The organism is Serratia myotis (assembly GCF_027474885.1).
In the GTDB taxonomy this organism is placed as follows: domain Bacteria; phylum Pseudomonadota; class Gammaproteobacteria; order Enterobacterales; family Enterobacteriaceae; genus Serratia; species Serratia proteamaculans.
The window spans coordinates 1,152,256-1,382,941 of sequence record NZ_CP099707.1 but is presented as its reverse complement, the minus strand read 5'-3'; the positions used below and the strand labels follow the sequence as shown (position 1 = coordinate 1,382,941).

The window sequence follows — 230,686 nt, the reverse complement described above, 5'->3', positions numbered from 1 at the left end:
AACAGTTGGACGAGGAGTTGATTAATGCCTATCTGGCAGTGTGACTGGCAGGGGTGCAAAGTATTGCACCCCGCTCTCATGGCTTATCTCATACCAACGCCTTGAGCACCGTACCACTCATTGCTCCTTGTGTTGTATCAGCGAAGACAGAGCTCCGTTTGTTGGAAATGACCAAACGCTCCCTCCATATTCAACGGGTTTTCACATCCGATTAACTTGAATTGAGGGATAGACCATGGCCGATAACAATGCAGGATTTATTCAATATAGCGATCTGCTTGATAAAACCTGGACCTTGAAAGAGCGACTCGACGTAGCAGGCATTTACGTCAAATCACGCGATGAACTTATCAAGGCTCAAACCTTCATTACAGGTACATTAAAAAGACCGGCTATTGTAAAGTTCACCGCCCCCTTTGAGGTGTGGACCGCCCCCAAGACCGATATCGATGTCGGCTTCGTTTATATTGACGGCAACGGTGTAAATATCACCACCAATATCCCCAACGGGACTGAAAACGACCACAACTACTTCCTGCGCTGCTATACCACTAGCGCGGCCTTGGATAGCAACGTCCCTATTCGACCAGCACCTGTTTTGAAAGACTTCACCGTCAGAGGAATTGGCGCTACAGTTAAAACATCAAGTACTGAGACTGAGACTAAGTATAACTATATTGATGGTATTCGCTTCCATTCGCCTCAAGGCTCTTTGGGTAATTTTTCCGTCAATAATGTTTATATTTCCGGTTTTTATTACGGTATGTATTTTAGTACCAATGCCTACATCGCACACTATTATGCCTGCGAGGTGATTCGCTGCTTTGAATGTCTCCATATGCCACTCGCAGATACTGAGGCTAAAAACTTCGGTGAGGGGATCAATTTCTTTGGCGGTACTCTCGGCAACTCACAGGGACTAGCAATCAGAAACAGAAATAAAAATGGCGCATTTCGCTTCTTTGGCACATCAATAGATTATGCAGGTGCCATTGCCAACGTCGGGGCCGGAAGCATTGAGTCCCATGGCTGTCATATCGAATTCGGTAATGAAAATAGCCCACTCACTGATATTCCCTTCCGTTGTAGCGATAATCAAAACGCGTCATTACTTATTCAAGGTGGAGAAATCGTTACGCTGGAAGCCACTCTGACGCAAGACTATCTGTTCCACGCACAAGCAGGCAGTAGCGGAATTATCGTAGACAACGTTAAGTTCTATGGAGTAAGAACCGCGACCGGCCGTTATTTTGGCGGTACCGGTGACTTTGTGATTAAAAATAGCCGGCTCGATGGCGGTGGTGGAGGCAAAGGTATTCAGACTTTGACCACCGCCAATAATAACAAGCTCAAAGACGGCAATTTCTCATTTACTACCAAGCCGATAGGTTGGGAGGTTTCCGGTGGCAACGTCAGCAATCCCTTCACCTCAGACGCCATTACCCTCGCTATTGAATCCGGTGCGGGCGTTAACGGCAGCAATGCGCTAAAAGTGACCAAACTGGGGAATACCAACTCTAGTGCCGGTGTGCGGGTGGTTGTTCCGGTATCGCAATATGAACAATTGGGCGCCTGTTTTACCCTGAAAACGCTGAATGGCGGCTCCGGCAATTTATTCGCCACGTTGAGCTATGCCTGTATTCAGGAGGTGGAAAGCAACGGCGTATCGATCATCGCCAAATCAGATGTGGCCGCCTGGGATGGGACTCTCAATGCCAGTGATTATGCCGAGTTTAAGGAATACCGTTTTAACGCCAACCGACGAAAAGTGCCGGTTTGGGCAACCCATGTCATCTTGTCTTTCAATTTGTATGCTTTAGCGAAAAAAGGGGTGCTTTACTTCGATAATGCCTGCATCACCGCCATGTAAAACGGTAAGTCAGCTTTTCTCCGTCCACGGTGGATCCGTGGACGGAAGGCTTAACGCTCAATGGGGTAAAACGCTCAAATCCAGATAGTGCCCCAAAACCTGCCGTTCGGGTTCGGCCAGATGGGGGATCTCTCCCAGCAATGGCGCTGGCAGCATACGGCGCAGCGTGGTCAGATATTCCTGATGGCGACGGCCCGGCGCACTGACGTCGTTGGCGACCCAGCCTACCAACGACAACCCCGCCTGTTGGATCGCCTGCGCGGTCAGCAGCGCATGGTTAATACACCCCAGCTTGATGCCCACCACCAAAATCACCGGCAGTTGCTCCTGCTGCACCCAATCGGCAAAGGTATGCTGCTCAGAAAGGGGCGTAAACCAGCCCCCCGCCCCCTCGATCAACACCCAGTCGGCACGTTGCTCCAAATGGCGTAACCCGGCGGAAAGCTGCGCCAGTTCGATTGGCCGCCCTTCGTCGGCGCTGACAATGTGCGGTGAGGTCGGTTCGGCGAAAACATAAGGGTTTACTTGCTGGTAGTTCAGCGCCACCGCGCTGTTCGCCTGCAACGCCAGCGCGTCACCGTTACGCAGCCCCTCGGCGGTCATCTCACTGCCGGAAGCCACCGGTTTGTAACCGGCGGTGCGGTAACCCGCCAGATTAGCGGCCTGCAACAAGGCGCTGCTGGCCACGGTTTTGCCCACTTCGGTATCGGTGCCGGTGACAAACCAACGCTTAATCACGATAAATCACTCCATAAACCAGATGATAACTGAGCGGGAACTGCCCGCGATCGCAGGGATAAGCCGCCTGTAAAGCGGCGAGCCGCCGACGGGACAGCAGGCCTGCCTCGCGTCCCTGATGCAAATGGGTCGCGCCGATCCCCTTTAGCGATCGCATCAACGCCATCACGTCCGGGTAATTCAGGGTTTGCCACTCCGCCTCCAGACCGTGACGGTAACCGGCGCAGGCTGCGCCAATTTGTTCCAGTGGCAGAAAATCGTTCACATGGCGTTCGCCGTCTACCTGCTGCCAGGCATCGCCCAGTTCGCCCAGCGATCCTTCCGCCAGGGTAGAAAACAGGATCACACCGCCGGGCCGGGTGACCCGGTAGAGCTCCGCCAGTGCCCGTGGTAAATCACTGCACCATTGCACCACCAGGCTGCTGAAACAGATATCCACGGCAGCGTCGGGTAAGGGGATATTTTCGATATCCCCCAGCAGGTAAAGATCTGCCGCCTGTTGCTGGCGGGCGAAGGCCAGCATGCCCGGTGCCAGATCGAGCGCCGTGACCTGCTTGCCAAGTTCGCGCCAGCGACGGCTAAAGTGGCCAGTGCCACAGCCTGCATCAAGCAGTTGTTCGCCACTGTGTGCCAGCCCGATCCCCAACAAGCGCTCACCAACATCACGTTGCAGCACCGCCGCCGCGTCATAGCTGCCTGCCGCCCGACTGAAGGCCGAGGCTACCGCTTGCTTATTGACCGATTCAAACGCTGACGTCATGCAATACCTCCAGCAGACGATCGATATCCTGCGGCTGATGCGCCGCCGTCAGGGTAATACGCAGACGCGCCCCGCCCGGGGGTACCGTTGGCGGACGAATAGCGCTCACCCACAGCCCCTGTTCGCGCAGACTTTGCGCCAGATCGAGCGCTCGCTGGTTATCCCCCACCAGCAAAGGCTGTATGGCGGTAACCGACTCCGTCAGGCTGAGCGACAGCTGGGCTGCCCCCTGGCGGAAACGCTGAATGTTATCCTGCAGCCGGGCACGCAATTCGTCGCCCTGTTGAATGCAATGCAACGCCGCCTGCAATGCGCAGGCCTGTGCCGGTGGCATTGCTGTGCTGTAAATCAGATGGCGGGCAAACTGCAGCAGATATTCGGCCGTGGACTCATCACACAGCACCGCCGCACCGCTGAGGCCAAAGGCTTTGCCAAAGGTGGCCACCAGCAGTTCGGGCCGGACGCCCTGCTGCCAGCAACTGCCGCGTCCCTGTTCGCCATGAACACCGATACCGTGCGCGTCATCAACCATCAGCCAGGCACCGGCCTCGCGGGTCAAACGATGCAGTTCCGCCAGCGGCGCACTGTCGCCGTCCATGCTGAAGACCCCTTCGGTCACCGCCAACATCTGGCCAGTGCAGGGTTTTGCCAACAGGCCAGCCAGCGACTGCGGCTGATTATGGCGAAAACGACGTAACTGAGCCGGAGAGTGGGCGGCGGCCTCCAGCAAAGAGGCATGGCTAAGCCGGTCGGCTAAAATGCGATCCTCTGCCTGCATCAGGGCTGCCAGCAGCGCCTGATTGGCGGCATAGCCGGAAATAAACAGCAGCGCACGCGGGTAGCCCAGCCAGTCCGCCAGTTGCTGCTCCAGCACCTGATGTGCGCTACAAAATCCGGTAACGTGGCCAGAACCACCACTGCCGACACCATACTGCTGCGCTCCCTGCTGCCAGGCGGCGATCACCCGCGCATCCTGGCTCAGGCCCAGGTAGTCATTGCCAGAGAAATTCAGGTAATGCTCGTTGTTAAGCTGGATATGGCGGCCATTGCCGCCCTGGTTCACCTGACGACGGCGGTAAGCGGCGCTCTGCTGCCGCTCCTCCAGCGCCTGTTCAATGCGTTGTTGCCAGCTCATTACAGTGCCGCGTTGTAAAACTCAGCGGTATCGGCCTGCATCAGCTGTGCAGCCAGCGCCTGTTGCTGCTGATTGTCGCCGTGCTCGGTTTCGGTCTGCTGCGGGTTCAGGCCCAGTTTGCGGAACAGTTGCAGGTCTTTGTCTTCTTCCGGGTTTGGCGTCGTCAGCAGCTTGCAGCCATAGAAGATAGAGTTGGCACCGGCCATAAAGCACATCGCCTGAGTCTGCTCGTTCATCTGCTCACGACCGGCAGAAAGACGCACGTAAGAGGCCGGCATCATAATGCGCGCCACCGCTATGGTGCGGATGAAATCAAACGGGTCGACGTCTTCGTTATCCGCCAGCGGTGTTCCCTTGACCTTCACCAACATGTTGATCGGCACGCTCTCCGGCGGCGTCGGCAAATTAGCCAACTGCACCAGCAGCCCCGCGCGGTCACGCACCGTTTCACCCAGCCCGACAATGCCGCCGGAACAGACTTTAATGCCCGCGCCGCGCACCTTGCCCAGGGTGTCCAGACGTTCCTGATAGCTGCGGGTGGTGATGATGTTGCCGTAGAATTCCGGCGAGGTGTCCAGGTTATGGTTGTAGTAATCCAGCCCGGCATCCGCCAGCCGTTCCGCCTGCGTACCATCCAGCGTGCCCAGCGTCATACAGGTTTCCATGCCCATCGCCTTTACTCCCTGCACCATCTGCTGCAGGTAAGGCATATCGCGCTCGTGCGGGTTTTTCCACGCCGCTCCCATACAGAAACGGGTCGATCCATTCGCCTTGGCCTTACGCGCCGATTCCAGCACCTGCTCCACCTGCATCAGCCGCTCCGACTCCAGGCCGGTTTTGTAGCGCGAACTTTGCGGACAGTACTTGCAGTCTTCCGGACAGGCGCCGGTCTTGATTGATAACAGCGTGCTCACCTGCACCTGACGCGGGTCAAAGTGCTGGCGATGAACCGTCTGGGCTTCAAACAACAGTTCAAGCAGGGGTTTATCAAACAGGGTCTGGGCAAGACCCACTGTCCAGTGAATGCGATCGGCCATCACGGCGTCTCCAAAAATGAAAAAAGTGTCGTCAGTTTAGATATTGTGGATATACTGTCAACCATTACGCACATCATTTGGTTTACAAGTATGTCTGTCACTGCCTCCGACCTTGAATTCGACCAGCGCCATATCTGGCACCCTTACACTTCAATGAGTCACCCACTGCCCTGTTACCCGGTAGAGGCCGCCAGCGGCGTTGAACTGCAGTTGGCCGATGGCCGACGCCTGGTTGATGGGATGTCTTCCTGGTGGGCAGCCATTCACGGCTATAACCACCCGCAGCTGAACCTGGCTGCCACGCAACAGCTGGAAAAAATGTCGCACGTGATGTTCGGCGGCATTACCCATCCTGCGGCTATTGCCCTGTGCCGCAGCCTGGTGGCCATGACGCCGGAAGCATTGCAATGCGTGTTCCTGGCGGATTCCGGCTCGGTGGCGGTGGAGGTGTCGCTGAAGATGGCGCTGCAATACTGGCAGGCGCGCGGGGAACGGCGGCAACGCATTTTGACCCTGCGTCACGGCTATCATGGCGATACCTTCGGTGCGATGTCGGTGTGCGATCCGGACAACTCAATGCACAGCCTGTATCAGGGTTATCTGGCACCACACCTGTTCGCTACCGCGCCGCAGTGCGGTTTCGATCAGGTCTGGGATGAAAATGATATCGCGCCGTTTGCCGCCCTGCTGGAACAGCATGCCGGGGAAGTGGCGGCAGTGATCCTCGAACCGGTGGTTCAGGGTGCCGGTGGCATGCGCATTTACCATCCGGCCTATCTCAAGCGGGTGCGTGAACTGTGTGACCGCCATCAGGTGCTGTTGATTGCCGATGAAATCGCCACCGGTTTCGGCCGCACCGGCAAGCTGTTCGCCTGTGAACATGCTGACGTGGTGCCGGATATCCTGTGCCTGGGTAAAGCGCTGACCGGCGGCTATATGACGCTGTCCGCCACCCTGACCACCCGTCACGTGGCGGAGACCATCAGCAACGGCGCTGCGGGCTGCTTTATGCACGGGCCTACCTTTATGGGCAACCCGCTGGCCTGCGCAGTGGCCAACGCCAGCCTGTCACTGTTGGCAGAAAACCGCTGGCAGCAGCAGGTCGCCGCTATCGAAAGCCAATTGAAACAGCAGTTATTGCCGCTGAAGGCGCTGCCAAAAGTGGCGGATGTGCGGGTGCTGGGGGCGATTGGCGTGGTGGAAATGCGTGAATCTGTCGACGTGGCGCAGCTACAGCGTGGCTTTGTCGAGCGTGGCGTGTGGATCCGGCCCTTCGGCAAACTGATTTATTTAATGCCGCCGTACATCATTGAACCTGAACAGCTCAGCCGCTTGACCGACGCAGTGACGGCCGCGGTACAGTAATCGATCACCAATGCTGGTCCAGATAACGGGCCAGCAACACCAGACACCCCACCCACAGCAGAATAATCATCACCGCGGCCATACGGCCGGTAGGATTATCGATGCGCCGCTGCGCTTTCTCCCGAAACTCCGCCATCAGCGGTTTGGGGATCAGCCACACTGCCAGCATGATGCCCAGCGGCACGATGATCACATCATCCAGATAGCCCAGCACCGGGATAAAGTCCGGGATCAGATCTATCGGTGATACTGCGTAGCCCGCGACCAGCAGAGCGACCAATTTGGCAAACCAGGGCGTGCGCCGGTCACGGGCTGCCAGCCAGAGTGCATAAATGTCGCGCTTGATGCCCTTGGCCCAGCGGCGCAGCCAGCCAAACCACGGCGTGCGTTTTTTTAATGAAATCATGGTTACTTTATATCGAGCTGTGAATGATTGATTTCGCGAATGTAGCCTCGCGGTTAATTATGGTAACTCATAGGTGAGGCGACTGGCGAGGTACAATGCTGCTTGTGTTGTTCCGGCAAAACAGTCTAGCTTAAGGCTCTGCTTTTACCGACAACAGGGAGTCACCATGACTTTTCGTTTGTACAGCAATGAGTTGCAAGACGGCGCAAAAATGCCGGAACGTCAGGTGTTTAACGGCATGGGCTATCACGGCGATAACCTGTCGCCGCACCTGGCATGGGATGGCGTACCGGAGGGCACTAAAAGCTTCGTGATTTCGGTTTACGATCCCGATGCCCCAACCGGCTCCGGCTGGTGGCACTGGGTGGTAGCCAATATTCCGGCGGCAACGCGCGAACTGCCCGCTGGCGCCGGCTCCGGCAAAGGGGGTTTACCGGCCGGTGCTATCCAGACCCGTACCGATTTTGGTTCCGCCGGTTACGGCGGCGCGGCCCCACCGCAGGGCGAAAGTCACCGCTATCACTTCACAGTGCATGCGCTGGACGTGGAAAGCATCGAGGTGGATGAAGGCTCCAGCGGCGCGCTGGTCGGTTTTAACGTGCACTTCCATAGCCTCGGCAGTGCCACGCTGACGGTGAAGTACAGCTGATTTTTTGGCAAAAAAAGGGGCGAATGTCTTCGCCCCAGGTTTTACTTAGCCAGGATGCTTACCCACATCGGGCCCTTACCTACCGGGTACCTTGCCAGCGTGGTCAACTTGCCGCTGGCCTGATCAATCTCGTATACCCCGATATGATCGGACTTCTGGCCGGACGAAATCACGAAGCGACCGCTGTGGTCGATATTGAAGCCACGCGGCTGCTCTTCGGTCGGATGGTAGCCGACCACTGACAGGCTGCTACCGTCCTCGGACACGCTGAAAATAGTCAGGATGCTGGCGGTGCGGTCACTGGTGTACAGGAAACGGCCGTTCGGCGTGATGTGGATATCCGCCGCCCAGCGGGTGCCGTTGAAATCGGCCGGCATGATGTCCAGCGTTTGCACCAGGGTATATTTACCGCCGTTTTCGCTGATGGCTAACACGTCTACCGTGCCATCCAGCTCGTTCACGCAGTAAGCATATTTGTCGTTATGGTGGAACGCCATATGACGCGGACCGGCACCGCTAGCGGTCGCCACGGCTTCCTGGCTGTGTGGCGTCAGTTCGCCTTGCAAGTCCAGATTAAACAGGCGGATGCGATCTTCTTTCAGGCAAGGCACCAGCAACAGCTGATTGGTCGGGTCGATATTGGCCGAGTGCGGCGCGGTCAAGCCGTCGATCTGCTGGATAGGCGCGACCACTACGCCATCATGGCCGATCGGGCTGACGCTGGCGCAGTTGCCGCTGTAAGAAGCGGAGAACAGATAACGCCCCTGCAAATCGGTAGAAATATGGGTTGGGCTGCCTGGCAGCGGCGCCATACCGGCCTGTTGCAGTGTGCCATCCGCCTCAATGCGGTAGCTGACAATGCCGAAAGCCGGACGCACACCGACGTACAGATGCGTTCTGTCCGGGTGGATCGCCATCGGTTGGACCTGGCCCGGCGCTTCAACGCTCTGCAGCAGTGTTAACGCCCCCGTGTCGCTTAACTGCCACACGTGAATTTGCTGGCTTTCCGGGCTGGCGACATAAACGATTTGCTTCATGAATTCTCCTTGAATAGGGTAAAAGAGAAACCGGTTTCAGGTTTTTCGGTTTCCCCTAGCTTACCTCACCACTGTGACATAACAACCCCGCGATGCAGATGAAATCTGTGCGGTTTTATCCGTTGCTTATCCGGTGTACCATCGGTTTAATTTTGTTGCTAACTATAATGAGATCCCTATGAGCTACCGCGTCATTGCCCTCGATTTGGATGGCACCTTGCTGGACAACCAAAAACGCATTTTACCGCAGTCGCTGGCTGCCCTGGCCCAGGCACGCGCCGCCGGTATCAAAGTGGTGGTGGTCACCGGTCGCCATCATGTGGCGATCCACCCGTTCTATCAGGCGCTGGAGATAGATACCCCGGCAATCTGCTGTAACGGCACCTATCTGTATGACTTCCAGCAGAAGAAAGTGCTGGCCGCCGATCCGCTGGAAAAAGATCAGGCCAAGCTGGTGCTGCAGATGCTGAAACAAAGCGACATTCATGGCCTGATGTACGTAGACGACGCCATGCTGTATCAGGATGCGAGCGGCCACGTCACCCGTTCATTGGCCTGGGCAGAAACCCTGCCGCCGGCACAGCGCCCAACCTTGCTGCAGGTCAACAGCCTGGTTCAGGCCGCCGACGAAGCGAAGTCGATCTGGAAGTTCGCCACCTCGCACGCCGATATCCCCGCGCTGCGCAGCTTCGCCGAAACGGTGGAAAAGGAACTCGGACTGGCCTGTGAATGGTCGTGGCACGATCAGGTCGACATCGCCAAAGGCGGCAACAGCAAAGGGAAACGCCTGCAACAATGGGTGGAGTCTCAGGGCTTGAGTATGGATCAGGTGGTGGCCTTCGGGGATAACTACAACGATCTCAGCATGCTGGAAGCGGTAGGTCTGGGTGTAGCGATGGGCAACGCCGATGACGCCATCAAGCAACGCGCCGATTTGGTGATCGCCGATCACCTGCAGCCAGGCATTGCCGAGGTGATCCGCACCCGCGTGCTGGGCCAGTAATACTATTGCCCTCCCCCACTGGGAGGGCGCTATTCAACGCGCCTCGCGGCTGATCGACACGCTTTTGACCTGCGCATACAACCACTGCCCCGGTCGGATCGCCAGTTCGTCACGCGCCCACGGCGTAATACGCGCCCAGAGTATGCTTTCCCCCACCGCCAGCTTCACCTCTACCTGCCCGTCAACCTCCAGACACTCGCTCACCTTGGCCGGCAAAATGTTACGGATACTGCTGTTAACCGGCGGTTGTAATATCAGCGAGACATCGGCGGCATTGATGCGGATACGCAGTTGGGCGCCCAGTGGGGCATCGACACCGCTGACCCACAGCCGTTGGTCACCCAACGCCAGCGCCGTCATCGCATAGCGCGTATGGTGTTCAATCACGCTGACACGTAACACGCTGCTCTGATCCTCACGCTGCAACCAGGGCCGCAGCGCGCTGCTGGCCCACACTTCTTCCAGCCCACCAAATGCCCGTACCTGGCCGTTATCCAGCACCATGACCTGCTCCGCCAGGCGCAGGATTTCATCCATGCTGTGGCTAACGTAGAGGATCGGCGTGTTGACGTCCTGTGCCAGCCGCTCCAGGTAAGGCAACAGCTCGCGCTTGCGCGGCAAGTCCAGCGACGCCAGAGGTTCGTCCATCAACAACAGTTCCGGCGCGGTCAACAAGGCACGGCCAATCGCCACCCGCTGTTTCTCACCGCCAGACAGCGTCAACGGCAGGCGATTAAGCAACGGGCCGATACCCAGCAGTTCAACAATATTGTCGAATTGGGCTCGCATGCCAGCCGCCATGCCGTACTGCAGGTTGCCTCGCACCCGATAATGCGGGAACAGGCGCGCATCCTGAAACACATAACCAATACGACGTTTTTCCGGCGGCAAGCACAGGCCGCGATCGGTATCCACCAGCGTACGGCCGTTGAGGACAATTCGGCCCTGTTGCAAAGGCGTCAGGCCGCCGATAGCGTTGATTAATGAGGTTTTACCGGCCCCAGACAGACCAAATATAGCGGTGATGCCCTGAGCGGGCAGATCGGCGCACACCTTAAGGTTAAGATCGCCAAGGCGTTGGCTAAAATCCAGCTCCAGCATTTACACGCCCATCCGTTTACGGCCCCAGCGGGCCAGCCACTCGGAAACCATCAGTGAAACCAGAGACAGCACAATGGCAATCACGCACAGGCGCGCTGCGGCGGCTTCTGCCCCCGGCGTTTCAATCAGGGTATACATCGCCAGCGGGATGGTGCGCGTCTCGCCGGGAATATTGGAAACAAAGGTAATGGTGGCACCGAACTCGCCCAGCGAACGGGCAAAGGCCAGCACCACACCGACAATCACACCGGGTAACGACAGCGGTAGCGTGATGGTGAAAAACACCCGCCACGGGTTGGCCCCCAGGGTACGGGCAGCCTGCTCCAGGCGGGTATCTACCGCCTCCAGCGCCAACTGGATGGCACGAACCATCAGCGGGAACGCCACCACTGCGGAAGCCAATGCCGCGCCGCGCCAGCTAAAACTGAAGCTGAAACCGAACCAGTCATACAGCCATTCGCCGATCACGCCGCGCCGCCCCATGGCGATCAGCAATATATAGCCGACCACCACCGGCGGCAGTACCAGCGGCAGGTGAATAATGCTGTCCAGCAGCGACTTGCCGGGGAAGCGGCAGCGCACCAACACCCAGGCCATCAGAATGCCAAAGGGTAAGCTGCACACCACCGCCAGGGCGGACACTTTCAGGCTCAGCTCAACCGCCTGCCACTCGTACTCACTCAAAATCATTTACGCGGGGAGAATCCATACTGTTTGAAAATGGCAGCCGCTTCCGGGCTCTTCAGGTAGCTGTAGAACGCGCTGACGGCCGGTGTTTGATGACCTTTCACAATGGCCATCGGGTATTCAACCGGTTTGTGACTGTCTTCCGGGAAGATCGCCACCACGCTGACTTTATCACTGGCTACCGCGTCCGAGCCATAAACAATGCCCAGCGGAGCTTCACCACGTTCCACCAGCGCCATCGCGCTGCGTACGTTGTTGGCCCGCGCCAATTTTGGCTCCAGTGCAGTCCAGGCACCCAGGTTTTGCAGCGCTTCCTTGGCATAAATACCGGCCGGCACGTGGTCCGGATCGCCCACTGACAGACGGCCGCCATTCAGCAATTTCGCCCAGTCGGTCTGCTTATCGAGCGTGATTTTAGCCGGTTTGGCATCTTTGGCCGCGATCAGCACCAGCTCGTTACCCAGCAAGGTATAGCGGGTGTCTTTAACTATCTGCTGTTTGTCGATGGCATAATCCATCCACTGTTGATCGGCGGAGATAAACAGATCGGCCGGAGCACCCTGCTCAATCTGGCGTGCCAGCGTAGAAGAGGAGGCGAAAGAAGAAACCACCTGAACATCCTTGCCTTTCTGATACTGGGTCGCGATGTCCTGCAACGCGTTAGTCAGCGACGCCGCCGCAAAAACGGTGACTTTCTCCGCCGCAGAAGCCTGCATGATCATACCGGACGCCAATACAATACCGCCGACCCACTTGGTCCATTGCTGTTTCATTGTTTTCTCCGCAAGTTAACGTGCATTATCATTCTTCGTTATATAAAAAATAATATAACGTCACGCAGAAGCTTGTCATGCGGTTTATCGGCACAGTGGGAGATAACTTGAGAAACACCCGCCGAACGACACCGGCGGGTATAGAGAAGGGGTGGTACTAGGTGCGGTTCTCTTTAGAATGACCCACTTTGGAGAAGACGTTGAACACTTCCCCCAAACCGTAGATCAAACCGAGAATGATGGCCATGACGATTGGCACCATCACTACGGCGAACAGCAAACTTTCCAATAATTCCAACATGGTAGCCTCACTTAACTGCCCATTGAGCGGTAATGAACACCGCCACGTAATCTTTACTTTAAACCAAAACACTCGCTAAAACGTGGTTATTTTAGAGACTGGGTGAAATTTGTAACCGGCCAAACGTGCCATTTGGCGCTTTGCCCACAAATCAGCGACAATAAGGTTTTTGCAGCCGACAGGACGCGTTATGCAGGCCGAAATTCTTCTTACTTTAAAACTCCAGCAAAAACTGTTCGCCGATCCACGCCGCATCGCGCTGCTTAAACAGGTCCGGCACACCGGCTCCATCAGCCAGGGGGCCAAACTGGCAGGCATCAGCTATAAAAGCGCCTGGGATGCAATTAACGAAATGAACCAGTTGGCGGAGCAAACGGTGGTGGAACGCGCCACCGGTGGCAAAGGCGGTGGCGGTGCTCAGGTGACCCACTACGGTGAGCGGCTGATCCAGCTTTACGATCTGCTGGGGCAAATCCAGCAAAAAGCCTTCGACGTGTTGCAACAGGACAACCTGCCGCTCGACAGCCTGCTGGCGGCCATCTCCCGCTTTTCACTGCAAACCAGTGCCCGTAACCAGTTCTTCGGCACCGTGATCGAACGCGATCACCAGCAGGTGCAGCAACACCTGGATATTTTACTTAACGACGGCAAAACCCGCCTCAGTGCTGCTTTGACCCAACAGAGTGCCGATCGGCTGCAGCTCTCGCCCGGTAAGGAAGTGCTGGCATTGATTAAAGCGCCCTGGGTGAAGCTGAATACCGACCCGTCTTTGGCCGGAGCGGCAGATAACTCGCTGGCCGGTGTGGTGGCCAGCATCCAGCCAGGTGCCGATCACAGCGAAGTACTGATTACGCTGACCGGGGGTGAAACCCTGTGCGCCACCGTGACCAATCCGGAGTTGCAACAGCTTAAACTGCGCCCCGGCAGCGCGGTGTACGCCATGTTTAATGCCGACCGGGTGATTGTCGCCACGTTGTGTTAAACGCAACGTTACGTTGCATTTTTGCCGATTGACATCCCCCCGCAATGCGCCTATTTCTAAACAAAATAATTGCATAAAAAGGAACAGGTGATGTCGTCGTTGCACATTTCGCAAGGTTCGTTTCGCTTAAGCGATACCCGTACCCTGACGCTGGATGCGCTGGATATTCAGGCCGGCGACAGTTGGGCTTTTGTCGGCGCTAACGGCAGCGGCAAATCTGCACTGGCACGGGCACTGGCCGATGAACTGGTGCTGTTGAGCGGCGAGCGTCGCAGCGATTTCAGCCATGCAGTGCGTATCTCTTTCGAACAGTTGCAAAAACTGGTCAGCGACGAATGGCAACGCAACAATACCGACCTGCTCAGCCCCGGCGAAGAAGACACCGGTCGCACGGTAGCCGAAATTATTCAGGAAGAAGTCAGGGACCCCGCCCGCTGTGCGCAACTGGCAGAGCAATTCGGTATTACCCCGCTGCTGTCACGCCGTTTCAAATACCTTTCTACCGGCGAAACACGTAAAACCCTGCTGTGCCGGGCGCTGATGCCGCAACCCGACTTGCTGATCCTCGATGAGCCTTTTGATGGACTGGACGTCAATTCGCGCGCGCAATTGGCTGCACTGCTGAGCAACCTCTCTGGACATGGCTATACGCTGGTGCTGGTTCTCAACCGTTTTGACGAGGTACCGGACTTTATCCGTCAGGTCGGCGTGTTGGCAGACTGCACGCTGGCTAGCCAGGGAACGCGGCAGCAAGTGATGGCGGATGCGCTGGTGGCACAACTGGCGCACAGTGAAAATCTGGATGGCCTGTCATTGCCGGAAACCGAAGATCCGGCGCAAAAAACCACGCTGCCGGCAGACCAACCACTGATTATCCTGCGCGATGGGGTGGTCAGTTATAACGATCGACCGATCCTCAATCATCTCGACTGGCAGGTTAATCCCGGTGAGCACTGGCAAATTGTCGGCCCGAACGGCGCCGGTAAATCCACCCTGCTCAGCCTGATCACCGGCGATCATCCTCAGGGCTACAGTAACGATCTCACCCTGTTCGGCCGCCGCCGTGGCAGCGGGGAAACCATTTGGGATATCAAACGCCATATCGGCTACGTCAGCAGCAGCCTGCACCTGGACTACCGTGTCAGCGCCAGCGTACGCACGGTCATCCTTTCCGGCTTCTTCGACTCGATCGGCATTTATCAGGCGGTATCCGATCGCCAGCGGCAATTGGCCGACCAATGGCTGGCACTGCTGGGGCTGGGTGGCTCAAACAGCGAGGCACCGTTCCACAGCCTGTCCTGGGGCCAGCAACGGCTGGCATTGATTGCCCGCGCACTGGTCAAGCACCCGGCACTGCTGATCCTCGACGAACCGCTGCAAGGGCTGGATCCGCTCAATCGCCAACTGGTACGCCGCTTTGTCGACGTGTTGATCGGCCAGGGTGCAACCCAGTTGTTGTTTGTCTCACACCATGCGGAAGACGCCCCGCAGAGTATTACCCACCGTTTAAGCTTTGTCCCTGACGGCGACGACTACCGTTATCAGCTCGATACGCTGGTCTAAAAACGTCGCTAATCCCGCGGATGGGTGGTCCCGCCACTCATCCGATGACATATCCGGCAACACTTCCTCGGTAACACATCACATTTGGCCTTTTATCATAAGGGGTAAAGGATTCGTTTCTGGAGACACTATGTCCGCCGCACTGATTATTATCGATCTTATTGACGATTTGATTGGCCCCAAAGGGCGTGCAAACCATTGCCGTGAACAGGTGATAGCGCAAAATCTGATTGCCAACACCAATGCCGCTGCGGCTTACGCCCGGGTACGCAAAATCCCGGTGATTTGGGTACGCGTAGGTTTTGCCGACGACTACCACGATATTCCCGCCCACTCTCCACTGTTCAACCACCTGAAACAGATTGGCGCGCTGCGTTTAAGCAGCCCCGGCTGCCAATGGGATAAGGATTTGCAGGTCTTACCGGCGGATTTTCAGTTCGAAAAAAACGGGGTTTGTGCTTTTGCCGGTAACAATTTGTTAGCCTGGCTGCAGCAGCATCGTTGCCACCATTTGTTGCTGGGTGGCGTCAGCACCCCGCTGGCGATTGAGAGCACTGCCAGACAGGCGCACGACGCCGGTTTCCAGGTCACGGTATTACAGGATCTGTGCGCCGCACCAACCCTGGAGATGCACCAGCAGAGTCTGGATATTCTGCAGAATCTGGCGGAAATCACTCGTTCATCGGCCTGGATGAAAGGTTAATGGCACCATTTACGCCACTGCCCCGACCTTTGCTGTAACTTCACTGTGTTACTATCCGAATTAGCGCTCAATTCCGCCATGATCACACGCCGTAAAGGCACTGAGCGCCGTGTACATATTTTAAAGGGACAGAGTTATGTGGGGCGTACTGGCTACGGCGTTATTCTTTTTGCCATTTAACCGGCTTATTGCCTGGTTGATTTTGGCTGCATCGGCAGGAATGGGGATGTACCACGGAGTACTGACTCCGCTCAGCCTGGCGTGTTTATTGGCTATTGCCGCCCTCGCGGGGCTGCGGCACCATTTTCGTACGCGGCGCAACCTGGCGGTTCCACTCGAAGTGCTGGTGGTCGCAAGCTGTGTGGCGCTATTCCTGCATTGGGTGCCAGGCTTCCATAACCAACTGATGATTGACGGTGATAAAGCCGGCCCATTAAGTGCGCCGTTTACCATGTATTACAACTTCGATAAGGCGCTGGTGCCCTTCCTGCTGTTTGCCTGTTTACCTACGTTGTTTGCGGCACAAACCGGTAAAAGTACTAATAAATTCGGTTGGATCGCGCTGATTATCAGCGTCCCGGCCTTGCTGTTACTGGCGGTGGCACTCGGCGGCCTGAAGATAGAACTGCATGCGCCAGTCTGGATCCTGGCGTTTATCATGGCCAACCTGTTCTTTGTCTGTATGGCCGAAGAAGCCTTGTTCCGGGGTTATCTGCAGCAACGTCTCAGCCAATGGCTGGGCGCCTGGCCGGCATTGATTATCGCCGCGCTGATCTTTGGTGCTGCGCACCTGGCCGGCGGTATGCTGATGGTGGCTTTCGCCACGCTAGCCGGGGTGATTTACGGTCTGGCGTGGATGTGGAGCGGCCGTCTTTGGGTGCCCATCCTGTTCCATTTCGGGCTTAATCTGACCCATCTGCTGCTGTTTACCTACCCGCTGTACCAACACCCCTGATCTTCTGAGCCGGCAGATAATTATCTGCCGGCTTGTTAGTGAAAGCGCTATCACTTCCCCCTGAGAGTTACTTCCCTCCCTTTCTGCTCCTGCTGTATTGACGGTTCTCCTGCTGGTGTCATGTTGTGTAAACGATTCCATTCTTCGCTCTGGATCACCTTTTTACTCTGGAGGGCATGCTATATTTTTGGCCATAGTTATCCATTTATATGAGTCAAAGGCAGGTTGGCGGCAAGTGAAAGCGATTACACAGCCGTATCGCCTCAGAAAAAGGAACCGTCATGACGGATTTTAATCCCATCGATCATCCCCATCGCCGCTTTAACCCGCTAACCGGCCAATGGGTATTGGTATCACCACACCGCGCCAAACGACCGTGGCAAGGCCAGCAGGAATCCGCACAGCCTGAAACGCTGCCGCAGCATGATCCGGACTGCTTCCTCTGCCCGGGGAATACCCGCGTCACCGGTGATAAAAACCCGGACTATCAGAATACCTTTGTGTTCACCAATGACTTTGCCGCGCTGATGACGGACACCCCGCTGGCGCCAGAAAGCCAGGATCCATTAATGCGCTGCCAGAGTGCGCGCGGTACCAGCCGGGTGATTTGCTTCTCCCCCGATCACAGCAAAACCCTGCCGGAGCTAACGTTGCCGGCACTGGAAAGCGTGATTGCCGCCTGGCAGGAACAGACTGCCGATCTGGGACGCAGCTATCCGTGGGTTCAGGTATTTGAAAATAAAGGCGCGGCGATGGGCTGCTCCAACCCGCATCCGCACGGACAGGTTTGGGCCAACAGTTTTCTGCCGAACGAAGTTGAGCATGAGGATCGCCTGCAGCGCGAATATTTCCAGCAGCACTCATCCTCGATGCTGCTGGACTACGTGCAGCGCGAACTGGCCGACGGCAGTCGCACCGTCGTTGAAACCGAGCACTGGCTGGCGGTAGTGCCATACTGGGCCGCCTGGCCGTTTGAAACACTGTTGCTGCCGAAAACTGCGGTGCAACGCATTACCGATCTTGGCACCGCACAGAGCAGCGATTTGGCCCTGGCGCTGAAAAAGCTCACCAGCCGTTACGACAACCTGTTCCAATGTTCCTTCCCCTACTCCATGGGTTGGCACGGCGCGCCGTTCAATGAGACGGATAACCGCCACTGGCAGTTGCATGCCCATTTCTATCCACCACTGCTGCGTTCCGCCACGGTGCGTAAATTTATGGTGGGTTATGAGTTGCTGGCGGAAACCCAGCGTGACCTGACTGCAGAACAGGCCGCAGAACGTCTGCGTGCCGTTAGCGATGTTCATTACCGTGAAGCCGGAGCCAAAAAATGAGTTTGAAAAACCTTACCCACACCCTTTTTACCGAACGTTTTGGCTACGCGCCCGCACTGACTATTCAGGCCCCGGGCCGGGTGAATTTGATTGGCGAACACACCGACTATAACGACGGTTTTGTGCTGCCATGCGCCATTGACTACCAGACGGTGATCGCCTGCGCCAAACGCGACGATCGTCAGATCCGGGTGATCGCCGCCGATTACCAAGAGCAACAGGATCAATTCTCGCTCGACAGCCCGATCGTCAGCCACCCGAACCAACGTTGGTCCGATTATGTACGCGGCGTGATCAAACATCTGCAGCAGCGTAACGCCGATTTTGGCGGCGCGGATCTGGTGATTTCCGGCAACGTGCCGCAGGGTGCCGGCCTCAGTTCTTCCGCCTCACTGGAGGTTGCTGTGGGTCAGGCCATGCAGGCGCTGTATGCCCTGCCGCTGGATGGCGTATCACTGGCGTTGAACGGCCAGGAAGCAGAGAACCAGTTCGTCGGCTGCAACTGCGGGATCATGGATCAACTGATTTCCGCCCTCGGTGAACGCGACCATGCCTTGCTGATCGATTGTCGCTCACTGGAGACCCGGGCGGTGTCGGTGCCGGAAGATATTGCCGTGGTGATCATCAATTCCAACGTGAAACGCGGGTTGGTGGACAGCGAATACAACACCCGCCGCAAGCAGTGTGAAGAGGCCGCGCGCTTCTTCGGCGTCAAGGCGCTACGCGACGTCAGCCCGGATCTGTTTTTCCCGATCCAGCATGAATTGGATCCGATCGTCGCCAAACGAGCGCGTCATGTGATCAGTGAAAACGATCGAACCCTGGCCGCTGCCGATGCGCTGGCCGCCGGTGATATGAAACTGATGGGTAAATTGATGGCAGAGTCACACGCCTCAATGCGCGATGATTTTGAAATTACCGTGCCACCGATTGACCGACTGGTAGACATTGTCAAAACCGTTATCGGCGATCGCGGCGGTGTACGCATGACCGGCGGTGGCTTCGGCGGCTGTATTGTTGCCCTGATGCCGCTGGCGCTGGTGGAGCCGGTTCGCGAAGCCGTTGCACGCGAATACCCATTACAGACCAACGGGTTGAAAGAAACCTTCTACGTCTGTAAAGCTTCAGAGGGGGCCGGGATATGCTGAACGACAGCCCGGCGCTGGCCCCGGACGGGCAGCCCTATCAGTTAACCCAGCTTAAAAACGCCGGTGGAATGACGGTAACGCTGATGGATTGGGGCGCGACCTGGCTTTCCGCCGTGCTGCCGCTGAAATCAGGAAAAACCCGTGAGCTACTGCTGGGCTGCCAAACACCGGCGGACTACTTGCAGCAGGCGGCCTATCTGGGTGCTACCGTTGGCCGCTATGCCAACCGTATTGCTCACGCCAGCCTGTTGATGGATGGCAAACCGCATCCACTGGTAGCTAATCAGGGGGAGCATCAGTTGCACGGCGGGCCGGAAGGCTTCAACACCCGTCGCTGGCAGATTATTCAGCAGGACGAACAGCAGGTGAGCTACGCGCTGCATTCACCAGACGGCGACCAGGGGTTTCCCGGTAACCTCGACGTGCAGGTCAACTATCGGCTCACCGCCGATAATCGTCTGGAAATCAGTTATCAGGCGCAGACCGACAGTGCCTGTCCGGTCAATTTGACCAACCATGCCTACTTCAATCTGGACGGTGCGGGCACCGATGCCCGACTCCAGCGGCTGCAACTGTTTGCCGACCGCTATCTGCCGGTCGACAGCGAGGGGATCCCCAGTGCGGATCTTACCCCAGTGGAAGGCAGCGGCATGGACTTTCGTCGCCCGAAAACCCTGTTGCAGGATTTTTTGAGCGATCGCTGCCAACAACGGGTAAAAGGTTACGATCATGCCTTTCTGCTGCACCGCACCTGCGGCGCACTGGATTGCCCGGCGGCCCACCTGTGGTCGGCCGATGGTCAGGTGCAAATGAGCGTATTCACCAGCGCACCGGCGTTGCAGCTCTACAGCGGCAATTATCTGGGCGGCACTCCGGCGCGTGACGGCGGCAACTATGCCAATTACGCCGGGGTGGCGCTGGAAAGCGAGTTTTTGCCCGACAGCCCTAACCACCCGGAATGGCCGCAGCCCAACTGTTGGTTGCAGCCGGGGCAGCACTATCTCAGTGCCACGCATTATCAGTTTTATCCTATCTGACCCGCCACGCCCCTTGCCATGCGGCAGGGGGCCGTTTGTTATAAATGCTTACCTTTTTACCCCTCTGCCCCGCAGGCCGCTGCCTTTCCTTATTCCAAAGCGGGCACTAGAATCAGGCTACGGTGATAAGCACAACACCTTGTGCAAAGTCACAATTTTCGGCCACCCCGGCCGGTCAATAGCTGAAGGAACACCTATGCGTCTGATTACTGCACTTCCATTACTGGCGGGTTTACTGCTGAGCACCAACCTGATGGCTGCCGAAACTGCAGCAAAAACACCGTCACCGGCGCAGGCTGCACAGCAGAAACGCATGACCGATTGTAATCAACAGGCCTCCAGCAAAACGCTGAAGGGCGCGGATCGCTCCACCTTTATGAGCACCTGCCTGAAATCCGAAGGGACCACCGCGACGAAAACCCTGACCCCGCAGCAGCAAAAAATGAAAACCTGTAACGCCGACGCCAAGACCAAAAGCCTGACGGGCGACGCACGTAAAACCTTTATGAGCAATTGCCTGAAAAAATCAGCCTGATTATCCTCATTCGGCGGCACGGCTGGATCCCCTTTCACCGTGCCGCACTCCCTGCCTGCGCCCGCCTGATCGATTCAGCTTTTCCTCAGTTCAGCACTTACTTTGCGGCAAGAAATTGGCTATGGTTAAACACTATCGATTGCCGAGCCACCGGCCGCGGCAATATAATGATTTTCGTTATCATTGAAATGTCAGATTATTAAGGAGTTAAGCTATGGCTGTAACTAAGCTGGTTCTGGTGCGTCACGGCGAAAGCCAGTGGAACAACGAAAACCGCTTCACCGGTTGGTATGATGTTGATTTGTCCGATAAAGGCCGCACCGAAGCGAAAGCTGCAGGCGAACTGTTGAAAAACGAAGGTTTCGCTTTTGACTTTGCTTACACTTCCGTACTCAAGCGCGCTATCCACACCCTGTGGAACATTCTGGACGAACTGGATCAGGCCTGGCTGCCGACTGAAAAATCCTGGAAGCTGAACGAACGTCATTACGGCGCGTTGCAGGGTCTGAACAAAGCTGAAACCGCAGAAAAATACGGTGATGAGCAGGTTAAGCAATGGCGTCGCGGCTTTGCCGTCACTCCACCAGAGCTGACCAAAGATGACGAGCGTTACCCGGGCCACGACCCGCGTTACTCCGCGCTGACCGAGCAAGAGCTGCCGCTGACCGAAAGCCTGGCGCTGACCATCGATCGCGTGATCCCTTACTGGGACGAAGAAATCCTGCCACGTATCAAAAGCGGCGAGCGCGTTATCGTTGCTGCACACGGCAACTCCCTGCGTGCGCTGGTGAAATACCTGGATAACCTGAGCGAAGATGAGATCCTCGAACTGAACATCCCAACTGGCGTGCCGTTGGTGTATGAGTTTGACGAGAACTTCAAACCTATCAAACGTTACTATCTGGGCAATGCCGACGAGATCGCTGCTAAAGCGGCCGCCGTAGCAAACCAGGGTAAAGCGAAGTAATTTTCGCCCGTTGATCTAAAAAGCCCCCGGTTTTGGCCGGGGGCTTTTTTTTATGGCGCTGACCCATTTTATACCCTATGGCTTTCAAGTTGCAGCTAGGCGACCAACTCGCTCATCCCCAGGCGCTTACTTGAGTAAGTAACTGGGGTGAGCGAGTGCAGGTAACAACGCTGCGGCTTGAAAGACGACGGGGATATCAGGCGCGGCGCGCTTTCACTGCTACTGCCAGTTCCCGCAGCACGGTTTCGGTGTCTGCCCAACCAATGCAGGCGTCGGTGACGCTCTTGCCGTAAACCAGCGGTTCGCCGCTTTCCAGATTCTGGTTGCCTTCCTCCAGATGGCTTTCGATCATCACGCCCATAATCGCCTTATCACCGCCGGCAATCTGTTGGCAGACATCGGCGTTCACTTCCAGCTGCTTCTTGAACTGCTTGCTGCTGTTGGCGTGGCTGAAATCGATCATCACCTGTGCAGGCAGACCCGCTTTGACCAGGCCTTCTTTGACTTCTTTCACATGTGCTGCGCTGTAGTTCGGCTCTTTGCCGCCACGCAGAATAATGTGACAGTCGCCGTTACCGCTGGTGTTAACGATCGCTGAATGCCCCCATTTGGTCACCGACAGGAAACAGTGCGGCGCGCTGGCGGCGTTGATGGCGTCAATCGCCACCTTGATGGTGCCGTCAGTGCCGTTCTTGAAACCGACCGGGCAAGACAGGCCGGAAGACAGTTCGCGGTGCACCTGAGATTCCGTGGTGCGTGCGCCGATCGCGCCCCAGCTCATCAGATCTGCCAGATACTGCGGGGTGATCATGTCGAGGAATTCGCCGGCAGCCGGCAGGCCGGAATCGTTGATATCCAGCAACAGCTTACGTGCCAGACGCAGACCGTCGTTGATCTGGAAGCTGTTATCCATCTGCGGATCGTTAATCAGGCCTTTCCAGCCCACGGTAGTACGCGGTTTTTCAAAATAAACCCGCATCACCACTTCCAGCTCGCCGCTCAGCTCCTGGCGCAGCGCCAGCAGACGGCCGGCGTACTCTTTGGCGGCTTTGGTGTCGTGGATCGAGCAAGGACCGATCACCACCAGCAGGCGATCGTCACTGCCGCGAAGGATCTGATGAATAGCATTGCGTGCCTGTGACACCGTCTCTGCTGCACGTTCAGTGGCCGGAAACTTTTCTAACAGGGCCACCGGTGGCAGGAGTTCCTTAATTTCTTTAATGCGTAAATCGTCATTTAGGTAATTCATCACTTTTCCATTCGGTATCGAGAGGCGGTATTTCGCAGAGCGTAGATCCCTCCAATTTAGCCTGTGAGGGTAACGCTGTAAATCACCTTTGCCGCCTGCAGAATGAACGCCCAAATTAACAGTAGATTGTGCTGTTTCATCGGGAGAGCGCAGTGGCTCCTTTTTGGTTATGCTAACGGCCAGGATCCGTAACTCGAGCCAAGCCATGCCCTCATTGTTATTAGTTGATGACCACCCGGTGGTTCATGTCGCACTGGAAGCGGCGCTAATCAAATCTTCCCGCCCCTACCACCTGCAGGCGGTGCAGGATGACATACAAGCACTGGCTCAGCTGGCCGCCGCCGACTTTGCACTGGTTATCCTCGATATCGGCCTGCCACAGGTAGATGGCCTGCAGCTGCTGAAAAAAATTCGCCGTTACTACCCGCAACAACCGATCCTGATTTATACCGCCCAGGAAGAAGAGATTTATGCCCGTATGGCCTATGTGGCCGGGGCCAACGGCTTTGTGCACAAGGGCAGCCGACTGGAACAGCTGGTGCTGGCAATTGAAACCGTGCTGGGTGGTGAGTTGAGCTTCCCTGCCGCCGCGATGGCGGAAGAAACCCAGCCGGCAGAAGGCTCGCTGCTGACGCCAAAAGAACTGCAGGTTCTCGGCCTGCTCAGTAAAGGGCTTTCCAACCTGCAAATCGCCGAGATGCTGAGCATCAGTAACAAAACCGTCAGCACCCATAAAAAGAATATCTTGCGCAAGACCGGTGCCAGCAACCTGCTGGAGCTGGTGGAGGTATTTAAAGAGCTGACGCCATGATGCGTGGCGCGCTGCTGCTGTTAGCCCTGCTGCTTAGCCTCGGCAACATAGCGCAGGCGGCGCAGCCGGTACGCTATCAGTTGGTCAGCAACCTGAATATCCCGCTCGATATGCTGATCGCCAGTGAGAAAAACCCCTGGCGCGATACCACCTTGCGTGTCGGCATCATCAGTGAGAATACCAGCCCCTATAACATCATCGTGGATGACGATCTGTACGGCTTGAACGCCGACTACCTCGGCTATGTCCAGCAGGTTACCGGCATTCACTTTCAGATTTACGGCTTTGCCGATCTGGCCCAGCTTGAGCAGGCACTGCATGACGGGACTATCGATCTGGTGTACGGCATTCCGCAAAATGAAGCGCTGCACAGTCTGAAGATTTCTCAGCCTTACTACGTCAGTAATCTTCGCGTGCTGCGGGATCGCAGTAATGACCGCCAGGTGATGCTCAATTCCACCAACGCACGGGTGGCGATCAGTACCCTGACCGATATGCAGGCCGGAAACGCGCTGAAAGCGGTGTCCTCTCACGTGCAGCGTTATGACAATAACCTGCAGGCGGTGTACGCCTTGCTGAACGGCAGCAGCGACTACTTTATTGCCGACGAAGCCAGCGCCAGCTTTATTATTGACCAGTTACAGCTCGGCCAGCTTTATCAGATTGAAAGTAGCGTCAACCTCGGGAACCTGTCGTTCGTGTTTGCTTCCGCCAACCCGACGCTGATCGACACCCTCAACCTGGCCATCGCCGATACGCCGATGGAATTTATGAACGCCATTCAGAGCCGCTGGAGTAAAAAGATCCCCAGCTATCTCGATACCGGCAACGCCGATCTGACCCAGATGGAAAAAAACTGGGTGGCGACCCATCCCACCGTTTATTACGCCGCCATCGAGAATAATTTCCCGTTCGCCTATCGTGGTTCCGGCGGGCAGGCGCGCGGTTACGCGATCGACATTCTGAATATCATCGCGCAGAACACCGGATTGCGCTTTATGCCGCTTTGGGCGCGCAACGCCGAGCAGGCCGACCAACTGGTGCAATCCGGCCAGGCCAGCTTCCGGACCGCCCTGCCGTTGGCACGCGGCGTTAAGGCACGCTACAGCGCCAGCATGCCGATCCACCGTTCGTTGTGGGGGGTTTATGTGGGCCAGCAGGCCAACGGCATTTCCACCTGGAGCGATTTGGCCGGTAAGCGCATCGGCGTACTGCAGGGTGATTTGGCGCAGGAGTTGGTTCCCCCCAGCGAAGACTTGATCCGTTTTGCTGACAGCAAGAGCATGTATGACGCCCTGGCCAACGGCCAGTTGGATGCCTTGGTGGATAACGTGATCTCGGCAAATTTTGTCGCCCTGTCACGTTATTCCGGTGCGATAAAGCTGGCGTTCGCTGCCAACAATATCGCCTACCCGGTAGCATTCGGCGTACGGCAGGATCAGCCGTTGTTGTTGGCTATTCTCGATAAAAATCTGATGCAGATCCCGTCCGAAACGCTGCAGTCGTTGCGTGATGAATGGATTGTCGATCGCAGCAACCTGATTGATGCAGTGAATGAAAACCGCATGCAGCCGCAAACCACCTGGCTGCTGGCACTGTTGGCGGCGGCGATCCTGCTGCTGCTGGGGCTGACCCTGCGGCGCTTTATCCTGCAGCGCCGGGAAAAGCGTGAGCGCGAAGTGATCGAACAGGCTCGTCAGCATGCCGAAGCCGAAAATCGGATGAAGAGCAAATTTCTGGCCACTGTCAGCCATGAACTGCGGACGCCGATGCACGCGATCCTCGGTTTGCTGGAACTGGAGCTCAAACGCCAGCCGACGCCTGAGGGACTGCCGGTGATTTACAGCTCGGCGTCGTCATTGCTCAACCTGCTTAATGATTTGCAAGATCACGCGCGGCTGGCAACCGGTTCACTGACGCTGGTGCCCAAGTCTGTAGCACTGCAGCCCTGGATAGCCCATATCTGCGCCCTGTATCAACCGCTGATCGGCGAACGTCCGGTGACACTAAACGTCAGTGCAGCCGACAACCTGCCCGCCGCAGTCCTCATTGATGGTGAGCGTTTACTTCAGGTGGCTAACAACCTGATAAACAATGCAATTAAATTCACACCGCGCGGTACTATTCAGGTAAATATCGGCTGGCGCGAGCAGGCTCCACCACTGGGGGAACTGTGGCTGACGGTGGCCGACAGTGGCTGTGGCATCGCGGCAGATGAGATCGGTAAACTGTTCCAGCCGTTCTACCGCGCACGCGGCGCACAGCGCGTATCCGTGCAGGGTACCGGGCTGGGGCTGTCTATCTGTAAAGAGATTATCGAACAGATGGGCGGCCACATTGAGTTGCACTCGCAACCCAGCCAGGGTACCGAGGTGACAGTGTCCGTGCCGGTAACCCAGGTCGCGGTCGATCCCACGACTCAGCAGGCCGACATGCCACTCATTCTGCCGCCGTCCACCCTGCGCGTGGCGCTGCTCGACGATCACCCCACCAACCTGCTGTTGATGGAGCGGCAACTGCGGCACTTCGGCCTGCAGCCGAGGTTATTCGAACAGGGTTATCCGCTGTTGAAGGCCCACCGTCGGCAGCCGTTTGACCTGCTGTTTATCGATTACAATATGCCACGCCCGGACGGCCTGACACTGGCGAGACTAATACGCCGCGACGAGCAACGTCAGCAGCGCCCGGCCTGCCAGATTATTCTCTGCTCGGCAGACGTGCAGGAATTTACCCGCATCCCGCCGGGGTTGGTGGCGATAGATCGCTTTTTAACCAAACCCATTTCACTGGCGGCCATCGCTCAGGCACTACCGCAGCAACCACAGGGGATGGAGCAACAGTTAGTCCTTACTGACCTGCAGCGAACCCTGGTCGATATGGCCGGTAATGATCGAGCGATGCTCCAGCGTCTGGCAACCACGCTGCTGACGACGCTGCGACAAGACCTGCAGCGGCTTGAGCAGGCGGCACAGAACCAGGACGGGGTAACCTTGAGCCAGGCTGCCCATCGTATCAAGGGCAGCCTGCTGATGCTGCAGTTGCCGGCGGCGGCCAGCCTGTGCCAACAACTGGGGGACAACGGCCGTGAAGGAACATTGATGCAGGCCGCCTATAATGAATTGAGTGCGTTAGTGGCACAGATTCTGATAGAACTGAACGATCTGGTCAGCACTGACGAAACGTATTTTGCTATGGATAAGGATGAATAATGTCGGACGCTCCACACGTACACCAGCCAAAAGACAGTAATAGTAAACGCCTACTGACCGCTTTTTTAGTCACTGCGGTCTTTATGATCGCCGAAGTGGCCGGCGGGTTGATTTCAGGCTCGCTGGCGCTGCTGGCGGATGCCGGTCATATGCTTACCGACGCTGCCGCCCTACTGGTAGCCCTGATGGCGGTACACTTCTCGCAGCGTAAGCCCAATGCGCGTCACACCTTCGGTTATCTGCGCCTGACTACCCTGGCGGCCTTCCTCAACGCTGCGGCGCTGTTGGTGATCGTGGTATTCATCCTGTGGGAGGCAATACGGCGTTTCTTCGAGCCACAGCCGGTGATGGGTGCGCCAATGCTGATTATCGCCATAGCGGGGCTGCTGGCTAACCTGTTCGCCTTCTGGCTGCTGCACCGAGGTACCGAAGAGAAGAATATCAATGTTCGCGCTGCCGCATTGCATGTGCTGGGGGATTTACTGGGGTCGGTGGGCGCCATCGCCGCCGCCATTGTGATCCTGACCACCGGCTGGACGCCGATCGACCCGATACTGTCGGTACTGGTGTCCTGTCTGGTGATACGCAGCGCCTGGCGACTGCTGAAAGAGAGCTTCCATGAACTGCTGGAGGGTACGCCGCAGGAGGTGGACATCAATAAACTGCAAAAAGACCTGTGCCTGAATATTCTGGAAGTGCGCAATATTCATCACGTCCATGTCTGGCAGATTGGTGAACAGAAGTTGATGACATTGCATGCGCAGGTGATACCACCGAACGACCACGATGGCCTGCTGCATCGCATTCAGGCCTATCTGCTGGAACACTATCGCATTGGTCACGTGACCATCCAGATGGAGTATCAGCACTGCGATACACCCGACTGCGGGATTAACCGGGCGCCCGAGCCGAGTGACCACTCACATTCGCATGTCGGGCATCATCACTAAAATCAACCGGGGCGCCTTATTTGGCGCCCCGGCGTTATTATGGTGCGGAAGATAATGGCCGCGAGCGATTGTTGCCGGCACTTTTGATCCACAGCCAAGAGCCGTTCAACGCAATCAGCGTCAGGATCACGTATTCCAGCGCCATGGCGTAAACGCCCTGGTAGGCAAATATCGCCACGCTGATCACGTCAATCACTACCCACAACAGCCAGTTTTCCACGTACTTGCGCGTCATCAGGATCATCGCCACGATCGACAACACCATCATGGTCGAATCCCAGAATGGGAAGGCATCCGGCTGCAGTTGCGGCATTTGCACGCTCAGGCCCAGCCCCTGCATCACCGTCACCGCCGCCTGCGTCAACCAGGCAAACACGCGGTCAATGTTGAACGTCATCAGAGCAATGCCGATCACACACACCGCCGCCCAACTCAGCGCCTTCGGCAACGACAGCCAGCGAATTTTCAGCTCGGCCTGATTATCCTGAGTCTGACGGCTCCAGGCGTACCAGCCGTAAATATTGGCGACGAAGAAGAACAACTGCAGCAGCAGGCTGGCGTACAGCTGGATTTGGAAGAAAATTACCGCAAACAGCGTGACGTTAATCAGGCCGAACAGGTAATTGATAATTTTCTCTTTGCTGGCATACCAGATGCACAGCAGGCCAAACAGGGTGCCGATAGCCTCAATCCATGACAGATCGTAGCCCCCCGCTCCCAGCGGGATATGCACCAGGATATTACTGGTACTGAAAAAACTCATTTTATGATCCTTATTAAATGGTTAAGCGTTGCCTTTGACCTGCATTTTGAGCTGGGCAGCAAAATCCAACATCCGGTTCAGCGGGATCAGTGCCTTCTGGCGCAATGCAGCATCGACGTGGATCTCATGCAGTACACCGCCCTGTTCCAGCCCATCGGCGATAGCCTTCAGGCCGTTCATCGCCATCCACGGGCAGTGCGCACAGCTACGACAGGTGGCACCCTCTCCAGCGGTTGGCGCTTCGAACAGCTCTTTGTCCGGACAGGCCTGTTGCATCTTATAAAAAATCCCGCGATCGGTGGCAACAATCAGCTGCGGATTGGGCAGGGTTTTCGCCGCCTGAATCAATTGGCTGGTTGAACCTACCGCATCGGCCAGATCGACCACCGCCTGTGGTGACTCTGGGTGCACCAGTATCGCCGCGTTCGGGTATAAGGCCTTCATACGCATCAGGGCCTGGGTTTTAAACTCGTCATGGACGATACAGGCGCCCTGCCAGCACAATACGTCGGCACCGGTCTGCTTTTTCACATAATTACCCAGATGGCGATCTGGTGCCCAGATGATTTTCTCACCCAGACTGTCGAGGTGTTCGATCAGTTCAACGGCAATACTGGAGGTGACCACCCAGTCCGCTCGTGCTTTTACCGCCGCCGAGGTATTAGCGTAGACCACCACGGTGCGATCCGGGTGGCTGTCACAAAAGGCATTGAATTCTTCTTCCGGGCAGCCGAGATCCAGTGAGCACTCTGCGTTCAATGTTGGCATCAACACCCGCTTTTCCGGGCTGAGGATCTTGGCGGTTTCCCCCATAAAGCGCACGCCGGCCACCAGCAGGGTCGAGGCCGGATGGTTGCTGCCAAAGCGCGCCATCTCCAGCGAGTCCGCCACGCAGCCACCGGTCTCTTCCGCCAGTGCCTGGATTTCCGGATCGGTATAGTAGTGGGCCACCATCACCGCATTGCGCTGCTTGAGCAGGATTTTAATCTTCTCGCGATAAAACGCCTTTTGCGCATCGTCCAGTGGTACCGGTTTGGGCGGGAACGGGTACACCGCCGCATTAACATCAAACATTTCACTCATCGCTGCAATCTCTGTGCTAGGCTGGGTGTCTGCTGCCCGGGTATAACCCATCGCAACCCCTTCGTTTTATATACTAAACAAAATACCTGCATTTGTGCGAAAAGTCCGCTGATATTTTATATTTGCGCGGAAGATGTTTAATTAATTAAAAATTTGAAATGATAAAGGACAAGGAAAGGGAGAGTTCTGGGTACTAAAAGGGATAAAGGAAAGGTTAGCTCAAACGTGCGGGATTGATTCGGCCTTTGGCCTCACCCTACGGGCAACGCTGCGCGTTGTCGTATCGCTGCGCGATGCTCGAACCTGAACGCAGGATCTCACCCACACGGTTCGTGCGTTATGTGACGTTCAAGTTTGGGGGAAAGTGCTGAGGTACTCTGTAAAATGGTGGGCCGTGCGGGATTCGAACCTGCGACCAATTGATTAAAAGTCAACTGCTCTACCAACTGAGCTAACGGCCCACTGAGGGGATACTGCTGAACCGCGTAAGCAGGAGAGAAACTCACTGCAATAATGGTGGGCCGTGCGGGATTCGAACCTGCGACCAATTGATTAAAAGTCAACTGCTCTACCAACTGAGCTAACGGCCCACTGACGTGGTTTACTGCTGAACAACCAATACAAAACCGAAGCCCGTATTGAGGAAAAACAATTCTGAAATGGTGGGCCGTGCGGGATTCGAACCTGCGACCAATTGATTAAAAGTCAACTGCTCTACCAACTGAGCTAACGGCCCACAGCAGTGGTGGGTGATGACGGGCTCGAACCGCCGACCCCCTCCGTGTAAAGGAGATGCTCTACCAACTGAGCTAATCACCCACTAGTGTGGTTACTGCTACTACTTCAGAAATTGGTGGGTCGTGCGGGATTATTCGGCTTGCGCCTCACCCTTCGGGCCATCACTTCGTGATGTTGTCTCGCTTTGCGAGACTCGAACCTTTACGGTTCTCACCCTTACGATTTCACTTCATTTCTTATTTCAGGAATTGGTGGGTCGTGCGGGATTCGAACCTGCGACCAATTGATTAAAAGTCAACTGCTCTACCAACTGAGCTAACGACCCAATTTCCTTGCTGCTTTAACATCTTGCAAGATGTCTTGGCAACGGCGGCATATATTACTAATTTATCTTGGCAGCGCAACCTAAATTTATAAACAACAGGTTCAACTGCTTGTTCTTCACACGAATGAGCCCAGAAATCGGTCAAATCGACTAACTTCTGGGCTCATTTTTTTTGCTGACTAACCTGCGACTCGACTTTTCGCCTGTTTGGCCGCAGCACTGGTTGGGTATTGTTTAATCACCTGCTGGAACACGGCTTTGGCTTTATCGGCCTGCCCTTTTTCCTGCATGATGATACCCACCTTGTACATTGCGTCCGGTGCCTTAGGTGATTTTGCGTAATTCTTCACCACTACCGCATAATAGTAAGCCGCATCATCTTTCTTACCCTTGTTGTAGAACAACTGGCCGAGCCAATAGTTGGCATTAGGCTGGTAAGTCGATTTTGGGTACTGTTTTACGAAGGACTGAAAAGCGGAGATCGCTTGGTCATACTGCTTTTTTTCCAGCGCCAAAGAAACAGCGGCGTTGTAATCGCTGTTTTCATCACCCGTACTGGCCGGAGCTGCTGCTGTAGCGCCCGCAGAGGCGCTGTCAGCGCCGTCGGAGGACGCAGCCGCTGCTGCCCCACCTTTGGCACCCGCTGCAGCAGCGGAGCTCTGAGCGCCGCCCTGGCTGATGCTATCCATCTGTTGATAGATCTGCTTTTGGCGTTCAACAACCTGATTCAGTTGATATTGGCTTTCCTGGATTTGCCCACGTAGAGAGTCAATGTCACGCTGGTTGTCAGAGAGTTGTTGCTGGAGTTGGTTTAAAAGCTGGCCCTGAGCATTGCTGATGCGCTCAAGTGAGGTGACACGGTCTTCGACCGAGCCGGAGCCGACATTACTGATTGGCGCTTGGGCAGTAGCGGCCCATGGGACCGCTACGCCAACCAGTAACGACAGACTCAACAAGTGACGTCTGAAGTTACTGTTCATGCGATTCTCTTAGTAAACCAGAACTGCACGACGGTTTTTAGCATAAGCCGCTTCGTCGTGGCCCAGTACTGCTGGTTTTTCTTTACCGTAAGAAACGATAGAGATTTGGTCAGCTGAAACGCCTTTACCTTGCAGGTACATTTTCACTGAGTTAGAACGACGCTCACCCAGGGCAATGTTGTATTCCGGCGTACCGCGTTCATCCGCGTGGCCTTCTACGGTCACTTTGTAAGACGGGTTGTTACGCAGGAATGCAGCGTGCGCGTCCAGCATCTGAGCGAACTCAGAGCTCACGTCATACTTGTCCAGACCGAAGTAAACAATGTTGTTCTTCTGCAGTTCTTGCATCTGCAGACGAGCTTGTTCTTCAGAAGACAGGTTGCTGCTGCCATTTTCTGTACCAGTGCCAGCGCCAGCGCCCAGACCTGATTGGTCGTTGTTTGCGCTTTTGTTAGAACTACAAGCCGCTACAGCCAGAACTGGCAGTGCCAGCAGAAGCCCTTTCAGCACTTTGTTCAGTTGCATTTCTTTAATCCTTTTATAGTTTGCCATACATATTTACACATGCATCACAGATACGGCGACCAGGCAGGTGCTTTGACCTGTCCATCAGTTGCCGGAAGACGCGCTTTAAAACGCCCATCAGTCGATACCAGTTGCAGCACGGAGCCCATACCTTGCGTGGAGCTATAGATCACCATGGTGCCATTTGGCGCAATACTAGGCGTTTCGTCCAGGAAGGTGTTGGTCAAAACTTGAACTGCACCCGATCCGAGATCTTGTTTGGCGATATGCTGAGCACCACCGTTGGTACTCACCATCACCAGGAATTTACCATCAGAGCTGACTTCAGAATCCTGATTCTGAGAGCCTTCCCATGTCAGACGCTGTGACGCGCCGCCACTGGCACTGATTTTATAAATCTGCGGTCTGCCGCCCTGATCGGAGGTATAGGCCAGAGACTGCCCATCCGGGAACCAGGTCGGTTCGGTATTGTTGCTGCGCCCGTCGGTGAGTTGGGTGATCTGGCCAGAGCCAAGATTCATCACGTACAGGTTCAGGCTACCGCTTTTGGACAGTACAAAGGCCAGGCGGCTGCCGTCCGGTGAGAACGCCGGTGCCCCGTTGTGACGCGGGAACGAAGCGATCTGACGGATAGCACCGTTAGCCAGGGTCTGTACCACCAGCGCAGAACGGCCGCTTTCAAAGGTCACGTATGCCAGTTTGCTGCCGTCCGGCGACCAGGCCGGGGACATCAGCGGTTCTGGTGAACGGTGTACCGTAAACTGGTTGTAGCCGTCGTAATCCGCTACGCGCAGTTCGTACGGGAATTTCCCGCCGTTAGTCTGCACTACGTATGCGATACGGGTACGGAATGCGCCCTTGATACCGGTCAGCTTCTGAAACACTTCGTCACTGGCGGTGTGAGCAGAATAACGCAACCATTGTTTGGTCACTTTATACTGGTTCTGCGCCAGAACGGTACCTGGGGAACCTGAAGTGTCCACCAGTTGATAAGAGATCAGGTAACCGCCGTCTGCACCAGGTTGCACCTGACCGACCACGACCGCGTCAATGCCCAATGCAGTCCAGGCCGCCGGCGTCACTTCAGACGCGGTGGTCGGTTGCTGCGGCATGCGCGCCACGTCAATTGGGTTGAATTTGCCGCTGTTGCGCAGATCTGCGCCGACAATCTTGCCAATATCTTCCGGAGGCGTGCCTGGACCCGCCCATTTAAACGGCACCACGCCAATCGGGCGAGCGGAGTCGACCCCTTGGGTGATTTCAATGCGAACTTCCGCGTGAAGAACGGATGCCCACAGAATCAAAAAACCTAACGCAACTCGAAATGCCTGCTTCATCTCATCTCCCTTATCCAGGCGGAATGCCTGCGATAAATTAGCAGAATTTTAACAAACCAACTCAAACAAAACTACATAATCCCTGTTGGTTACCTTAGTACATCCCTGCGATATGACTTAGCTAATCAACCGTTATTACGGTTTGAATACAAGGGTCGAATTCTTAAAGTGCTGATAAACAGCGTCACTTGGCGGTTTAGGAATCTTCGCCTGATTCGCTGCGGCTACTGCCGCCTGGCACAGAGCAGGATCGCCACCCACCGCTTTCACGTCAATCAAAAAGCCATCGGGCCCCAGCTTGATGCGTAAGTCGCAGGTCTTACCGGCGAATGAACTGGCGTCATAAAACTTATTCTGAATCGCTGTGCGAATCTGTGCCTGATAACCGTTCATATCAGCACCGCCGTCACCTACGGTCTTGGCATTGCCCTGACCGGCCGGTTTACCGTCACCCTTCTGCTTACCGCCACCTTTCGGCGCGTTTTTACCGTCCGCCAGGCCGCCAAACAGATCGTCAACTTCTGAAGACTGATCCGCAGCTGCAGCGGCCGCTTTCTTCTTGGCATCAGCGGCTTTCTTGGCAGCCGCCTTTTCAGCAGCAGCGGCTTTTTTCTCAGCCTCTGCGGTCGCTTTCTTCTCGGCATCAGCCGCCGCTTTTTTCTCAGCTTTCTCGGCTTCAGCTGTCGCTTTCTTCTCTGCGTCGGCAGCAGCTTTTTTCTCTGCCGCTTCAGCAGCCGCGGCTTTCTTCGCTTCTTCCGCCTGTTTCTTGGCGGTAGCGGCTGCAGCAGCTTCTTTCTTGGCTTCGGACTCGGCTTTCTTCTGCGCGTCGGCCTGTGCTTTGGCTACCTTATCCGCTTCGGCCTTCGCCTTGGCGGCGGCAGCTTCCGCTACTTTCTGTTGTTCTTTGGCTTTCGCCGCGGCGTTCTCGGCCACTTTTTGCTGTTCAGCCGCCTGCTTTTGTTGCTCTGCCGCCTGTTTCTGTTGCTCTGCGGCCTGCTTCTGCTGTTCAGCCTGTTCTTTCGCGTCCTGGGCCGCTTTTTCCTGCGCGGTCAAACGCTCTTTCTCCAGCTCTTTCAGGCGCTGTTGTTCCGCCGCCTGCTTCTGCTGAAGTTCTTCGGCCTGCTGTTCCGCTTTTTTCTGGCGCTGCTTTTCAGCACGCTGCGCGTCGTTACTCTGCTGTTGCTGGCGGTTGTACTGCTCCACCACTGCTCCAGGATCGACCATCACTGCACCGACGACCGAACCGTCGCCGCCACCGCCGGCACTCATTTCGACGTTTTCTTGCAGCGATCCCCAAATCAGCAGGGCAATCAATACAAAGTGCAGAACGACCGAAACAATAACGGCGCGGTTCAGCTTATCGTTTTGCTCAGTTGCCTTTACCAAAATAGATTCCCAAAAACTGGTGTTGCTTATACGGGGTTCCTGCACCGCAGTACAGGAACCGGGTTGCCACTGACCTCAGGGTCAGATTGGCTGGGTCATCAGCCCCACGGAAGCGACGCCCGCCTGATGGAGAATATTCAATGCCTTGATAATCTCATCGTACGGAACTTCCTTCGCCCCACCGATCAAAAAGACCGTTTTCGGGTTAGCCGCTAAACGCGCCTTGGCTTCAGCTGCAACCTGCTCCGGCGGCAACAGTTCCATGCGGTCGTGATCCACCACCATGGTGTATTGGCCCACGCCAGAAACCTCAAGGATCACCGGCGGGTTATCACTGCTGGACACCGCTTTGGAATCGGTGGCGTCCGGCAGATCAACCTCTACGCTCTGGGTGATGATCGGCGCGGTTGCCATAAAGATCAGCAACAGCACCAGCAACACGTCGAGCAACGGAACTATGTTAATTTCGGACTTCAGCTCGCGCCGATTACGTCCACGAACTCTCGCCATGCTACCTCCTACTTATTTGCTGTCGCTGGAGAAGGCCTGACGATGCAGAATAGCGGTGAACTCTTCCATAAAGTTGTCGTAATTCTGCTCAAGCTTGTTGACGCGCTGGTTGAGGCGGTTATAGGCCATAACGGCCGGGATAGCGGCGAACAGACCGATGGCGGTTGCGATCAGTGCTTCGGCGATACCCGGTGCTACCATTTGCAGCGTGGCCTGTTTCACCGCACCCAGTGCGATAAAGGCGTGCATAATCCCCCACACGGTGCCGAACAGACCGATATACGGACTGATCGAACCCACGGTGCCGAGGAAAGGAATGTGGTTTTCCAGCGTTTCCAGCTCGCGGTTCATCGAGATACGCATAGCACGCGACGCGCCTTCGATCACCGATTCAGGCGCATGGTTGTTAGCGCGGTGCAAACGAGCGAACTCTTTGAAACCAGAGTGGAAAATTTGTTCGGAGCCGGTCAGGCTATCGCGGCGCGCCTGGCTTTCCTGATACAAACGGGAAAGCTCAATACCAGACCAGAATTTGTCTTCAAAGGCCTCGGCGTCACGCGTGGCCGCATTAAGGATGCGGGTACGCTGAATGATGATCGCCCAGGAAGCCACTGAGAAGCATATCAAAATCAACATGATAAGCTTAACCAGCAGGCTGGCCTTCAAGAATAAATCTAGGATGTTCATCTCATTCACTGCTTAAACTCCGCGACAATAGACTTAGGAAGCGCTATCGGCTTCATTTGGTGTGGATCAATGCATGCAATCAACACATCGGCCTGACTCAAAAGAGTTCCGTCAGAATTGACAATACGTTGAGCAAACGTAAGAGAAGCCCCGCGCATGGAGGTGATTTCACTCTGTACTTCCAGCAGATCGTCAAGGCGAGCTGGAACCAGGTAATCCACCGTCATACGCCGGACAGCGAAAGCGACATTTTCACTGAGCAGCTGCTGTTGATGAAAGTTATGTTGACGCAGCATCTCGGTGCGCGCTCTTTCAAAAAAAGCCACATAGCGGGCGTGATAGACCACCCCACCGGCATCGGTATCTTCGTAGTAAACGCGAACCGGCCATCGAAACAACGTATTACTCACTCTACTTCCAAGCCAATGGATTTAACGGTGCTACTATACGCAAGACAGATCGGGTTGGGAATGGGTTACAACAGGGGAACGAAAATAATTATGGGCCGCGATGGCCCATAACTTGGGGATATAACGGAGATTATAAAGAAACGTAAAGTAATCCTGCGGCCAGGATCACAATTGCCGGAAGTGGCGCAAAAAAAGCTCGCCACAGGGTGCGTTGCGGTCGGAACCCGACGCCATGAACCACCCCGGCACACACTGCCCAAATAAGCAGCAGACCTTCCCATATCTCCAGCGAGCTGGTCTTCGCCGCAAAGCGGGTCGGATCCCAGAAAATACAGCCCGCCAAAATCAACGCCAGCACCAGTGAAAGGGCCCGGACCGGGCCCTTGTCAGTGATAGCGTACAGCTTGTCAGTCAGTGACAAACTCATCACTTATCGTCTTGCTGTGCTTTTGAATCTTCGTGGTGCTCAAGCGCCAGCGCCGTGATGATGCCGAAGGCACAGGCAAGAAGCGTTCCGAGAATCCAGGCAAAATACCACATGGTTTAGCTCCCTATCCTTAATACAGCGAATGCTTGTTGTTCTCGATGAAGTTCTTATCGAGACGGCCGAACATTTTGTAGTACGACCAACTGGTGTACGCCAGAACGATAGGCACAAAGATCGCCGCGACAACGGTCATCACTTGCAGCGTCAACAGGCTGGAGGTGGCATCCCACATGGTCAGGCTGATGTTAGGCACGGTGCTTGACGGCATCACGAACGGGAACATGGTCACCCCGGCGGTCAGGATCACACAGGCAATGGTCAGCGACGAGGTCACGAATGCCAGCGCGTCTTTCGACATGCGCGAGAACAGCACCGTGAACAGCGGCAGCACCACGCCCAGTGCAGGCAGTGCCCACAGCAGCGGATACTTGTTGAAGTTGATCAACCAGGCACCGGCCTGATGAGCCACTTCTTTACGCATCGGGTTAGATTCCGCCATGGTGTTCAGCGTCGAGGTAATCACATAACCGTCGATGCCTTTCACCAGCCAGATACCGCCCAACAGGAAGAACACCGCCATCACCAGCGTGGAGATCTGCGCCGCAGCACGAGCACGCAGGTGGATCTCACCGCTGGTACGCATCTGCAGGTAAGTCGCCCCCTGGGTTACCAGCATGGTCAGACTGACCACGCCCGCCAACAGGCCAAACGGATTCAGCAGTTGGAAGAAGTTGCCGGTGTAGAACAGGCGCATGTATTCATCCATATGGAACGGTACGCCCTGCAACAGGTTGCCGAACGCCACACCGAATACCACCGCAGGTACGAAGCTGCCGATGAAAATGCCCCAGTCCCACATGTTGCGCCAGCGGCTGCTCTCCAGCTTCGAGCGGTAGTCAAAACCGACCGGGCGGAAGAACAAGGCTGACAGCACCAGGATCATGGCAACATAAAAACCGGAGAACGCCGCCGCATAGACCATCGGCCAGGCGGCGAACAGCGCACCACCGGCGGTGATCAACCACACCTGGTTACCGTCCCAGTGCGGCGCGATGGAGTTGATCATCACCCGGCGCTCGGTATCGGTTTTACCGATAATGCGCACCAGGATGCCGACCCCCATGTCGAAACCGTCGGTGACGGCGAAGCCGATCAGCAGTACGCCAATCAGGACCCACCAGATAAATCGCAGTACTTCATAATCAAACATACGTGGACTCCTGTTTAGCGCGCTTCCTGCACGGCGGCAGTCGGTTGTTCAAAGTGGTAGCGGCCAGTTTTCAGGCTGCTTGGACCCAGACGTGCAAATTTGAACATCAGGTACATTTCAGCCACCAGGAACAGGGTGTACAAGCCGCAAATCAGCCCCATCGAGAACAGAATGTCGCCCGCAGTCAGTGAAGAGTTGGCAACCGCAGTCGGCAGCACCTCACCAATCGCCCAGGGTTGACGGCCGTATTCAGCCACAAACCAACCGGCTTCGATCGCGATCCATGGCAACGGCAGGCCATACAGCGCCGCGCGGTGCAGCCATTTTCTCTGGCCGACACGGTTGCGGATCACGCTCCAGAACGACAGACCGATGATCAACAGCATCAGCACGCCACAGGCCACCATGATACGGAAGGCGAAGTACAGCGGTGCTACGCGTGGGATCGAGTCTTTGGTGGCCTGCTGGATCTGCGTTTCCGTCGCGTCGGTGACGTTCTGGGTATAACGCTTCAGCAGTAAGCCGTAGCCCAGGTCCTGCTTGGCTTTATTGAACTCGGTGCGTACCGTCGGGTCGGTATTGCCGCTACGCAGTTCTTCCAGCAGCCCATAGGCTTTCATCCCGTTGCGGATACGCACTTCATGCTGCGCCATCAGATCTTTCAGGCCGGTGACCTGGGTATCTGTTGAGCGGGTGGCAATCAGGCCGAGCGCATAAGGGATTTGGATTGAGTAGGAGTTTTCCATTTTATCCTGGTTCGGAATGCCGAACAGGGTAAAGGAAGCCGGTGCCGGTTGAGTGTCCCACTCGGCTTCGATCGCAGCCAGTTTGGTTTTCTGCACGTCGCCCATTTCGTAGCCGGATTCATCACCCAGAACGATAACGGACAGCACGGCAGCCATACCGAAGCTGGCGGCAATGGCGAAGGAGCGTTTGGCGAAAGCCAGATCACGGCCTTTCAACAGGTAGTAAGAGCTGATACCCAGAACGAACATCGCGCCACAGGTGTAGCCGGCTGCCACGGTGTGAACAAACTTCACCTGCGCAACAGGGTTGAGCACCAGTTCGGAGAAGCTGAGCATCTCCATACGCATGGTTTCGAAGTTAAAGTCCGAGGCGATTGGGTTCTGCATCCAACCGTTGGCGACCAGGATCCACAGCGCGGAGAAGTTTGAGCCCAGTGCCACCAGCCAGGTAACGGCCATGTGCTGCACCTTGCCCAGACGATCCCAGCCGAAGAAGAACAGGCCGACCAGCGTCGATTCAAGGAAGAACGCCATCAGACCTTCGATGGCCAGTGGGGCCCCGAAAATATCACCGACATAGTGGGAGAAATAAGACCAGTTAGTCCCGAACTGGAACTCCATGGTCAACCCGGTGGCCACACCCAGAGCAAAGTTAATTGCAAATAACTTGCCCCAGAATTTGGTCATATCTTTATAGATTTGTTTGCCTGACAGTACATATACCGTTTCCATAATTGCCAGCAAGAACGCCATACCCAGCGTTAATGGGACAAATAAGAAGTGGTACATCGCCGTTAAAGCAAACTGTAAGCGCGACAGTTCGACAATATCAAACATCTTGACTCCTTGCTCCTCGCAGGAAGACTCCGACATGCGGTATCGATATGACCTCGGGTGAAGCTACCGGTAACGCCCCGCAGTGAATGCCCTTAAACACAACAAAAATTTGATCCAGCTTCTCCGCTTTCAACCATGCATTCGACGCGGGCCATACTGGCCAGTGCACTAAACACACCACTGAAAACCGACAACGGGTAACAAATGCAACAAGATCAACTATCCATATTCAGCATGGATGATACTCGACCAATCCCACACAATAAATAGGTTTTTACGTGATGTGGGTTAGACTTTGGGTTACAGGTCAAATTTTCCCCCAAAGAGGTATTCAGGCGTAATTTGATCTGAAACAATTTAAGCCTATCTGGATTTTATTTCCAGATTCAGCTCACAATTTCTCATAATTATCTTGTGGTTATGTTACGCAATGGTTTCGTAGTCTCTTTAGGTGATTTTTGTGTTAAATAGATGTGATATTTAATGGTTGTTTGTATTTAAATCGAAGTTGGTGTGTGACTAATGTTAGCTTTTATTAACCTGATTACAGGACAAGCTTAGCTTATTTTTTTACGCTAATAATTGTTGGCGATAAAAAAGAAAATTTATTGGTGAAGGCGGCGATCTTATACGTCTGCCACGCAGGGCCGATCCGCCGCCTGGGTGTTAACTGGCAGCCCTGACGTCGGCCACCCGCAGGGTGTAAATCATCGTGGCACCCGGCGGCACCTTCGGCGCATAGCCCTTGTCGCCATAGGCCATCTCCGGCGGTACCACCAGCATGATGGTGCCGTGGTTTTTCAGCAGGTCGATGGCTTCGCGGAACAGCGGTGGATAGGCCGCCAGAGGCTGCGATAACTGCGCACCGCTAGCCTCCATGTCCTGGATCACCGTGCCGTCGGTCAGCGTTTCTTTCACCACCACCGTGACTATCGCGTCCGGCGCGATTGGGCCGCTACCGGCGGCTTCAATACGGTACCAAAAGCCGGATTCCGCCTGAACCGCGCCTTTTTGCTGCCGGAACGCCGCCATAAACTGCTGCCCACGCTGGGCCTGCGTCTTGACGGTGCGCTGCCGCGCCTGATTAACCTGCTGCTCCGAGGCCTGCAACGCCTGTTCCAGCGCCGTTTGCGACAACTGATAATCGCCGCTGAAGGCGTCCACCACCCCCGCCAGCACCTGGGTTTTGTCGGTGTTGGCGCCCCAGTTCTGGCGCTCCGCCTGCAGCAGCAAGATATCTTTCCCCAACGCTACGCCAGCCGCATAGGATTGACTGGCCTGCGGGCTGTTCAGTTCCAGCGGCTGAGCCAGAGGCCCGACGCGTGCCAGCAGGGCGTCGTATTGCTGTTGCAACCCTTGTTGCTGCTGTTGAAATTGCAGTTCCGTCGGCGTGCCATGCCAGGCCCGGCTCAACCCTTGCGTCAGTTGCAGCAACGGGGTCAGATCCGGTGTTGCCTGGGCGGCCCGTTGCTGCTCGGCCTGCAGCGTCGCAACCTGCTGACGTAATTGGCTGAGCTGTGTCTGCTGTTGCTGCGACTGGGCCTCTTTTTCCTGCAGGCGCTGCTGTTGCTGTTTAAGGCTGAGCGTCTGCGCCTGGCGAGCCTGCTCTTCATCCGCCTTTTTCTTTTTTTCGCTGGCGCGTTGCTGCGGGCTGACCGGCGGCGGCGCAGCCTGATAACGTTCGGCAAACTGCAACAATGCCGGAATGCCACCGCTCTGAGTGGCGGTGGTTTCTTGCCCCTGAGCGGACGGCAGGCTGCCGTACAGCAAAGCCAGCAGCACCGCTGCGCTCAGCGGGTGCCGCCGCTTCATTTACCCTGCTCCCCGGTGTCCATTAACCCGCTCAGTACATCCTGAGAAATCTCTGCGCACAGGCGACCGACCTTATAGCGATAGAGCGAATCCAGCGTATCCTGCGTCTCGGTATTCACCGAGGTACGAATGCCACCGTACTGCGCCGCGCCAGCCATCAAGCGATCAAACTCCGCCTTGCGTTGTTGATAGCGCGCCGGGCTGGCGACCTGCAGCGCCGCCAATTCCCGCTGGCACTGGGCCAAACGTTCGGCCTCACTGGCGCTTTGCGTTGCCGCCGGTGTCTGGGTGGTGCTTTTCACCGTCGTTGGCGTGATTGGTTTATGGCCGTTTTTGCCCTGCGGCACCACGCAGCCGCTTAACAGCGCCCCGAGCGCCAGAATTTTCCCCGCCCGTAACCCTTGTTTGATCGCGCTGTTCCACATCCCATTCATTACTTGATTCCTCCATTTAGCAACCAGTGCAACAACTGCGTGTTGCGCGTTATATTTAATTTTTTCATCGCGTTGCGCTTGTGGGCGCTCACGGTTTTGGCATGCAGATGCAACTGGCGGGCAATCGCCACCGAACTCAAGCCCCGGCCGATCAAACGCAAAACCCGGTGTTCCTGCGGGCTGAGCCGACGCAGGCCCGCCACCGGGCAGCGCCAGGCCAGGGTTCGCCGTTGCAACAGCGCATCCACCCGCGCCAGCAATGACGCCACCGTTTCATGCGGGTCCAGCCACAGTAAGGTGCGGCAATCAGGTGGGCTGATAGGCTCAGCGTCATGCAGCGCTGGGCGCTGCCCCACGGGCGCAGCAATGCCGGGTGCCAGCAGCACCAGATGGGTGATATAGGGTTTTTTCGTGGCCTCGGCCGCCGTTTGCAGGCTGATGCCCTGTGCCGCCAGATGTTCGCTTAGCGCCAGCCGCACCCCGGCGGCATAAAAAGCGTCGGGGCAATTTAGGGTCAGGATCAATCGTTCCATGATTGTCGTCCGGGTTGGGTTAGTAATAACCGATGATCAGCACGCCACTGCCTTCAAACGGCCCAGCGGCAGGGGTACCTTTGGCTTTTAGGGTGGAAGTAATGATGGTGGTGACGGTGCCGTTTTTTACCGCCACATCGCTGCCGGTGGCCAGGTCTTTGCCACCGATACTGATGGCGGCGGTTAAGTCACCTTTACGCCCCAGATCGATCACGCTGTCATTCATTTTTACTGTAGCGGTAGCCGCCTGATTGCAGGTAATAGAGAGAGTGGTACTGGCAGTGGTACCGTTAAGCTTACTGCCATCCAAGGTGCCATAATCAATGGTGACTTTACCACTGGTGGTACAACTTAGGTTCACTGGTGGCGGATAAGCACAACTAGATCCGGAAATAAACCGAAGTAAACGATAATTATTGGCCGGGCGAATCATAATCCCATAACAAGCAGGCTGAACGGCCATTCCCCTAGTTGTGTCAATGCTCCAAGAACCAGAAGTACCGTAATAGGCAGCCCATGCAGCCTGAGCCTGAATTGCCGTAGCCCCCGGATTTACGCGAATTAATGCTGGAAACCCTTGAATCGAATTACAAAGCCAATTGACATCATTACATAACATCAAATCACACCACGAAGAATCATTACAGATTGACACATCGCCAGTTTGCTCTTTCCATTCCCAACGCCCCTCAATTTTATAATCCGTCCTTCCTCCAACCCCGCCTGGTCCCGGGGGGGTCCATTTGCTGTAATTTTTATCTACTGTGACATAAGGCGTCGCCAACACGTTGCTCGTATAACCAACCAACAACATAATGAATCCTATCATCCAGAATAATGGGAGTTTCATCGTTAATATCCAATCCAAGGTTTATAAAAAGCCACGCCGCTACGGATAATCCAGCGTAAAGGTGGCGGCGGTGCTAAAGCTGCCCAGCGTCAGGCTTTTATCGGTTATCGCCTGCGGCTCTGCACGCACATAGGCCTGCAGGTCAATCACCGTACTGCCGGCCTTGATCGGGTACTTTTCGCTGGCCTTGTCCAACGCCAGCGCCACGCCCGCCGGGGTTTCCAGCCCAATCGCCACCCCGCCCGCCAGGCTGGTACCGTCCAGCGCCAGCAACCCCGGCAGCTTGCTGCTCTCGGTGCCGCTAAAGGTGACGCGCGCATCTTTGGCGATCGCCGGGTCGCAACCGGTCAGCCGCAGCTGGAAAGCCTTGCCTTTGGTTCTGCCCGTGCTGTACAGGTCTTTGTTGGTCAGTTCGCCAAAATCCAACAGCACCTGATCGTCACCGGCGGCCACCACGCAGGGCTCCGCCACCAGCGTGCCATGGAGCTTCATGTCGGTCGCCGCCTGCACGCCACTGGCCAGCCCGCAGGCCAACAGCCCAGCCAGCACCCTCCTTCGCTTGCTCATCACGCCCCCCTTATTGATAGTCCGCCAGCAGCGTCGCGGTGGCGTTGAACGCCCCCTCCTTCAGCTTCACCCCCGGTTTTTTCACCGGCACCGCCTGCAATATTGGCAGCTTATTGATATCCACCCCCGTCAGCCGTTGATTGATCGGCCAGGCCTTACTTCCTTGCAGCATCCGGATACCCAGATCGGTGACGTCAGTCTGCAGCGCGGCGGTATCGAACCCGCTGACGGTACCTGTCACGGTCAGCCCCAGGCCCCAGCTCCCCGCCCCCGGCAGGCAGGTCACCTGGTAGCTGATGGTTTGCAGGTAGTTGGTGCCGTCGACCTTGTTAACCCCCACTGCGCTACCAAAATCGATGTCGATCTCTTTTCCGCCGCTGACGGCACAGGCCGGCGGCTCCACCAGCGTGCCGTGCATTTTCATATTGGCGGCCAGCGCCGCACCGGCCACCAGCCAAAACATCAGCACCACCACCAACATCACAGTCCATGTTTTCATCGGTTTTCCCGTTATTGCACATCCACCATCAAGGTGGCGGTTGCGTTAAAATCTCCGGTGGCCAGCGTAGCGCCGGCCTTTTTCACCGGCACCATCTCCAGCACTGGCAGCGTTGGGTAGGTAAAGTTGAACCAGCCGTTAATCGCCTGTTTTTTGCCCCCCTTAATCAACGCAAGCCCCAGGTCGGTTTTATCGGTGGCCAATGCCGTGCCGTCAAACCCGGCGGCGGTGCCTTTAATCTGCATTTTCAGCGCATTGCTGCTGTTGCCGCTGCAACTGACGGTATAGGCCACTTTGGTTTTGTACTGGCTGCCGTTGATCAGCGTGGTTTTCAGGGTGCTGCCAAAATCGACGTCGATCTCTTTACCACCGTTGATCACACAGCTCATGGTCTGGATCACCCCTTTGACGGTGATCGGCTCATTGGCCCAGCCCGGCTGTGCGGTCAGCAGCAGCAGCAGTGTGGCTACCGTTTTTATCCTTCTCATGGCGGCCCTCATTCATAGCTCAGGCGGAAATTCACCGTGGCGCGATAGGCACCGGCCTGCAACGGCGCGCGGGTGCGTTCTGCGGCCACATACCACACCAGCACCTCATCGCCCGGGCTGACAAACTGCGGCGTGCCCCGGCTGCCCAGGCGCACATCTCGCTGTTGGCTGTCCACCAGCCGCAGCCCGATGCCGCTGACACCCTGCACCTTAACCAGTTGCGGATTGTCCGCATCGGCCGGTGCCAGAAAGCTCATGGTCATCACCGGCTGTTGTCGGCCCCAGCTCAGGTTGCCGGTGCGCTCATCGCGGCTGGCCCCGCTGCCACGCAGGCAGTCACGCAGCCGCAACGTCACCGCCGTTGCCGCGGCACGCGCCCCCACCTGCGCCAGTTGCGCCAGCGGGGTCACCCCCAGGGTTACCGTTTGATCGGCAGAGTCCATCGCCAGCCGGCAGGCCCCCTCGCTCAGCACGCCGCTGATATTCAGCACGCCGTTAGCCCCCTCAACCTGCCAGTTATTCGGCACCTGCCAGTTGTCATCCGCCGCCCACAGCGGGGCGGATAACAGCCCCGCCAGCGCCACGACGCTTCTGCTTATTTTCATCCTGCCTCCCTGCCCGATGGCCTGTCTTAGACGCCTGAGTGGGTCGATGCCACCTGGCACGCGCTGCCGTTACAGCGGAACACCAGCTGCGGGCGGCCGCCGTAATCATTGATATAGGTCAGCACCGGGGTGGCCCCCAACGCGCCGGCGCCGGCCGTCAGCATTGCCTGCCCCTTCGGCGGCACCATCAGCGGCTCAAACCCGGCCACGCCGCTGCCTTTTACGCTACTGCCGGCGTCCACCAGCGTGATGTAATACGGCGTCGGGTTATTGACCTGATAGCGATCCCCCTGGCGGGTTAGCGTCAGTTTTTCCTGCCACGGGTTAGCCAACGCCGCCTTGTCCGCCACGATGCCCTGCGGGCGGTAAAACAGCTTGATGCGCGTTTGCAACGCAATTTGCAGCGTATTGGGTTTGTTGCTGCGCGGTGGGATCTCGCGCAGATTGAAGTAGTACAGCGTCTCGCGATCCTGCGCCAACAACTGGGCGGCAGGCAGCACCTGCACCTTGACCTGGCTCTCTTTACCCGGCTCTACCCGCTGTACCGGCGGCAGTACCGCCAGCGGGCTGCTGATTTTGTTGCCCTGCGCATCCTCGATCCACCCTTGCGCCAGATAGGGCAACTGGGTGTTTTGGTTTTTAACGTTCAGACTGACCGATTTGTCGCCAGCGTTAACGATCACCCGGGTGCGATCCAGCGAAATGGCGGCGCCGGCCTGGCTGCTGACCAAGGCCCCCAGCAGCGTGGCGACCATAAAAGCCCTGTGTTTAACGTGTTTGTTCATAGCTCACTCATGGTTAGGATGAAGAAGAAGATGAAGTGTCGGCAACGCTCAGCGCCCGACAGGGCAACAGCAGCGCCGACTCGCCCAGCGCCGGCAGTTGCTCCGGCAGCGTAATTTCACAGCGGGCCGCGCCGTCCCAATGCACGGTCATGGTGTCGCCGTGTTGAATACCGCTGAGATAGACGCTGCCGTCATCGCTGATGATGCCGGTGTCCTGCTTGCGGGCATTGAGCACGGTCGCGCCAAACGGCGGCGTCGAGCCGTCCGCCAGACGCACCACCGCCATGGCTTTTTCACCGGCCACCACCTCAAAGCGCCGATAGCCGATAGCCCCTTCGGTCAGGGTGGCCTGTGCCACCGAGCGAGACGCCTCCACGTTGTCGCCCAGTTGCTGCAAATCGATACTGGCGCGGTTGCGGTAGTAACTGTTAACGTCCGGCACCACCGCCTTGCCCCAGGCATTGGTACGGGTGGTCGGCCCCTGGCCGCGGACCGGCACATCCGATACGCCCTGGGTGTCGAGCATCAGACGAGTGCCGCCGGGCATGTTCATCCGGTGCAGCGCCGCCCCCTGCAGCGTGGCGGTCATACCCCCACGTGCCGTCATACCCAGCGAGGTATAGCGGTCGGCCTGGTAGCTGATATTGCTGCTCAGTTCGGCGTTATCGCCGGTATGGGTAAAGTAGCCGCTGGCGGTGGCGCCGCGCCGTGCCGCGCCCAGACGCATCTGGTAACTGTTGTGATCATCGAGCCGATCGTAATAACCCAGATCCTGGCTGTTGTTGTCACGGTTAACGGCGGCGTTATAACTGACGGTGCCACGCTCCCCCCATGGCAATGACAGTGACAGCGACAGGCCGTTGTCAGTGGTCTGGTTGTACTGATTGCGGTAGGCCGACAGCGACAGGCTGACGTTTTTAATCTGGCCGACGTCGAAATAGCGCGACAACGCCAGGCTGTAACGATCGTTGGCCGGGCGCTCCCAATAGCTTTGGTGGTTGTAGTTCAGGTAGACGCTCAGCCCCAACTCGCGGAATTGTTTGTTGAACACCACGGTGTACATCTCTTTGCTGCCGTATTGACGGGCGCCGTACAAACGGCTGACCAGATAATCCGCCATGGTCATGTAATCGCGTTCCGAGAAGCGGTAGGCGGCGAAGGTCACCTGGCTGTCGTATTCTTCAAAGTTTTTGGCGTAGCTCAGGCGATATGAACTGCCGCTCAGAGTGCCGCCCTGCTGTTGCGACAATACGGCCCGCGAGCCGGTAATGTCGAACGACAGTGCGCCAAAGGCCATCAGGTCACGCCCCATGCCCAGCGACAACGCGTTATACTCACGCCCACCAATACCGCCGCCGTACAGTGACCAACCGTTGCTGACCCCCCAGGAAAATTCCCCGGTGGCAAACGCCGGCCCATCACGGCGATGCTCCACCTCCGACGGTTGCCCCAGCGCCAGCTTGTAGCGCAGCGAGCCGGGGCGACTCAGGTAAGGAATGCTGGCGGTATTCAGGCTAAATTGCTGTACCGAACCGTCCTGTTCTTCCACCCGTACATCCAGGGTGCCACTGACCGCATCATTCAAATCCTGAATACGGAACGGCCCGGCAGCCACCTGGGTTTCATACAGCACACGCCCCAGTTGGCTGACCACCACCCGGGCATTGGTTTTCGCCACCCCGACTACTTCCGGCGCGTAACCGCGCAGATTCGGCGGCAACATCGCATCGTCCGACACCAGACTGACGCCGGTAAAACGCACGCTGTCGAAAATCGTCGAATTCAGGTAGTCCTCACCCAGCGTCAATTTGGCGCGCAGCGCCGGCAACGCCCGGTAGGCGTAATAACGGCTCCAGTCCAACCGCTGTTCGTGCTGACTATTCTTCGCCGTGGAAGAGCTGGCCTGCGCCTGCCAGTCGGCACGCAGCCGCCAAGCCCCCAGGTTGCCCCCGGCGGTACCGTTGCCGCTCAGGGTAGAATCGGTGCCGCGGCTCTGTTGGCGGTTGACCTGACCATTGAAGTTATAGTCCAGCAGCACCCCGGGGATGCCTTCGTCCCAACGCGAAGGGGGATCCCAACTGTCGTCGCTGTACTCCAGATAGGCTTGCGGAATGGAGAGATAGAGTGACGAGGTACCCAGTTCACCGCGGACCGTCATGCCCTTCAGGCTGCTGAAATCCAGGCAGTCATCACGCCAGCGCAGCCCACTCAGCACTGCGTCTTTCAGGCCGAGCTGCTTCACCAATGCCGGTGACAGGCAGGCCACGCTGCCTTTGGGATCGTCCGGCGGGGCGGAAAAGACCACCGACTGTTCCGGCAGTTCCTGCTGGTTGATATGCACCGTCAGGGTGTAGCGGCCCGGCATGATGAAACCACTGCGGGCAAACTGGCTGAGATCGATATTGGCGCGATCTTTCACGTCCAGCACATCGGTGTTAAACACAATGTCGTCCGCCGCCAACGCCAGAGAGACCGACGCCCCCAGCGCAAGGGCAATAGCGACCCCCAACTTCGACAGGGGAGTCATGCGATAACCTGAATCTTTACCAGCCATAACCCAAAATCCTTTTTCCATTGCCGGTCAATCTGCACCGGCGCAAACCTGAACGCCTCATGCGTTCATTCACCTATGCGGGCCAATCTGACCCGTCAGTAGTAATCCAACTTAAAACGTACTGCGGCGCGGTAGTCTCCCGGTTGCAGACGCTGGGCGTTACCCACCAGCCGCAAGGTGTAAGGCAGCACCAGGGTGCCGGGTTTGACCGCCTGTAGCGGTAGGGCGACGCCAGGCAACGCAACCCGGCCATTGCCATCGGCAATTTGCAATGCCAGGCCATGGGCAGCCCCGGAAATGCGGAATCTTGCGCCGTCTGCCGGGCCGTCAAAGGTCACCTGGAAGGTTTGCCAGTCTGGCAAACGGGGATCGGGGCGCGACAGCGTGCAGTTCACCAGACGAATAGCAAACGGGTGAGTCGGCCCCTGCCCTTCACGTATCAGTTGGCCCACCGGCAACGTAGGTAGCAGTATCGCCTGTGCCCGACTGCCGATATCAATGGCACAGGCGGTATCGATAATTGCGCCGGTCATGCTGACGCTGCCGTGCCCGGCGGAGGCGGTCGGTGCGGCCTGAGCGGCAGGCACTCCGGCATACATGGCCAGTAGCATCAGATAAAAAAGAGGACGAGCCATCTCCCAGCTCCTTAAGCCATGACAATCCGTTGTCAGGAAACATGCGGGGCAAGCCCCGCATGTGGGGTAGCCGCAAAGGCGGCGAGGGGTTATTGGTAGGCCAGGGTGAAATCAACGATAGAGCTGAATTCACCCGGGACAATCACCGCCGGGGTCGCAGTACCACCGGCGACAGGGACATCAGGATCGCCCTGCAGGTAGGCGGCGAACGCCAGCGTGTTGGCACCCTTCTGGATTTTTTGCGCCTGGGTGGCGTCACCCAGTTTGATCACGCGGCTGGAGCCATCGGTAATGGCGATGCTGGCACCTTTGGCGGTGCCGGTGATGCCGAGCAGATCGGCGTTACCGGCGGAAGCGGCACCGGTAAAAGTAGCGGTGACGTTTTTCAACGTAGTGACATCGCAATTTTCCAGTTTGATATCGAAGTTTTTCGGGGTGGATTTACCCTGGCTTTTCAGCGCGACATTGGAGATTTGGCCCAGATTGACGGTTTGGTCCGCCGTTTCCGGGGTGATAGAGCAAGGCGCATCAATAATCGAGCCTTTGAAGGAGATAGTACCCGCCTGTGCAACAGAGACCGTACCCATGGCCAATCCCAGGCCCATCATCAAAGTGACCAACTGCTTAATTTTCATCTAACTTTTCCTTTTATGGTTATGCGACGGCGTCGCATAGGTTCCAATCACACGTTGATTTATGTTCATCCATTTACGCCTGGCCGGTGGTTGTACAGCGCCGTGGTAACACGGTAAAAACGCAACATTTTGGGCCAAACTGTTGCATTAAGTGAATTATGCTGACAAAAAACGAAAGGCAGGTTTATCACCCTAAGAATTTAGGAAGAAAATACGATTTAAGAACTTATCACTGCTTAAAAATCAGTGCGGGGATTTAATGAATAAGAAGGAAGGCTGATGGATATAAGAAAACCATGAGTTGAAAAATAGGTGCCCGGCGCTTAACAAACTTTTAATTCATTGAATAAAAACAATAAAAATAATTTTTAGGAATTTTCTCTTTCTCGTATTGACACCTTTTTACAGCGTAATTTAGGATATGTTCCAGTTTGGCCCAAAGTGTTACATTTTTTCCCTTAATCCTCCCTTTATTATTCCCCCCTGAAATTGCCTTGTTTATTGATATTATTCACGGCCCTATATCGCTCCGTGTGAATAGGTTTGGCCTGTCGTCAGGAATAACCCGGTTAATTCATTCAGAATATCGATATGTATAAGAAGTGGTATTTCGCAGGCAAAAAAAAACAGGGCCAGACAAATTGCCTGGCCCTGCTTCTAAAAGGGTTACTGCCGGTAATAAATTAGCGATTCAGAACCGCTTTTACTGCCTCGCCGATGTCAGCCAGGCTGCGTACGGTTTTAACCCCTGCCGCTTCCAGCGCCGCAAACTTCTCGTCTGCAGTGCCTTTGCCGCCGGCAATGATGGCGCCAGCATGGCCCATACGTTTGCCTTTAGGCGCGGTAACACCCGCGATATAGCCAACTACTGGCTTGGTCACGTGTTCTTTGATGTAGGCCGCGGCTTCTTCTTCCGCGCTACCGCCGATCTCACCAATCATCACGATCGCTTCGGTCTGCGGATCTTCCTGGAACAGCTTCAGGATATCGATAAAGTTGGAGCCCGGGATCGGGTCGCCGCCAATGCCCACACAGGTAGACTGGCCCAGACCGGTATCGGTGGTTTGTTTCACCGCTTCGTAGGTCAGGGTACCAGAGCGGGAAACGATACCCACTTTGCCCGGCAGGTGGATGTGGCCAGGCATGATGCCGATTTTGCACTCGCCCGGGGTGATAACACCTGGGCAGTTCGGGCCAATCATGCGCACGCCAGCTTCATCCAGCTTCACTTTCACGGTCAGCATATCCAGTGTAGGGATACCTTCGGTGATGGTGATGATCAGTTTGATGCCTGCATCGATAGCTTCCAGGATGGAGTCTTTGCAGAACGGTGCCGGTACGTAGATGACGGACGCGGTTGCGCCAGTCGCTTCTACCGCTTCACGCACGGTGTTGAACACGGGCAGGCCCAGGTGCTCAGTACCGCCTTTGCCCGGCGTTACGCCACCGACCATTTTGGTGCCGTAAGCGATGGCTTGCTCGGAGTGGAAAGTCCCCTGGCTACCGGTGAAACCCTGACAAATTACTTTGGTGTTCTTATCGATTAAAATGGACATTATTTGCTCCCCACTGCCGCAACAACTTGCTGAGCCGCATCAGTCAGGCTGGTCGCAGCAATGATATTCAGACCGCTGTCCGCCAGTTTCTTGGCGCCCAGCTCGGCGTTATTCCCTTCCAGACGCACCACCACCGGGACGTTAACGCCCACTTCGGCTACTGCGCCAATGATACCGTCAGCGATCAGGTCGCAACGCACGATACCACCGAAAATGTTAACCAGAACCGCTTTCACCTTGTCGTCAGACAGGATGATTTTGAAGGCTTCGGTCACGCGCTCTTTGGTTGCACCACCGCCCACATCGAGGAAGTTGGCTGGCTCGCCGCCGTGCAGTTTAACGATGTCCATGGTACCCATCGCCAGGCCTGCGCCGTTAACCATGCAACCGATGTTGCCGTCGAGAGCAACGTAGTTCAGCTCCCACTGTGCCGCACGAGATTCACGCTCATCTTCCTGAGAAAGGTCACGCATTTCACGCAGCTCAGGCTGGCGGAACAGGGCGTTGCCGTCAGCGCCCAGTTTGCCGTCCAGACAGATCAGATCGCCCTGCTTGGTCACCACCAGCGGGTTGATCTCAACCATTGCCAGGTCACGTTCCAGGAACAAGGTCGCCAGGCCCATGAAGATTTTGGCGAACTGGCCAACCTGCTTGCCGGTCAGACCCAGTTTGAAGGCCAGCTCACGGCCCTGGTAAGGCTGTGGGCCTGCCAGTGGATCGATGGTCATTTTGTGGATCAGTTCCGGGGTTTCTTCCGCAACTTTCTCGATCTCAACACCACCCTCGGTGGATGCCATGAACACCACGCGACGGCTTGCACGGTCAACTACCGCGCCCAGATACAGTTCTTTATCAATGTCGGTCGCCGCTTCTACCAGGATCTGGTGAACCGGTTGGCCCAGCGCGTCAGTCTGGTAGGTCACCAGACGCTTGCCCAGCCAGGCTTCAGCGAAAGCACGGATGTCTTCCTTGCTGTTAACCACTTTAACGCCGCCAGCTTTACCGCGACCGCCAGCATGAACCTGACATTTTACCACCCACGGGCCGGAGCCGATTTTGGATGCGGCTTCTTCTGCTTCACGCGGTGTGGTACAGGCGTAACCGGTTGGTGCCGGCATGCCATACCGAGCAAACAGCTGTTTTGCCTGATATTCGTGTAAATTCATGATGTTCTATCCATTCAGTTCTGAAGGTTTTAGCCGAGCCATTTTGGCGGAAAACCGCATGACTTTAGTCGGCCACATAGCACAGAGTGTGGGCGCGGCGTACCGCGCCCATCAGGGTTATACGTCCAGCAGCAGACGAGTTGGATCTTCCAACATATCTTTTACCGTCACCAGGTAACTGACGGATTCTTTACCGTCGATCAGGCGGTGATCGTAAGACAGAGCCAGATACATCATCGGCAAGATCACAACCTGGCCTTTCACCGCCATTGGGCGATCTTTAATGGCGTGCATGCCCAGGATGGCGCTTTGCGGTGGGTTGATGATCGGAGTAGACATCAGTGAACCGAATACGCCGCCGTTGGTAATGGTGAAGTTACCGCCGGTCAGCTCTTCCACAGTCAATTTGCCGTCACGGCCTTTGACTGCCAGCTCTTTGATTTTCTTCTCGATATCTGCCATGCCCATGCTGTCTACATCACGCAGAACCGGGGTTACCAGGCCACGTGGAGTAGAAACCGCAATGCTGATATCGAAGTAGTTGTGGTACACCACGTCGGTGCCGTCGATAGACGCGTTCACTTCCGGGAAGCGTTTCAGCGCTTCAACTACCGCTTTGATGTAGAAGGACATAAAGCCCAGACGAACACCGTGGCGTTTTTCGAAGGCTTCACCGTACTGCTTGCGCAGGTCCATGATCGGCTGCATGTTGATTTCGTTGAAGGTGGTCAGCATCGCAGTGCTGTTCTTCGCTTCCAACAGGCGCTCGGCTACGCGCTTGCGCAGACGGGTCATAGGGACGCGTTTTTCACTGCGACCGCCCAGAGCGGGCTGCGGTGCGGCTTCAACGGCAGCAGCAGCAGGCTTATCGGCTTTTTTGCCGTTCGCCAGGTGCGCTTCCACGTCTTCGCGAGTGATACGACCACCCACACCGCTGCCTTTAATGGCGGCAGCATCGAGATCGTGTTCGGCAATCAGGCGGCGGATAGCCGGGCTGAGTGCGTCGTTGCTCTCTTCTTCCAGGCTGGCGGTAGCACGCTGGGCCGGAGTGGATTCTTTAGCCTGACTTTTCTCTTGAGTCGGCTTGCCGGAGCTGTCGCCCGGACGAATACGGCCGAGGAGCTGGCGAGAAAGCACGGTTGCGCCCTCTTCTTCCAGGATCGCATCAAGAATGCCTGCTTCGCTGGCCGGGACTTCCAGCACAACTTTGTCAGTTTCGATTTCAACCAGAACTTCGTCACGCTGGACGCTGTCACCTGGTTTCTTGTGCCAGGTGGCTACGGTCGCATCGGCAACCGATTCAGGAAGGTCAGGAACCAGAATATCTACGCTACTCATTTAGCTTTCCCTTAATCTTTAACAATATTCAGCGCGTCATTAACCAGAGCCTGTTGCTGCTTCTGGTGTACGGACATATAACCGACTGCCGGTGAGGCAGAGGCTGGACGTCCGGCGTAACGTAAAGAAGCCCCGAACGGCACCACTTCACGGAAGTTGTGTTGGCTGCAGTACCAGGCACCCTGGTTCAGCGGCTCTTCCTGACACCAGACGAAATCATGCACGTGAGCATACTTCTCCAGCACCGCCTGAAGGGCCTGATGCGGGAACGGGTACAGCTGCTCAATACGGATGATGGCCACGTCTTTCTGGTCGTTCTTGCGGCGTTGTTCCAGCAGATCGAAATAGACCTTACCGGAGCACATCACCACGCGTTTAACCGCTTTCGGATCCAGATCGTCGATCTCGCCAATCGCCGGCATAAAGGTGCCGTTAGCCAGTTCGTCGAGCGAAGAGGTCGCCAGCGGATGACGCAGCAGAGATTTCGGTGACATCACCACCAACGGACGGCGCATACCGCGCAGCGCCTGACGACGCAGCATGTGGTAAACCTGTGCCGGGGTAGACGGGATGCACACCTGCATATTCTGCTCAGCACACAGCTGCAGGTAACGTTCCAGACGCGCAGAGGAGTGCTCTGGGCCCTGACCTTCGTAACCGTGCGGCAGCAGCATCACCAGGCCACACATACGGCCCCATTTCTGCTCGCCGGAGCTGATGAACTGGTCGATCACCACCTGAGCGCCGTTAGCGAAGTCACCGAACTGCGCTTCCCAGATGGTCAGGGTGCGAGGTTCTGCGGTGGCGTAGCCATATTCGAACGCCAGTACGGCTTCTTCAGACAGCACGGAGTCCCAAACTTTGAACTCGCCCTGCCCGCTGTGGACATTGGCCAAGGGTACGTAGACCGAACCGTTTTTCTGGTTGTGCACCACCGCATGACGGTGGAAGAAGGTGCCGCGACCGGCATCTTCACCGGACAGACGAATCGGAATGCCTTCATCAACCAGAGTGGCGTAAGCCAGCGTTTCCGCTGCGCCCCAGTCAAATGCTTTGTTGCCTGCAGCCATCTCTGCGCGGTCACCGTAGATTTTCGCTACGCGTGACTGCATTTCGATCGCTTCCGGCGCAGTGCTGATGCGACGAGCCAGTTCCTGCAGGCGCTTCATCTCAACCTTGCTTGGGTACTCTTCGTCCCACTCGTGGTTAAGGTACGGCGACCAGGTAAAGGTATGCAGGTTCATCGGACGCCATTCTTCAACCACGCATTCGCCGCGGTCGAGCGCATCACGGTACAGGTTGACCATTTCCGTGGCATCTTCCAGGCTGGCGACTTTTTGTTCGGTCAGAACGTCAGCATAAAGTTTGCGCGGCGTCGGGTGTTTTTTGATCTTCTGGTACATCACCGGCTGGGTTGCACTTGGCTCATCGGCCTCGTTATGCCCATGACGACGATAGCAGACCAGATCGATCATCACGTCACGTTTGAAGGTGTTACGGAAATCCAACGCCAGACGGGTCACAAAGGCCACCGCTTCCGGATCGTCAGCATTGACGTGGAAGATCGGCGACTGCACCATCTTGGCGATGTCAGTACAGTATTCGGTAGAACGCGCATCCAACGGGTTGGAGGTGGTGAAACCAACCTGGTTGTTGATCACGATACGTACCGTACCACCCACTTCGTAACCGCGAGCCTGCGACATGTTCAGGGTTTCCTGAACCACGCCCTGGCCGGTAATGGCGGCGTCACCGTGGATGGTGATTGGCAGTACCATGTTGCTGCGCGCTTCGTCCAGACGATCGCGACGGGCACGTACAGAACCCATAACCACCGGGCTGACGATCTCCAGGTGCGACGGGTTAAACGCCAGCGCCAGGTGAACCATGCCGCCTTCGGTTTCTACGTCGGAGGAGAAGCCCTGGTGATATTTCACGTCACCGGTGCCGAGGTGTTCTTTATGCTTGCCGGCAAACTCGTCGAACAGGTCGGCAGGTTTTTTACCCAGCACGTTGATCAACACGTTCAGACGGCCGCGGTGGGCCATGCCCAACACCACTTCACGCGTGCCGTTCTTACCGGCGTGGCGCACCATCTCTTTCAGCATTGGCACCAACGCATCGCCGCCTTCCAGCGAGAAGCGTTTCGCCCCTGGGAATTTAGCACCAAGGTAGCGTTCCAAGCCTTCCGCTGCGGTCAGCTCGTTCAGGAAACGGCGTTTCTCGTCATTGGTAAAGCTGGCGTGCCCCACCACCGATTCGATACGCTGCTGGATCCAGCGTTTCTCTTCGGTATTGGTGATGTGCATGTATTCCGCGCCGATCGAGCCGCAGTAGGTCTGTTTCAGCGCCGCGTACAGGTCGCCCAGCTTCATGGTTTCTTTGCCGATGGCGAAAGAACCCACGTTGAAGGTTTCCTGGAAGTCGGCGTCGGTCAGATTGTGGTAGGCAGGTTCAAGGTCAGGAACTTGCTCCCGCTGCCACAGACCGAGCGGATCGAGGTTGGCATGCTGATGTCCGCGGAAACGGAAGGCGTTAATCAGCTGCAGTACCTTGACCTGTTTGGCGTCGGTGTCTGGATCGTTGATGGTGGTGTTGTAACGCGCAGAGTCTTTCGCCAGGCGGCGGAAGTAGTCACGCGTTTGAGAGTGAAGCTGATCGGGTTTTACACCCGCGGTTGGTAGCTGTTGAAAAATGGAACGCCAGCTATCTTCAACGGAGCCCGGATCGGTTAAGAAGTCTTCATAGAGCTGTTCTATGTAAGACTGGTTCGCGCCCGCCAGATAGGAGGAATCCAGCCAGGCCTTCATTGCGCCGTTCTGCATCATGATCCCTTAAGCTTTGAAGCTTTAGTTTTCGCCGTGGTTAACATAATTACCGTGATGGATACGGTTTGCCGTAGAAACGCGACGTACCTTATAGCCATAAAAGCTCGGTACGTTCTGCTATGGACCTTGCGGTCCCTTACAAGGAACCTCTAAAAACCGGCGGGCGAACCAGGCTGCTTAGTGCCGCAGCCGCGGGTCAGTTTTTAGAGGTTCCCTCCTTTGTGATGTGCGCCGGAAACTGCCCGGCGCAGCATCTCATTCCACTTATGCCCCGCGTTGCAGCAGCATAGACTTGATATGACCGATTGCACGCGTCGGATTCAAGCCCTTAGGACATACACTGACACAATTCATAATGCTATGGCAGCGGAAAACACTGAAAGCGTCGTCCAGATCGTCTAAACGTTCTTCAGTTTCCGTGTCACGGCTGTCAATCAGGAAGCGGTACGCCGCCAACAGGCCAGCCGGGCCGATGAACTTGTCAGGGTTCCACCAGAATGACGGGCAAGAGGTCGAACAACAAGCGCATAAAATGCACTCGTACAGACCATCCAGCTTGGCACGCTCTTCCGGCGATTGCAGGTGCTCACGCGCCGGCGGGTTCTTGCCGTCGTTCTGCAGGAATGGCTTGATCTTTTCATACTGGGTATAGAACTGACCCATATCAACCACCAGATCGCGCACCACCGGCAAGCCCGGCAACGGACGGATCACAATCTTTTTGTTGCCTTTGGTCAGCGACGACACCGGAGTGATGCAGGCCAGGCCGTTTTTACCGTTCATGTTGATCCCATCGGAACCACATACGCCTTCACGGCAGGAACGACGGAACGACAGGCTTGGATCTTTTTCTTTCAGCTGGATCAACGCATCCAGCAACATCATGTCGCGACCTTCTTCCGCTTCCAGGCTGTAGTCCTGCATGTGCGGAGCGTCGTCAACATCCGGATTGTAGCGATAAATTGAAAATTCGAGTTTCATCAATCGATCTCCGCAATTAGTAAGAACGCACTTTCGGCGGGAATGCCGGGCGCAGCTTCGGTTGCATGTTCACTTCACGACGCGTCATGCTTTCCGATTGCGGCTGATACAGCGAGTGACACAGCCAGTTGGCATCATCACGTTCCGGGAAGTCGAAGCGGCTGTGTGCGCCACGGCTCTCGGTACGGTAGTTTGCCGACACGGCGGTGGAAAACGCGGTCTCCATCAGGTTATCCAACTCCAGGCATTCGATGCGCTGGGTGTTGAATTCGCTGGAGGTATCGTCCAGACGTGCATTCTTCAGACGTTCACGGATCTCTTTCAGCTCTTCCAGCCCTTTCGCCATCGCATCACCTTCGCGGAATACCGAGAAGTTGTGCTGCATACAGGCTTGCAGTGCCTTGCGGATTTCAACCGGATCTTCACCTGAACGGGTGTTGTTCCAGCGGTTCAGACGATCCAGCGACGCTTCCACATCGGATTCGCTGGCATCACGGCTTTCGCCCTGCTCTGCCAGAGATTCGTGCAGATGCATGCCGGCGGCACGGCCAAACACCACCAGGTCCAGCAGCGAGTTGCCGCCCAGACGGTTGGCGCCGTGTACCGATACGCAGGCAATTTCGCCTACGGCAAACAGCCCCGGGATCACTACGTCTTCGCCTTTCTCGTTCACCGTCAACGCCTGACCGGTCACTTTGGTCGGAATACCGCCCATCATGTAGTGGCAGGTTGGGATAACCGGGATAGGTTCTTTGACTGGATCGACGTGTGCGAAGGTGCGCGACAGTTCCAGAATGCCCGGCAGGCGGGATTCCAGCACCTCTTTACCCAGGTGATCCAGCTTCAGCTTGACGTGTGGGCCCCACGGACCGTCACAGCCGCGGCCTTCGCGGATTTCAATCATGATCGAACGGGCGACCACATCACGGCCCGCCAGGTCTTTGGCGTTCGGCGCATAGCGCTCCATGAAACGCTCACCGTGTTTATTCAGCAGGTAACCGCCTTCACCACGACAGCCTTCAGTTACCAGTACCCCGGCACCGGCGATACCGGTCGGGTGGAACTGCCACATTTCCATGTCCTGCACCGGCACGCCGGCGCGCAGCGCCATGCCGACACCGTCACCGGTGTTGATATGGGCGTTGGTGGTGGACTGATAAATACGGCCTGCACCGCCGGTCGCCAGCACGGTAGCTTTGGCTTTGAAGTAAACCACTTCACCGGTTTCGATGCAGATAGCCGTGGTGCCGACCACCGCGCCATCCTGGTTTTTCACCAGATCCAGCGCATACCACTCGGAGAAGATGGTGGTGTGGTTTTTCAGGTTCTGTTGATACAGGGTATGCAGCAGGGCGTGACCGGTACGGTCAGCCGCCGCAGCGGTACGTGCCGCCTGCTCGCCACCGAAGTTCAGTGACTGGCCGCCGAATGGGCGCTGATAGATGCGGCCTTCTTCGGTACGGGAGAACGGCAGACCCATGTGCTCCAGCTCCAGAACCGCTTCCGGGCCGGTTTTACACATATACTCAATGGCGTCCTGGTCACCGATATAATCGGAACCTTTCACCGTGTCATACATATGCCATTCCCAGTTATCTTCGTGGTTATTACCCAGGGCTACGGTAATGCCGCCCTGCGCAGACACGGTATGGGAACGGGTCGGGAATACTTTGGACAACAGGGCACAGGTAGAGCCCGTTTGAGAAATTTGCAGTGCCGCGCGCATACCTGCGCCGCCTGCACCGATAACTACAGCATCAAACTCTCTGACCGGCAGTTTCATCTTACGCACCCCACACTACGATTGTTCCGTACAGTAAATAGACCAGCAACACGACAACGATCGCCAGTTGCAACACCAGACGTACCGCTACCGGCTTGACGTAATCCGTCAGCACCTGCCACAAACCAATCCAGGCATGAGCCAGAATCGACAGCAGCGTCAGCAGCGTGAACACTTTCGTAATAGAGGTGGCGAAGAAGCCACGCCAGATTTCGTAGGTGAGATCCGGAGCCGTGACGAAGAAGCCCAGGATATACAGAACATACAGGGTGATGACGATAGCGGAAGCACGCAGTAACAACCAATCGTGTACGCCGTTGCGTCCTAATGCAGAAACATTGTTTACCATACGAGGACTCCAGCCAGAACTGACAGCACGACGGTCAGACCGATCGCCACCTGGGCAGAACGGGTACCGGCGGCTAAACTCTCTTCGATATAGCCAAAATCCATTAACAAATGGCGAATGCCACCGCAAATGTGATAGGCCAGCGCAGTGAGGATGCCCCAGAATATGAATTTGACAACGAAGCTATTCATGATGGCAGCAGCCTGCATGAAACCCTCTTGGGAAGAGAGTGACAGGCCCAGCAGCCAGAGGAGGATACCCACGGCAACGAAGGTAATTACGCCAGAGACTCGGTGTAAGATGGACGCTATCGCAGTTACGGGAAACTGAATCGTTTGCAGATCCAGGTTGACAGGTCTTTGTTTTTTCACGTTTTTGCCCACACAGCTCTTATTATTTTCCTTCCTCCGGCCTGGGCGGGGATCAGACAGCGTTAAGAGCCAAAACCCTCACACGTCACGCGCTCAAACAACAACATCCTCTGTGCTTAAACGGCGCGTAGTTATAACGCTGGGTGCTCCTACTTCAGGGTATCCCGGAGACCTGGCGGCAGTATAGGAGGATCACATTCTGATTACAATTCCCATACAATCCCTTTGGTAACATTTCCCCCGAACAGTGATTTAGATCACGGATTTCACAATTGGCACAAAATTAATTATCTGATTTGACAAGAGATCAACAATTCCATTACATATAGGGGCACAAACGGCCCTATGATGCGCTATAGGTCAGCAGATACACTTCCCCCGATGTTCAAGATATGCAACAGTGTATTTGAAAGAACCTATCCCAATGGCGGTTTTTGCCGGTCACATTTGCAGCACATTGCCGCAGATAAGCACAAATAAGGCATATAAAACAACCTATTGGGATAGGTTCAACCACCCCCGAACACGTCGTAGGTAAGATTAACAGAACATAACGAATTCCGATGAATCGTTAACAACTGGTCACCCGCCTCGTTCGCCTGGTTAGCACTCTGTACCCTACCCGCGCATTTGCGCAGTCGCTCACAGAGTTAGCGTCCGCTCCATTTTTTGCGGGCAACCTGAGGAGAATTAAGGTATTTCAGTTGTTAGAGGTTTTTAAAATAAGGCGCAAAGGAGACTGTAAATGACTGATAAGAAAGCGACGCTAACCATTAATGATGGTGAAGCTCCAATCGAACTGGGCGTATTGACCCCGACACTGGGCCCCGATGTCCTTGATGTCCGCGCCCTGGGCTCCAAAGGTTATTTCACGTTTGATCCCGGCTTTACCTCTACCGCTTCCTGCGAATCCAAAATCACCTTCATTGACGGTGACAAAGGCGTACTGCTGCACCGCGGCTTCCCGATCGAACAGTTGGCGAAAGAGTCTTCCTATCTGGAAGTGTGCTACATCCTGCTGTACGGCGAGACCCCGACCGCAGAAGAGTTTGAAACCTTCAAAACTACCGTGACCCGTCACACCATGATCCACGACCAGATCACCCATCTGTTCCGTGGCTTCCGTCGTGACTCACACCCAATGGCCGTACTGTGCGGTGTGACCGGCGCCCTGGCGGCGTTCTACCACGATGCATTGGACGTCAACAACGAGCGTCACCGCGAGATCACCGCGTTCCGCCTGCTGTCCAAAATGCCTACCGTGGCGGCCATGTGTTACAAATATTCGCTGGGTCAGCCGTTCGTTTATCCGCGTAACGACCTGTCCTACGCCGGTAACTTCCTGCATATGATGTTCGCCACCCCGTGTGAAGAATACGTGGTGAACCCAGTGCTGGAACGCGCAATGGATCGCATCCTGATCCTGCACGCAGACCACGAGCAAAATGCTTCCACTTCTACCGTACGTACCGCAGGCTCTTCAGGCGCTAACCCGTTTGCCTGTATCGCTGCCGGTATCGCTTCTCTGTGGGGCCCGGCACACGGCGGCGCCAACGAAGCCGCACTGAAGATGCTGGAAGAGATCAAGACCGTTGAGCACATCCCTGAGTTCATCAAGCGCGCCAAAGACAAGAACGACTCGTTCCGTCTGATGGGCTTCGGCCACCGCGTGTACAAGAACTATGACCCACGCGCCACCGTGATGCGTGAAACCTGTCACGAAGTGCTGAAAGAACTGAACAAGAAAGATGACAACCTGTTGGAAGTGGCGATGGAGCTGGAACACATCGCGCTGAACGACCCGTATTTCATCGAGAAGAAACTGTACCCGAACGTCGACTTCTACTCAGGCATCATCCTGAAGGCGATGGGTATTCCTTCTTCCATGTTCACCGTTATCTTTGCCATCGCCCGTACCATCGGCTGGATTGCGCACTGGAACGAAATGCATGACGAAGGCATCAAGATTGCCCGTCCGCGTCAGTTGTACACCGGCTATGCCGAGCGTGACTTCAAGTCCCAACTGAAAAACCAATAACGCCGCTTTACCCTACATAAAGCAGCAAAACGCCGTCCCCTTGGACGGCGTTTTTTTTGCCCTATCCCCAGGAAGAGGGGCGGGGTGAGGGAAACATTGAATAACCTATTTCTGACAACCCGGACACCAATAAAAGGGTCGTGAAGACAGCGTCGTACGCTCAATCATCGCACCGCATCGCTCACAGGGTTCACCACTGCGATGGAACACCTTAAAACTGAACAACGCGCCGTGGTGGCGGTTTTCATCCACCTGCCCGCGCGTCTGGTAAGACAAACGAGGCACCGCCAGCAGCGCCTCTGCCAACCGTTGTAAAACATCGGGTTCCAGATCCTGTGGCTTGTGTTGAGGTGCCAGTTCAGCCTGCCAGAGAATTTCAGCCCGCAGATAATTGCCCAGCCCGGCAAGAAACGCCTGATCGAGCAACATGCCGCCCAATTGCCGACGACGAAACGCCGGCGATAACAGCCGCTGTTCTACCGCCGTCGTCGTTAACGTCATATCCAGCACGTCGGGGCCGATACGCTGTAGGAACGGGTGCTGTTCAATTTCTTCACGCGGCCCGACGGTAATCTCCGAGGCGCTGTACAGCAAAATCGCCCGCTCCGCCGTTTCCAGTCGCACACGCAGATCCCGCTTGGTTTCCGGCGTCTCCCCCGCTTTCACCACCTTCCACACGCCATACAATTGGTTATGGCTATACAGCGTCAGTCCGTTGGAAAAGTGGGTCAATAGTGCCTTACCGCGCGGCTCAATAGCGATAATACGCTCACCGATTAACCGGTCGCGATAGTGTTTAAGCTGGGGAAAGGCAAAACCGACTTCGGTCAGTGGCTGGTCGATCACCGCCGCCGCCAGTGCATCCGCCGCCCGGCGAATTTCCGGTCCTTCCGGCATATGAAAACTCCTGAGTGGACCCCGGTGCAGCAAAGCACACCGGGGGTGTAACTGCGGTTAATGCGTCGCACCGCCGACGACCTTCAGATCGTGTTCAACCTGCAGCGCAATGGAAATCGCCAGCTCCAATGCAAACAACACCGTGGTCGCCGCCATGCTTGGCGCGCCCGGGTGAGCGGCAGCCTGTTCCGGCAGATAAGGGATATGAATAAACCCGCCCTTGATTGCCTGCTGGTCGCTTAAACGGTGCAACAAACCGTACATCACGTGGTTGCAGACATAGGTGCCGGCCGTTTGCGATACCGAGGCGGGGATGCCCGCTTCACGCATCGAGCCCACCATCGCCTTGATCGGCAGCGTGCTGAAATAGGCTGCCGGTCCGCTTTCAACGATAGGTTCGTCAATCGGCTGTTGCCCCTGATTATCGGGAATTCGTGCATCATCGACGTTGATCGCCACCCGTTCGAGGGTGATGTCGGTACGCCCACCGGCCTGGCCGATAGCCAGCACCATCACCGGCTGCACTTCATCAATCGCCGTATTCAATGCTTCCAGCGCTGCGCCAAACACACAAGGCAACTGACGAGCAATGATGCGCGCACCGGCCAGCTCCATATCATTGAGTTGCTTGACCACTTCCCACGAAGGATTAACGCGTTCGCCGCCAAAGGGCTCAAAGCCCGTGATCAATACCTTTTGCATGCGTTCTCCTTACAGGAACATCAGGAAATAAAGCAGGAATACGTTGACCAACAGTAACAGCACCCCGGTCGGGATCTGTGCCTTGATCACCGCATTCTTGTCCGGCAATTCCAGCAACGCCGCCGGTACAATATTAAAGTTAGCAGCCATTGGCGTCATCAGCGTGCCGCAATAGCCGGAAAACATGCCGATAGCCGCCATCACTGCCGGGTTACCGCCGTGCTGCAACACCAGGATCGGGATGCCGATACCGGCGGTGACAATCGGGAAAGCCGCAAAGGCGTTGCCCATAATCATGGTCAACAGCGCCATGCCGATGGCATAAACCGCCACTGCGATAAAGCGGTTATCGACGGCCAGATACTCCTGGGTCAGATGAGAAATTGCCGTACCGACACCAGCAGTGGTAAACAGCAGGCCCAGCGTGGCGAGGATTTGCGGCAAAATAAACGCCCAGCCGATGGAATCCAGCAGGCGACGCGCTTCCTGGATCGGCTGCAACGCTTTTTCATGGGTCATTTTTACTGCGATAACCAGGCCAAGCAAACAACCGGCGGTCATCGAGAACAGAGTAATCAAGGTGGCATGGTTGCCGCTGCCGAAGACCGCAGTTTGCAGCGCCGGAATATTATTGAACAACAGCACGCCCACCACCGTCACCACCGGGATTGCCAGCGCCGGGATAAACAGCCGGTTGCCCAGACGTTTGGCGCTCTCTTCGCGCTGCTGCGGGGTACGTTGGTGATAGCTGCCCAAACGCACACCGCCGAAACCGGCGATCAACGCCATGATCACCACTACCACGCCGACAATAATGTGCAGCATGCGTTTCTCGTTGCTGCCTTCACCCAGCACGTCGCCCAACAGGCTATAGGTCCAGTCGCCGACCAGAAACACCAGGCCGTACAGTGCCCAGAACAGGCCAGTGGTGACGCGGCGCGGGTTGGCACGATCGCGGAATGACATCACCGCCACGATCAGCAGTACTACGCCGGCCAGCCAGTAGAGATATTGTTGTTGGAAAGTCATTGGGCATCTCCTTTGGCCTGCAGCGCCGCCTGGTTGAGCTGCGACAGTTCAGCGCTGAGCTGTTTATCCATCCGGTAAAGCCGGAACGCATGGATCAGGAAGGCAAAGATGGCGGTAGGAATGCCCCATAAGGCGATATGCAACGGCTCGGTCTGGATGCCGCCGGATTCCAGCATAAAGTTGTGCATGAAGATGATTGCGCCGAAGGCAACAAAGATATCTTCACCAAAGAACAAGCCGACGTTATCCGTAGCGGCAGACATGGCACGCAGACGGTGACGCGTACGCTCCGGCAGCTCGCCGTAACGGTTTTCCGCCGCCCCTTCAGCCATCGGCGCCAGCAGTGGACGCACCATTTGCGGGTGACCGCCCAGGCTGGTCAGCCCCATGGCGGCGGTAATTTCACGCACGAACAGATAGACGATCAGCAAACGTCCGGCGGTGGCACTTTTGATCTTGGCGATCCACGCCTGTGCGCGTTCTTTCAGACCGTGACGTTCCAGCAGGCCGATCACCGCCAATGGCAGCAACAGGATCAGCGGCAGGTTACGGGTATTGAGGAAGCCTTCGCCCAGTTTTTCCAGGATCACATCCAGCGGCATCAGCGCCGCCAGACCAGTGATAATGCCGGCGGCAATCACTACCAGTACTGGGTTAAAGCGTAAAACAAATCCAACCACGATGGCAGCTATACCAATCAGTGGCCATAAGTTAACGGCCTGTTCCATAGTATTCCCTCGGTAATTTCTAATAGTTTGTGTTGTGTGTTTGTGTTGTACGTATTTAATTATTTTTATTCTGCGCTGACGCTGATGCCTTCCAGGGCAAAACGTTCGCGCAGCGTGCGCGCATATTCCAGCGCGTGTTCACCGTCGCCGTGCAGGCAGACGGTTTCAGCCTGAACGGCGGCCCAGGTGCCATCCAGGGTGCGAACCCGATGGTGACGTACCATTTCCAGCGTTTGTGCCAGCGCCAGTTCATCGCTGGTAATCAGTGCCCCTGGCTGACCACGAGGGACCAAGGTGCCGTTGGCCTGGTAACCGCGATCGGCGAACACTTCCTGCCGCGTCACCAGCCCCTGTTTTTCACCGGCGCGGATCAACTCGCTACCTGCCAGCCCCACCAGCCGCAAGGTCGGATCGACTGCTTTAACCGCCCGGGCGATGGCTTCCGCCAGTTCCGGTTCTACCGCCGCCTGGTTGTACAGCATGCCGTGCGGTTTGACGTGAACCATCACCCCGCCTTCAGCACGGGCGATCGCCGCCAGCGCACCAAGCTGATACACCACCTGCGCGTAAACCGTTTCCGCCGGCAGCTGCATGCGGGTGCGGCCAAAGTTCTCGCGATCGGGAAAACTCGGGTGCGCGCCAATGGCTACACCGTATTCCAGCGCCCAACGCACCGATTGACGCATGGTTTGCGCATCACCGGCGTGAAAACCGCAGGCGATATTGGCCGAGCTGACCAGTTGCAGCAGCGCCTGATCGTTGGCGCAGCCCTCGCCGAGATCGGCGTTCAAATCAACGATCATTTAACCCCCAGGCAATCTGTTGAATAAAGTGCTCCTGTTCGACCCTGGCGCGTTGTGCCTCGGCCAAAGTACAGGGAACAAAGTGGATGGCCTCACCCAGACGGATCTGCGCCAGGTGGTAAAGATCGGCTTCGATCACGCAGGCAATGCGCGGGTAACCACCGGTCGTCTGCGCATCCGCCATCAGCACGATTGGCTGGCCGTTGTGCGGTACCTGTACCACCCCCGGTAACAGGCCGTGCGACAGCATTTCGCGGTCAGTGGTGCGGCTCAGCGCATGGCTGCCGTGCAGACGATAACCCATGCGGTTACTCTGCGGGCTCAGTTGCCAGGCGGTGCGCCAGAAAGCCTCTTTAGCCTCTTCGCTGAATTCATCATATTCCGGCCCCGGTAACGCCCGGATACGGTTGTTGAACAGCGGTTGCTTCACGCCGGTGCTCTGCAGTGGCAATGAATGGCCTTGCCCCAGCGGCAGGCTGTCGCCATCGCGCAGGTTGCGCCCTTCCAGCCCACCAAAGGCGGCTTTGTTATCGGTGCTGCGCGAACCGAGCATTTCCGGTACCGCGATGCCCCCGCCGATCGCCAGATAGGTGCGCATACCGCGTTTTGGCGTTTTCAGTATCAGCTGTTGGCCCGAATTAACCGGATAACGCCAGCCGGTCCACAGTGGTTTGCCGTCCAATTGCGCATCGCAACCGGCCCCGGTCAGAGCGATCCAGCCTGGCTGAGTAAATTCGGCGCTAAATTGCCCAAGGGTGATTTCCAGCCCGGCAGCATGGGCGTCATTGCCCACCAGCAGGTTGGCGATCCTCAGCGCAGGTTCGTCGAGCGCCCCGCCCTGGCTAACGCCCAGACGACGGAAACCGTTACGGCCCAGATCCTGCACCGTGGTGTAGATGCCCGCACGCAAGATCTTCAGCATACCCCCTCCTTCTGCGGCACAAACCGCACGCTATCGCCGGGGCGCAGCAAGGTTGGCGGCATTTCATAAGGATTAAACAGTGCCAGCGGAGTACGGCCAATCAACTGCCAGCCACCGGGGGTGTTCAATGGATAAATCCCGGTTTGGCTGCCACCGATGCCGACGGAGCCTGCCGCCACGGATAGGCGCGGTTCGGCGCGGCGCGGCGTCGCCAACTTTTCCGGCATGCCGCCCATATAAGAAAAACCGGGCTGAAAGCCAAGGAAATAGACCACGTAGGCCGCTGAGGAGTGACATTCCACCACCTGCTGCGGCGTCATGCCGGTGTGGCGGGCCACTTCATCCAGGTCGGGGCCATCCTGACCGCCATAGATCACCGGAATATCCACCTGACGCGATTCTGGTATCAGACTTTCCTTGCTGTCCCACCCCTGTTGCAACAGCGCCAGCATCGCTTGCGCGTCGGCCTGCGGCGTATTCAGCAGCAGCGTAAGATTGTTCATGCCCGGTATCACTTCACGCACATCGGGATGATGATTCAGTTTTTCGGCCAGCGCCCAGATCCGCTGCTGACTTGGCAGCGTCACCGGTGGCGACAGTTCAAGCACTACCGCTCTTTCACCTAATAAGTAACATCGTGCTCGTTGCACCCTTTTCCCCTTATCCCCGTCATCTTTTATTATTTTCAAAACCCATCTGTTATGCGTGACAGCGCGCTGGCTGTCAATAGAACAACCTTTGATAAAATAAGGGATTAGGCTATTAAAAGGATTCAGCCACGGTAAAAACCGGGCTGGATCCTGGGGAGGAAAATCAGGCGGGATTGGGGATATCGATAAAGGTCACATCAAAGCCATGATGATGGGCCAGCCATTCACCGAGCGCTTTGACGCCACCGCGCTCGGTGGCGTGGTGGCCGGCAGCGAAGAAGTGAATGCCCATTTCCCGCGCGCTGTGAATAGTTTGCTCAGAGACCTCACCGCTGATAAAGGCATCTACGCCAAAGCGTGCGGCGCTGTCGATAAAGCCCTGACCACCGCCGGTACACCAGGCCACACGGCGGATATGCGCCGGTGCGTTATCGCCACAGTGCAGCACCGCACGGCCCAGACGGCTCTCGATGCGCTGTTGCAGTTCAACGCCGGTCAGCGGCTGCTCGAATTCACCGTGCGGCACCAACGGCTCCACTTCGCCAACCACCCGAATGCCCAGCAGATGCGCCAACTGTGCGTTGTTACCCAGCACCGGATGCGCATCCAGCGGCAGGTGATAAGCGTACAGGTTGATGTCATTGCTCAGCAGCGTTTTCAGCCGGTTACGCTTCATACCACGCACCGAGGGCGCTTCGTTTTTCCAGAAATAACCGTGATGCACCACAATGGCGTCCGCCTGGTGCTCCACTGCGGCATCCAGCAGTGCCTGACAGGCGGTCACACCGGTGACGATACGCTGCACATGCGGCCGCCCTTCCACCTGCAGGCCATTCGGACCGTAATCCTGAAAGGCCGCGGTGTTCAGCTCGTTATTGATCAACTGTTCCAGATCGAGGTTACGCATAGAATTCTCTCTTCAATTCAAAATGTCTGCCGGTCGCCCTGTTCCATCAGGATAAATTTTACGCCCAGGTTGTTACCCTGATCCAACTGCTGCTTGATGGTCGCACGCACGTCTTCCCCCTGCTTCAGGCTGGGCTTGATATGGCTAATCACCACCGGGAAATCTTTCAGCGAGCCTTCACCCCCGCTGTACTGGGTCAGATTTTTCAACTCCTTCAACAGCCACGCCGGCGTCAGGTGGCCATACAGGTTTTTATCTTCCACCTCATTGGGATAGGAGGTTTCGATAATCATCCCTTTCAGTTTTTTCTGTTCGATAAGCGGCCCCAGCACGCGCCAGGCGCTATCCAGATTACGTGATTGCTCTAGGGCATCCGCCCCGGTGTCGCCGAAATAAGCGAAAGATCCGCTGCGATCGGACACCAACAGCATTGAGGAAGGGTAACGGTCATGACTGAGCGGATACATCACGCCACTCAGGCCAGTGACGCCCAGGGTCACGCGTTGCTGCGGCCGTACCGTTTGCAGCCGGTAGGTCCCCAAACGTGAACCATTGCCGGAGTCGGTAAAGTTAGGCCAGGCCTTCCAGTTAAAGTAATGATTGCGCAGGGTCAAAATGGTATCGGCCTGGGCATAGATATTCTTTTTAGTGTCTTCCGGCGCGCCAATAATCAGCCCTGCCACGTGGTCAAGATGGCCGTGGCTGATAAAGTAGGCGCCGATCAACTGGCGAAATATGTAGCCCTGCTGGGTATAAGGCGCGGCCAACTCAGGGGTAACCTGCGGGAAACTGCCTTTCTCCAGCCCTTTGGCAATGCCCGGCAGCAGTGAACCGGCATCCAGCGCCAGATACTGCGGCTGGCTGTCGTTGCGGATCAGATAGGAGGTCAGATTGCCGTCGCTGACGCCGCCGTCCACGCCCAGCGCCACCACGTCAAAGCCGGCCAGCGCCAGGGCTGAATAGCCACTCAGACACAGGGCCAGCACCTTTTTCATCATTATTTCGCTCCTTGCTGTTGCCTTAATATTCCCCGCGCTTCGCCGCTTCAAAGGCAGCCAGCGTCTCCAGCCGCGCCTGCTTGTGGTCGACAATCGGCAGCGGATAATCCAGCACGCGCTGCTGTTGTTCCGCCCAGCGATGGGGTTGATGGATAGCATTGTCCGGTACATCCGCCAGCTCGGGCAACCATTTACGGATAAAAGTGCCTTGCGGATCAAAACGTTCGCCCTGAGTGGTCGGGTTAAAGATGCGGAAATACGGCGCGGCGTCGGTGCCGGTTGAGGCCGCCCACTGCCAACCGCCGTTATTGGCCGCCAGATCGCCATCCAACAGTTGGGACATGAAATAGCGTTCACCGGCACGCCAGTCGATCAGCAGGTCTTTCACCAGAAAGCTGGCGCTGATCATGCGTAACCTGTTGTGCATCCAGCCGGTGGTATTCAACTGGCGCATGGCAGCATCGACAATCGGGTAGCCGGTGGCACCCTGCTGCCAGGCCTGCAACAGGGCTTGGTTATCCCGCCAGCGTACCCTATCCGTCCAATCGATAAAGGGACGGTGCTTGCATAACGCAGGATAGGCCACCATCAGATGCCGATAAAACTCGCGCCAAATCAGCTCATTCAGCCAGCCAAAGGCACCGCTGTCGTGATTTTCGAGCAGTTGTGGACATTCAGCGCGCAGGCGGTTGAAACACTGTCGTGGCGACAACGTGCCGATCGCCAGATAGGGCGACAGGCTGCTGGTACCGGCAATAGCAGGCCGATCCCGCTGTTCAAGGTAATCCTGCACCTGCTCACGGCAAAAGGTACGCAGCCGCTGCAGCGCCGCCTCTTCCCCGGCGGGAAAATCCCCCGAGGGCTCGGCCGGTGGATAGTTAAATGCTTCAGGGGAAACGGATACCGACAATGCACCGCCTGCCCGGGGTTTCGGGGCCGGTAAGGAACGAACGTCGGATTCGGTCAGCCGCTGGATAAAGGCTTTACGGAATGGCGTATAGATTTTGTACATTTCGCCACCGCCGGTTTTCACGCTGCCCGGCGGCAACAGCAGGCTGTCATCAAAGCTCTGGCAAATCACCTGCCCGGACAAACGCTGCTCCAGCCGTTGGTCGCGTTGGCGTTCGTTGATTTCGTACTGGCGATTGTAAAACAGCGTATCCACCCGCTCCTGCGCGCAATACGCCGTCAGCCAGTCAACCGAGGCGGCAAAATCATCACACTGGTGGTAGCTAAGCGAAATGCCCCGTTCGGCAAGGGCCTGCTGCATCTGCAGCAAATTGGCATGGATAAATTCGGCCTGACGCGGCGCCATCTCGTGCTGTCGCCATTGTTGCGGAGTAGCAATAAATACCGCCAGCACGCGGGCGTCGGGATCGCTGCAGGCGGCATGCAGCGCTTTGTTGTCGGTCATACGCAGATCGTTGCGCAACCAGACCAGATGCGTGGTCATAAAACTCCTTGTCAGTTAGTGGCCATAACGCAGGCGCAACGCCTCGGGATAGGGTTCGAAATAGCGTTGATCGGCCAGATAGCGATCGGGGTATTCGGCCATGTAATGTTTGAGCAGCGTGATCGGTGCCAGCAGCGGCTGCACGCCCTGCCGATAACGGTCGATCAACTGTGCCAGTTCCTGGCGCTGCGCCGAACTCAGGTGGCTGCGGAAATACCCCTGCACGTGCATCAACACATTGGTGTGATTGCGGCGCGTCGCCTTGTGCGCCAGCAGTTTCATCAGCCGGCTGCGGTATTCAATCGCGAACGCCTCCAGCGAGGTCCATTTATCCACGTCTGCCACAAAACGCCCGAGCTCACGGTATTCCGGCTGCGAATGCGCCAACAGCGACAGCTTATAGCGGCTGTGGAAGGCGATCAGCCCGCCTCGGGTCAGCCCCTTGCGCCACAGCATGTTCAGCTCATACAGCGCGTAAACCCGTTCGACAAAGTTTTCCCGCAGCGTTGCGTCATTCAGCCGTCCGTCCTCTTCCACCGGCAGCCAGGGCATTTGGCGTTGCAACTCGGCGGTGAACAGTCCGACGCCGCTTTTACGTGCGCCCTCGCCGTTTTCATCATACAGCCGCACCCGTTCCATCCCGCAGCTTGGCGAATTGGCACAAACAATGTAGCCACACAGGTGCTGCAAGGCGGCAATTCGCTGGGTGGAAAACTGCTGCATCTTGTCTGTCACATCGATGCTGTCGTCGTTGCTGTAGCGCAGCGCCACATGATGTGGTTTTTTGATCAACCGCAGCGCCGGACGCGGCGTCGACAGGCCGATGGCCATTTCCGGGCAAATCGCCTCAAACTTTACATAGGGCGCCAGTTGTTCCACTGCGAAGGCCAGCCGTTTGTGGCCGCCGTCAAAACGCACCGTCTCGCCCAACAGGCAGGCGCTGATCCCGATAGGAATTTTGTCACTCATTGATGGGCTCCCGCAGTATTGGATGATGTTAAAAGTGTAGAGGAATTTGCGTCAGGAGACGAACGTTACCAGCACTAAGGCCGAATAGCGCCCATAAAAAAACCCTCGCTGAGAAGCGAGGGTTTCAGGGGAAAGCGGGGGCGATCAGTAAAAATCGCAGGCCGCCAGTTCCGCCTGTTGCAGCCAGACCGGTTTATCGCTGGTTTTTGACCAGACGCGGTGCAAATAGCTGTAAAAACGGGCGCGGTCGCTGCGGAACAGCATTACCGGTAAAGCCAATACACCTGCCAGGATCACTGCGCTGCGGCGCAGGAGAATCCGATGCAATGAATAAGCTGGGTAGATAGACATGCGAACCTCCTTAAAAACGCCCGGCCGTCGATTTGTCTTGGAAACAGCACTGGCGTAAACCATTAAAACGGGATGATTTGGTAACTGGACAAAATTTTAGCGCAACTGATGAAAGTTTACTACTCATCCGACCACTAAATTGGTCAAAAAATCGCAAATAAATGCGCCATTGCGTAATTTTGTTACAACCAAGTTAATAATTAACTAACCATTGGTTACATTGTGGATATTGACCGCCGGTTTACGCCAATCGCTCTGCCTGGAAAGGCAAAGCGCCGATCCGAACTCGCCGCCCCCCACAACCCCCTCGATGAAAAGCCATTTTTCGCTGTAATTTCAGCCATTTTTATACTTTTTTTACACCGACCGACGCTATTTTTTCATCTTCTTTCTACCGCCCTCCCTACACTCGCTCTATCAAAAACTACACCTATGGAGGTGTCCTGTGAGTATCAGCGTTATTGGTGGTGCGCTGTTGGTCCTGCTGCTGTTGGGCTATCTGGTCTATGCCCTGTTCAACGCGGAGGACTTCTGATGGCAGCTTCAGCCTTTTTATTGATTGCCAGCTTCATGCTGGTGCTTTTGCTGCTGGCCCGGCCGTTAGGCAGTTTCCTGGCGCGCCTGATCGAAGGTGAACCCTTGCCCGCTCTGCGTCGGGCAGAGGCCGCCGTCTGGCGTTGTGCCGGCACGACCACCGCCGAGATGAACTGGTGGCAGTACGCACTGGCGATCCTGTGGTTCAACCTGCTGGGTCTGGTACTGCTGTTTGTACTGCTGATGAGCCAAGGCTCACTACCGCTTAACCCACAGGGTTTCCCTGGCCTGTCCTGGGATCTGGCGTTCAATACCGCCGTCAGCTTTGTCACCAATACCAACTGGCAGGCCTACAGCGGTGAGAGCACCCTCAGCTACCTTAGCCAGATGGCCGGGCTAGCCGTGCAGAACTTCCTGTCTGCGGCTACCGGCATCGCCGTGGCCTTTGCGTTGATCCGCGCCTTCACCCGCCGGTCCAGCGCCACCATCGGTAACGCCTGGATCGACCTGTTCCGCGTGACGCTGTACGTGTTGTTGCCGATCTCACTGCTGATCGCGCTGTTCTTCGTCAGCCAGGGCACGCTGCAAAACTTCCTGCCTTACCTGCATATCAGCACGCTGGAAGGCGCGCAGCAGACGCTGCCGATGGGGCCAGTGGCCTCACAGGAAGCGATCAAGATGCTCGGTACCAACGGCGGCGGCTTCTTCGGCGTTAACTCGGCACACCCGTTCGAAAACCCGACCGTGCTGACCAACTTTGTGCAAATGCTGGCGATCTTCCTGATCCCCTGCGCGCTGTGCTTTGCCTTCGGTCAGGCGGCCGGTGAAAACCGTCAGGGCCATGCTCTGATCTGGGCGATGTCGCTAATCTTCATCGTGGCCGTGGTGGTAGTGATGTTCGCCGAACTGGCAGGTAATCCGCATCTGAGCGAATTGGGCAGTGCCAGCAACATCAATATGGAAGGCAAGGAGTCGCGCTTTGGCATTCTCGCCACCAGCATGTTCTCGGTCGTCACCACCGCCGCGTCCTGTGGTGCAGTCAACGCGATGCATGACTCGTTCACCGCGCTGGGCGGCATGGTGCCGATGTGGCTGATGCAGATTGGTGAGGTGGTGTTCGGTGGCGTCGGCTCCGGCCTGTACGGCATGCTGCTGTTCGTGCTGTTGACGGTGTTTATCGCCGGGCTGATGATCGGCCGCACGCCGGAATACCTGGGCAAAAAGATCGACGTTTATGACATGAAAATGACCGCGCTGGCGATCCTGGTCACACCGACCCTGGTGCTGCTGGGCAGCGCATTGGCCATTTCCACCGACGTGGGCCGTGCCGGCATCCTGAATCCGGGTGCTCACGGTTTCAGCGAAGTGCTGTATGCGCTTTCCTCCGCTGCCAATAACAACGGCAGCGCCTTTGGTGGGCTGAGCGTCAACACGCCGTTCTACAACCTGCTGCTGGCATTCGCCATGTTCGTCGGCCGTTTCGGGGTGATCCTGCCGGTGCTGGCGATTGCCGGCTCACTGTGCGCCAAGAAGCGTCAGCCTGCGGGCAACGGCACTCTGCCAACCTACGGGCCGCTGTTTATCGGTCTGCTGGTCGGCACCGTGTTACTGGTGGGCGCATTGACCTTCGTACCGGCGCTGGCGCTGGGACCGGTGGCCGAGCATTTGCAGCTTTGGTTGACAAAATAATCGACGTCATAGAGAGAGAATAAAAGATGACTCGCAAACAACGCGCCCTGTTTGAACCGGCGCTGGTCCGTACCGCGCTGATCGATGCGCTGAAAAAACTGGATCCACGTACCCAGTGGCGCAACCCGGTGATGTTCGTGGTGTATATCGGCAGTATTCTGACCACGGCCATCTGGCTGGCGATCCTGGCCAAACAGACCGACGGCAGCGCCGCCTTTACCGGCAGCATCGCCATGTGGCTGTGGTTTACCGTGCTGTTCGCCAACTTTGCCGAAGCGCTGGCCGAAGGGCGTAGCAAAGCCCAGGCAGAAAGCCTGCGGGGCACCAAGAAAACCAGTTGGGCGAAGAAACTGGCCGGGCCACGTCGCGATGGCGCCACCGAGAAAGTCTCCGCCGAGAGCCTGCGCAAGGGTGACGTGGTGCTGGTGGAAGCCGGCGATACCATTCCGTGCGACGGCGAAGTGCTGGAAGGCGGTGCATCGGTGGATGAAAGCGCCATTACCGGCGAATCGGCACCGGTGATCCGTGAATCCGGCGGCGACTTCTCATCCGTCACCGGCGGCACCCGCGTGCTGTCCGACTGGCTGGTGGTGCAGTGCAGCGTCAACCCGGGCGAAACCTTCCTTGATCGGATGATCGCCATGGTGGAAGGCGCCAAGCGTCGCAAAACCCCGAACGAGGTGGCGCTGACCATTCTGCTGGTGGCGCTGACCCTGGTGTTCGTGCTGGCAACCGCCACGCTGTTCCCGTTCTCGCAATACAGCGTGGACGCCGCCAATGGCGGGTCGGTGGTCAGCATCACCGTGCTGGTGGCCTTGCTGGTCTGCCTGATCCCCACCACCATCGGTGGCCTGCTGTCCGCCATCGGCGTGGCCGGGATGAGCCGGATGCTGGGCGCCAACGTGATCGCCACCAGTGGCCGTGCGGTGGAAGCCGCCGGTGACGTTGACGTGCTGCTGCTGGATAAAACCGGCACCATCACGCTGGGTAACCGTCAGGCCTCCGAGTTTCTGCCTGCGCCGGGCGTTAAAGAACAGGAACTGGCCGACGCCGCACAGTTGTCTTCTCTGGCGGATGAAACGCCGGAAGGCCGCAGCATCGTGGTCCTGGCCAAACAGCGCTTTAACCTGCGTGAACGTGACCTGCAGGCGCTGAACGCCACCTTCGTGCCCTTCTCCGCCCAGACGCGCATGAGCGGCGTCAACGTGCAGGACCGCATGATCCGCAAAGGGGCGGTGGATGCCATTCGTCGCCACGTGGAGTCCAATCAGGGTCACTTCCCGCAGGCGGTGGATGACCTGGTGGCCAGCGTGGCACGTACCGGCGGCACGCCGCTAGTGGTAGCCGAAGGACCACGCGTGTTGGGGGTGGTGGCGCTGAAGGATATCGTCAAGGGCGGCATCAAAGAGCGCTTTGTCGAACTGCGCAAGATGGGCATCAAAACGGTGATGATCACCGGTGATAACCCGCTGACCGCTGCCGCCATTGCCGCAGAAGCCGGGGTCGATGACTTCCTGTCGGAAGCGACACCGGAAGCCAAGCTGGCGTTGATCCGTCAATATCAGGCGGAAGGTCGCCTGGTGGCGATGACCGGCGACGGCACCAACGACGCCCCGGCATTGGCGCAGGCCGATGTGGCGGTGGCGATGAACTCGGGTACCCAGGCCGCCAAAGAGGCGGGTAACATGGTCGATCTGGATTCCAACCCAACCAAGCTGATTGAAGTGGTGCATATCGGTAAACAAATGCTGATGACCCGCGGTTCACTGACCACCTTCAGTATCGCCAACGACGTGGCGAAGTATTTTGCCATTATCCCGGCGGCGTTCGCGGCAACCTATCCACAGTTGAACGCGCTGAACGTGATGCACCTGCACTCCCCCGCTTCCGCCATTATGTCGGCGGTTATTTTCAACGCCCTGGTGATCGTGTTCCTGATCCCGCTGGCGCTAAAAGGGGTGAGCTACAAGCCAATGAGCGCCGCTGCGCTGCTGCGTCGGAACCTGTGGCTTTATGGCGTGGGCGGTCTGCTGGTTCCGTTTGTCGGTATCAAGCTGATCGACCTGATCCTGGTCGCCTTGCATATCGCCGGTTAATCATTAAGAGGAAATGAAAATGTCTTATTTACGACCTTCGCTGGTGATGTTGATCCTGCTGACGTTGATTACCGGTATCGCCTATCCGCTGTTGACCACCGGACTGTCGCAACTGCTGTTTTCCGGCGCGGCCAACGGGTCGCTACTGTACCAGGGCGACAAAGTGGTGGGGTCGGCGTTAATCGGCCAAAACTTCACCAAATCCGAGTATTTCTGGGGCCGCCCTTCTGCCACCGGTGATTCGGCCTATAATGCCATGGCGTCTGCCGGCAGCAACCTGGCCGCCACCAACCCGGCACTGGACAAAGCCATTGCCGAGCGTGCGGCGCAACTGCGTCAGGCTAATCCGGCGATGAAAGGCCCGATCCCGGTCGATCTGCTGACCGCTTCCGGCAGCGGCCTGGATCCGCAAATTTCCCCCGCGGCGGCACAGTATCAACTGGCGCGGGTGGCTGCGGCGCGTCAACTGGCACCGGAGCAGGTCGCCAAACTGATCGATGAAAGTACCGATCAGGTCACCCCCAACTTTATGGGTGAGTCGGTGGTCAACGTGCTGAAATTGAATCTGGCGCTCGACGCATTGAAATAGTGCCTCGCGTGCTGCTAAAAAATAGTTCTCGGGTTCGGCGTGCCGGACCCGCTTTACGTTGCTGCAAAAGGAACTCCGATGGTGGATGAGGAACAACAGCGCCCTGACCCTGACAGCCTGCTGGCGCTGGCCAATGAAAAACCCCGCGGCCGCCTGAAGGTGTTCTTCGGCGCCTGTGCCGGGGTGGGTAAAACCTATGCCATGCTGCAGGAGGCGCAGCGATTGCGTGCCCAGGGGCTGGACTTGCTGGTCGGCGTGGTGGAAACCCATGGCCGCAGCGAAACCGCAGCACTGCTGAACGGGTTGGATCTGCTGGCGAAAAAGCGTATTCAGTATCGTGGCCGACAGATTCAGGAGTTTGATCTCGACGCCGCGCTGGCACGCCACCCGGCAATGATCCTGATGGATGAACTGGCGCACAGTAACGCCCACGGCTCGCGTCATCCGAAGCGCTGGCAGGATGTCGAAGAGTTGCTGGACGCCGGTATCGACGTGCTGACCACCGTCAACGTGCAGCACCTGGAAAGCCTGAACGACGTGGTCGGCGGCGTGACCGGGGTGCGGGTGCGTGAAACGGTTCCCGATCATGTATTCGATGAAGCCACTGAAGTGGTGCTGGTCGATCTGCCGCCGGACGATCTGCGCCAGCGGCTGAATGAAGGCAAGGTGTATATCCCCGGCCAGGCCGAACGCGCCATTGAGCACTTTTTCCGCAAGGGCAATTTAATCGCCCTGCGCGAATTGGCGCTGCGCCGCACCGCCGACCGAGTCGATGACCAGATGCGTGCCTTCCGCGATACCCAGGGCCGTGAGCGCGTATGGCACACCCGTGACAGTATCCTGCTGTGCGTCGGCCATAACAACGGCAACGAAAAGCTGGTACGCATCGCCGCCCGGCTGGCGGCCCGACTGGGCTGTCACTGGCACGCGGTATATGTAGAAACACCCAAGTTACACCGTTTGCCGGAGAGTCAGCGTCGGGCGATCCTGCGGGCACTGCGGCTGGCGCAAGAATTGGGCGCTGAAACCGCGACCCTGTCCGAACCTTATGAAGAACGCGCAGTGCTGCGTTACGCCCGCGAGCACAACCTGGGCAAAATCATCATTGGCCGCCGCAGCGAACAACGCTGGAAGCTGCGCGGCAGTTTTGCCGATCGTCTCGGTCGACTGGGACCCGATCTTGATCTGGTGATCGTCGCGCTGGAAAATGACAGCCTGCCGTCACCGGGTAAAGAGCATGACAGCCGAAGCTTTAGCGAGAAGTGGCGTATCCAACTGCGCGGCTGCGCGGTCGCCGTCGCACTGTGCGCCCTGATCACCCTGCTCTCCCGCTGGCTGCTGCCAGGCTTCGATCAAGCCAACCTGGTGATGGTCTACTTGCTTGGCGTTGCCCTTGTCGCACTGTTCTTTGGCCGCTGGCCGTCGGTGCTGGCGGCGGTGATTAACGTCGCCAGCTTTGACCTGTTTTTCGTTCAGCCTCAATGGTCGTTTGCCGTCAGCGATATGCAGTATCTGCTGACCTTTGGCGTGATGCTGATTGTAGGTATCACCATCGGTAACCTGACCGCCGGCGTGCGTTATCAGGCGCGGGTGGCGCGTTATCGCGAGCAACGGGCTCGCCATCTGTATGAAATTTCCCGTGGGCTGAGCCAGGCGCTGACCACCGAAGACATCGCCAAAACCAGCCGCCACTTCCTTTCCAGCAGTTTCCAGGCAAAAACCGTGCTGCTGCTGCCACAGGAAGACGGCAAACTGCAGCAAATGGTCGGCGAAACCGGGGGATTGCTGTCGGTGGATGAGGCGATTGCCCGCTGGAGCTTTGACAAGGGCATGCCGGCCGGAGCCGGTACCGACACTCTGCCTGGCGTGCCCTATCAGCTGTTACCGCTAGCCACGTCGAAGCAAACCTTCGGCCTGTTGGCCATTGAGCCCAGCAACCTGCGCCAGCTGATGGTGCCGGAGCAACAGCGGCTGCTACAGACCTTTGCGGTGTTGATTGCCAGCGCACTGGAACGCCTGCATTTGGCACGCAGCGCCGAGGAAGCCAAGCTGGACGCCGAGCGCGAACAACTGCGCAACTCGTTACTGGCAGCACTGTCCCACGATTTACGCACCCCACTGACGGTGCTGTTCGGTCAGGCAGAGATTCTGACGCTCGATCTGGCGGCAGAAGGCTCCAACCATGCGCCCCAGGCCAGTCAGATCCGCCAGCAGGTACTGAGCACTACCCGGCTGGTGAATAACCTGCTGGATATGGCGCGTATTCAATCCGGCGGCTTTAACCTGCGTAAAGAGTGGCAGTCGCTGGAAGAGATCGTCGGCGCATCACTGCACATGCTGGAGCCGCTGATGACCCAGCATCAGATCAAAGTGGAGCTGCCACCGGAGCTGGTCTTGGTCAACTGTGATGGCAGCCTGCTGGAACGGGTATTCACTAACCTGTTGGAAAATGCCAATAAATATGCCGGTTACGATGCTACTATCGGTATTCGTGCCCATACGCTGCCAGACTGGCTGGAAGTCGAGGTCTGGGACGATGGACCGGGCATTCCCGAAGGGAAAATGCAGCTTATTTTCGATAAGTTTTCCCGCGGTAATAAAGAATCGGCGATCCCCGGCGTGGGTTTGGGGTTAGCGATTTGCCGTGCCATTATTGAAGTGCACGGTGGCCGTATCTGGGCAGAAAACGGAGCCAATGGCGGTGCCAGCTTCCGCTTTGTACTGCCGCTGGAGAAACCGCCTGAGATAGACAGCGAAGCCTTTGATCTGTAATTAATTGCCGGGAGCCTTGTGAGCAGCACGCCAACCAATATTCTGATTGTCGAAGATGAGAAAGAGATCCGGCGTTTCGTCCGCACCGCACTGGAAAGTGAAGGCCTGCGGGTGTTTGAAAGCGAAACGCTGCAACGCGGGCTGATTGAAGCCGGCACGCGCAAGCCGGATCTGATTATTCTCGATTTGGGGTTGCCGGACGGCGACGGGCTGAACTATATCCGCGATTTGCGGCAGTGGAGCGCCATTCCCGTGATCGTGCTGTCGGCACGCAATGCGGAAGAAGACAAAATCGCCGCGCTCGACGCCGGGGCAGACGACTACCTCAGCAAGCCGTTTGGTATCGGCGAACTGCTGGCCCGCGTGCGGGTCGCTTTGCGTCGTCATTCCGGTAGCCTGCAAGAAAGCCCCTTGGTCAGCTTCTCCGAAATCACCGTCGATCTGATCAACCGCCGGGTACTGCGTCAGGGTGAAGATCTGCACCTGACGCCGATAGAGTTCCGTCTGCTGGCCGAACTGCTGGCCAACTCCGGCAAGGTGATCACCCAGCGTCAATTACTGAGCCACGTCTGGGGGCCGAACTATGTCGAGCATAGCCATTATCTGCGGATATATATGGGGCATCTGCGACAGAAACTGGAGGCCGACCCGGCCCGGCCGAAACACTTGCTGACCGAGACCGGCGTCGGTTACCGCTTTATGCCTTAAGGTTAACGGGCGCAGCATGCGGCGCCCCTACTGTTGCGGGCCTTTCTTCAATCCCATCATAAATTCCTTGAACGCTTCGCGCAGCGGTGCAAATACCGGATGCTTGCGGTTTTCGATCATCACTTCGGAAAACAGCTTCAGGCCAACCGCAAAGGCCGCACTGTTGTTCTCGCCAAAGTTCAGATCTTCACGTGCTTTGATGCGCTCAACGATGCCAAGAATGTCGTCGTGGTTTTCTACTTCAAAACTCAGTGGCGCTTTGTCTACGGGTTCGCCTTTGCGATCGCTCAGGGCTTCAACGGTAATGCGAAAACGGTGGCCTGGCATCATTCACTCTCCTGTGCCGTCGGGGCAATGTTCATTTCGCTTTCAATCGCCGCCACGGCGGTCAGCAGCGCCGCATTAATGTTCTCAACCTGCTGCGGTGAAAGATCCGCACGCATCACGTTGCCACGCAGCAAACTGCGCAGGCGGTTCATGGCTTCGGAGATGCCTTCAGCCAGATTACCGTGATGATGATGTCCGCGACCGACACCCGCCAAACGGGCCAGGATCACGTCGACAGCGGCCTGGTGGTTTTGCAGTTCACTCTGACCCAGTTCGGTGATCTGATAACTTTTGCGGCCGTTACTGCTGGTGATCGGCTCGAGGAAATCCTGCTCTTCCAGCAGCGTCAGGGTCGGATAAATCACCCCAGGGCTTGGCACATACAGGCCGGAAGACGCCTCATCAATCGCCTTGATCAGTTCATAACCGTGGCTCGGTTTACGTGCCACCAGCGCCAGCAACACCAGCCGCAGGTCGCCATGTTCAAACATGCGGTGACGGCCACCACGGCCCCCGCGCCCGCCCCGGCCATGCTCTTCGCCGTGATCGCCGCCAAAGTGATGACGCCCGCCGCGACGGCGATGATGATGGCCGTGCCCTTCTTCGCTATCAGGGTGGCAACCGTGACGACGGTGTAAATCTAAACGGTGAAACATAGGGTATACCTCTCAATGGATAATCAGTTGACGAGGTGATTTAGATATATCTAAGTCACTTCGATATATCTAATCTAGATCGATATATCTAAATGCGCAAGAGGGGTTGATTAAAAAGATATATCTAAATTGCAGGCATAAAAAAAGCGCTGTAAAAACAGCGCTTTTTATCAGGCAGGGAAAGATTACTTGGCGGAGGCCAGCACTGCGCTGACGATTTCTACCGCTTCATGCTCGATCTTTTCGCGGTGCTCAGCACCCAGGAAGCTCTCACAATAAATCTTGTAAGCCTCTTCAGTACCGGATGGACGCGCGGCAAACCAACCGTTGTCAGTCATCACTTTCAGACCGCCAATCGGTGCACCGTTGCCCGGAGCTGCCGTCAGTCGTGCGGTGATCGGATCACCCGCCAAAGTGTCGGCCTTGACCATTTCCGGCGACAGCTTGGACAATGCCGCTTTCTGCGCTGAAGTTGCCGGCGCCTGAATACGGTTGTAGCTAGGCGCGCCAAAGCGTTTGGCCAGATCTTCGTAGTGATTCTGTGGGTTTTCGCCGGTCACCGCGGTGATTTCCGCCGCCAGCAGGCACATGATCATGCCATCTTTGTCAGTCGACCAAGGGGTGCCGTTGAAACGCAGGAAGGATGCCCCGGCGCTTTCTTCGCCACCAAAGCCCAGGCTGCCGTCGAACAGACCATCAACAAACCATTTGAAGCCCACCGGCACTTCCACCAGCTTACGGCCCAGATCGGTGACCACACGGTCAATCATCGCGCTGGAAACCAGCGTTTTACCCACCGCCACATCAGCGCCCCACTGCGGACGATGCTGGAACAGGTAGTTAATAGACACTGCCAGATAGTGGTTCGGGTTCATCAGGCCCTTCGGCGTAACAATGCCGTGGCGGTCGTAATCCGGGTCATTGGCAAACGCCAGGTCGAACTTGTCGCGCAACGCCAGCAAACCGCCCATCGCCGGAACTGACGAGCAGTCCATGCGGATCACGCCATCGTGGTCCAGGTGCATAAAGCGGAAGGTCTGATCGATAGAGTCGTTCACCAGAGTCAGATCCAGCTTGTAATGCTCGGCAATACGCTGCCAGTAAGCAATGCCGGAACCGCCAAGTGGGTCAACGCCCAGCTTCAGGCCGGCGCGCTGGATAGCAGGCATATCGACGATATCCACCAACCCTTCGACATAGGGTTGCACCAGATCTTGTGCGTGCACGCGACCGCTGTTCCAGGCCTTATCCAGTGACTGACGCTGTACGCCTTTCAACTGCAATGACAGCAGTTCATTGGCGCGCTTTTCGATCACTGAAGTCAGATTGGTGTCGGCCGGACCGCCGTTGGTCGGGTTATATTTAATGCCGCCGTCTTCCGGTGGGTTGTGGGACGGGGTGATAACGATACCGTCGGCCAGTGCCCCACCGTTGCGGTTGTGGCACAAAATGGCATGGGAGACCGCAGGGGTTGGCGTAAAGCCGTTATTTTCCTGCACGATCACATCGACGCCGTTGGCGGTCAACACTTCCAGCACGGAAATAAAGGCCGGCTCGGACAGCGCATGGGTGTCTTTACCCACGTAGCATGGGCCGGTCACCCCTTGCTGATGACGGACTTCGGCAATCGCCTGCGCGATAGCGAGAATATGGTTTTCATTAAAGCTATGGCGCAGAGCACTGCCGCGATGGCCTGAAGTTCCGAACTTCACCGCGTGTGCCGCATTGCCCGCTTCAGGTTGCAGTACATAGTACTGCGACGTCAGCTGAGCTACGTTGATCAAATCGCTTTGCTGAGCCGGCTGCCCGGCACGTGGGTTATTCGCCATCGACATATCTCCCTAATCCCTGTCCTGCGGCCTGGCAATATGTCGCTCACGGCCACCATGACGGGCTGTTCGCTAAATTAGATAGTGCCGCAAACTTTTTCTGTCAGTTCCGCGGGGAACTGCATAGCCTGCATGATATGTTCCACCATGCTGCGTTTACGACCGGTATTGGTATTGGTGATCACCCAGTAAGGCGTGCCCGGAACGTGCTTCGGTTTGGTGTGCGTTCCGTTCGCCAGCAGGGTTTGCTGATCGCCGGCAAAATAAGTGCGGGTACGGCCATGCAACGCCTCGGTCGCCGTGGCAAAACCAGCCGCATCGAGGGTGTACAGGGTGGAAAGTACCAGCATAAAACGGTTCACCGCTTTGTTCTGTTCGGCATACTCGTCCGACAACAGCAGTTCACGTACGGCACGCACACGATCGCGCGGACGCGACACGGCGACAATCTTATCCTGCTCAGCGCTCTGAGCGCTGGCGGCCGGCACAGCACGTAACGGCTGACCTGCGGTAAACTTCAACATGCGGCGCAAAATATCGGACGCGCTCTCACCAATATGTTGCGTATGGCTGGCAATATAACGGTAGAGCTCTTCGTCGACTTCAATAGTTTTCATCTTTATCCAGTACTGTTTTTTTCTACTTAGAACCTGAAGCCAGATCCGGCATTCAAGTCATGGGATTATAAGGTTAAAAGCGCAGGTGCGAACATAACAATGTGCCTCAACACGGCAAAAGCAGACAATTACCTAAAGCCTGCTTGGCATCGGCCCTGCCAACCCAGCACCTTACCATGAAAAATCCGCGTTATTCATCGTGAGTTTCAATCATGATACCCTAATCTGAATCTCTCTCAGTATGAACTTTGCCATGAAATTACATTATCAACTGCTGGCTACCGAGTCCGACGCGCTGCCGGTGATCCTGATCCACGGACTGTTCGGCAATCTGGACAATCTCGGTGTGCTGGCGCGCGATCTCAACCAACAACACAGCGTGATTAAGGTCGATCTGCGTAACCACGGCCTGTCGCCCCGCTCAGCGGTGATGACCTACCCGGAGATGGCGAAGGATCTGCTGGCATTGCTGGATGATTTGCAGCTGGACAAGGTGATTGTGATCGGCCACTCGATGGGTGGCAAAGCGGCGATGGCGCTAACGGCAATCGCACCTGAACGCGTGGAGAAACTGATCATTATTGATGTGGCGCCGGTGGATTATCAGACCCGCCGCCACGACGAAATATTTGTCGCCTTACAGGCCGTAAGCGCGGCCGGTATCACCCAACGCCAGCAGGCGGCGGAATTGATGCGCGACTATCTGCAAGAGGAAGGGGTGATCCAGTTCCTGCTGAAATCCTTCCACCAGGGCGAATGGCGCTTTAACCTGCCGGTATTGATCGAGCAATACGAAAATATCACCGGCTGGCAGGAAATTCCCGCCTGGCCGCATCCTACATTATTCATCCGTGGCGGGCTGTCGCCCTACGTGCAAGACAGCTACCGCGCAGATATTGCCCGCCAGTTCCCGCAGGCTCGCGCGCATGTGGTCGCCGGTACCGGACACTGGGTGCATGCGGAAAAACCAGAGGCGGTGCTGCGTGCTATTCACCGTTTTCTCGGTGAAGCCTGAGCCGAACGCGCCCTTATAACAGTGCAGACTCCGCCGAAAATAGCCATCTGGTGAAAAAACGCGCTAAAGATAACGGCTTAGCGCGTTTTGAGTTCAGTTAAGCATTGTCGTTGCTCCACCTGCTGGGGTAATATGGCGCGCTATAATTTTGCCGCCGTGCCGGGCGTGTTCATTAACGCCAGGCTGGGGGTAAATTTGGGTTAGGGTTTATTGGCCCGAAGTGTGTTAACCGAACCATCCAGAAGCGTCTACGCGCTTTTAGATGCAAACTCCCTTGCAGTACCGCTACCTATGGCAAAAGAACAAACGGATCGCACGACGCTGGATCTGTTCGCAGATGAACGCCGTCCGGGGCGCCCGAAAACCAACCCGCTATCCCGAGATGAACAGCTTAGAATCAATAAGCGTAATCAGCTTCGACGCGATAAAGTCCGTGGCTTACGGCGTGTAGAACTGAAGATCAACGCGGATGCGGTGGACGCCCTGAACAAACTGGCGGAACAGCGGAATATCAGCCGCAGCGAGCTTATTGAGCAAATGCTGTTGGCACAACTGGCGGACGACCAGCCAGAACATTGATCATTGCAGCCGCACATGCGGCCCGGCGTTAAGGATGACGCCCGATCAACATCGTTTTATTCCACCCGGCATCGCATAAACGCGATAAAACCCCGGGGTAAATTTCTGGCATGATACGCAATTACCGGTGAGGGATATCCCTTGTCATGGCATCATTTTAATCGGTGTTATCGTGGTCAGCGCTAACATCGTGTAATGCAATTAATTGAATTTAAAGGTTATACGCGATATGGCTAATGTAGGCATTTTCTTTGGCAGCGACACTGGCAATACCGAAAACATTGCCAAGATGATCCAGAAAATTCTTAAGCAACAGTTTGGCGACGATGTGTGCGAAATTCACGACATCGCCAAAAGCAGCAAAGAAGACCTGGAAGGTTTCGATATCCTGTTGCTCGGCATCCCAACCTGGTACTACGGCGAAGCCCAGTGTGACTGGGATGATTTCTTCCCGACGCTGGAAGACATCGACTTCAACGGCAAGCTGGTAGCGCTGTTCGGCTGTGGCGATCAGGAAGACTACGCAGAATATTTCTGTGATGCGATGGGTACCATCCGCGACATCATTGAACCGCGTGGTGCCGCCATTGTCGGCCACTGGCCAACCAAAGGCTACCATTTCGAAGCCTCTAAAGGGTTGGCAAGCGACAGCCATTTCATCGGCCTGGCGATTGACGAAGATCGTCAACCGGAGCTGACCAACGAACGTGTTGAAGGCTGGGTAAAACAAATCGTCGAAGAGCTGAGCCTGGCCGAAATTGTCGGGTAACGCCAAAGGTTGAACAAAAGCCCTGCAGAGTGCATAGTGTTGCCGGCAGGGCCATCATTGGCAGTACTGATTACTGCAATCGAAGATACAAATTTGTAACTTCCCACATCGTCAAGGTAGACTGAGTTATCGGTTTATCCCGCCCATCAAGACGTTGCGTGTGTGACATGCAATAGTGCAATTATATCTTTGTTAACAACCGGCGGTTTCTATTTAGGTCAACCGGTTCTATAATGAGACGCAATTAACTCTTTGTGCCGACCGATGCCACAGGCGAGAACGCCTCAACTTGATTAGCATAGTAACAGGACTGAATCCGCATGACTGACAACAACACCGCATTGAAGAAGGCCGGCTTAAAAGTCACGCTTCCGCGACTCAAAATCCTGGAAGTACTGCAAAATCCGGAATGCCATCACGTCAGTGCGGAAGATCTGTACAAAAAACTGATAGATATGGGCGAAGAAATTGGCCTGGCTACAGTTTACCGCGTACTGAACCAATTTGATGATGCCGGTATCGTGACCCGTCACAACTTCGAAGGCGGCAAGTCCGTGTTCGAACTGACCCAGCAGCATCATCACGATCACCTGATTTGCCTGGACTGCGGCAAAGTGATCGAATTCAGCGATGAATCTATCGAAGCGCGTCAGCGTGATATCGCCAAACAACACGGCATCAAGCTCAGCAATCACAGTCTGTACCTGTACGGCCACTGTGCAATTGGTGACTGCCGCGAAGACGACACTCTGCACGACAAAAAATAATGCCCTTAACCGGCATCAAGAACCGCCTTAACGGCGGTTTTTTTATGCCTGCGACGAGCGGATAAAAAAATCCCCGGACAGGTCCGGGGAAAGTTCACAGCTTGAAATACGACAATTGCAGCGGCACTTCTCTCTCACTTCCCACTTACACTCACTTCACCGTCAACTCACCCGCCGACACGCGGATGGGCAAACTCTTCACAGCTCATACTCAAGAAACAGCAGCCGGTCAAAGAACAACGACCAGGCCTGATCGAATACACCACGGACACGGAACCCTTTGTTCAGATAAATTTGGCTGGCCTCACTGCTTTGCCATACACACAGCACGATGTTTTTCGCCTGGTGCCGTTCAGCCTGCTGCTTTATCAGGGCGAACATCGGGTTAAAATGCCCCTGCCCGCGAAACTGACTTTCAATCGCCAGGCTACAGATAAAATAATCATCCTCAGTGCACAGGCTTTGCACAAAGTGATCGTAAGCCTCATCCAGCGGCTTCAGTTCATCGCGGTAGTGGTAATCCGCTTTTACGCCATACAGCTCACTGACAGTAGCCGCATTGAAAAAGCCGACAAACGTCCCGCGCCGATCGTAAGCCACCGTGATCAGATCCAGATAAGGCTCGATATTTTGTGCCTGCTGTACCGACACCAGATCCAGCCCGGCCCGGTTGCCAACAGAACAGTACTCCAGGTAGCTGGTACTAAAAATCAGCTTCGCCATGCGGGTTTTATCTGTTTCACTCGCCTGCCGCCCCGGTAGAAAATGCAATGATCCCCCCGGCTCCGACAACACCGCATCCCCCTCTCCTGTGGTCTGGCACCAGTAATTACCCGCCGTAATCTGCCGCCGGTTATCGGCGATCAGGTATTCTCCAAACAGTTGATTTACCCGATCAAGCTGGCGGTCATGGGAAAGCACGGAATAATAGTGGTAATGGTCGATATCGGAACGGATCTGCGCTGGATAGGCCATACGCGGCACTTCATCGACGGTAAATATTTCCGCATGGCGTGCCAGATCCAAGGGTTGTTCAAGCCGCCAATCCACCTGCTCCAAACGGCTGACACATTGCAGATAACTGCGCTGTTCTTCCTGTGACAGCGGTAACCGTTCATCGGTGATCACATCCTCCAACAGGCGCATGCCACGGACTCCGCAGGTGACCGCCTGCGGGTCAGCGTCATACAGGACACCGTAATCCCGGCAGAAGCGATCGTGACTGAGGAACGTACAGCCTATATAGCGACTCCACAGCTGATAAAAGGGATCAAACAGCTTCCGTTCATAAACCGAATTCTTATCCGGGACTTCGCCACTTTCCGCCGCATAGATCTGATCCAACCCCGCCAGCATCTGGCACAGCGAGATATCCCCCTTGCGGCTGATGATCATGCCGGTTTCATCGAGAAACAGATTCAGCCAGCTGACGTGGCTGACCTCGCCCCCAGCCAGAAACTGAAGATAATCTGGCAGTTCAGGCTTGATCAAAAACAGCGTCGCCGATCGGTGGGGTATGGTATCGATATCCATGTACAGCCCCCCCATCTCGATCAAAATCAGAAAGCGGAAATAGTCGGAAAGCGTGGCGTAATAGCGCTTATCATGCAGTTGATGGATAAAGCCCAGGTTGTCGCCGACCCTTTTTTGCGCCAGTTCGCTCAGTGAATGCACCTGCAGGCGATGATTACCGGCATCATACTCCCCCAGGTAGCCGCCTTTTCTCACAGGTACGGGGATGAAATACGCATCCCTTGCCAGTTGCTGCGCGTCCCAAACCCACAACATGCCGACCCAGTCAGTCGTCTCGGCGCTAGCCACCGCCTGCTGCGCGTCGCCCCACTGGGAAATAACCTCTCTGGCATCGTCAGGGATAGCGCCCCCCAGCCAGATTCGGTGCAGCCGTTTTTCACTCGCTGCCAGCGGGCGGGTAGGAACGCAAAAGAGTGAAGAACAGCGGGCGGCATCAAATAAATGCCCATGTGCCGCCAGCCATTCGCGCAGTTGAGTGACCCCACGCTGATAGCTTTCCAGCAGCGCCGGTGAAGTCTGGCGCTGATATTTTACGAACTCAAACTTCAGGTCGTGGATCCGTGCCTCGTATTCGGCTCGAAACAGATCGTCTCGCAGAGCGCCAAAATGCCCATCGTTAAGCTTCATCGGAGGCCATCCTTATCGATGACAGCGGTACCGAAGAGCCATAACCTTGCGGATTTTTGCTCTGCCAGGACCAGGCATCGCCCACCATTTTTTCCAGACTGCGTTTGGCTTGCCAGCCCAGTTTTTCTGCCGCCAGCGACGGATCGGACCAACACTCGGCTATATCTCCCGCTCGTCGGGGGTTAAATTGATAGGCGATTTTGAACCCGCAGGCACGTTCAAAGGCCCGAATAATTTCCAGAACCGAGTAGCCTTTACCGGTGCCCAGGTTATAGACGTTAAAACCGGGCTGCAGGTTATCCAGCGCCTTCAAATGCCCTTCGGCCAGGTCCATCACGTGAATATAATCTCGTACCCCGGTACCATCGCTGGTGGGATAGTCGTTGCCATACACCGGCAACACCGCGAGTTTGCCAATAGCCACCTGCGCCAGATAAGCCAGAAGATTATTGGGAATGCCGGCGGGATCCTCACCAATCAAGCCAGACTCATGCGCGCCGGCCGGATTAAAGTAACGCAGCGCGGTAATCGCCATCTGCGGTGCCGTGGAGGCAAACTCCGCCAGGATCTGCTCGACAATCAGTTTGGAGGTTCCGTAGGGGTTGGTGGTCTGCCCAACGCGACAGTTCTCCGTCAGTGGGGTATATTCCGCCGGCCCATAGACGGTGGCCGAAGAGCTGAAAATAAATTGCTTAACGCCGGCATGGCGCATTCTGTCCAGTACGATCAATGAGCCGGAGATATTATTTTGATAATACCTCAGCGGTTCTTCGGTAGATTCCCTGACCGACTTCAATCCCGCAAGATGAATAACCGCATGAATATCATGTTGGCGGAATATATGATCCAGCAAATGATGCTGCTGGATATCTCCCTGATAAAAAATCACTTTTTTACCGGTCAAGCGCTCCACCCGAAACAAAGACTCTGGCGAGCTATTGGACAGGTTGTCCAGTACGACAACTTCCTCCCCCCTTTCCAACAGCGCCAACACCGTATGCGAGCCGATATAACCGGCGCCGCCCGTCACCAATATAGCCATCATATATCCTTGTTTGTGTTTAAAATAAACGACTCACTCAGAAACCACCTAAACTTCCCGGGTCTTAAAACCGACAGGTAAAGCAATACAAAGCAGTAATATGGCTAACAGATAAACGGAGGAATGTGGCCCGTACTCGGTCAGGATCCCTTGTAATATTCCGGCCAGGATCACGCCGGTAGAAATGCTGTTGGTGAATAACGTGGTGGCCATACCCGCCCGTTCCGGCATTAAATCCTGGAAATACAGCATGCCGACGGTGGCAATAATGCCGATAAAAATGGCGTTAAACAGCTGCAAGGCCAGTAACCCGGTAGTCGAGGTAAACCACAGCATCCCGGCATAAAACACGATGCCGGCCACCATGGCCCCCGCCATCATCAGGCGCTTGCCCACTCGGTTTACGTAACGTCCCACCAGGATCATGATGGGGATTTCGATTGCGGCGGCGATGCCCATCATCCAGCCGGTCAGACTTTGCGGCAAACCCAGCTCGGCCGTGATATACAGCGGCACATCAATCAGATACATCGCGCTGCAGGTCCACATCAATACCGAGGCGAAAAACAGCAGGCTAATGTCTTTATCGAAGACTGTTTTTTGCTGTATGGCGACGTCATCGCCCACCACGGGGCGAGCGACCTCGGGCAATATCCACCAGGCCAGCAGTGTGACCAGCAGAAATATGCCGGCGGCAAAAATAAACATCGCCGTGAAGCCATAATTCACCACCAGCATAAAAGCCAACGGCGGACCAAAAACCCAGGCCAAAGAAAGTTGGGCGCGCATGATGGCGCTGAACATAGCGACGTTTTGCGATGACCGCTCCCCGTACTCTCGTGCCAGAGCGAATAATTGCGGTATCGCCGTATTGGCAATGGCGGTTAACAGCACGCCCGCCGTAATTAATGTCAGGTAATTGCGATTAAAAGCAAATAACAGACAGTTCCCTGCCGCCAATAAATAACAGATTAAAATCAAATAACGCCGGTCACGCTGGCGATCTGATTTTTTCGCCAATAAAAAACTGACAATAATGCCGACCCCGGCGTTAACCGCATAAAAAAAACCGACCCATAATGACGACACCCGCACCTCGGTGGTGAGGAACAGGCTTAGGGTCGGTATTTGCAGTGCCCCGGCAATCCCGGAAAAAAAAGCAACGACCATAAAGGTCAGCCGTATCGAATTCATCTCTGATTACCGTCGGTCGCTGCTGTTAACCATCAATAACGGCCCGCCTGCAAACAGACGGGCCGTGGCTCAGGGATTACACTTTCTCGGCGCGGCTATAGCGTTTGCCGTCTGGGCTGACCGCACGGATCAGCACCTCACCGGTGACGCCAGGCTTGGCTTTGGCATCGTAACGCTGCCATTGCTTGCCACCGTCGGTGGAATACTCAATGCCCAGACCCGGCAACGAGATATTAGCCTCCAGTTTGCCCCCCATCACGCGGGCACCCGGCACTGGCAACCGATAACTCACGCCGCCCTTGTCCAGTTTCGCCAACTCTCGCTGGCCGAGGATATTGGCAAAACGCAGCCAGTCCCGATCCAGTTTTTGGCTGTCGATAAAGTGGGTTTCGCCACCTTTATATTCCCGACCCACCTTATAATCCTGCTCCCAATCCGCCCGATGCCATGCGCGCTCAGCCACTGACAAGGAACGCGGGAAGATCATGTACTCCATTTGATCGTCAGTGCGCTGAGTTTCACTCCACATCTGGGCGGAGATACCGTAAGCACCCGGCCACGGCTTGTCGCTCTTGGCAGTAAAGTGATTGCCATCGCGATCCACCGAGGTTTCGGCATTCTGCGGCAGGTTGTTCGGGGCGAAGCTGAACATCTTCTGTTCGTCGCTGAAACGGGTGCCCCAGTAGTAACCGCGCTCGTCCGGGTTCACCTCATACGGGAAGTCCATATAGACGTAATCTGGGTTGGAGAGGATCACTTCGTAACCTTTGTTCGCCCAATCGTTGGCGCTGTCAAAACCGCCCCAATACAGCGTATCCCAGAAGTTAACCCCAACCCGTTGAGTGGCGAAGGCCTTGGCGTTTTTCGCATCTTTCAGGCCATCCTGCCAGGCCTGCATTCTGTCGATGCCATGCGCTTTCACCAGTTGACTGACTTCTACGCCAAAGTAGCTTGGCAGATGTTCCATATCGGCGACTTTGCCGTCTTTGATCATCTTTTGACAGACCTGGGATTTCGCCCATGGCTTGTCTTCTTTGCTCTGATCGATGATGCCTTTGCCTGCTTCGGGCTTGGCCTGATCGGTATAGCCGGCGCCCAAACGAATGTTTTTCGCTTCGTCACCGCCAAAGTGCCAGGTGCGCAACGGTTGCCCGGCCTCTTTGTGCATCTGGGCAATTTCGCCGATCACCTTGTCAACAAAGCGCTTGGACGAATCCAGGCATGGGTTAAGGTAGCTTTGTCGATTGAAGTACTGCACCGAGGTGGTATTGGAGGTATCGGTCGGATCCACCAGGCGGAATTCATTGGCCTGCTGCTCTTTACCGGCGGCATGCAGCTTTTTATAACGCGCCTCCATCGAGACCACGGCAGCGCGGGCATGTGCCGGCATATCGATTTCCGGGATCACTTCAATCTGGCGCGCCTGAGCGTATTTAATGATCTCGATGTAATCCTGACGCGAGAAGAACCCGCCATACACCTCTGGCCCCTGTCCGTACTGTGGCAACAGGCAGGTGGTTTCGCTCAGATCGTGGCAACGCTGGCCCCCGACTTCAGTCAGTTCAGGCAGGCCTGGAATGGCAATACGCCAACCTTCGTCGTCACTCAGATGGAAGTGGAATTTATTGAGCTTGTAAGCCGCCATTTGGTCAAGCAGGCGCAGTACCGCATCTTTATGATGGAAGTTACGCGCCACGTCGAGGAAGATGCCGCGATACTGGAAACGTGGTGCATCTTTGGCGTCGAGGGTAGCGATTTTAGCGCTGCCGTCGGTAGGTACCAGCGACAGAATGGACTGCAGGCCATAGAACACCCCGGCCTGATCGAAGCCAATCACCCGCGTTTCTTTATTGCCAATCTTCAACTCATAGGCTCCCGGCACCGCCAGCTCACCTTTGAATTTACCCGACTGAATATCGGTTTTGACAGGGTAGCCCGCCGCGTTATGGCTTACGCCCAACAGTGCGAAACGTTGGGTCGCCGCGTCCGCCGCCGGTTTGGACAACGCGCTCAGTTCCAGCGCAACGCCGTTGCTCAGATCCACATCTTGCGGATGCACTTTCACTTGCAGTGGCGTCGGTACAATCTGGCCGCGCAGCGAGGCTGCAGGCAAGGTTTTCAACTCGGCGTTTTTGGTAAAGCGGGAAGCCGGCGTCATCAGGATGTTGTTATCATCCTTGATGCGCTTCCACTGGTCGCCGGTAAAGGGCGTCACAAACTGGTTCAAATCTTCGGTATCGGTGTTGACCAGAATTTTTGGCTTGGCATCGCCCGAAGCGGCGTACCAACGGGGGACAAAGTCGGTTTTAAACAGCTGCCAATATTCGGCAATGATCGGGATTTCAACCGTTTGACCAGCCGAGAAGCCGGTAAATTTATCGGTCGGCTCCAGTTTGTACAGGTCGCCTGTCAGGTGAGCTATTTTGAACTGATCATTATCCACTCTCATGGTTTGACGGGCGCTGTGGAAGTAAATCGCCCAGTCGTGACCTTTAATCTCCTGATGATCGTTGGTCAGGCTGATCAATACCTTGTTGCAGGCTGCCCAGTCGGCACCCAATTTACCGCAATCCAGGCCGCTGTCGGCGGCCCGGTTATCAACCATTTTCAAATTCAATTTTAGCTGGCTCAGTTGATCCACCAGCGGCTGATTGGCCAACGCATTCCCCACGCTGCCAAATAATCCAACGGTTGCCGTTAATGCAGCAAGCGTACTCAATTTGAATTTGTTCATTTTTAGCATCATCCTTAATTATTGTTATCGTGGATCTCTTTCCAAATCTGGCCACACTTGGCGTCGTAGGCCTGGCCGTTACCGCTGTGAACTGCCTGAATACAGTTCTGATAATCCATCACTCGCACCGTTTCTTTCTCGGCGAACTGCTGGTGCTGCTTCTCTTGTTTCAGCACGTTCAGTACCGCCTGGCACGATTGCAATTTTTCCGGTGAACCTTCTGCGGTATTAATGCAGGCGCTGTAGGCCTGTTTCAGTTTGGCATCTTCCGGCGGTGCGGCGGGCTGCACACAGGCACTCAGCGTGACTACCGCGGCTAACATCAGCATGATTTTTTTCATCATTATTTTCCCGTTAAGTGTCCCCGGCGTTACCACCGGGGAACGCATCAGAAGATGGTGAATGGCGCGATAACCATAAACTTGACGTCTTTCTCATCCTGGAAGATGTTGCCGTAACCACCGCCCCAGCTTGGGATGTTGGTGTGGTTGTCATACTGGGTGTAGTGCAGTTTCAGCAATGTGCCTTTCGCGCGGCCTTCCTGAATGGTGTACAACGCGTCCAGGCTCCAGGCGCTCTCTTTCAGGCGCTGGCTCTGGTCATACATCGGGTTGGTGCTCGGCTTGGCGTCCCAAGCGTAAACGTAAGAACCGCCAACCGCCATGCCTGGCAGGTTCCAGTTGCTCAGGTCATACATCACCCCGGCGTAAACCGCTTTTTCGCCGTTGGCGTTGAAGTCGGAACGGTTGTCCCACCAGACGTCGAGGCGACCGTTGGAAGAGGCGTAGGTTGGGGTCATGCGTTGCAGGAAGTAGCCCTGGTTACCCTCGGCCTTGACCATGGTGCCTTCCAGACGCCAGTTGAACTGGCCGGTGGTGTAGCCAAAGGTCAGCGCCTGCAGCCAGGCCAGGCCGTCGTAAATGCTGTTGGGGTCGTTCTTGTCGCTGATGCGGTCTTCAGTGCCGTAGAACTGATAACTGGTGGTCAGTGGATTGCCTACCAGATCAAACTTGTAAGACGCCTTGGTGAAGTATTGATTCACATAGCCCTGGGCCTGGCCGAAAGCCGCTTCCAGTACCAAATCATTTTTGAAGTCATACTTGGCACCCAGAGAGTGAAGATAGGAGACGCCGGTTTTTTTGTCGTTCTGGCGGAAGTCGTCCATCTCGATATGCCATGGTGCTTTGTACTTATTGGTCCACATGTAGGAGAAGCTCAACTCACCGGCATCACCGTAGTCAAACTTGGCTCCGGCCTCTGCACCTTGATAGGTACCGGGCATAAAGCTCCAGTGTGGTGCAAGCAGGGTTTGTCCGCTTGGCTGGATATAACCGCCGCGCGCCCAGACAGGGCCATACTTGAATTTAGCCGCGGCTTTGTACAGGCTGATGCCGCCTTTATCGCCAGAATAGTCTTCATCATAGGTACGGTTTTTGGAAGAGAACGCAATTTCATTCGGGTGGCCGCTGGCGCTGGACTCGGCCAGCTCAATGGCGGTAAAGGCTCCGACGTCCACACCAAACATGTCCCAGGCATAGCCCGAAGCAAAATCCAGGCTCAGGTTGGCGGTCGAGTGCGACAGGTTGGTCGTGTATTCATTGTAATCGTCACTGGTCGGATTGAGATCTTTACGGTCACGCTCACGCTGCCAGTAATACACACCGCCGGTCATCGTGGAATCATCGATAAATCCTGCGGCTTTCGCCTCAGGGGCCATGGCAAACCCTGTTCCCAACAGCGCACCCGCGACTGCGAGCGCCAGCGTTTTACGCTGAGCACCGTGCGTACCCATAATGAAATTCCTCTTTGACTTAACTTTAAAAGTTGCAGTCGCCCGTGTTCACCACTGCCCTGCACGACCGCTAATAAAAAACCCAATCGGGTAAAAAAATATTGCTGACAGGCTCAAACCCCACAGCACTTATTGCTACAGACAGACTATTTTTCGCGACGCGAATTATCAAATGAATTATGAGAGAGATTTGTCAAAGTATGACAAAGAGCACATATCGATGAGATTATGTTACGTGGCTATGCAAAGAGGCTGTCGAATAAAAAATTCAATAAAATCAGAATAATTATTGATATAAGGTCAATCAGAGACGATTAATGGTTTCAGCTTAATCAAAAAAGTCAGTCAGAAGAAAAAATATGAGAGCGCTCTCTAAATGACATTAATTCGCATCGCGAATATATAAGGTGATGTTATATGACTGCTGATTTTTATCAAGAAATTGCTGGTACAACCGCCTGATTAAAATTTAAAAATAGATTGAGGAATTAAACGCTTTAACGGGGGGAGAAAATGGGGCTGGCAGGCATAAAAAAGCGCAACCAAAGTTGCGCTCAGACGGCTGACAAAGCCCGTTATTAGGGAGAGCGTGCCGAAGGGGTCGTAGCGGCTTGCCCGCCGGAGCGCCCCTCGGTGCGCTAGGCCCGGGTATCTCGAGTTCAAAGACAACTTTGTCATCAAACTCAACGCAACCGAAGTTGCGCTTTATCGCGTTAGCTAACGATCAGCACTCAGGCGCCAATTTTAGCCCAGGTATCACGCAGGCCCACGGTGCGGTTAAACACCAGGTGCTCAGCGGAAGAGCCACGGCTGTCAGCACAGAAATAGCCTTCACGTTCGAACTGGTAGGCTTTTTCCGGCTGTGCAACTGCCAGGCTTGGCTCCACAAAGCCGTGCTTGACCACCAGCGATTCCGGGTTGATGGTGGTGAGGAAATCCTCTGCCGCCGCTGGGTTTGGTACGCTGAACAGGCGATCGTACAGGCGGATTTCAGCCGGTAACGCGTGCTCGACAGAAACCCAGTGGATCACGCCCTTAACCTTACGGCCATCGGCAGGATCCTTGCTCAACGTTTCTGGATCGTAGCTGCAGAAGATAGTGGTGATTTCACCTTCAGCATCTTTCTCAATGCGTTCCGCCTTGATCACGTAAGCATTGCGCAGGCGAACTTCTTTGCCCAGAACCAGACGCTTGTACTGCTTGTTTGCTTCTTCACGGAAGTCGGCGCGATCGATATAAATCTCACGGCTGAACGGCACTTCGCGGCTGCCCATTTCCGGCTTGTTCGGGTGGTTAGGCATGGTCACCATTTCCACGCCGGTGGTCAGGTTTTCGATGATCACCTTCACCGGATCCAGCACGGCCATCGCACGCGGTGCGTTCTCGTTCAGATCCTCACGAATACAGGCCTCAAGCGCCATCATTTCGACGTTGTTATCCTGCTTGGTCACGCCGATACGCTGGCAGAACTCGCGGATGGATGCTGCGGTATAGCCACGGCGACGCAGACCGGAGACGGTCGGCATACGCGGGTCATCCCAGCCTTCAACGATGTTCTCGGTCACCAACTGGTTCAGCTTGCGCTTCGACATGATGGCGTACTCGAGATTCAGGCGCGAGAACTCGTACTGACGCGGATGACAAGGGATGGTGATGTTATCCAGCACCCAGTCATACAGACGGCGGTTGTCCTGGAACTCCAGCGTACACAGCGAATGGGTGATCCCTTCCAGCGCATCGGAAATGCAGTGGGTGAAATCGTACATCGGGTAGATGCACCACTTGTTGCCGGTCTGATGGTGTTCAGCGAATTTGATACGGTACAGCACCGGATCGCGCATCACGATAAAGGATGAAGCCATGTCAATTTTGGCACGCAGGCAAGCGGTACCTTCGGCGAATTCGCCGTTGCGCATTTTCTCAAACAGCGCCAGGTTCTCTTCCACGCTACGACCACGGTACGGGCTGTCTTTGCCCGGAGCCGTCAGGCTGCCGCGATATTCACGGATCTGCTCAGGCGACAGCTCGTCGACGTAGGCCAGGCCTTTGTTGATCAGCTCCACCGCATAGTTGTGCAGTTGATCGAAGTAATCTGAGGAGTAACGGACGTTGCCGCTCCACTCAAAGCCCAGCCACTCCACGTCGTGTTTGATCGACTCAACGAACTCGATGTCTTCTTTCACCGGGTTGGTGTCATCAAAACGCAGGTTACATTGCCCCTGGTAATCGCGAGCGATGCCGAAATTCAGACAGATGGATTTAGCATGGCCGATATGCAGATAGCCATTTGGCTCCGGCGGGAAACGGGTATGGACTGACGTGTGTTTCCCGGACGCCAGATCTTCATCGACGATCTGACGGATAAAATTGGTTGGGCGGGCTTCAGCCTCACTCATTTCATTATTCCTCAATGCAAAGCGCTACACATAACCGCCTATGATCCAACAAGCCACGCCCGGAAACAACCGTTTGTTTCACGAAAAATGCGCAACGTTGCACCGCAAGAGATCGCAGCACCATGAGGGGGCAAACTTTGCCCATAAAAAAGCGGGAAGAGATTACTCTCTTCCCGCCAAAGGTAGGGTGCGTTCCGTCATGACTCGTTAAACACCCCGGGTACTACTCAGGTAAAACAGTTTATTTCTGGATCTCAAACAATTTGGTCTGGCCGGCAACCACAGAACCGGTGGCCAGCGCCGTCAGACCGGCGTAATCGTCAGAGTTACTGACCACTACCGGGCTGATCATCGAGCGGGCATTGGCGTTCAGGAACTCCAGATCCAGTTCAAGGATCGGCTGGCCGGCTTTCACCTCAGCACCCTCTTCAACCAGACGCTTGAAGCCCTGACCGTTCAACGCAACGGTGTCGATCCCCATGTGCACCACAATTTCCGCGCCCTTGTCGGTTTCCAGACAGAACGCGTGGTTGGTGTTGAAGATTTTCACGATGGTGCCGTCTGCCGGTGCTACCACGATTTTGTCGGTCGGGCGGATCGCCAGACCATCACCCACCGCTTTGCTGGCAAAGGCTTCGTCAGGAACCTGTTCCAACGCCACCACTTCACCGGTGACCGGGGCCACCAGCGACTCGAAGGCGACCTTCGGCGCATTAGGCACGGCCTGCGATTTTACTGCGCTCACGCCGGCTGCCGGCGCCACTTCTGCCGCAGGAACCGGGCCGGTCGCAATCACCGCACGCATACCGTCGGCAATGGCTTCGGCTTTAGAACCCACAATCACCTGAACGGTTTGTTTGTTCAGTTTCACTACGCCGGAAGCACCCAGGCGCTTACAGCTGGCATCGAGCACTTTGGAAGAGTCTTTAACCGTCAGACGTAAACGGGTGATACAGGCATCAATGCCGGTCAGGTTGTCAGAACCGCCGATGGCACCAATATAGCTGCGAGACAGTGCGCGCAGGCCTTCATCGGTATTGCTGTTGGCTTCAGGCGCGACAACATCGTCAGACGCATCTTCACGGCCCGGCGTTTTCAGGTTGAAGGCACGAATAATGACCGAGAACAGCACGAAGTACACCGCAAAGGCGACCAGGCCCATCAGGACCAGCATCCAGACGTTCTTGCTGGCGGCCGGCAAGTTGTACATCAACACATAGTCGATGGCCCCCGCAGAGAACGAGAACCCGGCGTGAATGCCCAGCAAGGTGGCTACAAACAGGCTGATACCGGTCAAAATGGCATGGACCAGATACAGCAGCGGAGCCAGGAACATGAACAGGAATTCAAGCGGCTCGGTCACACCGGTCAGGAAAGCCGTCAGGGCAACGGACAGCAGCATACCGCCAACCATTGGGCGACGTTCTTTCGGCGCAGCGAAATACATGGCCAGTGCCGCACCCGGCAGACCAAACATCATGATCGGGAAGAAGCCGGACATGAACATCCCGGCAGTGCCGTCACCCGCGTAGAAGCGGTTGATGTCGCCGTGGAAGATGGTACCGGCAGCGTTGGTGAACTCACCAATCTGGAACCAGGCAATGGTGTTCAGCACCTGATGCAAGCCGGTTGGGATCAGCAGACGGTTAACGAAACCGAAAATACCGGAACCGATAGCGCCCATGGACACAATCCATTCACCGCCTGCATGAATAGCATTCTGCACCGGCGGCCAGATATAACCAAAGACGGCGGCCAGGATTAAACAGAAAAAGCCGGTAGCGATAGGGACAAAACGCTTACCGCCGAAGAAGGAGAGGAACTCGGGCAGTTTGATGCCGGACCAACGGTTATAGACCGCACCGCCCACCAGGCCGGTAATGATACCCGCCAACACGCCCATATTGATCGCCGGGTTAATGGTGACCATTGCTTTGGTCAGAATGAAGTAACCCACCGCGCCTGCCAATGCGGCCGAACCGGCATTGTCTTTCGACCAGGTTGCCGCCACACCGATAGCAAAGATTAACGCCAGGTTATCGAAGATTGATCCACCGGCCTGTGCGATAAACGAAATATTGAGTAAGTCAGGCTGGCCGAAGCGTAGCAAAAGCGCCGCAACGGGCAGTACTGCGATTGGCAGTTGCAACGACCTGCCCAATCTTTGGAAAAAGCCGAGTATGTTCACCTTAGTATTCCCCCTAATGCCCTTTTATGGGCTTTATCATATTTTACGCAAGCGCCATCACACACTGCGATTAACTCTGGACGAACGACAACACGTGGAGTGTAAAAAAATTATTTCGTATCGCAAATTAAAACCTCCTTTTTTGTGATTTATATCACCAAAAAGCAGTCTTAAGCTGCCACATTGCTAGCCATCACACAAAACTTATTTTATCATTAAAAAAATCATCGGACCTGACGCATCACGTGAGAATCATAAAGCTGGGTTACGCTTAAGGCTCTCGTTCAGGCTCGAACCAGTATAGCTTTAGTTTACTTACCCCAAGAGGTGTTAGATGAGACTTATCCCACTGAAAGATACTGCACAAGTCGGCAAATGGGCCGCCCGCCATATCGTCCAGCGCATCAACGCATTCAAGCCTACTGCGGAGCGTCCGTTTGTTCTCGGCCTGCCCACCGGCGGGACTCCACTGGAAGCCTACAAACATCTGATTGCGATGCACAAAGCAGGTGAAGTAAGCTTTAAGCATGTGGTGACTTTCAACATGGATGAATACGTTGGCCTGCCGCAGGAACACCCGGAAAGCTATCATACCTTCATGTACCGTAATTTCTTTGATCACGTTGATATCCCAAGTGAAAATATCAACCTGCTGAATGGTAATGCGCCGGACGTTGACGCCGAGTGCCGCCAGTACGAAGCGAAAATCAAATCCTACGGCAAGATCAACCTGTTTATGGGTGGCGTTGGCATCGACGGTCATATCGCGTTTAACGAACCGGCTTCATCTTTGGCCTCTCGGACTCGCATCAAAACCTTGACTGAAGATACCCGTATCGCCAACTCCCGCTTCTTCGGCGGTGATGTCAGCCTGGTACCCAAGTTTGCCCTGACCGTCGGTGTAGGTACGCTGCTCGACGCAGAAGAAGTGATGATTCTGGTGACCGGCCACGCCAAGGCACAGGCGCTGGAAGCCGCAGTGGAAGGCAACATCAACCACATGTGGACCATCAGTTGCCTGCAGTTGCATGCCAAGGCCGTTGTGGTGTGCGATGAGCCATCCACCATGGAACTGAAAGTCAAAACCGTTAAATATTTCCGCGAGTTAGAAGCGGAAAGCGTTAAGAGTCTTTAATTCTTGCAGGGGGCTACGATGTTCGCTTTAACCCACGGCCGTATTTATACCGGCCACGACGTACTTGACGACCATGCAGTTGTTATCGCTGATGGGCTGATTGAACGAGTCTGCCCGCTGGCTGACCTGCCGGCCGGCATTGAAACGCGCGATCTGGGTGGCGCTATCCTGGCCCCCGGTTTGATCGACGTGCAGCTTAACGGCTGTGGCGGCGTGCAATTTAACGATTCGCTGGAAGCCATTTCGGAACAGACGCTGGAGATCATGCAGCGCGCCAACGAAAAATCCGGCTGTACCAGCTATCTGCCGACGCTGATCACCAGCAGCGACGAATTTATGAAGCACAGCATCGAAGTGATGCGCGCTTATCTGAAAAAACACCCCAATCAGGCGCTTGGCCTGCATCTGGAAGGGCCGTACCTCAGCCCACTGAAGAAAGGCACCCATAACCCGGCGTTTATCCGCAAACCGACCAGCGAGATGATCGACTATCTGTGCGCCAATGCCGATGTGATCACCAAGGTCACGCTGGCGCCGGAAATGGTGGAGCCCCACTTTATCAAGCAATTGACCGAGGCCGGCATTGTGGTGTCCGCCGGGCACTCGAATGCGACTTACGATCAGGCCCGTATCGGTTTTGCCGCCGGTATCACCTTCGCCACTCACCTGTACAACGCCATGCCATATATCACCGGGCGTGAACCGGGGCTGATGGGGGCGATTTTCGACACACCTGAGGTCTATACCGGCATTATCGCCGACGGCCATCACGTGGCCTGGGCGAGTATCCGTAACGCCAAGCGCATGAAAGGTGATAAATTGGTGCTGGTCACCGACGCCACCGCGCCGGCAGGTGCCGATATCGACCAATTTATTTTTGCCGGTAAAACAATATACTATCGTGATGGGCTGTGCGTGGACGAAAACGGCACCCTGAGCGGCTCAGCGCTGACCATGATTGACGCGTTAAAAAACAGCGTTGAGCACGTCGGTATTGCGTTGGACGAAGCACTGCGCATGGCAACGCTGTATCCGGCGCGCGCTATCGGCGTGGACCACCGTTTAGGCACTATCGAAGCCGGTAAAGTGGCGAACCTGACCGCATTTACCCGTGATTTTAATATCACCAAGACGCTCGTTAACGGTAACGAGGTTTAATTTAATGAATAGCGAGTAAAATTATTGATGAGTACTGGCGGACAGGCACAGATAGGGAACGTTGACTTAGTCAAGCAACTCAACGGCGCGGCGGTTTACCGTCTGATCGACCAACAAGGGCCGATCTCGCGCATTCAAATTGCCGAACTGAGCCAGCTAGCACCCGCCAGCGTCACTAAAATTACTCGCCAGCTGTTGGAGCGCGGGTTGATCAAAGAAGTCGATCAGCAAGCCTCTACCGGCGGCCGCCGCGCCATTTCCATTGTCTCCGAAACCCGGAATTTCCACACCGTGGCCGTGCGCCTCGGTCGGCACGACGCTACCATCACCCTGTACGACATGAGCGGCAAATCGCTCGGTGAAGAACACTACCCGCTGCCGGAACGCACCCAGGAAACACTGGAAAACGCGTTGTTTATCGCCATTGCCCAATTTATCGAAAACTATCAGCGCAAGCTGCGTGAGTTGATCGCCATCTCGGTGATCCTGCCCGGTCTGGTTGACCCGGCGCTGGGTGTAGTGCGTTATATGCCCCATATCAGCGTCAACAACTGGGCGCTGGTAGACAACCTGCAGCAGCGTTTTAACGTCACCAGCTTTGTCGGCCACGATATTCGCAGCCTGGCGCTGGCAGAGCATTATTTTGGCGCCACCCGCGACTGCGAAGATTCTATTCTGGTGCGTCTGCACCGCGGCACCGGTGCCGGTATTATCGTTAACGGCCAGATTTTCCTCGGCAACAACGGCAACGTCGGTGAAATCGGTCATATTCAGATCGACCCGCTGGGCGAGCGCTGCCACTGCGGCAACTTCGGCTGCCTGGAAACCGTCGCCGCCAACGCTGCGATTGAACACCGCGTGCGCCAGTTACTGACCCAGGGCTATCCCAGCAAGCTGACCCTCGACGATTGCAGCATCGCTGCCATCTGCAAAGCCGCCAACCGCGGCGACCTGCTGGCCAGCGAAGTGATCGAACACGTTGGCCGCTACCTGGGCAAGGCGGTGGCTATCGCCATCAACCTGTTTAATCCGCAGAAAGTGGTGATCGCCGGTGAAATTACCGAGGCAGAAAAAGTACTGCTGCCGGCAATCCAAAGCTGCATCAATACCCAGGTGTTGAAAGACTTCCGCAAAAATCTGCCGGTGGTCACCTCCGAACTCAATCATCGCTCGGCGATCGGCGCTTTCGCCCTGGCCAAGCGGGCGATGCTCAACGGCGTGCTATTACAGCGATTGCTGGAAAGCTGATCCGCCGCTTCAGGCAGGTGTGCTATCTTCGCGTTTTGCCTGCCGCAAATCATGAGAAACAGCAACAATGACAATCAAAAACGTTATATGTGATATCGACGGCGTGCTGCTGCATGACAACACGCCGGTTCCCGGCGCCGATCTTTTCCTGGCACGCATTCAGGAACAGGGCATGCCGCTGGTGGTGCTGACCAACTATCCGTCGCAGACTGCGCAGGATCTGGCGAACCGCTTCTCCGCTGCCGGGCTCGAAGTGCCGGAAAGCGCGTTTTATACCTCTGCCATGGCCACCGCCGATTTCCTGCGCCGTCAGGAAGGTAAAAAAGCCTATGTGGTCGGCGAAGGTGCACTGATTCACGAGCTGTATAAAGCCGGTTTCACCATTACCGATATCAACCCGGACTTCGTGATTGTCGGCGAAACCCGCTCCTACAACTGGGACATGATGCACAAGGCCGCCTACTTCGTGAACAACGGCGCGCGCTTTATTGCCACCAACCCGGATACCCACGGCCATGGTTTTGTCCCGGCCTGTGGCGCGCTGTGTGCCCCGATCGAAAAGATCACCGGCCGCAAGCCGTTTTACGTGGGCAAGCCAAGCCCATGGATCATCCGCGCTGCGCTGAACAAAATGCAGGGGCACTCAGAAGAAACGGTGATCGTCGGTGATAACCTGCGCACTGATATCCTGGCGGGCTTCCAGGCCGGTCTGGAGACCGTATTGGTACTGTCTGGTGTCTCAACGCTGAACGATGTAGAAACCATGCCGTTCCGCCCGAGCTATATCTTCCCTTCGGTTGCCGATATCAATATTTTCTAATGCCTGCGGTGGCCATCACGGCCACCCTTATACCCGTCATACTTGAAGCTGCATTTTTGTTGGCTGGGTTTATGCGCCCCAGTCACATAGTTATCTATGCTCCTGTGGACTTACAAACTTACCGCCTCAATGCAACTCCAATTATTTAGGGTATATTCCCCAAGTTGAATTTAATTTATTATTGGTCAATAAAGGTTTCACCCCAGCCTCGTTAAAAACCCGCACTATATATTTACGCCCCGCCAATAATAAACCTTGGCGGTCAGTGGAAATAATCTTACCTACCCTAACGAGGTTACCATGAGCACCAATAATATTATCAATGCACAAGCAGCAGATGACGCCGCCATCATGCCGGACATGACCAATAAAAAAATCATGATGGGTTTTTGGCACAACTGGGCCGCCGGTGCCAGTGACGGTTATCAGCAAGGGCAATTCGCCAATATGAACCTGACCGACATCCCGGCCGAATATAACGTGGTGGCAGTGGCGTTTATGAAAGGCGACGGTATTCCCACCTTCAAACCTTACAACCTGTCCGATACCGAGTTCCGCCGCCAGGTCGGCGTGCTGAACAGTCAGGGCCGTGCCGTGCTTATTTCACTGGGTGGTGCAGACGCACATATCGAATTGAAAACCGGCGACGAAGACAAACTGGCTAATGAGATTATCCGCCTGGTGGAAACCTACGGTTTCGACGGGTTGGATATCGATCTGGAGCAGGCGGCCATCGGCGCAGCCAATAATAAAACCGTTTTGCCGGCCGCACTGAAAAAAGTAAAAGCGCATTATGCCGCCGAAGGTAAAAATTTCATTGTCAGCATGGCGCCAGAATTCCCTTATTTACGCACCAACGGTACTTACCTGGATTATATTACCTCGCTCGAAGGCTATTACGATTTTATCGCGCCGCAATATTATAACCAGGGCGGTGACGGCATCTGGGTTGATGAAGCCAATGGCGGTAAAGGCGCCTGGATCACCCAGAATAACGACGCCATGAAAGAAGACTTCCTGTATTACCTGACCGAAAGCCTGGTCACCGGCACCCGTGGTTATACCAAAATCCCGGCGGCCAAATTTGTTATTGGTCTGCCAACCAACAATGACGCTGCCGCCACCGGTTATGTGGTCGATAAAATGGCGGTCTATAACGCCTTTGCTCGTCTCGATGCCAAGGGTCTGTCGATCAAAGGCCTGATGACCTGGTCAGTTAACTGGGACAACGGCAAAAGCAAAGCTGGCGTAGCTTATAACTGGGAGTTCAAAACGCGTTACGCCGCGCTGATCCAGGGGGGTGTAACACCACCGCCGGGAAAGCCTGATGCGCCGACGGCATTGAACGCCACCGCGATCGCCTCAACGTCGTTGACGTTAAACTGGGCGGCCGCCAGCAGCGTCAAACCTGTTAGCCAATATACGGTTTACCGTAACGGCAGCGCGATCGGCCAGACCGGCGGCCTGTCGCTACAAGACAGCGGCCTGGCACCGGCGACTCAGTACAGTTACTTTGTCACGGCCACCGACAACCAGGGCAATACCTCGCTGCCGAGCAGTGCGCTGGCGGTGAAAACGGCTGACGGCGGTACACCACCCGATCCGGGCCCAAGCGAGTGGCAGAACAACCACAGCTATAAAGCCGGTGATGTGGTGACCTATAAAGGCAAGAAATACACCTGCCTTCAGGCCCACACCTCTAACGCGGGCTGGACGCCAGATGCAGCCTTTACCCTGTGGCAGTTGACCGCCTAATAGTCTGCAATGAGTTGCCGGTAAAATTCTCCGGCAACTCATCCATTCGTCAAAAAATTACATATCCGTCAATTTAAACCGCCATTAACTGAATATCCGCTAATATTCGACCGACCCCAAACAACTATTTTTCAGCGCAGCGCTAAAACGCTTGCATCCCCTGCCGCTTTTGACGCATTTTCATAAACACAACGCAGCAAAACCGCGCCATCGCTGATGAGCCGGCCACGCTGCCTATAACAGCAAAAACAACATCACAGTCTAAAAAAGTCGTTAGGAGAGTCGGTATATGTGTTCTATTTTCGGTGTGCTCGATCTGAAGTCTGATCCCGTTGAACTGCGTAAGAAAGCGCTGGAGCTGTCCCGTCTGATGCGCCACCGCGGCCCGGATTGGTCCGGTGTTTACGCCAGCGATAAAGCCATTCTGGTGCATGAGCGCCTGTCGATTGTCGACGTCAACAATGGTGCCCAACCGCTGTACAACGCTGCGCACACCCACGTCCTGGCGGTTAACGGTGAAATTTACAACCACCAGGCGCTGCGCCAGCAGCTGAGCGATCGCTATGAGTTCCAGACCGGTTCCGACTGTGAAGTGATCCTGGCGCTGTATCAGGAAAAAGGCACCGACTTCCTCGACGATCTGCAGGGCATGTTTGCCTTCGCTCTGTACGACTCAGAGAAAGACGCCTACCTGATTGGCCGCGACCATCTGGGTATTATCCCGCTGTACATGGGCCATGATGAATTCGGCAACCTGTATGTCGCTTCTGAAATGAAAGCGCTGGTGCCGGTTTGTCGCACCATTAAAGAATTCCCGGCGGGCAGCTACCTGTGGAGCCAGGACGGTGAGATCCGCGAATACTACCAGCGTGACTGGTTCGATTACGACGTGGTTAAAGACAACGTGACCGACGCCAACGCCCTGCGCAACGCGCTGGAAGACTCGGTAAAAAGCCACCTGATGTCCGACGTGCCTTACGGCGTGCTGCTGTCTGGTGGCCTGGACTCTTCAGTGATCTCCGCCATTACCAAAAAATACGCCGCGCGCCGTGTAGAAGATCAAGAGCGTAGCGAAGCCTGGTGGCCACAATTGCACTCCTTCGCCGTCGGCCTGGAAGGTTCACCGGATCTGCGTGCCGCTCAGGAAGTGGCTAACCACCTGGGCACCGTGCACCATGAAATTCATTTCACCGTGCAGGAAGGCCTGGACGCCATTCGTGACGTGATTTATCACATCGAAACCTATGACGTGACTACCATTCGCGCCTCTACCCCGATGTACCTGATGTCACGCAAGATCAAGGCAATGGGCATCAAGATGGTGTTGTCTGGTGAAGGGGCCGACGAAGTGTTCGGCGGTTACCTGTACTTCCATAAGGCACCGGATGCCCGTGAGTTCCACGACGAAACCGTGCGTAAACTGCTGGCGCTGCATATGTTTGACTGTGCGCGTGCCAACAAGGCGATGTCCGCCTGGGGTGTGGAAGCCCGCGTGCCGTTCCTGGATAAAAAATTCCTCGACGTGGCAATGCGCATCAACCCGAAAGACAAAATGTGCGGCAATGGCAAAATGGAAAAACATATCCTGCGTGAATGTTTTGAGTCCTACCTGCCGGCCAGCGTGGCCTGGCGCCAGAAAGAGCAGTTCTCTGACGGTGTTGGCTACAGCTGGATCGACACGCTGAAAGAAGTCGCTGCCAAGCAGATCAGCGATCAACAGCTCGAAACTGCACGTTTCCGTTTCCCGTACAACACGCCGAGCTCCAAAGAAGGCTACCTGTATCGCGAAATCTTCGAAGAGCTGTTCCCGCTGCCAAGCGCGGCTGAATGCGTGCCTGGTGGCCCGTCAGTGGCCTGCTCTTCAGCGAAAGCCATCGAATGGGATGAGTCATTCAAAAAGATGGACGATCCTTCTGGTCGTGCAGTCGGCGTTCACCAGTCCGCCTACAAATAAGCGTCCTGCGTTTTATTCCCTGGGCGGGCCTTCGGGCCCGCCTTTTTGTTGATGTTTTCAACCATTAATTGTCTGAATTGATGATTTTATCGCCATAATGTTCACAACCCAGACAAACAACACATCCGGTCGCTTTTTCGGGAAAAAACTTGTTGACGCAAAACGGCCATATACGCATAATGCGCCCCGCAACGCCGATGAAGGTTGCGCGAAAAAAGATGGCTACGTAGCTCAGCTGGTTAGAGCACATCACTCATAATGATGGGGTCACAGGTTCAAATCCCGTCGTAGCCACCATCTTTTTTGCGGGAGTGGCGAAATTGGTAGACGCACTAGATTTAGGTTCTAGCGCCGCAAGGTGTGCGAGTTCAAGTCTCGCCTCCCGCACCATTTCTTTTCATCGAGTTGCAGGCATCAGATGGGGTATCGCCAAGCGGTAAGGCACTGGTTTTTGATACCAGCACTCCCTGGTTCGAATCCAGGTACCCCAGCCATTTTCTAAATGGTTTGATGCAGTAAGAAGAAGTTGAAAATTTGTTGATGGGGTATCGCCAAGCGGTAAGGCACTGGTTTTTGATACCAGCATTCCCTGGTTCGAATCCAGGTACCCCAGCCATCAACACTGTTGACTTTTAAAGTAAAATATCGAAAATGGCTACGTAGCTCAGCTGGTTAGAGCACATCACTCATAATGATGGGGTCACAGGTTCAAATCCCGTCGTAGCCACCATATTTTACTGTTTTACAATTGGGGTGTCGCCAAGCGGTAAGGCTCTGGTTTCTGATACCAGCATACCCAGGTTCGAATCCTGGCACCCCAGCCACATTTAGAAAAGCCCGCTTCGGCGGGCTTTTTGCTGTCTGGCGTTCAGGTAAAATACGGGGTGATGAAGGCGCCGTCCCCGACGCCCTATCCCGAATCCGCCGCTACAAGCCCAGTGCGTATTTCAGCGCATGTTCCTTCAGCTTGCCCGCCCGCTGGGCCGCCATCAACGCAATATTGCGTGCCACGCTTAACGGCGCCAAATTATTGCTGAAGGCGGTATAAAACAGATCCATACCGCTTTGCATCAGCAGGTTATCGGTACGGCGGCGACGCTGATAACGCATCAACACCGCTTCAGTGCTCCAGTCCTCGCCCTGTTCCCGCGCCTCACTCAATACCGCCAGCAAGGCTTCCACATCACGATAGCCCAGGTTCACCCCCTGCCCGGCCAACGGATTAATGGTATGCGCCGCGTCACCGAGCAACACCAGCCCCGGCAACACATAGCGTTGTGCATGACGGCGTGCCAGCGGGAAAGAACCGGCGGCGTGCACTTTCACCGCCCCCAGACGTGCAGGAAACGCCTCCGCGATTTCCCGCTCAAGCTGTGCCGGCGGCATCGCCTGTAACTGACGGATACGCTGCGGGCTGTCATACCACACCAGTGAAGCCCATTGATCGTACAGCGGCAGGAAAGCGCGTGGCCCGGAAGGGAAGAACTGCTGCCAGGTCACATCCTGCTGCGGCGCACCGGTTTCGACGGTGATCAGCATGCAGGACTGGCGGTACTGCCAACCGCTGGTGCCGATGGCCGCCAGATTACGCACCTGCGAGTTGGCACCGTCAGCCCCAACCACCAGACGCGCCTGTAGCGTCTCAGAAGAGTCCAGTGTCACTTGCCAATGGTCATCATTACGTTGCAGCGAACGCAGCCTGGCGGGGCAGCAGAGCGTCAGATTGTCGCACTGCTCCAGTTGCTGCCACAGCGCCAGTTGCAGAATACGGTTTTCCACCATAAAACCCAGTTCCGGCAGGCCGAGCGAAGCGGCGTCAAACGCCACCCGTGCCGATGCCCACTCCCAGGTTTCCAACCGGCGGTAGGGTGCGGTGCGCATCGCTTGCACCGCCGACCAGGCGCCGAGCTGTTTGAGCAACCCGACCGAGGTGCAGCCAATCGCGGAAATACGCAAGTCCGGCGGGCTTTGCGCATCGAACGCCTGTGGTGCCTGATGTTCCAGCAAGGCCACCGACCAACCGGCCTGCGCCAGCCCCAACGCAGCGGCCGCGCCAACCATGCCGCCACCTACCACCACCGCGTCATACCGTTTTTGAGAAGTGTTCATCAGAGTGCCTCCGGGAAACCTCGGCCTTCAGGCCAGGGAGGAAAGGAGGCGGTTTTCGAGCTAACTTCTTTTTGTCTTTTCACGATGGCTCCTGTAATTTTGTACATATGAAACGCGCATACAAATACCGATTCTATCCAACAGCCGATCAGGTTGAGCTTTTGGCTCAAACGTTCGGCTGTGTGCGTTTTGTCTATAATTCAATCCTTCGCTGGCGTACTGATGCTTACTATGAGCGCCAGGAGAAGATCGGCTATCTGCAAGCTAATGCGCGGTTAACCACGCTTAAAAAAGAGCCTGAATGCGCATGGCTCAATGACGTTTCCTGTGTCCCCTTGCAACAATCGCTACGCCACCAACAGATGGCCTTTTCTCACTTTTTTGCAGGTCGGGCTAAATATCCAGCATTCAAAAGCAAACGCCACAAACAGGTCGCTGAATTGACCGCCAGCGCGTTTAAATATCGTGATGGCAAGCTGCATATGGCTAAGAGCAAAGCCCCATTGGACGTGCGCTGGAGCCGTGAACTCCCATCCGTGCCGTCAACCGTCACTATTTCCAAAGATGCAGCCGGACGATATTTCGTTTCCTGTCTGTGCGAGTTTGAACCTGTATCACTGCCCATTTCCGCTAAAACCGTGGGCATTGATGTGGGCTTAAAGGATTTGTTCGTTACTGACACTGGATTTAAACAAGGCAATCCCCGCCATACCGCTAAATACGCGGCTCGCCTGGCGCGACTTCAGCACCGTTTAAGCAAAAAAGCGAAAGGTTCGAAAAACCGCGCTAAAGCCCGCTTGAAGGTGACCCGACTCCACGCGAAAATTGCCGATTGCCGCAGGGATAACTTGCACAAGTTGTCCCGCAAACTGATTAACGATAACCAAGTTGTTTGCGTTGAATCCCTGAAAGTGAAGAACATGATCCGCAACCCTAAGCTGTCGAAAGCGATAGCCGATGCAAGCTGGGGCGAGTTTGTGCGCCAGCTCGCATACAAGGCTGAATGGGGCGGGCGTTCACTGGTCGCCATTGCCCCGTTTTTCCCGTCCTCAAAGCGTTGTAGTTGTTGCGGCTTCACGATGAAAAAATTGCCTCTTGATGTTCGTAAATGGAATTGTCCGGAATGCCAGACAAGCCATGACCGTGACATTAATGCGGCACGGAATATAAAAGCTGCCGGGCTGGCAGCGTTAGCCCACGGAGAGCCTGTAAATCCTGAATCGCATCAAGCGGCTTAGGTTCAACTCAGTGAAGTGGGAATCCACGCCCTTTAGGGCGGGGAGCAGTCAAATTGGCTATTTTTTCTTGGTTAATTATCGCCATCCCCACCGGCATGGCGTTTGGCATCAGTGTAACGGATTTTTAATTTGGCTTCAGGTCGCATGCCATTTTCCCCGCGCTGGTCACAACGGCGTCAAATGTTTACAATAGCGCCCTGCATGTCGCGTATCGCAACTTTCGCTCCGCACTGAGTAATGGCAAGTCAATGACCAAAAAACTACATATCAAAACCTGGGGCTGCCAGATGAATGAATATGATTCATCAAAAATGGCGGACTTACTGGGAAGCACGCACGGTTACCAATGGACCGACAACGCTGAAGAAGCCGACGTGCTGCTGCTGAATACCTGCTCGATCCGCGAGAAAGCGCAGGAAAAGGTTTTCGCCATGTTAGGGCGCTGGAAACTGCTGAAAGAAAAGAACCCGGCGTTGATTATCGGCGTGGGGGGCTGTGTGGCCTCGCAAGAAGGCGAACACATTCGCAGCCGTGCGCCCTGCGTCGACGTGGTGTTTGGGCCGCAAACCCTGCATCGCCTGCCGGAAATGCTCAACCACGTGCAGGGCACCCGCAGCCCAATCGTCGACATCAGCTTCCCTGAGATCGAAAAGTTCGACCGCCTGCCGGAACCCCGCGCTGAAGGCCCAACCGCCTTTGTCTCCATTATGGAAGGCTGCAACAAATACTGTACCTTCTGCGTGGTGCCTTACACTCGCGGTGAAGAAGTGAGCCGTCCAAGCGATGACGTGCTGTTCGAAGTCGCCCAACTGGCGGCGCAAGGCGTGCGTGAAGTCAACCTGCTTGGCCAGAACGTTAATGCCTATCGCGGTGCTACCTACGACGGCGACATCTGTTCATTTGCCGAACTGTTGCGCCTGGTGGCAGCCATCGACGGGATCGACCGTATCCGTTACACCACCAGTCATCCGATTGAATTCACCGACGATATCATCGCGGTGTATGAAGACACTCCGGAGTTGGTCAGTTTCCTGCATCTGCCGGTCCAGAGCGGCTCAGACCGCATACTGACCATGATGAAGCGCGCGCACACCGCACTGGAATACAAAGCGATCATTCGCAAACTGCGCAAGGCGCGGCCGGACATCCAGCTCAGCTCTGATTTTATTATCGGCTTCCCAGGGGAAACCCAGGCCGACTTCGAACAGACCATGAACCTGATTGCCGAGATTAACTTCGACACCAGCTTCAGCTTTATCTACTCGTCGCGCCCTGGCACCCCGGCGGCCGATATGGTGGACGACGTCAGCGAAGACGAAAAGAAACAGCGCCTGTATATCCTGCAGGATCGCATCAACCAGCAGGTGCTGCAGTTCAGTCGCAGGATGCTCGGCACCGTACAGCGCATTCTGGTGGAAGGCACCTCACGTAAAAGCGTGATGGAGCTGGCAGGCCGTACCGCCTGCAACCGCATGGTCAACTTTGAAGGCACGCCGGATATGATCGGCCAGTTCGTTGATGTGGAAATCACCGAAATCTTGACCAATTCACTGCGTGGCGCAGTGATGCGTACCGAACAGCAGATGGACCTGCGCGTACATGAATCCCCGCAGTCGGTGATCGCCCGTACCCGCAAAGAGAATGCGCTGGGTGTCGGCATTTACCAACCCTGACGCTGTTTCCGCCTGGCGCTAAACGTGGCGGCCGCGCTTCCCGCCGCCACGATAACGGTTATCCTTATTATTTCTCTGTCGGGCCATACGCCCGGCAATTTTTCTTTTTTTTATTTTTTTGATGATTAAAGAGGCGACATAGCATGCAACTCCCACACTGCCCGAAGTGCAATTCCGAATACACCTATCAGGACAACAACCTGTTTATCTGCCCTGAGTGCGCCCATGAGTGGAGCGACAGCGCCCCGGTAGAAGACAACGATGCCCTGATTGTCAAAGATGCCAACGGCAACCTGCTGGCCGACGGCGACGCCGTGACCGTAGTGAAAGATCTGAAGGTCAAAGGCAGCTCTTCGATGCTGAAAATTGGCACCAAGGTGAAGAATATCCGTCTGGTGGAAGGCGACCACAACATCGACTGCAAGATCGATGGCTTTGGCCAAATGAAGCTGAAATCCGAGTTCGTGAAAAAGAACTGATCCCCGGCCCCTATTATCAAGTCAGTACGCGGCTGTTTTGGCCGCGTTTTTCCTCTGCCGCCCCTTGAATTACACCGTCGGCGCACAGATAGATCATGGGTAAACTTGCGCCCGTGCTTCGCACCATGAATAATTCAAGGTAGAGAACCTCAGGGCTTGCCCTGAATGCGCGTACCGAAAATCAACCAGGCCCGATATGAGCCTTGAGGAATAGTTTGAACGTCGCAACACAAGAAATTTTGTTAGAGCCGGCAGACAATCAGCGATTGCTCAGCCTGTGCGGCCCGTTTGATGACAATATCAAACAACTCGAACGCCGGTTGGGCATTGAGATCAACCGTCGTGACAATCGTTTTAAGCTGGTTGGCAAGAACCTGTGCGTGGTAGCCGCCGCCGATATTTTGCGCCACCTGTATGTGGACACTTCCCCCATTCGCGGCGTGATCCCGGATATCGATCCAGAACAGATCCATCTGGCGATCAAAGAAAGCCGGGTGCTGGAACAGGTTGCCGACAGCGTGCCGGATTACGGCAAAGCGGTCACCATCAAAACCAAACGCGGCATGGTGAAACCACGGACGCCAAACCAGGCGCAGTACATCGCCCATATTCTCGACCATGACATTACCTTCGGTATTGGCCCGGCCGGTACCGGCAAGACCTACCTGGCGGTTGCCGCTGCGGTAGACGCGCTGGAACGCCAGGACGTACGCCGCATTATGCTGACCCGCCCAGCAGTCGAAGCCGGTGAAAAACTGGGCTTCCTGCCGGGGGATCTGAGCCAAAAGGTCGATCCTTACCTGCGCCCGCTGTACGACGCCCTGTTTGAAATGCTGGGCTTCGAGCGCGTAGAGAAGTTGATTGAACGTAACGTGATTGAAGTTGCGCCGCTGGCCTATATGCGCGGTCGCACCCTGAACGACGCGTTTATCATCCTAGATGAGAGCCAGAACACCACCATCGAACAGATGAAGATGTTCCTGACGCGCATCGGCTTTAACTCAAAGGCGGTGATTACCGGTGACGTGACGCAGATAGACCTGCCGCGCAACCAAAAATCCGGCCTGCGTCACGCGATAGAAGTGCTGTCGGACGTCGAAGAACTGAGCTTCAACTTCTTCCATAGTGAAGACGTGGTGCGTCATCCGGTGGTCGCCCGCGTGGTAATCGCCTATGAAGCCTGGGAAGCCGCCGAACAAAAGCGCAAAGATGCGATTGCAGAACAACGTCAACGTGAGGCGACCCTCGCCTCCGAGCAGGAGACACGATGAGTCAGGTGATTTTGGATCTGCAGCTGGCCTGTGCAGACAACAGCGGCTTGCCGGACGAAGCCACCTTCCAACACTGGCTGGAAGGGGTACTGCCGCAGTTTCAGGAAGAGGCCGAGGTGACCATTCGCCTGGTCGACGAAGCCGAAAGCAACGAACTGAACCTGACCTATCGTGGTATGGACAAACCGACCAACGTGCTGTCATTCCCCTTCGAAGCCCCTCCGGGCATCGAGCTGCCGCTGCTGGGTGATTTGATCATCTGTCGGCAGGTGGTTGAGCGGGAAGCCGTTGAGCAAGACAAGGCGCTGGAGGCCCACTGGGCGCATATGGTTGTTCACGGCAGCCTTCATCTGCTAGGGTATGACCACATCGAAGACGATGAAGCCGAAGAAATGGAGTCTTTGGAAACCGAAATCATGCACGGACTGGGTTACCCGGACCCGTACCTGGCGGAAAAAGACCCCCTCTGACGTCAGTTGATTTCCCCACAGCCCCTGTATGGGGCTGTCGCTGACTCCCCTAACTCTGACATGAGTGATATTAACTAAAACGCCATGAGCGACGACCATTCACAAAGCAATGACAGCCCCAGTCCCAAGAAGGGGTTCTTTACTCTTATCCTTAACCAGCTGTTCCACGGCGAACCTAAAAACCGTGGCGATCTGGTAGAGCTGATCCGTGATTCCGAGCAAAACGACCTGATCGATCCCGATACCCGAGACATGCTGGAAGGCGTGATGGATATCGCCGAACAGCGCGTGCGCGACATCATGATCCCGCGCTCCCAGATGGTGACGCTCAAGCGTAACCAAACGCTGGAAGAGTGCCTGGACGTGATCATTGAATCCGCCCACTCGCGCTTCCCGGTGATCAGCGAAGATAAAGATCACATCGAAGGCATCCTGATGGCCAAGGATCTGCTGCCGTTTATGCGCGCAGAAACCGAGGAGTTCAGCATCGACAAGGTGCTGCGTACCGCAGTGGTGGTGCCGGAAAGCAAGCGGGTCGATCGGATGCTGAAGGAGTTCCGCTCCCAGCGTTATCACATGGCGATTGTCATTGACGAATTCGGCGGTGTGTCCGGCCTGGTCACCATCGAAGACATTCTGGAACTGATTGTCGGCGAAATTGAAGATGAGTATGACGACGAGGACGATGTGGATATCCGCCAGCTCAGCCGTCATATGTATACCGTGCGCGCGCTGGCACCGATTGAAGACTTCAACGAAGCCTTCGGCACCCACTTCAGCGACGACGAGGTCGACACCATCGGTGGCCTGGTCATGCAAGCCTTCGGTCACCTGCCAGCACGGGGGGAAACCATTGAAATCGAAGGTTACTTATTTAAAGTTGCGATGGCCGACAGTCGACGTATCATCCAGGTTCATGTAAAAATTCCGGACGATTCTCCGCAACCGAAACTGGAAGAATAAATCGAACATGGCTAAAGCCTCTTACCTTGATCGCCAGTGGGTTCGCGCCCTGCTGGCGCTGTTGACTGGTGCCAGCGGCACGCTGGCGTTTTCTCCTTACGATATCTGGCCAGCGGCCATTGTCTCCCTGTTCGGCCTGTTGGCCGTTACCCTCAATCGCACCACCAAACAGTCTGCTCTGCTCGGCTTCTGCTGGGGTTTCGGCCTGTTCGGTACCGGGATCAACTGGGTTTACGTCAGCATTGCCGACTTCGGCGGCATGCCGTTCTCCGTCAATATTTTCCTGGTGGCGCTGCTCGCCGCCTATCTGTCGCTGTATACCGGGCTGTTCGCCGGCTTGCTGGCACGCCTTTGGCCAACCACCAGTTGGTACCGTCTGGCGATTGCCGCACCGGTGCTGTGGCAGGTCACTGAGTTTCTGCGCGGCTGGGTGCTGACCGGTTTCCCTTGGCTGCAGTTCGGCTACAGCCAGCTCAACGGCCCGCTGAAAGGCGTGGCACCACTGCTGGGGGTAGATACCATCACCTTTATGCTGATGGCGATCGCCGGGCTGCTGGTATATGCCATCAATCAACGCCGCATCACGCCGGCGGTGGTAGCTGTCGCCCTGTTGCTGTTACCGTGGCCGCTGCGCCAGTTGCACTGGTATACCCCACAGCCGGACAAGGCGGTCAACGTCGCCATGGTGCAGGGCAATATCGCTCAGTCAATGAAGTGGGATCCCAAAGCGCTGGTCAGTACGCTGCAAACCTATCTGGATGAAACCCGTCCTTATATGGGCAAAGCGCCGATCATCATTTGGCCGGAATCTGCCATCCCGGATTACGAAGCCAGCCAGAACGGTTTCCTGACCATGATGGACGACCTGATGCGAGCCAAAAACAGCAGCCTGATCACCGGCATTGTTGACGTCCGCGCCACCCCACAGGGCCAGCAAATTTACAACAGTGCCATCGTGTTGGGTGAACCGACGCCGTACACTTATCCGGCCAAAGACCGCTATAACAAGCACCATCTGGTGCCGTTCGGCGAGTTTGTGCCGATGGAAACGCTGCTGCGGCCACTGGCCCCCTTCTTCGACCTGCCGATGTCCTCATTCAGCCGCGGCGATTACGTCCAGCCACAGCTCAGCGTGAAGGGCTATAACCTGACGGCGGCGATTTGTTATGAAATTGTCCTCGGCCAGCAGGTGCGCGATAACTTCCGCCCGGACACCAACTTCCTGCTGACCATCTCCAACGATGCCTGGTTTGGCCATTCCATCGGCCCGTGGCAGCACTTCCAGATGGCGCGCATGCGTGCACTGGAGTTGGGCAGACCCCTGTTGCGCAGCACCAACAACGGCGTGACTGCCGCTGTCGATGCCAATGGTGAAGTGATTGCAGAGATCCCGCAGTTCACTCGCAAGGTGCTGGAGGTGAAAATGACCCCAACCACCGGCATTACCCCTTATGCCCGCTTTGGCGCCACGCCATTGTGGATCATCACCCTGCTGCTCGGCGGTCTGGCGCTGGTCCTCGGCCTGCGTCGTAAATAATCCCCCGGGGCGTTGCCATCCGCGCGCCCCGCTGTTTCCCCCACCGGTCCAAAATCATTGCCAAATCAATGCTTCTGGCACACTCCTTGCTTTAATTACTCCGTGATTTAGAACCGATTTACTTTTGCTGACGTTTCGTCGCATCCGTGCACAACCTGAGAGCATCACTGGCACCATAAGGGTGCATTGATATTTTGTTGCATTAATTTGGTGCGCGTGGCGTCTCAAAAAATGAAACATTTTAGTTTCAATCCGTTCACAATCGGCTATTTTCTAACGGTTATCTGTTCTAGGACTATCTTTATACTTGAGCAATAAATCTCCATTTAGAATCTGATGCTCTTTGAATTTGAGCTACCACAACAGCAAAGGAGTTGGACCATGCAAATGCGTAAATTGGCGTTATCGTTACTGCTGATCGGTATGGCGGCTAACGTAGCCCATGCGGAAGAACTGACCGGTACGCTGAAGAAAATCAAAGACAACGGCGTGATCGTTGTCGGCCACCGCGAATCGTCAGTGCCGTTCTCCTACTACGACAACCAGCAGAAAGTTGTGGGTTACTCCCAGGACTACTCCAACCAAATCGTTGAAGCGGTTAAGAAAAAACTGAACGCTCCGGATCTGCAGGTCAAAATGCTGCCGATCACCTCGCAGAACCGTATTCCACTGCTGCAAAACGGCACCTTTGACTTCGAGTGCGGCTCGACCACCAACAACCTTGAACGCCAGAAACAGGCCGCCTTCTCTGACACCATCTTCGTGGTCGGTACCCGTCTGCTGGTGAAAAAAGGGTCTGACATCAAAGATTTCAAAGATCTGGCCGGTAAAGCCGTGGTGGTGACATCCGGTACTACCTCAGAAGTACTGCTGAATAAACTGAACGACAGCAACAAAATGAACATGCGTATCATCAGCGCCAAAGACCACGGTGATTCATTCCGCACCCTGGAAAGCGGCCGCGCCGTCGCCTTTATGATGGATGACGCTCTGCTGGCAGGTGAACGCGCGAAAGCGAAGAAACCGGACCAATGGGAAATCATCGCCACGCCACAGTCGAAAGAAGCCTACGGCTGTATGTTGCGTAAAGACGATCCTGAGTTCAAAAAACTGGTCGATGACACCATCGCTCAGGCTCAGACTTCAGGTGAAGCGGCCAAATGGTTTGATAAGTGGTTCAAACAGCCTATCCCACCGAAGAACCTCAACATGAACTTCGAACTGTCAGACGATATGAAGCAACTGTTCAAAGAGCCTAACGACAAAGCACTGAACTAATAAAACAGGCGCCAGGCCAACCTGGCTCTGTTGATGACTGGGACAGACAGGCATGCGGGAGGTCGTTCCCCTCCCGCATTTTCCCCATAACGCACCACCGATGCCCGCACAGATAAGTCAGCCCGACTGGCCGCGGTGCCATTGGCGCTGAATAGTCATCAATCTTTAGGCGCTCTGCGCCCGCTTAACGGAGTTTGTTATGTCAATAGATTGGAACTGGGGTATCTTCCTGCAGCAGGCCCCGTTTGGGAATACCACCTACCTCGGCTGGATTTGGTCCGGCTTTCAGGTCACGGTGGCCCTCTCCGTCTGTGCATGGATTATCGCTTTCTTTGTCGGTTCGCTATTCGGTATTTTGCGTACCGTACCTAACCGCTTTCTTTCCACCCTCGGTACCTGTTACGTCGAACTTTTCCGTAACGTGCCGCTGATCGTGCAATTCTTTACCTGGTACCTGGTGATCCCTGAATTGCTGCCGGTGAATATCGGCATGTGGTTCAAAACCGAACTCGATCCTAACGTGCAGTTCTTCGTTTCTTCGATGTTGTGCCTCGGGCTGTTCACCGCCGCTCGCGTGTGCGAACAGGTACGCGCTGCCATTCAGTCACTGCCACGCGGTCAGAGAGCCGCCGGACTGGCCATGGGCCTGACGCTGCCGCAAACCTATCGCTACGTGCTGTTGCCGAACGCCTACCGGGTGATTGTGCCGCCGATGACCTCGGAAATGCTTAACTTGGTGAAAAACTCCGCCATCGCTTCCACCATCGGACTGGTCGACATGGCTGCCCAGGCCGGTAAATTGCTGGATTACTCGGCGCACGCCTATGAATCCTTTACCGCGATAACGCTGGCTTATATCGCCATCAACGCCGTGATCATGCTGTTTATGCGGCTGGTAGAGAGAAAAGTGCAGTTGCCCGGCAATATGGGGAGTAAATAATGTACGAATTTGACTGGGCATCGATTGTCCCAAGCTTCCCTTATCTGCTGCAGGGTCTGTTCATCACGCTGAAGATCACCGTGACTGCCATCGTCTTCGGTATCCTTTGGGGCACCATTTTGGCGGTAATGCGTTTGTCGCCGATCAAGCCAATCAGCTGGTTCGCCGCCCTGTACGTCAACCTGTTCCGCTCAGTGCCGCTGGTGATGGTACTGCTGTGGTTCTATCTGGTGGTTCCAAGCTTATTACAACAAGTTCTGGGGCTGTCGCCGAAAACCGATATTCGCCTGATCTCGGCTATGGTAGCCTTTTCCCTGTTTGAAGCGGCCTATTACTCGGAAATTATCCGTGCCGGTATTATCAGCATCTCGCGCGGCCAGTCTTCCGCCGCACTGGCTCTGGGCATGACCCACTGGCAGTCAATGAAGCTGGTTATTTTGCCGCAGGCATTCCGCGCCATGGTGCCACTGCTGCTGACCCAGGGCATCGTACTGTTCCAGGATACCTCGCTGGTGTACGTACTGAGCCTGGCTGACTTCTTCCGTACCGCCTCAACCATCGGCGAGCGCGACGGCACCCAGGTTGAAATGATCCTGTTCGCCGGCTTTGTCTATTTTGTTATCAGTCTCGCCGCCTCGGCGCTGGTAAGCTATTTGAAGAAAAGGACTGTTTGATGATATCCCTGAAAAATGTTTCTAAGTGGTACGGTCACTTTCAGGTTCTGACCGATTGCACCACCGAAGTCAAAAAAGGCGAAGTGGTGGTAGTCTGCGGTCCTTCAGGCTCGGGCAAATCTACCCTGATCAAAACCGTCAACGGCCTGGAGCCGATCCAGCAGGGCGATATCCAGGTGAACGGGACGCCGGTCAACAACAAGAAAACCAACCTGGCGCAGCTGCGTTCCAAGGTCGGCATGGTGTTCCAGCACTTTGAGCTGTTCCCGCACCTGTCGATCATCGACAACCTGACGCTGGCACAGGTAAAAGTGCTCAAGCGTGATAAAGCCGCTTCCCGCGAGAAAGGCCTGAAGTTGCTGGAGCGCGTCGGCCTGACCGCCCATGCCAACAAGTTCCCTGGGCAGCTTTCCGGTGGTCAGCAGCAACGTGTGGCTATCGCCCGTGCGCTGTGTATGGATCCCATCGCCATGCTGTTCGATGAACCGACCTCAGCACTCGATCCGGAAATGATCAACGAAGTGCTCGACGTGATGGTCGAACTGGCGAACGAAGGCATGACCATGATGGTGGTGACCCACGAAATGGGCTTTGCCCGCAAGGTGGCCAACCGGGTGATCTTTATGGATGAAGGCAAAATTGTCGAAGACCGCAATAAAGACGACTTCTTCAACAACCCTGAGTCTGAGCGCGCCAAAGACTTCCTGGCAAAAATCCTGCACTGATTTATCTGATGCGCTCGTGCCCGTTATTAGGGAGAGCGTGCCGAAGGGGTCGTAGCAGCTTTAGCTGCCGGAGCGCCCCTCGGTGCGCTAGGCCCGGGTATCTCAGGTAAAAAAACAACACTTGCCTCAATATGCATGCGCTCCATTCGGGGCGCATCTCCCCCTTCCCGGCACTAAAAGCGCTTGTTTCTCCCTGGTTTTGATCCGATGCTCGCAGCACAACTCTACCCTATGGCTTTCAAGTTGCAGCTAGGCGACCAGCTCGCTCATCCCCAGGCGCTTACTTGAGTAAGTAACTGGGGTGAGTGAATGCAGGTAACAACGCTGCAGCTTGAAAGACGACGGGTAAAAAGGAGATACATATGCCACGCCCTATCATTATCGATTGCGATCCCGGCCTCGACGACGCCATTGCCCTCGCCATGGCACTGAGTTCAGCGGAACTGGACGTTAAAGCCATCACCACCTCCGCCGGCAACCAGACGCCGGAGAAAACCCTGCATAACGCGCTCGGCCTGCTGACGCTGATGAAGCGTGAAGACATCCCTGTCGCGGCCGGTGCCGCCGCCCCACTGATGCGTGAGCTGGTGATTGCCGACTACGTCCACGGCAAAACCGGCATGGGCAATACCCACCTGCCGACGCCCACCATCAAGCCGGTCGGGCAAAGCGCCGTCGAGCTGATCGCCAGCCTACTGCGCAGCAGCCTGGAACCGATCACCCTGGTGGTCACCGGCCCGATGACCAATATCGCCCTGCTGCTGGCCCAGCACCCCGAACTGAAAGGCAACATCGAGCGCATCGTCTTTATGGGCGGTGGCATGAACGCCGGTAATACCACCCCGGTGGCGGAATTTAATATTTTTGTCGATCCCGAAGCCGCCGAGATGGTACTGAAGTCCGGCGTGCCCTTGACCATGGCCGGGTTGAACGTCACCCACCAGGCTCTGGTGCTACCACAAGATATCGAACGTATCCGCCAAATTGACAACCCGGTGGCACAGGCGGTGGCCGAAATGCTCGACTTCTACCTGCCGCTGTATCTCAGCCACCCACGTGGGTTACCGGGTGCCGCAATGCACGACCCCTGCACCATCGCCTGGCTGCTGGCCCCTCAGTTGTTTAGCAGTATCGAACGCTGGGTCGGGGTGGAAACCAAAGGGGAATACACCCAGGGCATGACGGTAGTAGATGTATTCCAGCAAACCGGCAAAGCGGCCAACGTGGAAGTGCTGACCGCTATCGATCGTGAAGGGTTTATCAGCCTGCTGGCTGAACGCGTTGCGCGTTACTGACCCACTGGGGCGCAAGACGCGCCCTAATGTTCAATTTTTTTGATTTAACTGAGCGAATTTTTACGCTATCACTGATCCCGGCTTGCCTCTAAGATGCTGTTAAACGCACAGCATTGCTGACGCCCTTAGAACAAGCCTGGAGATAACCGCATGAGTCGTATACTGGTCCTGAAATCAAGTATTCTGGGCGATTACTCCCAGTCTGGAAAATTGGTCGATTTTTTTGTTCAACAGTGGCAAGAAGCGCACCCAAGTGACACCTTTACCTTCCGCGATTTGGCCAACCCCACTCTGCCAGAACTGAACGGTGAAGTGATCGGCGGTTTTAGTGCCGGGGATAAACCCTTAACCCCCTATCAGCAACAGACGCTGGCACTTTCCGATGAGCTGATTGCCGAACTGAAATCGCATGACACCCTGATCATCAGCGCACCGATGTACAACTTTAACATCCCGACCCAGTTGAAAATTTACTTCGACCTGATAGCACGCGCCGGCCAAACTTTCCGTTATACCTCTGAAGGATCCGAAGGACTGGTCACCGGCAAGAAAGCGATCGTAATCTCCAGCCGTGGCGGTATCCACGCCGAGACGCCAACCGACCTGATCACGCCTTATCTGAAGCTGTTCTTGGGCTTTATCGGTATTACGGACGTGGAATTCGTGCTGGCGGAAGGGTTTGCTTACGGGCCGGAAGCGGCAGAAAAAGCGGCACAGGACAGCCGTATCGCGGTGGCACAGAAAGTCCCTGCAACCGTATACAACGCCCTCACAAGCGAGCCTGAACGGGCAACGGCCCCGACTGGCGGCGGTTTTCTCAGTAACCTGATGAAAAAGCTGTTCGGTTAATGACGATCTCCCTGCCCCGGCCCTTTCCACTCAGGAGAAGGCCAGGGTGCGGAGAACTTAAGGTTCGAAAGGCCGACGCTGAAACTGGTCGTGGCCGCATTTCGGACACAGCGGCAGCACTTCCGGCGTGTAAAACGCCATATGATGGTGGCACTGCTCGCACACCAGATTCCCCAGCCCAACCACTTCACCGCTGTGGTAAACGCCATGATGGCTGACGTCCTTGAACACTTCGCGCCATTCCAACTGGGTTTTGTCGGTAATGTCCGCCAGTTCCTGCCACAGGCTCTCTTTAATCACCCGCATAAAAACGCTGTCGGTAAATTCTTCCCGGCTTTCCTGATAACTGCGAGCGAATTCTTCCAGATCGCGCCGTACCGCCAGGGTCACCTGCTCCACTTCATCGCGCGTCAGCTCACCCGCTTCGTTCAGCCGTTTTTCAGCGCTCGCGACCAGCGAGTCAATATCACGTTCGCCATTTTTCAAGCGTTCGGTCAGAGATGCCACCAATTCGCGGTAGTACTGAGCAACCTTGTTCATAATCTCTCCTCGATGAACTTACGTGACGGGACTTACCTCTTCAAACTATCCCTTATCATTTTAGCCGTAAATTGCTGATGTCACTTGGCAAGGCACGGGATCCTCAAGATGTGAGTCATATCATGGCGGGGATTTTTTAAATACGTCGAGTCGGGCGCTTGGTGTTGTTGCCGAGAGGTCTTATCAGCTATGCTATGCGGATCTATAAGTACTCAACAGAATGCTACGGATGTAGCTGTTTTACACCTACAGGACCACCAGCCGCCATGCAAGAGCAATACCGTCCAGAAGACATAGAATCGAACGTACAGCTTCACTGGCAAGAGAAGCAGACTTTCAAGGTTACCGAAGATGCGAGCAAGGAAAAGTATTACTGCCTATCCATGCTGCCATACCCATCAGGCCGTCTGCACATGGGACACGTTCGTAACTACACTATCGGCGACGTGATCTCGCGCTATCAGCGCATGCTAGGCAAAAACGTACTACAGCCGATCGGCTGGGATGCGTTCGGCCTGCCGGCGGAAGGCGCTGCGGTCAAGAACAACACCGCACCGGCCCCGTGGACCTACGACAACATCGAATACATGAAGAACCAGCTCAAACTGCTGGGCTTCGGCTATGACTGGGATCGCGAGATCGCCACCTGCGATCCGGATTACTACCGTTGGGAACAGTGGTTCTTCACCAAGCTGTACGAAAAAGGCATGGTCTACAAGAAGACTTCTGCGGTGAACTGGTGTCCACACGATCTGACCGTGCTGGCCAACGAACAGGTTATCGACGGCTGCTGCTGGCGCTGTGACACCAAGGTAGAGCGTAAAGAGATCCCACAGTGGTTTATCAAAATCACCGCTTACGCCGACCAACTGCTGAACGATCTGGATACGCTTGAAAGCTGGCCAGAGCAGGTGAAAACCATGCAGCGTAACTGGATTGGCCGTTCCGAAGGGGTGGATATCACCTTTGATGTAGCGGGCAGCGAAGAGAAACTGACCGTTTACACCACCCGTCCAGACACCTTTATGGGTGCCACCTATGTCGCCGTCGCTGCGGGTCACCCGTTGGCGCAGCAAGGCGCGGTGAACAACCCGGCGCTGGCTGAATTTATCGAAGAATGCCGCAACACCAAAGTGGCCGAAGCCGAAATGGCGACGATGGAGAAGAAAGGCATGCCGACCGGCCTGTTCGCCATCCATCCGCTGTCCGGTGAGCAAGTGCCGATTTGGGTCGCCAACTTCGTGCTGATGGAATACGGCACCGGCGCGGTAATGGCGGTTCCGGCTCACGACCAACGTGACTGGGAGTTCGCCACCAAATACGGTTTGCCGATCACGCCGGTCGTACTCACACTCGACGGCAGCCAACCGGATGTCCTGGCCGAAGCGATGACCGAAAAAGGCGCACTGTTCAATTCCGGCGAATTTGACGGCCTGGATCACCAGGCCGGTTTCAACGCCATTGCCGACAAACTGGTCGCCAAAGGCGTCGGCCAGCGCAAGGTTAACTACCGTCTGCGTGACTGGGGTGTTTCTCGCCAACGTTACTGGGGTGCACCAATCCCAATGGTCACGCTGGAAGACGGCACCGTAATGCCAACCCCGGAAGACCAACTGCCGGTGATCCTGCCGGAAGACGTGGTGATGGACGGTATTACCAGCCCAATCAAGGCCGATCCCGAGTGGGCGAAAACCACCGTTAACGGCCAGCCGGCGCTGCGTGAAACCGACACCTTCGACACCTTTATGGAGTCTTCCTGGTACTACGCGCGCTACACCTGCCCGCAGTACGACGAGGGCATGCTGGATCCAGCCGCCGCCAACTACTGGCTGCCGGTGGATCAGTATGTCGGGGGTATCGAACACGCCATCATGCACCTGATGTACTTCCGCTTCTTCCACAAGCTGCTGCGTGACGCGGGCCTGGTCGATTCCGACGAGCCGGCAAAACGCCTGCTGTGTCAGGGCATGGTACTGGCAGACGCCTTCTATTACAGCGGCAACAGCGGCGAACGCGTCTGGGTTTCGCCAGTCGACGCCACCGTTGAGCGCGATGACAAAGGCCGCATTATCAAAGCCACCGATCCACAAGGTCGTGAACTGGTCTATGCTGGCATGAGCAAAATGTCGAAGTCGAAAAACAACGGCATCGATCCACAGGTGATGGTTGAGAAATACGGTGCAGACACCGTGCGTCTGTTCATGATGTTCGCCTCGCCGGCAGAAATGACGCTGGAATGGCAAGAATCCGGCGTAGAAGGGGCAAACCGCTTCCTGAAACGCGTCTGGAAACTGGCCTACGAACACCTGGAGAAAGGGGCAGTGCAGCCGCTGAACGTAGCAACGCTGACCGAAGACCAGAAAGCACTGCGCCGCGATCTGCACAAAACCATCGCCAAAGTGACCGACGATATCGGCCGCCGTCAGACCTTCAACACCGCGATTGCCGCCGTGATGGAACTGATGAACAAGCTGGCTCGTGCACCGCAAGAAAGCGAGCAAGATCGCGCCCTGCTGCAGGAAGCGCTGCTGTCTGTGGTTCGCATGCTGTATCCGTTCACCCCGCACGTGTGCTTCTCACTGTGGCAGGCGTTGGGCGGTGAAGGCGATGTGGATACCGCAGCCTGGCCGCAAGCCGACGAGCAAGCCATGGTCGAAGACTCCAAGCTGGTAGTGGTACAGGTCAACGGCAAGGTTCGCGCTAAAATCACTGTGGCAGCCGATGCAACCGAAGAACAGGTGCGTGCGCGCGCCGCTGAGGAACATCTGGTCGCTAAATATCTGGACGGGGTTACGGTTCGTAAAGTGATCTATGTTCCGGGCAAATTGCTTAACCTGGTTGTGGGTTAACACAAGGAGGAATTGTGCGACAACGTATTCTGACGCTGTTGCTGGGGTTGGCGGTGCTGGTCACCGCCGGCTGCGGTTTTCACCTGCGTGGCACCACGCAGGTACCCTCGGAAATGAAAACGCTGATTCTGGACAGCTCAGACCCTTATGGTCCGCTGACCCGCTCGGTGCGTGAACAATTACGTCTGAGCGACGTGACCATTGTCAAAGATGCAAAACGTAAGGATCTCCCTTCCCTGCGCATCATTGGCGCCACTGAAAGCCAGGATACCGCCTCGATCTTCCAGGACGGTAAAACCGCTGAGTACCAGATGGTACTGTCGGTCCAGGCACAGGTGCTGATCCCGGGTCACGATCTGTATCCGCTGAACGTGAAAGTGTTCCGTTCGTTCTTCGATAACCCGCTGACCGCACTGGCAAAAGATTCCGAACAGGACATTATTCGCCAGGAAATGCGTGACCAGGCCGCCCAGCAACTGGTGCGTAAACTGCTGACGGTACACGCAGCGGAAGAAGAAACTCAGCAAAAAGCTGCTGCCGCTGGTGAAAAAGCGGCAAGTCGCGTCGATCAATGATCCGTATTTACCCTGAACAACTTGCCGCGCAGCTCCGAGAGGGGCTGCGCGCTTGTTATTTATTGAGTGGCAATGAGCCGCTGCTGTTGCAGGAGAGTCAGGATCTGATCCGCCAAACGGCACAGCAACAACAATTCACCGAACACTACAGCATTTCGCTCGACGCCCATACCGACTGGGACGCCATTTTCAGCATCTGTCAGGCCATGAGCCTGTTCGCCAGCCGTCAGACGCTGCTGCTGATCTTCCCCGATAACGGACCGACCGCCCCGATCGGCGAACAGCTGATCAAGCTGGCCGCTCTGCTGCATGACGACATTTTACTGATGCTGCGTGGGCCACGCCTGACCAAAGCGCAGGAAAACAGCGCCTGGTTCAAAGCACTCAGCCCGCATGGCGCTTACGTCAGTTGCCAGACGCCGGAACAGGCGCAGTTACCCCGCTGGGTAGCGCAACGCGCCAAAGCCATGAAGCTGGAACTGGACGACGCGGCCAATCAACTGATGTGTTATTGCTACGAAGGCAACCTGCTGGCGCTGTCGCAGGCGTTGGAACGGTTGTCGCTGCTGCACCCGGACGGCAAGCTTACCCTGCCGCGCGTTGAACTGGCGGTCAATGACGCCGCGCACTTCACGCCATTCCACTGGCTGGACGCCCTGCTGGCGGGCAAAAGCAAGCGCGCCTGGCATATCCTGCAGCAGATGCAGCAGGAAGATGTCGAACCGGTTATCCTGCTGCGCACCCTGCAGCGTGAATTGCTGCAGTTACTGAACCTGCAACGGCGCATGGCGTCAGTGCCGCTGCGTACGCTGTTTGACCAGTACAAGGTCTGGCAAAACCGCCGTAACCTGGTCACCCAGGCATTACAACGGTTATCCGCTGCCCAGCTGCGGCAAGCGGTTCATCTGCTGGCGCAGATTGAAATTACCCTTAAGCAGGATTACGGCCAGTCGGTCTGGTCGGAACTGGAAACCCTGTCGATGCTGCTGTGCGGCAAACCTCTGGCCACGAGTTTTTCAGATGCCCACTAATCCGCAAGACACCACCGTCCTGCACGCCCTGTTTGGCGGCACCTTTGACCCGATCCATTACGGCCATCTGCGGCCGGTGGAAGCGCTGGCCGCCGAAGTTGGCCTGAACCGGGTCACACTGCTGCCCAACCACGTGCCGCCGCACCGCCCTCAGCCCGAGGCTAACGCTCAGCAACGGTTAAAGATGGTTGAACTGGCGATCGCCGGCAACCCGCTGTTTGCGGTTGACGATCGCGAACTGCACCGCACCACGCCGTCCTACACCATAGAGACGCTGGAAGCCATTCGTAAAGAACGTGGCGCTGCATTGCCGCTGGCGTTTATTATTGGCCAGGACTCGCTGTTGACGTTGCACAAGTGGCACCGCTGGCAATCGCTGCTGGAGACCTGCCACCTGCTGGTGCTGGCGCGACCTGGCTACAACGACCGGATGGACACACCGGAACTGCAGCAGTGGCTGGAACAGCATCAGGTGATCGATGCCGCGCTGCTGAGCCTGCAACCACAGGGCTATATCTACCTGGCCGATACGCCGCAGCTGGAAATTTCAGCGACGGAAATCCGCCAGCGCCGCCACCAGGGTCTCGACTGTGACGACCTGTTGCCGCGTTCGGTACAGCGCTATATCGAGTTACAGGGTTTATATCGCTAGCGAGAGCCGCATGATATACTGCGCCGCTATTTTTCAGGTATTCGCTGAAAACCCCGGAAACCTTAGCTGGCCGGGCAGTCACCAGCTGGCTTTCAGCGGCATCCTGCCGACTTATCATTGATTCAGGCCGCAAAACGGGCAGTTGCCCGCCGCAGTCGAATGAACAGAACACTCCCGAGGGGGAACCTTTGCAAGGTAAAGCGCTCCAAGATTTCGTCATCGATAAAATTGATGACCTGAAAGGCCAAGACATTATCGCTCTGGATGTACAGGGTAAATCCAGCATCACTGATTGCATGATCATCTGCACCGGTACTTCTACCCGTCACGTGATGTCGATCGCCAACCATCTGGTACAAGAATCCCGTTCTGCGGGCATGGAACTGTTTGGCATGAAAGGCCAGGAAGCTTCCGACTGGATAGTGGTTGACCTGGGCGAAGTGATCGTCCACGTAATGCAAGAAGAAAGCCGTCGTCTGTACGAGCTGGAAAAACTCTGGAGCTAAGCGGTGAAACTGCAACTGGTAGCGGTCGGCACTAAAATGCCAGACTGGGTGCAGACCGGCTTTATGGATTATCTGCACCGCTTTCCGAAAGATATGCCGTTTGAGCTGACCGAAATCCCGGCGGGCAAGCGCGGCAAGAATGCCGATATCAAACGCATTCTGGAAAAGGAAGGCGAACAGATGCTGGCGGCGGTAGGCAAAGGCAATCGCATTGTCACGCTGGACATCCCCGGTACGCCGTGGGAAACGCCGCAGTTAGCGCAGCAGCTCGAACGCTGGAAGCAGGACGGCCGCAACGTCAGCCTGCTGATTGGCGGCCCTGAAGGGCTGGCACCGGCGTGCAAGGCCGCAGCAGAACAAAGTTGGTCGCTCTCACCGTTGACATTGCCGCATCCTTTAGTGCGCGTTCTGGTGGCTGAAAGCCTCTATCGCGCCTGGAGTATTACAACAAATCATCCTTACCACCGGGAATAACCGGTGGTAACCGTGACAGAGTGAAATAAAGCAGCGGGATGAAAATAGAACGTAACCCTTTTCGCGACTATACGGCTGAATCCGCCCTGTTTGTACGCCGCGCCCTGGTGGCGTTCTTTGTCATCCTGGTGCTGACCGGCACCCTCATCGCCAATCTGTATAACCTGCAAATCGTCCGCTTTGAGGATTACCGCACCCGTTCCAACGAAAACCGCATCAAACTGGTGCCGATCGCGCCCAGTCGCGGCATTATCTATGATCGCAACGGCACTCCGCTGGCGCTCAACCGCACCATTTACCAACTGGAGCTGATGCCGGAAAAGGTCGATGACCTGAAGGCCACGCTGCAGGCACTGCGTCCGGTGGTCGATCTGACCGACGAAGACATCACCAACTTCGAGAAAGAGCGCAAGCGCTCGCGCCGTTTCGTCTCCATTCCGGTGAAAACCGCCCTGAATGAAGTTCAGGTAGCACGGTTTGCGGTTAACCAGTTCCGCTTCCCCGGCGTCGAGGTCAAAGGCTACCAGCGTCGCTACTACCCTTATGGCTCTGCCCTGACCCACGTGATCGGCTACGTGTCGAAGATCAACGACCGCGATGTCGAACGCCTGGATAAAGAGAGCAAGCTGGCCAACTACGCCGCCACCCACGATATTGGCAAGCTGGGTATCGAACGTTATTACGAAGATACCCTGCACGGCAAAACCGGCTACGAAGAGGTTGAAGTCAACAACCGCGGCCGGGTGATCCGCCAACTGCATGAACAACCCCCATCCGCCGGTCAGGACGTTTACCTGACGCTGGATCTCAACCTGCAACGCTATATCGAGCAGTTGCTGGTCGGCAGTCGCGCGGCAGTGGTGGTGAGCGATCCGCGCACCGGCGGCATTCTGGCGATGGTGTCCAACCCCAGCTATGATCCGAACCTGTTCGTCGATGGCATCTCCAGTAAAGACTATCAGGGGCTGCTCAACGATCCGAACCGGCCGTTGATTAACCGCGCCACGCAGGGGCTATACCCACCGGCCTCAACGGTGAAACCCTACATTTCCGTCTCGGCGCTCAGCGCCGGGGTGATCACCAAAAATACCACCCTGTTCGATCCCGGCTGGTGGCAATTGCCCGGCTCGGAAAAACGCTTCCGTGACTGGAAAAAGTGGGGCCATGGCCGCCTGAACGTCACCAAAGCCCTGGAAGAGTCAGCGGATACCTTCTTCTATCAGGTCGCCTACGATATGGGTATCGATCGCCTGTCGACCTGGCTGACCAAGTTCGGGTATGGCGAATATACCGGCATTGATCTGTCCGAAGAGCGTTCAGGCCTGATGCCGACCCGCGACTGGAAATTCAAGCGCTATAAAAAACCCTGGTATCAGGGCGACACCATTCCTGTGGGCATCGGCCAGGGCTACTGGACCGCAACACCGATCCAGATGGCCAAGGCACTGACCACACTGATTAACGACGGTAATGTCAAAACGCCGCACCTGCTGCAGAGCACCAGAATCAATGGTGCGCTGGTGCCTTTCATTCAGGAAGAAAGCAAGCAGATCGGCGATATTCATTCCGGCTTCTGGGAAATTGCCAAAGATGGCATGTATGGCGTGGCCAACCGTCCGAACGGCACGGCACGCAAGTACTTTGCAGGTACGCCATATAAAGCCGCGGCGAAATCGGGTACCGCACAGGTATTCGGTTACGAAACCTATAACGCCCACAAACTCGCAGAGCACCTGCGTGACCATAAACTGATGACGGCCTTCGCACCTTACGATAATCCGACGGTCTCGGTCGCCATCATTCTGGAAAACGGCGGCGCAGGTCCGGCGGTCGGGACGATTACTCGTCAGATCCTCGACCATATTTTGCTGGGCGACAACAATACGCAATTACCGGATGCGGCCCCACTGCCGCCTGGTGTAGAAGGTGATTAAGGTAGAACATGACTGAAAGCCAACAAAAGGGCTCGATCTGGACCAAAATCCATATCGACCCCACATTCCTGGTATTAATTCTGGCCCTGCTGGTCTACAGCGCGTTCGTGATGTGGAGCGCCAGCGGTCAGGATATCGGCATGATGGAGCGCAAGATCGGCCAGATCGTGATGGGGCTGATCGTGATGGCCGTGATGGCACAGATCCCACCGCGAGTTTATGAAAGCTGGGCACCGTATTTATATATTTTCTGCGTGATCCTGCTGATTTTGGTGGACGCTTTCGGCCAGATCAGTAAAGGCGCACAGCGCTGGCTGGATCTTGGCTTTGTGCGCTTCCAGCCGTCCGAGATCGCTAAAATCGCCGTACCGCTGATGGTGGCGCGCTTTATGAACCGCGACGTCTGCCCACCTTCGCTGAAAAATACCGCCATTGCACTGGTGCTGATTTTCCTGCCGACCTTGCTGGTGGCCGCACAGCCGGATCTGGGGACCTCGATTCTGATCGCCGCCTCCGGCCTGTTCGTGCTGTTCCTGTCCGGCATGAGCTGGAAGCTGATCGCCGTGGCCGCCGTACTGTTGGCGGCCTTTATCCCGGTGCTGTGGTTCTTCCTGATGCACGGCTATCAGCGCGACCGCGTCATGATGCTGCTCGATCCGGAAACCGACCCACTTGGTGCCGGTTACCATATCATTCAGTCAAAAATCGCCATCGGCTCCGGCGGCCTGTCCGGCAAAGGCTGGCTGCACGGCACCCAGTCACAGTTGGAATTCCTGCCGGAACGTCACACCGACTTTATCTTCGCGGTATTGGCCGAAGAACTGGGGCTGATCGGGGTGCTGGTGTTACTGGCGCTATACCTGCTGGTGATTATTCGCGGGCTGATGATCGCCGCCAAGGCACAAACCACCTTCGGCCGGGTGATGGTCGGCGGTCTGATGCTGATTTTGTTCGTTTATGTGTTTGTTAACATTGGCATGGTCAGTGGTATTTTGCCGGTAGTTGGCGTACCTTTGCCTCTGGTCAGCTACGGGGGTTCGGCGCTGATTGTGCTTATGGCTGGGTTCGGCATTATCATGTCGATCCACACGCATCGAAAAATGATGTCCAAGAGTTTATAAGGGGTGAGTAATGCGTAAGGAATGGCTTTGGGTCGGCGTCGTCGCGGTATTGCTTTCCGCCTGTACCGCCCCGACCACGGAACAGCAAGCACCACCGCAGCAGCCGTATAACGGGCCGGTGGTGGAAATCGGTGGCGTTGAGCCTCAATATGAACCCTATAACCCTAATAACATGCAGGATTATAAGGTTAATGGCGACACTTACCGCATCGTCAAAGATCCGCAGAACTTCTCACAGACCGGTCTGGCCAGCTCCTATGGTGAAGAAGCCCGGGGCAACACCACTGCGCTAGGGGAACAGTTCGATCCTAACGGCCTGACGGCCGCACACCCGACGTTGCCAATCCCTAGTTACGTGCGTGTGACCAACCTGGCCAACGGCCGCCAACTGGTGGTGCGGGTTAACGATCGCGGGCCGTACACCCAGGGCCGCATTATCGATCTGTCGAAAGCCGTCGCCGACCGTCTGAACCTGTCCAACAACACCAAGGTCAAGGTTGATTTCATCAACGTGGCACCGGACGGAACTCTGAGCGGCCCAGGCACCATTGGAACTACCGTCGCCAAACAAAGCTATGCCCTGCCCGCACGCCCGGAACTCGGCGCCAGCAGCATGGGAACCCCGATGCAACAGGATGTTCCGGTCCCCAACGGTGCTGCAGTACACCCGATTGACAACAGCAGCCTGAACACCGGCGACAACGCCCCGGCCGCCACTGCCGGCAATAGCCGTAGCGGTTTCCTGGGTGCGCCAAGCGCCGTCCCGGTCGGCGTACTGGAGGGCTCAGAGCCTGAACCTGCCGTCAGTGCCGCACCGGTTGCAGCGACCGCCGCCGTCGCCGCCAATGCTTCTACGGGGGGCAGCTATGTGGTGCAGGTTGGCGCATTGAGCAGTGCCGAACGCGCCCAAAGCTGGCAACAAAGCCTGAGCCAAAAGTTTGGCGTACCGGGTAAAGTCGCCGCCAACGGCAGCGTTTACCGCGTGCAGTTAGGCCCGTTCAGCAGCCGTCAGCAAGCTGCCGAACTTCAGCAGCGTCTGGCCAGCGAAGCGCAGCAACAATCTTTTGTCACTGCCGCACCTTAAAACAACTCTCCGGCAGGCGAACGCGGTTGATAAGCGTTCCTATAGCTGAAACATTTTCTTTCAGCTAAAGCCAATAAAGCGCGATTAGTCAGAGGATTGGCTAATGCCTGCCGGGATCTCATCTGTTATAGTGTGGCTCGTTTTTAATTTTACCCTCATGGATGTTGTAGTCTCGATCATGAAACAAGTAACCTCTTTCAGCTTAATCAAGAGCATAGCGCTCGGCACCGTTATCGCGATGAGTGCAACCTCCGTTGCGCATGCCGATGACGTTAATATCAAAACCATGATCCCAGGGGTACCGCAGATCGATGCGGAAGCCTACGTCCTGATTGATTACAACTCCGGTAAAGTTTTGGCGGAAATGAACGCCGACGCCCGCCGCGATCCTGCCAGCCTGACCAAAATGATGACCAGTTACGTCATCGGCCAGGCATTGAAAGCAGGCAAGATCGGTCAGGAAGATCTGGTTACCGTGGGACAAGATGCCTGGGCAACCGGCAACCCGGTATTCAAAGGGTCTTCACTGATGTTCCTGAAGCCAGGCGACCGCGTGCCGGTCTCCAAGCTGACCCGCGGTATCAACCTGCAGTCCGGTAACGACGCCTGTGTGGCGATGGCCGACTATGTGGCCGGCAGCCAGGACGCGTTCGTTAACCTGATGAACACCTACGTCAGCAAGTTGGGCCTGCAGAACACCCACTTCCAGACGGTACATGGCCTGGATGCACAGGGTCAGTACAGCTCGGCGCGCGATATGGCGTTGATCGGCCAGGCGCTGATCCGCGACGTGCCGGACGAGTACGCGATTTATAAAGAAAAAGAATTCACCTTCAACAATATCCGCCAGATGAACCGTAACGGTCTGCTGTGGGATACCAGCCTGAACGTCGACGGCATCAAAACCGGTCATACCGATGCAGCAGGCTACAACCTGGTCGCATCTGCCACCGAAGGCCAGATGCGTCTGATCTCTGCGGTGCTGGGCGGTCGTACTTATAAAGGCCGTGAAACCGAGAGCAAGAAACTGCTGACCTGGGGCTTCCGCTTCTTCGAAACCGTTGCGCCATTGAAAGTAGGCAAAGAGTTTGCCTCTGAGCCGGTATGGTTCGGCGATGCGGATCGCGTTGAGCTTGGCGTAGACAAAGACGTTTACCTGACTATCCCACGCGGCCGGATGAAAGATCTCAAAGCCAGCTACGTATTGAACACCCCGGAAATTCATGCGCCACTGGCGAAAAACCAGGTTGTCGGCAGCATCAACTTCCAGCTGGATGGCAAAACCATCGATCAGCGCCCACTGGTGGTGATGAACGAAGTGAAAGAAGGCGGTTTCTTCAGCCGTATCGTGGATTACATCAAACTGATGTTCCACCACTGGTTCGGTTAACAGTTGAAATGGGCGAAATCGCCCCCATATACTGATTAACATTAACTCCCGCTCCGGCGGGAGTTATAATTTATAGAATCGCTATATCGATAGCCGCACTCTGGAGCGCACATGAAAACTAAACTGAACGAACTGCTCGAATTCCCTTGCTCATTTACCTACAAGGTAATGGGCCTGGCACAACCCGAGCTGGTAGACCAGGTGGTTGAAGTGGTGCAGCGCCATGCTCCCGGGGATTACAACCCGCAGGTTAAACCTAGCAGCAAAGGCAATTACCACTCCGTGTCCATCACCATCACCGCCACCCATATCGACCAGGTGGAAACCTTATATGATGAGTTGGGCAACATTGAAATTGTCCGCATGGTGCTGTAATTCCAGCACAAACCCCTGCATTTCAGCCCGGGACAGAGCATTCTCTGCCCGGGTTGCGCATTTTTGGTCAGCGAAACGCTGGTCGCCGGCCAGAGCGCCCGGTATAATGGCAACACCACTTCTGTAACCTGACGATGACTCTTTTGCAACCAGACAAGATCATTTTGCGTCAGCTGGGGTTGCAGCCCTATGAGCCTGTATCCCAAGCCATGCACAACTTCACCGATCGTCGCACCGAAACCACGCCCGATGAGCTGTGGCTGGTTCAGCATCAGCCCGTGTTTACCCAGGGCCAGGCCGGGAAAGCGGAGCATCTGTTGATGCCGGGCGATATTCCGGTGATCCAGAGCGATCGCGGTGGCCAGGTGACCTATCACGGGCCGGGCCAGCAGGTGATGTATGTGATGGTCGATCTGAAACGCAACAAGGTTGGCGTTCGCCAACTGGTCACGGCTATCGAAGATACCGTTATTAATACCCTCGCCCACTTTCACATTGAATCGCGTGCCCGTCCTGATGCGCCCGGTGTTTATGTGGGGGAGCAAAAAATCTGTTCGTTGGGTTTGCGGATCCGTAAAGGCAGTTCATTCCACGGCCTGGCCCTGAATGTGGCCATGGATCTCACCCCCTTCCAGCGTATCAACCCTTGCGGTTACGCCGGTATGCAGATGGCGCAGGTCAGCGCGCTGGTGCCCGGTGTTGGCATAGAAGACGTACACCCAGTCCTGGTACAGGAATTTGTTCATTTACTCGGCTACCCGAAGGTCGAGCTTCGTAACTGGAACCTGCACGATTATGAGTAAACCAATTCAGATGGAACGCGGCGTCAAATACCGCGATGCAGACAAAATGGCGTTGATCCCGGTAAAAACGGTGGTCACAGAACGGCAGGAGCTGTTACGTAAACCCGAGTGGATGAAAATCAAACTCCCTGCCGACTCTACGCGCATTCAGGGCATTAAAGCCGCAATGCGTAAAAACGGTCTGCATTCGGTGTGTGAAGAAGCTTCCTGTCCGAACCTGTCTGAGTGCTTCAACCACGGTACCGCCACCTTTATGATCCTGGGCGCTATCTGTACCCGCCGCTGCCCGTTCTGCGACGTGGCCCACGGCCGCCCGGTGGCGCCAGATGCCAACGAGCCGGAAAAACTGGCTCAGACCATCGCCGATATGGGCCTGCGTTATGTGGTGATCACCTCGGTTGACCGCGACGATCTGCGCGACGGCGGTGCCCAGCACTTTGCCGACTGTATCGCGGCTATCCGCGTCAAGAACCCGACCATCAAGATTGAAACGCTGGTGCCAGACTTCCGCGGCCGTATGGATCGTGCACTGGAAATCCTGACCGAAACGCCACCGGATGTGTTCAACCACAACCTGGAAAACGTACCGCGTGTTTACCGTCAGGTTCGCCCTGGAGCTAACTACGAGTGGTCATTGAAGCTGCTGGAGCGGTTTAAAGAAGCACATCCGCACATTCCAACCAAGTCAGGCCTGATGGTCGGTCTGGGGGAAACCAATGCGGAAATCGTTGAAGTGATGCGCGATCTGCGTCGCCACGGCGTCACCATGTTGACCCTGGGTCAGTACTTGCAGCCAAGCCGCCATCACCTGCCGGTACAGCGTTACGTCAGCCCGGCCGAATTCGATGAAATGAAAGAAGAAGCGATGGCGATGGGCTTTACCCATGCCGCCTGCGGCCCGTTTGTCCGTTCGTCCTACCATGCCGACTTGCAGGCAAAAGGGATGGAAGTGAAGTAATTATTTGTTACGTTTTCGACGACGGGAACGGCAAAAAACGGATGTCCATGCGGCATCCGTTTTTTATTGCCTGGCAGAAGACGAAATTAAACGTCTTTCTTTTCGACGCTCTGCGGGTTGGACTGACTTTCAGCCGTGGTTGCCGCTGGCGGAGTCGTGTCATCGCCCACGGCCTTTTTGAAGCCCTTCAGTGCAGCACCCAAATCAGCACCCAAAGTACGCAGTTTGCTGGTACCGAACAGCAAAACGATCAACACCGCAATCACCAGAAGTTTGGTAATACTGATCCCTTCCATACTCACCTTCTTATTCATATAGCGCTGCGGACGCAGCGAGAAAACAAACCTTGCCTGAGGATATTTACCTACTTTCCCTGTGCCAAAACAACAGCAACATGTAACAGAGTGAGATCCTGCGCCAATAAGCAAGGTTAAATACGTCGCACGCGCTTCAGACTATTCTGAGTTTTCCAGCTGCATGGTACGCTGTCCTCCTGCTCATTATGGAGTTGCCGGATGTATACGCCATCAGTCATTGATACCAGACGTTCCGGCCTCAGCTTCGCCAGACGCACTTACCTGCCACGCATCGTCGGCCTGGGGGTCGGTTTTATCTGCGTGTTCTCGGTGCTCTCCTCACAGCAGACCGCACCCTGGCTGTGGGGGCTGCTGATTTTCCACGGTTTTATCTGGCCGCACCTCGCCTACCAATGGGCACGGCGTTCCGCCATGCCCTTTAAGGCTGAAATCCGTAACCTGCTGATCGATTCGTTTTTCGGTGGGCTGTGGGTGGCGACAATGGCCTTCAATGCCTTACCGTCGGTGGTCATCCTGTCGATGATGGGCATGAACAATATCGCTTCCGCCGGCAAATCTTTGTTCTTTAAAGGATTGATTGTTCAAGCCGTCAGCGCGCTGGCAATCAGCGCCCTGCTGGGTTTCCCTTTTCAGCCACAAAGCACGCCGCTGCAGATTTATCTATGTCTGCCCATGATCTATCTCTATCCGACCCTATTGGGATTAGTGACCTACCGCACCGCCAAGCGCCTGGCGGAGAAAAAGCAGGAATTGCTGCGTATCAGTATGCGTGATGGCCTGACCGGGCTGTACAACCGCCGTCATTGGGAGCATCTACTGCATCACCAATTTGACAGCTGTCGCCGCTATCAGCACAGCGCGACCCTGATCCTGATGGATATCGATCGCTTTAAAACCATCAACGACACCTTCGGCCATGCGCTGGGTGACGAGGCACTGGCGGTACTGGCGGAGGAGTTGCTAATTGGCCTGCGCGCCGTGGATATTGTCGGACGCTACGGCGGCGACGAGTTTGGTGCCGTGTTGCCGAACACCAGCGCCGAACAGGCCAGCATTGCGCTGTTGCGTATTCAGGAACGGCTAAACGACATTATTTTCCGCGAAGCGCCACAGCTAAAACTGAACATCAGTGCTGGTATTGCGGATTATCACGGCGATATGAACGGCTATCTGGACTGGTTAAAAGCCGCCGACAACGCGCTGTACAGGGCGAAGAACAACGGTCGAAACCGCCTGGAGCTGGCCGTGCCCGGCCACTGAGGCCAGGAGTGACAATTTCTGCTGTCTCGTCACTTTTGATACTACAAAACAGACGGCACCGGGTGTAAGATCCCGCCTGCGCGGCAAACAGCAGCGCCGATCGACGGAGATGACATTCCTCCATAACCGCCTTCACAGGCTGATGATGTCTACGTAACCTCTCAGAGAGGTGCGTAGCATTGCGCCTGAACCTTTCTGAGTTTGACTCCCTAATTAATGAAAGGCAGTTTCAACCATGTTGAGTTCTTTACTGGCAGTTTTTATTGGCGGCGGTTTAGGTAGCGTCCTGCGCTGGGCCATAAGCATGAAGATGAATCCGCTTAACGCACACATCCCGCTGGGGACGCTGGCGGTGAATCTGCTGGGCGGTTTTATTATTGGTTTGGCTATCGCCATTTTCACCCGTCTGACACACCTGGATCCCACCTGGAAGTTGCTGATTACCACCGGTTTCTGCGGCGGCTTGACCACCTTTTCCACCTTTTCTCTGGAGGTGGTGTATTTACTGCAGGATGGCCGCTTCGCCTGGGCGCTGACCAACATGCTGCTGAATCTGGCGGGCTCGCTGGCGATGACCCTGCTGGCGTTTATGCTGGTGGTCTGGATTAACGGGCAATAATTAATTTCGGCTTCTTAATGTTTCCTTAATCTGCACTGAGCATAATCTCATCCAGTATCCCCACTGGATGAGAACTCAGATGTTTAGCCTGCCGAAAACTGCCGCTGAAGTGACCGCCACCCTGCTGTGCCTGCTGATTATGGGTGCCTTCATCAAGGTTTATCTGTTCGCCTAAGCTCGGCCCCGCAAAACCCACCTTTACAGTTGCGCTCTTGCCTATTGCCATGGTTGCATTACAATTGAGAATGAACGTTCGCACCCAGAAAGCGAACCGCATTTCATTTGGCAAAGGACCGGGACATGATATCCACCAGCGACAGCAGGCAGGCCAAAGTACAGGCCCGCCGCGATCAGATTGTCGACGCTGCAAAACTCTGTTTTCGCCAGCACGGTTTTCACGCCGCCAGCATGGCGGAAATCGCACAGGGTTCTCAGCTTAGCGTTGGTCAGATCTACCGCTATTTCGACAACAAAGATGCGATTATCGAAGAGATCGTTAACCGCATCATCGCCAGTAAAATGCGGCGGCTGGAAGATCTTGGCGATCATATCAACCTGATCGCCGGCACCCTGGCGGCGCGCACCCTGTTTCAACAGCCCGGAGAAAGCGAAACCGACCATATGCTGATGCTGGAGGTCACCGCCGAAGCCACCCGTAACCCGACAGTGGCAAAAATGCTCAGCGATGCCGAAACCCGGTTATTCCACCATGTTTGCCAAAGCCTGCGGCGGATCTACCCGCACTTCAGCGAGCAGGAAATCGCCGCCAGAGTGGAGTTTATCGCCGTGTTAAGCGAAGGCACCGGTTATCGCATACTCACCACACAAAAAGCCGACGTCAGCCTGCTGAACGGCTTATACCAACAAGCTATCTCTCACCTGTTCAGGAAACCTTAATCCTCATGACCAAACAACTCGCCAGACAACGTCTGGTGTACGCGCTGGTGCTTGGCCTGCTCGCCTCACTGGGCCCGCTGTGCATCGATCTCTACCTGCCCGCCCTGCCGGAAATGGCTGGTGAGCTGAATACCTCTACTGCCACTGCACAGCTCAGCCTGACTGCGGGCCTGCTCGGGTTGGGCGTCGGTCAGCTGATTTTCGGCCCCTACAGCGACAAGCTCGGCCGTATGCGCCCACTGCTGCTGTCACTGGCGCTGCTGCTGTTCGCCTCGTTGTGGTGCGCACTGGCGCCAAATATCGACCAGTTACTGATCGCTCGCCTGTTGCAAGGGTTGGCCGGTGCCGGCGGTGCAGTTATTTCTCGTGCGATTGCACGTGACCTTTATTCCGGACACGAACTGACGCGTTTTTTTGCTCTGCTGATGTTGGTCAACGGTCTGGCACCGATCATTGCACCGGTGCTGGGTGGCGCCATGTTGCAGTTTATGGACTGGCGTGGAATTTTCGGCGTACTGGCAGCCATTGCAGTGCTGCTGTTTACGCTTGCCAGCCTGAAGCTACACGAATCACTGCCCGCAGAGCGCCGCAGCCAGGGCGGCATTTTGGCCATGCTGCGGTCATTGGGCGGGTTACTGACCCAGCGCCAGTTTATGGGCCTGTGCCTGACGCAAGGGTTTGTGATGGCCGGGATGTTCGCCTATATCGGCGCCTCTCCCTTTGTGCTTCAGCAGATTTATGGCCTCAGCCCGCAGATGTTCAGCCTGTGCTTCGCCATTAACGGCGTCGGGCTGATTATCTCGGCGCAGATCGCCAGCCGCCTGAGCATCCATTTTGGCGAAAGGAAGGTACTGAAAGGGGGATTAACCCTGGCGGCGGTTTCTTCGCTGCTGTTGCTGCTGGCCGCCGGTCTGCACGCGCCGTTGGCGCTGTTGATGGTGCCGCTGTTCTTCTCGGTGGCGGTGATCGGTATTGTCGGCCCTACCGCTTCGTCTTTGGCGATGCAAAGCCAGGGCGACAAAGCAGGTAGCGCCTCTGCGCTGATTGGCGTGAGCATGTTTGCTCTCGGCGCCTGCAGCGTGCCGCTCACAGGTCTGGGAGGAACCTCCAGCGTATCGATGGCGCTGACCATTGTCGGCTGTTACGCCGTCGCCATTACGCTGTTTAACCTGCTGGTACGCAAAACGCAGGCATAAAGCGACGCTAAAAAAGGCAATAAAAAACCCGCTCAGTGAGCGGGTTTTAAGAATTTCGGCTGTAGCATTAGATAGCGATAACGTTAGCAGCAGATGGGCCTTTGGCACCGTTCGTGATTTCAAATTCTACACGCTGGCCTTCAGCAAGAGTTTTGAAACCATTGCTAGCGATGGCAGAGAAGTGAACGAAAACGTCCTTGCTACCATCTTCCGGAGTAATGAAGCCGAAGCCCTTGGATTCATTAAACCACTTAACGCTACCTTTAATCTTAGACATCAAACTTACCTTTAACGTGAATGAAAGACACAAAACGTGTGTCCAATACAGTACAGCAATTAGACGGGTTTTTGTCCACAACCTGGATCACATAAAAACGATAAAAAGTGAAAAAGTCCGCCGCCTCCGTTGTAAAGCGCTCACCCTCTGGGTCATCGGCTCCCGGGCAGTCCAATCCTCTTTAAACCCCGGCGAACAGCGGTCGAACGCCTGTTTCATCTACCGTCAACGCGCATTGACGACGCGATGCAGACACAATCGCTATGAAATATAACCAGATAGTCTTTTTGCTTCCGGCCGCCCTGCACTAGGGTTAGAGCTTACTAACCACTGTGAGCCAAGACTATGACCAGCCAACTGGCCGAAAAAATCGTCGCCTACCGCCGTGAACTGCATCAGAACCCTGAGCTGTCCAACCACGAATTTGCCACTACCGCCCGCCTTACCCGTTGGCTGGAAGAGGCCGGTATCCGTATTCTGCCGCTGGGGCTGAAAACCGGCGTGGTGGCTGAAATCGGCAGTGGCAAAGGGCCGATCATTGCGTTGCGTGGGGATATTGATGCCCTGCCGATAGAAGAAATTTCCGGTGTGCCATTCACTTCGCAAAACAGCGGCGTGATGCACGCCTGCGGACATGACTTTCATACCTCGGTGATGTTGGGGGCCGCGCATTTATTGAAAGCCCGTGAGGCCTCCCTGCCCGGCACGGTGCGTATATTCTTCCAGCCGGCGGAGGAAACCTTCAACGGTGCCCAGCACCTGATCGACGCCGGGGCGCTGGATAACGTGGCTGCGGTCTTCGGTCTGCACAACGCGCCGGAACTGCCCACCGGTACTTTTGCCACCCGCGCCGGCGCGTTTTACGCCAACGTCGATCGTTTCCAAATCCTGATCACCGGCAAAGGTGCCCATGCCGCCAAGCCGGAGCAAGGGGTGGACACCATCGTCACCGCCAGCCAGATTGTCAACGCGTTGCAAACCCTGCCCAGCCGCAGCTTCAGTTCACTGGAGTCGTTGGTGGTCAGTGTTACGCGCATCGAGGGGGGGAATACCTGGAATGTCCTGCCACAGACCGTGGAGCTGGAAGGCACGGTACGTACCCATAGCGATCAGGTCCGCCGTCAGGTGCCGGATAAAATCCGTCAGGTGATTAACGGCGTAGCCGCTTCGCTGGGCGCACAGGCAGAACTGCGCTGGCAGGCCGGGCCACCGGCGGTGGTCAACGATGCACGCTGGGCCGCCTTCAGTAAAACCGTCGCCGCCGAAGCCGGTTACCGGGCAGAAGAGGCTGAACTACAGATGGGCGGAGAAGACTTTGCGCTTTATCTGCACCACGTACCAGGGGTGTTTGTCAGTATCGGCTCGGCGAGTGAGTTCGGCCTGCACCACCCGCGCTTCAACCCGGATGAACAGGCGATTTTCCCGGCCTCACAATATTTTGATCTGTTGGCAGAACGCACGCTGCAGCAATTAGCCACCGCCCCGGAAAAAGCCACCAGCAAGGCTTAAAAATCACCCAGCTATTATTTCGCGGCGCAGTAAATTCTGCGCTGCGAGTTATTATTTCCCCTTTGGTTATATTTGCTAATTTCAACATTTGAATATGCTGTTTTGTTGTTTTACATCCTGAGAGTGCTCGTCAATAGTGGGGCTCTAAAGATAGCGCCACACCGGCACTTAACAGGGTGAAAGCAATGAGCAACAGTGCGAAAGAACAACGACAATTGCGCCTTGGCGCCATTTTGCATGGCGCATCGGGAAATATGTCTGCCTGGCGACATCCGGATGCCACTGCCGATGCCAGTATTAATCTTGATTTTAATATTGCCACGGCAAAAAAAGCCGAACAGGGTAAATTGGATTTCGTGTTTGTGGCCGACGGTTTATATATCAATGAGAAATCCATTCCGCATTTTCTCAATCGTTTTGAACCGCTAACCCTGCTCGCCGCGCTGTCCGCCGCCACCGATAAAATCGGGCTGGTGGGCACGTTATCCACCTCATACAGCGATCCTTTTACCGTAGCACGCCAGTTCGCCAGCCTCGATCACCTCAGTAAAGGCCGGGCCGGCTGGAACGTAGTGACCTCACCGCTGGAAGGCTCGGCAAAGAACTTCTCGCGCACCGAGCACCCGGAACACAGCCTGCGCTACCGCATTGCCAGCGAATACCTCGACGTCACCAAAGGGTTATGGGACTCGTGGGAAAGCGATGCCTTTGTACGCAACAAGAACAGCGGTGAGTTTTTCAGCGCCGGTAAACTGCATACCCTGAATCACCAGGGGGAGTTCTTCTCGGTACAGGGGCCACTGAATATTGGCCGTACGCCACAAGGGCGGCCGATTCTGTTCCAGGCCGGCGCCTCAGAAGACGGCAAGCAGCTGGCAGCCAAACACGCGGATGCCATTTTCACCCACCATGAAAGCCAGCAACAGGCACAGGTGTTTTATCAGGACGTCAAAAAACAGTTGGTGGAACAGGGCCGTGAACCGGATGACCTGCGGATCTTCCAGGGTGTCAGTGTGATTGTCGGTGACGACAATGAAGACGTGGAACGTCAGTATTGGGAAACCGCACGCCTGGTCAGTATCGAAAACGCCCTCAACTACCTTGGCCGCTACTTTGAACACTATGACTTCGCCCGTCATCCGTTGGATGAGCCCTTCCCGGACGTCGGTGAACTGGGGCAAAACAGTTTCCGCAGCACCACCGACGCCATTAAGCGCAATGCCCACGAACGCAATCTGACGCTGCGCGAAGTGGCGCTGGAAGCCGCCTCCCCACGCCCGGTATTTGGCGGCACGCCGGAAGCGGTGGCAGACGGCCTGCAAAACTGGTTCGACACCCAGGCTGCCGACGGTTTCATCATTAGCGGTGGCACGCCAAATTCATTCGGTCATTTTGTCGATCGCGTGGTGCCGATCCTGCAGCAGCGCGGCCTGTTCCGCAGCGATTACAGCGGCAACACCTTGCGTGACCACCTTGGCCTGAAGCTGCCGCCAAACCAATTTACTCAATAACAAGAATATTTCTTCAGGGATATCCGCTATGCGAACAACCTTTAGCATCCTGCCCGCCAAACGCAACGACCTGGGCGATTAGGAGCACACAGATGGCAAACGACGTTTTTATCCAAACGCTGCCGAACGATCCGCTGGTCCAGCCGGTGATCGCAGGGCTATTCGGTGAATATCGCCAACGCTACGGCGACTATTTTGGTGACCAGGAACAGGAAGCGCTGGATTTGTACGCCCCGCCGCAAGGCGCCTTTATCGTGCTGCTGCGCGCCGGGGAGCCGATCGCCATGGGGGCCTTCAAACGCTACGATTTACAGACTGCCGAGTTGAAGCGCATCTGGACACGGACCGATCTGCGTCGTCAGGGTCTGGCACAACGGGTATTGCAGCAGTTGGAAACGCTGGCGCAGGAACAGGGTTACCACCAGCTCTATCTGACCACCGGCTTTCGTCAGCCGGAGGCGGTGGGCCTGTATTTGAGCAACGGTTACCAGCCACAGTTCGATCCCAGCGTCGACAGTGAAGTTTACAGCCGCCCGCCCTACGATGGCCGGCTGCCATTTCGCAAAAGCCTGATAACAGCGGACGCACTCTGTTGTGCACCGGAAAGGAAGATTGCCTAGGGGCCCGTCCCCTTGTTAACCCCCTTTATCTGTTTCAGGAGAATGGTCATGTCCAAGCAAGAAGTATTAAAAGTGGTTCCCGCCCGTTACCCGCTTCGGCTGGTGGGCGCGTTGTTTTCGGTGTTTATTCTGGCGGCAATAGTCCAGTCGGTGGCGGCCAACGAGCGCTGGGAATGGGGTGTCTTCGCCGAATGGTTCTTTGCGCCCGCAGTCCTGTCGGGGCTGGGGCAAACCCTGCTGCTGACGCTGCTCGGCACGCTGTTCAGTATTATCTTCGGTACGCTGCTGGCACTGGCGCGGCTATCGCGTTCTTACCTGCTGGCGTCGCTGGCATGGGGTTATATCTGGCTGTTCCGTTCGCTGCCGCTGATCCTGGTGCTGATCATTCTGTATAACTTCTCTTATCTGTACGACTCCATTTCACTGGGCATCCCCTTTACCTCACTGGTGTTCGCCAGCTATCCGACCATTGATATTCTCAGCCAGTTCTCGGTCGCGGTGCTGGGACTGACGTTGGTGCAGTCGGCCTATACCGCAGAAATTATCCGTGGTGGCATTATTGGGGTCGAGTACGGCCAACATGAGGCAGCGGCGGCACTCGGGTTGCCGGGCTATCGCCGCACTTTCCGCATTATTTTGCCGCAGGCGCTGCGCTCCATCATCCCAACCGGCTTCAATGAAATTATCAGCCTGGCGAAGGGGACCTCGATTGTCTACGTGCTGGCGCTGCCGGAACTGTTTTATACCATTCAGGTGATCTACAACCGCACCCAGCAGGTGATACCGCTGCTGATGGTCGCCACGGTCTGGTACCTGTTCATCACCACCGCGCTGTCGGTCATTCAGTATTACATTGAGCGCTATTTCGCCCGGGGCGCGTTGCGCGAATTGCCACTCACGCCATGGCAGAAACTAGCCGGCTGGTTAAAACGTTAGGAGGATCCCATGTCCGAAGCCATTGATTATTATGCCCTGCGCGAAGCGCCGGTGCACAGCATCGTTCCGGTACCGGCGCGCGGCCTGATTGAAATCAGCAACGTGAGCAAGTTTTTCGGTAAACACAAGGCACTGGACGACGTCAGCCTGACGCTACAGCCGGGTACCGTTACGGTGATCCTCGGGCCTTCCGGTTCCGGTAAGTCTACCCTGCTGCGAACCATCAACCACCTGGAGCGTGTCGACGAAGGTTTTATCCGTATCGACGGCGACTATGTGGGCTACCGGCGCAAGGGGGACAAGCTGTATGAGCTCAAAGAGAATGCCATTCTCAAGCAGCGTATCAACGTCGGCTATGTGTTCCAGAACTTCAATCTGTTCCCTCACCTGACGGTACTGGAGAACATCATTGAAGCACCGGTGGTGCATAAGATTTACTCGCGGGCCGAGGCTAAAGAGGTGGCCTATCAGCTGTTGGATACCGTCGGCCTGCGTCACAAGGCAGACGCCTACCCGCGCCATCTGTCCGGCGGCCAGCAGCAACGCATCGCCATTGCCCGTGCACTGGCGCTGAACCCGAAGGTGATTTTGTTTGATGAACCGACTTCAGCGCTGGATCCGGAACTGGTCGGCGAAGTGTTGGACGTGATCAAGGGGCTGGCGGATCTGGGGGTAACGCTGGTGGTAGTCACTCATGAAATTGGCTTTGCGCGCGAGGCTGCGGATCAGATTGTATTCATGGTCGATGGGCAAATCGTCGAGCAGGGCGACGCCCGCCGGGTGCTGAACCATCCGCAACACCATCGTACCATCAACTTCCTCAATAAAGTGCTGTGACCGACGGGGCGCCAGCCTGCGCCCCGCTCCGTTAGACCAACGCGAACCGGCGTTTTTCGGCGGCAAAATCCAGCGGTTTGATGCCACGCTGATTGCGATCCTGCTCGGTCAGTAACGCCGGAGGAATAAACCAGGTGACTTCAAACAGTAGCCCATCCGGATCGTGGCCATAAATGCTCTTGTGCACGCCATGATCTTCTTCCAGCCCAAGAATGCCACGCTGCGCCAACTGGTCGCGAATGCGTTCAAGTTCGTCCAGGCTGTCGACTTCCCAGGCCAAATGGTACAACCCGGCCGGTGGCTCGTTTTCCGCCGGCGGCTCACCGTTGGCACGAAACACCCCGGCCCGTTGCTGCCCCAGATTCTTGCTGAACAACGCCAAATCGTGATCGTTATCCGAATCGGCCGCCTGGGTAAACACCGCTTTATCCGGACTGTTGGAGGGTTTGAGCTTAAATCCCAGCACCTGATGATAAAAATCCGCACTCTGCTGCACGTCGCTAACATACAGCACCGCATGGTTAAGCCGTTTAATGCCCATCGATTTTCCCTTTCAGAATTGAATAAAGTCAGAAAGAAAATAGCATGTGGCCATAAACCCGCTAAATGCCGTAATCGCATTATCAAATGCCGGGCACGCAATCTGTCACTGCAAGGCATTCCGCGCTATCATAAGCACTGTATTGAGCGACTTTATGAGAATGATGATGAACGGCAAGATAACGACTTTTTTTGAAGACAAAGGCTTCGGCTTTATTACCGATGAGAACGGGGAAAATCGTTATTTTCACGTGATTAAAGTACAGAACCCGGAGCTGATTAAGAAAAACGCGGCGGTGACTTTCGAACCGACCAACAACACCAAAGGCCCGTCGGCGTTTGCGGTCAAGGTACTGGCGTCGAGCAAGTACATCATCATCGCCAACGAAAGAATCAAGATCACCAGCATCAAATCCTTCAACACCTTCACCAAAGAAGTGCCGGTGAAAGCGGACGTGGATAAAGAAAATACCGTGCTGTCGGTCGGCCTGTTGATGAACCGTATTCGTCCACAGTCCGAAGAAGCGCCGCAGACCATGCAAACGCTGCGCATGCTGACCATCACCACCTTCCAGAACGATACCCATACCTTCTCGGAACATGAGATCGACATGGATGAAACGCTGAAAGTGCTGAAAAGTCTGTAAACCCTTTTCAGGCGTATAAAAAACATTCTAAGCAATTTGATACCACCTGTGTTAGCGTGGGCTTTCACCTGACACAGGCCATTTTATTATGTCTGATACCAGCAGTGTTAAAGGCTTTATCAACCGCTCTACCAAAATCGCCTGCCCAAAATGCGCCTACGTCACCACCCAAAAATGCGCGACGCTGCGGCAAAATGTCATGCTGATCTGCCCAAACTGCGGCACCGAGTTTGAACCCAAGCAGAACTGAAGCCGCTTATTTGAACATGATGTGCCCGACGCTGTTGCCGCTCACCACGTTAAACGACTCCACCCGGTTACGCCCCTGCGACTTGGCGCGATAAAGCGCGATATCCGCCATATTCATCAGCTGTTCCCACGATTTCACTTCATTCATCGCCAGACTGGCGACGCCAACGCTGATGGTGATATTCAACGGTGCCTTACCGCCAGGGTGCAAATCGGCTTTTTGTACCAATTGCCGTAAATGTTCTGCCAGTGCCACGCCCTGCGCCGCTAGCGCTCTTGGCAGAATAATCGCGAACTCCTCCCCCCCCAAACGGCCAAATAGCTGATCGTGACGTAACTCGCGCCGCACGATATGGGCGAATGAAGCCAACACCTGATCGCCCACCAGGTGGCCGTGGGTGTCGTTGATCTGTTTAAAATGGTCAATATCGATCAGCAGCAGCGACACCGCTTCTTTCGATTTATGCTTATGCTCCAGCAACTCGCCGGCCTTACGCGTCAGCGCGTTGCGCGCCAGTACGCCGGTCAGAAAGTCGTGATTGGCACTGTGCTCCAGCCGCCGCAGCAGCTTACGGTTAACGGCAATTGAACTGGCAAGGATCAGCGGCCCCATTACCAGCATGGCGATCCCCAGACGCGCCGACATCAGCGTATCGAGGAAGGCATTGTGGTTGTTCGGCGTTTCATACAGCATCAAATTGGCGGAAATACTGCTGATCTCGGTCATGCCGGTCAGCAGCGTCAACAAGGTCACCGTAAACAGCTGATAACGCACCGCGCACCACAGCAATGCCGGGATCGGGAAGGCAATCGCCCCCGGTCCACCGATATAGACGCTAAACACCAGTGAAAATAACAGCGCCAGCAGCGGCATACTGGCACGCAGTTGCCAGTTGATCTGCATTCGCAACAGCTGTTTGAGACGCGGGGCAGCCAGCAATACCGGCAACAACAACAGGTTGGTCGAGAACTGTTCACTGAACCACGCCAGCCAGGCGATAACGGCCGTGTTGTTATACAGGCTTTCACTGCGCAGTATCGATAAGGTCGACGCCACCGCCGCGCTGCTCAGGCTGGCGGTAAACATATAAAGGATCGTCTGGGGCTTGCCCATCCTGCGCTGCGACTTTGGCAGCAGCAACATCACGCCGTAACCGGTGGCAATCAGGGACATATTGCAGGCATTCAGCCACATCGCCAGCGACAGGCTCTCGCCGTTGGCTAAATCGGCAGCGATCATCCCAATATAGGTGATCAGCCAACCCGCCGGCGTAGCATAGGCGGGTTTACGTAATAGCAAACCGAGTAAAATCGCATTCACCGGCCAAAACAGAGAAAGTGATCCTATTGGCCGGGTAAAAATACCCAGTAGGGAAAGCAAAAATGCCAGTAGAAAAAGCGTAATCAACGGGATAGCAGCAGGCAAGCCATGTCTGTCGCTTATTCTGGCGTTCATCGTCTAACCCATGTATTTATAATAACCAGAGCAATTCTATGCATATTCCCTCGCCCGGCATGATGCGAATGACATGAAAAACAAAAGCAGACTTAAAAAATACAGGCAGATCAGTCACAAAGATACATTCACGGCTATTTAACGGAATGTTCTTAACTCAACCCCTCACCGGCATCGTTTACTACGGAACGAATTTTCATCCCTCCGGAAATAATGTTCAAAGATATCTATCAGCATAGCCTAAACCATCGTTAATCAGCACACCGTAAAAACCATAATAATAAAAAGGGTATTTACTTGTCGCACAAACTATTCTGTTGGCTATTATTTTCCAGCAAGATACTCCCGACAGCAATTAAAAATGAAAATATAAAAAAAGCCCGCACAGTGCGGGCTCGCTTGAAGAGCAGCTAATTGACAGTTACGACACAGCCATTGCATGCCTGTGCTGCTGCTCATTGTATCGCCGGAAGCTTAAGCCCACCTTAGCAACAAAAAACCCGGTCTAGGAACCGGGAATATTTGTACGAAATGCAGTGTTAGCCCAAGCAGGCTAATAACATTCGCCACTTTACGCGGCAATTGTGTAGAAAAAATGAGCGAAAGAGCAATACTGATTAAGCCAGTTTGGCAGCAAAGCCCGCGACACGTTGGCCGTATAGGCTGGCAGTTTCCAAATCGCCAGACAACATTTCATCCACGCCAGCGTCGGCAGGCGTCTGTACCAGCAGCCCTACCGAGCCCCCCAGATTGTTGATATCGGTACGCTGCGCCGATTTGGTGTTCGCCGGCATCAGTCCCAGGCTGACCCACAGGCCGCCATGCTGCGAGGCCAGGGTTTGCAGAGCGATCAGCGTGACCTGCTTATCGCCGTTCAGGCTGGCACTGTTGGTAAACCCACCGAAAACCTTGTCCTGCCATTTACGGCTAAACCAGGCTTTCGAACTGGCATCGGCAAACTTTTTGAATTGCCAGGACGGACCGCCCATATAGGTCGGTGAGCCAAAGATGATGGCATCCGCCTCGTCCAGTTTCTGCCAGGCTTCGTCGCTGATATTGCCTTCCTGATCGATAGCGATCAGTTCCGCTTCAGCGCCCAGAGCAACAACCTTTGCCAAACGCTCGGTGTGGCCGTAGCCGGAATGAAAAATTACCACTGTCTTCGCCATAAGGAACTCCCTGATCGTTGCAGTAGGGTGCCCACGGCACCCGAGGATACTCTGATCCAATCTAATCAACTGGCCTTGGGGTGAATACCAAATTTATCTGACAGAGTTATTCAAAAAAACCGGGCGCCGATCATGCGCCCATTGCCTGCGGACCCTGCTGCCGGGCGAAATCAATAAACGCGCGCAGCGGCCGCGGCATTTGCCGGTTGGCGGGGTAATAAAGATAGAAACCGGGAAACGGTGGCGTCCAGGCCGCCAGCAACGGCAGCAAACGGCCGTCGCTCAGTGCATCTGCCACCTGACTCTCAAACAAATAGGCAATCCCCAGCCCATCCGTGGCGGCACGCACCAACACCTGCGGCTCGTTCACAATTAGCGGTCCCTCCACCGCGATCTCCAGTTTTTCGCCACCGCGCTCGAATTCCCAACGATAAAGACTGCCGTTGGTTGGCCAGCGAGTATTCAGGCAACGGTGCTGACGTAGCGCATCGGGAGTTTGCGGTGAACCATAACGCGCCAAATAGGCTGGCGAGGCGACCACGCACATTCGTTGCTCGCCCCCCAGCGCGACGGCCACCATATCTTTCTCCAGTCGCTCATGCAGCCGCACGCCCGCGTCAAAACCCGCGGACACCATATCCACCAGCCGATCCTCCACACTCAGATCTACCACAATATCGGGATAATGTGCATTGAACGGGGCCAACAGCGGAGCCAAATACTGGATCGCCGCCAGACTGGAAGCATTAAGCCGCAGGGTGCCCGCCGGCTGCAAACGCAGCGCGGCGGTCTGCGTCACGGCGGCCTCAATCTCCGCCATCGCCGGTGAGAGACGCGCCAACAACAATTCCCCCGCTTGGGTCAGCGCGACACTTCGCGTGGTGCGATTCAGCAGGCGCACGCCCAACCGGGTTTCCAGATTGCGCTGCGTCTGGCTAAGCGCAGAGGCGGACATGCCCAATTGCGCTGCGGCACGGGTAAAACTGCCATGTTCAACAATGGCGGTAAAAGCGCGCAACTCCGCGAAGTCACTTCCTCTCATTATGTCTCCTGCACTTAATAATTCATGAAGATTATAGCGTATTCAATACACTCCCGGTGGGGCCTATGATTGAACAAAACCACAGAGGAAATACCCATGCTGACATCACTGGCCCTGAACCATTACCGCCTGCTGGGCCGCTCTGGCCTGCGCGTTTCGCCGCTGGCGCTCGGCACTATGACCTTCGGCACCGATTGGGGCTGGGGCGCAGAACAGGCGGAAGCTCGTCGGCTGTTCGACGTTTATGTCGAACGTGGCGGCAATTTTATTGATACCGCTAACCGCTATACCGAAGGCAGTTCTGAACGATTTATTGGAGAATTTGCCACCGGGCGCCGCGACCGTCTGGTGATCGCCACCAAATACACGCTCCCCATGCAGCCCGATAATCCAAATTCTGGCGGCAACCACCGTAAAAGCATGGTGCGCTCAGTGGAGGAAAGCCTGCGACGCCTGAATACCGATTATATCGACCTGCTGTATCTGCACGCCTGGGACGCCACCACCCCGGCGGAGGAGATCATGCGCGCCATGGACGATCTGGTGCGTGCCGGCAAAGTGTTATATCTGGCCGTTTCGGATCTGCCCGCCTGGCAGGCCGCCAGAATGCAGACGCTGGCGGATTTGCGCGGTTGGTCGCCGTTGATTGGCCTGCAGATTGAATACAGCCTGTTGGAACGTACCGTAGAGCGCGAACTGGTCCCGATGGCGCAAGAGCTGGGCCTTGGCGTCATTCCATGGTCACCGCTGTCCGGTGGCATATTGAGCGGAAAATACAGTCGGCAGGATTTGCAAGCGCAGGGGGAAGAGAGCGGCACCCGACGTGCCATGGTTCGCAACAAGGGGATGCTGACCGAGCGCAATATTACCATTGCCGAAACGGTATTGGCGCTGGCCAGGGAGGCGGGTTTTAGCCCTTCTCAAGTGGCCCTGGCCTGGACACTCCGCAATCCGGCAGTGACGGCCCCGATCATCGGTGCACGCACGCTGGCACAGCTGGAAGATAACCTGGGGGCGCTGGAGGTCAGGCTGACAGAAGAGCAGTGGCAACGCCTGGAAACGGCAAGCGCTATTGAACTGGGTTTCCCCCATGATTTTCTGGCGCTACAGGCTACACACGACATTATGTTTGGCGGTTTGACGATTGAGCGCAGATAAAAAAAATCCCGCACCAGGCGGGATAAACTTAACAGGGATGGGGTAATACACTACAGGGAATGGATAACACACAACATCATCGGGTAGGACTACACTACCAATCCCAATGTATAGAACTGTCATCCCTGAGTAAGTTTGCTCTGGCAGATGTAACGCCCGATGGAAATGTGACATTTTTACCCTATGCCCGCTTGCGCAGGCTGCACCACAATCCCCCCGCCGCGCTCACAAAAATGATTAATAAACAATCAATAAAGGGCTATTAAGGGTGCCGAATGCTAGAATGAAGTTCCCTACATCTACCCGGTGAAAGATATGTCTATCTTTGATGCCCTTAAGATGTTCAGCAGCACAACGGTAAAAGTCACTTGTCCAGAATGCGCTCACGCTTTTGAACAAAATAGCCGTAAAGTGCGTAAAAACATCACCCTGATTTGCCCCAAATGCGGCCACTATTTCCTTCCTGACGAAAAGTAGTGCCTCAACGCCTGGCCGCCGTTAATGCGAAAATTGAGTGGTATCGTTGGCGTCATCCACTTATCTGGCGGGGTGAACCACAATTAGACGCAACTAAAACCCACCACCATTAAAAGTGCTGGAATTAATGCGACCACTCTCCAGGCATTAATCGTCCGAAAAACCGTGGCAGGCTAAACCAGAGTTTCCGAACTTTGCTTGCTGACCAACCCCCTTAGCCCAGCAAAACAGACCGGTTGAATCAGCAGGATGTAAAATGGGAGCGCCATGATGCACAGAGAACGACACAGTATAGAAAAGATAGGCTGGCTCAGAGCGGCTGTCCTTGGCGCGAACGATGGCATTGTTTCTACTGCAAGCTTGCTGCTGGGAGTGGCATCCGCCAATGTCACCCACCAAAGTATTCTGTTGACCGGCATTGCCGGTTTGGTCGCGGGCGCAATGTCGATGGCAACCGGTGAATATGTCTCGGTGTCTTCTCAGTCAGACACCGAGAAAGCCGCTCTGGCAGAAGAACAGGCCGAGCTGGATGCCGATTTTCAGGGGGAATTCCGCGAGTTAACGTCAATTTATGTTCATCGTGGCCTGGACGTCGCGCTGGCGAAGCAAGTGGCAGAAAAACTGATGAGCCATGACGCTTTGGCTGCGCACGCGCGTGAGGAGTTGGGCATATCGGAAATCACTACCGCCCGCCCCTTGCAGGCCGCGTTGGCCTCATCCATGAGTTTCTCGGTTGGGGCAATACTGCCTCTGTTGGTCGCCGCGATGGTCACGATCCAGTGGGCAATCCCCGCCATTGCCCTTTCCGCATTGGTTTCTCTGGCCATTCTTGGCGGTATTGCCGCTAAAGCCGGCGGGGCGCCGATAAGCCCCGGCATTATTCGCATTACTTTCTGGAGCGCCCTGGCAATGGGGGTTTCATCAGGCGTCGGGGCGCTTTTTGGTTCGATAGCCGGCTAAGATCGACGACCTTGTGAGGACACTCTGCACGTCATAAACGCAAAAAACCGCGCGGTTGCCCGCGCAGGTTGTTATAGCAAAATTAGTGCATCTTCTGCGCCAGTACAGCAATAGCGGCTGCATCAAAACCGTGGTGCTGACGCAGCCAGCCGCGATCGGCCGCCGCCGCATATTCTCCATCAGGGATCCCCAAACGCTTGAGCGGAATGCCGACACCCGCTTCGGCCAGCACTTCCGCAACCAGACTCCCCAACCCGCCATTCACGTTATGTTCTTCAACCGTGATCACCGCTTTGCATGGTTTCAGTGCCAGCAGCAACGCTGCCGTATCGCAAGGACGAATTGAAGGGACGCTGACCACTTTGGCCTGAACCCCCGCGTCAGCAAGCCTTTGCGCAGCATCGACAACTTCATGTACCGTCGATCCGGTTGCTACCAGCGCAATATCTTCACCTTCGCGCAGCGTCACCACGGCCCCCGGCACAAACTGATAATTTTCATCATGCAGTTCCGGCAGCGCCTTGCCATCGAGGCGAATATAAACCGGCCCCTGATAGCGAATGGCATAATCGATAATCTGCCGACATTCTCGCGGTGAAGAGGGCGCGAAAATCTGAATATTGCCGAAGCCGCGCATCACTGCCAGATCGTCAATCGCGTGGTGGGTACTCGCCAGCGGGCCATAGCTGGCCCCTGCGTTGAGACCGAACAGTTTGACGTTAGTATTGTTGTAGCAAACGTCGACTTTAATTTGCTCATTGGCGCGAGAGATCAGGAAGGGTGCGGCATTACAGGTCACCGCCACTTTCCCGCCCAGCGCCAGCCCGGCCGCCGTTCCGACCATGCTCTGCTCGGCGATCCCTACGTTAACCAGGCGGCCTGGGAATTGTTTAATAAAAGGGGCAATCTTTGCCGTTGACGTTGAGTCAGCCACCACCGGTACCAGATCAATACCGCTTTCAACTGCATCAATAAACGCTTGAACCATTACGCTCGCCAGGTGTTCTGCATTACTCATCTTTCAGCTCCTCCAGTGCCAGTGCAATTTCTTCGCCTTTCGGTACCCGGTGGTGCCATTCCGGACGCCCCTGGATAAAGGAGATACCGGCACCTTTCGTGGTATTGGCGATAATAACGTTGGGTTTACCTTCCTGTTTCAGTCCTTCCAACGTCGCAACCACCGACGCCATGTCATTTCCCTGGCACTCGGTCACCGTCATGCCGAAGGCTTTCCATTTATCGGCCAGCGGATCGGTGTTCATAATTTCGTGGGTCGGCCCTGCCAACTGGAGATTGTTCTTGTCATTAATGATAACCAGGTTATCGAGCCCGTAGTGTGCTGCAGCCAAGGCCGCCTCCCAGTTACTGCCTTCAGTCAGTTCGCCATCGCCGGTAATTAAAAAGATGCGGCGGGCGCTATTACTTTTTTTCGCAGCCAGCGCCAGCCCCACGGCAACCGGCAAGCCGTGGCCCAGCGCGCCGGTGTTGAGTTCGATACCTGGGGTTTTCTGCCGAACCGGGTGGCCAGGAAGATGGGAGTTCGGATGCTGATAGGTCTCCAGCCAGTCAACGGGGAAGAAACCCGCTTCGGCCAACACACAGTAGTAGCATCCCACCGCGTGGCCTTTGGACTGGATGTAAATATCGCGCTGGTCGTCAGCAATACGTTCTGGCGCAACATTCAGAATGCGAAAGTAGAGTGCAGTGATCAGTTCAACCTGAGACAAGTCGGCTCCGGTATGCCCACCGGCAGGGCTGTTGGCATTCAATCTGACGATATGGCGACGTATGGCGCGGGCTTTACGCTCAAGTGCCGGGACATCATAGCTATAGGGATTCATTTAATACCTCTGAATTTATTTTCAACTTGGAATATTTATTCCGTCAGGGACTAAAAAAACCAGATATCCCCAGACAAGGCATCGCAAGGCTTCCGCCGCTGCATCATACTCAGGAACATTCTGCCTCCTTACCACCAGGCTTATCTGCGCCTGGATACTTTTTCAGTTGACCTGGAATCACCAATGAATATATATTCAATAACGACTCTTTATTCAATTATGCAATCACTGTTCTGTTTTTGTCCATAGCTGATTTTGAGTATTGGTGAAAGTTAGATATTCATCACACTTAAATGTCTTTTCTTTTCGCGTATGATAAAGAGCTCTAACATAATGGCTGCACGTAAATGATTTTCGGGGAAATATATGGCTAAGCAGGATGAACAACGGCTATTAGTTAAGATTGCCACGCTTTACTATCTTGAAGGACAAAAGCAGTCCGATATTGCTCAACTTCTCTCGCTTTCTCAGTCATTTATCTCCCGAGCAATTACGCGTTGCCAAAAGGAAGGCGTGGTCAAAATTAGCGTTGTTCAGCCATCGAATATTTTTCTGAATCTTGAAAAAGGTCTTGAGGATCGCTACGGAATTAAACAAGCCATCGTGGTGGATACCGAAGAGGATGCCAACGATCACACCATCAAGCGCGCCATCGGTTCTGCCGCCGCCCACTATCTGGAAACGCGATTACGGCCGAAAGATCTGATTGGCGTCTCTTCCTGGAGCTCAACAATCCGCGCCATGGTCGATGAGGTTCACGCCCAAAACCTGAAGGCTAACGGTGTTATTCAACTACTGGGCGGCGTGGGGCCTAACGGTAACGTGCAGGCTACCATCCTCACCCAAACCCTGGCGCAACATCTGAACTGTGATGCCTGGCTGCTGCCCTCCCAGAGCATTGAAGGCTCGACGGAGGAAAAAAATCGTCTCGTTGCCAGTAAAGATGTCGCCAATGTGATTGCTCGCTTCGATGAAGTCGATATTGCCATCGTCGGTATTGGCATCCTCGAACCCTCGCAACTGCTCAAAACTTCAGGAAACTACTACCACGAAGATATGCTTCAGGTGTTGGCGGAACGTGGGGCGGTCGGCGACATCTGTTTGCACTACTACGATAAGAACGGCCAGGCTGTGTTACGCGATAATGAAGATCCTGTTATCGGCATGGCGCTGGAGAAAGTGAAAAAGTGCCCTAATGTGGTTGCCCTTGCCGGTGGCTCCGATAAAGTTGCCGCTATCAAAGGCGCGCTCTCGGGTGGTTACATCGATGTTTTAATCACGGACTACCCAACCGCGCGCCTGCTTGTCGCCGGTTAACTTCCCAGCCAAACACTTTCTCAAAACCTTTACGCTTTATCCCGAGCGTAAAGGCATAGAAAATAAACACATATATTTCAATGCTATAATCACCCCCATCCTCACTCTCTTTCACCCACATCCGCAAGCGTCATCGATCGGATAAGTGTGATTGCCAGCACAATTGATAACTTTTCCTGTAGCCCGACGGTAACTTTCTGGCTAAGGTATTAAATAAATAATCACTATCGAATATATATTCAGTGATTAAATAAGTGAAAACGAATTGTCACATCATGGCCTGCCAGGCAGCAGTGCGAGAACGAGGAATGCCTTCCCTTCCCCCTCCGCGCCAGGACAAAGTGTGACTCAGGAGACGACCTAATGCAGGCAACACGTAAAGAGTTCATCATTGCACTGGACGAAGGCACCACTAACGCCAAAGCCGTCGTACTCGATAGCCGCGGCCACATTGTGGTGAAATTCTCTCAGCCGCTGGCAATTCAAACGCCGCGCGACGGCTGGGTCGAGCAGTCGGGCGAGCTATTGGTTGAAGCCTCACTCGACGTTATCGCTAAAGCCGTTGAATACGTTGGCGCAGAAAACGTTGCTGCATTAGCTGTCAGCAATCAGCGCGAGACCGCCATTGGCTGGTATCGCCAGAGCGGTAAACCGATTAACGCCGCCATCTCCTGGCAGTGTACCCGCAGCGCCGCTTTTTGCGATGAACTGCGTTGCGAGAACAAAGAACAGCGAATTAAAACCGCCACCGGACTGCCGATCGCCCCCCTGTTCTCTGCCTCAAAAATGCGCTGGTTGCTGGAGTCTCTTCCTGAAGGCCGCCAGCTCGCAGAACGTGGAGAAATCTGCCTTGGCACCATCGATAGCTGGCTGCTGTGGAATTTAACCCAGGGTGAGGCGTTCTATTGCGATCACTCCAATGCCGCACGCACCCAGTTGCTGAACCTGCAAACCGGGCAGTGGGACAACGAGATGCTGGCGCTGTTCCAGATCCCTCTTGCCGCACTGCCGGAGATTAAACCTTCCAGCGGATTATTTGGTTATACCCGCGGGCTAAACGCGATCCCGGATGGTATTCCGGTGATGGCGATGGTGGGAGACTCCCATGCCGCGCTGTTTGGTCACGCCCTCGGCGAACTGGGCTGCGTTAAAGCCACCTATGGGACAGGCTCCTCGGTGATGGCACCGGTGCAATCGGCAAAATGCGACATTGACGCGCTGGCCACCACCATTGCCTGGCACGATGGCGATCGCATCACCTATGGGCTGGAGGGCAATATCCCACATACCGGTGATGCCGTTGCGTGGATGGCTGACAGCACGGGCTTAAGCGAGCTTTCCGATGCCGAACTGGCTCACGAACTCAATACCCTGCCCGCCTCCGTGGAATCTACGTTGGGCGTCTATTTTGTGCCTGCATTAACCGGCCTTGGCGCGCCGTGGTGGGATGACAGCGCTCGCGGCGTGATTTGCGGCCTGAGCCGTGGTGTCAAACGCGCGCATCTGATTCGTGCTGCACTGGAGTCAATTACCTATCAAATCGCCGATGTGGTTGTCGCCATGCGCCAGCAGGAAGACTTTCACTTAACAGCATTAATGGTCGACGGTGGCCCAACGAAAAATGACTGGTTAATGCAGTACCAGGCAGACCTGCTGGGTTGCCCGGTGATGCGCAGCAATGTTGCCGAACTTTCGGCGATTGGTGCCGCCCTACTCGCCCGCAAAGCCCTCACGCCAGGATCGATTACCGACCTGAAGGGCTTTTTAACCGAACACAGTGAATTTATTCCCGACATGGCCCGCCACCAGCGCCTGCAAAAAAGATGGCAGGAGTGGCGCCATGCGGTGAACAGAACATTATGGAAACCGGCATCGTCCACCTGACACCCACCAGGGAATCTTCGTGTGCGACGAACCTTAATCATCAACCAAAGGAGCCCCTCACCCATAAACTTGATATTCAGGCCTTACGTTGTTTCACCGTACCCGACAATAACAACCAAGAGAGAACATTGTCATGAAATTACGTTTAACGCTTTTAACTGTTGCTACCCTGACCGCTTTTTCTTTTACTGCCCAGGCAGTGGAAAAAGGCACCATTATGATCATGGTAAATTCGCTGGATAATCCGTATTACGCTTCTGAAGCCAAAGGTGCCAGCGAGAAAGCAAAAGAACTGGGATACCAAACCACAATTCTGTCGCATGGTGAAGATGTAAAAAAACAGAATGAACTGATTGATACAGCCATCGGTAAAAAAGTTCAGGGGATTATCCTTGATAATGCCGACTCAACCGCCAGCGTCGCGGCAATTGAGAAAGCAAAGAAAGCAGGTATTCCGGTGATCTTAATCAACAGGGAAATTCCTGTTGATGACGTCGCGCTTGAACAAATCACCCATAATAACTTCCAGGCTGGTTCTGAAGTCGCCAACGTATTTGTTGAGAAGATGACGGAAAAAGGAAAATATGCCGAACTGACCTGTAACCTTGCTGACAATAACTGCGTTACCCGTTCTAAATCTTTCCATCAGGTCATCGACCAATACCCGGATATGGTCAGCGTCGCGAAACAAGATGCCAAAGGGACGTTAATCGACGGCAAACGCATTATGGACAGCATTCTGCAGGCGCATCCTGACGTGAAAGGCGTAATTTGCGGCAACGGCCCTGTCGCACTGGGCGTTATTGCCGCGCTGAAAGCCGCGAATCGCACCGATGTTGTGGTTGTCGGTATTGATGGCAGCAACGATGAACGCGATGCCGTTAAAGCCGGAACCCTGCAAGCCACGGTGATGCTCCAGGCTCAGGCGATTGCTGCTCAGGGTGTTACCGACCTCGATAACTACCTGCAAAAAGGTGAAAAACCGGCAAAACAACGCGTTATGTTCCGCGGCATTCTGATCACCAAAGACAATGCAGACAAAGTTCAGGACTTCAACATCAAGTCCTGAGTTCGGGTTGTTGCGCCCCTTCGGGGGCGTATAGGAGAGTTTATGTATAAAAAAACCTGGCTGGCACTGGCCGTTCTTGCGCTTGGAGGCTGTCGTATAGTCTCTCAGCAAGAGCTGGCCGATCTTAAATCCCCGCCCAATCCGCATATGGCGAATATCGATCAGACGTGGCAAGACAAAGTGGTTCCACAGATCGTTTCTCAGGCCCGTCCCGTTGCCGAGTTAATGACAGCCTTACGCGCGGCTAAAGATATTGATAGCGCTTGCAAAACATTAGGCTATCGCGCTCAGGATGAGAATCCGTGCATTTTTTACGTCAAGGTTGAAGGCAATATCACCCATATTGACTCGACTTCCCGTAGCGGAAAAATGACGATTCAGGATACCGGCGGCAGCAATGTTGTGGTGCAAATTGGCCCAACGCTGCGCGGCACGCTGTTACGCGACGCCTACCAGGGTACCAGTTATCAGGACTTTAACGACCAGGTTCTGTTTGGCGAATATGGCCAGGCCATTAACGAACATGCGGTAAAAATGATTCAAGCGGCACAAGTTAAAACGGGCGAAGCTACGCAAGTGTATGGCGTATTCTCGGCCTGGGATATTCCGCAAACCATTCCTGATATTACGCCAGCGAAAATTGTTCGTTTGGGAGGGAAATAAAATGCCACAGCAAGAACTCGTCACTCCCCAACCAGTCGAATCTGAAGTTATTATCGAAACCCGTGAGTTATCCCGCGTCTATCCAGGGGTCGTGGCCTTAGATAACGTGAGCTACCGGGTCTATCGAAATAAAGTAAACGTTCTGATCGGAGAGAATGGTGCGGGTAAATCCACCATGATGAAAATGCTTGCTGGCGTTGAAACCCCTTCCTCCGGTCAAATTATTCTTGATGGTACCCCGGTTTCCCTTAGCTCGACTCACCAGGCCGAAAAGAAGGGAATCAGCATCATTTTTCAGGAATTAAATTTATTCCCGAACATGAACATCATGGATAATATCTTCATGGCTAACGAGTTTTTTCAGAAAGGGAAAATCAACGAAAAATATCAATATGAGTTAGCCAAAAAATTACTGGAAAGACTGGAGCTCAATGTCGATCCCTATACGCAACTTGGTGAATTAGGTATCGGCCACCAGCAGTTGGTCGAAATTGCACGTGCACTGTCGAAGGACACTCGCGTACTAATCATGGATGAACCTACTTCTGCACTAAGCCAGTCGGAAGTTAAAATCCTGTTTAACGTTATTGAGCAGCTTAAACGTCGCGGCGTCACCATTATTTATATTTCCCATCGACTGGAAGAACTGATGGAAATTGGCGATCACATTACCATTTTCCGCGATGGACGCTTTATCAGTGAACGTAATGTCAGCGATGCCAGCATTCCCTGGATTATCGAACAGATGGTCGGTGATAAGAAAAAACATTTCGACTATCAGCCCGCGCAGAAAGGCGAGACGGTACTTGCCGTTGAAGGTCTGACAGCGCTACACCACAGCGGCGGATATAAGCTCAACGATGTGAGCTTCACGCTGAGTAAAGGGGAAGTGATCGGTATTTACGGTCTGCTGGGTGCCGGGCGCACGGAGCTGTTTAAAGGTCTGATAGGACTGATGCCTTGCCAGAAGGGCAGCGTCCATCTTAATGGCGAAAATATTGGCAAAGCCCAGTTTCAGGCCCGACTTAAAAAAGGCCTGGCGTTAGTTCCCGAGGACCGACAGGGCGAAGGCGTGGTACAGATTATGTCGATTCAATCGAATATGACCTTATCGGATTTTAGCCTGAAAGGTTTTCGCCAGGCATGGAAATGGCTCAACCCGCAAAAAGAACACGCCAGCGTCAAAGAGATGATCCGCGAGCTCGCTATCAAAGTCAGCGACCCTGAACTGCCGATTACGTCCTTAAGCGGTGGCAATCAACAAAAAGTGGTGTTAGGCAAAGCCCTAATGACACGTCCACAGGTTGTTTTTCTCGATGAACCCACTCGCGGTATCGACGTCGGTGCCAAAACTGACGTTTATCACCTGATAGGCAAAATGGCCCAACAGGGTCTGGCAGTGATGTTCTCTTCATCGGAACTGGATGAAGTCATGGCGCTGGCGGATCGAATTTTGGTGATGGCCGATGGCCGAATTACCGCCGATTTACCGCGTCATGCGGTTACCCGCGAAAAATTAATCGCGGCTTCAACACCTCAAGATTAATCAGGCTGGAATCCATCATGAACCAGAAATATATGATTTATATGTACCTGCTGAAGGCCAGAACCTTTATCGCTCTGCTGCTGGTTATCGCGTTCTTCAGCGTGATGGTACCGAATTTCCTGACCACATCTAACTTGCTGATTATGACTCAGCACGTGGCCATCACCGGCCTGCTGGCCATCGGCATGACGCTGGTAATCCTGACCGGAGGGATCGACCTTTCTGTCGGTGCCGTCGCCGGGATCTGCGGAATGGTCGCCGGGGCATTATTGACCAACGGCCTGCCCTTATGGAACGGCAGCGTCATCTTCTTCAACGTCCCCGAAGTTATTCTTTGCGTGGCCATTTTCGGCATCGTTGTTGGCTTTATTAACGGTGCCGTGATCACCCGTTTCGGCGTGGCACCCTTTATCTGTACGCTGGGCATGATGTATGTCGCCAGGGGCTCTGCCTTGCTGTTCAACGACGGCAGCACCTACCCCAACCTCAACGGTATAGAAGCGCTGGGCAATACCGGTTTCGCTACTCTGGGCTCCGGTACGCTGATGGGTATTTATCTGCCTATCTGGTTGATGATTGGTTTCCTGCTGCTGGGTTACTGGCTGACGACCAAAACGCCACTTGGCCGCTATATCTACGCTATTGGTGGTAACGAATCCGCTGCTCGTCTGGCGGGTGTCCCGATCGTTAAAGCAAAAATATTCGTTTACGCCTTCTCCGGCCTGTGCTCCGCATTTGTTGGCCTGATCGTCGCTTCACAGCTGCAAACGGCCCATCCAATGACCGGCAATATGTTCGAAATGGACGCCATCGGTGCCACCGTGCTGGGCGGAACCGCGCTGGCAGGTGGGCGTGGGCGGGTTACGGGCTCAATTATTGGTGCTTTCGTCATCGTCTTCCTTGCTGACGGCATGGTGATGATGGGAGTCAGCGATTTCTGGCAAATGGTCATTAAGGGCGTGGTTATTGTCACCGCCGTCGTCGTCGACCAATTCCAGCAGAAATTACAGAACAAAGTCATCCTGATGCGTCGCCATGAGGAAAAACTTGCCACGGCCCAGGCCGCCAGTTAATACGCTTTCATTACCCCGCCGCACGCGCTTGCGTCCGGCCTATACAAGGGAAAAAACATGCAAAGAAATTTCCATAACAAAACGGTCGTTATCACCGGCGCATGCCGTGGGATTGGTGCTGGTATTGCTGAGCGCTTTGCTCGCGATGGCGCAAACCTGGTGATGGTCTCCAACGCCGAGCGTGTTCACGAAACGGCAGAAACCTTGCGCAAAAGTTACCAGGCCGAGATCCTGTCATTGCAGGTCGATGTCACTGATGAAGCGCAGGTGCAATCGTTGTACGAGCAAGCCGCAGCCCGTTTCGGCACTATCGATGTTTCTATCCAGAACGCTGGCGTGATCACCATCGATTATTACGATCGCATGCCGAAATCTGATTTTGAGAAAGTGCTGGCGGTTAACACCACCGGCGTCTGGCTCTGCTGCCGCGAGGCCGCCAAATACATGGTGAAACAAAAGCACGGCAGCCTGATTAATACCTCTTCAGGCCAGGGTCGTCAGGGCTTTATCTACACTCCACATTACGCTGCCAGCAAAATGGGCGTTATAGGCATTACGCAAAGCCTGGCCCACGAACTGGCGCCGTGGAATATCACCGTCAACGCCTTCTGCCCAGGCATTATCGAAAGCGAAATGTGGGATTACAACGACCGAGTGTGGGGTGAGGCCCTGAGTACCGAACAAAAACGCTATGGCAAAGGTGAACTGATGGCGGAATGGGTCGAAGGTATTCCGATGAAGCGCGCGGGTAAGCCGGAAGATGTCGCCGGACTGGTGGCCTTCCTCGCATCCGACGATGCACGCTACCTTACCGGGCAAACCATCAACATCGACGGCGGCCTGATTATGTCGTAATGCCCGTCAGGGACGACAAAACCAGAATAGTGGCCCAGAAGGCGTTAGTCGTAGCCCGGGATACTCCTACCCGTCGGTTTACGCCGTATTGCGCCACGGGATATTAATTCAGAGAGTGATGGCTATGATCACAAAAAATTTTTCTCAACAGCTGTTTAGTCTGCAGGACCGCGTGGCCTTCGTGACCGGTGCAGGCAGCGGCATCGGTCAGATGATTGCTTACGGACTCGCCAGCGCGGGCGCTCGGGTGGTTTGTTTTGATCTACGCGAAGACGGTGGCCTTGCCGAAACCGTTAAAAATATCGAATCGATTGGCGGGCAGGCCTGCTTTTATACCGGGGACGTGCGTCAACTCAGCGATCTGCGTGCTGGCGTCGCCTTGGCCAAAAGCCGCTTCGGCCGCCTCAATATCGCCGTTAACGCGGCCGGTATCGCCAACGCCAACCCGGCACTTGAGATGGAAACCGAACAATGGCAGCGGGTTATCGATATTAACCTCACCGGCGTGTGGAACTCCTGTAAAGCGGAAGCCGAACTGATGCAGGAATTAGGCGGTGGCTCGATTATTAATATTGCCTCCATGTCCGGCATTATTGTTAATCGCGGTCTTGAGCAGGCACATTACAACAGCTCCAAAGCGGGTGTTATTCACCTATCCAAAAGCCTCGCAATGGAATGGGTCAGCAAAGGGATCCGCGTCAACTCCATCAGCCCGGGATACACCGCCACGCCAATGAACACACGCCCTGAGATGATCCATCAGACCCGCGAATTTGAAAGCCAGACGCCGATTCAGCGAATGGCAAAAGTGGAGGAGATGGCTGGCCCGGCACTCTTCCTCGCCAGTGATGCCGCGTCGTTCTGTACCGGTGTTGATCTGGTCGTCGATGGCGGTTTTGTCTGCTGGTAAAAGCGGCGCTTAACTTTTGAGCTGTAGCCGAATGCGGAGGATCCTCTCCGCATTTATCCTCTCTCGTGAGGATCCCCTTTGGGTATTCTACGAGCTGACAATGAAAGTATAGAAAGGGATGCAGAGATCTCTGCACTTGGCACTGAATCATTTAACTGATCGTGTGAGTCAGATTGAGCACATCAATAATCTTTATCTCATAATGCTCAACTAATAAATACAGCCCACATCTTAATTTAAAATGTAAGCATCCCAATATGTTATGCATGCAACAATGATGAGTTCTTCTCTTATTCCAGGCATTATCCAGGCTCAGAGGAAATACCTATTCACTGTCCAGAGCATCATCCCACAGTCGAGAACAGCGCGCAGGGAAAGGTATCATTCAGAGTGGTGAAAGGTGTAAATCAGGCTGTTAATGCCAGGGAGGAATAATTTTTCAAGAATTTCATTCTATAGCTGGAAATGACTTTTCCCTGCTGAAATTTGCGAAAATCATTCCATACCCACAGAACAACCTCTTCTTCATCATATATCCATTTCTGGCTTTTCAGTTTCTTGCCTGGCTTCAAAAAAATCGGCCCAGTCCGCCATTGCATACAGGATAGGTGAGAGGGTGTTACCAAGCGAAGACATCGCGTACTCAACCCTCGGAGGTATTTCCCCAAAATCCTTTCTAACGACGAGACCATCCTCCTCTAATTCACGCAGTTGCTGAGCGAGAATTTTTGGCGATATGGGTCCAAGGCATCGCGTCAGCTCACCAAATCTTTTGGTACCCTCGAGAAGAAAATGAATGATCAGTACCTTCCACTTCCCCCCAATGACTTTCAACGTGATTTCGACGGGGCAGCTTGCCTTTTTATTAGCTATAGACATTTCAGGTTCTCAGTATCATTTTGGAAACTAGTAACATAAATGTAAGTAGTTGTGGTTTGGATGTGCAAGATATATTTTATCATTGCCCGACTCAAGTACTTTCACCGAACTGGTGATGTACATCGTCGTAAAAATTGGATATTAAGAGGAACAATATGGCTGCTACCAATGGAATGCTAGACCCAGATGATTCGGTTATTTTACTTATCGATCACCAGAGTGGGCTGTTCAATACGGTTCGTGACGTATCCATTCCCGATCTTCGCAATTACGTTACAGCGATCGCGAAGACAGCAACATTGCTGAATATTCCGGTGATCACTACTGCTTCTGTACCAGATGGTCCCAATGGCCCACTGATCCCAGAAATACATCAGTATGCACCCCATGCAGTATATGTGCCGCGCACCGGGCAGATAAACACGTGGGACAATCCTTTATTTGTGGAAGAGATTAAGAAGACGGGTCGGAAGACACTGATCATCGCCGGCACGCTTACAAGCGTTTGTATGGCCTTCCCTGCGGTGAGTGCGAGACAAGAGGGCTACAATGTTTATTGTGTCGTCGATGCTTCAGGAAACTGGAGTAAGTTGGCAACTGACACCACTATCGCTCGAGTCACGCAAGCTGGCGCGATCCCTACTGACACCTTCGCTATCGTTGCTGAGTTAATGCGAACCTGGAACCGTGCTGAAGGTTCACGCTTTGCTGAAATACTTTCTGAGCATGTGTGCCCTGAGTACAAGTGCCTGATGGAAAGCTTTAGTAAAGCCCAGGCTGTCGTCAAGGATGGCCCAGAGACAAATCTCGATAAATATCAGTAAATTAGAAAGATATGTAAGTAATACTCGCTGCAAATTTCCTCATATCGCATATGAGTGAGACAGATGAAACAGAGGGCACTACAGTGCCCTCTATCGTGCCAGAATGCAGTGGTTTACTGAATTTGAGCAGCTTAACTGGGGTCATATCTCACCTCAGAACAACGCAAGGTGACCCAGTAAAAAGAAAGAATTTCAGCGCAGAGTCCAAACGTGAATCTGCACAGTTTCTCAAACCTGGACCAAAAATATTAACGAAGGAGATATCATGTCGATTGAACAAGCATTAAAAACGCGACAACCCAAAGATATTGTAAAGGCATTCTTAGAAAATACCGCTAAGGATAAAGTTGAAAATGCCGCTAATCAATTAGTAGATATTAATGCTACCTATGTCTCGCTCAATTTTAACAACCCTGAGTTAAAACAGATTGAGCCTTGGGCGGGTACCTCCCAAGGGCGTCAAGTGTATATTGATACCTTCGTCAATGTTGGGACCTACTGGAATGTTGATGCCTTTGATATCACTGATATCCTTGCAGAGGGCGATACAGTGGCCGTATTTGGGCAATTTACTTACACCTCTGTCGCTCTGGGCCACCAGTTTACCTCCCCCTTTTCGATCAGGGCTAAAGTAGAAAACAGTAAAATCGTATATTTTCAGTTCATGGAAGATACTTATGCCTCTGCGGCATCATTCCGTGCCAGTGGTGAGTGGGTTATCCAGAACAGAACCGATGTGGCAGCATTTCAGGTAGGGAAAAAATAATCGGCAAAAGACAACATTCCTTTTTTAGGGACGTTTCGATAAACGGACAGGAGTAGCCATTTAATGGACAAGAAAATCGAACGAGTTTTAGAAATGCGGAGTGATTATCGTCAACTGATCCCGACTGCCGGTGAGCCAGATTGGGTAGAAACCCTGTCAGAAATAGTTATTCCCACCTCACCTGAATATGATATGCCTGCACGATTGTATGTCCCTGCACAAAAAGAAAACACACTTAAACCTGCAATTCTGTTTATTCATGGTGGTGGCTGGGTCTCGGGCGATTTAGATACTCATGATGTACTTTGCCGCGCCCTGGCCAATAAATTCGGTGCTGTCGTGCTGGCAATTGACTACCGTCTAGCCCCAGAGTTTCCCGCCCCAATAGGGATTGAAGATAGCTATGCAGCCTTACAATGGTTACATCAGCAGGCAGAGACGTTGCAGATCGACCGCAATGCTATTGCAGTAACCGGCGACAGCGCGGGAGCGACAATAGCTATAGTGGTGAATGCCCTCACCCGTGATCGTAAAGGCCCTCCCATTTGTGCACAGTGGTTGATGTATCCCAGTGCCAGTTTCGATTTTGACACACCATCCTTCGCCGCATTTGGTGAGACTAATTTCCCAACTACTGACATTATGAAATTTGTGGCAAGTTGTTACCTCCCTGAAGGGATGGCAATAAACGATCCGCTCGTTTCACCATTATATGGAAATCACCATCACCTTTCCCCGACACTTATATCCGTAGGTGACAATGATCCACTTTACGATGGATGTATACAGTTGGGCGATGTTTTAAACCATGCGGGAGTAACAACCCTGGTTAACGTGTATAAAAATGCTGAGCATGGCTTTATTCAATTCTTTAAAGATACCACCACCCATCCGGCAGGCATGGCTGGATTAAAAGATGGGGTGACTTTTTTGAAACATTACTTGCGTCCCTGATCTTCTTTTTTGGGGGGATATTCCCAGACTTTTCCGTCCCCCAGTTTCAGGTCTACTGATTGCTACTTTTGGAGAGCTGCCCCGTTTCCCCATATCATTTAACCGAACATACGAGAAAAAATTGACGAAATCTTGGCGGACAATGTCACTAATCTGGCACTTTTGGAAAATGTAGCTGTTGAGGAAGAAGCTTAATTCGTTGAATCTAAATGGTACGCCCTACAGGGCTCGAACCTGTGACCTACGGCTTAGAAGGCCGTTGCTCTATCCAACTGAGCTAAGGGCGCATTGGGATGCGGCAACCGAGGGTTGCGGGAGGGGATTATACGGTCAGGGGTTACTGAGTCAATGCCTTTTCATGACGTTACGGCTGTAGCCGTGCTTTATGGTGTTTTTTCAGCCATTACAGATATCGCTATGAAGTTAACATCGTTATTTATCTTGAGTTCGGCTCGGTACCGGGCAGTAAAAAGGTGTAGCGGATCATTCTGTTGGCATAAAAAAACGTAAATCATGCCAGGCAAACGGCGTCGAACACGATTCAGCGCCTGACAGCACGCTCCGCTTCTGACAAAATAGCACCATCCCCGCTTTTCTTAATTGATGGATTTCCTCACTGATGTCAGCAAAGATTATTGATGGTAAAACGATTGCGCAGCAGGTTAGAAACGAAGTGGCTGAGCAAGTTAAACAACGTCTGGCTGCAGGTAAACGCGCGCCGGGCCTGGCAGTCGTACTGGTTGGCGAAAACCCGGCCTCACAGATTTATGTCGCCAGCAAACGCCGCGCCTGTGATGAAGTGGGTTTCCTCTCCCGCTCCTATGATTTGCCTGCCACCACCAGTGAGGCAGAACTGCTGGCGCTGATCGATCAACTGAATACCGACGGCGAGATCGACGGTATTTTAGTGCAGTTGCCGCTGCCTGCCGGCATCGATAACGTCAAAGTGCTGGAACGTATTCATCCGGATAAAGACGTCGACGGTTTCCATCCGTACAACGTCGGTCGCCTGTGCCAGCGCTCGCCTAAACTGCGTCCCTGCACCCCACGCGGCATCGTCACCCTGCTCGAGCGTTATAACATCGATACCTATGGCCTGAATGCTGTCGTGGTTGGCGCGTCCAACATCGTCGGCCGCCCGATGAGCATGGAGCTGCTGCTGGCCGGTTGCACCACCACCGTGACCCACCGGTTCACCAAAAATCTGCGTCATCACGTTGAAAACGCCGATCTGCTGGTGGTTGCGGTCGGTAAACCGGGCTTTATTCCGGGTGATTGGATCAAACCGGGCGCGATCGTGGTGGATGTCGGCATTAACCGCCTGGAAAGTGGTAAAGTAGTCGGCGACGTAGATTTTGAAGCCGCCAGCGAGCGCGCAGCCTACATTACTCCGGTTCCGGGTGGCGTTGGTCCAATGACCGTTGCTACACTGATCCAAAATACCTTGCAGGCCTGCGAGGTTTATCACGACGTTCAACCTAAATAAGTAAGGCAGTATGGAAACTTTTAATCTGGATAATCACCCGCACGTCGAACTGTGCGACCTGCTCAAATTCCAGGGCTGGTGTGAAAGCGGCGGCGGCGCCAAAGAAGTCATCGCCGATGGGCAGGTGAAAGTGAACGGCAAAGTAGAAACGCGTAAGCGCTGCAAAATCGTTGCCGATCAGGTAGTCGAGTATAACGGCGGCAAAGTTGTCGTTAAGCCGTAAGCCGTGCTCCATAGAAAAAGGCGCTGAGGGTTAACTCAGCGCCTTTTTTGTTTGTCAGCCTAAAGCGAATTACTTACGGCGCCAGGTGGTCCCCTGTGGGCCATCTTCCAGCACGATGTTCATCTCGTTCAAGCGGTCGCGCGCGGCATCCGCCAGCGCCCAATCTTTAGCTTTGCGCGCGTCGTTGCGCTGTTTGATCAAGGCTTCGATCTCCGCCACTTCACCGTCATCAGCCTGTGCGCCGCCCTGCAGGAACAGCTCCGGTTCTTGCTGCAACAAGCCCAACACCTTCGCCAGCTTGCGCAGTTCCGCCGCCAGCCCGTTGGCTGCCGTCAGATCTTCAGCCTTCAGGCGGTTAACCTCACGCGCCAAATCAAACAGCGCTGAGTAAGCTTCTGGCGTATTGAAGTCGTCATCCATTGCCTCGCGGAAGCGGGCTTCGAACACTTCGCCACCGGCCGGTTGAGCGTTGACGTCGGTACCACGCAGCGCGGTGTACAGACGTTCCAGGGCAGTACGCGCCTGCTTCAGGTTCTCTTCGCTGTAGTTCAGTTGGCTACGATAGTGGCCAGACATCAGGAAGTAACGCACGGTTTCGGCGTCGTAGTAGCCCAGCACGTCGCGGATGGTGAAGAAGTTATCCAGCGATTTCGACATTTTTTCTTTGTCGATCATCACCATACCGGAGTGCATCCAGTAGTTGACGTACGGGCCATCGTGCGCACAGCTCGACTGGGCAATTTCGTTCTCGTGGTGCGGGAACATCAGATCGGAACCGCCGCCGTGGATGTCAAAATGAGTGCCCAACTGCTTGCAGTTCATGGCAGAACATTCAATGTGCCAACCCGGACGGCCTGCGCCCCATGGCGATTCCCAGCTCGGTTCGCCCGGCTTGGACATTTTCCACAGCACGAAATCCATCGGGTTGCGTTTCACGTCGTCGATTTCTACGCGTGCACCGGCCTGCAACTGATCCAGATCCTGGCGTGACAACAAGCCATATTGTGGATCGCTGTCGATGGAGAACATCACATCGCCGTTGCTGGCCACATAAGCGTGATCGCGATCGATCAGGCGCTGGGTGATCTCAATGATCTCGGCAATATGCTGGGTAGCACGCGGTTCGATGTCCGGGCGTTCAATCAGCAGGGAGTCGAAATCGGCGTGCATCTCTGCCAGCATGCGCGTGGTCAGTTGATCGCAGCTTTCGCCATTCTCTGTCGCGCGGCGGATAATTTTATCGTCAACGTCGGTAACGTTACGCACGTAGTTCAGCGAATAGCCGAGGTAGCGTAAATAACGCGCCACTACGTCGAAAGCAACAAAGGTACGCCCGTGGCCGATATGACACAGGTCATAGATGGTTACCCCGCACACGTACATGCCCACTTTACCGGCATGAATGGGTTTAAATTCCTCTTTTTGACGACTCAGGGTATTAAAAATCTTTAGCATCGGGACATTCCGTGGTGTGCGTGATAACAAAAATAGTAATTAGGCGATTCACCCAGCAGCGTATTGAAACCCGAAGCCTGATCTAATGCAAGGTTAAGGCCGCGGTTTGCTAAGCTGAGAGGTGGAAAACGGTGAGAAATCAGCGATCGCCTTCAACGTTATAATATAACAACTGTCGTTTTACCACAGTCGGCATGCGGTTTAGCCGCTGCTGACTGATTAAAGGAGATATGTTATAACGGCGGTCTGATTGTTCACTCGATCCCTGTGACATCTCAATTCATCTTGTTAGGACTAAAACTATGGTTACTTTCCACACTAATCACGGCGATATCGTTATCAACACCTTTGCTGACAAAGCGCCGGTTACCGTTGAAAACTTCCTGAACTATTGCCGTGCAGGTTTCTACGATAACACCATTTTCCACCGTGTTATCAATGGCTTTATGGTTCAGGGCGGCGGTTTCGAACCTGGCATGACCCAGAAAGACACCAAAGCGACCATCAAGAACGAAGCCAACAACGGTCTGAAAAACACCATCGGCACCCTGGCAATGGCTCGTACCAACGATCCACACTCTGCGACCGCACAGTTCTTCATCAACGTGGCTGACAACGACTTCCTGAACTTCCGCGGCGAAAACGCGCAGGGCTGGGGCTACTGCGTATTTGCTGAAGTGTCTGAAGGCATGGACGTGGTTAACAAGATCAAAGCGGTGAAAACTGGCCGTAGCGGCATGCACCAGGACGTACCGGTAGAAGACGTGATCGTCACTAGCGTTACCGTCAGCGAGTAATCGCGGCTGCATGAACACGCTGTTCATCGCAGATCTGCATTTAAGCGCACAGGAACCGGCAATCACTGCCGGTTTTCTGCGTTTTTTGCGGCAAGATGCTCCCCACGCCGACGCCCTGTACATTCTTGGCGACCTGTTTGAAGCCTGGATCGGTGATGACGATCCCGAGCCGCTGCACGGCGAAATCGCCGCGGCCCTGAAGGCGCTGCAACAGACTGGCGTCCCCTGCTACTTTATCCACGGCAACCGTGATTTTCTGGTCGGCAAACGCTTTGCCCGCGCCAGCGGCATGCAACTGCTGCCGGAAGAAAAAGTGCTGGATCTGTATGGCCGAAAAATCCTGATCCTGCATGGCGACACGCTGTGTACCGACGATCAGGCCTACCAACAGTTCCGTCGCAAAGTGCACAATCCCCTGATCCAAAAACTGTTTCTGGCGATGCCGCTACGCTGGCGACTGAAGATCGCTGCCAAAATGCGGGCCCGCAGCCAGCAGAGCAACCAGTACAAGTCGGAATCGATTATGGACGTCAACCCGCAAGCGGTTGAGCAGGCAATGCTGCGCCACCAGGTTCACTGGATGATCCACGGCCACACTCACCGCCCGGCGGTGCATGAATTGGCATTGAGCAACGGCAAGGCCCACCGCGCGGTGCTGGGTGCCTGGCACGTCGAAGGCTCGATGATCAAAGTCAGCGCCGACGCCGTCGAACTGATCCAGTTCCCATTCTAAGTTCCTGACTTGTCGCACAGGTAAAAAAATTCACCCTTTTGACGATGAAAACCGGCGACGCAACCGTTTTCCTCGCCGTGCGCTCATGGTATGCTCTACGCCCTCATTCGGCCTCCCGCCGCAGGCAACCGGCCGTCGTTTGTACAATCACAGGAGCCTTACACCCATGGGAGCCAACGCCGCTTCAGCCACCCACGCTGGGGTCAAAATCGCAATTGTAATGGGATCGAAAAGTGACTGGGCCACCATGCAGTTTGCGGCCGACGTCCTGACCTCGCTCGATGTCCCGTTCCATGTCGAAGTCGTTTCCGCTCATCGCACGCCAGACAAGCTGTTCAGCTTCGCCGAACAGGCGACGGCAAACGGTTTTGACGTGATCATTGCCGGTGCGGGCGGTGCTGCGCATCTGCCAGGCATGCTGGCGGCGAAAACGCTGGTTCCAGTGCTGGGTGTTCCGGTCCAAAGCGCCGCCCTAAGCGGTGTAGACAGCCTGTATTCGATCGTGCAAATGCCGCGTGGCATTCCCGTCGGTACTTTGGCGATCGGCAAAGCGGGTGCTGCCAATGCCGCACTGCTGGCGGCGCAAATTCTGGCGCTGCACGACACCGCGCTGGCACAACGCCTGGCCGACTGGCGTCAGGCACAGACTGACGACGTGCTGAACAACCCGGATCCGCGGGAGGAAGCATGAAGCCGGTTTGCGTACTGGGCAACGGCCAGTTAGGGCGCATGTTACGCCAGGCCGGTGAGCCGCTGGGCATCGCCGTGTATCCGGTTGGCCTCGACGCCGAACCGGAAGCCGTGCCCTACCAGAACAGCGTGATCACCGCTGAAATCGAACGCTGGCCGGAAACCGCGCTGACGCGCGAACTGGCGACCCATAACAGCTTCGTCAACCGCGATATCTTCCCACGTCTGGCGGACCGCCTGACGCAAAAACAGTTGCTCGATCAGCTTGGCCTGGCCACCGCGCCGTGGCAGTTGCTGGCCGATGCCGCCGAATGGCCACAGGTGTTTGCTGCCCTTGGCGAACTGGCGATCGTTAAACGCCGCGTTGGCGGGTACGACGGCCGCGGCCAATGGCGTCTGCGTCCAGGCCAGGAAACCGAACTGCCGGCCGATGCCTATGGCGAATGTATCGTCGAACAGGGCATTAACTTCTCCGGTGAGGTCTCGCTGGTCGGTGCACGCGGGCATGATGGCCAATCGGTGTTCTATCCGCTGACCCATAACCTGCATGAAGAAGGCATTCTGCGCACCAGCGTGGCATTACCGCAGCCCAACCCTGCGCTGCAACAGCAGGCGGAGCAAATGCTGACGGCCATCCTTGATGAGCTAAACTACATCGGCGTAATGGCGATGGAGTGCTTTATCGTTGGCGATCGTCTGTTGATTAACGAGCTGGCCCCCCGGGTGCACAACAGCGGTCACTGGACGCAGAACGGTGCTTCCATCAGCCAGTTCGAACTGCATCTGCGCGCTATTCTCGCCCTGCCGCTGCCGAAGCCGGTAGTGAGCACCCCGTCGGTGATGGTCAACCTGATCGGTACCGCAGTGGATCCGCAGTGGCTGGCGCTGCCGCTGGTGCATCTGCACTGGTACGAGAAAGAGGTGCGTGAAGGCCGTAAGGTCGGGCACCTGAACCTGAACGATCCTGACGCCTCTGCATTGCAGCAGACGTTACAGGCACTGGCACCTTTGCTACCAACCGAATACCAAAGCGGTCTGGCCTGGGCACAGCAAAAGCTGGCTTAAGTATTACGCCGCGCCAAAAACAAAGGGTTCAACTCATAGAGCTGAACCCTTTTTTATTGCCGATGAGAAGCTAGCGGCGATAGCCCTGCGGATTTTTACTCTGCCAGTTCCAGGTATCGCGCATCATCACGTCTAGCCCGCGTTGCACCTGCCAACCCAGTTCCTGTTTCGCCAGCCCGGCATCGGCCCAGAAGGCAGGCAAGTCGCCTGCGCGGCGCGGTAGGATCTGATAAGGAATGGCAACGCCCGAGGCCTTTTCAAACGCCTGCACCATTTCCAGCACCGAGTAGCCGACCCCGGAACCGAGGTTATAGGCTTTAAAACCGACGATCTTAGCTAAATGATCCATCGCCGCCAGATGGCCCTGCGCCACGTCCATCACGTGGATATAATCACGCACGCCCGTGCCGTCTTTGGTCGGGTAGTCGCCACCGAACACGCTCAGGGTTTCCCGCTGGCCAATCGCCACCTGCGCGATATAAGGCAGCAGGTTATTGGGGATGCCGCTCGGATCTTCACCAATCAGGCCAGATTCGTGGGCACCCACCGGATTAAAGTAGCGCAGCGCGATAATCGAAAATGCCGGTTCGGCCCTGGCAAAATCCTGCAGGATCTGTTCGACCATCCATTTGGAAGTACCGTAGGGACTGGTGGTGCCACCGATCGGCATATCTTCCCGGTAAGGCACCGGGGCATGTTCTCCGTACACCGTGGCGGAGGAGCTGAAGATAAACTGATGGACTCCCGCCTCGCGCATCGCCTCCAGCAACACCAGCGTCCCCGCCACGTTGTTCTGATAATACTCCAGCGGTTTTTGGGTAGATTCCCCCACCGCCTTCAGGCCGGCAAAGTGGATCACCGAGGCAACTTTGTTTTCCTCAAAGATGCGCTTCAGGCAACCGGCATCCTGCACATCTCCCTGATAGAACGTCGCGGCTTTGCCCGTCAGTTGTTCCACGCGCCGTAAAGACTCTTCGGACGCATTGACCAAATTATCCAGCACCACCACATCTTCACCACGTTCCAGCAGCGCCAGTACCGTATGTGAACCAATGTAGCCCGCGCCGCCGGTTACCAGAATCGTCATAACTTCACTTCCCCTTATTCAGTATCAGGAGCGAAAACCCGCCGTATCAGCGGGTCTCGTGTGCCTGGTTAACCGCTCAGCGTGAACCAATGTTGCGTAACGGTTTGCCGGCCATCAGATTGCGTTCGATATGTTCCAGAGAGATATTTTTCGTTTCCGGGATCAACGCCAGCGTGATGAAGATAAACACCAGATTGAGCGCCGCGTAGACCCAGAAGGTGTAAGCGCTGCCCAGCGAATTCAGCATGGTCAGGAACGTCGCCCCGACGATCATATTGGCGATCCAGTTGGTGGCGGTGGAACAGGTGATGCCAAAGTCACGACCTTTCAGCGGTTGGATCTCGGAACACAGCACCCAAATCAGCGGACCGGCACTCATGGCAAAACCGACAATAAACATCAGCAGCATGATAATGGCGAAGTATTGCTCGGTCGGTGAATTCATCCCCACATGCATCATCGTCCCCAGCGCCCCCATGCCCACTGCCATGACGATGAAGCCCAGCGTCAGCGTCGGTTTGCGGCCCCAGCGGTCAACCAGGCCAATGGCGATAAAGGTGGCCAGTACGTTGACCAAACCCACAATCACCGTCCCCCACATCTGCTGGGCGGTACTGGCAAAGCCCGCCAGACCAAAGATCTTCGGTGCGTAATACATGATAACGTTCATGCCGGTGAACTGTTGCATCACCTGTAGCAGGACGCCGAGAAAAACGGCACGGCGGAAGTTCTTATTGTCTTTAAACAGTGACCAGCCGCTTTGTTTCAGCTTGAGGCTTTCACGAATTTCGTTCAGTTCATGCTGCGCCTGAGCACTGCTATCACGCAGTTTCTCCAAGACCTGACGCGCCTGTTCATGACGGTTACGCGAAGCCAGCCAGCGTGGACTATCCGGCAGGAAAAACACCCCGACCAGCAGCAGTACGGCTGGAATGGTAATCACCCCCAGCATCCAACGCCAGGCGCCGGTGTAACTGAATGCGGTATCCGACAGGTAGGCCGCCAGAATGCCGATGGTAATCATCAGCTGATACATCGAAATCATGCTGCCGCGAATTTTTTCCGGCGCGATTTCAGACAGATAAATGGGCGCCGTATAGGATGCGACCCCCACCGCCAGCCCGAGTAGAATACGCGACAGCAGCAAGACTTCAACGTTAGGTGCCGCCGCTGAGCACAACGAGCCCAGCACGAACAGCACTGCGCCAATCATCAGGCTGTATTTACGCCCGATACGGAAGTTCATCCAACCGCTGCCCACGGCACCGACCGCGGCCCCAAACATCATTGAGCTGACCACCCACTCCTGCTGGGAACTGGTCATATGAAACGAATCAGTGATAAACGGCAGAGCCCCCGCAATAACGCCGATATCCAGACCAAACAGCAGCCCGGCCAGTGCGGCTAAAAAACAGACGAAAAAAGTCATGCCTGCATTGCTTTGGCTTTTCTCAGCCGCCGACACTTTGACGGTAGTACTCATACTGCCTCCAATCGATAACGTTCTTAAGTTGCCGTTATGATAGGAGGCAATCCGCCGGAGAGAAGTGAGTGCGATCACATTAGTGGAAACGATTACATAATTTAATTATCACAAAAAAAGCAAAACCATAACCCTGAAAAGACTTAAATACATTGATTTAATGTGATAATTTGCCAGATCGTGGAGTTGAAATGACGATATTGGTAACTTCCCTTTACCCTCATTTTTGATGTCTGTTTTAGTAAACCGAACATTAGTGTAACCGATTTCACACTCAGGACGTCGAAGTGCCCTGGCCGAAAGCGCTGGAGTTGGGGATAAATACGGGGGGTAAGCGAAGAACTGGAACGCGTGGGGGGCAGTGCTTATTGTGGTTATGACCGGCCCTGTCACTTGGGCCGGCCTGATATCACGTTGAGTTAACCCTCGTAGCTGCGGAACAGCGCCTGTCCGCGCAGCAAGCGCACGCCCAGCCAACCGCCACACAGTGACAACAACAGCGCGCTGAGTAACGGCAGTGCCCACCACAATACCGGCGTGGGTGCCCATGGGAAGTCAAACACCTGGCTCTGCAGCAACCACAGCGCCGCTTCCGCGCCCACCGCGGCGGCAATGCCCGCCACCAGCCCCAGCAGGGCAAACTCACACCACAGCGTGCTGCGCAACAGGCGCTTGCTGGCACCCAGCGTGCGATACACCACCAGTTCCTGACGTCGCTGACGCATACCTACCTGCACCTGCGCCATCAGCAACAGGCCGCCACAGAGCACCACCAGCACCACCATCACTTCCAGTGCGCGGCTCACCTGCTGCAGTACGCCACCCACCTGTTTGAGGATCGAACCTATGTCCAGCAGGCTGAGCGTCGGGAACTGACGATTAAGCTGGGTCAGCATCTGGCCATCCCCGTCGTAGCGGAAACTGGTGAGCCAGGTTTGCGGTTGGCCGTCCAGCGCACCCGGCGGGAAGATGAAGTAAAAGTTCGGCTTCAGGCTTTCCCAATCCACCTGACGCAGGCTGGTGACCTTGGCGCTGAACGACTGAGTATCGCCGCTGAAGGTCAGCGTATCACCCAGCTTGATCTTGAGCCGCCCGGCAATGCCCTGATCCATCGACACCTCGCCGACTTTCGGCGGCCAACTACCGGCCAGCAGCGGATTGTGCGCTGGCAAATCTGCCAGCCAGGTCAGGTTCAGCTCACGATTCACCGCCTCACCACCCGGATCGTCCTCATGCACCCGCTCGGTCGCCACCTGCTGGTTAATCTCGGTCAGGCGTACACGGACAATCGGGTAATAAGTTTCCGGCTTGATTTGATGCTGTTGCAGGAAGGTTTTCACCTGAGGCACCTGCGCTTCGGTCAGGTTCAACAGGAAGTAGTTCGGGCTGTCCGGCGGCAACTGCTGCTGCCAGCGCTCGAGCAGATCGCCACGCAGCACCAATAATAACGCCAACAGCATAAATGACAGCGAGAACGCCGCCAGTTGGCTGACAGTGACCCAGGGCTGATGCAGCAGACGATTAACCGCCAGCCGCAGCGCCAGGTTTTTAAGCGTAATACGGCGCAGCAACAGCAGGCTGCCCCAACCGATACAGCCCAACAGCAGTGCCAGCACCAGAATGCCGGCGAGGATCGACCACAGCAGCGTGCTGGCTCCCATCAGCGCAGTCAGCAACGCCACCACTATCACCGCCGTCACCGGCAGGAAATAGCGTAGCGGCCAGACATTGGCCACCACGTCACGACGCAGTACCCGCAGCGGCTGGGTCGCCAGCAACTGCCGGTATGGCCGCAGCCCCACCAGCAGCGAAATCATCAGCAATGCGCCGATCGCCCACAACCACGGCCAGGCTCCGGCTGCGGGCAACTCCGCCGGCAACACCGGTGCCAACAGGCGGATCAACACCGCTTCAAACCCCAGCCCGATAATGCCGCCACACACCGCCGCCAGCAGGATCACCGCCAACCACTGGCCGACGATTAGCTTTCGCAACGCACTGCGACCGGCCCCCAGGGTTTTCAGCACCGCGATCAGGTCGTAACGGCTGCGGCAATAGTGGCTCATCGCCACCGCCACGGCGGCAATCGACAGCAACAGGGTCAGTAACGCCGACAACAGCAGGAACTGCTGAGAGCGCTGCAATGATTTCCCCAGGGCGCTGCCGGACTCTTGCAGCCCAAACCAGCGCTGGTCAGGCCCCAACTGCGGCGTCAGGCGAGCTTCGTAACGCTGGATATCCTCCGGGGTCCCGGCAAACATATAACGGTAGGTCAGGCGGCTGCCCGGCTGCACTGCCCCGGTTTTGTCCACGTCGGCCAGATTGATCATGATGCGCGGCGCCGTCTGGAACGGGTTGAAGCCGGAATCCGGCTCCTGAATGATTTCTCCGGCGATGCGTAAGCGGGTATCGCCCACGTCCAGCTTATCTCCTACCTTCACGTTCAACAGCGCCAGCAGACGCGGTGCCACCAGCACGCTCCCCGGCTCCAGTTTGACGTTGGCCGGGCGAGTCTCCAGCTTGCCGTACAGCGGATAGGCCAGATCGGTGGCTTTTACATCCGCCAACTGGGGCCGATCGCCGGCATAGGTCATGGTGGTGAACGACAGCTGTCGGCTGACTTTCAGCCCCTGTTGCTGTGCGTCCAGCAGCCAGCCTTCCGGTACCGGCCGGGCGCTGCGCAACACCCGATCACCGGCAATAAAATCGCGGCTCTGTTGACTCAGGCCTTGGTCCATACGGTCGCTGATGCTGCCCAAGGCCAGCACGCAGGCCATCGACAGCGTCAGCGCCAGCCAGACGATCAGCAGTGACGGCGAACGCCACTCGCGCCAAAACCAGCGCCAGATCATGCTTCCTCCCACAGCTTGCCTTCACGCAGGCGTAGCCGCCGCTGGCAGCGTGCCGCCAGGGTTTCGTCATGGGTGACCAGAATGAGCGTGGTGGAAAAATCGCGGTTGAGGGAAAACAGTAAATCGGCGATGCGTTCACCAGTCTGGCGATCGAGATTGCCGGTAGGCTCATCGGCAAACAGGACCCGTGGTCGGCCACTGAACGCCCGTGCCAGTGCTACGCGCTGTTGCTCACCACCGGAAAGCTGTGCCGGCAAGTGGTCAAGACGCTTACCCAACCCCAGTTGCTCCAACAGTTGCACTGCCTGTTCGCGGCTCTGGCGATCGCTTTCGCCACGCAGCAACGCCGGCAACTGTACGTTTTCCAGCGCGTTGAGCGTCGGTACCAGCATAAATGATTGAAATACAAAGCCGACATTTTTGGCGCGCAAGGCGGCACGGCCCTCTTCATCCAGCGCGGTCAGTGACTCGCCCAACAAATGCACCTCCCCTTCACTGCCGTCGTCCAGCCCGGCGAGGATCCCCAGCAGCGTTGACTTGCCCGAACCGGACTCGCCAATCAGGGCAATTGTCTGCGCGGGTTTGACAACCAGCTCGACTCCGGTAAGGATGGAGAGCTGATGCTCACCCTGACCAACGTGTTTACTAAGATGATGAACTTCAAGAACGTTTTCCGCTGGCATCTTCCCTTCCTTTTGCTGTTGGGATTATTCAGTTTACGCGCTGTCGCCGCCGATACCTTATTGATATTGGGCGACAGTTTAAGTGCCGGTTACCGCTTGCCGGTGGCGCAGGCCTGGCCGACGCTGCTGGCCGACCAATGGCAGAAAAAACCGGGTGAACCGCAGCTGGTCAACGCCAGCATCAGCGGTGACACCGCCGCACAGGGGCTGGCACGCCTGCCCGAGTTGCTGAAACAACACCAGCCACGCTGGGTACTGATTGAACTGGGTGCCAACGATGGCCTGCGCGGTTTCCCGGCGCAGGACCTGCAGCGCGACCTCAGCCAAATCATCACGCTGGTGCAGCAGGCCGGTGCACAACCGCTGCTGATGCAAATCCGTATTCCCCCCAACTATGGCCGCCGCTATACCGAGGCCTTCAGCGCGATTTATCCGCAGCTGGCCAAACAGTTCGACATTCCACTGCTGCCGTTCTACATGGAACAGGTGGTGGTAAAAGCGGAATGGATGCAGGATGACGGATTGCATCCCAATAAGGATGCCCAACCGTTTATCGCCACCTGGATGGCGGAACGCCTGGAACCTCTAGTAAAACATGAGTCTAACTAAATAGGGTTGTACACTAGGTAAAGTTATGCAAAAAGCAGTGTTGATAACCGGCTGTTCCAGCGGGATTGGATTGATTGCCGCGCAGGATCTGCGTAACCGTGGCTACCGGGTGCTGGCCGCCTGTCGCAAGCCGCAGGACGTAGAGAATATGCTCCAGCTTGGGCTGGAAGGCATTGAGCTGGATCTGGACGACAGTGCCAGCGTCGAACGTGCCGCCGCGCAGGTGATCGAACTGACTGGAGGCCGCCTGTATGGCCTGTTCAATAACGGCGGTTTTGGCGTTTACGGCCCGCTGAGCAGCATTTCCCGCCAGCAGTTGGAACGGCAGTTCGCCACCAATCTGTTCGGTACCCATCAATTAACCCAACTGCTGTTGCCGGCGATGTTACCGCACGGTGAAGGGCGCATTATTCAGACCAGTTCGGTGATGGGGCTGGTGTCCAGCGCCGGACGTGGTGCCTATGCCGCCAGCAAGTTTGCGCTGGAAGCCTGGTCCGACGCGCTGCGAATGGAATTGCACGGCACCGGCGTTCAGGTCAGCCTGATTGAACCCGGCCCGATCTCCACCCACTTTACCCAGAACGTCAATCAGGCTCAGAGCGATAAACCGGTGCATAACCCCGGCATTGCCAAGCGTCTGACACTGCCGCCGGAGGCGATTTTACCCAAACTGCGCCACGCGCTGGAAAGCCCAAGGGCCAAACTGCGTTACCCGGTGACCTTGCTGGCGCATGCGTTGAGCGTCTTACGCCGCATCCTGCCCGGCCGCTGTCTGGACTGGGTATTACGCAGCAACGGTTAATTTGGCCGCCGGGGTTGAAGAATGGCGCTCCGCCCCCATCTAAAAGCCAATGGCTCCGCAAGATCAGAGAGAAAATTACATGCTAGCTCAAGCTGTTGTTGATATTAACGAAACAAACCTGCACCAGACGCTGGAACAGTCAATGTCCATGCCGGTGGTGTTCTACTTCTGGTCGGATCGCAGCCAGCACTGTCTGCAACTCACCCCGATACTCGATAAGCTGGCGGCGGAATATGCCGGTCAGTTCCTGCTGGCAAAGGTCGATTGTGACGCAGAACAGGCCATCGCTGCCCAGTTTGGCTTGCGCTCGCTGCCTACCGTGTATCTGTTCAAAGATGGTCAGCCCGTCGACGGTTTCCAGGGCCCACAGCCGGAAGAAATGATCCGTGAATTCCTGCAGCGTTTCCTGCCGAAGGAAGAAGATCTGAAACTGGCGCAGGCGACCGAACTGCTGGCCGAAGACAAAGCCGCAGAGGCGCTACCCCTGTTGAAAGACGCCTGGCAAGCCAGCCAGCAACGTAGTGATATCGGCCTGACACTGGCAGAAACCCAGATCGCGCTGAACCGCACTGAAGATGCCGAAGCCGTGCTGGCGACTATCCCGTTACAGGATCGAGATACCCGTTATCAGGGCCTGGTGGCGCAAATTGAACTGCTGAAACAGGCCGCCGACACGCCGGAAATTCAGCTGTTGCAACAGCAGGTGGAGCAGCAGCCGGAGAACGTCGACTTGGCCGTGCAACTGGCGCTGCAACTGCATCAGGTTGGGCGTAATGAAGAAGCGCTGGAACTGTTGATCGGGCATCTGAAGAAAGATCTCGCCGCCGCCAACGGCAGCGCGCGTAAAACACTGATGGATATTCTGGCCGCACTGGGCACCGGCGACGCGCTGGCCGCCAAGTACCGTCGTCAGTTGTATTCACTGTTGTACTGACAGTCTGGGGCGCAAATCACTGCGCCCCTTCTCTTCTCAGCGGTAAACCCGCACCCCACCTTCAACGCCTTTCGGGCTGAACAACACCTGCCAGAGCTGAATATCACGCGAACGGAATGCGCCGGCACAGGCGTTCAGGTAATAGGTAAACATCCGTTCAAAACGTTCAGAATAGCCCTCGGACAGCATCGGCCAGGCCTGTTTGAAATTCTCATACCAGGCCATCAGCGTGCGATCGTAATCGGCACCGATATTGTGCCAATCCTCCATCACAAAACGCCCTTCGCTGGCTTCGGAGATATGACGCACCGAAGGCAGACAGCCATTGGGGAAGATGTACTTGTCTATCCAGGCGTCGACGTGAAGATTTGTTTGGTTGGCACCAATGGTGTGCAGCAGGAACAGGCCATCGGGTTTAAGATTACGCGCGGCAACACGGAAATAAGTGTCGTAGTTTTTTGGCCCCACGTGTTCAAACATCCCAACGGAAACGATGCGGTCAAATTGCAGATTCAAATCACGATAGTCCTGCAGCAGGATCTCGACCTCAAGACCGGCACAGCGCTCCTGCGCCAGCTTTTGCTGCTCGGCGGAAATGGTCACACCGTACACCGAGACCCCGTAGTTTTCCGCCGCATACTGCGCCAGCCCACCCCAGCCGCAGCCGATATCCAGCAACGACATGCCCGGTTTTAACTGCAGCTTTTCGCAGATCATTTTCAGCTTGGCCAACTGCGCCTGTTCCAGCGTTTCGGCCTCCTTCCAGTAACCACAGGAGTATTGCATATAGGGATCGAGCATCGCGCGGAACAGATCGTTGCCAATGTCATAATGCTCTTTGCCCACCTGCCAGGCACGTTTGCGTGACTGAAGGTTGAACAACCGGGTATAGGCAATGCGCGCAATGTCGCTCAGATTTTTTGGCAAACGCTCGTCGACACCGGCCTGCAAAATGCGGGTGAACAACCCATCCAACCGATCGCAGTCCCACCAGCCGTCCATATAACTTTCGCCGAACCCAAGCGAACCTTCCTGCAAAATGCGTTTAAACAGCGCCGGGTTATGCACCTTGATATCGCAGGCACGGTTACCATTGATGGCGATACCGGCGGCGGACAGTAATTCCTCCACAATGCGATACCAACGATCTTTTTTTGGGGCGAGTTCATCAACACTGATTGAGTCCATAACAATCCTTGGCACTGATGTCATTTCAAAAAGCATAGTCGCAAATAAAAATGACAAATATTCGAAGTGAAAAGCGGCAATGCTTTTTACTGTAGCCAAGACGGACAACGTCATGAAATGAATTAAAATTATTGGAAACATGCCAATTTGGAATGTTAATGGCCCAGCGCCCCTGATTTATTAGTCTTTACACTGCGGCTGGCGTAATATCTGTTTACATATGTCTGACAGGAGGTTTGCCATGTTCACCCTTATTCCCATCGTGATTGTCGTCGCACTGATCATCGTTTTCGCCGGCGTCAAAATTGTTCCGCAAGGGTTCCAATGGACGGTGGAACGCTTCGGCCGCTACACCAAAACGCTGATGCCCGGTTTAAACCTGGTGGTGCCGTTTATGGACCGCATCGGCAGAAAAATTAATATGATGGAGCAGGTGCTGGATATCCCTTCACAGGAAATCATCTCGCGCGATAACGCCAACGTGGCTATCGATGCGGTGTGTTTTATCCAGGTGGTCGATCCGGCGCGTGCCGCTTATGAAGTGAGTAATCTTGAGCTGGCGATCGTCAACCTGACCATGACCAACTTCCGTACCGTGCTCGGTTCCATGGAGCTGGACGAAATCCTCTCGCAACGTGACAGCATCAACAGTCGCCTGCTGCATATCGTCGACGAAGCCACCAATCCGTGGGGCATTAAAATCACCCGCATTGAGATCCGAGACGTACGTCCGCCGGCAGAATTAATCTCGGCAATGAACGCCCAGATGAAGGCCGAGCGAACCAAGCGTGCCGATATTCTGGAGGCCGAAGGCGTGCGTCAGGCTGCCATCCTGCGTGCCGAAGGTGACAAACAGTCGCAAATCCTCAAGGCAGAGGGTGAACGTCAGTCGGCGTTCCTGCAGGCAGAAGCCCGTGAGCGTGCCGCTGAAGCAGAGGCGCGAGCCACTCAACTGGTGTCCGACGCTATCGCCAGCGGCAATATCCAGGCAGTGAACTACTTTGTGGCGCAGAAATACACCGATGCGCTGCAGAAAATCGGCTCCGCCAACAACAGTAAAGTCATCATGATGCCGCTGGACGCCAGCAGCCTGCTTGGTTCAATTGGTGGCATTGCCGAACTGTTGAAAGACAACAAAGGCAAGTAATCATGCTCGAACAAATTGCAGCAAACCCGCACTGGTTTTGGCTTTCTCTCGGCGGGCTGCTGCTGGCGGCAGAAATGCTCGGTGCCAGCGGCTATCTGTTGTGGAGTGGCGTATCGGCGGTGGTGGTCGGTGCCATCGTCTGGCTGTTGCCGCAGTTGGGCTGGGAATGGCAGGGGGTGATTTTTGCCGTACTGACCGTGGTAGTGGCCTACCTGTGGTGGTACTGGCTGCGCCAGCGCCCGGCTGCGGCTTCCAGCGGTTCGCAGGTGCTGAACCAGCGCAACCGCCAGTTGATTGGCACCCGCGCCACGCTGACTGAACCTATGCATAACGGTATGGGGCGCATTAACATTGGCGATAGCAGTTGGCGTGCCCAGGCCAGTGAAGATCTGGCGGTGGGTACCGAGGTCGAAGTGATCGCCGTCGAGGGAATAACGCTGGTGATCCGCGCCATTACCCGTTAGTGGTTATGACAACAACCCGCCAGATTATTAATGATCGGGCACTCGGCTCCGTCATCGCCCGGACACTGATCCGCCAGCGCCACTAAACGCTGGCGCATCTCACCGAGTTCGGCAATGTGCTTTTCAATATCAGCCACTTTTTGCAGCGTGCGCGCTTTCACATCGGCGCTATGGCGGGCCGGATCGTTAAACAGCGCCACCAGCTCACGGCATTCATCCAGATTAAACCCCACCTGCCGAGCCTGGCGCAGCAGCGTCAGTTCTTCAATGTGCTTTGGGTTATAGCTGCGGTAACCGTTATCGGTGCGGATCGGCGCGGTCACCAGCCCTTTCTCTTCATAAAAGCGAATGGCCTTGCTGGTTAAACCGGTTTTTTTCGCTACATCGCTAATATTCATTTTCACTCCTTGACCTTCCCCTTGCTGGAAGGTTTATCCTTCATTCTTAGTGAAAACAGGTCAAGCGGTCAACCTTTAAACACCGCACTTGAGCGAGGAATCGAATCATGTCACAAACTACCGTACTGGCATTGCAGGGACTTTCCTGCATGCATTGTGTTGGCAGCACACGTAAAGCCCTTGAAGCCGTGCCTGGCGTTACCGCCGTGGATGTCGCTATTGATAGCGCCAAAGTGACTGGCGATGCCGACCCACAAACGCTGATTAACGCAGTGGAACAGGCCGGTTATCACGCCACTCTTGCCTAACCCCCCATAGACTGAACCAAGACCACGGGGCGCAGTTCATTCATCTCGCCCCGTTTCCTTTGGGATAATTCCTTCACTCTTCAGACTTTCTTGTATGCCAGATAGCGTTTAGCATGGGGTAAATGTTACGCCCCTCACCTTTCAAGCTGAAAGGCGAACAAGTTATTCAGGAGCCACGCTGTATGGGTCAACTGTTACGCCGCATCGCCGCCTTTCTCGGCCTGATCTCCCCCATCACCTACGCCTATCCGGCACTGGATATTCGACTGCCCGGCGATCGTCAGTTCCATCTGGTGGGCAGTATTCATATGGGGACGGTGGATATGTCACCGCTGCCGGCCAAACTGGCCGCACGCCTGAAGCAGGCAGATGCCTTGATCGTGGAGGCCGATATCACCGGCTCCGCCTCCCCCTTTGACCACATCTCGCAGCAGGCAGAGCTGGATCAACGGCTCTCCGAACCCGAATTTCAGCAGTTGTTGACGCTGTGCCAGGAGCTGGGGACCGATGCCGAGACCTTTTCAACCCTGCCCGGCTGGCAGGTGGCACTGATGATGCAGGCCCGTCAGGCTCAGCGGCTGGGGCTGCGCGCCGAATACGGCGTGGATTATCAGTTGTTGCAGGCCGCCAGGGCACAGCATAAAAAGGTGATCGAGCTGGAAGGTGCTGAACAGCAGATGGCGATGCTGGAACAGTTACCGGAAGGAGGCATGGCGCTGCTGCGTGATACGCTGGAGCACTGGCATACCAACGCACGATTGCTGCAAACTATGGTGAGCTGGTGGCTGGACGCGAAACCCAACGGCATGCTGGAAACCCTGCCCGCGACTTTCAGTGCCGATCTGTACGACGTGTTGATGCATCAGCGCAACCGCGACTGGCGACAAAAACTGGAGGCGTTACCGGCAGGCAATTACGTAGTGGCGGTGGGTGCGCTGCATCTGTACGGCGAGGATAATCTGCCGGCGATGCTGCAGGAGCAGTAAAAAAAGTGGCCAATATCGCTACTGGCCAGTCAAAGAGGAATTTCTTGTATTTTAGTTATACGCATAGCAACCGTGTTAACGGTTACAATACACAGGGTAGCAACCGAGTGAACATCTTGGCAACCCGCTTTATGTTGCCGTTGCTCAGGTTGCTGTTACCGTTATATTTTTGTCGTTTTGTTGCAACCCGTTGCACCCTTGTGCGTCGGGAGAAATAGGAAAACCCATGACGCCCGCAGTGATCCTGCTTGAGAAACAAAAAGTCGCCTTTACCCTTCATCCTTATCATCACGACAGTGCAGAAACCCACTTCGGTGATGAAGCAGTGAAGAAACTTGGACTGGATGCCGATCGCGTTTATAAGACGCTGCTGGTGGCACTGAACGGTGATGCCAAACATCTGGCGGTAGCGGTCACGCCGGTCGCCACTCAGTTGGATTTGAAAAAGGTCGCCCGTGCACTGGGGGCTAAAAAAGCAGAAATGGCCGATCCGCTGCTGGCGCAACGCGTCACTGGTTATCTGGTGGGGGGCATCAGCCCGTTGGGGCAGAAAAAACGCCTGCCTACGGTGATCGACAGCCCGGCACAGCAGTTCGCCACCATTTACGTTTCCGGCGGCAAACGCGGGCTGGACATTGAGCTGGCGGCAGCAGATCTTTGCCGATTGTTGGCAGGTAGCTTCGCCGATATCGCCAAGCGCGATTGAAGAGTCAGGGGAGCCATGCGGCTCCCCGGCGACCACTTACTGATAAACGATCTCGCCCTTCGGCTCATAGGCCGCCGCATCCAGCGGTGAGTGCTTCTCAATGTACTGTTTCAACACTTCGGCATCGATAAAGCCGGTATTGACGTAGCTTGGCAGAGTATCCAGCTTCGGATAACCGTCCCCGCCCAGCGCATTGAAGTTCAGCGTTGCCATACGGTAAGTTTTATCCGCCTGTAGCGGCTCGCCTTTGATTTTGACATTGCTGACACCCTGCTGACCGTCCGCCGTCAGGCTAACGTTGGCAAACTGCGCGTAGGCACCGGAATCCACCTTCATGTTGGCGACTACCGCCAGGTATTTTTCCACCTCGCTGCCTTTCATTTCGACGTAAACCAGCGTATTGCCGAACGGTTGTACCTTCAGCACGTTTTTATAGGTAATGTCGCCGCCTTCAATCGAGTCACGTACCCCGCCCCCGCTCATTACGGCGAAGTCGGCCTCGGCACGTTCCATCTGCGCTGCCAGCAGCACGCGCGACAGGTTGGTCTGAACAAAGCGCACCTTGCTGCGATCCCCTTCCAGCTTGCCGTTGACGCTGCCAATTTTCACGTCCAACTGCGCCTTGCCCTTTTCCTGGAACGGCGTCAGCAGTTTCATCATCGACGCATCTTCCGCGATCTGCTGGGTGTAATACACGCGCTCGCTGGTGCCGTCGGCTTTCTCCACCTTCTTCTTCAGATTGACCGGGATCAGCTGATAATGCACCAGCTTCAGTTCACCGTTACGGAACTGGAAATCGGCACGGCCGACATACTTGCCCCACTCGTGCGCCTGCACGATCCAGGTACCGTTCTGACGATCCGGCGAGCACGGGGTGCCCGGCACATAATCCACCTGCTTGTGGTTTTCACCAGCCATACAAACCGGATCCTGCGAGTGGCCACCGACGATCATGTCCAGATAACCGGCAGGTAGGCTGCGCGCCATTTCGACATCACCGGGTGCGTTAGAGCCGTGGTTGCCGTCATCATAATGGCCCATATGAGTCGCGGCGATGATCACGTCAGGCTTCTCGTCCTTACGAAGTTGCTCTACTACCTGTTTGGCTTCCTGCGCCGGCACGTGGAACTCGATGTCGGTGAAATATTCCGGGTTGCCAATCTTGGAGGTGTCATCGGTGGTCAGGCCGATCACCGCAATTTTGATGCCCTGTTTATCGAACAAGGCATAAGGCTTGAACAGACGCTGCTGGGTGCTTTTCTGATAGATGTTGGCCGACAACAGCGGGAAGGTGGCCCACTTCTCCTGCTGGCGCAGCACGCTGAGCGGATTGTCGAATTCATGGTTGCCGATCGCCATCGCGTCATAGCCCACCAGATTCATGCCACGGAAGTCCGGCTCGGCATCCTGCAAGTCGGATTCCGGCACGCCAGTATTGATGTCGCCACCCGACAGCAGCAACAGGCTACCGCCCTTGGCCGCAACGTCCTGACGGATGCTGTCCACCAGCGTTTTTTGTGCGCCCAGACCATATTCACCGTGGTCGTTCTGCCAAAAATGACCGTGGTGATCGTTGGTGTGCAGAATGGTAATGTCGTAGGTCTTATCCTTTTCCCAGGCGCTGGCGGCTCCCGACAGGAAAGTCAGGGATACGGCCAGGGCACATGCGGTGGTTTTTAACGAAAAGCGCATGGCGAACTCCATATGATAATTAACTGTTTTTTTGAGGTGGACGAAATTGTAGCGCGAAACGAAGGTAACAAATTTCAAATTTTTGCGATATGCGTCAAATTATGTCGGATATGGTAAATAGTGAACAACTTGCCTAAGATATCTGCTCTGTCCTCTAAAACTTACCAGGCTAATAATAAAATGACCGACCGTAGCGAAACTGCCCTTCCACCGGCCAAGAGCAGTGCGGTTAAAGGGACGGCTTTCTCGATCCTCGGAGCCATCAGCGTCTCTCACCTGCTCAATGACATGATTCAATCGCTGATCCTGGCGATTTACCCGATCCTGCAGGCTGACTTCAGCCTCAGCTTCGTGCAAATCGGCATGATTACTCTGACCTATCAGCTCACGGCGTCCTTATTGCAGCCGCTGATTGGTTACTACACGGATAAACACCCGCAGCCTTATTCGCTGCCGATCGGCATGGGCTTTACCCTGTGCGGTCTGCTGCTGCTGTCCGTGGCCAATACCTTCCCACTGGTGCTACTGGCTGCTGCGTTGGTCGGCACCGGCTCGTCGGTATTCCACCCAGAATCCTCTCGCGTAGCGCGTATGGCGTCCGGTGGCCGACATGGCCTGGCACAATCGCTGTTTCAGGTGGGAGGCAACTTTGGCAGTTCCCTCGGGCCACTGCTGGCGGCACTGATTATCGCTCCTTATGGCAAGGGCAATGTCGCCTGGTTCTCACTGGCGGCTCTGCTGGCCATCGTGGTGTTGTTGCAGGTCAGTAAATGGTATCAACAGCAGCATCGTGCGACAAAAGGCCAGCCTAAAGTGGCTTCGATGGTGAAACCGCTGCCAAAACGTACCGTTACCTATGCGATTGGCATCCTGCTGGTGTTGATTTTCTCCAAATACTTCTACCTGGCGAGCATTAGTAGCTATTACACCTTTTATTTGATGCACAAGTTCGGTGTATCCGTGCAGAATGCCCAATTTCACCTGTTTGCGTTCCTGTTTGCCGTAGCCGCAGGCACCATTATTGGCGGGCCTCTTGGCGACAAGATAGGAAGGAAACGTGTTATTTGGGGCTCTATTCTTGGCGCAGCCCCATTTACCCTTGTTTTACCCTATGCATCTCTGTACTGGACTGGCATTTTAACGGTATTTATCGGGGTAATTCTCGCTTCAGCGTTTTCCGCCATTCTGGTTTATGCCCAGGAACTGATCCCCGGCAAAGTGGGTATGGTTTCCGGCTTATTCTTCGGTTTTGCTTTTGGTATGGGCGGGTTAGGCGCGGCAGTTCTTGGTTATGTCGCAGATTTGACCAGCATCGAGCTGGTCTACCAAATCTGTGCTTTCCTGCCGTTGATCGGCATTATCACTGCTCTACTGCCAAATACGGACCATAACGCCAAATAACCCTGTTGAAACCCCGGTTGTAATCCATCGTTCAACCGGGTCATCTCCCACATAATCCCATGTTATTTGACTTATTAAGTGTTAAATCCCCTTACTTGCGTGCCAAAAGCGGAATCCTCTGCTTTTTCGCAAAATAGCTATATTTAGCTAAGCAAGGCGCGAACAAATGCAATAAACTAAATGTATCTTTTCGTAACTCTGTTGCGTTTCCCTCTCTGCTGCGATGCATAACTAGAAGGAGTCTGGATGCATAATTCAACACCGCTAATCTCCACCATTGTCGGAGGGTTAGTACTCGCCTTCCTCTTCGGTATGCTGGCAAATCGCCTGCGCATCTCCCCATTGGTGGGATACCTTGCCGCAGGCGTACTCGCCGGCCCGTTTACTCCCGGTTTTGTTGCCGATACCTCGTTGGCTCCAGAACTGGCGGAAATCGGTGTGATCCTGTTGATGTTCGGTGTTGGCCTGCATTTCTCCCTTAAAGACCTCCTCGCAGTAAAACATATCGCCATTCCCGGTGCCGTCGCGCAAATTGCCGTCGCCACCCTGCTCGGTATGGGGCTGTCAAAGCTATTGGGTTGGGATTTGATTTCCGGCCTGGTGTTCGGGCTCTGTCTGTCCACCGCCAGTACCGTGGTGCTGTTGCGCGCGCTGGAAGAACGCCAGTTGATTGACAGCCAACGCGGGCAAATCGCCATCGGCTGGCTGATTGTGGAAGACCTGGCGATGGTGCTGGCGCTAGTACTGTTACCGGCCTTTGCCAACATGCTGGGTAACGACAACGCCAGCAGCAGTCAGTTGCTGATCGAGCTGGCCATTACCATCGGCAAGGTTATCGCCTTTATGGCATTGATGATTGTGGTTGGTCGCCGTCTGGTGCCGTGGATCCTGGCAAAAACCGCCAGTACCGGCTCACGCGAGCTGTTTACCCTGGCGGTGCTGGCGCTGGCGCTGGGCATTGCCTACGGCGCTGTCGGCTTCTTTGACGTCTCCTTTGCCCTGGGGGCCTTCTTCGCCGGTATGGTGCTGAACGAGTCGGAGCTGAGCCACCGCGCCGCCCACGACACGCTGCCGCTACGCGATGCGTTTGCCGTACTGTTCTTTGTCTCGGTCGGCATGCTGTTTGATCCGATGATCCTGATCCGCGAACCGCTGGCGGTGCTGGCAACGCTGGCGATTATCGTGTTCGGTAAATCAGCCGCGGCGTTCCTGCTGGTGAAAATGTTCGGTCACTCCAAGCGCACCGCGTTGACCATCTCCGCCAGCCTGGCGCAAATTGGCGAGTTCGCCTTCATTCTGGCAGGGCTGGGGATCACGCTGGGCATGATGTCGGAGCACGGTCGCAATCTGGTGCTGGCTGGGGCTATTTTGTCGATCATGCTTAACCCGCTGCTGTTTACCCTGCTCGAGCGTTATCTGGCCAAGACGGAGACCATAGAAGACCAAATCCTGGAAGAAGCGGTAGAAGACGAGAAGCAGATCCCGGTCAATATGTGCAACCATGCGCTGGTAGTCGGCTATGGCCGCGTAGGCAGCCTGCTGGGGGCCAAGTTGGCCGAGGCCGGCGTTCCGCTGGTGGTGATCGAGAATTCCCGTCCACGGGTTGAGGCGCTGCGTGAACAGGGCATCAAAACGGTATTGGGCAATGCCGCCAATCCGGAAGTGATGGATCTGGCGCGACTAGACTGCGCTCGCTGGCTGTTGTTGACCATACCCAACGGTTACGAGGCCGGTGAGATCGTAGCCTCTGCGCGAACCAAGCGGCCTAATATCGAGATTATTGCCCGGGCGCACTACGATGACGAAGTGTCGTATATCTCCGATCGCGGCGCGGATCAGGTGGTGATGGGCGAACGGGAAATCGCCAACAGCATGCTGAATATCCTTAAACTGGATACGCTAACTGAAGAAGAGAAAATGGGCGGCTGCCCGATCTGATGTGACAAATGATGTAAAAAAGGTCCGGCTTGCCGGACCTTTTGTTTTTTACCGTTCCCAGTAAGACTCTTCCAGACTGTCTTCCCGCTCCGGCAAGCCGCGCGTCAGGCGCGGTGAATGCTGGTTCAGCACCTGATAGCTGACGCGGTTGGCGTATTTACACACCTGCGCCAGCGAGGAGTAAGTCAGGTAACTGCGAACGTGCTTGCTGGAGTTCGGCACGTTATTACGGTGAAAACCGTTGGCGGCAATATCATGCAGCAGCGCAGATAACGCACCATCACCGGCACCGTTGGTGTTCATGATTTTCTCAGGCCCACCCATGTACGGCGCAATGTGCGAATAGATGCGGAACGGGCTCTCACAGCTTTCACGGCGCATCGCGCGGCTGAACTCGTAACGGTTGAATTCGGCGATATGCCCCGGCAGCAGCGGATGCTGGGTTTCCCGCTTGTTGGACTCTTCGGTGTAACCCGCCATATACAGGCCGTTTGGCCCGGCTGTGCACAGCACCAGATCGACCCATTCCAGCGCCATGTCCGAGGCGGTCAACGGATCGCTCAGCCCGGTCAGTTCCAGCGCTTCATCTTCGTTCATCGCCAGGATCGACACGTGCTGTTTCAGGAAGTCACGCCACCACTGCGGGTTATCGGCAATCACGTACTTGGTGCCGAGCGTCAGAACCACCGGCACGTCGTGCTTTTTGGCAAACGCGATCGCCTGCATGGTCGCCGCCGGCATCGGTTCCCCTTCCTTGCAACGCACCAGGTAGGACGTCAGTACCAACGCCGAAGCGCCGGCAATCACTTCTTCCGTGACGCTTTCCGGCCGCAGTTGGTTCATCTGCCCCGGGCTGATGGCGAAGGTCCGCTCACCACTTTCACCGATCAGCGTGAAGCAGCGACCAATGGCACCGTCAACGGCCTGCAGATAGTTAAGATCGGTACGGCTGGAGGTATTGCACAGGTAGCGGTAGGCGTAGCTGCCAATCTTGATATTGCTGCACATCACGCCGAGCAGTACCGAGCGGTCGTCCGCCAGCACTGAATAGTTGTGCAGGGTATTGCCGATAGTGCCGCCGGCAAACTGATGGGTGATTAAATTTTTGTCGATCAATTCCTGATACAACGCCTCGGCGACGTCATCTTCGATCACCAGGGAATGCCCCAGACTCAGGCCATAGCGCTGGACGAAGCTGTCATCCACTTTTGCTTCGATATCCACCAGCGTCTGGTCAATACCGACGACATAGGAGGTGCTGATTTCATTTTCGGGCTGAGCTTGCTGCAAGAGTGGATCGCGGGCGTTCACCGGAAAATAGTGTTTGGACTTACGTTTACCAGGAAATTTCATTTAATTGGCGGCAGTGGCAGTTAACAGGCAGAGAATGTTAGCACATTCCTGCCTGATTGATGATGGCTGCCACCATTTTGCATGCTGAGGATCAGAAGCGCTGCGCCACCAGTTGCTGCATCATATCAATGTGCGCCGGCTCGTCGTTCAGCGCAGAAATGTACTCGAATTTCTCACCGCCGGCCTTAAGGAAGATCTCACGGTTCTGCTCTTTGATCTCTTCCAGCGTTTCCAGGCAGTCCGCCGAAAAGCCGGGGCAGATCAGCTGAATATGTTTAACGCCCTGAGCCGGCAGACCTTTCAGGGTTTCGTCGGTGTAAGGCGTCAGCCAGGGCTCACGGCCAAAGCGCGACTGATAGGTCATCATCACCCGATCCGGCGCCAGCGGTAATGTCGCCGTCAGAGCACGTAACGTGTCTTCACAACGCTGCGGATAATCGTCACCGAGGCGCGCATAGCGCTTGGGGATGCCGTGGAATGACAGCACCAAACGATCCGGCTGACCATGCTCAGCGAACGAATGCTCAACGCTCTGGCGCAGCGCGGCAATGTAGGCCGGGTGCTCAGCATAATCACGGATAAAGCTGACTGACGGCAGACGACGGTAGCCTTTCAGTATGCGAGCCACCCCGTCCCACACCGCAGCGCTGGTCGAACAGGAGTATTGCGGATACAGCGGCAACACCACCAGGTTAGTCACCCCTTGTGCCAACAGCTTGTCGATCGCCTCGGCCAGGCTCGGGGAGCCGTAGCTCATACCCAGTTCAACCGGCGTGTTCGGCATGCGTGCGGCCAGTGCGCGCTGCTGACGGCGGCTGTAAACCAGCAACGGTGAACCTTCGTCCATCCATACCGACTGATACAGCTTGGCAACCCGCGGTGAGCGGATCGGCAGGATCGCTCCGTTGAGGATCGGCCACCAGATGAGAGGGGCAGTATCCACCACACGGTCGTCACTAAGAAATTCCTTCAGATAGCGTTTTACCGCCGACGAGGTCGGAGCATCTGGTGTGCCCAGGTTCACCAGCAATACTCCGTGTTTCTCTTGCTTCATCTCAGTTCCCCTTGATTCCTTGCAAGCTAACCCCCCGTTCTGGGTCAGGGGATTAACCTCGATTAATGGCGCCTATTGTAACGGAAAAGCGCCTCATCGGAACCGATATCAGCAACAGGTACTGCCCATGGTAAAAGAGGTTGACCTCAGCCTTGCGCCAGCCGCCAGACCGCCGCCACGTTGCGTGCCGTCACCTCCAGGTTAGTGGCCGCATCCGTCAGGGCCTCTTCCAGCGTGACGACGCGATCCAGCACCGAAAAGGCCGCGTCAATGCCATGCTGGTGCACCACCTGATAATCTTTCGACAGGCTGCCCGCAATGCCGATCACCGGCAGGCCGTAGCGTTTGGCCACCCGTGCCACGCCAATCGGCGTTTTACCGTGGATCGACTGGCTGTCCAGCCGCCCTTCTCCGGTGATCACCAGATCGGCATCACGCAGCGCCTCTTCCAGCCGTAAAGTTTCAATCACGATCTCAATTCCCGGTCGCAGGCGGGCGTTGAGCATGCCGAGCAATGCCGCCCCCATTCCGCCCGCCGCACCGGCACCCGGCGCATTGAGCACCTGACGGCCGGTAGCCTGCTCCAGCAAGCGGCCGAAATGGCTCAGTGCCGCATCCAACTGCGTCACCATCTCCGGCGTGGCGCCCTTCTGTGGGCCAAACACCGCCGAGGCACCATGCGGGCCACACAAAGGATTATCCACGTCACAGGCGGCCGTCACGCTCACCTGCTGCAGGCGTGGGTCCACCCCAGAAAGGTCAATTTGCGCCAACCGGGCCAGCGCCGCGCCACCCGGTGCCAGCGGCTGCTGGTTGTCATCCAGCAGCCTGGCGCCCAGCGCCTGCATCATACCGGCACCGCCGTCGTTGGTAGCGCTGCCGCCGATGCCCAGAATAATCGCCTTCACGCCGCGCTCCAGCGCCGCCAGGATCAATTCACCGGTACCGTAACTGGTGGTAATGCGCGGATCGCGCCGACCATTAGGCGCCAGATGCAGGCCGGAAGCGGCCGCCATCTCAATCACGGCGGTTTTCCCCTCCCCCAGCAAACCGTAAAAGGCAGATACCGGCTGGCCCAGCGGGCCAGTCACCTCAACGCTGACGATTTCTCCGCCGGTGGCCGCCACCATCGAGTCCACCGTCCCTTCACCGCCGTCCGCCATCGGCAACTTCACATACTGCACCTGCGGGTAAATCTGGCGGAATCCGCGCTCGATGGCCTCGGCCACCTCCATCGCACTCAGGCTCTCTTTAAACGAGTCTGGAGCAATAACCACTTTTTTCAGCGTTTTCATCAGTATTCCTTATCCCGCCAGATTAAATACGCCAAACATCAGCGCCGAGACGGCCGCGATGGTAAAGCCGATCAGGGTTTCATACGGTAATAGCTTCAGCCGTTGATGGACTGCCATATTGACGCTGCCACCGGTAGCGTGGAAGAAGCTGCCGTGTGGCAGGTGATCCAGCACCGTCGCACCGGCATGGATCATCGCCGCACCGGCCAACCCGCTGACGCCCAGCTCCAGCAAGGTACTGCTGAATACCCCGGATGCCACGGCGGTGCCGGCAGTGGTCGAGGCCGTCGCCATCGACATCAGCGCCCCCGAGAGCGGTGCCAGCAGCCAGGCCGGCATCCCGGTGTGGGTCAACCCGTTAATCAATGCGTCCTTCAACGCCGAGTTGGCGATAATACCTGCCAGCGTACCCGTGCCGAGCAGCATAATGGCCACCGGTGCCATGCGGCTCAGGCCAGAAACCATAAATTGATTACACTGGCGAATACGCCCCATCAACAGGGCCCCGACCAGGCCGCCAGCCGGTAATGCAATCAGCGGATCAACTGCGATACCGGCGATCGGTCGCAGCGACAGCAGCACAATGGCAACCAACGGCGCGCTGATCGCCGCCGCAAAACCTGGACGAGATCCTTCGGCATGCTGAGTCAGTTCCTCTGCCATCACCTTTTCACCCTTGTTACTCAGGCGACGGGCCAGCAGATAGGCCACCACCAACCCACACAGGCCGGGCACGATACCGGCCATCATCACCGAGGTCAGCGGCACATGGAAGTTGTCGGCAGCGGCAATGGTGTTCGGGTTGGGCGACATCACGTTACCGGCCTTGCCGCCGCCGATCATCGCCAACAGGATGGCCCCCCGCGAGATCCCGGCCTTCTGGGCAATGGAGAGTGCAATAGGCGCCACGGTGATCACCGCCACGTCGATAAATACCCCAACCGCCGTCAGGATCAGTGTAGCTATCGCCAGCGCCAGCAGCGCACGGGTTTCCCCGACCTTGCGGACAATGGTTTCAGCAATGGTGTGTGCCGCGCCGGACTCAATCAACACCCCAGCCAGCACCCCCGCCGCCAGAATGCGCATCACGGCGTTGGTGATGCCCTGAGCGCCGGTGATCATCAGCGTCACGGTCTGTACCAGATCTGCGCCGCCGCATAATCCACCGGCCAGTGCACCGGCAATCATGCCGTAAGCCGGCGGGACCTTGCGTAAAATCAGAACGATAGCGACGACCAATGCCACCAGCGCCCCCAATGTGGATACCGTTGTCATTATTATTTTCCCCGTTGTTGGTGTGGGGAAAACATATCCTGAGCGCCGAACATTAGCGTGAGAGGAAGCCACAAAAACCCGTCGGGCGGTGCGCCGGAAAGTTGTGGTTTTACACAACTCAGTCGTGCATCAGCATGCCGATATACAACTGCAATGCATCAGTTAACTGGTTGATTTTCAATCCGGTAATCACCTCAATACGCTGCAGGCGATAACGCAGGGTGTTGACGTGGATATGAAGCTCGGCGGCGGTCTGCGTCTGATCACAATTCCGCGAAAAATAGTGCCGCAGGGTGCTGCGCAGTACCCCTTTTTCATCGCTGGCCTCCAGAGTCTGCCAGGGGCGAGACAGTTCCTGTGCCCGCCAGTCCTCACCCAAATCACACAGCAATGAGGGCAGAGGATAATCCTGATAGAACAGCGTCTTGTGACGCAGTTTCAGCCGCTGTGCCATCGCCTGCGTGGCGCGGGCGGTCAGGTTTGAGCGATGCAGTCCCGTTTCACCACTAAAAAAACCGCCAATAATCAAACGCAGGTTGAAACGAGACTGCAGCTGGCTTTGCAACTGCTGTGCCTGCTTGCGTTCCTGCTTCAAACTCCACTCCCCCTGCACCAGGCTGGCGGGCCGCAGCAGGATCATTTCGTTGAAGCCGGTGATGGTGAGCAGCGCTTCGCGCTGGGTGTGTTCCAGCTCCGTCAGCAGTTCACGCAGCAAATGCGGTTGCGGCTCCTGCAACTCCACGATCCAAACAATGCGCGGCAGTTGCAGATCCAGTCCCAGATAAGCGGCCATGGCCTCCAGTGAGGCCGATGCCGGCTGCGGCTGCAGCAACTGGTTTGCCAGCTCCTCGCGGTAGCGCTTTTCCCACTGGTTTTGGCTCAGCAGTGCCGCCTGTTCCACCATCAGCTCAGCCGCCATTTTTACCAGCTCGGCATAGGCGCGCACCTGGGTTGGCTCACCGGAAATGCCGATCACCCCTACCTGCTGGCTACGAAAACTGAACGGCAGATTGATACCAGGACGCACGCCCTTCAGGTGCGCAGCGGTGACCGCATCGATTTCCACCACCCGATTTTCGGTCAGCGCCAGTACCGCGCCCTCATGGCGCTGGAACAGCCGTGAGGGATTGCCGGAGGCGATGATGACGCCATTGCTGTCCATCACGTTGACGGAATGATTGATGATACCCATCGCCCGCTGCACGATCTGGCGCGCGGTGGATTCTGCCAGCAAATTGGTGGGTCTGAGCATGAGGATGATCCCCGAGGGTTACATGGGGCAGTTATACGCCATTTATCGCAGATGATTAAAGCACACGGGCGCAACAAGCCACGGCGATCACAGTTCGGCTGGAAAATGGCGAAAAAAAACGCCAGACCGATAGGGCCTGGCGCTATACACCGCAATGAAAAACCGATCAGCCGAGGATGGTTGCCAGTTCAGCGCTCACTTCGGCCACTTTACGGGTGCCGTCGATTTTACGGTATTGGGTGTTGCCTGCTGCAGCTTCTTTGCTGTAGTAGGAAATCAGTGGTGCCGTCATCTGATGGTATTCCACCAGACGCTTACGCACGGTTTCTTCCTGATCGTCTTTACGAGTCGTCAGTTCTTCACCGGTCGCGTCATCTATGCCTTCCACCTTCGGCGGATTGAATTTCACGTGATACACGCGGCCAGACGGCGCATGTACGCGACGACCAACGATGCGATCAACGATCAGTTCGTCCGGCACGGCAAATTCCAGCACGTAATCCACGTTGATGCCGGCTTCTTTCATTGCATCAGCCTGTGGAATAGTGCGTGGGAAACCGTCCAGCAGGAAGCCCTTACGGCAGTCTTCCTGAGTGATGCGTTCTTTAACCAGTGCAATAACCAGCTCATCGGTCACCAGCTTGCCGGCGTCCATGATTTCTTTCGCCTGCTTGCCCAGTTCACTGCCGGCCTTCACGGCTGCGCGCAACATATCACCCGTAGAGATTTGCGGAATACCGTATTTCTCCATGATGAATTGAGCCTGAGTACCTTTACCAGCGCCCGGAGCGCCCAGCAGAATGATACGCATTGCGTAAATCCCCTTGCTATGTAGTTTTTATAAAATTGCGAAAACGCTCAACCATACCATTTCAGGGGGGGCTGGCTCAAGGTACGCGAGGAAATCGATTGCGGAGCAGAAGGGACATAAAAGAGGATAAAACATGGAAAATCAGTGAGAAAAGCAAAAAAATACGCCCCCAACCTTTAGGCCAGGGGCGTATAGAGTCACTGTTATGCGGACAACAGCTTATTCATGCGGCGGATAAACTGATTTGGGTCTTCCAGCGTGCCGCGTTCAGCCAGCAGCGCCTGATCCAATAACAGGTCAATCCATTCGGCGAATTGTTCGTTATCGCCCACATCGGATGCGCGTTTGACCAGCGCATGCTCCGGATTCAGTTCGAAAATGTATTGCACGGCCGGCGCTTCCTGGCCCGCAGCGGCAAACAGTTTCGCCATCTGGGTGCTCATTTCATCGGCGTCGGTGATGACGATAGCCGGCGTATCGGTCAGGCGGTGCGTCAGGCGCACGTCCTTCACCCGATCGCCCAGCAGGGTCTTCACGCGGTCAACAAACGGCTCCAGCTGCTTCTCTGCGGCCTTCTGCTCTTCGGTCTCGTCCGCCAGCTTGTCCAGCGCGTCGTCCGCCTTGCTGACCGACTGGAACGGCTTGCCGTCAAACTCGGTCAGGTAGCTCATCATCCATTCGTCGATGCGATCGGAAAGCAGCAACACTTCGATGCCTTTCTTACGGAACAGCTCCAGGTGCGGACTGCTCTTGGCGGCGGCATAGCTGTCGGCAGTGATGTAATAAATCTTCTCCTGCCCTTCCGCCATGCGGCCAACGTACTCTTCCAGCGAGACGGTTTGCGCCGAGCTGTCACTCTGGGTAGAAGCGAAACGCAGCAGCTTGGCAATGGTTTCTTTGTTGTTCGCGTCTTCCGCCGGGCCTTCTTTCAACACCAGGCCGAACTGCTGCCAGAACTTCTGGTAGCCTTCCGCGTCGTCTTTGGCCAGTTTTTCCAGCATCTGCAACACACGCTTGGTCAGCGCGCCGCGCAGGTTTTGCGTCACACGGCTGTCCTGCAGAATTTCACGCGAGACGTTCAGCGGCAGATCGTTGGAATCTATCAGGCCGCGCACGAAACGCAGGTAGTTCGGCATGAACTGTTCAGCGTCGTCCATGATGAACACGCGTTGTACATACAGTTTCAGACCGTGTTTGTGATCGCGGTTCCACATATCCCAGGGAGCCTGCGCCGGGATATACAGCAGGCTGGTGTATTCCTGCTTGCCTTCCACCCGGTTGTGGCTCCAGCTCAGCGGATCGGTAAAATCGTGAGCGATGTGCTTGTAGAACTCTTTGTATTCTTCGTCGGTGACGTCGGCCTTGCTACGGGTCCACAGGGCCTGCGCCTTGTTGATTTTTTCCCAGGTAACGGTGCCGTCTTCTTCGTTTTTGCTTTCAATCTCAACCGGCAGTGCGATGTGGTCGGAGTATTTACCGATCACCGAACGCAGACGCCAGGCGTCGAGATATTCATCTTCGCCTTCGCGCAGATGCAGAGTGATTTCAGTACCGCGATCTTCTTTGCTGACATCGGCAATGGTGTAATCGCCTTCGCCGACAGATTCCCAGAACACGCCCTGATCGGCGGCTGCACCGGCAGCGCGGGTACGTACGGTGACTTTATCCGCCACGATGAACGCGGAGTAGAAGCCCACGCCGAACTGGCCGATCAGTTGGCTGTCTTTGGCCTGATCGGAACCGATAGATTCCAGGAAGGATTTGGTCCCTGATTTCGCGATGGTGCCGAGGTTTTCAATCACTTCTTCACGGCTCATGCCAATGCCGTTGTCAGCAATGGTCAGCGTACGCTGGTCTTTATCGAAGGAAAGACGCACACGCAGCTCGCCGTCGCCTTCATACAGCTCAGGCGTGGACAGCGCGCGGAAACGCAGCTTGTCGGCGGCGTCCGAGGCGTTGGAGATCAACTCGCGCAGGAAAATTTCTTTATTGGAGTACAGCGAATGAATCATCAAATGAAGCAGTTGTTTTACTTCAGACTGGAAACCACGGGTTTCTTGACCTTTCATACTCATTGATTACCTCAAAGATATAGCTACCAAAATCGGACAATGAGGATCAAGTGGGGGTCAGGGTATTGTTTTTCAAGCGACTGGGGGGAATTTTTTTGGAAAGTAACGGGGCCGCGATGGCCCCGCCAAGCATCAGAATTTGATAACGTGGCGACCGGCCAGGGAATGTGACAGCGTGGTGCCGTCAACCATCTCCAACTCACCACCCACCGGCACGCCGTGGGCAATGCGGCTGGCCACTACGCCATACTGACCACACATTTCGGCGATGTAGTTGGCGGTTGCGTCACCTTCCACCGTCGGGTTGGTCGCCAGGATCACTTCGGTAACGCTTTCTTTTTCCAGCCGTTGCTCCAGCCGATCCAAACCGATATCCCCTGGGCCAATGCCGTCCATCGGCGACAGGTGGCCCATCAGCACAAAGTAGCGCCCGGCGAACTGCCCGGTCTGCTCAATGGCGTGAATATCAGCCGGGCTTTCCACCACGCAGATCTGGCCGTTTTGTTGACGGCGCGGATTGGCGCAGATGGTGCAGATATCCTGCTCGGTGAAGGTGCGGCAATCGGCACAGTGGCCGATTTCCGACATGGCGCGGGTCAGCGCCTGCGCCAAACGCATGCCACCGCTGCGATCGCGCTGCAACAGTTGGAATGCCATGCGCTGCGCCGACTTCGGGCCAACGCCCGGCAGGCAACGCAACGCCTCCATCAGTGTTTCAAGGAGCGGGCTGGTTTGCATCAGAACGGCATCTTAAAGCCAGGTGGCAGTTGCATGCCATTGGACACAGACGCCATCTTCTCTTTCTGGGTTTCGTCGATGCGACGTGCTGCGTCGTTGATCGCAGCAGCGATCAGATCTTCCAGCATATCTTTATCGTCTTCCATCAGGCTCGGATCGATCTCCACACGACGGCAGTTGTGCGCGCCGTTGATGGTGACTTTCACCAGGCCGGCACCGGATTCGCCAGTCACTTCCAATTTGGCAACTTCTTCCTGCATCTGCTGCATTTTTTCTTGCATTTGCTGGGCTTGCTTCATCAGGTTGCCCAGACCGCCTTTACCAAACATAGTCGTCTCTCGTCGCTAGGGCCGCGCACTTTACGCAGCGTTTAAATGGGGCGAATACTGTCTTCATCCAGATCCGCGTCGAAGAACCGGCGCAGCGTCTGAATATGGGTATCCGCAACGATCGACTGGCGCGCCTGCGCCAGTTTTTCTTCGTAAATGGCTTGTCGCCATTCCAGCGGAGTTCGCTCCGCCGGATTATCGTCTTCCACCACGGTCAACTCAACCGGGCTGCCATACAGCTCGCTGAGCGCCTCGGTCAGCACCTTCTGCGCCGAAGGCGAGTTCAGGTGACGCTGCGACGACCGCAGATGGAGACAAATCTTACCGGGTTCCAGCAGCTGTTTAACCGCGTTTAATGCCAACTGCTGCACCAGTTTCGGTATTTTCAGCTTATCGATTTCCGCCGCCCAGGCATCGCGTTCCAGCGATTCAACCACCAGCTTGGCCGACAGCTCGGGGGTTTTCTCATGCTCGAGCGCGGTACGCTGCGCTTTCGGCGTGGCCAGCGGCTCCGGCTCGGCCACCGGCTCGGTCAATGCACGCCAACGATAAGCCTCCGGCTTGACCGGTTTTTCCTGCACGATCTTTTCCGCCTGGCGCTGCTGGCTGCGCTCAGTCACGGAAGCCAACCGCTCCAGTGCTGAGTTTGCCGGCCGCGCTTTTCCAGGCGCCGCCGGTTCACTCTTTTTTGGTGTGGATGCTCCCTGCTGCCTCAGCAGTTGGGTACGCGCCTTTAATAATTGTGCGGTGGCATCCGGTAAATTCGCTTGCTGATTGTTCTGCGGCGCAACCTGTCCTAACGGCGGGGGTGCGTCCTGAAACTGTGACGGCTGGGCCGCTTGAGTCTGTGGCTGAGCCATCTGCACTGGCGCGGTTTGCACCATCGCCACCGGCTCCGGGATCACCGCTTTCGGGTGAAACGCCAGCGCGCGCAGCAGAGTCATTTCAACCCCCATGCGGCGATCTGGCGCAAAGGACAGCTCTTTGCGTCCAACCAACAGCGTTTGGTAATAGAGCTGTACGTCAGTCGGCGGCAAGGTACGCGCCAGTTCACGCAGCCGTTGTTCAATGGCGGCGTAATGATTGTCCAACACCGACGGCAGCAGTTGCACCATCGCAATCCGGTGCAGCAACGCCAGCGTCTCGACCAGCAGATTTTCCCAATCGACACCGCGCGAAGCGGCCTGCGCAACCTGCGCCATCACCTTTTCGCCATCGGCACTGACCAGCGCTTCGAGGATCGCCAACGGCTGTTCGTCGTCAAGCGTGCCAAGCATTTGGCTGACGGTGGCGGTAGTCACCTGCCCCTGGCCCATGGCAATCGCCTGGTCAGTAAGGCTCAGTGCATCACGCATGCTGCCATCGGCGGCTCGCGCCAATAGCTGCAACGCTCGCTGATCGCTGGTGATCTGTTCCGCCTGCAGCACCGTTTCCAGTTGGCCACGGATCTGATCGACGTCCAGCGCCTTGAGATGAAATTGCAGACAGCGTGACAGAATGGTCACCGGCAGCTTTTGCGGATCGGTGGTTGCCAGCAGGAATTTGACGTGCGAAGGAGGCTCTTCCAGCGTTTTCAACAGCGCATTAAAGCTGTGACGCGAAAGCATGTGCACTTCGTCAATCAGGTAAACCTTGAAGCGGCCGCGGGCGGGAGCGTACTGGACGTTATCCAGTAAATCGCGGGTATCTTCCACCTTGGTTCTGGACGCGGCGTCGATTTCGATCAGATCGACAAAACGTCCCTGCTCAATCTCGCGGCAGTTGTCACATTGACCGCACGGTGTGGCGGTGATGCCGGTTTCACAGTTCAGGCCTTTGGCCAGCAGGCGCGCAATGGTGGTTTTACCCACGCCACGCGTGCCCGAGAACAGATAGGCGTGATGGATCCGCCCCAGCGAGAGGCCGTTAGCCAGTGCAGTCAGGACATGTTCCTGTCCGACAACATCTGCAAACGTTTGAGGGCGCCACTTACGGGCAAGAACCTGATAGCTCATTAATACCGGAAAAGTCGAGTAATCTGGAGGGTCATGCTAACACAGCCCCGCGGCGATCCGCGAGGCCGTTGTGGTAATGCAGATCAGTGGCCGGAGAAGTTGACCAGGCTGTAGCATTCAATACCCAGGGTGTTTAAACGCGCTTCACCGCCGAGATCCGGCAGGTTGATAATAAAGGCGGCGTCGGTGACTTCACCGCCCAGACGGCGGATCAGTTTTGCGGTGGCTTCGATGGTGCCGCCGGTAGCCAGCAGATCGTCCACCACCAGCACTTTATCGCCGGCGCTGATAGCGTCGGTATGGATTTCCAGTCGGTCGGTGCCGTATTCCAGCTCATAGCTTTCGCTGAGGGTTTCACGCGGCAGCTTGCCCGGTTTACGTACCGGTACAAAGCCCACGCCCAGTGCCAACGCAACCGGAGCGCCAAACAGGAAGCCGCGCGCTTCGGTGCCAACCACTTTGGTGACGCCCGCTTCACGGAAGCGCTCAACCAGTAATTCAATGCTGGCGGCATAGGCCAGCGGGTTTTCCAGCAGGCTGGTGACGTCACGGAACAGTATGCCCGGCTTAGGGTAATCCGGGATGGTTTTGATACTGTCTTTAATAAACTGAAGCTGCTGCGCAGTAGCGGTCATAATTGTTGCCTGATAAAACTGCCTGATGACTTGCGCACAGGTCGTCTGCAACCCGCGCACGAAAACGCTCAAATTTATGCAAACTGGCGGACAAATGCAACCGGCGGTGTGCGATCAACGCTGTTTTTGTTGCGACAGGTCAACAACCGGCAGACGCAACATAAAGATCAGCAGAATGGCCAGCATCACTAACAGCATGCCGCGCACCCACCAGATTTTCACCAACCACAGAGAAACCGCAAACGTCAGCACAATCATCAACACCGCCTTCCATTTGGCCCCAGGCGGTAATGCCCGGTGCTGTTGCCAGTGGCGCAGATAGGAGCCAAACCAGGAGCGGTACAGCAGCCAGGCGTGGAATCGCGGCGATGAACGGGCAAAGCACCAGGCGGCCAACAGCAGAAACGGCGTGGTGGGCAGCAGGGGCAATACCACGCCCAGCGTCGCCAGCACCACCGCTAACCAACCGAGGATTATCAATAACCAACGCGTCATGCGAGTCCTTGTCCATCAACCTGTCTGCCGTCACTTTATCATCGGCCTCCCCTGCACCACCAGCCGCAACGGCCGGAATATGCGCACAGCGCTTGTTTCACGGCGTGATCGAAGGCAAGCTGAGCCCAATATCATCGTCATGGAGCCAACGTGAGCACTCAGCGTCTTTTACAAGTGTTAGAACAGCAGATCACCGTGTTAGCCGGTGAAATCACGCCGCAAGGCGACGCCCCGATCCCTCAGGCACGCTTTGACGCTGCGTTATTTTCCAACCGTGGTACCCGGCTGCGTGATTACCTGACAGAAGTACAAAAGAACTTTGCCCAGTTGCAAACCGCAGCCAACGATAGCCGCACTACCCAGGTGGCCTTTCTGGCCGAGAGACTGGTGGCGCAAATCACCGCCCTGCAGCGCGAATTGGCGACCCAGGCGTTGCGTCGGAAAAATCAGCCCAAGCAAGTGACGGCCGTAGATTTGTATCACAAGCTGGCTGAACATCAGGATTATGAACGTCGGATCATTTCGATGATCCAGGATCGGGAAAGTCTGTTAGGCAGGCAGACCACGCTGGCGGCGCAGCAAAAACTGCAGCATGAGCTGGCGGCGCTGGAAGGTCGACTGATGCGTTGCCGTCAGGCGCTGGCACGTATTGAGCGCAGTATCGAACGTAAAGAAAACGGTTTTTGAAGATTTATCACAATATTTTAATGATTATTCCCCTCCGCGGATCTTGTTCACTATACTCAGCCGAAGCGAAGCATCACTCATTCATCTCAATTTAAACGTGGGTTTTATGTCTCTGGAAAATGCCTCAGCAGAATTGCAACTGGCAGTAGATCTGATTTATCTGCTGGAATGTAATGAGATCGATCCGGCTACCGCGCTGGCGGCGCTGGATATTGTCAAACGGGACTATCAGGAAAAATTGCAACGCAACGGTGTGACCTCCCCTTACCTGCCTGTCGACCAGTAAAAAGGGTTCAGCCTGCGCTGAACCCTTATCCTTATCCCATTAGCCTGCCGACATGCCGCCTTCATCCGGTGATAGCGTCCGTTTCACTTCCTGCACCTCGTTGCCCTGCTGATTGTGCAAGTACACCTCAAGCTGGTTGAAGGCAATATTGATATCGTTCTCGCGGCACAGGCGTTCGATCGAGCGGTTCAGTTCGTCAACGGTATAGCTACGGTCACGCAACTCACGCACGTACAGGCGCAGTTCGTGATCCAGCGTGCTGGCGCCGAAATTCAGGAAGAACACCTGCGGCTCAGGATCGGTCATCACCCGCGGGTTATCACGCGCCGCCTGCAGCAACACCGCTTTCACCTTGTCCAGATCGGAGCCGTAGGCCACGCCAACCTTGATCAATACGCGGGTGATGGTGTCTGACAGCGACCAGTTAATCAGCCGCTCGGTGACAAACGCCTTGTTCGGGATGATCACCTCTTTGCGGTCAAAGTCGGTTATGGTGGTTGCGCGAATACGAATTTTACTGACCGAGCCGGAGAAAGTGCCAATAGTAATGGTATCGCCGATGCGGATCGGCCGTTCAAACAGGATAATCAGGCCGGAGACAAAGTTGGCGAAAATCTCCTGCAGGCCGAAGCCCAGCCCCACGGTCAAACCGGCGGCCAGCCATTGCAGCTTATCCCAGGATACGCCCAGCGATCCGAGCGCAGTCACTGCACCCACGGTGGTGATCAGATAGGTCAGTATGGTGGTGATGGCGTAAGAGGTGCCCTGCCGCAACTGCAACCGCGACAGCACAACCACCTCCAGTAAGCCCGGCAGGTTGCGCGTCATGACGTAGGCGACAATAACCGCAGCAATCGCCACCATCATGTTGCCCAACGTCACCGCCTGCGCCACGCTGCTGCCGGCGACGGTGCTGGTGTAATGCCACAGCGTGATGCTGTCCAGATACGAAATCACCGTCACCAGATCGGACCAAATGGCATAGAAGGCGCTGGCAAAGATAATAAACAGGGCCATGGTGGTCAGACGCAGCGACTGCTGGTTGATCTGGTCAAGCGCCAAAGGCGGCTCTTCGACCGGTTCCAGCCCTTCGGCCCCCTCTTTTTCTTTCGCCAGGCTTTGGCGACGGGCCAGCGCACGACGATAGGCCAAACGCCGCGCCGCCACGCTCAGGCCGCGAATAGCCGTCAGATAAACAATGTTCCACAGGAAGAACAGATACAGGCTGTCGATCCAGCGACCGGCCAACCGCAGCGTGGTGTAAAAGTAACCGGCAAACATCAGCCCCAGCAGGATCAGCGGCGTGGCGGCAATCGCGGTAACAATCACCAATCGCACTGCGTGCGAGCCTTTCTCACGCCAGCTGTCACGGCACATCGGGAACACCAGTACGGCCAGCAGCGCCAACGTCAGCATCACCACCACCTGACCGATGACATCCTCCACCAGCCGCAGCGGCGCTTTCTCGCCCAATACCGACCAGAAGATCAACGGCAGCAGCGTCAAGCCCAGACGCACCGTCTGCCGGCGGTAGTGTGCACAAAGCTCAGGAGTGAAATTGAAGTGCCGCTCGCAAACGCCCCCCACCGCCAGGGTGCGATAGGTGAAACCGAAAATCAGCCAAAACAGCGCCAATTGTTGCGACAGTGCCCAAATAAAATCACTGAGGCCAATTTCAGCACGATAGCACCAGAAACCGGCACCCAGCAGCAGCGCTGAGCCTGGTAATACCTTCAGCAAGGTCAGTATGATGGCCTTTGGCGTGTGCAGTTGGCCATCACGCTTCAACTGCCCAACATCGTTAGCAAGTTTCTGCAAATGGCTGTCGATCAACTTGTAGCGCCAGCGCAGCAGGCCGAGCAACAGCAGCAACGGGATCAGGATGACCAGTGAATTCAGCCCGCCCTGCACCATTTTGCCGATGTCTAATTTGAAGTCGAGAGTGGCAATCTGATCCCTGAGCGCGCCCGGCAAAGCTTTCAGCCACGCCAGATCAACCGGCTTGTTGCTGTTGACCCAGAAAATCTGCTGAGTCAGCGTATCCCGTAGCGAGCTGTTAACGCTGGTCAGCTGCTGTTGGTTGATCTGCAGACTGATCGACTGTGCCAACTGATTACTCAGCTGTTTGTTTAACTGATCCAGCAATTCACGTCGCATATCGACGATTTCGCTCAAAGCGTCAAGCACGTCCGTGCTGGCTTTTTCTTTACTGTCGGCAACCAGCTTATTGATGTAGTCGTCACCTTTGAACAGGTCGTCGCGCTGTTGATTGATATCAAACTGTTCCAGACGCAGATCGGCGATGCGCGTGCCCATGTCCGCCACCAGCGTGCCCTGCGGCAGGCTTTGCTGTTGCTGATACAAAATGCGCGACAGCACCAGACTGCCTTTCAGCACCTGGATTTGTTCTTTCAAATTGCGTTCCGCCTGCAGGCCGCGATCGAGCCAGTTCTTCACCCGAATATTCTGCTGGAACAACACGTTGCTCTCTTCGGTGGCGGCAATCAGCCGCTGGCTGAGCTGGCGGTTAACGTCCAGCTCTTTACTGACCAACTGATCGTGCTGGATATCCGTGGCGTCTTCCGGGTTCTGTGCTTCTTTGGCGGTTTTTTCCGACAGCGTCAGGCGCTTGCTGTTGACCACCTCTTGCAGCAACTGCACGTTGTGGTCCAGTGCATCAATGTGCCCGGTGGTGTAATCACGCTGCTTTTGCAGCAGATCCTGCAAAGTGGTGTTAGCCTCCAGGCTCTTGCGCTGCAGATCAATTTGCGCATTGAGCAGCGTCTGTTCGGTCGCCAGCATCACTAACTGGCTGTCGCGCAGTGAGTTTTGGCCCGGTGTCTGATCGTTGATCTGGTTGCGGATCTCCTGCAGGCGCTGCGAAGCGGTATACATGCTGCTCTGTACCCGTTCCGGCTGGGTCTGCAGCGAAACCAGTTGGCTGTTATAAGTCGACAGGTTTTCCTGTGCGGTTTGCAGATCGTCGAGTGTCTGATAAAGCCGGGTTTCCAACTGACGCAGGGAAAGCGGCAGCAGTTCGGCTCTGGCGGCTGCGCTGTCGACCGGCGTCTTCAACGCATCCAGATCGGCGGTGACCTGACGCAGTTTCCCCGGAGCCAACTGCAACTGCTGCTTAAGCTGAGCGCCGTCCTGTTTGGTGCGTTCGATGGCATCCAGCAGCTCAAGCGTGCGGGTCAAATCTTGTTGGGTGAGTTTATTGACCGGCGTCAGCGTCTTTTGCTTGTTCAGCGCTTCAAGCTGGCTTTGGATTTCGCTGCGTGACGGCAGATCGCCATTCAGGGACGCATAGGCCGCAGGTTGGCAGACCGCGCAAACCGCGATCAGTAAAAACAGGGCAAGGGCGCGGGAGAGGCCCACACCGAAGAACAAGGGTAACGCCAGAAAAGAACGTTTAGCTAACCTGCGATGCATGATTTGGCTTCGAATCAATAAAGAAGCGTCAAGATTATCACGATCGCAGATAGCCACAGAATAAGAAAAGCGTTGCTGGTGATGTACAGAGAGATCGCGGGATCAGAACGTCAGCACTTTCCCGGCCGCCAGCGTCCACTGCGCCAACTCTACCAGGGTGCCAATCTCCACCCCATCCGCCAGCGGCAGTTGACTGATGCCACGCGCGTCGGCGCAGGTCTTGCACAGTTTTACCGGCACCTGTTGCGCAGTGAGAATTTCCAGCATCTGCTGCAAATGATAACCCTCTCGCGGCTGTTGCCCGGCCAGACCGGCGACGACCGCGTCGGACATCAGAAACAGTTTCAGGTCGAGATCGCTTTGCTGCTCTTTCAGGGTAATCGCCAGACGCAAGGCGTTAAACAGGGATTCGTGACCATAGGCGGCGCCATTGGCAATCAACACAACGGAGGACGATGACATGGTATTTCTCCTTATAAAGGATGACTTTCGACACTGCGCGGCTGCGCCGCCAGCTCTTCCGGCCTGAGCCGCAACGTGGGACTGAATTGGGCCATTTCGAGGAAAGAATCGATCAACACCGGCGCTTCGGCTTTCAGATCAAAGCTCTCCGGCATAAACAGCCAGTTTTCCATCAGGCCGGTAATATAGGCATGCATAATGATTGCCGAGCGACGGGTATGTAAATCAGCGGGCAATTGGCCATGGGCTATACAGTCGCGCAGGACCGACTCAATACGTTCGTAACCTGCCAGGTACAAGACTTTACGCGCTTCATGCAGCGGCATCATCTCACCAACGAATTCGCACTTGTGAAAAACGATTTCCATCAGGGCTCGCCGACGGCTGTCATCGACCGTAGCCGTCAGAATGTAAATCAGAATTTCTCGTAAAATACGCAGTGGATTCTCGGGGTACTTTGCCTGATACTCTAGTTCGAGATCGCCAATTTTTGACTCTGATAATTCCCAAACTTCGTTAAACAGGTCTACCTTGTTCTTGAAGTGCCAATAAATTGCACCACGCGTAACTCCGGCAGCCGTGGCAATATCTGTCAGTGAGGTTGCAGAAACGCCACGTTCAGAAAATTCTTGCACCGCAGCATCAAGTATGTGCTGTCGAGTTTCTAGCGCCTGCTGTTTGGTTTTTCGTGCCATGGCGTTGTTTTTTCGGGGGAGTGTGATTTACATACATTCGCGTATGTATGTACCATAGCACGCACATATAATTAACGCAGCAATGGGTTTTAAAGCTTGTGATCCATTGATCATTTTGAAATCGGACACTTGAGGTTTTTCTATGAACAAAAACAGAGGGTTAACGCCTCTGGCGGCAGTTCTGATGCTTTCAGGCAGCTTAATGCTTACAGGATGTAACGATAAAGAAACCCAACAGCAAGGCGCCCAACCACCGGCTCCCGAAGTGGGTGTAGTGACGTTGAAGGCCGAGCCTCTCAATATGACTACCGATCTTCCTGGCCGTACCGCTGCGTATCGTATCGCCGAAGTTCGCCCTCAGGTCAGCGGTATTATCCTGAAACGCAACTTTGTTGAAGGCAGTGATATCAAGGCAGGGTCTTCCCTGTATCAGATCGATCCTGCTACTTATCAGGCAAGCTATGACAGCGCCAAAGGCGACCTGGCCAGATCCCAGGCAAGTGCCTCGATCGCGCGCGTCACGGTAAACCGCTACAAACCATTGCTGGGTACCAGCTACATCAGTAAGCAGGATTACGATACTGCTGTCTCCACGCTGCAACAGGCAGAAGCCGCGGTAGTGGCCTCTAAAGCCGCAGTGGAAACCGCGCGTATCAACCTGGCTTACACCAAAGTGACTTCACCGATCTCCGGTCGCATCGGCAAATCTGCCGTGACTGAAGGCGCGCTGGTTACCAACGGCCAGACTACTGCTCTGTCCACCGTGCAGCAGTTGGATCCGATGTACGTCGACGTGACTCAGTCGAGCAACGATTTCCTGCGCCTGAAACAAGAACTGGCCAGCGGTGCGCTGAAACAGGAAAACGGCAAGGCCAAGGTGACACTGCTGCTGGAAAACGGCACGCAGTACGCTCAGGAAGGTACGCTGGAGTTCTCTGACGTCACCGTTGATGAAACCACCGGTTCCATCACTATTCGTGCGGTGTTCCCGAACCCGAACGATACGCTGTTGCCGGGCATGTTCGTTCGCGCCCGTCTGGACGAAGGCGTGCGTAGCGATGCCTTGCTGGTGCCACAACAGGGTGTGACACGTAACCCGCGTGGTGAAGCTACCGCATTGGTGGTGGGTGCTGACGACAAAGTCGAATTGCGCACGCTGAAAGCGGATCTGGCTATTGGCGACAAATGGCTGGTTACCGACGGCTTGAAAACCGGCGACCGCGTGATTGTCACCGGCCTGATGAAAGCCCACCCAGGCGCTCAGGTAAAAGTGCAGGAAGTTGACACTCAGGCGCAAAAGCAGCCGCAGTCTGAAGCGCAGAAGTCATAAAAAGGAGCCGGTAAGACATGGCTAAGTTCTTTATAGATCGCCCTATTTTCGCCTGGGTAATCGCCATCATCGTCATGTTGGCGGGTGTGCTGTCAATAATGAAACTGCCGATTGCGCAGTATCCAACTATTGCACCACCGGCGGTAAGTATTTCCGCAAACTATCCGGGCGCAGATGCTAAAACGGTGCAGGATACCGTCACTCAGATTATCGAACAGAACATGAACGGTATCGATAATCTGATGTACATGTCCTCCACCAGTGACTCCTCTGGTAGCGTCACCATTACACTGACCTTTAACTCCGGCACTGACCCAGACATCGCTCAGGTTCAGGTCCAGAACAAACTGTCATTGGCTACGCCGTTACTGCCGCAAGAAGTGCAGCAACAGGGCCTGAAAGTTGAAAAGTCCAGCAGCAGCTTCCTGATGGTGGCCGGCTTCATTTCCGATGACCCGAGCATGACTCAGGATGATATCGCGGACTATGTGGCCTCCAACATCAAGGACCCGATCAGCCGTTCATCCGGTGTGGGTGAGGTGCAACTGTTTGGTGCCCAGTACGCAATGCGTGTCTGGCTGGATCCGAACAAGCTGAACAATTTCCAGTTGACCACGACGGACGTGACGTCCGCCATCACCGAGCAGAACAACCAGATCGCCGCAGGGCAATTGGGTGGGATGCCACCGGTACCGGGTCAACAACTTAACGCCTCAATCATCGCGCAGACCCGTCTGACCTCGCCTGAAGAGTTCGGCAAGATCCTGCTGAAGGTGAATGCGGACGGTTCTCAGGTTCGCCTGAGCGACGTGGCTCATATTGAGCGCGGTGCTGAAAGCTATGCGGTAACCGCACGTTATAACGGTAAACCGGCAGCGGGTCTGGGTATCAAACTGGCGACCGGCGCCAACGCCCTGAACACCGCGCAAGGGGTTAAAGACGCGCTGACCAAGATGCAACCATTCTTCCCGCAAGGGATGAAAGTGGTTTATCCGTACGACACCACCCCGTTCGTTAAGATCTCGATTAACGAAGTGGTGAAAACGCTGATCGAAGCCATCATCCTGGTATTCCTGGTGATGTATTTGTTCCTGCAGAACTTCCGCGCAACCTTGATCCCAACCATTGCGGTGCCGGTAGTGTTGCTGGGGACCTTTGCCATTCTGGCGGCCTTCGGCTTCTCGATAAACACCCTGACGATGTTCGGCATGGTGCTGGCGATAGGCTTGTTGGTGGATGATGCCATCGTGGTGGTGGAAAACGTCGAGCGTGTGATGTCCGAAGAGGGACTGCCGCCGAAAGAAGCCACCAAGAAATCGATGGAACAGATCCAGGGTGCGCTGGTCGGTATTGCCATGGTGCTGTCAGCGGTATTCGTACCGATGGCGTTCTTCGGCGGTTCGACCGGTGCCATCTATCGTCAGTTCTCCATCACTATCGTTTCCGCGATGGCGCTGTCGGTACTGGTGGCGTTGATTCTGACGCCGGCGCTGTGCGCCACCATGCTCAAACCAGTGAAAAAAGGCGACCACGGGGTTAAAACCGGCTTCTTCGGTTGGTTTAACCGCATGTTCGAAAAGAGCACCCACCACTACACCGACAGCGTAGCCAATATTCTGCGCAGTACCGGTCGTTATCTGGTGATCTACCTGCTGATCGTTGTCGGCATGGCGCTGTTGTTCCTGCGCTTGCCTTCCTCGTTCCTGCCGGACGAAGACCAGGGCATTTTGCTGACCATGGTGCAGTTGCCTGCGGGGGCTACCGAAGCTCGTACCTCTAAGGTTCTGGAAGAAGTCACCGACTACTTCATGACCAAAGAAAAAGACAACGTGGTTTCGGTGTTTACCGTTGCGGGCTTCGGCTTTAACGGTAATGGCCAGAACAACGGCCTGTCGTTCGTCAGCCTGAAAGACTGGTCTGAGCGTAAAGGCGAAGAGAATAAAGTGCCGGCGATCGCAGGCCGTGCAATGGGCGCGTTCTCGAAGATTAAAGACGGCATGGTATTCCCGTTCAACCTGCCGGCGATTATCGAATTGGGTACCGCGACCGGTTTTGACTTCCAGCTGATCGACCAGGGTGGCCTGGGGCATGAAAAACTGACCGATGCACGTAACCAGTTGCTGGGCATGGCTGCCAAGCATCCGGACTTGCTGGTGGGCATGCGCCCTAACGGTCTGGAAGATACGCCGCAGTTCAAGCTGATTATCGACCAGGAAAAAGCCAAGGCGCTGGGTGTTAGCATTACCACCATTAACAGCACGCTGAGCACCGCGTTGGGTGGCTCGTACGTTAACGACTTCATCGACCGCGGCCGTGTGAAGAAAGTGTACGTGCAGGCTGATGCGCCGTTCCGTATGTTGCCGGAAGACATCAATAAATGGTTTGTCCGCGGCACCAGCGGCCAGATGGTTCCGTTCTCCTCCTTCGCCTCGGCGAAATGGGAATACGGCTCACCGCGTCTGGAACGTTATAACGGTCTGCCTTCGATGGAAATTCTGGGCCAGGCAACGCCAGGCAAGAGTACCGGTGAAGCCATGAACCTAATGGAAGAACTGGCCTCCAAGCTGCCAAGCGGCATTGGTTACGACTGGACCGGTATGTCCTATCAGGAACGTCTGTCCGGTAACCAGGCTCCAGCACTGTATGCCATCTCGATTCTGGTGGTATTCCTGTGTCTGGCAGCATTGTACGAGAGCTGGTCAATTCCGTTCTCGGTCATGCTGGTTCTGCCACTGGGGGTTATCGGTGCGTTATTGGCGGCCACCATGCGCGGCCTTAACAACGACGTTTACTTCCAGGTGGGGCTGTTGACCACCATCGGCCTGTCGGCGAAGAACGCCATATTGATTGTGGAATTCGCCAAGGACCTGATGGATAAAGAAGGCAAGGGTCTGATCGAAGCCACGTTGGAAGCTGTGCGTATGCGTCTGCGTCCAATTCTGATGACTTCTCTGGCATTCATCCTCGGGGTTCTGCCGCTGGTTATCAGCAGCGGTGCAGGCTCCGGCGCACAGAACGCGGTAGGTACCGGCGTTATGGGCGGGATGATTACCGCGACCGTCTTGGCCATATTCTTCGTTCCGGTCTTCTTTGTGGTGGTTCGCCGCCGCTTCAGTAAGAAGTCTGACGATGTAGAACACAGCCATCCGGTTGATCATCACTGATAACTCAGTGACTGCTTCTCCCTGAATACAAAGGCCGCTTATGCGGCCTTTAACTTATCGACAAACACCCGAAAAACGTGGTTTTCGGATATTTGGGCTAAACCAGAGACAGCATCCTTTGGTTCTGGCAGCTATCAAGTCGTTGCTTTAACCCCAAGTAACTTCGTCAGTAATCTTAGGCCGCTTATGCGGCCTTTTTCTTTGGCTTCAGCGGCTTAATACAAACCACTCTCATTAATTCCTCTGCAGATGCATTTTGTACTTGATCCGCCCTGCCGTGCGGCGCATAATTATTGTTATAGTATAACATTACATTGGAGTGCATCATGAAAGCAGGCATCCATCCTGACTACCGTACCGTGGTGTTCCACGATCTGAGTGCCGATACCTACTTTAAAGTGGGATCGACCATTAAAACCGATCGCACCATTGAGCTTGAAGGTGAGAACTGGCCGTATGTCACGCTCGACATCTCTTCCGCTTCGCATCCGTATTACACCGGCAAGCAGAAAGATTTCTCAAAAGAAGGCAGCACGGCGCGCTTCCAGCAGCGTTTTGGTCGCTTCTTTACTGGCAATAAGTAACAGGGGATCTACATGCAGGTTTTGAGTTCATTGCGTTCGGCGAAGAAACGCCATCCGGATTGCAAGATCGTGCGCCGTAAAGGCCGCATCTATGTGATCTGTAAAGCTAACCCACGTTTCAAAGCGGTACAGGGACGTAAGAAAAAGCGTTAAGTAAACAGCCGTGCCATCTGTCTGTCGCAAAGCCCCGTTGCTGCTCAACGGGGCTTTTTTTATGGAGAAACTGAAACGCCCACAGTGGCCCCATCATGATGACAGGGCCGCTACGGTTTACTTCATGCTACCCAGCAAGGTATCGACATTGTGTTTGAATGCCTGCACATAGCTGGCCGCCGGTCCTTGCGGCTTGGACAACGCCTCTGGGTACAGTTCACCGCCGGCTTTAGCACCGGTAGCCGTGGCAATTTGCTTCACCAGGCGCGGATCGGTTTGGTTCTCAATAAAGTAAGCATTAACCTTCTCCTGCTTGATCTGTTTGATCAGCCCAGCCACGTCGCTGGCACTCGCCTCAGCCTCGGTAGAGAAGCCGACCGGGGCAAGGAAGGTGACGCCATATTCTTGCCCAAAGTAGCCAAAAGCATCGTGGCTGGTCAGCACCTTGCGTTTTTGCTGCGGCACTGCGGCAAACTGGGTTTTGGCCCACAGATCCAACTTCTGCAGCTGCTGGATATACTCTGCACCCCGCTGGCGGAAATAGTTGGCATCTTCAGGGTCGGCGACAATCAGCGCGTTCATCACATTGGTGGCGTACTGCACGCCATTCTTCATGCTATTCCAGGCATGGGGATCGGTGATTTCTTTGCCGTCTTCGTTCATCTGACGCGAGTTAACCCCTTGCGAAGCGGTAATAACCGGCCCTTTGTAACCCGACGCACTGACCAGGCGATCGATCCATCCTTCCAGCCCCAGGCCGCTAACGAACACCACATCAGCTTGCGACAACAACTTACTGTCTTTCGGTGAAGGCTCGAAGCTGTGGGGATCGCCATCCGGCCCTACCAGCGTAGAGACATTGACATGTTCTCCCCCCACCTGCTTGACGATATCGCCGAGGATGGAAAAACTGGCGACAGCATCCACGGTCTTGGCCATGGCCAATGGGCTGGACAGCAGAGCAGCGACCGCCAGCGATAAAGGTAAACGTTTCATACTTTCTCCTTGCATATAGCACTTCTCAACGGCGCGCCAGGGAATAAATCCCCCCACGCGTCCCAAACAAAATTGATACAAAGAAGATCACGCTCGCGCTGAGCACAATTGCCGGGCCGGCGGGCAACGAAGCGTAGTACGACCACTCCAGCCCGATCAGGCTGGATAGCATGCCGATGCCCATAGCCACCGCCAGCGTTTCCGGCAGATTACGCGCCCAAAAACGAGCGCTGGCGGCCGGCAGCATCATCAGCCCGACCGACATCAGGGTGCCGAGAATTTGAAAACCGGCGACCAGATTGATTACCACCAACGCCAGAAACAACCCGTGAATTACCGCCAGCCAGCGCGGCGCACCGACACGTAAAAAAGTGGCGTCGAAAGATTCAATCACCAGGGCACGGTACAGTGCGGCCAACGCCAGGAGAGAAAAACTGGTTATCGCCCCCACCATCACAATGGCGTGTGTATCCACCGCCAGAATCGAGCCGAACAGCACATGCAGCAAATCAACGCTGGAACCGCGCAGCGAAACCAGGGTCACCCCCAGCGCCAGCGACCCCAGATAAAAACCGGCGAAACTGGCGTCTTCTTTCAGCGGCGTCCGGCGACTGACCAGCCCAGATAACATCGCTACCGCCAGCCCGGCGATAAAGCCGCCGACGCCCATTGCCACCATCGACATGCCGGAGATCAGATAGCCTATCGCGGCACCAGGCAGCACCGCATGGGACAGCGCATCACCCACCAGGCTCATGCGGCGTAACAACAGAAAAACCCCCAGCGGCGCAGCACTGAGCGACAGTGCAAAACAGGCAACCAGCGCACGGCGCATGAAACCGAAAGAGGCAAAGGGATCGATGAGGGGCTCAAGCAGCATCATTGCGCCACCTCCCTACGGCACAGCGGCGGGTTGGCAATATTCAACGCGGGAATGTGGTCCAGCACCCGATCGGCGGCTCCCCAGTGGCAGCACTGCGGCGTCAATAACAAGGCCTGCGGAAAATGCCTCTCTACCATCGACATGTCATGGAGCACAGCAATCACCGTCTTCCCCTGTTTATGCAACTGAGCGATCACTTGCAACAATAACTGGGTGGTCGCGCTGTCGATGCCGGTAAAGGGTTCATCCAATAAAATCAGCGGTGCCTGCTGGACCAGCAGGCGGGCAAACAGCACCCGTTGCAGTTGGCCGCCGGAAAGCTCACCGACCGGACTGTGGGCCATTGAGGTCATACCGACGGCAGCCAACGCCTCGGCAATCTGCTGCGCTGCGCGCTTGCTCAGTCCACCGAACATCCCCATCTGCAGCCAACTGCCCATCGCTACCAGATCGCTCACCACGATCGGGAACTGGCGATCCAACTCGGCCTGCTGCGGTAAATAAGCCATTCGGGGCGGTTTATTACCGCTGAAAGACAGCTTGCCACTTTGCAGCGGTAAAAGTCCGGCCAAAGCTTTCAACAACGTGGACTTGCCCGCACCATTCACGCCGACCACCGCCGTCAGAGAACCCGCGGCAAAGTGACCGTTGAGTGGGGGAAAAAGGGGCTCCCCGCCGTAGCCCAGGACGGCCTGCTGCAGAGTGATCATGGCAGTGCTACCGCCCAGTGAATGCCCAGCCAGAGTAGGACCAGTAGCATCACGGCGATACCGCAGCGCAACCCTGCAGAGGCGGTGAACAATGAGTTTAATGACGGTACAGCGTCATCTTGAGGTGTCGGTGTCAGTTTCATGGCCAAACGAAAGGAGATTTAAATGTTATAATATAACATCACAAACACTTCAATGACTCAAGCCTCTGCCCCAACGATTAATGCAACTGAACGTAACAATGCACGTCATGCTTCACTGACTATTCCCCGGCTTCAGAACGCTGGCACTACCCCGTTGGAGATAGACTGAGAAATATCAGGGTTATTAATCAGTAAACAACGTTGAGATAGGGTAAAAAAGCCGGTAACAAACGAAAAGTTTACCGACGAATGGATAAAAAAGGAGTAAGATTAATAGATAGGATCGCGATATGGTCAGGCATTAAATGCAAGTAACTCTTCGCTGCGACACAATGACGGAAGCACTTTCTGTTAAAAAACTAAAGAAAGTGATTAACGAAAAAATATCAGAGTTGGCACCGGCATTGACCAGTGGCCTGAGTTTTTATTCTGAAAGCGCGCGTTATGCTGAAGGTTCATTAGAAATACTTGATATTCAAGAAATGAGCAACGGCCATTATTCAATGAGTTACCGCTATAAATGGACAATTTTCAATGCCTGTCTGGATATCAGCGCCGAGGAATACATCAGCGATAGTGTCACATTTAGCCTGGCCGAAGCAGGGCTCATCTTTGACATCATTGATAACTCCCGTCCATCTACCGCAGATGAATTGTAAGTTTACGTAATAACAGCAGGCCAGATGCGGAGAAATGATTTATATTCATTATACAGAAAGTTTATTTTATCATCATCATTAAGCTACCTCTGGCCATGATGTAAATCAGCTTACTCACAGAGTGTTATCAACACCGAAATTAAGACTTACGGAGGGGATGATATGGATGAGTATTCGCCTAAAAGGCACGATATTGCTCAGCTGAAATTCTTGTGTGAAAACCTGTATGATGAAGGCATTGCCACGCTGGGCGACAGCCACCACGGCTGGGTGAACGATCCGACGTCTTCCGTCAACCTCCAGCTTAATGAGTTGATAGAACATATTGCTTCGTTTGTGATGAGTTATAAAATTAAATACATGGACGAAAGTGATTTATCGGAACTGGTCGAAGAGTATCTCGATGATACCTACACGCTGTTCAGCAGTTACGGTATCAATGATTCCGATCTGCGTCGCTGGCAAAAGACCAAGGCGCGATTATTCAGAATGTTCTCAGGAGAGGACATCTGTACGACAATGAAAACTTAGGGGATAATTATCCCCAATTTATTCCATTCTACGGTTTATAACACCAAAGGCTATCATGACTAAAATTGATTATCTGATGCGTTTACGTAAATGCACCACAATTGAGACACTGGAACGCGTTATTGAAAAAAACAAGTACGAGCTTTCAGATGACGAGCTGGAGCTGTTTTACTCTGCAGCCGACCACCGCCTTGCCGAGCTCACCATGAATAAGCTGTACGATAAAATCCCAACGGCCGTTTGGAAATTCGTAAGATAATTCCGACTAAACTGCGTTGAGCCGATACATTCGTCGGCCTCAATGTTTATCCTGCCCCCGTATTTATCTCATTGACTTACTACACTTTCATTCGCTGCTGAAAATCCTGCAATAGCAATTGGAAACAATCTTCAATTAACGCCGGATGGTTCCGATGCGCGCTGCGCATTAACGCCACGGTGCGGCTAAGCATGGGTTGCTGCAGTTGAACCACGGTTAATTCATCATCATTCAAATGGGTAGTATAAAGTTGCGGTAAAATAGCCACCGCTAATTTCGAACGCACCAAACCATATAACGTCTCCAGAAAATCAACCTGGTAGCGTGCGGTTAAATTCAGACGATGACTTTCCGCCAACGCCAATACCAACCGACTGATATTCCCCTTGGAAAAAACCGCGATATCTCTCCGGGTTAATTGTCGCCATGGCAGATGGTGAGATTCAGCCATCGGATCATCACGGCGCATCACTACCACGAACGGGTCCTCTTGCAGCGGATATATCTCCAGTGACTCCGGTACCGAACTGTCGAGCGCACCAATGCCAAAATCAATCAGGCCGTTCTCTAATTGTAATAACAGCGAGTCATTGGTTTGATCGTGAAATTCTATGCGCAGGCGTGGAAAATTCGCCGCCAGCAATTGCGGCACGGCGGGAAATAACAGCCCGCTGACCGAAGGCACCAGCCCGATACGCAAAGTGCCGTCTCCGCCCGCCAGCATAATACGTTGCATATCGTCAAAAGCCACCTGTGCCACATTCAGCAGCCGTTCAGCATGCGGCAAGATAGCGGCGCCCTGCTCCGTCAGCGTCACCGCAGAGGCGGTACGGTTCACCAGTTTGCCACCCAGCACCGACTCTATCTGCCGCAATGCGCTACTCAACGCGGGTTGACTGATCGCCAGACGGTTCGCGGTGTCGGTAAAATGCCGAAGCTGCGCCAGAGTGACGAAATATTGGATCTGCTTAAGAGAAAGCGCCGGCAATCGGCGCCAGGGTTCAGACATATCAGCTTTCCGTCCGCTAAAAAGTAAACGTTTGCGACAGCATAAACGTTTCTTATCAGGCGATAAATTAAATCATCTGTGCAAAGCCTGCCGGGGCCCCTAGAGTAACAACCCTGTCATCATGCCGGGTAATTACCATGACCACTCATTGCATCAGCACGGGCGAACGCCAGCGTGCGGTGAAGGCCGCACTGGGCCAACTTCCTTTTGATTTGCTGCTGACTAACGCCGCGTTGATTGACATGGCAACCGGTGAAGTCCGGAGCGCCGATGTCGGCATCGTTGGCGCACTGATCGCCAGCGTTCATCCCTGTGGTGCCCTGAACGAAGCCCTGCAGACGCAGGACCTGGCCGGTGCCTATCTGAGCCCCGGACTGATCGACACCCACGTCCATGTTGAAAGTTCACACCTGCCACCGGAACGCTATGCCGAGATCGTCGTCGCTCAAGGCACCACCACCATTTTCTGGGATCCGCACGAACTGGCCAACGTACTCGGCGTAGCCGGCGTGCGCTATGCGGTAGACGCCAGCCGTGGCTTGCCACTCAGAGTGATCTGTGCCGCGCCCTCGAGCGTCCCCTCCACGCCGGGACTGGAAATGTCCGGTGCCGATTTTGCCGGTCAGGAAATGGAAACCATGTTGGCCTGGCCGGAAGTCGGCGGCGTCGCCGAGGTGATGGACATGCACGGCGTGTTGAACGGCAGCGAACGCATGCTGGAGATCCTCAATGCCGGGCTGAACAGCGGCAAGTTGATCGAAGGCCACGCACGCGGCCTGAGCGGTGCCGATCTGCAGGCTTATCTGGCGGCGGGAGTCACCTCTGACCATGAACTGACCTCCGGAGCCGATGCGCTGGAGAAATTACGCGCCGGTCTGACGCTGGAGATCAGAGGTTCCCACCCTTACCTGCTGCCGGAAATCGTCGCAGCACTGAAAACACTGCCGCACCTGTCATCACAAATCACCGTCTGCACCGACGATGTCCCCCCAGACATGCTGCTGGAAAAAGGCGGGATTGTGGCGTTACTCAATATGCTGATCGAACAGGGGCTGCCGGCGACTGACGTGCTGCGCATGGCCACGCTCAATGCCGCCATCCGCTTGCAACGCAACGATCTTGGGCTGATTGCCGCAGGTCGCATCGCCGATCTGGTGGTGTTTGATTCGCTGACTCAACTTAATGCACAGCAGGTCTACGTCGCCGGGAAACTGGTGGCACAGCAAGGCAAAATGCTGGCACCGCTCAGCGCTAACCCGAACGTGACGGCTCCGCGCGATACCCTGCAGTTGCAACCCCTGGTCGCCGGGGATTTCGTATTGAAGGTGCCGGCTATCTGCCACGGCAAAGCCACTCTGCGCCACATTAAGGGCGCACGCTTTACCCAGTGGAACGAGACTACGGTCGAGGTGCGTAATGGCGAAGTGCAGATCCCGCCAGGCTTCAGCCTGATCTGGGTGCAACACCGTCATGGCCGTCACCAGGCCACACCACAACTGGCGCTACTGGAAGGTTGGGGTGAACTCCGGGGCGCTATCGCTACCAGCTACTCACATGACTCGCACAACCTGGTGGTGTTAGGCCGGGATGCCGCAGACATGGCGCTGGCCGCCAACGCCCTGATTGCCAGTGGCGGAGGTATGGCTTTAAGCCAAAACGGGGCCATCCTGGCGCAGGTGGCAATGCCAATAGCCGGTATGCTTTCCGACCTGCCCGCCGCCGAACTGGCACGACAGTTTAAAAACCTGCGCGATCTGAGCGCACGAATCGCCGACTGGGAACCGCCCTACCGGGTTTTCAAGGCCATTGAAGGCACCTGCCTGGCGTGCAACGCCGGGCCGCACCTGACCGATCTCGGCCTGACCGACGGCACAACGCGCCAGATTGTCGATCCGCTGATCGCCTGCTGGGAAACCCCGGTATAAAAATAATCATAATAACAATATGTACCCTATGGATTTCACGTTGCGGCTAGGCAGGCCAGCTCACTCATCCCCAGGCGCTTACTCAAGTAAGTTACTGGGGTGAGTGAGTGCCGCCAACAACGCTGCGGCTTGAAATATGACGGGTAGCGACGGAGATAATTGATATGGCTGATAATTCAGTATCTGCTCCAACACCAGGGAGCTGGCTGCAACGGCGTTTTCAACTGCATGCGCGGCAAAGTAATGTCAAAACCGAATGTCTGGCCGGTATCACCGGTTTTCTGGCGGCGGCCTACCTGCTGGTGGTGATCCCCGGATTACTGGCTGTCGGCGGCATGGATAAGGGCGCAGCCACTACCGGTACCATTCTGGTGTTTGTGCTGGGGACCTTGCTGATGGCGTTTTACGGCAACCTGCCGTTTATCGTCGGGCCGGGCATTGGCGGTTCGGTGTTGGTCGGCGTCACGTTGGCGGGCAGCGAAGGCATCAGTTGGCAGATTGGTCTGGGCATCGCCTGCTGGTCCGGTATTCTGTTTTTCGCCCTGACCCGGCTCGGGCTGCGCGAGGTGGTGACCCGCTCGGTGCCGCAATCGATCAAGCTGGGGCTGACGGCCTCTATCGGGCTGTTTGTAGCAATACTGGGTTTCCGCAATGCCGGACTGGTGCTGGCCAACGCTAAATCCAATGCATTGATGCTGGGTGATTTCACCGCACCCGGTGCGTTGATCGCCCTGTGCGGCCTGTTTTTGGCGATTGCCTTGCAAGCCCGACGCATTCCCGGCGCTATTTTATGGGCGATCCTGTTTGCGACTCTGGTGGGTATCCCGTTCGGCGTTACCCACCTGCCGGACAGCCTGATGGCAATGCCGCATTCATTGGCCCCGGTGCTCGGCCATGTTGATCTGATCGGTGCACTGAATATCGCCTTTCTGCCTTATTTGTTCGTCTTTTTCGCCTCGGAGTTTTTCTCCACCATGGGCACTACGCTGGCCGTGGGTGGTGAAGCCGGGCTGCTGGACGAACACGGCAATATGCCACACATCAACCGCCCCTTTATGGTGGACTCTATCGCTGCTGCGCTGGGCCCTATAGTCGGTATTCCTGCCGCCACCGCGCTGATCGAATCCTCTGCGGCGGCCGAAGCCGGAGGTAAAACCGGGTTAACCGCATTGGCGGCCGCGGTGATGTTTTTACTGATGCTGCTGTTCACACCGATTGCCCTGATGATCCCGAAAGAAGCCACCGCCCCGGCGCTGATCCTAATCGGCCTGAATATGTTTAGCGGACTGCGCAAAGTTGATTTAGCCAACTTCACCGACGGCCTGCCGGTGCTGATGATGGTCATGATCACGCTGATCGCCAACAGCTTCGGTACCGGCATCGCCGGCGGGCTGCTGTTCTACATCATTATCAAAGTGATTGCCGGCAAATGGCGTGAAGTGCCGGTCGGCCTCTATTTTCTGGCGATCCCACTGGCATACTATTTCGCCACCTTGGTAAGGCATTAATCTGCAAGTGTTGCGCTGATAACATGTCGGCGCAACACTTCAGTCATTCGATAACAAACACAAATCACAATATTTCACGATAAAACCTCCACTCACCAAATCCTCTGCTATGATTTACTCTCCGCTATTTTAAATTATCCAACCACAAAGTATAAACTTTTTCATAAATATAACCCAGAAAACACCGCCACCATTATTTGATTAAAAAATCAATAAAAACAAATACATAAACACACCACCAACGTCTGAAGCCCACTATTTAACCGTCAAAAAATAGATGTGATTGCTGTTTTATATTAACAATATCGACTTCGGATAATTTCTATTTAGTCTGATTCCAGTGATTCAATATTTTTTATTTAAACTTGCTCAATACCAATCTTCTATTACATTTAGTATTTGAGTTACAACTCGTTACAACGGAAGTAAAAGCTACCTAACTTCGCCATCTAAAATCCAGCGAGGATTCCAATGAAATTAACACCCATCATGAGAGGGTTAGCGTTAGCGGGAGTGCTAACTACCTTCGCAATTCCATCCTGGGCAGAGGTTGCACCGAAAGAAGCGGCCCCCGCAACCAAACAAGCCAATGATGCACTGTACGATCAGCTCCCCTTCTCAGATAACACCGATTTTGCCAACGCACATAAAGGTTTCATAGCTGCCTTGCCAACCGAAATTATCAAAGGTGAGCAAGGTAATGTCATTTGGAACCCACAGC

218 protein-coding genes, 12 tRNA genes, 2 other RNA genes, 1 pseudogene, 1 riboswitch and 1 other annotated feature (2 of these 235 running past the window's edge) are annotated in these 230,686 nt (G+C 55.4%); of the genes and pseudogenes, 119 read left to right on the top strand and 114 right to left on the bottom strand.

Translation table 11 applies throughout. The features are described from left to right. Positions 1–44, top strand: the end of a protein-coding gene (locus tag NHG65_RS06495; RefSeq protein ID WP_085115670.1) for an ATP-binding cassette domain-containing protein. Its footprint begins 667 nt before the window's first position; only the last 44 of its 711 coding nucleotides appear in the window; its start codon lies off the left edge, out of view; its stop codon occupies positions 42–44. Positions 45–235: 191 nt separating this feature from the next. Then, the gene (locus tag NHG65_RS06490) at positions 236–1,870 is read left to right on the top strand and encodes a hypothetical protein (protein ID WP_499183061.1); all 1,635 of its coding nucleotides are present in this window, start codon (positions 236–238) and stop codon (positions 1,868–1,870) included. Between the two features lie 57 nt (positions 1,871–1,927). Here the strand turns inward: NHG65_RS06490 and bioD are convergent, their stop codons facing one another. Genes bioD through bioB form a run of 4 tightly spaced genes read right to left on the bottom strand, consistent with a single transcriptional unit; the run spans position 1,928 to position 5,540 of the window. Further along, the gene (gene bioD / locus NHG65_RS06485; RefSeq protein ID WP_262261188.1) at positions 1,928–2,608 is read right to left on the bottom strand and encodes a dethiobiotin synthase; all 681 of its coding nucleotides are present in this window, start codon (positions 2,606–2,608) and stop codon (positions 1,928–1,930) included. Next, positions 2,601–3,368: a malonyl-ACP O-methyltransferase BioC gene (bioC, locus tag NHG65_RS06480; RefSeq protein WP_219015629.1), complete on the bottom strand. Its 768-nt coding sequence runs from the start codon at positions 3,366–3,368 to the stop codon at positions 2,601–2,603. The genes bioD and bioC overlap by 8 nt, the downstream gene beginning before the upstream one ends. Further along, positions 3,352–4,503, bottom strand: coding sequence for an 8-amino-7-oxononanoate synthase (gene bioF / locus NHG65_RS06475; RefSeq protein ID WP_099065162.1), 1,152 nt, complete (start codon positions 4,501–4,503; stop codon positions 3,352–3,354). Before bioF ends, bioC begins: the two co-directional genes overlap by 17 nt. Next, positions 4,503–5,540 carry a biotin synthase BioB gene (gene bioB / locus NHG65_RS06470; protein WP_012005745.1) on the bottom strand — a complete coding sequence of 346 codons (1,038 nt, stop codon included), beginning with the start codon at positions 5,538–5,540 and terminating at the stop codon, positions 4,503–4,505. The genes bioF and bioB overlap by 1 nt, the downstream gene beginning before the upstream one ends. Positions 5,541–5,630: 90 nt before the next feature. Here bioB and bioA point away from each other — a divergent pair, with 90 nt between their 5' ends. Continuing rightward, positions 5,631–6,905: an adenosylmethionine--8-amino-7-oxononanoate transaminase gene (bioA, locus tag NHG65_RS06465; protein WP_413477215.1), complete on the top strand. Its 1,275-nt coding sequence runs from the start codon at positions 5,631–5,633 to the stop codon at positions 6,903–6,905. Between the two features lie 4 nt (positions 6,906–6,909). Here bioA and NHG65_RS06460 read toward each other — a convergent pair whose 3' ends face one another. Beyond that, positions 6,910–7,311 carry a YkvA family protein gene (locus NHG65_RS06460; RefSeq protein WP_499183060.1) on the bottom strand — a complete coding sequence of 134 codons (402 nt, stop codon included), beginning with the start codon at positions 7,309–7,311 and terminating at the stop codon, positions 6,910–6,912. Positions 7,312–7,477: 166 nt separating this feature from the next. Here NHG65_RS06460 and NHG65_RS06455 point away from each other — a divergent pair, with 166 nt between their 5' ends. Continuing rightward, positions 7,478–7,960 carry a kinase inhibitor gene (locus NHG65_RS06455; protein ID WP_283602746.1) on the top strand — a complete coding sequence of 161 codons (483 nt, stop codon included), beginning with the start codon at positions 7,478–7,480 and terminating at the stop codon, positions 7,958–7,960. Positions 7,961–8,001: 41 nt separating this feature from the next. Here NHG65_RS06455 and pgl read toward each other — a convergent pair whose 3' ends face one another. Next, on the bottom strand, positions 8,002–8,997 hold the full coding sequence (gene pgl / locus NHG65_RS06450) for a 6-phosphogluconolactonase (RefSeq protein ID WP_207976029.1): 996 nt from the start codon (positions 8,995–8,997) through the stop codon (positions 8,002–8,004). A gap of 178 nt (positions 8,998–9,175) precedes the next feature. Here pgl and NHG65_RS06445 point away from each other — a divergent pair, with 178 nt between their 5' ends. Next, positions 9,176–10,000, top strand: a complete 825-nt coding sequence (locus NHG65_RS06445) for a pyridoxal phosphatase (RefSeq protein ID WP_099065158.1) — start codon at positions 9,176–9,178, stop codon at positions 9,998–10,000. Between the two features lie 33 nt (positions 10,001–10,033). Here the strand turns inward: NHG65_RS06445 and modC are convergent, their stop codons facing one another. The 4 genes from modC to NHG65_RS06425 all read right to left on the bottom strand — a co-directional run bounded on the left by modC (position 10,034) and on the right by NHG65_RS06425 (position 12,862). After that, the gene (modC, locus tag NHG65_RS06440) at positions 10,034–11,101 is read right to left on the bottom strand and encodes a molybdenum ABC transporter ATP-binding protein ModC (protein ID WP_499183059.1); all 1,068 of its coding nucleotides are present in this window, start codon (positions 11,099–11,101) and stop codon (positions 10,034–10,036) included. Beyond that, positions 11,102–11,791: a molybdate ABC transporter permease subunit gene (modB, locus tag NHG65_RS06435; RefSeq protein ID WP_499183058.1), complete on the bottom strand. Its 690-nt coding sequence runs from the start codon at positions 11,789–11,791 to the stop codon at positions 11,102–11,104. Beyond that, positions 11,788–12,561, bottom strand: coding sequence for a molybdate ABC transporter substrate-binding protein (gene modA, locus NHG65_RS06430; RefSeq protein WP_207976033.1), 774 nt, complete (start codon positions 12,559–12,561; stop codon positions 11,788–11,790). The genes modB and modA overlap by 4 nt, the downstream gene beginning before the upstream one ends. A 157-nt stretch (positions 12,562–12,718) precedes the next feature. Further along, positions 12,719–12,862, bottom strand: coding sequence for an AcrZ family multidrug efflux pump-associated protein (locus NHG65_RS06425; protein ID WP_085115649.1), 144 nt, complete (start codon positions 12,860–12,862; stop codon positions 12,719–12,721). Positions 12,863–13,052: 190 nt separating this feature from the next. Between NHG65_RS06425 and modE the strand changes: the two genes are divergently transcribed. The 9 genes from modE to gpmA all read left to right on the top strand — a co-directional run bounded on the left by modE (position 13,053) and on the right by gpmA (position 22,086). Beyond that, positions 13,053–13,844, top strand: a complete 792-nt coding sequence (gene modE / locus NHG65_RS06420; RefSeq protein WP_099065154.1) for a molybdenum-dependent transcriptional regulator — start codon at positions 13,053–13,055, stop codon at positions 13,842–13,844. Between the two features lie 90 nt (positions 13,845–13,934). Continuing rightward, positions 13,935–15,407: a molybdate ABC transporter ATP-binding protein ModF gene (gene modF / locus NHG65_RS06415; protein WP_207976035.1), complete on the top strand. Its 1,473-nt coding sequence runs from the start codon at positions 13,935–13,937 to the stop codon at positions 15,405–15,407. Between the two features lie 130 nt (positions 15,408–15,537). Then, entirely contained in the window at positions 15,538–16,110 is a 573-nt protein-coding gene (locus NHG65_RS06410) for a cysteine hydrolase family protein (RefSeq protein ID WP_207976037.1), read from the top strand. 136 nt (positions 16,111–16,246) lie between these two features. Beyond that, positions 16,247–17,065, top strand: coding sequence for a CPBP family intramembrane glutamic endopeptidase (locus NHG65_RS06405; RefSeq protein ID WP_207976040.1), 819 nt, complete (start codon positions 16,247–16,249; stop codon positions 17,063–17,065). Between the two features lie 281 nt (positions 17,066–17,346). Continuing rightward, positions 17,347–18,399, top strand: coding sequence for a galactose-1-phosphate uridylyltransferase (gene galT / locus NHG65_RS06400; protein WP_207976042.1), 1,053 nt, complete (start codon positions 17,347–17,349; stop codon positions 18,397–18,399). Next, positions 18,396–19,547 carry a galactokinase gene (gene galK / locus NHG65_RS06395; protein ID WP_499183057.1) on the top strand — a complete coding sequence of 384 codons (1,152 nt, stop codon included), beginning with the start codon at positions 18,396–18,398 and terminating at the stop codon, positions 19,545–19,547. Before galT ends, galK begins: the two co-directional genes overlap by 4 nt. Then, a complete protein-coding gene (galM, locus tag NHG65_RS06390; RefSeq protein ID WP_283602739.1) occupies positions 19,541–20,584 on the top strand; it encodes a galactose-1-epimerase in 1,044 nt (347 codons plus the stop codon). Before galK ends, galM begins: the two co-directional genes overlap by 7 nt. A gap of 196 nt (positions 20,585–20,780) precedes the next feature. Next, on the top strand, positions 20,781–21,119 hold the full coding sequence (locus NHG65_RS06385) for a PsiF family protein (RefSeq protein ID WP_085115641.1): 339 nt from the start codon (positions 20,781–20,783) through the stop codon (positions 21,117–21,119). Positions 21,120–21,333: 214 nt separating this feature from the next. After that, positions 21,334–22,086 (top strand): 2,3-diphosphoglycerate-dependent phosphoglycerate mutase, encoded by a 753-nt coding sequence (gene gpmA / locus NHG65_RS06380; protein ID WP_085115640.1) that lies wholly within the window; start codon positions 21,334–21,336, stop codon positions 22,084–22,086. Between the two features lie 196 nt (positions 22,087–22,282). On the opposite strand, the gene aroG is transcribed toward gpmA, so the two are convergent. Continuing rightward, positions 22,283–23,335: a 3-deoxy-7-phosphoheptulonate synthase AroG gene (aroG, locus tag NHG65_RS06375; protein ID WP_207976045.1), complete on the bottom strand. Its 1,053-nt coding sequence runs from the start codon at positions 23,333–23,335 to the stop codon at positions 22,283–22,285. 205 nt (positions 23,336–23,540) lie between these two features. Between aroG and NHG65_RS06370 the strand changes: the two genes are divergently transcribed. From NHG65_RS06370 to zitB, 3 genes are read left to right on the top strand one after another with little or no spacing between them, the layout of a single operon-like run. Then, the gene (locus NHG65_RS06370) at positions 23,541–24,146 is read left to right on the top strand and encodes a response regulator (RefSeq protein WP_499183056.1); all 606 of its coding nucleotides are present in this window, start codon (positions 23,541–23,543) and stop codon (positions 24,144–24,146) included. Continuing rightward, the gene (locus NHG65_RS06365) at positions 24,143–27,355 is read left to right on the top strand and encodes an ATP-binding protein (RefSeq protein ID WP_499183055.1); all 3,213 of its coding nucleotides are present in this window, start codon (positions 24,143–24,145) and stop codon (positions 27,353–27,355) included. Before NHG65_RS06370 ends, NHG65_RS06365 begins: the two co-directional genes overlap by 4 nt. Continuing rightward, positions 27,355–28,305, top strand: coding sequence for a CDF family zinc transporter ZitB (gene zitB / locus NHG65_RS06360; protein WP_499183054.1), 951 nt, complete (start codon positions 27,355–27,357; stop codon positions 28,303–28,305). The genes NHG65_RS06365 and zitB overlap by 1 nt, the downstream gene beginning before the upstream one ends. A 37-nt stretch (positions 28,306–28,342) precedes the next feature. Here zitB and pnuC read toward each other — a convergent pair whose 3' ends face one another. The 40 genes from pnuC to sdhC form a co-directional block, all read right to left on the bottom strand. Beyond that, positions 28,343–29,068: a nicotinamide riboside transporter PnuC gene (pnuC, locus tag NHG65_RS06355; protein ID WP_085115634.1), complete on the bottom strand. Its 726-nt coding sequence runs from the start codon at positions 29,066–29,068 to the stop codon at positions 28,343–28,345. 21 nt (positions 29,069–29,089) lie between these two features. Beyond that, positions 29,090–30,151: a quinolinate synthase NadA gene (gene nadA / locus NHG65_RS06350; protein WP_099065146.1), complete on the bottom strand. Its 1,062-nt coding sequence runs from the start codon at positions 30,149–30,151 to the stop codon at positions 29,090–29,092. Between the two features lie 216 nt (positions 30,152–30,367). Continuing rightward, a non-coding RNA gene (locus NHG65_RS06345) (RtT sRNA) lies at positions 30,368–30,492 on the bottom strand. A gap of 44 nt (positions 30,493–30,536) precedes the next feature. Next, positions 30,537–30,612, bottom strand: a tRNA-Lys gene (locus NHG65_RS06340). A gap of 53 nt (positions 30,613–30,665) precedes the next feature. Continuing rightward, a tRNA-Lys gene (locus tag NHG65_RS06335) sits at positions 30,666–30,741 on the bottom strand. Positions 30,742–30,811: 70 nt separating this feature from the next. Continuing rightward, positions 30,812–30,887 (bottom strand) — tRNA-Lys (locus NHG65_RS06330). A gap of 7 nt (positions 30,888–30,894) precedes the next feature. Continuing rightward, positions 30,895–30,970: transfer RNA gene (locus NHG65_RS06325), tRNA-Val, on the bottom strand. Between the two features lie 32 nt (positions 30,971–31,002). Further along, positions 31,003–31,123, bottom strand: a non-coding RNA gene (locus NHG65_RS06320) — RtT sRNA. A gap of 15 nt (positions 31,124–31,138) precedes the next feature. Beyond that, positions 31,139–31,214 (bottom strand) — tRNA-Lys (locus NHG65_RS06315). Between the two features lie 179 nt (positions 31,215–31,393). Continuing rightward, positions 31,394–32,194, bottom strand: coding sequence for a cell division protein CpoB (gene cpoB, locus NHG65_RS06310; protein WP_499183053.1), 801 nt, complete (start codon positions 32,192–32,194; stop codon positions 31,394–31,396). Between the two features lie 9 nt (positions 32,195–32,203). Then, positions 32,204–32,719: a peptidoglycan-associated lipoprotein Pal gene (gene pal, locus NHG65_RS06305; RefSeq protein ID WP_085115631.1), complete on the bottom strand. Its 516-nt coding sequence runs from the start codon at positions 32,717–32,719 to the stop codon at positions 32,204–32,206. A gap of 44 nt (positions 32,720–32,763) precedes the next feature. Next, positions 32,764–34,056: a Tol-Pal system beta propeller repeat protein TolB gene (gene tolB / locus NHG65_RS06300; protein ID WP_099065144.1), complete on the bottom strand. Its 1,293-nt coding sequence runs from the start codon at positions 34,054–34,056 to the stop codon at positions 32,764–32,766. Positions 34,057–34,191: 135 nt separating this feature from the next. Then, positions 34,192–35,442 carry a cell envelope integrity protein TolA gene (gene tolA, locus NHG65_RS06295; protein ID WP_413477205.1) on the bottom strand — a complete coding sequence of 417 codons (1,251 nt, stop codon included), beginning with the start codon at positions 35,440–35,442 and terminating at the stop codon, positions 34,192–34,194. A gap of 81 nt (positions 35,443–35,523) precedes the next feature. Beyond that, on the bottom strand, positions 35,524–35,952 hold the full coding sequence (gene tolR / locus NHG65_RS06290; protein WP_085115629.1) for a colicin uptake protein TolR: 429 nt from the start codon (positions 35,950–35,952) through the stop codon (positions 35,524–35,526). Between the two features lie 12 nt (positions 35,953–35,964). Beyond that, a complete protein-coding gene (gene tolQ, locus NHG65_RS06285) occupies positions 35,965–36,648 on the bottom strand; it encodes a Tol-Pal system protein TolQ (RefSeq protein ID WP_006324117.1) in 684 nt (227 codons plus the stop codon). Next, on the bottom strand, positions 36,645–37,049 hold the full coding sequence (gene ybgC, locus NHG65_RS06280; protein WP_085115628.1) for a tol-pal system-associated acyl-CoA thioesterase: 405 nt from the start codon (positions 37,047–37,049) through the stop codon (positions 36,645–36,647). Before ybgC ends, tolQ begins: the two co-directional genes overlap by 4 nt. Before the next feature lie 130 nt (positions 37,050–37,179). Continuing rightward, positions 37,180–37,476, bottom strand: coding sequence for a cyd operon protein YbgE (gene ybgE, locus NHG65_RS06275; RefSeq protein ID WP_012005709.1), 297 nt, complete (start codon positions 37,474–37,476; stop codon positions 37,180–37,182). Further along, a complete protein-coding gene (gene cydX, locus NHG65_RS06270) occupies positions 37,476–37,589 on the bottom strand; it encodes a cytochrome bd-I oxidase subunit CydX (RefSeq protein WP_012005708.1) in 114 nt (37 codons plus the stop codon). Before cydX ends, ybgE begins: the two co-directional genes overlap by 1 nt. Positions 37,590–37,606: 17 nt before the next feature. Then, complete coding sequence (cydB, locus tag NHG65_RS06265) at positions 37,607–38,746, bottom strand: cytochrome d ubiquinol oxidase subunit II (RefSeq protein ID WP_085115627.1); 1,140 nt, start codon at positions 38,744–38,746, stop codon at positions 37,607–37,609. Between the two features lie 14 nt (positions 38,747–38,760). Beyond that, positions 38,761–40,329 (bottom strand): cytochrome ubiquinol oxidase subunit I, encoded by a 1,569-nt coding sequence (cydA, locus tag NHG65_RS06260; protein WP_099065143.1) that lies wholly within the window; start codon positions 40,327–40,329, stop codon positions 38,761–38,763. A 666-nt stretch (positions 40,330–40,995) separates the two neighbouring features. Continuing rightward, entirely contained in the window at positions 40,996–42,141 is a 1,146-nt protein-coding gene (locus NHG65_RS06255; RefSeq protein WP_499183052.1) for an FKBP-type peptidyl-prolyl cis-trans isomerase N-terminal domain-containing protein, read from the bottom strand. After that, positions 42,138–42,575: a YuaE family lipoprotein gene (locus tag NHG65_RS06250; RefSeq protein ID WP_261427285.1), complete on the bottom strand. Its 438-nt coding sequence runs from the start codon at positions 42,573–42,575 to the stop codon at positions 42,138–42,140. Before NHG65_RS06250 ends, NHG65_RS06255 begins: the two co-directional genes overlap by 4 nt. Continuing rightward, positions 42,575–43,108: a helix-turn-helix transcriptional regulator gene (locus tag NHG65_RS06245; RefSeq protein ID WP_499183051.1), complete on the bottom strand. Its 534-nt coding sequence runs from the start codon at positions 43,106–43,108 to the stop codon at positions 42,575–42,577. Before NHG65_RS06245 ends, NHG65_RS06250 begins: the two co-directional genes overlap by 1 nt. 19 nt (positions 43,109–43,127) lie before the next feature. Next, on the bottom strand, positions 43,128–43,958 hold the full coding sequence (locus tag NHG65_RS06240) for an MrpH family fimbial adhesin (protein ID WP_499183050.1): 831 nt from the start codon (positions 43,956–43,958) through the stop codon (positions 43,128–43,130). Between the two features lie 39 nt (positions 43,959–43,997). Further along, complete coding sequence (locus tag NHG65_RS06235; RefSeq protein ID WP_499183049.1) at positions 43,998–44,525, bottom strand: fimbrial protein; 528 nt, start codon at positions 44,523–44,525, stop codon at positions 43,998–44,000. Between the two features lie 10 nt (positions 44,526–44,535). After that, positions 44,536–45,024, bottom strand: a complete 489-nt coding sequence (locus NHG65_RS06230) for a fimbrial protein (protein ID WP_499183048.1) — start codon at positions 45,022–45,024, stop codon at positions 44,536–44,538. Between the two features lie 11 nt (positions 45,025–45,035). After that, entirely contained in the window at positions 45,036–45,512 is a 477-nt protein-coding gene (locus tag NHG65_RS06225; protein ID WP_499183047.1) for a fimbrial protein, read from the bottom strand. A gap of 8 nt (positions 45,513–45,520) precedes the next feature. After that, on the bottom strand, positions 45,521–46,117 hold the full coding sequence (locus tag NHG65_RS06220; protein ID WP_275881030.1) for a fimbrial protein: 597 nt from the start codon (positions 46,115–46,117) through the stop codon (positions 45,521–45,523). A gap of 26 nt (positions 46,118–46,143) precedes the next feature. Further along, positions 46,144–46,902 carry a fimbria/pilus periplasmic chaperone gene (locus NHG65_RS06215; protein ID WP_219015611.1) on the bottom strand — a complete coding sequence of 253 codons (759 nt, stop codon included), beginning with the start codon at positions 46,900–46,902 and terminating at the stop codon, positions 46,144–46,146. Between the two features lie 13 nt (positions 46,903–46,915). Beyond that, entirely contained in the window at positions 46,916–49,456 is a 2,541-nt protein-coding gene (locus NHG65_RS06210) for an outer membrane usher protein (protein ID WP_499183046.1), read from the bottom strand. Between the two features lie 95 nt (positions 49,457–49,551). Then, positions 49,552–50,091, bottom strand: a complete 540-nt coding sequence (locus tag NHG65_RS06205; RefSeq protein WP_237520837.1) for a fimbrial protein — start codon at positions 50,089–50,091, stop codon at positions 49,552–49,554. Positions 50,092–50,180: 89 nt separating this feature from the next. Next, positions 50,181–50,699, bottom strand: a complete 519-nt coding sequence (locus tag NHG65_RS06200) for a fimbrial protein (protein WP_272931550.1) — start codon at positions 50,697–50,699, stop codon at positions 50,181–50,183. A 710-nt stretch (positions 50,700–51,409) separates the two neighbouring features. Further along, on the bottom strand, positions 51,410–52,282 hold the full coding sequence (gene sucD, locus NHG65_RS06195; RefSeq protein WP_012005705.1) for a succinate--CoA ligase subunit alpha: 873 nt from the start codon (positions 52,280–52,282) through the stop codon (positions 51,410–51,412). Beyond that, positions 52,282–53,448, bottom strand: coding sequence for an ADP-forming succinate--CoA ligase subunit beta (gene sucC / locus NHG65_RS06190; RefSeq protein WP_012005704.1), 1,167 nt, complete (start codon positions 53,446–53,448; stop codon positions 52,282–52,284). The genes sucD and sucC overlap by 1 nt, the downstream gene beginning before the upstream one ends. Before the next feature lie 117 nt (positions 53,449–53,565). Then, positions 53,566–54,786 carry a 2-oxoglutarate dehydrogenase complex dihydrolipoyllysine-residue succinyltransferase gene (gene odhB / locus NHG65_RS06185; protein ID WP_176979056.1) on the bottom strand — a complete coding sequence of 407 codons (1,221 nt, stop codon included), beginning with the start codon at positions 54,784–54,786 and terminating at the stop codon, positions 53,566–53,568. Positions 54,787–54,797: 11 nt separating this feature from the next. Continuing rightward, a complete protein-coding gene (gene sucA, locus NHG65_RS06180) occupies positions 54,798–57,611 on the bottom strand; it encodes a 2-oxoglutarate dehydrogenase E1 component (RefSeq protein WP_085115613.1) in 2,814 nt (937 codons plus the stop codon). A 267-nt stretch (positions 57,612–57,878) separates the two neighbouring features. Further along, the gene (locus NHG65_RS06175; protein ID WP_012005701.1) at positions 57,879–58,595 is read right to left on the bottom strand and encodes a succinate dehydrogenase iron-sulfur subunit; all 717 of its coding nucleotides are present in this window, start codon (positions 58,593–58,595) and stop codon (positions 57,879–57,881) included. Positions 58,596–58,611: 16 nt separating this feature from the next. Beyond that, the gene (gene sdhA, locus NHG65_RS06170) at positions 58,612–60,378 is read right to left on the bottom strand and encodes a succinate dehydrogenase flavoprotein subunit (RefSeq protein ID WP_085115612.1); all 1,767 of its coding nucleotides are present in this window, start codon (positions 60,376–60,378) and stop codon (positions 58,612–58,614) included. Between the two features lies 1 nt (position 60,379). Then, complete coding sequence (sdhD, locus tag NHG65_RS06165; protein ID WP_012005699.1) at positions 60,380–60,727, bottom strand: succinate dehydrogenase membrane anchor subunit; 348 nt, start codon at positions 60,725–60,727, stop codon at positions 60,380–60,382. After that, the gene (sdhC, locus tag NHG65_RS06160; protein ID WP_004949747.1) at positions 60,721–61,110 is read right to left on the bottom strand and encodes a succinate dehydrogenase cytochrome b556 subunit; all 390 of its coding nucleotides are present in this window, start codon (positions 61,108–61,110) and stop codon (positions 60,721–60,723) included. The genes sdhD and sdhC overlap by 7 nt, the downstream gene beginning before the upstream one ends. Before the next feature lie 733 nt (positions 61,111–61,843). Here sdhC and NHG65_RS06155 point away from each other — a divergent pair. Continuing rightward, complete coding sequence (locus NHG65_RS06155; protein ID WP_085115611.1) at positions 61,844–63,136, top strand: citrate synthase; 1,293 nt, start codon at positions 61,844–61,846, stop codon at positions 63,134–63,136. Positions 63,137–63,241: 105 nt separating this feature from the next. Here the strand turns inward: NHG65_RS06155 and nei are convergent, their stop codons facing one another. The 12 genes from nei to NHG65_RS06095 form a co-directional block, all read right to left on the bottom strand. After that, on the bottom strand, positions 63,242–64,033 hold the full coding sequence (gene nei, locus NHG65_RS06150; RefSeq protein WP_085115610.1) for an endonuclease VIII: 792 nt from the start codon (positions 64,031–64,033) through the stop codon (positions 63,242–63,244). Positions 64,034–64,090: 57 nt separating this feature from the next. After that, positions 64,091–64,735 carry a pyroglutamyl-peptidase I gene (gene pcp / locus NHG65_RS06145; RefSeq protein ID WP_207976094.1) on the bottom strand — a complete coding sequence of 215 codons (645 nt, stop codon included), beginning with the start codon at positions 64,733–64,735 and terminating at the stop codon, positions 64,091–64,093. 9 nt (positions 64,736–64,744) lie between these two features. Further along, positions 64,745–65,764, bottom strand: coding sequence for a DUF979 domain-containing protein (locus NHG65_RS06140; RefSeq protein WP_099065130.1), 1,020 nt, complete (start codon positions 65,762–65,764; stop codon positions 64,745–64,747). Then, a complete protein-coding gene (locus NHG65_RS06135; RefSeq protein WP_099065129.1) occupies positions 65,761–66,492 on the bottom strand; it encodes a DUF969 domain-containing protein in 732 nt (243 codons plus the stop codon). The genes NHG65_RS06140 and NHG65_RS06135 overlap by 4 nt, the downstream gene beginning before the upstream one ends. Before the next feature lie 65 nt (positions 66,493–66,557). Beyond that, entirely contained in the window at positions 66,558–67,295 is a 738-nt protein-coding gene (gene pxpA, locus NHG65_RS06130; protein WP_207976096.1) for a 5-oxoprolinase subunit PxpA, read from the bottom strand. Next, positions 67,285–68,217: a 5-oxoprolinase subunit PxpC gene (pxpC, locus tag NHG65_RS06125; RefSeq protein ID WP_085115606.1), complete on the bottom strand. Its 933-nt coding sequence runs from the start codon at positions 68,215–68,217 to the stop codon at positions 67,285–67,287. Before pxpC ends, pxpA begins: the two co-directional genes overlap by 11 nt. Then, on the bottom strand, positions 68,211–68,867 hold the full coding sequence (gene pxpB, locus NHG65_RS06120) for a 5-oxoprolinase subunit PxpB (RefSeq protein ID WP_261415512.1): 657 nt from the start codon (positions 68,865–68,867) through the stop codon (positions 68,211–68,213). The genes pxpC and pxpB overlap by 7 nt, the downstream gene beginning before the upstream one ends. A gap of 163 nt (positions 68,868–69,030) precedes the next feature. Then, positions 69,031–69,774, bottom strand: a complete 744-nt coding sequence (locus NHG65_RS06115; RefSeq protein WP_219015602.1) for a type 2 GTP cyclohydrolase I — start codon at positions 69,772–69,774, stop codon at positions 69,031–69,033. 17 nt (positions 69,775–69,791) lie between these two features. Further along, positions 69,792–70,772, bottom strand: a complete 981-nt coding sequence (locus tag NHG65_RS06110; RefSeq protein WP_207976114.1) for an MBL fold metallo-hydrolase — start codon at positions 70,770–70,772, stop codon at positions 69,792–69,794. 22 nt (positions 70,773–70,794) lie between these two features. Beyond that, positions 70,795–72,225, bottom strand: a complete 1,431-nt coding sequence (gene phrB, locus NHG65_RS06105; protein ID WP_499183045.1) for a deoxyribodipyrimidine photo-lyase — start codon at positions 72,223–72,225, stop codon at positions 70,795–70,797. 15 nt (positions 72,226–72,240) lie between these two features. Then, the gene (locus tag NHG65_RS06100) at positions 72,241–73,194 is read right to left on the bottom strand and encodes a YbgA family protein (protein ID WP_207976118.1); all 954 of its coding nucleotides are present in this window, start codon (positions 73,192–73,194) and stop codon (positions 72,241–72,243) included. 144 nt (positions 73,195–73,338) lie between these two features. Then, on the bottom strand, positions 73,339–73,545 hold the full coding sequence (locus NHG65_RS06095) for a YbfA family protein (protein ID WP_012005686.1): 207 nt from the start codon (positions 73,543–73,545) through the stop codon (positions 73,339–73,341). 445 nt (positions 73,546–73,990) lie between these two features. Here NHG65_RS06095 and NHG65_RS06090 point away from each other — a divergent pair, with 445 nt between their 5' ends. The 6 genes from NHG65_RS06090 (at position 73,991) to kdpE (ending at position 81,933) form a co-directional block, all read left to right on the top strand. Next, a complete protein-coding gene (locus tag NHG65_RS06090) occupies positions 73,991–74,080 on the top strand; it encodes a K(+)-transporting ATPase subunit F (protein WP_004949718.1) in 90 nt (29 codons plus the stop codon). Next, a complete protein-coding gene (kdpA, locus tag NHG65_RS06085) occupies positions 74,080–75,768 on the top strand; it encodes a potassium-transporting ATPase subunit KdpA (RefSeq protein ID WP_261415506.1) in 1,689 nt (562 codons plus the stop codon). Before NHG65_RS06090 ends, kdpA begins: the two co-directional genes overlap by 1 nt. A gap of 26 nt (positions 75,769–75,794) precedes the next feature. Then, on the top strand, positions 75,795–77,864 hold the full coding sequence (gene kdpB / locus NHG65_RS06080) for a potassium-transporting ATPase subunit KdpB (RefSeq protein ID WP_099065116.1): 2,070 nt from the start codon (positions 75,795–75,797) through the stop codon (positions 77,862–77,864). Positions 77,865–77,883: 19 nt separating this feature from the next. Beyond that, on the top strand, positions 77,884–78,453 hold the full coding sequence (gene kdpC, locus NHG65_RS06075) for a potassium-transporting ATPase subunit KdpC (RefSeq protein ID WP_499183044.1): 570 nt from the start codon (positions 77,884–77,886) through the stop codon (positions 78,451–78,453). A 78-nt stretch (positions 78,454–78,531) separates the two neighbouring features. Beyond that, positions 78,532–81,225, top strand: a complete 2,694-nt coding sequence (gene kdpD / locus NHG65_RS06070; RefSeq protein WP_499183043.1) for a two-component system sensor histidine kinase KdpD — start codon at positions 78,532–78,534, stop codon at positions 81,223–81,225. Positions 81,226–81,243: 18 nt separating this feature from the next. Then, positions 81,244–81,933: a two-component system response regulator KdpE gene (gene kdpE, locus NHG65_RS06065; RefSeq protein ID WP_020825653.1), complete on the top strand. Its 690-nt coding sequence runs from the start codon at positions 81,244–81,246 to the stop codon at positions 81,931–81,933. A gap of 27 nt (positions 81,934–81,960) precedes the next feature. On the opposite strand, the gene NHG65_RS06060 is transcribed toward kdpE, so the two are convergent. The 4 genes from NHG65_RS06060 to seqA form a co-directional block, all read right to left on the bottom strand. Beyond that, positions 81,961–82,260 carry a DUF3861 domain-containing protein gene (locus NHG65_RS06060; RefSeq protein WP_099065235.1) on the bottom strand — a complete coding sequence of 100 codons (300 nt, stop codon included), beginning with the start codon at positions 82,258–82,260 and terminating at the stop codon, positions 81,961–81,963. Next, the gene (locus NHG65_RS06055; protein WP_207976126.1) at positions 82,260–82,916 is read right to left on the bottom strand and encodes a PadR family transcriptional regulator; all 657 of its coding nucleotides are present in this window, start codon (positions 82,914–82,916) and stop codon (positions 82,260–82,262) included. The genes NHG65_RS06060 and NHG65_RS06055 overlap by 1 nt, the downstream gene beginning before the upstream one ends. 185 nt (positions 82,917–83,101) lie before the next feature. Then, positions 83,102–84,745, bottom strand: coding sequence for a phosphoglucomutase (alpha-D-glucose-1,6-bisphosphate-dependent) (pgm, locus tag NHG65_RS06050; RefSeq protein WP_207976128.1), 1,644 nt, complete (start codon positions 84,743–84,745; stop codon positions 83,102–83,104). A 77-nt stretch (positions 84,746–84,822) separates the two neighbouring features. Next, on the bottom strand, positions 84,823–85,362 hold the full coding sequence (gene seqA, locus NHG65_RS06045) for a replication initiation negative regulator SeqA (protein WP_112350054.1): 540 nt from the start codon (positions 85,360–85,362) through the stop codon (positions 84,823–84,825). A 241-nt stretch (positions 85,363–85,603) separates the two neighbouring features. Between seqA and ybfF the strand changes: the two genes are divergently transcribed. The 4 genes from ybfF (at position 85,604) to fur (ending at position 88,492) form a co-directional block, all read left to right on the top strand. Next, the gene (gene ybfF / locus NHG65_RS06040; protein ID WP_099065111.1) at positions 85,604–86,377 is read left to right on the top strand and encodes an esterase; all 774 of its coding nucleotides are present in this window, start codon (positions 85,604–85,606) and stop codon (positions 86,375–86,377) included. A gap of 291 nt (positions 86,378–86,668) precedes the next feature. Next, positions 86,669–86,956 (top strand): LexA regulated protein, encoded by a 288-nt coding sequence (gene ybfE, locus NHG65_RS06035; protein WP_012005675.1) that lies wholly within the window; start codon positions 86,669–86,671, stop codon positions 86,954–86,956. A 229-nt stretch (positions 86,957–87,185) separates the two neighbouring features. Next, positions 87,186–87,725 carry a flavodoxin FldA gene (fldA, locus tag NHG65_RS06030; RefSeq protein ID WP_012005674.1) on the top strand — a complete coding sequence of 180 codons (540 nt, stop codon included), beginning with the start codon at positions 87,186–87,188 and terminating at the stop codon, positions 87,723–87,725. A gap of 320 nt (positions 87,726–88,045) precedes the next feature. Continuing rightward, complete coding sequence (gene fur / locus NHG65_RS06025; protein WP_085115541.1) at positions 88,046–88,492, top strand: ferric iron uptake transcriptional regulator; 447 nt, start codon at positions 88,046–88,048, stop codon at positions 88,490–88,492. Positions 88,493–88,690: 198 nt separating this feature from the next. Here fur and NHG65_RS06020 read toward each other — a convergent pair whose 3' ends face one another. The 8 genes from NHG65_RS06020 to nagE all read right to left on the bottom strand — a co-directional run bounded on the left by NHG65_RS06020 (position 88,691) and on the right by nagE (position 101,998). Then, positions 88,691–90,652 carry a glycosyltransferase gene (locus NHG65_RS06020; protein ID WP_499183042.1) on the bottom strand — a complete coding sequence of 654 codons (1,962 nt, stop codon included), beginning with the start codon at positions 90,650–90,652 and terminating at the stop codon, positions 88,691–88,693. Continuing rightward, positions 90,642–91,694 (bottom strand): UDP-glucose 4-epimerase GalE, encoded by a 1,053-nt coding sequence (gene galE, locus NHG65_RS06015; RefSeq protein ID WP_099065041.1) that lies wholly within the window; start codon positions 91,692–91,694, stop codon positions 90,642–90,644. The genes NHG65_RS06020 and galE (NHG65_RS06015) overlap by 11 nt, the downstream gene beginning before the upstream one ends. Positions 91,695–91,742: 48 nt before the next feature. After that, positions 91,743–92,888, bottom strand: a complete 1,146-nt coding sequence (locus tag NHG65_RS06010; protein WP_099065040.1) for an MFS transporter — start codon at positions 92,886–92,888, stop codon at positions 91,743–91,745. A 76-nt stretch (positions 92,889–92,964) separates the two neighbouring features. Further along, a complete protein-coding gene (locus NHG65_RS06005) occupies positions 92,965–95,622 on the bottom strand; it encodes a beta-N-acetylhexosaminidase (RefSeq protein ID WP_413502961.1) in 2,658 nt (885 codons plus the stop codon). 14 nt (positions 95,623–95,636) lie between these two features. After that, positions 95,637–95,963, bottom strand: coding sequence for a ChiQ/YbfN family lipoprotein (gene chiQ / locus NHG65_RS06000; protein WP_207976134.1), 327 nt, complete (start codon positions 95,961–95,963; stop codon positions 95,637–95,639). A gap of 47 nt (positions 95,964–96,010) precedes the next feature. After that, complete coding sequence (gene chiP, locus NHG65_RS05995) at positions 96,011–97,414, bottom strand: chitoporin ChiP (protein WP_499183041.1); 1,404 nt, start codon at positions 97,412–97,414, stop codon at positions 96,011–96,013. Positions 97,415–98,145: 731 nt separating this feature from the next. Further along, positions 98,146–99,810, bottom strand: a complete 1,665-nt coding sequence (gene glnS / locus NHG65_RS05990; protein WP_219015588.1) for a glutamine--tRNA ligase — start codon at positions 99,808–99,810, stop codon at positions 98,146–98,148. A gap of 241 nt (positions 99,811–100,051) precedes the next feature. Continuing rightward, positions 100,052–101,998 carry a PTS N-acetyl glucosamine transporter subunit IIABC gene (nagE, locus tag NHG65_RS05985; protein ID WP_207976137.1) on the bottom strand — a complete coding sequence of 649 codons (1,947 nt, stop codon included), beginning with the start codon at positions 101,996–101,998 and terminating at the stop codon, positions 100,052–100,054. 334 nt (positions 101,999–102,332) lie between these two features. On the opposite strand from nagE, the gene nagB reads away from it, so the two are divergent. The 12 genes from nagB to NHG65_RS05925 all read left to right on the top strand — a co-directional run bounded on the left by nagB (position 102,333) and on the right by NHG65_RS05925 (position 110,892). After that, entirely contained in the window at positions 102,333–103,133 is an 801-nt protein-coding gene (nagB, locus tag NHG65_RS05980) for a glucosamine-6-phosphate deaminase (protein ID WP_012005664.1), read from the top strand. 18 nt (positions 103,134–103,151) lie between these two features. After that, entirely contained in the window at positions 103,152–104,291 is a 1,140-nt protein-coding gene (gene nagA / locus NHG65_RS05975; RefSeq protein WP_261415487.1) for an N-acetylglucosamine-6-phosphate deacetylase, read from the top strand. 27 nt (positions 104,292–104,318) lie between these two features. After that, entirely contained in the window at positions 104,319–105,539 is a 1,221-nt protein-coding gene (gene nagC, locus NHG65_RS05970; protein ID WP_085115592.1) for a DNA-binding transcriptional regulator NagC, read from the top strand. A 67-nt stretch (positions 105,540–105,606) separates the two neighbouring features. After that, positions 105,607–106,359 carry an HAD-IIA family hydrolase gene (locus tag NHG65_RS05965; RefSeq protein WP_085115591.1) on the top strand — a complete coding sequence of 251 codons (753 nt, stop codon included), beginning with the start codon at positions 105,607–105,609 and terminating at the stop codon, positions 106,357–106,359. A 300-nt stretch (positions 106,360–106,659) separates the two neighbouring features. Beyond that, on the top strand, positions 106,660–108,114 hold the full coding sequence (gene chiC / locus NHG65_RS05960; protein ID WP_499183040.1) for a chitinase ChiC: 1,455 nt from the start codon (positions 106,660–106,662) through the stop codon (positions 108,112–108,114). Positions 108,115–108,403: 289 nt separating this feature from the next. Continuing rightward, positions 108,404–110,068, top strand: a complete 1,665-nt coding sequence (gene asnB, locus NHG65_RS05955; RefSeq protein WP_099065033.1) for an asparagine synthase B — start codon at positions 108,404–108,406, stop codon at positions 110,066–110,068. A 220-nt stretch (positions 110,069–110,288) separates the two neighbouring features. Beyond that, positions 110,289–110,365: transfer RNA gene (locus NHG65_RS05950), tRNA-Met, on the top strand. Between the two features lie 8 nt (positions 110,366–110,373). After that, positions 110,374–110,458, top strand: a tRNA-Leu gene (locus NHG65_RS05945). Positions 110,459–110,487: 29 nt separating this feature from the next. Beyond that, positions 110,488–110,562, top strand: a tRNA-Gln gene (locus tag NHG65_RS05940). Between the two features lie 47 nt (positions 110,563–110,609). Continuing rightward, positions 110,610–110,684, top strand: a tRNA-Gln gene (locus NHG65_RS05935). Between the two features lie 37 nt (positions 110,685–110,721). Next, positions 110,722–110,798, top strand: a tRNA-Met gene (locus tag NHG65_RS05930). Between the two features lie 19 nt (positions 110,799–110,817). Next, positions 110,818–110,892, top strand: a tRNA-Gln gene (locus tag NHG65_RS05925). A 103-nt stretch (positions 110,893–110,995) separates the two neighbouring features. Here NHG65_RS05925 and ubiF read toward each other — a convergent pair. Continuing rightward, positions 110,996–112,177 (bottom strand): 3-demethoxyubiquinol 3-hydroxylase, encoded by a 1,182-nt coding sequence (gene ubiF / locus NHG65_RS05920; protein ID WP_207976141.1) that lies wholly within the window; start codon positions 112,175–112,177, stop codon positions 110,996–110,998. 107 nt (positions 112,178–112,284) lie between these two features. Here ubiF and NHG65_RS05915 point away from each other — a divergent pair, with 107 nt between their 5' ends. From NHG65_RS05915 to NHG65_RS05855, 13 genes are all read left to right on the top strand, one after another. Beyond that, positions 112,285–113,415, top strand: coding sequence for an RNA-guided endonuclease InsQ/TnpB family protein (locus tag NHG65_RS05915; protein ID WP_499183039.1), 1,131 nt, complete (start codon positions 112,285–112,287; stop codon positions 113,413–113,415). A 248-nt stretch (positions 113,416–113,663) separates the two neighbouring features. Next, complete coding sequence (gene miaB / locus NHG65_RS05910; protein ID WP_499183038.1) at positions 113,664–115,088, top strand: tRNA (N6-isopentenyl adenosine(37)-C2)-methylthiotransferase MiaB; 1,425 nt, start codon at positions 113,664–113,666, stop codon at positions 115,086–115,088. Between the two features lie 143 nt (positions 115,089–115,231). Further along, a complete protein-coding gene (locus NHG65_RS05905; protein ID WP_261432736.1) occupies positions 115,232–115,567 on the top strand; it encodes a zinc ribbon domain-containing protein YjdM in 336 nt (111 codons plus the stop codon). Between the two features lie 215 nt (positions 115,568–115,782). Then, a complete protein-coding gene (locus NHG65_RS05900) occupies positions 115,783–116,838 on the top strand; it encodes a PhoH family protein (protein WP_085115586.1) in 1,056 nt (351 codons plus the stop codon). Next, positions 116,835–117,308, top strand: a complete 474-nt coding sequence (gene ybeY / locus NHG65_RS05895) for an rRNA maturation RNase YbeY (RefSeq protein ID WP_085115585.1) — start codon at positions 116,835–116,837, stop codon at positions 117,306–117,308. Before NHG65_RS05900 ends, ybeY begins: the two co-directional genes overlap by 4 nt. A gap of 84 nt (positions 117,309–117,392) precedes the next feature. Beyond that, complete coding sequence (gene corC / locus NHG65_RS05890; protein ID WP_099065423.1) at positions 117,393–118,271, top strand: CNNM family magnesium/cobalt transport protein CorC; 879 nt, start codon at positions 117,393–117,395, stop codon at positions 118,269–118,271. Positions 118,272–118,278: 7 nt separating this feature from the next. Then, positions 118,279–119,808, top strand: coding sequence for an apolipoprotein N-acyltransferase (lnt, locus tag NHG65_RS05885; protein WP_099065422.1), 1,530 nt, complete (start codon positions 118,279–118,281; stop codon positions 119,806–119,808). A 381-nt stretch (positions 119,809–120,189) separates the two neighbouring features. Further along, entirely contained in the window at positions 120,190–121,086 is an 897-nt protein-coding gene (locus tag NHG65_RS05880) for an amino acid ABC transporter substrate-binding protein (RefSeq protein ID WP_099065421.1), read from the top strand. 199 nt (positions 121,087–121,285) lie between these two features. Beyond that, positions 121,286–122,026, top strand: coding sequence for an amino acid ABC transporter permease (locus NHG65_RS05875; RefSeq protein WP_099065420.1), 741 nt, complete (start codon positions 121,286–121,288; stop codon positions 122,024–122,026). Next, positions 122,026–122,700 (top strand): glutamate/aspartate ABC transporter permease GltK, encoded by a 675-nt coding sequence (gene gltK / locus NHG65_RS05870; RefSeq protein WP_085115580.1) that lies wholly within the window; start codon positions 122,026–122,028, stop codon positions 122,698–122,700. The genes NHG65_RS05875 and gltK overlap by 1 nt, the downstream gene beginning before the upstream one ends. Further along, positions 122,700–123,425: an amino acid ABC transporter ATP-binding protein gene (locus NHG65_RS05865; protein ID WP_099065419.1), complete on the top strand. Its 726-nt coding sequence runs from the start codon at positions 122,700–122,702 to the stop codon at positions 123,423–123,425. Before gltK ends, NHG65_RS05865 begins: the two co-directional genes overlap by 1 nt. A gap of 362 nt (positions 123,426–123,787) precedes the next feature. Further along, on the top strand, positions 123,788–124,720 hold the full coding sequence (gene rihA / locus NHG65_RS05860; RefSeq protein WP_499183037.1) for a pyrimidine-specific ribonucleoside hydrolase RihA: 933 nt from the start codon (positions 123,788–123,790) through the stop codon (positions 124,718–124,720). Between the two features lie 150 nt (positions 124,721–124,870). Continuing rightward, complete coding sequence (locus tag NHG65_RS05855; RefSeq protein WP_499183036.1) at positions 124,871–125,569, top strand: FMN-dependent NADH-azoreductase; 699 nt, start codon at positions 124,871–124,873, stop codon at positions 125,567–125,569. A gap of 57 nt (positions 125,570–125,626) precedes the next feature. Here NHG65_RS05855 and NHG65_RS05850 read toward each other — a convergent pair whose 3' ends face one another. Then, positions 125,627–126,109 (bottom strand): zinc ribbon-containing protein, encoded by a 483-nt coding sequence (locus NHG65_RS05850; RefSeq protein WP_085115576.1) that lies wholly within the window; start codon positions 126,107–126,109, stop codon positions 125,627–125,629. A gap of 266 nt (positions 126,110–126,375) precedes the next feature. On the opposite strand from NHG65_RS05850, the gene leuS reads away from it, so the two are divergent. The 13 genes from leuS (at position 126,376) to lipA (ending at position 139,861) form a co-directional block, all read left to right on the top strand. Then, positions 126,376–128,958, top strand: coding sequence for a leucine--tRNA ligase (leuS, locus tag NHG65_RS05845; RefSeq protein ID WP_099065414.1), 2,583 nt, complete (start codon positions 126,376–126,378; stop codon positions 128,956–128,958). Between the two features lie 14 nt (positions 128,959–128,972). Next, entirely contained in the window at positions 128,973–129,533 is a 561-nt protein-coding gene (lptE, locus tag NHG65_RS05840; RefSeq protein WP_099065413.1) for an LPS assembly lipoprotein LptE, read from the top strand. Then, complete coding sequence (gene holA, locus NHG65_RS05835) at positions 129,530–130,564, top strand: DNA polymerase III subunit delta (RefSeq protein ID WP_099065412.1); 1,035 nt, start codon at positions 129,530–129,532, stop codon at positions 130,562–130,564. Before lptE ends, holA begins: the two co-directional genes overlap by 4 nt. Further along, complete coding sequence (gene nadD, locus NHG65_RS05830; RefSeq protein WP_261427327.1) at positions 130,554–131,216, top strand: nicotinate-nucleotide adenylyltransferase; 663 nt, start codon at positions 130,554–130,556, stop codon at positions 131,214–131,216. The genes holA and nadD overlap by 11 nt, the downstream gene beginning before the upstream one ends. Positions 131,217–131,404: 188 nt before the next feature. Continuing rightward, a complete protein-coding gene (gene rsfS / locus NHG65_RS05825) occupies positions 131,405–131,722 on the top strand; it encodes a ribosome silencing factor (protein WP_085115571.1) in 318 nt (105 codons plus the stop codon). A gap of 3 nt (positions 131,723–131,725) precedes the next feature. Next, complete coding sequence (rlmH, locus tag NHG65_RS05820) at positions 131,726–132,196, top strand: 23S rRNA (pseudouridine(1915)-N(3))-methyltransferase RlmH (protein ID WP_004949595.1); 471 nt, start codon at positions 131,726–131,728, stop codon at positions 132,194–132,196. A gap of 38 nt (positions 132,197–132,234) precedes the next feature. Further along, positions 132,235–134,130: a peptidoglycan DD-transpeptidase MrdA gene (gene mrdA, locus NHG65_RS05815; RefSeq protein ID WP_099065410.1), complete on the top strand. Its 1,896-nt coding sequence runs from the start codon at positions 132,235–132,237 to the stop codon at positions 134,128–134,130. 8 nt (positions 134,131–134,138) lie between these two features. Further along, a complete protein-coding gene (gene mrdB / locus NHG65_RS05810; RefSeq protein ID WP_099065409.1) occupies positions 134,139–135,251 on the top strand; it encodes a peptidoglycan glycosyltransferase MrdB in 1,113 nt (370 codons plus the stop codon). 10 nt (positions 135,252–135,261) lie between these two features. Beyond that, positions 135,262–136,335 (top strand): endolytic peptidoglycan transglycosylase RlpA, encoded by a 1,074-nt coding sequence (gene rlpA, locus NHG65_RS05805; RefSeq protein ID WP_499183035.1) that lies wholly within the window; start codon positions 135,262–135,264, stop codon positions 136,333–136,335. 178 nt (positions 136,336–136,513) lie between these two features. Beyond that, complete coding sequence (gene dacA, locus NHG65_RS05800) at positions 136,514–137,725, top strand: D-alanyl-D-alanine carboxypeptidase DacA (protein WP_099065407.1); 1,212 nt, start codon at positions 136,514–136,516, stop codon at positions 137,723–137,725. A 111-nt stretch (positions 137,726–137,836) separates the two neighbouring features. Beyond that, on the top strand, positions 137,837–138,100 hold the full coding sequence (ybeD, locus tag NHG65_RS05795) for a DUF493 family protein YbeD (protein ID WP_009636895.1): 264 nt from the start codon (positions 137,837–137,839) through the stop codon (positions 138,098–138,100). A gap of 134 nt (positions 138,101–138,234) precedes the next feature. Next, complete coding sequence (gene lipB, locus NHG65_RS05790) at positions 138,235–138,903, top strand: lipoyl(octanoyl) transferase LipB (RefSeq protein ID WP_198404505.1); 669 nt, start codon at positions 138,235–138,237, stop codon at positions 138,901–138,903. Continuing rightward, complete coding sequence (gene lipA / locus NHG65_RS05785) at positions 138,896–139,861, top strand: lipoyl synthase (RefSeq protein WP_062869912.1); 966 nt, start codon at positions 138,896–138,898, stop codon at positions 139,859–139,861. Before lipB ends, lipA begins: the two co-directional genes overlap by 8 nt. A gap of 86 nt (positions 139,862–139,947) precedes the next feature. On the opposite strand, the gene tatA is transcribed toward lipA, so the two are convergent. After that, a complete protein-coding gene (gene tatA / locus NHG65_RS05780) occupies positions 139,948–140,157 on the bottom strand; it encodes a Sec-independent protein translocase subunit TatA (protein ID WP_207976161.1) in 210 nt (69 codons plus the stop codon). 219 nt (positions 140,158–140,376) lie between these two features. Here tatA and NHG65_RS05775 point away from each other — a divergent pair, with 219 nt between their 5' ends. The 4 genes from NHG65_RS05775 (at position 140,377) to NHG65_RS05760 (ending at position 144,150) form a co-directional block, all read left to right on the top strand. Continuing rightward, the gene (locus NHG65_RS05775; protein ID WP_261427329.1) at positions 140,377–141,438 is read left to right on the top strand and encodes a diguanylate cyclase; all 1,062 of its coding nucleotides are present in this window, start codon (positions 140,377–140,379) and stop codon (positions 141,436–141,438) included. Between the two features lie 96 nt (positions 141,439–141,534). Then, a riboswitch (Fluoride riboswitch) is annotated at positions 141,535–141,597 on the top strand. 76 nt (positions 141,598–141,673) lie between these two features. Beyond that, entirely contained in the window at positions 141,674–142,057 is a 384-nt protein-coding gene (crcB, locus tag NHG65_RS05770) for a fluoride efflux transporter CrcB (RefSeq protein WP_261427331.1), read from the top strand. A 300-nt stretch (positions 142,058–142,357) separates the two neighbouring features. Next, entirely contained in the window at positions 142,358–142,954 is a 597-nt protein-coding gene (locus tag NHG65_RS05765) for a TetR/AcrR family transcriptional regulator (protein ID WP_112350029.1), read from the top strand. Positions 142,955–142,959: 5 nt separating this feature from the next. Continuing rightward, positions 142,960–144,150 (top strand): multidrug effflux MFS transporter, encoded by a 1,191-nt coding sequence (locus NHG65_RS05760; RefSeq protein WP_499183034.1) that lies wholly within the window; start codon positions 142,960–142,962, stop codon positions 144,148–144,150. A gap of 67 nt (positions 144,151–144,217) precedes the next feature. Here NHG65_RS05760 and cspE read toward each other — a convergent pair whose 3' ends face one another. Continuing rightward, complete coding sequence (gene cspE, locus NHG65_RS05755) at positions 144,218–144,427, bottom strand: transcription antiterminator/RNA stability regulator CspE (protein WP_002210315.1); 210 nt, start codon at positions 144,425–144,427, stop codon at positions 144,218–144,220. Between the two features lie 345 nt (positions 144,428–144,772). Here cspE and NHG65_RS05750 point away from each other — a divergent pair, with 345 nt between their 5' ends. The 5 genes from NHG65_RS05750 to NHG65_RS05730 all read left to right on the top strand — a co-directional run bounded on the left by NHG65_RS05750 (position 144,773) and on the right by NHG65_RS05730 (position 149,840). Continuing rightward, complete coding sequence (locus NHG65_RS05750; RefSeq protein ID WP_499183033.1) at positions 144,773–145,936, top strand: M20 peptidase aminoacylase family protein; 1,164 nt, start codon at positions 144,773–144,775, stop codon at positions 145,934–145,936. Between the two features lie 185 nt (positions 145,937–146,121). Beyond that, complete coding sequence (locus NHG65_RS05745; protein WP_499183032.1) at positions 146,122–147,447, top strand: LLM class flavin-dependent oxidoreductase; 1,326 nt, start codon at positions 146,122–146,124, stop codon at positions 147,445–147,447. A 92-nt stretch (positions 147,448–147,539) separates the two neighbouring features. Beyond that, positions 147,540–148,067, top strand: a complete 528-nt coding sequence (locus tag NHG65_RS05740; RefSeq protein ID WP_085115559.1) for a GNAT family N-acetyltransferase — start codon at positions 147,540–147,542, stop codon at positions 148,065–148,067. A 48-nt stretch (positions 148,068–148,115) separates the two neighbouring features. Next, a complete protein-coding gene (locus NHG65_RS05735; RefSeq protein ID WP_085115558.1) occupies positions 148,116–149,003 on the top strand; it encodes an amino acid ABC transporter permease in 888 nt (295 codons plus the stop codon). Positions 149,004–149,012: 9 nt separating this feature from the next. Continuing rightward, positions 149,013–149,840: an amino acid ABC transporter ATP-binding protein gene (locus tag NHG65_RS05730; protein ID WP_272931547.1), complete on the top strand. Its 828-nt coding sequence runs from the start codon at positions 149,013–149,015 to the stop codon at positions 149,838–149,840. Between the two features lie 31 nt (positions 149,841–149,871). Here NHG65_RS05730 and NHG65_RS05725 read toward each other — a convergent pair whose 3' ends face one another. Further along, positions 149,872–150,381 carry a VOC family protein gene (locus NHG65_RS05725; RefSeq protein WP_099065398.1) on the bottom strand — a complete coding sequence of 170 codons (510 nt, stop codon included), beginning with the start codon at positions 150,379–150,381 and terminating at the stop codon, positions 149,872–149,874. 166 nt (positions 150,382–150,547) lie between these two features. On the opposite strand from NHG65_RS05725, the gene NHG65_RS05720 reads away from it, so the two are divergent. Both NHG65_RS05720 and NHG65_RS05715 read left to right on the top strand, forming a co-directional pair. Further along, entirely contained in the window at positions 150,548–151,027 is a 480-nt protein-coding gene (locus tag NHG65_RS05720) for a cold-shock protein (RefSeq protein WP_017891897.1), read from the top strand. Between the two features lie 88 nt (positions 151,028–151,115). After that, a complete protein-coding gene (locus NHG65_RS05715) occupies positions 151,116–151,277 on the top strand; it encodes a YnfU family zinc-binding protein (RefSeq protein WP_165366374.1) in 162 nt (53 codons plus the stop codon). A 6-nt stretch (positions 151,278–151,283) separates the two neighbouring features. Here the strand turns inward: NHG65_RS05715 and NHG65_RS05710 are convergent, their stop codons facing one another. From NHG65_RS05710 to NHG65_RS05700, 3 genes are all read right to left on the bottom strand, one after another. After that, positions 151,284–152,732 carry a GGDEF domain-containing protein gene (locus NHG65_RS05710; protein WP_099065397.1) on the bottom strand — a complete coding sequence of 483 codons (1,449 nt, stop codon included), beginning with the start codon at positions 152,730–152,732 and terminating at the stop codon, positions 151,284–151,286. Positions 152,733–153,349: 617 nt separating this feature from the next. After that, positions 153,350–153,901, bottom strand: coding sequence for a flavodoxin family protein (locus NHG65_RS05705; RefSeq protein ID WP_413477176.1), 552 nt, complete (start codon positions 153,899–153,901; stop codon positions 153,350–153,352). 130 nt (positions 153,902–154,031) lie between these two features. Further along, positions 154,032–154,943: a LysR family transcriptional regulator gene (locus tag NHG65_RS05700; RefSeq protein WP_261415458.1), complete on the bottom strand. Its 912-nt coding sequence runs from the start codon at positions 154,941–154,943 to the stop codon at positions 154,032–154,034. A gap of 96 nt (positions 154,944–155,039) precedes the next feature. On the opposite strand from NHG65_RS05700, the gene NHG65_RS05695 reads away from it, so the two are divergent. From NHG65_RS05695 to NHG65_RS05685, 3 genes are all read left to right on the top strand, one after another. Next, positions 155,040–156,101 carry an aldo/keto reductase gene (locus NHG65_RS05695; RefSeq protein WP_099065395.1) on the top strand — a complete coding sequence of 354 codons (1,062 nt, stop codon included), beginning with the start codon at positions 155,040–155,042 and terminating at the stop codon, positions 156,099–156,101. 315 nt (positions 156,102–156,416) lie between these two features. Further along, on the top strand, positions 156,417–156,578 hold the full coding sequence (locus tag NHG65_RS05690) for a YnfU family zinc-binding protein (protein WP_218165635.1): 162 nt from the start codon (positions 156,417–156,419) through the stop codon (positions 156,576–156,578). A 270-nt stretch (positions 156,579–156,848) separates the two neighbouring features. Next, on the top strand, positions 156,849–157,538 hold the full coding sequence (locus tag NHG65_RS05685) for a VIT1/CCC1 transporter family protein (RefSeq protein WP_499183460.1): 690 nt from the start codon (positions 156,849–156,851) through the stop codon (positions 157,536–157,538). Between the two features lie 82 nt (positions 157,539–157,620). On the opposite strand, the gene NHG65_RS05680 is transcribed toward NHG65_RS05685, so the two are convergent. Together NHG65_RS05680 and NHG65_RS05675 are read right to left on the bottom strand one after the other, a co-directional pair. Beyond that, complete coding sequence (locus tag NHG65_RS05680; protein WP_499183031.1) at positions 157,621–158,556, bottom strand: transketolase family protein; 936 nt, start codon at positions 158,554–158,556, stop codon at positions 157,621–157,623. Then, positions 158,549–159,379 (bottom strand): transketolase, encoded by an 831-nt coding sequence (locus NHG65_RS05675; protein WP_099065393.1) that lies wholly within the window; start codon positions 159,377–159,379, stop codon positions 158,549–158,551. The genes NHG65_RS05680 and NHG65_RS05675 overlap by 8 nt, the downstream gene beginning before the upstream one ends. Before the next feature lie 366 nt (positions 159,380–159,745). On the opposite strand from NHG65_RS05675, the gene NHG65_RS05670 reads away from it, so the two are divergent. From NHG65_RS05670 to NHG65_RS05635, 8 genes are all read left to right on the top strand, one after another. Next, positions 159,746–160,696, top strand: coding sequence for a sugar-binding transcriptional regulator (locus NHG65_RS05670; RefSeq protein WP_499183030.1), 951 nt, complete (start codon positions 159,746–159,748; stop codon positions 160,694–160,696). Between the two features lie 363 nt (positions 160,697–161,059). Beyond that, positions 161,060–162,580, top strand: coding sequence for an FGGY family carbohydrate kinase (locus tag NHG65_RS05665; protein ID WP_099065391.1), 1,521 nt, complete (start codon positions 161,060–161,062; stop codon positions 162,578–162,580). A 133-nt stretch (positions 162,581–162,713) separates the two neighbouring features. Further along, on the top strand, positions 162,714–163,649 hold the full coding sequence (locus NHG65_RS05660; protein WP_207976178.1) for a D-ribose ABC transporter substrate-binding protein: 936 nt from the start codon (positions 162,714–162,716) through the stop codon (positions 163,647–163,649). A gap of 42 nt (positions 163,650–163,691) precedes the next feature. After that, complete coding sequence (locus NHG65_RS05655) at positions 163,692–164,312, top strand: DUF2291 family protein (RefSeq protein WP_099065389.1); 621 nt, start codon at positions 163,692–163,694, stop codon at positions 164,310–164,312. A 1-nt stretch (position 164,313) separates the two neighbouring features. After that, a complete protein-coding gene (locus NHG65_RS05650; protein WP_283602702.1) occupies positions 164,314–165,858 on the top strand; it encodes a sugar ABC transporter ATP-binding protein in 1,545 nt (514 codons plus the stop codon). 17 nt (positions 165,859–165,875) lie between these two features. Beyond that, positions 165,876–166,931 (top strand): ABC transporter permease, encoded by a 1,056-nt coding sequence (locus NHG65_RS05645; protein ID WP_261427346.1) that lies wholly within the window; start codon positions 165,876–165,878, stop codon positions 166,929–166,931. Between the two features lie 57 nt (positions 166,932–166,988). Next, positions 166,989–167,786, top strand: a complete 798-nt coding sequence (locus tag NHG65_RS05640) for an SDR family oxidoreductase (RefSeq protein WP_099065386.1) — start codon at positions 166,989–166,991, stop codon at positions 167,784–167,786. A 124-nt stretch (positions 167,787–167,910) separates the two neighbouring features. Continuing rightward, entirely contained in the window at positions 167,911–168,696 is a 786-nt protein-coding gene (locus tag NHG65_RS05635) for an SDR family oxidoreductase (protein ID WP_099065385.1), read from the top strand. A 528-nt stretch (positions 168,697–169,224) separates the two neighbouring features. On the opposite strand, the gene NHG65_RS05630 is transcribed toward NHG65_RS05635, so the two are convergent. Then, complete coding sequence (locus tag NHG65_RS05630) at positions 169,225–169,575, bottom strand: winged helix-turn-helix transcriptional regulator (RefSeq protein ID WP_499183029.1); 351 nt, start codon at positions 169,573–169,575, stop codon at positions 169,225–169,227. 155 nt (positions 169,576–169,730) lie between these two features. On the opposite strand from NHG65_RS05630, the gene NHG65_RS05625 reads away from it, so the two are divergent. From NHG65_RS05625 to NHG65_RS05615, 3 genes are all read left to right on the top strand, one after another. Continuing rightward, positions 169,731–170,399 carry an isochorismatase family protein gene (locus NHG65_RS05625; RefSeq protein ID WP_099065383.1) on the top strand — a complete coding sequence of 223 codons (669 nt, stop codon included), beginning with the start codon at positions 169,731–169,733 and terminating at the stop codon, positions 170,397–170,399. A 265-nt stretch (positions 170,400–170,664) separates the two neighbouring features. Further along, positions 170,665–171,165 (top strand): nuclear transport factor 2 family protein, encoded by a 501-nt coding sequence (locus tag NHG65_RS05620; protein ID WP_499183028.1) that lies wholly within the window; start codon positions 170,665–170,667, stop codon positions 171,163–171,165. A 63-nt stretch (positions 171,166–171,228) separates the two neighbouring features. After that, the gene (locus NHG65_RS05615) at positions 171,229–172,119 is read left to right on the top strand and encodes an alpha/beta hydrolase (RefSeq protein WP_198404503.1); all 891 of its coding nucleotides are present in this window, start codon (positions 171,229–171,231) and stop codon (positions 172,117–172,119) included. 210 nt (positions 172,120–172,329) lie between these two features. On the opposite strand, the gene NHG65_RS05610 is transcribed toward NHG65_RS05615, so the two are convergent. Beyond that, a tRNA-Arg gene (locus tag NHG65_RS05610) sits at positions 172,330–172,406 on the bottom strand. Between the two features lie 332 nt (positions 172,407–172,738). Between NHG65_RS05610 and folD the strand changes: the two genes are divergently transcribed. Both folD and ybcJ read left to right on the top strand, forming a co-directional pair. Next, positions 172,739–173,605, top strand: coding sequence for a bifunctional methylenetetrahydrofolate dehydrogenase/methenyltetrahydrofolate cyclohydrolase FolD (folD, locus tag NHG65_RS05605; RefSeq protein ID WP_099065332.1), 867 nt, complete (start codon positions 172,739–172,741; stop codon positions 173,603–173,605). A gap of 10 nt (positions 173,606–173,615) precedes the next feature. After that, the gene (gene ybcJ, locus NHG65_RS05600) at positions 173,616–173,828 is read left to right on the top strand and encodes a ribosome-associated protein YbcJ (RefSeq protein ID WP_085115525.1); all 213 of its coding nucleotides are present in this window, start codon (positions 173,616–173,618) and stop codon (positions 173,826–173,828) included. 69 nt (positions 173,829–173,897) lie between these two features. Here ybcJ and cysS read toward each other — a convergent pair whose 3' ends face one another. Next, positions 173,898–175,283, bottom strand: a complete 1,386-nt coding sequence (gene cysS, locus NHG65_RS05595) for a cysteine--tRNA ligase (protein ID WP_207976191.1) — start codon at positions 175,281–175,283, stop codon at positions 173,898–173,900. Positions 175,284–175,585: 302 nt separating this feature from the next. Between cysS and ppiB the strand changes: the two genes are divergently transcribed. The 4 genes from ppiB (at position 175,586) to purK (ending at position 178,568) form a co-directional block, all read left to right on the top strand. Beyond that, complete coding sequence (ppiB, locus tag NHG65_RS05590) at positions 175,586–176,080, top strand: peptidylprolyl isomerase B (RefSeq protein ID WP_085115523.1); 495 nt, start codon at positions 175,586–175,588, stop codon at positions 176,078–176,080. 10 nt (positions 176,081–176,090) lie between these two features. Further along, positions 176,091–176,813, top strand: coding sequence for a UDP-2,3-diacylglucosamine diphosphatase (locus NHG65_RS05585; RefSeq protein ID WP_219015566.1), 723 nt, complete (start codon positions 176,091–176,093; stop codon positions 176,811–176,813). Between the two features lie 166 nt (positions 176,814–176,979). Further along, positions 176,980–177,504, top strand: coding sequence for a 5-(carboxyamino)imidazole ribonucleotide mutase (purE, locus tag NHG65_RS05580; RefSeq protein ID WP_099065335.1), 525 nt, complete (start codon positions 176,980–176,982; stop codon positions 177,502–177,504). Next, the gene (gene purK, locus NHG65_RS05575) at positions 177,501–178,568 is read left to right on the top strand and encodes a 5-(carboxyamino)imidazole ribonucleotide synthase (protein WP_413502058.1); all 1,068 of its coding nucleotides are present in this window, start codon (positions 177,501–177,503) and stop codon (positions 178,566–178,568) included. Before purE ends, purK begins: the two co-directional genes overlap by 4 nt. A 70-nt stretch (positions 178,569–178,638) precedes the next feature. Here purK and galE (NHG65_RS05570) read toward each other — a convergent pair whose 3' ends face one another. The 4 genes from galE (NHG65_RS05570) to ybbA all read right to left on the bottom strand — a co-directional run bounded on the left by galE (NHG65_RS05570) (position 178,639) and on the right by ybbA (position 184,673). Then, on the bottom strand, positions 178,639–179,655 hold the full coding sequence (galE, locus tag NHG65_RS05570; RefSeq protein ID WP_219015563.1) for a UDP-glucose 4-epimerase GalE: 1,017 nt from the start codon (positions 179,653–179,655) through the stop codon (positions 178,639–178,641). Between the two features lie 76 nt (positions 179,656–179,731). Continuing rightward, positions 179,732–181,138: a sugar porter family MFS transporter gene (locus NHG65_RS05565; RefSeq protein WP_099065338.1), complete on the bottom strand. Its 1,407-nt coding sequence runs from the start codon at positions 181,136–181,138 to the stop codon at positions 179,732–179,734. Between the two features lie 419 nt (positions 181,139–181,557). Further along, entirely contained in the window at positions 181,558–183,990 is a 2,433-nt protein-coding gene (gene ybbP, locus NHG65_RS05560; RefSeq protein ID WP_499183027.1) for a putative ABC transporter permease subunit YbbP, read from the bottom strand. Continuing rightward, on the bottom strand, positions 183,987–184,673 hold the full coding sequence (ybbA, locus tag NHG65_RS05555) for a putative ABC transporter ATP-binding protein YbbA (RefSeq protein WP_020825556.1): 687 nt from the start codon (positions 184,671–184,673) through the stop codon (positions 183,987–183,989). Before ybbA ends, ybbP begins: the two co-directional genes overlap by 4 nt. Here ybbA and tesA point away from each other — a divergent pair. The 3 genes from tesA (at position 184,644) to NHG65_RS05540 (ending at position 187,018) form a co-directional block, all read left to right on the top strand. Continuing rightward, positions 184,644–185,282, top strand: a complete 639-nt coding sequence (tesA, locus tag NHG65_RS05550) for a multifunctional acyl-CoA thioesterase I/protease I/lysophospholipase L1 (RefSeq protein WP_165366381.1) — start codon at positions 184,644–184,646, stop codon at positions 185,280–185,282. The genes ybbA and tesA overlap by 30 nt on opposite strands. A gap of 25 nt (positions 185,283–185,307) precedes the next feature. Continuing rightward, positions 185,308–186,084: an SDR family oxidoreductase gene (locus NHG65_RS05545; RefSeq protein WP_112347652.1), complete on the top strand. Its 777-nt coding sequence runs from the start codon at positions 185,308–185,310 to the stop codon at positions 186,082–186,084. A 79-nt stretch (positions 186,085–186,163) separates the two neighbouring features. Then, positions 186,164–187,018, top strand: a complete 855-nt coding sequence (locus tag NHG65_RS05540; protein WP_099065342.1) for a co-chaperone YbbN — start codon at positions 186,164–186,166, stop codon at positions 187,016–187,018. A gap of 36 nt (positions 187,019–187,054) precedes the next feature. On the opposite strand, the gene cfa is transcribed toward NHG65_RS05540, so the two are convergent. After that, positions 187,055–188,206 carry a cyclopropane fatty acyl phospholipid synthase gene (gene cfa / locus NHG65_RS05535; protein ID WP_099065343.1) on the bottom strand — a complete coding sequence of 384 codons (1,152 nt, stop codon included), beginning with the start codon at positions 188,204–188,206 and terminating at the stop codon, positions 187,055–187,057. A 241-nt stretch (positions 188,207–188,447) separates the two neighbouring features. On the opposite strand from cfa, the gene NHG65_RS05530 reads away from it, so the two are divergent. Together NHG65_RS05530 and NHG65_RS05525 are read left to right on the top strand one after the other, a co-directional pair. Next, a complete protein-coding gene (locus tag NHG65_RS05530; protein WP_017891872.1) occupies positions 188,448–189,353 on the top strand; it encodes an SPFH domain-containing protein in 906 nt (301 codons plus the stop codon). Between the two features lie 2 nt (positions 189,354–189,355). After that, positions 189,356–189,817, top strand: coding sequence for an NfeD family protein (locus NHG65_RS05525; protein WP_099065344.1), 462 nt, complete (start codon positions 189,356–189,358; stop codon positions 189,815–189,817). Here the strand turns inward: NHG65_RS05525 and cueR are convergent. After that, on the bottom strand, positions 189,814–190,215 hold the full coding sequence (cueR, locus tag NHG65_RS05520) for a Cu(I)-responsive transcriptional regulator (protein WP_099065345.1): 402 nt from the start codon (positions 190,213–190,215) through the stop codon (positions 189,814–189,816). The genes NHG65_RS05525 and cueR overlap by 4 nt on opposite strands. Positions 190,216–190,322: 107 nt before the next feature. Here cueR and NHG65_RS05515 point away from each other — a divergent pair. From NHG65_RS05515 to ybaK, 3 genes and pseudogenes are all read left to right on the top strand, one after another. Then, a pseudogene (locus tag NHG65_RS05515) lies at positions 190,323–190,520 on the top strand (cation transporter); the annotation flags it as partial. Positions 190,521–190,705: 185 nt separating this feature from the next. Beyond that, positions 190,706–191,509, top strand: coding sequence for a TraB/GumN family protein (locus NHG65_RS05510; protein WP_099065347.1), 804 nt, complete (start codon positions 190,706–190,708; stop codon positions 191,507–191,509). A 226-nt stretch (positions 191,510–191,735) separates the two neighbouring features. After that, positions 191,736–192,215, top strand: coding sequence for a Cys-tRNA(Pro)/Cys-tRNA(Cys) deacylase YbaK (ybaK, locus tag NHG65_RS05505; RefSeq protein ID WP_099065348.1), 480 nt, complete (start codon positions 191,736–191,738; stop codon positions 192,213–192,215). 36 nt (positions 192,216–192,251) lie between these two features. Here ybaK and ushA read toward each other — a convergent pair whose 3' ends face one another. Next, entirely contained in the window at positions 192,252–193,907 is a 1,656-nt protein-coding gene (ushA, locus tag NHG65_RS05500) for a bifunctional UDP-sugar hydrolase/5'-nucleotidase UshA (protein ID WP_099065349.1), read from the bottom strand. 180 nt (positions 193,908–194,087) lie between these two features. Between ushA and NHG65_RS05495 the strand changes: the two genes are divergently transcribed. After that, positions 194,088–195,308 (top strand): MFS transporter, encoded by a 1,221-nt coding sequence (locus NHG65_RS05495; protein WP_099065350.1) that lies wholly within the window; start codon positions 194,088–194,090, stop codon positions 195,306–195,308. 246 nt (positions 195,309–195,554) lie between these two features. Beyond that, positions 195,555–197,246: a YbaL family putative K(+) efflux transporter gene (gene ybaL, locus NHG65_RS05490; RefSeq protein WP_207976210.1), complete on the top strand. Its 1,692-nt coding sequence runs from the start codon at positions 195,555–195,557 to the stop codon at positions 197,244–197,246. 48 nt (positions 197,247–197,294) lie between these two features. On the opposite strand, the gene NHG65_RS05485 is transcribed toward ybaL, so the two are convergent. The 12 genes from NHG65_RS05485 to NHG65_RS05430 all read right to left on the bottom strand — a co-directional run bounded on the left by NHG65_RS05485 (position 197,295) and on the right by NHG65_RS05430 (position 210,549). After that, entirely contained in the window at positions 197,295–198,599 is a 1,305-nt protein-coding gene (locus tag NHG65_RS05485) for an inosine/guanosine kinase (protein ID WP_099065352.1), read from the bottom strand. A 91-nt stretch (positions 198,600–198,690) separates the two neighbouring features. Next, positions 198,691–199,653: a ferrochelatase gene (gene hemH / locus NHG65_RS05480; RefSeq protein ID WP_099065353.1), complete on the bottom strand. Its 963-nt coding sequence runs from the start codon at positions 199,651–199,653 to the stop codon at positions 198,691–198,693. A 146-nt stretch (positions 199,654–199,799) separates the two neighbouring features. Beyond that, positions 199,800–200,948 carry a glycerate kinase gene (locus NHG65_RS05475; protein ID WP_499183026.1) on the bottom strand — a complete coding sequence of 383 codons (1,149 nt, stop codon included), beginning with the start codon at positions 200,946–200,948 and terminating at the stop codon, positions 199,800–199,802. Between the two features lie 9 nt (positions 200,949–200,957). Then, positions 200,958–202,223 (bottom strand): GntP family permease, encoded by a 1,266-nt coding sequence (locus NHG65_RS05470; protein WP_099065355.1) that lies wholly within the window; start codon positions 202,221–202,223, stop codon positions 200,958–200,960. Between the two features lie 118 nt (positions 202,224–202,341). Next, positions 202,342–203,475: a sugar diacid recognition domain-containing protein gene (locus NHG65_RS05465; RefSeq protein WP_283602683.1), complete on the bottom strand. Its 1,134-nt coding sequence runs from the start codon at positions 203,473–203,475 to the stop codon at positions 202,342–202,344. Positions 203,476–203,641: 166 nt separating this feature from the next. Next, positions 203,642–204,286 carry an adenylate kinase gene (gene adk, locus NHG65_RS05460; protein ID WP_499183025.1) on the bottom strand — a complete coding sequence of 215 codons (645 nt, stop codon included), beginning with the start codon at positions 204,284–204,286 and terminating at the stop codon, positions 203,642–203,644. A gap of 203 nt (positions 204,287–204,489) precedes the next feature. Further along, complete coding sequence (gene htpG / locus NHG65_RS05455; RefSeq protein ID WP_198404504.1) at positions 204,490–206,355, bottom strand: molecular chaperone HtpG; 1,866 nt, start codon at positions 206,353–206,355, stop codon at positions 204,490–204,492. 135 nt (positions 206,356–206,490) lie between these two features. Then, positions 206,491–207,096: a recombination mediator RecR gene (gene recR, locus NHG65_RS05450; RefSeq protein WP_012005576.1), complete on the bottom strand. Its 606-nt coding sequence runs from the start codon at positions 207,094–207,096 to the stop codon at positions 206,491–206,493. Beyond that, positions 207,096–207,425: a YbaB/EbfC family nucleoid-associated protein gene (locus tag NHG65_RS05445; RefSeq protein WP_012005575.1), complete on the bottom strand. Its 330-nt coding sequence runs from the start codon at positions 207,423–207,425 to the stop codon at positions 207,096–207,098. The genes recR and NHG65_RS05445 overlap by 1 nt, the downstream gene beginning before the upstream one ends. 41 nt (positions 207,426–207,466) lie before the next feature. After that, a complete protein-coding gene (dnaX, locus tag NHG65_RS05440) occupies positions 207,467–209,419 on the bottom strand; it encodes a DNA polymerase III subunit gamma/tau (RefSeq protein ID WP_499183024.1) in 1,953 nt (650 codons plus the stop codon). Beyond that, positions 208,070–208,134, bottom strand: a sequence feature (DnaX frameshifting element). (Overlaps the previous gene by 65 nt.) Before the next feature lie 83 nt (positions 209,420–209,502). Further along, on the bottom strand, positions 209,503–210,054 hold the full coding sequence (gene apt, locus NHG65_RS05435; protein ID WP_099065360.1) for an adenine phosphoribosyltransferase: 552 nt from the start codon (positions 210,052–210,054) through the stop codon (positions 209,503–209,505). A 114-nt stretch (positions 210,055–210,168) separates the two neighbouring features. After that, a complete protein-coding gene (locus NHG65_RS05430) occupies positions 210,169–210,549 on the bottom strand; it encodes a DUF454 family protein (RefSeq protein WP_499183023.1) in 381 nt (126 codons plus the stop codon). Positions 210,550–210,699: 150 nt separating this feature from the next. Here NHG65_RS05430 and priC point away from each other — a divergent pair, with 150 nt between their 5' ends. Then, entirely contained in the window at positions 210,700–211,236 is a 537-nt protein-coding gene (priC, locus tag NHG65_RS05425; RefSeq protein ID WP_099065362.1) for a primosomal replication protein PriC, read from the top strand. Positions 211,237–211,342: 106 nt separating this feature from the next. Further along, a complete protein-coding gene (gene rsmS, locus NHG65_RS05420; RefSeq protein ID WP_112347671.1) occupies positions 211,343–211,522 on the top strand; it encodes a pleiotropic regulatory protein RsmS in 180 nt (59 codons plus the stop codon). Between the two features lie 39 nt (positions 211,523–211,561). On the opposite strand, the gene mscK is transcribed toward rsmS, so the two are convergent. The 3 genes from mscK to acrR form a co-directional block, all read right to left on the bottom strand. Beyond that, positions 211,562–214,954, bottom strand: coding sequence for a mechanosensitive channel MscK (gene mscK, locus NHG65_RS05415; protein WP_499183022.1), 3,393 nt, complete (start codon positions 214,952–214,954; stop codon positions 211,562–211,564). Positions 214,955–215,056: 102 nt separating this feature from the next. After that, positions 215,057–215,416, bottom strand: coding sequence for a DsrE/DsrF/TusD sulfur relay family protein (locus tag NHG65_RS05410; RefSeq protein WP_085115490.1), 360 nt, complete (start codon positions 215,414–215,416; stop codon positions 215,057–215,059). Positions 215,417–215,427: 11 nt separating this feature from the next. Continuing rightward, positions 215,428–216,111, bottom strand: coding sequence for a multidrug efflux transporter transcriptional repressor AcrR (acrR, locus tag NHG65_RS05405; RefSeq protein ID WP_099065366.1), 684 nt, complete (start codon positions 216,109–216,111; stop codon positions 215,428–215,430). A 142-nt stretch (positions 216,112–216,253) separates the two neighbouring features. On the opposite strand from acrR, the gene sdeX reads away from it, so the two are divergent. From sdeX to ykgO, 4 genes are all read left to right on the top strand, one after another. Beyond that, on the top strand, positions 216,254–217,441 hold the full coding sequence (gene sdeX, locus NHG65_RS05400) for a multidrug efflux RND transporter periplasmic adaptor subunit SdeX (protein ID WP_099065367.1): 1,188 nt from the start codon (positions 216,254–216,256) through the stop codon (positions 217,439–217,441). Between the two features lie 17 nt (positions 217,442–217,458). Next, the gene (gene sdeY, locus NHG65_RS05395; protein ID WP_099065368.1) at positions 217,459–220,605 is read left to right on the top strand and encodes a multidrug efflux RND transporter permease subunit SdeY; all 3,147 of its coding nucleotides are present in this window, start codon (positions 217,459–217,461) and stop codon (positions 220,603–220,605) included. 326 nt (positions 220,606–220,931) lie between these two features. Next, entirely contained in the window at positions 220,932–221,189 is a 258-nt protein-coding gene (locus NHG65_RS05390; protein ID WP_099065369.1) for a type B 50S ribosomal protein L31, read from the top strand. Between the two features lie 12 nt (positions 221,190–221,201). Further along, positions 221,202–221,342 (top strand): type B 50S ribosomal protein L36, encoded by a 141-nt coding sequence (gene ykgO / locus NHG65_RS05385; RefSeq protein WP_085115485.1) that lies wholly within the window; start codon positions 221,202–221,204, stop codon positions 221,340–221,342. A gap of 117 nt (positions 221,343–221,459) precedes the next feature. Here the strand turns inward: ykgO and NHG65_RS05380 are convergent, their stop codons facing one another. Genes NHG65_RS05380 through NHG65_RS05370 form a run of 3 tightly spaced genes read right to left on the bottom strand, consistent with a single transcriptional unit; the run spans position 221,460 to position 223,931 of the window. Next, the gene (locus NHG65_RS05380) at positions 221,460–222,338 is read right to left on the bottom strand and encodes a metal ABC transporter substrate-binding protein (RefSeq protein ID WP_499183021.1); all 879 of its coding nucleotides are present in this window, start codon (positions 222,336–222,338) and stop codon (positions 221,460–221,462) included. A 25-nt stretch (positions 222,339–222,363) separates the two neighbouring features. Continuing rightward, positions 222,364–223,221, bottom strand: coding sequence for a metal ABC transporter permease (locus tag NHG65_RS05375; RefSeq protein WP_499183020.1), 858 nt, complete (start codon positions 223,219–223,221; stop codon positions 222,364–222,366). Continuing rightward, positions 223,218–223,931 carry a metal ABC transporter ATP-binding protein gene (locus NHG65_RS05370; RefSeq protein ID WP_099065372.1) on the bottom strand — a complete coding sequence of 238 codons (714 nt, stop codon included), beginning with the start codon at positions 223,929–223,931 and terminating at the stop codon, positions 223,218–223,220. The genes NHG65_RS05375 and NHG65_RS05370 overlap by 4 nt, the downstream gene beginning before the upstream one ends. A 448-nt stretch (positions 223,932–224,379) precedes the next feature. On the opposite strand from NHG65_RS05370, the gene NHG65_RS05365 reads away from it, so the two are divergent. From NHG65_RS05365 to NHG65_RS05355, 3 genes are all read left to right on the top strand, one after another. After that, on the top strand, positions 224,380–224,733 hold the full coding sequence (locus NHG65_RS05365) for a hypothetical protein (RefSeq protein ID WP_232519151.1): 354 nt from the start codon (positions 224,380–224,382) through the stop codon (positions 224,731–224,733). Between the two features lie 162 nt (positions 224,734–224,895). Beyond that, positions 224,896–225,264 (top strand): Hha toxicity modulator TomB, encoded by a 369-nt coding sequence (gene tomB / locus NHG65_RS05360; RefSeq protein WP_004940312.1) that lies wholly within the window; start codon positions 224,896–224,898, stop codon positions 225,262–225,264. Between the two features lie 55 nt (positions 225,265–225,319). Next, positions 225,320–225,523 (top strand): HHA domain-containing protein, encoded by a 204-nt coding sequence (locus tag NHG65_RS05355; RefSeq protein WP_012005558.1) that lies wholly within the window; start codon positions 225,320–225,322, stop codon positions 225,521–225,523. 79 nt (positions 225,524–225,602) lie between these two features. Here the strand turns inward: NHG65_RS05355 and NHG65_RS05350 are convergent, their stop codons facing one another. Continuing rightward, complete coding sequence (locus NHG65_RS05350) at positions 225,603–226,532, bottom strand: LysR family transcriptional regulator (RefSeq protein WP_099065375.1); 930 nt, start codon at positions 226,530–226,532, stop codon at positions 225,603–225,605. Positions 226,533–226,669: 137 nt separating this feature from the next. Here NHG65_RS05350 and NHG65_RS05345 point away from each other — a divergent pair, with 137 nt between their 5' ends. The 3 genes from NHG65_RS05345 to NHG65_RS05335 all read left to right on the top strand — a co-directional run. Beyond that, a complete protein-coding gene (locus NHG65_RS05345) occupies positions 226,670–228,457 on the top strand; it encodes an adenine deaminase (RefSeq protein WP_099065376.1) in 1,788 nt (595 codons plus the stop codon). 164 nt (positions 228,458–228,621) lie between these two features. Further along, positions 228,622–229,965: an NCS2 family permease gene (locus tag NHG65_RS05340; RefSeq protein WP_261427404.1), complete on the top strand. Its 1,344-nt coding sequence runs from the start codon at positions 228,622–228,624 to the stop codon at positions 229,963–229,965. A 471-nt stretch (positions 229,966–230,436) separates the two neighbouring features. Beyond that, a protein-coding gene (locus NHG65_RS05335) for an alkyl/aryl-sulfatase (protein ID WP_261427406.1) crosses the window boundary here: on the top strand, positions 230,437–230,686 show its 5' end (the start). 1,727 nt of this gene lie beyond the right edge of the window; 250 of the gene's 1,977 nt are visible here — the first part of the coding sequence; its start codon is at positions 230,437–230,439; its stop codon lies beyond the right edge, outside the window.

Bases quoted from the DNA above. Each gene is read 5' to 3' on its own strand.
- NHG65_RS06490 (WP_499183061.1), top strand. From the start codon at position 236: ATGGCCGATAACAATGCAGGATTTATTCAATATAGCGATCTGCTTGAT.
- bioC (WP_219015629.1), bottom strand. From the start codon at position 3,368: ATGACGTCAGCGTTTGAATCGGTCAATAAGCAAGCGGTAGCCTCGGCC.
- bioF (WP_099065162.1), bottom strand. From the start codon at position 4,503: ATGAGCTGGCAACAACGCATTGAACAGGCGCTGGAGGAGCGGCAGCAG.
- bioB (WP_012005745.1), bottom strand. From the start codon at position 5,540: ATGGCCGATCGCATTCACTGGACAGTGGGTCTTGCCCAGACCCTGTTT.
- bioA (WP_413477215.1), top strand. From the start codon at position 5,631: ATGTCTGTCACTGCCTCCGACCTTGAATTCGACCAGCGCCATATCTGG.
- NHG65_RS06460 (WP_499183060.1), bottom strand. From the start codon at position 7,311: ATGATTTCATTAAAAAAACGCACGCCGTGGTTTGGCTGGCTGCGCCGC.
- NHG65_RS06455 (WP_283602746.1), top strand. From the start codon at position 7,478: ATGACTTTTCGTTTGTACAGCAATGAGTTGCAAGACGGCGCAAAAATG.
- pgl (WP_207976029.1), bottom strand. From the start codon at position 8,997: ATGAAGCAAATCGTTTATGTCGCCAGCCCGGAAAGCCAGCAAATTCAC.
- NHG65_RS06445 (WP_099065158.1), top strand. From the start codon at position 9,176: ATGAGCTACCGCGTCATTGCCCTCGATTTGGATGGCACCTTGCTGGAC.
- modC (WP_499183059.1), bottom strand. From the start codon at position 11,101: ATGCTGGAGCTGGATTTTAGCCAACGCCTTGGCGATCTTAACCTTAAG.
- modB (WP_499183058.1), bottom strand. From the start codon at position 11,791: ATGATTTTGAGTGAGTACGAGTGGCAGGCGGTTGAGCTGAGCCTGAAA.
- modA (WP_207976033.1), bottom strand. From the start codon at position 12,561: ATGAAACAGCAATGGACCAAGTGGGTCGGCGGTATTGTATTGGCGTCC.
- NHG65_RS06425 (WP_085115649.1), bottom strand. From the start codon at position 12,862: ATGTTGGAATTATTGGAAAGTTTGCTGTTCGCCGTAGTGATGGTGCCA.
- modE (WP_099065154.1), top strand. From the start codon at position 13,053: ATGCAGGCCGAAATTCTTCTTACTTTAAAACTCCAGCAAAAACTGTTC.
- modF (WP_207976035.1), top strand. From the start codon at position 13,935: ATGTCGTCGTTGCACATTTCGCAAGGTTCGTTTCGCTTAAGCGATACC.
- NHG65_RS06410 (WP_207976037.1), top strand. From the start codon at position 15,538: ATGTCCGCCGCACTGATTATTATCGATCTTATTGACGATTTGATTGGC.
- NHG65_RS06405 (WP_207976040.1), top strand. From the start codon at position 16,247: ATGTGGGGCGTACTGGCTACGGCGTTATTCTTTTTGCCATTTAACCGG.
- galT (WP_207976042.1), top strand. From the start codon at position 17,347: ATGACGGATTTTAATCCCATCGATCATCCCCATCGCCGCTTTAACCCG.
- galK (WP_499183057.1), top strand. From the start codon at position 18,396: ATGAGTTTGAAAAACCTTACCCACACCCTTTTTACCGAACGTTTTGGC.
- galM (WP_283602739.1), top strand. From the start codon at position 19,541: ATGCTGAACGACAGCCCGGCGCTGGCCCCGGACGGGCAGCCCTATCAG.
- NHG65_RS06385 (WP_085115641.1), top strand. From the start codon at position 20,781: ATGCGTCTGATTACTGCACTTCCATTACTGGCGGGTTTACTGCTGAGC.
- gpmA (WP_085115640.1), top strand. From the start codon at position 21,334: ATGGCTGTAACTAAGCTGGTTCTGGTGCGTCACGGCGAAAGCCAGTGG.
- aroG (WP_207976045.1), bottom strand. From the start codon at position 23,335: ATGAATTACCTAAATGACGATTTACGCATTAAAGAAATTAAGGAACTC.
- NHG65_RS06370 (WP_499183056.1), top strand. From the start codon at position 23,541: ATGCCCTCATTGTTATTAGTTGATGACCACCCGGTGGTTCATGTCGCA.
- NHG65_RS06365 (WP_499183055.1), top strand. From the start codon at position 24,143: ATGATGCGTGGCGCGCTGCTGCTGTTAGCCCTGCTGCTTAGCCTCGGC.
- zitB (WP_499183054.1), top strand. From the start codon at position 27,355: ATGTCGGACGCTCCACACGTACACCAGCCAAAAGACAGTAATAGTAAA.
- pnuC (WP_085115634.1), bottom strand. From the start codon at position 29,068: ATGAGTTTTTTCAGTACCAGTAATATCCTGGTGCATATCCCGCTGGGA.
- nadA (WP_099065146.1), bottom strand. From the start codon at position 30,151: ATGAGTGAAATGTTTGATGTTAATGCGGCGGTGTACCCGTTCCCGCCC.
- cpoB (WP_499183053.1), bottom strand. From the start codon at position 32,194: ATGAACAGTAACTTCAGACGTCACTTGTTGAGTCTGTCGTTACTGGTT.
- pal (WP_085115631.1), bottom strand. From the start codon at position 32,719: ATGCAACTGAACAAAGTGCTGAAAGGGCTTCTGCTGGCACTGCCAGTT.
- tolB (WP_099065144.1), bottom strand. From the start codon at position 34,056: ATGAAGCAGGCATTTCGAGTTGCGTTAGGTTTTTTGATTCTGTGGGCA.
- tolR (WP_085115629.1), bottom strand. From the start codon at position 35,952: ATGGCGAGAGTTCGTGGACGTAATCGGCGCGAGCTGAAGTCCGAAATT.
- ybgE (WP_012005709.1), bottom strand. From the start codon at position 37,476: ATGAGTTTGTCACTGACTGACAAGCTGTACGCTATCACTGACAAGGGC.
- cydX (WP_012005708.1), bottom strand. From the start codon at position 37,589: ATGTGGTATTTTGCCTGGATTCTCGGAACGCTTCTTGCCTGTGCCTTC.
- cydB (WP_085115627.1), bottom strand. From the start codon at position 38,746: ATGTTTGATTATGAAGTACTGCGATTTATCTGGTGGGTCCTGATTGGC.
- cydA (WP_099065143.1), bottom strand. From the start codon at position 40,329: ATGTTTGATATTGTCGAACTGTCGCGCTTACAGTTTGCTTTAACGGCG.
- NHG65_RS06255 (WP_499183052.1), bottom strand. From the start codon at position 42,141: ATGAAGCGGCGGCACCCGCTGAGCGCAGCGGTGCTGCTGGCTTTGCTG.
- NHG65_RS06250 (WP_261427285.1), bottom strand. From the start codon at position 42,575: ATGAATGGGATGTGGAACAGCGCGATCAAACAAGGGTTACGGGCGGGG.
- NHG65_RS06245 (WP_499183051.1), bottom strand. From the start codon at position 43,108: ATGGAACGATTGATCCTGACCCTAAATTGCCCCGACGCTTTTTATGCC.
- NHG65_RS06240 (WP_499183050.1), bottom strand. From the start codon at position 43,958: ATGAAACTCCCATTATTCTGGATGATAGGATTCATTATGTTGTTGGTT.
- NHG65_RS06235 (WP_499183049.1), bottom strand. From the start codon at position 44,525: ATGAGCAAGCGAAGGAGGGTGCTGGCTGGGCTGTTGGCCTGCGGGCTG.
- NHG65_RS06230 (WP_499183048.1), bottom strand. From the start codon at position 45,024: ATGAAAACATGGACTGTGATGTTGGTGGTGGTGCTGATGTTTTGGCTG.
- NHG65_RS06225 (WP_499183047.1), bottom strand. From the start codon at position 45,512: ATGAGAAGGATAAAAACGGTAGCCACACTGCTGCTGCTGCTGACCGCA.
- NHG65_RS06220 (WP_275881030.1), bottom strand. From the start codon at position 46,117: ATGAAAATAAGCAGAAGCGTCGTGGCGCTGGCGGGGCTGTTATCCGCC.
- NHG65_RS06215 (WP_219015611.1), bottom strand. From the start codon at position 46,902: ATGAACAAACACGTTAAACACAGGGCTTTTATGGTCGCCACGCTGCTG.
- NHG65_RS06210 (WP_499183046.1), bottom strand. From the start codon at position 49,456: ATGGCTGGTAAAGATTCAGGTTATCGCATGACTCCCCTGTCGAAGTTG.
- NHG65_RS06205 (WP_237520837.1), bottom strand. From the start codon at position 50,091: ATGGCTCGTCCTCTTTTTTATCTGATGCTACTGGCCATGTATGCCGGA.
- NHG65_RS06200 (WP_272931550.1), bottom strand. From the start codon at position 50,699: ATGATGGGCCTGGGATTGGCCATGGGTACGGTCTCTGTTGCACAGGCG.
- sucD (WP_012005705.1), bottom strand. From the start codon at position 52,282: ATGTCCATTTTAATCGATAAGAACACCAAAGTAATTTGTCAGGGTTTC.
- sucC (WP_012005704.1), bottom strand. From the start codon at position 53,448: ATGAATTTACACGAATATCAGGCAAAACAGCTGTTTGCTCGGTATGGC.
- odhB (WP_176979056.1), bottom strand. From the start codon at position 54,786: ATGAGTAGCGTAGATATTCTGGTTCCTGACCTTCCTGAATCGGTTGCC.
- sucA (WP_085115613.1), bottom strand. From the start codon at position 57,611: ATGCAGAACGGCGCAATGAAGGCCTGGCTGGATTCCTCCTATCTGGCG.
- NHG65_RS06175 (WP_012005701.1), bottom strand. From the start codon at position 58,595: ATGAAACTCGAATTTTCAATTTATCGCTACAATCCGGATGTTGACGAC.
- sdhA (WP_085115612.1), bottom strand. From the start codon at position 60,378: ATGAAACTGCCGGTCAGAGAGTTTGATGCTGTAGTTATCGGTGCAGGC.
- sdhD (WP_012005699.1), bottom strand. From the start codon at position 60,727: ATGGTAAACAATGTTTCTGCATTAGGACGCAACGGCGTACACGATTGG.
- NHG65_RS06155 (WP_085115611.1), top strand. From the start codon at position 61,844: ATGACTGATAAGAAAGCGACGCTAACCATTAATGATGGTGAAGCTCCA.
- nei (WP_085115610.1), bottom strand. From the start codon at position 64,033: ATGCCGGAAGGACCGGAAATTCGCCGGGCGGCGGATGCACTGGCGGCG.
- pcp (WP_207976094.1), bottom strand. From the start codon at position 64,735: ATGCAAAAGGTATTGATCACGGGCTTTGAGCCCTTTGGCGGCGAACGC.
- NHG65_RS06140 (WP_099065130.1), bottom strand. From the start codon at position 65,764: ATGACTTTCCAACAACAATATCTCTACTGGCTGGCCGGCGTAGTACTG.
- NHG65_RS06135 (WP_099065129.1), bottom strand. From the start codon at position 66,492: ATGGAACAGGCCGTTAACTTATGGCCACTGATTGGTATAGCTGCCATC.
- pxpA (WP_207976096.1), bottom strand. From the start codon at position 67,295: ATGATCGTTGATTTGAACGCCGATCTCGGCGAGGGCTGCGCCAACGAT.
- pxpC (WP_085115606.1), bottom strand. From the start codon at position 68,217: ATGCTGAAGATCTTGCGTGCGGGCATCTACACCACGGTGCAGGATCTG.
- NHG65_RS06115 (WP_219015602.1), bottom strand. From the start codon at position 69,774: ATGCGTAACCTCGATCTGGAACAGTTGATCAATAACGAGCTGAACACC.
- NHG65_RS06110 (WP_207976114.1), bottom strand. From the start codon at position 70,772: ATGATGAAAAAGGTGCTGGCCCTGTGTCTGAGTGGCTATTCAGCCCTG.
- phrB (WP_499183045.1), bottom strand. From the start codon at position 72,225: ATGACCACGCATCTGGTCTGGTTGCGCAACGATCTGCGTATGACCGAC.
- NHG65_RS06100 (WP_207976118.1), bottom strand. From the start codon at position 73,194: ATGAGTGACAAAATTCCTATCGGGATCAGCGCCTGCCTGTTGGGCGAG.
- NHG65_RS06095 (WP_012005686.1), bottom strand. From the start codon at position 73,545: ATGTCTATCTACCCAGCTTATTCATTGCATCGGATTCTCCTGCGCCGC.
- kdpA (WP_261415506.1), top strand. From the start codon at position 74,080: ATGGCAGCTTCAGCCTTTTTATTGATTGCCAGCTTCATGCTGGTGCTT.
- kdpB (WP_099065116.1), top strand. From the start codon at position 75,795: ATGACTCGCAAACAACGCGCCCTGTTTGAACCGGCGCTGGTCCGTACC.
- kdpC (WP_499183044.1), top strand. From the start codon at position 77,884: ATGTCTTATTTACGACCTTCGCTGGTGATGTTGATCCTGCTGACGTTG.
- kdpD (WP_499183043.1), top strand. From the start codon at position 78,532: ATGGTGGATGAGGAACAACAGCGCCCTGACCCTGACAGCCTGCTGGCG.
- NHG65_RS06060 (WP_099065235.1), bottom strand. From the start codon at position 82,260: ATGCCAGGCCACCGTTTTCGCATTACCGTTGAAGCCCTGAGCGATCGC.
- NHG65_RS06055 (WP_207976126.1), bottom strand. From the start codon at position 82,916: ATGTTTCACCGTTTAGATTTACACCGTCGTCACGGTTGCCACCCTGAT.
- pgm (WP_207976128.1), bottom strand. From the start codon at position 84,745: ATGGCGAATAACCCACGTGCCGGGCAGCCGGCTCAGCAAAGCGATTTG.
- seqA (WP_112350054.1), bottom strand. From the start codon at position 85,362: ATGAAAACTATTGAAGTCGACGAAGAGCTCTACCGTTATATTGCCAGC.
- ybfF (WP_099065111.1), top strand. From the start codon at position 85,604: ATGAACTTTGCCATGAAATTACATTATCAACTGCTGGCTACCGAGTCC.
- ybfE (WP_012005675.1), top strand. From the start codon at position 86,669: ATGGCAAAAGAACAAACGGATCGCACGACGCTGGATCTGTTCGCAGAT.
- fldA (WP_012005674.1), top strand. From the start codon at position 87,186: ATGGCTAATGTAGGCATTTTCTTTGGCAGCGACACTGGCAATACCGAA.
- fur (WP_085115541.1), top strand. From the start codon at position 88,046: ATGACTGACAACAACACCGCATTGAAGAAGGCCGGCTTAAAAGTCACG.
- NHG65_RS06020 (WP_499183042.1), bottom strand. From the start codon at position 90,652: ATGAAGCTTAACGATGGGCATTTTGGCGCTCTGCGAGACGATCTGTTT.
- galE (WP_099065041.1), bottom strand. From the start codon at position 91,694: ATGGCTATATTGGTGACGGGCGGCGCCGGTTATATCGGCTCGCATACG.
- NHG65_RS06010 (WP_099065040.1), bottom strand. From the start codon at position 92,888: ATGAATTCGATACGGCTGACCTTTATGGTCGTTGCTTTTTTTTCCGGG.
- NHG65_RS06005 (WP_413502961.1), bottom strand. From the start codon at position 95,622: ATGAACAAATTCAAATTGAGTACGCTTGCTGCATTAACGGCAACCGTT.
- chiQ (WP_207976134.1), bottom strand. From the start codon at position 95,963: ATGAAAAAAATCATGCTGATGTTAGCCGCGGTAGTCACGCTGAGTGCC.
- chiP (WP_499183041.1), bottom strand. From the start codon at position 97,414: ATGGGTACGCACGGTGCTCAGCGTAAAACGCTGGCGCTCGCAGTCGCG.
- glnS (WP_219015588.1), bottom strand. From the start codon at position 99,810: ATGAGTGAGGCTGAAGCCCGCCCAACCAATTTTATCCGTCAGATCGTC.
- nagB (WP_012005664.1), top strand. From the start codon at position 102,333: ATGAGACTTATCCCACTGAAAGATACTGCACAAGTCGGCAAATGGGCC.
- nagA (WP_261415487.1), top strand. From the start codon at position 103,152: ATGTTCGCTTTAACCCACGGCCGTATTTATACCGGCCACGACGTACTT.
- nagC (WP_085115592.1), top strand. From the start codon at position 104,319: ATGAGTACTGGCGGACAGGCACAGATAGGGAACGTTGACTTAGTCAAG.
- NHG65_RS05965 (WP_085115591.1), top strand. From the start codon at position 105,607: ATGACAATCAAAAACGTTATATGTGATATCGACGGCGTGCTGCTGCAT.
- chiC (WP_499183040.1), top strand. From the start codon at position 106,660: ATGAGCACCAATAATATTATCAATGCACAAGCAGCAGATGACGCCGCC.
- asnB (WP_099065033.1), top strand. From the start codon at position 108,404: ATGTGTTCTATTTTCGGTGTGCTCGATCTGAAGTCTGATCCCGTTGAA.
- ubiF (WP_207976141.1), bottom strand. From the start codon at position 112,177: ATGAACACTTCTCAAAAACGGTATGACGCGGTGGTGGTAGGTGGCGGC.
- NHG65_RS05915 (WP_499183039.1), top strand. From the start codon at position 112,285: ATGAAACGCGCATACAAATACCGATTCTATCCAACAGCCGATCAGGTT.
- miaB (WP_499183038.1), top strand. From the start codon at position 113,664: ATGACCAAAAAACTACATATCAAAACCTGGGGCTGCCAGATGAATGAA.
- NHG65_RS05905 (WP_261432736.1), top strand. From the start codon at position 115,232: ATGCAACTCCCACACTGCCCGAAGTGCAATTCCGAATACACCTATCAG.
- ybeY (WP_085115585.1), top strand. From the start codon at position 116,835: ATGAGTCAGGTGATTTTGGATCTGCAGCTGGCCTGTGCAGACAACAGC.
- corC (WP_099065423.1), top strand. From the start codon at position 117,393: ATGAGCGACGACCATTCACAAAGCAATGACAGCCCCAGTCCCAAGAAG.
- lnt (WP_099065422.1), top strand. From the start codon at position 118,279: ATGGCTAAAGCCTCTTACCTTGATCGCCAGTGGGTTCGCGCCCTGCTG.
- NHG65_RS05880 (WP_099065421.1), top strand. From the start codon at position 120,190: ATGCAAATGCGTAAATTGGCGTTATCGTTACTGCTGATCGGTATGGCG.
- NHG65_RS05875 (WP_099065420.1), top strand. From the start codon at position 121,286: ATGTCAATAGATTGGAACTGGGGTATCTTCCTGCAGCAGGCCCCGTTT.
- gltK (WP_085115580.1), top strand. From the start codon at position 122,026: ATGTACGAATTTGACTGGGCATCGATTGTCCCAAGCTTCCCTTATCTG.
- NHG65_RS05865 (WP_099065419.1), top strand. From the start codon at position 122,700: ATGATATCCCTGAAAAATGTTTCTAAGTGGTACGGTCACTTTCAGGTT.
- rihA (WP_499183037.1), top strand. From the start codon at position 123,788: ATGCCACGCCCTATCATTATCGATTGCGATCCCGGCCTCGACGACGCC.
- NHG65_RS05855 (WP_499183036.1), top strand. From the start codon at position 124,871: ATGAGTCGTATACTGGTCCTGAAATCAAGTATTCTGGGCGATTACTCC.
- NHG65_RS05850 (WP_085115576.1), bottom strand. From the start codon at position 126,109: ATGAACAAGGTTGCTCAGTACTACCGCGAATTGGTGGCATCTCTGACC.
- leuS (WP_099065414.1), top strand. From the start codon at position 126,376: ATGCAAGAGCAATACCGTCCAGAAGACATAGAATCGAACGTACAGCTT.
- holA (WP_099065412.1), top strand. From the start codon at position 129,530: ATGATCCGTATTTACCCTGAACAACTTGCCGCGCAGCTCCGAGAGGGG.
- nadD (WP_261427327.1), top strand. From the start codon at position 130,554: ATGCCCACTAATCCGCAAGACACCACCGTCCTGCACGCCCTGTTTGGC.
- mrdA (WP_099065410.1), top strand. From the start codon at position 132,235: ATGAAAATAGAACGTAACCCTTTTCGCGACTATACGGCTGAATCCGCC.
- mrdB (WP_099065409.1), top strand. From the start codon at position 134,139: ATGACTGAAAGCCAACAAAAGGGCTCGATCTGGACCAAAATCCATATC.
- rlpA (WP_499183035.1), top strand. From the start codon at position 135,262: ATGCGTAAGGAATGGCTTTGGGTCGGCGTCGTCGCGGTATTGCTTTCC.
- dacA (WP_099065407.1), top strand. From the start codon at position 136,514: ATGAAACAAGTAACCTCTTTCAGCTTAATCAAGAGCATAGCGCTCGGC.
- ybeD (WP_009636895.1), top strand. From the start codon at position 137,837: ATGAAAACTAAACTGAACGAACTGCTCGAATTCCCTTGCTCATTTACC.
- lipB (WP_198404505.1), top strand. From the start codon at position 138,235: ATGACTCTTTTGCAACCAGACAAGATCATTTTGCGTCAGCTGGGGTTG.
- lipA (WP_062869912.1), top strand. From the start codon at position 138,896: ATGAGTAAACCAATTCAGATGGAACGCGGCGTCAAATACCGCGATGCA.
- tatA (WP_207976161.1), bottom strand. From the start codon at position 140,157: ATGGAAGGGATCAGTATTACCAAACTTCTGGTGATTGCGGTGTTGATC.
- NHG65_RS05775 (WP_261427329.1), top strand. From the start codon at position 140,377: ATGTATACGCCATCAGTCATTGATACCAGACGTTCCGGCCTCAGCTTC.
- crcB (WP_261427331.1), top strand. From the start codon at position 141,674: ATGTTGAGTTCTTTACTGGCAGTTTTTATTGGCGGCGGTTTAGGTAGC.
- NHG65_RS05765 (WP_112350029.1), top strand. From the start codon at position 142,358: ATGATATCCACCAGCGACAGCAGGCAGGCCAAAGTACAGGCCCGCCGC.
- NHG65_RS05760 (WP_499183034.1), top strand. From the start codon at position 142,960: ATGACCAAACAACTCGCCAGACAACGTCTGGTGTACGCGCTGGTGCTT.
- cspE (WP_002210315.1), bottom strand. From the start codon at position 144,427: ATGTCTAAGATTAAAGGTAGCGTTAAGTGGTTTAATGAATCCAAGGGC.
- NHG65_RS05750 (WP_499183033.1), top strand. From the start codon at position 144,773: ATGACCAGCCAACTGGCCGAAAAAATCGTCGCCTACCGCCGTGAACTG.
- NHG65_RS05745 (WP_499183032.1), top strand. From the start codon at position 146,122: ATGAGCAACAGTGCGAAAGAACAACGACAATTGCGCCTTGGCGCCATT.
- NHG65_RS05740 (WP_085115559.1), top strand. From the start codon at position 147,540: ATGGCAAACGACGTTTTTATCCAAACGCTGCCGAACGATCCGCTGGTC.
- NHG65_RS05735 (WP_085115558.1), top strand. From the start codon at position 148,116: ATGTCCAAGCAAGAAGTATTAAAAGTGGTTCCCGCCCGTTACCCGCTT.
- NHG65_RS05730 (WP_272931547.1), top strand. From the start codon at position 149,013: ATGTCCGAAGCCATTGATTATTATGCCCTGCGCGAAGCGCCGGTGCAC.
- NHG65_RS05725 (WP_099065398.1), bottom strand. From the start codon at position 150,381: ATGGGCATTAAACGGCTTAACCATGCGGTGCTGTATGTTAGCGACGTG.
- NHG65_RS05720 (WP_017891897.1), top strand. From the start codon at position 150,548: ATGAACGGCAAGATAACGACTTTTTTTGAAGACAAAGGCTTCGGCTTT.
- NHG65_RS05715 (WP_165366374.1), top strand. From the start codon at position 151,116: ATGTCTGATACCAGCAGTGTTAAAGGCTTTATCAACCGCTCTACCAAA.
- NHG65_RS05710 (WP_099065397.1), bottom strand. From the start codon at position 152,732: ATGAACGCCAGAATAAGCGACAGACATGGCTTGCCTGCTGCTATCCCG.
- NHG65_RS05705 (WP_413477176.1), bottom strand. From the start codon at position 153,901: ATGGCGAAGACAGTGGTAATTTTTCATTCCGGCTACGGCCACACCGAG.
- NHG65_RS05700 (WP_261415458.1), bottom strand. From the start codon at position 154,943: ATGAGAGGAAGTGACTTCGCGGAGTTGCGCGCTTTTACCGCCATTGTT.
- NHG65_RS05695 (WP_099065395.1), top strand. From the start codon at position 155,040: ATGCTGACATCACTGGCCCTGAACCATTACCGCCTGCTGGGCCGCTCT.
- NHG65_RS05690 (WP_218165635.1), top strand. From the start codon at position 156,417: ATGTCTATCTTTGATGCCCTTAAGATGTTCAGCAGCACAACGGTAAAA.
- NHG65_RS05685 (WP_499183460.1), top strand. From the start codon at position 156,849: ATGCACAGAGAACGACACAGTATAGAAAAGATAGGCTGGCTCAGAGCG.
- NHG65_RS05680 (WP_499183031.1), bottom strand. From the start codon at position 158,556: ATGAGTAATGCAGAACACCTGGCGAGCGTAATGGTTCAAGCGTTTATT.
- NHG65_RS05675 (WP_099065393.1), bottom strand. From the start codon at position 159,379: ATGAATCCCTATAGCTATGATGTCCCGGCACTTGAGCGTAAAGCCCGC.
- NHG65_RS05670 (WP_499183030.1), top strand. From the start codon at position 159,746: ATGGCTAAGCAGGATGAACAACGGCTATTAGTTAAGATTGCCACGCTT.
- NHG65_RS05665 (WP_099065391.1), top strand. From the start codon at position 161,060: ATGCAGGCAACACGTAAAGAGTTCATCATTGCACTGGACGAAGGCACC.
- NHG65_RS05660 (WP_207976178.1), top strand. From the start codon at position 162,714: ATGAAATTACGTTTAACGCTTTTAACTGTTGCTACCCTGACCGCTTTT.
- NHG65_RS05655 (WP_099065389.1), top strand. From the start codon at position 163,692: ATGTATAAAAAAACCTGGCTGGCACTGGCCGTTCTTGCGCTTGGAGGC.
- NHG65_RS05650 (WP_283602702.1), top strand. From the start codon at position 164,314: ATGCCACAGCAAGAACTCGTCACTCCCCAACCAGTCGAATCTGAAGTT.
- NHG65_RS05645 (WP_261427346.1), top strand. From the start codon at position 165,876: ATGAACCAGAAATATATGATTTATATGTACCTGCTGAAGGCCAGAACC.
- NHG65_RS05640 (WP_099065386.1), top strand. From the start codon at position 166,989: ATGCAAAGAAATTTCCATAACAAAACGGTCGTTATCACCGGCGCATGC.
- NHG65_RS05635 (WP_099065385.1), top strand. From the start codon at position 167,911: ATGATCACAAAAAATTTTTCTCAACAGCTGTTTAGTCTGCAGGACCGC.
- NHG65_RS05630 (WP_499183029.1), bottom strand. From the start codon at position 169,575: ATGTCTATAGCTAATAAAAAGGCAAGCTGCCCCGTCGAAATCACGTTG.
- NHG65_RS05625 (WP_099065383.1), top strand. From the start codon at position 169,731: ATGGCTGCTACCAATGGAATGCTAGACCCAGATGATTCGGTTATTTTA.
- NHG65_RS05620 (WP_499183028.1), top strand. From the start codon at position 170,665: ATGTCGATTGAACAAGCATTAAAAACGCGACAACCCAAAGATATTGTA.
- NHG65_RS05615 (WP_198404503.1), top strand. From the start codon at position 171,229: ATGGACAAGAAAATCGAACGAGTTTTAGAAATGCGGAGTGATTATCGT.
- folD (WP_099065332.1), top strand. From the start codon at position 172,739: ATGTCAGCAAAGATTATTGATGGTAAAACGATTGCGCAGCAGGTTAGA.
- ybcJ (WP_085115525.1), top strand. From the start codon at position 173,616: ATGGAAACTTTTAATCTGGATAATCACCCGCACGTCGAACTGTGCGAC.
- cysS (WP_207976191.1), bottom strand. From the start codon at position 175,283: ATGCTAAAGATTTTTAATACCCTGAGTCGTCAAAAAGAGGAATTTAAA.
- ppiB (WP_085115523.1), top strand. From the start codon at position 175,586: ATGGTTACTTTCCACACTAATCACGGCGATATCGTTATCAACACCTTT.
- NHG65_RS05585 (WP_219015566.1), top strand. From the start codon at position 176,091: ATGAACACGCTGTTCATCGCAGATCTGCATTTAAGCGCACAGGAACCG.
- purE (WP_099065335.1), top strand. From the start codon at position 176,980: ATGGGAGCCAACGCCGCTTCAGCCACCCACGCTGGGGTCAAAATCGCA.
- purK (WP_413502058.1), top strand. From the start codon at position 177,501: ATGAAGCCGGTTTGCGTACTGGGCAACGGCCAGTTAGGGCGCATGTTA.
- galE (WP_219015563.1), bottom strand. From the start codon at position 179,655: ATGACGATTCTGGTAACCGGCGGCGCGGGCTACATTGGTTCACATACG.
- NHG65_RS05565 (WP_099065338.1), bottom strand. From the start codon at position 181,138: ATGAGTACTACCGTCAAAGTGTCGGCGGCTGAGAAAAGCCAAAGCAAT.
- ybbP (WP_499183027.1), bottom strand. From the start codon at position 183,990: ATGATCTGGCGCTGGTTTTGGCGCGAGTGGCGTTCGCCGTCACTGCTG.
- tesA (WP_165366381.1), top strand. From the start codon at position 184,644: ATGAACTTCAAGAACGTTTTCCGCTGGCATCTTCCCTTCCTTTTGCTG.
- ybbA (WP_020825556.1), bottom strand. From the start codon at position 184,673: ATGCCAGCGGAAAACGTTCTTGAAGTTCATCATCTTAGTAAACACGTT.
- NHG65_RS05545 (WP_112347652.1), top strand. From the start codon at position 185,308: ATGCAAAAAGCAGTGTTGATAACCGGCTGTTCCAGCGGGATTGGATTG.
- NHG65_RS05540 (WP_099065342.1), top strand. From the start codon at position 186,164: ATGCTAGCTCAAGCTGTTGTTGATATTAACGAAACAAACCTGCACCAG.
- cfa (WP_099065343.1), bottom strand. From the start codon at position 188,206: ATGGACTCAATCAGTGTTGATGAACTCGCCCCAAAAAAAGATCGTTGG.
- NHG65_RS05530 (WP_017891872.1), top strand. From the start codon at position 188,448: ATGTTCACCCTTATTCCCATCGTGATTGTCGTCGCACTGATCATCGTT.
- NHG65_RS05525 (WP_099065344.1), top strand. From the start codon at position 189,356: ATGCTCGAACAAATTGCAGCAAACCCGCACTGGTTTTGGCTTTCTCTC.
- cueR (WP_099065345.1), bottom strand. From the start codon at position 190,215: ATGAATATTAGCGATGTAGCGAAAAAAACCGGTTTAACCAGCAAGGCC.
- NHG65_RS05510 (WP_099065347.1), top strand. From the start codon at position 190,706: ATGGGTCAACTGTTACGCCGCATCGCCGCCTTTCTCGGCCTGATCTCC.
- ybaK (WP_099065348.1), top strand. From the start codon at position 191,736: ATGACGCCCGCAGTGATCCTGCTTGAGAAACAAAAAGTCGCCTTTACC.
- ushA (WP_099065349.1), bottom strand. From the start codon at position 193,907: ATGCGCTTTTCGTTAAAAACCACCGCATGTGCCCTGGCCGTATCCCTG.
- NHG65_RS05495 (WP_099065350.1), top strand. From the start codon at position 194,088: ATGACCGACCGTAGCGAAACTGCCCTTCCACCGGCCAAGAGCAGTGCG.
- ybaL (WP_207976210.1), top strand. From the start codon at position 195,555: ATGCATAATTCAACACCGCTAATCTCCACCATTGTCGGAGGGTTAGTA.
- NHG65_RS05485 (WP_099065352.1), bottom strand. From the start codon at position 198,599: ATGAAATTTCCTGGTAAACGTAAGTCCAAACACTATTTTCCGGTGAAC.
- hemH (WP_099065353.1), bottom strand. From the start codon at position 199,653: ATGAAGCAAGAGAAACACGGAGTATTGCTGGTGAACCTGGGCACACCA.
- NHG65_RS05475 (WP_499183026.1), bottom strand. From the start codon at position 200,948: ATGAAAACGCTGAAAAAAGTGGTTATTGCTCCAGACTCGTTTAAAGAG.
- NHG65_RS05470 (WP_099065355.1), bottom strand. From the start codon at position 202,223: ATGACAACGGTATCCACATTGGGGGCGCTGGTGGCATTGGTCGTCGCT.
- NHG65_RS05465 (WP_283602683.1), bottom strand. From the start codon at position 203,475: ATGCTCAGACCCACCAATTTGCTGGCAGAATCCACCGCGCGCCAGATC.
- adk (WP_499183025.1), bottom strand. From the start codon at position 204,286: ATGCGTATCATTCTGCTGGGCGCTCCGGGCGCTGGTAAAGGTACTCAG.
- htpG (WP_198404504.1), bottom strand. From the start codon at position 206,355: ATGAAAGGTCAAGAAACCCGTGGTTTCCAGTCTGAAGTAAAACAACTG.
- recR (WP_012005576.1), bottom strand. From the start codon at position 207,096: ATGCAAACCAGCCCGCTCCTTGAAACACTGATGGAGGCGTTGCGTTGC.
- NHG65_RS05445 (WP_012005575.1), bottom strand. From the start codon at position 207,425: ATGTTTGGTAAAGGCGGTCTGGGCAACCTGATGAAGCAAGCCCAGCAA.
- dnaX (WP_499183024.1), bottom strand. From the start codon at position 209,419: ATGAGCTATCAGGTTCTTGCCCGTAAGTGGCGCCCTCAAACGTTTGCA.
- apt (WP_099065360.1), bottom strand. From the start codon at position 210,054: ATGACCGCTACTGCGCAGCAGCTTCAGTTTATTAAAGACAGTATCAAA.
- NHG65_RS05430 (WP_499183023.1), bottom strand. From the start codon at position 210,549: ATGACGCGTTGGTTATTGATAATCCTCGGTTGGTTAGCGGTGGTGCTG.
- rsmS (WP_112347671.1), top strand. From the start codon at position 211,343: ATGTCTCTGGAAAATGCCTCAGCAGAATTGCAACTGGCAGTAGATCTG.
- mscK (WP_499183022.1), bottom strand. From the start codon at position 214,954: ATGCATCGCAGGTTAGCTAAACGTTCTTTTCTGGCGTTACCCTTGTTC.
- NHG65_RS05410 (WP_085115490.1), bottom strand. From the start codon at position 215,416: ATGTCATCGTCCTCCGTTGTGTTGATTGCCAATGGCGCCGCCTATGGT.
- acrR (WP_099065366.1), bottom strand. From the start codon at position 216,111: ATGGCACGAAAAACCAAACAGCAGGCGCTAGAAACTCGACAGCACATA.
- sdeX (WP_099065367.1), top strand. From the start codon at position 216,254: ATGAACAAAAACAGAGGGTTAACGCCTCTGGCGGCAGTTCTGATGCTT.
- sdeY (WP_099065368.1), top strand. From the start codon at position 217,459: ATGGCTAAGTTCTTTATAGATCGCCCTATTTTCGCCTGGGTAATCGCC.
- NHG65_RS05390 (WP_099065369.1), top strand. From the start codon at position 220,932: ATGAAAGCAGGCATCCATCCTGACTACCGTACCGTGGTGTTCCACGAT.
- ykgO (WP_085115485.1), top strand. From the start codon at position 221,202: ATGCAGGTTTTGAGTTCATTGCGTTCGGCGAAGAAACGCCATCCGGAT.
- NHG65_RS05380 (WP_499183021.1), bottom strand. From the start codon at position 222,338: ATGAAACGTTTACCTTTATCGCTGGCGGTCGCTGCTCTGCTGTCCAGC.
- NHG65_RS05375 (WP_499183020.1), bottom strand. From the start codon at position 223,221: ATGATGCTGCTTGAGCCCCTCATCGATCCCTTTGCCTCTTTCGGTTTC.
- NHG65_RS05370 (WP_099065372.1), bottom strand. From the start codon at position 223,931: ATGATCACTCTGCAGCAGGCCGTCCTGGGCTACGGCGGGGAGCCCCTT.
- NHG65_RS05365 (WP_232519151.1), top strand. From the start codon at position 224,380: ATGCAAGTAACTCTTCGCTGCGACACAATGACGGAAGCACTTTCTGTT.
- tomB (WP_004940312.1), top strand. From the start codon at position 224,896: ATGGATGAGTATTCGCCTAAAAGGCACGATATTGCTCAGCTGAAATTC.
- NHG65_RS05355 (WP_012005558.1), top strand. From the start codon at position 225,320: ATGACTAAAATTGATTATCTGATGCGTTTACGTAAATGCACCACAATT.
- NHG65_RS05350 (WP_099065375.1), bottom strand. From the start codon at position 226,532: ATGTCTGAACCCTGGCGCCGATTGCCGGCGCTTTCTCTTAAGCAGATC.
- NHG65_RS05345 (WP_099065376.1), top strand. From the start codon at position 226,670: ATGACCACTCATTGCATCAGCACGGGCGAACGCCAGCGTGCGGTGAAG.
- NHG65_RS05340 (WP_261427404.1), top strand. From the start codon at position 228,622: ATGGCTGATAATTCAGTATCTGCTCCAACACCAGGGAGCTGGCTGCAA.